We start from the raw sequence: 230686 nt of genomic DNA, 5'->3' as shown, positions 1-230686 counted from the left end.
GATGGCGCACCAGGCGCCGATCGCCACGGCCGCTCCGCCCAGGATGAACAGTACCATCATCAGGCGCGCATCGGCCGCCAGCGAGTCGTCCATGAAGCTTTGCTGCGCCACATGCTGCAAATCGAGCAGCTTGTTGATATCGGCCAGGGTCGTCTTGTTCAAGGGATCGATGCGGGTGGCGATCACCTTCGCCGCGCCCTCGCTGTTAAACGCCAGCACCTGTCCCATCGCTTCCTTGAAGGCGGCATCGACTTCGCCGTCGATCTTGGCGATATTGGCCAGCAGCGCCTTCTCGCCATCGGACAGGCCCAAGGTGGCCAGCTTGCCGCGGGCGCCGTCGTACAGCTTGCGCTGCTCGCGCACCTTGCCCTCTTCCGCCTGCATCAGGCTCACATCGCCCTGCAGGCCGATATTGCGCATGGCGATACCGGTTTCCAGCATCGCGCTTTTCATCTGCGACGCCTGCGTATTCTTTTCGCTTGCCAGCTCCAGCCCCGTGAGCAGCTGGGCCTTGTTACGGTAATTCAGTGCATTCGCCGAAACGATCACCACCACCAGGATGGCGAGAATGCTGCCGAAACCTATCCCCAGCCGGGTGCCTATCTTGAAATCGCGCAAACTCATTACAGTCTCCAATATTTATGTGAACGGTGCCCGTTCAACCGGACGGCGCCGTGTTGTGGCCGGGTCTCTGTCGGACCTTGCAGCCTGCCGGCGCGCCTCTGGCAAGTAACCCCCAATAAATTATTATGATTTCTGACTTCCATAACCGGCGCTGTGCGGTGTTGCCCGCAGCTGGCAGTGCTCGCACTGCGTCGCTGCGGGCGCCTTGCACAGCATCCGGTTCTGTTCGTCATAAATTCACAATAATTTCCCGAGGATTACTTTCCCGCGCCGGTACATGCATATCTGTAGTGATTCTTTGCGTGGTAAAACTGCCTCTTAAGCCGCCAGCTTGTCGATCAGGCCCATCTCGCTGCTCGACATCAGCTTGTCGATGTCGACCAGGATCAGCATGCGCTCGTCGATGGTGCCCAGGCCGATCATGTAGTCGGTCGAGAAGGCTGTGCCCATTTCCGGCGCCGGCTTGACCTGCTCCGGCGTCAGGGTGGTGACGTCGGAAACGCTGTCGACCACCATGCCGACGATACGGCCGCCGATGTTCAGGATGATCACCACCGTGAACTGGTCGTACACGGGCGTGCCCAGGTTGAACTTGATGCGCATGTCGACCACCGGGATGATGATGCCGCGCAGGTTGATCACGCCCTTGATGAATTCAGGCGCGTTGGCGATGCGGGTGACCGCTTCGTAACCACGAATCTCCTGGACCTTCAGGATATCGATGCCGTACTCTTCGGAGCCCAGGGTGAAGGCCAGGAATTCACGGCCGGCGATGTCCTTGCCGTCGCCCGCATTGCTTCCGGATGTTTGTTGAGTATCTGACATGGTGCGTTTTCCTATCTTTATCTATCGGTATTACGAAAAAATGGACTCGTCGGCCAGCTGGCGAGAGGAACGGATGAGGGCGGCGACATCGAGAATCAGCGACACGCCGCCATCGCCCAGGATGGTGGCGCCGGAAATGCCCACCACCTTGCGGTAATTCGATTCGAGGTTTTTCACCACGACCTGCTGCTGCCCCACCAGGTCGTCGACAAACAGGGCCGCCTTGCGCCCTTCCGTCTCGAGGATCACGCAGATGCCTTCCGAGGGACTGGTAAAGCGCGGCGCGATGTCGAACATCTGGTACAGCGGAATCAAGGGCAGATATTCGCCGCGCACTTTCACCACCTGCCCCTTGCCGCTGATGTCCTTGATGTCCTCAACGGCTGGCTGCAGCGATTCGATGACAAAGCCCAGCGGTAAAATATACACCTCGTCGCCAACGCGGATCGACATGCCGTCCAGGATGGCCAGGGTCAGCGGCAGCGAAATGGAAATCGTCGTGCCGAAACCCTTGGCCGAACGGATGTCGACGACGCCGCCCATGGCGCTGATATTGCGCTTGACGACATCCATGCCCACGCCGCGGCCCGACACGTCGGTGACCGCTTCGGCGGTGGAAAAGCCGGGTGCAAAAATCAGCTGCCACACGTCGGCGTCGCTCATCGACTCGGACACGTCCAGGCCCTGCTGCGCAGCCTTGGCCAGGATGCGCTCGCGGTTCAGTCCCGCGCCGTCATCGGATACTTCGATGATGATGTTGCCGCCCTGGTGGCTGGCCGAGAGGAACAGACGTCCCGCCTCGGTCTTGCCGACGGCCACGCGGGCGGCCGGCATTTCCACGCCATGGTCGATACTGTTGCGCACCAGGTGCGTGAGCGGATCGACGATGCGCTCGATGAGGCCCTTGTCCAGTTCCGTGGCGGCGCCATTCGTGATGAAGTCGACCTTCTTGCCCAGTTTCGTCGCCAGGTCGCGCACCATGCGCGGGAAGCGCGAGAAGACGAAATCCATCGGCATCATGCGGATCGACATCACCGCTTCCTGCAAGTCGCGCGTGTTGCGCGTCAGGTGGCTGACGCTGTCGAGCAGTTTTTCATGCAGCATCGGATCGAGCGCGCTGGCGCGCTGCTCGATCATCGCCTGCGTGATCACCAGTTCGCCCACCAGGTTGATCAGCTGGTCGACTTTTTCGATCGAGACGCGGATCGACGACGATTCGGCGCCGGCCTTGTCGCCCTCTTTCTTGGCCGGTTTCTTTTCCTGCTCCGCTTCGGCCACGGCGCTCGCCACGGCCGGCGCGGCGGCAGCGCTGGCGTTGCCCGCCTTGGCCGCGTCTGCGCGAATCTGTTCGAGGGGCTGGAAGAATCCGTAACCCTGTTCGGCGTCGCTCTGCACGCCGGCGGCGGCGCGGATATCCTCGATCGGCTGGAAGAAGCCGTAACCGGGATCGGCCGCGCCCGGCGCGCCAGGAGTGCCTGGCAGCGGGTCGAAGAAACCGTAACCTTGCGCCTTTTCCTGCGCCGCGCGGGCCGCTTCGGCCTCGCCTGGCGCCAGTGGCGGCGCCTGCGTGATCACCATGTCGTCGGGATTGAGCACGAACGAGCAGATGGCCAGGATATCGTCCAGGCTTTCATGCGTCGTCACTTCCAGCACCTTGCGCGCGTCGGGCAGGCTCGTTACGGCGACGTCGCCCAGCAAGCCCAGTTCGGCCGCCAGCGCATCGACTTCGCGCAGCTCCATGGCCGGCAGTTCCAGGCGGATGCGGTGGCCGCCGGCATGGCTGACGGCGGCCTTTTCCGCCGTGTGGAAGGCCGGCGCGACGGGCGTGAGCGCGGCCACGGGCACGTCCTGCGAGAACGACTGCAGCATCATGCGCACGTTGGCCACGGCATCCTGGTCGACGGCGCTGCCCAGGCGATGGCCGTCGAGCTGCATCTTGAGGATGTCCTTGGCCGCCAAAAAGGCGTCGACGTGTTCCGCCGTCAGGGCCATCTGGCCCTGGCGGATGCGGTCGAGCAGCGACTCGAGGATGTGCGTCACCTCGCTCATGTCGGAGAGGCCGAACGTCGATGCGCCGCCCTTGATCGAGTGGGCGGTGCGGAAAATGGCATTCAGATCTTCGGCGTCGGGCGCCGCAATATCAACGGCCAGCAGCAGCCGTTCTTTTTCAGCCAGCAGTTCTTCGGCCTCATCGAAAAAGACCTGAAAAAACTGGCTAATATCGATGGTCATAGGGTGACTCCGTCAATTGCATCATTGCGCTGCGCGGCTGGCATCAGCCGATCACCTTCTTGACCACTTCGATCAGGCGTTGCGGATCGAACGGCTTGACCAGCCAGCCATTGGCGCCGGCGGCACGGCCTTTCGATTTCATCTCGTCCGACGACTCCGTCGTCAGCATCAGGATGGGCACCTTCTGGTAGGTCGGCAATTCACGCAGCAGCTTGATCAGTTCCAGGCCATCCATACGCGGCATGTTCTGGTCCGTCAATACCAGGTCTACGGTTTGCAGCTTGGCTTTTTCCAGTCCGTCCTGGCCGTCCACGGCCTCCACCACCTGGTAACCGGCGGCTTTCAGGCTGAACGCCACCATCTGGCGCAATGAGCTGGAATCGTCCACTGCAAGTATCGTTTTGGCCATCTTTGCTCCCACTTATTCCGGGCATCCTGCCCGAGTATTTGATTAATCAATCCATGCGACCACAAGCGCTCCGCACTGGCATGCTAGAACAGCTCGATGTCGCCGCTTTCCAAATGCTGTTGACTGACAGCCTTGCGCAGCACGCTGCGCAACTCCAGGCTTTGAATCGCCAGCGCCATGCTGACCCGACCCAGCAAGGCGACAATTTCTTCATTGTCGCTCTCCGGCAACATCTCCGCGCCATGCTCGCCCAGGGTCCCGAGGAACTCGCGCAAGCCCGTCACGCGCTTCAGGGTGCGCTCGATCAGCTGGCTGGTCATGTCCTGAAACTGCATGCTGGTGATGGCGGCATTCACATAGCCCCCCACCTCATCCTGCAACGCCAGCAGTTTTTCGCGCTGCTGCTCGGCCGGAATACCGCCGTCGAGCAGCAGCGCGATAGTGTCTTGCTGCGCAGCGACGGCTGCGTGTATCGCCATGAAATTGAAGGACAGCTTCTCGATCGCCTCTTCCAGCAAGATGCCGGTCTGCACCAGGTCGGTTTCCACCTCCGTCAAGTGCTTGCGGCCATGGTCCGACACGCCAGACAGCAGGCGTTTTACATGCGAGCCAAGTATTTTCTTTCTTGTCATAAAGGTCTCATTGTTTCAATACACCACGCGTCGACAGCCTTGCGTGTTATTTTTTCGCCGCTGCCGGGGCCGGGACTGGCGCCGCCGCGGGCGGCGCACCGGCAGCCAGCCCTGAAGCGACAGCGGCGGAAGCGGCATCGGTCACCGGCAGCTCGATCGCCGAACCATCGCGCAAGACATTTTCTTCCGTGCGCTTGTTCATGACGATGATGCTGATGCGCCGGTTGATCGGATTGAAGGGATCGAGCTTGTCCAGGTGGGCGGCCGAGCCCAGTCCCACCACGCGCAAGACTTTTTCTTCCTTCATGCCGCCGATCACCAGTTCGCGCCGCGACGCATTCGCGCGGTCGGCCGACAATTCCCAGTTGCTGTAGCCTGCATCGCTCATATAGGGCGTCGAATCCGTATGGCCGGACAGGCCGATGCGGTTCGGCACTTCATTGAGCACGGAGCCGATGGCGTGCAGGATTTCCTTGGTGTACGGTTGCAGGTTCGCATTGGCGAGCGCAAACATCGGACGGTTCTGCTCGTCGACGATCTGGATGCGCAAGCCTTCGCTGGTGATATCGAGCAGCAACTGGTTCTTGTATTTTTTCAGCAGGGGATTGGCGTCGATGGTCGCTTCGATGCGCGCCTTGAGCGCCTGCAGGCGCTTGCTCTCCTCGCGCTCGAGCGCGGCCTTGGCGGAATTGAGGTCGAACGATTTGCGCTGCTGCTCTTCCTGCGCCTTGCGTACCTGCCCATCCTGGCGTGACAGGTCCTGGCCACCGCCCTGAATCACGGAATTGCTTTCGCCGCTGCCGGAGCCGCCCGCCATGGCCACTTTCAACGGTGTCTTGAAGAATTCGGAAATGCCGTTCAAGTCGCCCTTCGAGGTGGAGCCGAGCAGCCACATCAGCAGGAAGAAGGCCATCATGGCCGTGACAAAGTCGGCGTAGGCGATTTTCCACGCCCCGCCATGGTGTCCGCCAGCCGTCTTCTTGATACGCTTGACGATAATCGGGCGCATGCCTTCATCGGCCATGGCGTCCCCCTTCCGTGTGCTGCAAATGACTCATGGTGTCCAGGCGTAGTTTCACTGCTTACTTCGTTTTCGATTTCTTGATGTGGTCTTCCAGCTCATTGAACGTCGGGCGCTCGGTCGAGAACAGCACCTTGCGGCCGAACTCCACGGCCAGCGCCGGCGCATAGCCGTTCAGGCTGGCCAGCAGGGTCACTTTCACGCACTGGAACATCTTGCTCGACTCTTCCAGCTTCTGCTCCAGCAGGCTGGCCAATGGCCCCACGAAACCGTAGGCCAGCAAGATGCCGAGGAAGGTGCCGACCAGCGCGTGCGCGATCAGCATGCCCAGCTCGGCCGGCGGTATGCCCACCGACTCCATCGTGTGCACCACGCCCATCACGGCGGCGACGATACCGAACGCGGGCAAGCCATCGCCCACCTTGGCGATCACGTGGGCCGGCACGGCGCCTTCGTGATGGTGCGTCTCGATTTCGTTGTCCATCAGGTTTTCGATCTGGAACGCATCCATATTGCCCGATACCATCAGGCGCAGGTAATCGGTCATGAATTCGACGATGTGGTGGTCGGCCAGCACCGCCGGATACTTGGAAAACAGCGGGCTCTCTTCCGGCTTGTCGATATCGCCTTCGATCGACATCAAGCCTTCCTTGCGCACCTTGCTGAGCACTTCAAACAACAGCGACATCAGTTCCATGTACAGGTCTTTGGTATAGCGCGATCCCTTGAACAGGCTGGGCAAGGCGGCGATCGTTGCCTTGATGGCCTTGTTATTGTTACCAACAAGGAAGGCGCCCAGGGCGGCGCCGCCGATCATCAGCAACTCCAGCGGCTGGAACAGCGCCGCCAGATGGCCGCCGGCCATTGCGAAGCCGCCAAAGACCGAGGCGCAGACGATGATGTATCCGATTATGACTAACAAGTGCCCTGACTCCCAATAATGGCCGCGGCTGTATGCGCGGCATGTTCAAACCTGTTCCTGTCTTTTGGCGGCTGCGCCGCCGGTAAAGACTGCGGCAAAAAAGCAACCGGAAGTTAATTGAAATGTGCTGCTTTTCAACGCAAATCCGAGAAAATGCCGTGTGGAACTACAATAACGTGAGATTGCCCCACGGGCAAGCAAATAACGCAGACAATTGCTTAAAAGCACCATATGTAAAGCAAAGGACCACCCTCTGTGGCGGCGATGGTCTTATCGGGCTCGCGTGCCGCAATCCGGAATTCGTAACTAAGAAGCATGCTACCGGGCAACATTTCCTTTTCCGCCTTATTCCACAGGGCCGCCATCGCCGCCGGCGACAGGTAGGCAAACACGGCATCGTAGCGGCCGAAGTCGAGCGCTTCGTAATCGCCGCGCAGGAAGCGCGCGCGGCTGCCCGCCATCCGCGCGCGCAAGCGGCTGGCCAGCCAGGGCAGCGGCGCCAGCTCGATGCCGGAAAACTGCCCGTCGGGCCGGCGCCGCGCCAGGTCCAGCACAAGGCCGCCCAGGCCGCTGCCGATATCGACCAGGCGCACGCCGGGACGGTCCGCGATCAGCTCGGCCACGGCCTGCCACACCTTCGGCCCCGACGGATAAAACGGCACTTGCGTGCGGAACGTGGACCAGTACAGGCTCAACAGGAAAACAAAGGCCGCCAGGAACACGGCCGGAGGCCAGTCGAGCAGGCTGGCGCCCAGCAAGGCGGGCGCAAACAGCAGGCCGATGGCGCACCACCAGCGGGCCAGGCCCGCGCGCCAGGTAATAAGCGCCGCCAGCACGCCCTGCACCAGCGCCACGGCCGGCAGCGACATGGCCGCGCCCGCGCGCGCCAGGCCATATACCAATAGCAACATCAAGGGAAAGGCCAGCACCTGGATCAGGATGGCCTTGAGCGCGGGCGCGCGCAGGATTTGTTGCAGCATGGGGTAGTCAGAGAAGGAAAACGCCAGTGTAAGCGATGACGACATGAAAAAGCCGGAGTGCGGTCAGGCGACCGGCTCCGGCTTATTTACTGTCTTATGCAGGGCTCAGGCAGCCGCGCCCGGCGCAACAGCGGCCGCTTCATCGCGCGCCTTCTTGGTCTTGCCGGCGCGCGAAGGCATGTGGCACAGGCCGCACACATAATCGGCGTTCAGGTCGAGGCAGTTGACGACAAACTTGCCGCCGCACTTGCCGCAGGGCGCCATGTCCAGCATCTTGCTGCTGAAAAAGCGCACCAGGGTCCAGGCCCGCGTCAGCGACAGCAGGGGCTCTTCGCCCGCTTCGGGCGGCATCTGTTCCAGATACAGCTTATACGCCTTCATCACGGCTTCGATGCCCGTGGCGCCCGCGTGGTCGACGAGGAATTTATGGATGTTGATGAACAGCGAGGAATGGATATTCGGTTGCCAGGTGAGGAACCAGTCGGTGGAAAACGGCAGCATGCCCTTGGGTGGCGAGACGCCCTTCAATTCCTTGTACAGATTCAGCAGGCGCTCGCGCGACAGCGAGACTTCCGTCTCCAGCAGTTGCAGGCGTGCGCCCAGCTGTATCAATTCGATGGCCAGCTGGATTTCCTGCGCTTCCGATACGACACTTTTCTTGGCCATGCTGTGTACTCCGCGACTGACTGATACTGACTAACTGATACTGACTGATAAGGCTGCCGGCAAAATGTTCAGGGCAATGCAACGCCGCCATCGACGTTTGATGGCAACCTTAAGCGATTTCTTCGACGCCTTGGCCGGCCATGAGGATGGCAGCGTGCGACTGGGCCAGCGAGCGGTCTTTATTGTAGTTCGTCAGCATGCCCAGGATGGCGCTGTCGTCGAAGCGGAAGCGGGCCAGCATCATGTTGCCGCCAGCGAGCTTGAGGATCTGCGCATTGCTCATGCCTTCGATCAGTTCGGCGATGTCGGCGGCGATGCCCAAACGGAAGATGGCCGTTACCTTGTCCGCACGAATCATTTGCTGGGCCAGCATCAGGTAGCTCAGGTTAGCGTCGCGAATCTCAGCCATCATGTCGTTAGCAGTCATTTCCATCTCCTCAATCCGTTGAATTCAGCTGGCGTTGTGTGTTGCCAGTGAGATACATTCTGCAGGAGCAACATTAAATGCAACAGAGGCGCAGCGCTGTATTTTTGGTCGGGCAATAGCGGAAGGGATCGTAGGTGTTTGTCTGACAAACACTGCTCGATAATGGTCGCACGCCAGCAACGGCGCGGATGTGGGAGGTTGGCTCTGCGGCGGGTTTACCCGACTTTGGGCCTGTAAAAAATATCACTTTTTTACAACAACTTGATCGGAATCAAGCCTGTCTACCTAGATAACGGCCGCCTTGGCAGGAACTTTAGGGCTTTTTCGAAAAATATTTCAAAGACCCGCATTCTTTTTTGGCCGGTTTGACACCGTTCATGTAATCGTTGACGGCGGCGTCTGGCGAAACTTTAGGGTGATTTGAAAATATTTTTAAAAATCGTGATTTTTTTCGTTGACGCCCCGCAGGCAGGCTCTTTTCACGCTGCAGCCAGGGTGGAAATTCCGCTTTCCGGCGCGGATTTGCTACACTGCCTGCTCCCGCACAATACTTTAAGCTTCAAGCAATATTGCGCCATTGAGACAAGTATCAACATGAAAGCCACCATGATTTCTCGACATGACTGCAGCGCGCGCGACCTCGACGATCCCCTGGCGCCCCTGCGCCAGCAATTCGACTTGCCGCAAGGCGTGATTTACCTCGACGGCAATTCCCTGGGCGCGCGGCCGAAAGCGGCGCTGGCCCGCGCCCAGCACGTCATCACGGCCGAATGGGGCACGGACCTGATCCGCAGCTGGAATACGGCCGGCTGGTTCGACCTGCCCAAGCGCCTGGGCGACCGCCTGGCCCCGCTGCTCGGCGCGCAGACTGGCGAAGTGGTGATCACCGACACCACCTCCGTCAACCTGTTCAAGGCCCTGGCCGCCGCCCTGCAGATGCAGGCCAGCGACCCGGCGCAGGCCGCGCGACGCATCATCGTCAGCGAACGCAGCAACTTCCCCACCGACCTGTACATGGCGCAAGGCCTGGCCGCCTGGCTCAACCGCGGCTACCAGCTGCGCCTGGTCGACAGTCCGGATGAACTGGCGCAAGCCATCGACGCCGATTGCGCCGTCGCCATGCTCACGCACGTCAACTACCGCACCGGCTACCAGCACGACATGGCCGCCATCAGCAGCCATTGCCACGCGCAAGGCGCGCTGGCGCTGTGGGACCTGGCCCATTCGGCCGGCGCCGTGCCGCTGGACCTGAACGGCGCCGGCGCCGACCTGGCCGTCGGCTGCACCTATAAATACCTGAACGGCGGCCCCGGCTCGCCCGCCTTCATCTGGGTGCCGGCAAAACACCAGGCGCGCTTCCGCCAGCCCTTGTCCGGCTGGTGGGGCCACGCCACGCCGTTCGCCATGGACCCGGGCTACACGCCGGCCGACGGCATCGCGCGCGCCCTGTGCGGCACGCAGCCGATTGTCTCGCTGGCACTCGTCGAATGCGGCCTCGATATCTTTGCGCAAACGAACATGGAAGCCATCCGCCGCAAGTCGCTGGCCCTGACGGATGTGTTCATCGCGCTGGTGGAACAGCGCTGCGCCAGCCATCCGCTGGGCCTCGTCACGCCGCGCGAGCATGCACGGCGCGGCAGCCAGGTCAGCTTCACGCACCCGCACGGCTATGCCGTGATGCAGGCGCTTATCGCTCGCGGCGTAATCGGCGACTACCGCGAGCCGGCCATCATGCGCTTCGGCTTCACGCCCCTGTACACGAGCTTTGCCGACGTGTGGGACGCGGTGGAAATCCTGCGCGACATCCTCGATACCCAAGACTACGACATCGCCGCCAAGCGCGATGCCGTCACCTGACCCCGGACCAAGAGAACACCATGAGCAAAGAAGAAAACAGCAGCGGCTGCCCCATGCATGCCGGCGGCCAGGATGCGCAGTGGCATGGCGCGCAGATGGATTTCAGCGAATCGATGAGCTACGGTAACTACCTGGCGCTGGACCGCATCCTGACGGCCCAGCATCCGCTGTCGCCGAACCACAACGAAATGCTGTTCATCGTGCAGCACCAGACCAGCGAATTGTGGATGAAGCTGATGCTGCACGAAATGCACGCCGTGCGCGCCAACCTGCAAAGCGGCGACCTGGCGCCCGCGTTTAAAATGCTGGCCCGCGTGGCGCGCATCATGGACCAGCTGGTCCATGCCTGGGACGTGCTGGCCACCATGACGCCGCCCGAATACACGGCGATCCGGCCCTACCTGGGCGCCTCGTCCGGCTTCCAGTCCTTCCAGTACCGTGAAATCGAGTTCATTTTGGGGAACAAGAACGCCGCCCTGCTCAACGTGCACACGACGGCGCCCGATACCTACACGGTGCTCGACGCCGCCCTGCGCACGCCGTCCGTCTACGACGAAGCCATCAAGCTGCTGGCGCGCAGCGGCTTGCATATCGCTCCCGAGCGCCTGGACGCCGACTGGACCCTTCCCACCGCCTCCGACGCCTCGGTCAAGGCGGCCTGGCTGGAAGTCTACCGCGACCCGTCGAAACACTGGGCCCTGTACGAACTGGCCGAAAAGCTGGTCGACCTGGAAACGGCCTTCCGCTTCTGGCGCTTCCGCCACGTGACGACGGTCGAGCGCATCATCGGCTTCAAGACGGGCACGGGGGGCACGGCGGGCGTGAGCTATTTGCGCAAGATGCTCGACGTGGTATTGTTCCCGGAACTATTCGCCCTGCGCACTGAGTTATAACTTAAGGAGCCTCGATGTCGCCTCTCGTCCTGACCCTGGCCGGCCTGTGGAATTCCGGGCCGCAGCACTGGCAAACCCATTGGGAAGCGCGCCACCCGCAATGGTCGCGCGTGCCGCACCGGGAATGGCAGACGCCGGACAAGGACGAATGGGTGGCGGAGCTCGACCGCGCCATCGCCGCCTGCGAGCGGGCGCCCGTGCTGGCCGCGCACAGCCTGGCCTGCACGCTGGTGGCCCATTGGGCGGCCAGCGGCTCGCCGCACAGGATCGCCGGCGCCTTCCTCGTCGCCCCCAGTGATGTGGAAGCGCCGTCCTACCCGTCCGGCACCACGGGGTTCTCTCCCATGCCGCTGCAAGCCTTGCCGTTTCCCAGCCTGGTAGTGGCCAGCGGCGATGATCCCTACGTCAGCTTCGCGCGGGCGCGCGCGTTTGCCGCCGCCTGGGGCAGCGACTTCACCATGATCGGCGACGCCGGCCATATCAATGGCGACGCCGGCTACGGCCCCTGGCCGGACGGCGAACAGCTGCTGCTGGACTTCTGCGCCGCGCACCAGCCCTGAACCGGGGCACGCACGCGCGCACGATAGACGCGCCCGCATTTGCCCACAAGTAAGAACGCAGGCAGAATCGTGGCCTTTCCATTGCGGCGCCCCGGCGCCAGCCTCACGATGAAACGTCCGCTCTTGCCAGTCCTCCTGCCCTTGCTGCTTTGCTCCGCCCTCGCCCACGGCGCGCCCTTCTACGAAGGCAAGACCCTCGCCCATCCCGCCATCACGGCATCGCAGGACAGCGGCCTCGACATCGCTTTTCTCAAGGAAAAAGAGGGCGTCAACGGCTATTACTGCGAGTGCACGAACAGCGCTTCGAAAACCTTCCTGCTCGACCAGTTCGGCAACGCCGTCATCCGCTCCGTCTTCTATGCGTCGCTGGACAAGGAATCGGATACCAGCGTGCAAACCATGCTGGTGCTGTTCCGCCAGGACGGCAAGAACGGCCTGCGCGCCTACCGCTACCACCGCAGCTCCGGCAAGTACCGGCGCCTCGACGGCTTGCAGCCGGCCCTGAACCGCATCGTGGCGCAAAGCGCCGCTCCCAACGCGGGCCAGGTCAAGGCCGCGCTGGCCAAGCTGGCGCCGATGGACTACAGCGTCGCGCGCGGCAAGAGCGGCAATGCGGACTTCGACGCCATCGACCATACGCAAGGCACGATCGTCGGCTACTACAGCGATGACGGCAAGCCCGTGGCGCCCGGCGGCAAGGATGCCATCACCTACAAGAAAACCTTCCTGAAAAAAGGCGAGCGTTTTCTCACCGCCAGCTACACGCTGTACAGCGACGCCGGCGCCGGCATCCTGCCAAATTACCGCCTGTGGCAAGTGACGTGGGAGACGGCGCCGCAGCAGTTCACGGGCAGCGAAGACGGTCCGTCCGTCATCTACAGCCTGGCCTGGGACGACGGCTCGGTGGTCGAGCGGGGCCAGTACGCGAAGGGCAAGCGCCAGGGACTGTGGGTGCGCGAAGGCATGCACGAAGGCAGCGAAAAAGGCCATTTCGTCAACGGGCTGCAGGAAGGCATTTGGTACTTCAATTATCCCAAACAGAGCGAGAGCGGCATGTACCGGGCCGGCAAGCGCGAAGGCCGCTGGACGGTCGTCAACTATGCCGATGAAGAGGAAGTGACGGGCTTCGATACCTACGCGGACGGCCAGCTGAACGGCCCGCACGAACGCCGCATGGGCGGCAAAGTGCGCACGCGCGGCAACTACGTCAACGGCGCGCGCCACGGCGCGTGGATCACGGAAGACGGCGACGGCAGCTTTATCGACGGCTTGCGCGACGGGCCGTGGAAGCTCAAGCTCAAGGACGGTGTCACGCAAAGCGTCACTTTCGTGAAAGGCAAAAAACAGGGCGAAGCCATCGACACGGATGCGCAAGGCGCGCTGCGCGTGCGCGACCATTACCAGGCCGGCGTGCTCGATGGCAGCCGCACGCGCTACCTGGGTCCGGCCGGCAAGGAATACGTGGTCTACACGGCCACCTACCGCAACGGCCAGCTGGACGGGCGCGAACAGGCGTTCGACGACAGCGGCAAGATCCTGCGCCTCGACACCTTGTGGGACAACGGCAAGAAGCAGGGCCTCGATGCGCGCTACTACCCGAACGGCAAGCCGGAACGCCTGGCCGTCATCGACCAGGGACGCCTGCTCACGCACCTGCGCGAATACTATGAAGACGGCCAGCTGCTCAACGACATCCACCGCTGCACCTTCAAGGAGTACGGCAGCACGCGCGACGACGTGTGCGAGTACCACCACATGTACTACCCGGACGGCAAGCCGCAGTACTACTATGCCTTCCAGTACGGCCAGCGCCAGGAAGGCTATTCGAACTACCCGAACGGCAAGCGCAAGGATGAACTGCTGGTCGACCGCGCAGCCGACACCTCCGTCGTCAACGCATACTATGAAAGCGGCCAGCTCAAATGCACGGAGCCGCGCAGCGGCCACAGCACGCGCACGGTGAATGGCCAGACCATGATCAGCTACGCTTCTGCCGACCGCGATGGCGACAATATCTGCTACCACCCGAACGGCAAGGTGGCCAGCATTTACACCTTCCGCAAGCGCGTGCTCGTCGAGTGCGGCAAGCGCTACGACGACACGGGCAAGCAGACGTTCCCGGGACCGGAAGGCTGCCCTCCTCCCAGGAAAGTCGACTACCCGATAGGACTGTGACAATGACGCAAGCAAGACAGCCGCAGTGCATCCAGAACCCCGAGCGCATCGATGCCGGGGCGATCCGCGCCGCCATCGCGGGCGGCCAAGAGGTGCTGGTGCAGTTCAATACCCTGGGCGAGCCAACGCCGCTGCTGGCCGACCTCGACGCCCTGGCCGCCACTTGCGGCACGGCGCTGACCATCCGCATCTACGGCTACGACCCGAGGGTGTTCGATGCCCGCATCCTGCGCGCGCTGCCGCATGTGGCCAGCCTGTCCATCGACTGCCACCGCAACGCCCTGTATCTGGAAACCCTGGGCGAGCTGCGCCACCTGAAGCGCCTGAGCCTGGGCGTGTACGAACTAGGGCAAGCCGACATCCTGCAGCTGGACAATTTGCGCGCCCTCGAATACCTGAACCTGGGCGAATCTGCCAGGAACAATATCGACCTGGCGCCCCTGCGCCAGTATGCGCACCTGGCCAGTCTCGTCATCGAAGGCCACAGCCAGCATATCGAGACCCTGGCCAGCCTGCCGGCGCTGCATGACCTGTCGCTGTACCGCATCAAGAACACCGTGCCGCTGGATTTCATCTCGGAGATGAGCCGCCTGGACAGGCTGCTGCTGCAACTGGGCGGCCGCGAATCGCTCGCCCACATCGAGGCGCCGCTGTTGAGGAAACTGGAAGTGATACGCGTGCGCGGTCTGGAAACGCTGGGCGATATCGGCCGTTTCCCGCTGCTGCAGGCGCTATGGGTGGAAGACCAGATCAAGCTGCGGCAGATCGCGCTGGGGCCCAATCCCTTGCTCGAACGCCTGAACCTGCACACCTGCAAGACGCTCGACAGCCTGCCCGGCCTGGCCGCCTTGCCCGCCCTGCGCCAGTTGTCGGCATCCGGGACCATGCTCGACATCGACGCGTTGCTGGCGCATGGATTGCCCGCGTCCCTGACGCATGCGCGCCTGCGCACCGGCAGGAAAACACGCGATGACGCCATCGCCGCGCAGCTGGCGGAGCTAGGCTACACCTCAGCGCCCTATTGTTAAAAGCGGCGCTGAAATCAGCGGCCCGCCGCCAGCCTGCGCTGCCACAGCGCCACGTCGATCATCACGCCGTCCGCGCCCGTATTGCGGATGTAGACCCGGTAGCTGCCCTGCCCCATGTCGCCATCGAGGTAGGCCGTGCGCTCGTTGCGCTGCAGCCTGGCGCCCTTGGCCAGCTGGCGGTAGCGCTCGACCACCGTGTCGAAACTGGCATAGCTGCGCAGCGCCACTTCCAGGTCGCGCGGCGGACGGCCTTCCGCATGGTCCAGCACATTGTTCTGCTTCTTGCCCTTGAGCGTGAGCGGATAGGCAAACACGCCGGCGCCGGCCGACGTCAGCACCGTGGATTTATCGAGCAGCAGCGGCAGCAGCGCCGGCGGATACGCGGGCGGCAGCTGGGCGCGGTTCCAGCCCGGCAGGGCCGGCTGCGCCAGCACGTATTCGACGCTGGCGATCTTCTGCCCGTCGGCGCCCGCCTCCTTGTCGCCCGCGATCAGCGCCAGCATGGGCGGCAATTGCCGGGCCCAGGCCAGCAGGGGTGCAGCGTCGCCAACCAGCATGCCCTTGCGGTGGAACACCGTCAGCACGGCATTCGGATCGGGATTGCAGACTTTCGCCAGCGGCTGGCCCTCGAGGCGGCAATGCCCGTTCACCAGGCCAAAGGCGATGATGACGCCGCGTTTGTCGAGCAGCATGGCGCCCCGTTCGCGGCCCTGCTTGCGGTCATTCATCGACGCCAGCAACTGGCGGCCATCGGCCAGCACGGCGCGCGTGGCGTCGCGCTTTTCGCTGATCGCTTCAAGCGCCTGTGCCAGCAGCAGTTCATCGTTTTCCGTGTAGCTGCCGCGCGCGTAACCGAAGAAATCGAACAGGGCCGCGCGCACTTGCGGGTCTTCGCTCAAGCGCGGCAAGGGACCGCCGGCCAGCAGGGACGACAGGCTTTTCCCCGCCGGTGCCAAGGGCGCCGCCGTGGCGCGGGCAGGCTGGGAAAGGAGGCAGGCCGCCGCCAGCAAGGCGCCGCCCAGGGTGCGGTAATTCGAAAAGATGATATGCATGATTCTGTCTGTCGGGGGATTTGGCCGCTACCAGTGGCCACTGGCCACGCATGGCGCGCCGGCGATTCTAGCATGATGCCAGTGCCCATGCCGTGCGGCAGGCGGACGGCAGGTGCGCCGGTGCGGCTGTTATGATGGCAGCAATGACGACACCAACCCACGCCTCGACACTGCTTGTCCTCCTGCCCGGCATGGATGGCACGGCCCGGCTCTTCCACCGTTTTGACGCCGCCTTGCGCGCGCAGAGCGCCATCGACACCCAGGCCATCGCCTACCCGGCCGCGCCGCTCGATTACGCGGCGCTGGAAGCATTCGTGCGCGAGCGCTTGCCGCAGGACCGCCCTTTCATCGTGCTGGCAGAATCGTTTTCGGGACCGCTGGGGTCAGCTTTGCGCGCCGATCCGCCGCCCGGCATGCAAGCCCTGATCCTGTGCTGTTCGTTCGTGCGCAATCCGCGCCCGATGCTCGCGCCGCTGCGCCACCTGCTCGGCCTGGTGCCCTTTGGCACCCTGCCCGGCTTCGCCCTGCGCCAGGCGCTGCTGGCGCCCCACTCCACGCCGCAGCTGCAGAATGAACTGGCAGCGGCGCTGGCGCAAGTGCCGCCCAGCGTACTGCGCCAGCGCCTGCGCGCCGTGCTGGAAACCGACGCCTCGCGCAGCTTCGCGCGCGGCAGCCTGCCCGTGCTGTATCTGCGCGCCCGCCACGACCGCCTGGTGCCGCCGGCGAACGCCGTGCAGATACTGCGGCAGGCAGCGGGCGCGCAACTGGTCGACATCGCCGCGCCGCACATGCTGTTGCAGGCGGCGCCGGAAGCGGCCGCCGGCGCCGTCGCCGCTTTCATTGCGGGCCTGTCAGCCGCGCAAATATCTGCTTAAACGCGCACTGGCCAGCACGGCCAGCCAGCTCAAGCCGCCCGACAGCACGCTGAAGTAGATGGCCCGCAGCGGATGCTGGGGCAGCAGATACGCGAGCACGGCCGCGCCCAGCAAGGCGCACAGCGCAGGCTTCCACCTGCCGGGCGGCAGCAGCGCCAGTAGCAGATTCGTACCCGCATACACGTAAAACACGAGCAGCAGGGCCAGGCCGCCGGCCACGCCGCGCGAGCCGAGGCTGCCGAACAGCTGCGTGTACAGGTAAAACCCCAGCCAGCTCAACACAATAAACAGCAGGCAGCCCAGCGCGTGCGCTCCCAGGCCCGCCATCAGGCGGTTTTTCATGGCAATCATCCGTATCGTCCCGTGCAAAGCCGCATCATAGCGATTTTTGCCGGCAATGCGACCGGTTGACTTGCCTACCTACTAGATGGTAGACTTATTTCGCACCCGGTATTTCACCCGGCAATCCTTCCGCGCCACGGCGCATTCGACCATTTGCGAGGCATCACATGCATCAACTGTTCACCCCTTATGACCTGTCCGGCATTTCCCTGGCCAACCGCGTCGTCATGGCGCCGATGACGCGCACGCGCACGCTCGAAAACAATCCCGATGCGCTCACCGCGCTGTATTACGCCCAGCGTGCCTCGGCCGGCCTGATCGTCACCGAAGGCTTGCCCGTCTCCGATGAAGGCCGCGGCTATTTGTACACGCCCGGCATCTACAGCAGCACGCAGGGCCAGGGCTGGCGCCAGGTCACCGATGCCGTGCATGCCAAGGGCGGCAAGATCTTCGCCCAGCTGTGGCACGTGGGCCGCATGTCACATGTATCTATCCAGCCGGGCAACGCGGCGCCCGTCGGCCCCAGCGACGTGGCGGCGGAAAACACCACCGTCTACGCCTGGATCGAACCGGGCAAGGCCGGACCGGTGCTGCCCAGCGTGCCGCGCGCGCTGAGCGTCGACGAGATCGCCCGCGTCACCGCCGACTTCGTGCATGCGGCAAAAGTCGCTATCGACGCTGGCTTTGACGGGATCGAGATCATGGCCGCCAACGGCTTCCTGTTCGACCAGTTCCTCAGCAGCGCCGTCAATACGCGCACCGACCAGTACGGCGGCGGCATCGCCAACCGCCAGCGCTTTTTGCTCGAGACCATAGACGCGCTGTCGGCCGCCATCGGCAGCGGCAAGGTCGGCGTACGCATCTCACCATTCGGCCGCCTGTACGACATGCGCGCCTATGCCGATGAAGCGCAGGTGTGGAGCAGCGTTGCGCAGGCACTCGATACGAGGAAGCTGGCCTATGTGCACCTGAACTACCAGCCGACCATCACGGCGGCGGAAGTGCCAGCCGGCTTTGGTGCGCAATTCCGCCAGGACTATCACGGCACCCTGATCGGCGCGGGCGGCTTCACGCAGGAACTGGCGCGCAGCGAACTGGAAAAAGGCGACCTCGATCTGATCGCCTTCGGCATGCCATTCATCTCCAACCCGGATCTGGTGGAGCGCATGCAAAACAACTGGCCTCTGGCCGACAGCGACCGCTCGACCTATTACGGCGCCAGCGGCGCCCCGTCCCACGGTTATACCGACTATCCCGCGTATGGCGCGGCGCCTGCCAGCAATATGCTCAATGGCATCAACGTGGCAGCATTGCAGCAATTCGCCCAGGGCGTGGCAGGGCATCCCGACAAGGGCGAGGTGCGTTTCAACGTCAAGACCCGCTGGCAACACCAGACGCGCAGCGTGGCCACCGTCAGCCACTATGTGCTGGGCGGTGAAAAGCATGCGCGCCATTTCGAGATCGCCTCGGACGAACCGCATGAATTGCTGGGCCAAAACACGGCGCCCAATCCGCAAGAGCTGCTGATGGCCGCCCTCAACGCCTGCCTGTCAGTCGGTTACGCAGCCAATGCGGCGGCCATGGGCATCACCGTGCACAGCCTGGAAATCGAAACGGACGGCAAGCTGGACCTGCGTGGCTTCCTCGGCCTGGACGAGAGCGTCAATCCCGGCTACGACGAAGTCAGCTACGTGGTGCGGCTGCGCACGGATGCCTCGCGCGAGCGCGTCGAGGCGCTGCACCAGGCCGTCACCAAAACGTCGGTCAACCTGGCCAATTTCTCGAAGGCCATCCGCATGCGGCCCACCCTGGAAGTAATCGAGGCCTGATACCCATCCCGGGAATCATCTAGCCACCAACCCGCGCGCAAGCGCCTACATAGCGAGGAAATCATGGAAGACTGGAAACAAGCTCGGCAAGACATCAACACGCGTGCGATGCAATTGAACGCACTGACGCCCGACACCATGAAAGGCATCGCCGCACTGGGCGGCGCCGGCGACAAGACCAACCATCTCGACGCGAAAACGCGGGAACTGATCTCGCTGGCAGTGGCCGTCACCACGCGCTGCGACGGCTGCATCGCCTTCCACGCTGCCGCCGCCAAGAAGCTGGGCGTGACCGTGGAAGAAATTGCCGAGGCGCTCGGCGTGGCGATCAACCTCAATGCGGGCGCCGCCGTTGTCTACAGCACCCACGTGCTGGACGCGTTCGACAAGGCTTGATACCGCCGCATCAGCCGGCCTGGCATGCGTGCACGCCGAGCCGGCCACTCAAGGAGCAACCATGAAAAACAACACACAAGCGCTGGTCGTCGACATCTGGTCCGATTTCGTCTGCCCCTGGTGCTGGATCGCCAAGCGCCGATTCGAGAAGGCCCTTGCCGCTTTCGAACACAGGGACGCCGTGCAGGTCAGGCTGCGCGCCTACCGCATCGCACCGAACCATCAGGCCGAACCGATCAAGGCAGCCTTGCTGAAAAAATTTCGCGATCCGATGGCCGCCGAGGGCATGCTGTATTCGGTGCAGTCGCATGGAGCGGCCGAAGGCCTGGACTACCGCTTCGACACCATGCTGTTTGGCGACACCATGGACGCGCACATGCTCGTCAAGGCCGTCAGCGACGAGGCTTTGCAACAGCGCCTGGTCGAAGTGCTGTATGAGCAGAGTATTTCGCACGGAAAATCGCTGTTCGACCACGATTCCCTCGCCCTGCTCGCGGCGCAGGCGGGCGTGCCTGCCGAGGCGGTGCAGCGCGCGTGGTCGACACCGCAATTGCGCCAGCAGGTGCAGGACGATGAGCGCAGCGCATCGCGCATCGCTTCCGGCGTGCCGCTGTTCGTCTTTGGCAATGGAGCGCACATTTCCGGCGCGCAGCCGCCAGAAGTATTCCTGCAGGCGCTGGAGAACCTCCATACGCAATCCCGGGAGAACCTGGCCGCATCGGCCGGGGAGATGTGTGGCCTGGACGGCTGCATCCTCCCTTAAGCGCTGGCGGCAGCTTCCCTGGCAGGTCCCGCCGTGTCCAGGTAGCCATGGACCGCGCGCCCCAGGCGCCGGGCAAGCGACGCCATATCGGTTTCTCCCCGCAGCGCCGCGGCGTCGATGATGCCGCGGCATAGCGCAATCACGTCGGCGGCGGCCATATCAGCATCGGCGACGCCATGACGCGCCAGCAGCCCCGCGAGCTGGCCGGCAAGCGCCTGCCGCAAGGCCTCGTCCTCATGCTGCAAGGATGGCGACGATGGAGCCGATTCCAGCGCGAGGGCAAGCGCGGGGCGCCTGAACTGGTGCGCCAGACCGGCCATCACACCCTGTTCTATCGCGAGCGGCAGTTCCCCCTCCAGCGCCATGGCTAGACCCACGTCGCGCAGCAGCATCGCGCGTTCGCGGCGTACCAGTTCGGCCAGCAGCGGCTCTTTCGACGGGAAGTACTGGTACAGGGAGCCGATGCTGACGCCGGACAGCTCGGCAACATGATTCGTCGTCAACGCGGCCCAGCCCCGCACCTCAATAATGCGAGCAGCCGCCTCCACCATCGCCGCGACGGTGGCGGCCGATCTGGCCTGGGACGGCCGCTTGCGGGGCTCCGCATGCGCTGCAGTTTTTGCCATGAATGCGAGTAGCGAAAGTGGGTAGTAAAACTTATTCTAAACGTTCCGCAAACAACCGTCTTTGCCGATACGAGAACGCCATGAACACCTATACATTCCTGATGATACTGCACGTCATCGCCGCCATCGCCTTCATCGGCCCGATGATGCTGACGCCGCGCCTGCTGAACCTGATGCGCGATGCCGCCGGCCGCGATACATTACATAAACTCCATCAACAGATCGCCGTCGCAGGCTGGATAGTGCTTGCCGGCGGGCTGGTCCTGCTGTACCAGCAACAGTGGGCCTGGCTGCACATGGGCTGGATGCGGCTGTCCCTCACGCTTTTTATCGGCGCGCAAGCCATCGACCATTTCTGGGCGGACAAGGTGGAAGAGAAGGTGGAACAGGGATACGTGCAGGCGGGCGCCAGACTGCGGATCTGGCTGTGCCTCAAGCTGGCCGTATTTTTGACCATCTGCGCGCTCATGGTCGCCAAACCCGCCCTGTTTGCCTGAGCGGGCTGGCCCGCGCTACGCCAGATTGTCGAGCATGTAATGGAAAGCGGCCAGCGGATCGGTCGAAGGCCCCAGGGCCCAGCCGATAAAACTGGCGCCCTCCAATGCGCTGAGCAGCATGAAGGCATAGTCACGCGGCGGCTTCCGCAAAGTCCAGCCGTGCAGCTGCGCCGCCTGCACGAGATTGCTTTCCATCCAGTCCAGCTGCTGCGCCATCAGTTGCCGGCCCAGGGCCTGCAGCGATTCGGGCAGCGCCGCCATTTCGGCCGCGAGCGCGCCGCACAGCGGCAGCAAATGGTCGTTGGCGCTGGCCAGGAACAGCCCGCCGAACTCGCGCAGGCGTTCGACCGGATCGGCATGCGCGGCATCGATCGCCTGCAGCTTTTCCGTAAACACGTCGATATATTGCGTGATCAAGGCCACGCCGAGGTTTTCCTTGGTGGGGAAATGATGGTGAATACTGGCCTTGCGTATGCCGATTTCTTCGGACAAATCGGCATAACTGAAAGCGGCGTAGCCTTTCGAACGCAGGTGGATTTCTGCGCTTTTCAAAAGGGCGTCGCGGGTACTCACTGACATGACAGGCTCCTGCATCAACGGCCATGCCGGCCATTGACGAATTAAATTCAACAAGGGGCAATTATGCCTGAAGTCGCCGCGGCCAGGGCTTGAGGCATGCGCATGAAAAAAGCCGGCCCTTCCACGAGGAAAGGGCCGGCTTCAGTACATCGGTCACCGCCGCCGTGTCGGATTACGCTGCGCTAATCCGACCTACGTTTTAGGCATGCGGTGGCGATTACTTCGCCGAATTGAGCAGCAACTCGTTCAGGCGCTTGACGAAACTGGCCGGGTCGGCCAGCGAACCGCCTTCGGCCAGCATGGCCTGGTCGAACAGGATGTTGGCCCAGTCGCCGAACTTGCCGCCTTCCGCGTCTTCGTATTTCAGACGCGTCACCAGCGGGTGGTTCGGGTTGATTTCCAAAATCGGCTTCGATTCCGGCGCGCTCTGGCCCGCCGCCTTCAGCATGCGCAGCAGGTTGCCCGACAATTCGTTTTCATCGGCCACCAGGCAGGCTGGCGAATCGGTCAGACGGAACGTCACGCGCACGTCCTTGGCCTTGTCGGCCAGCACGGTCTTCATCTTGCCCACCAGGTCGGCGTATGAAGTTTCCGTTTCTTCGTGCTCTTTCTTTTCCGCCTCGTCTTCCAGCGCGCCCAGGTCCAGGCCGCCCTTGGCGACGGAGACCAGTTCCTTGCCTTCGAAATCCTGCAGGAAGGACAGCATCCATTCATCGACGCGGTCCGTCAGCAGCAGCACTTCGACGCCCTTCTTGCGGAAAATTTCCAGGTGCGGGCTGTTCTTGGCGGCGGCGTAGTTGTCGGCCGTGACGTAGTAGATCTTGTCCTGGCCTTCCTTCATGCGCGCCACGTAGTCGGCGAACGAAGTGATTTGCTCGTCGCTGTCGTTGGCCGTCGAGGCAAAGCGCAGCAGCTTGGCCAGGCGTTCCTTGTTGGCCGCGTCTTCGCCGATGCCTTCCTTCAGCACCTGGCCGAATTCCTTCCAGAAGACGGCGTACTTGTCCTTCTTGTCCTGCTCGTCCGCGTTCGCCAGTTCTTCCAGCATGCCCAGCACGCGTTTGGTCGAGCCTTCGCGGATGACCTTGACGTCGCGCGATTCCTGCAGGATTTCACGCGATACGTTCAGCGGCAAATCGGCCGAGTCGATCACCCCGCGCACGAAGCGCAGGTAGGTCGGCATCAGCTGCTCGGCATCGTCCATGATGAAGACGCGCTTGACGTACAGCTTGATGCCGCCGCGCTTGTTGCGGTCCCACATGTCGAACGGCGCCTTGGCCGGAATATACAGCAGCTGCGTGTACTCGCTGCGGCCTTCCACGCGGTTGTGCGTGTGCGTGAGCGGCGACTGGAAGTCGTGCGACACGTGCTTGTAGAATTCGTCGTACTGTTCCGGCGTGATGTCTGCCTTGTTGCGGGCCCACAGGGCGCTGGCCTGGTTGACGGTTTCGAATTCGTCTTTCAGGACGGTTTCTTTTTTCTCGTCGTCCCACTCTTCCTTCTGCATCACGATCGGCAGCGAGATATGGTCCGAGTATTTGCGGATGATGGACTTGATCTTCCAGCTCGACAGCAATTCATCTTCGCCTTCGCGCAGGTGCAGGATGATGTCGGTGCCGCGCGACGGCTTGTCGATCGATTCGATGCTGTAATCGCCTTCGCCCGCCGACTCCCAGCGCACGCCTTCGGAAGCGTCCACGCCGGCGCGGCGCGTTTCGACGGTGATCTTGTCGGCGACGATGAAGCCGGAATAGAAGCCCACGCCGAACTGGCCGATCAGGGCCGCGTCCTGCTGCTGGTCGCCCGACAGCTTGCCAAAGAATTCCTTGGTGCCCGACTTGGCGATGGTGCCCAGGTGCGAGATCGCCTCGTCGCGGGTCATGCCGATGCCGTTGTCGGAAATGGTGATGGTGCGCGCATCCTTGTCGAAGCTGACCTTGATCTTCAATTCATGATCGTTGCCGTACAGGGCGTCGTTATCGATCGCTTCGAAGCGCAATTTGTCGGCCGCGTCGGACGCGTTCGAGATCAATTCGCGCAGGAAGATTTCCTTGTTCGAGTACAGGGAATGGATCATCAGGTGCAGCATTTGCTTCACTTCGGTCTGAAAACCCAGGGTTTGCTTTTCGGAGACAGCCATTTTTACCTCATAGTCTTGTGGATGGGACGGATTCTACGGAGTTGGGGATGGTACAAGCGATTTCAAGAGCCCCCGGCAAATGTGCAGTTTTAGCCCAGTGCGCGGCCGAAAAAATCCCAGACGCGCTCGTCCTGCACCGTGGCCAGGTTCAGGCGCATGCGGGTCGACGGCAGCTGGCGCGGCGAAAACAGGCTGCCCGGCCCCAGCACCAGGCCTTCGGCCAACGCCTTTTCGGCCAGCACATTCGTGTCGCAGCCCGCATCGGCCCAGATGAACATGCCGGCCGGCGCGGGATCGAAACGCAGGCCGGCCCGCTCGGCGCGGCGGTACGTGCCCTCGCGCACCTTGTCGAGCCGCGCGCGCAGCCGTTCCGCATGCTTGCGGTACAGACCTTGCGAGAGGATTTTATACACCACGCGCTCGCCGATGTCGCTGGTGGTCAGGGTGGCCAGCATCTTGCGGTCGGCCAGGCGCTGCGCCCATTCCGGCGAGGTGGCGATGAAGCCCACGCGCAGGTTGGCCGACAGGCTCTTGGAAAAGCCGCCCAGGTAAATCACGCGGCGCAGCTGGTCCAGCGCGGCCAGGCGGGTGGCCGGCTGCACCTCGCCGCCCGGGTGCATGTCGCAATAGATATCGTCTTCGACGACGAGGAAATCGTGCTGTTCGGCCAGGCGCAGCACCTGGAACGCCTTGGCCGCCGACAGCGACGTCGAGCTGGGGTTGTGCAGCACCGAATTGATCACGTACAGCTTGGGACGGTGCAGGGCCGCCAGCTCGGCCAGCACGGCGATATCGGGGCCGTCACCCAGGCGAGGGATGCCGATGACGTGCATGCCCATGGCGGCAAAGGCGCCGAACATCAGCCAGTACGCGGGATCGTCGACGAAAATAGTGTCGCCGGGGCGGGCAAACTCGCGCGCCACCAGGTCCAGCGCCTGCATCACGCCCACCGTGGTGACGATCTGCTCGGGCGGACAGGCGATTTCCAGGCCCGCCAGTTTCAGCTGCAACTGCTGGCGCAGCGGCAAAAAACCCTGCGGCGATCCGTAACCGAGCAGCAGGCTGCCCGGCTGGCGGCTGACGTCGCGCAGGGCGCGCGCCACCAGGTCGCCATCGAGCCACTCGGCGGGCAGCATGCCGGTGCCGGGCGCGGGGATGACCGGCGTCTGGCGGAACATGTTACGGATCAGCCAAACGACATCCATCGGCTGCGCCGCCGCGTCCTGCGCGCCGGGGGGCGGCGCCGGCGTGTTCAGCGGCGAGCGCTCGCGCACGAAAAAGCCGGCGCCGCGCCGCGATTCCAGGTAGCCGCGCGCCACCAGCTTGTCGTAGCTGGCCACCACCGTGGCGCACGACACCTCCAGGCTGGCGGCGCACTGGCGGATCGAAGGCATGCGCGCGCCGCCGCGCAGCAGCTTGTCGTCGATGCGCGCCGCCAGCGAGCGCGCGATCTGGTCGATCAGGGTTTCGCCCGAGGCGCGCGACAGCAAAGGAAGTGTATTGCTCATATGGCCATGACAGTATGTGAAATTATGCGTGAAAGTGTATTTGTACTGTATTGCTATTGCGCCCTAGGATAGCAGTACGGCAGAAATTAATCCACGCCTGCCGCGCACCCCCGCACACCTATCAGCCAGTATCAGGAAAAACATGCCATCGACTACCAGTACCGCCCCCATCAGCCATCCTCCCCGCCTCGGCGCCGACCGCAAAGGCCTGCTGCTGGGCCTCATCGCCGTCGCCCTCTTCAGCCTGACCCTGCCTTTTACGCGCATGGCCGTCGCCGAACTCGATCCCACCTTTGTCGCCCTGGGCCGCGCCCTGGTGGCGGCCGGCCTGGCCGGCCTGTGGCTGTGGCACCAGCGCGCGCCGTTGCCGCGCCGCGAACAATGGCTGCCGCTGGCGCTCGTGTCGCTGGGCTGCGTGCTGGGCTTTCCCTGGCTGACGTCGATCGCCATGCGCAGCCTGCCCGCCTCGCACGGCGCCGTGCTGGTGGGCATCCTCCCGCTGGCCACTGCCGTATTTGCCGTGCTGCGCGGCAAGGAGCGCCCTTCCGCAGGGTTCTGGCTGATGGCCCTGCTCGGCACGCTATTGGTGGTGGCGTTCGCGCTGCGCCAGGGCGGCGGCAGCTTCCACCTGGCCGACTGGCTGATCTTTGCCGCCGTGCTGCTGGCCGCACTCGGCTATGCCGAAGGCGGGCGCCTGGCGCAGACGATGCCGGGCCAGCATGTGATTTCCTGGGCGCTGCTGCTGGCCGTTCCTTTTGTCTTGCCCGTGACGCTGTGGAACGCCTGGCCGCAACGCGCGCTGATGGCGCAGGCCAGCAGCGTGGCCTGGCTGGGTTTTGCCTACATCTCCGTGTTTTCCATGTTTATCGGCTTCTTTTTCTGGTACCGTGGCATGGCGCTGGGCGGCGTGGCGCGCGTGGGACAGACGCAGCTGCTGCAGCCTTTCCTCTCCCTGGTGGGCGCGGCCGTGCTGCTGAATGAGCCATTGACGGGCGAAAGCCTGCTGTTTGCCGGCGCCGTGATCGCCGTCGTGGGCATCGGACGCAAGCTGAAGTAAGGTTCCCTGACGCCCATTTGCAACGCCGTTGCGCGTGCGCATGGGCACGGCGGCGTGCAAGCCGTACAATACCGCAGCACCATGGCGACGCCTATCCGGCGCCGCTTGCGCACGCACCGCCACAAGCGGGCCAACAAATCCAGCCGGCGCAGCTCGGCATCTTCTGTGAGACTCGTATGAAAATTGAAAATCCGAATCCGATCCAATGGCGCTTTGCCGAACGCGCGGAACAGCTGCAAAGCTCGTTCATCCGCGAAATCCTGAAGATCACGCAGCGTCCCGAGATCATCTCGTTTGCCGGCGGCCTGCCCTCGCCCGCCACCTTCCCCGTGGAAGAAATGAAGACCGCCTTCGACAAGGTCCTGTCGAACAATGGCAAGGTGGCCCTGCAATACGGCCCCACCGACGGCTACCTGCCGCTGCGCCAGTGGATCGCCGACTCGCTCTCCGGCAATGGCAGCACCATCCTGCCCGAACAGGTGCTGATGACGTCCGGCTCGCAGCAGGCGCTGGACTTGCTGGGCAAGGTGCTGATCGACGAAGGCAGCCGCGTGCTGGTGGAAACCCCCAGCTACCTGGGCGCCCTGCAGGCGTTTTCCGTCTACCGTCCCGAATTCGTGTCCGTCGATACCGATGACGAAGGCCTGGTGCCGTCGTCGATCGATCCCGTCGCCGATGGCGCGCGCCTGTTGTACGCGCTGCCGAACTTCCAGAACCCGACGGGCCGCAGCCTGTCCGTGGCCCGCCGCGTGGAACTGGTGGAAACCTGCGCTCGCCACGGCCTGCCGCTGATCGAGGATGATCCGTACGGCGCTCTGAGCTACAGCGGCGAGCCGTATCCGAAGATGATCAACATGAATCCGGACGGCGTCATCTACATGGGCTCGTTTTCGAAAGTGCTCACGCCCGGCATCCGCCTCGGCTACGTGGTGGCGCCGATGCCGCTGGTACGCCGCCTGGAACTGGCCAAGCAGGCGGCCGACCTGCACACCTCGCAGCTGACGCAGATGGTCGTGCATGAAGTGATCAAGGATGGTTTCCTGGAGCGGCATATCCCCAGCATCCGCAGCCTGTACGGCAACCAGTGCCAGGCCATGCTGTCGGCGCTGGAAGAGCACTTCCCGGCCGGCGTCACCTGGACGAAGCCGGAAGGCGGCATGTTCATCTGGGTCACCCTGCCGAAACATATCGATGCGATGAAACTGCTCGATGAAGCCATCGCCAACAAGGTCGCCTTCGTGCCGGGCGCGCCGTTCTACGCCAACACGCCGGACACGCACACCTTGCGCCTGTCGTTCGTGACGGTGCCGCCGGAACGCATCCGCGAAGGCATCGCCATCCTGGGCAAACTGATCGCCGCAAAAATGTAATCGCACTCTCCACGCCCCGCAACTGCGGGGCGTGTCCCCCGCTGCCCCGGCGCCACCGGGCACGCATCTTTGCCGTTTAAAAACAGCTTTCACGATAGCAACTGCGTTTATCTATTTTTAAAGATAGCATAAAAATAATATTTTCACGCCTCGCGCAGCATCGATTTTTTCACCCAAAAAATTGGCGAGGCGGTATGATTTGACCGCTGCATCAGATTTGAGCCCGGTCAGCATCACCGAAAATGCAGCAAACGCTGGCAGCGCAGAGTACATCGAGAAGGCCGGAAGCAATGAGTCCAGGCAGTGTGGAGTATTCCCAGCGGCATGAAGCCGCCATTTTGATTGTCGACGATGCGCCGGCCAACCTTGAGCTGCTGCGCAAGCTGATGAGCGAACAGGGTTATCAAACCTATGTTGCCACGTCCGGCGAGCGGGCGCTGGCGATTGCCCAACGCGCCCAGCCCGACCTGATCCTGCTCGACGTGATGATGCCGGACATGGACGGCATCGAGACGTGCCGCCGCCTCAAGCAGCATCCGCTGACGCAGCGCATCCCCGTCATCTTCATGAGCGCCAGGACGGAAACGGAAGACGTGGTGGCCGGCTTCGACTGCGGCGCCGTCGATTACATCAGCAAGCCGCTGCGCATGGCCGAAGTGCGCGCGCGCGTGCGCGCCCAACTGCAAATCCGCAGCAACAATGAAACCCAGCAGGAACAGGCCGAGCGCCTGCGCACCATCGTCAACAACATGGCCGAGGGCTTGCTGATCATCGAGGCGAACGGGCGCATCCAGTACACCAACCCGGCCTGCGACCAATACCTGGGCTACCGCGAAAACGAACTGGCCGGGCGCTTCATCGGCGAGCTGCTCAGCCCCCTCGTGACGCAGGAATACCTCGACTACTTCGCCATGCACGCGGCCAATCCGGAAAAGGCGCACAACCACGGTACGCGCGAAGTGGCGATCCGCCACCGCAACGGCGCGGCGCTGAGCATGGACCTGACCCTGACGCCCATGTATCTGCGCCAGCCCCTGTATATCGGCCTGCTGCACGACATCACGCACCACAAGCAGTCGGAAGACGCGCTGCAGCGCGCCGCCTATCTCGATCCGCTGACCCAAATAGCCAACCGCCGGCATTTCGACAGCTTCCTGGAAAAAGAGTGGCAGCGCGCCGTGCGCGGCGGCGGCGCCCTGTCGCTGGTGGTGCTCGACGTCGACCACTTCAAGCTGTACAACGACAGCCTGGGCCACCCGGCCGGCGACAGCTGCCTGCAGCAGGTGGCGCAAGCCATCGATGCGCATGCCAGCCGCTCCGGCGACCTGGCGGCCCGCTACGGCGGCGAGGAATTCGTCCTGCTGTTTGCCGATACGGACGCGGCCAGCGCCCTGCACCTGGCCGAGGCCATCCGCGCCAGCATCGAAGCGCTGCGACTGCCGCATCCGCGCTCCAGCACCTCGCCGTGGATCACCGTCAGCATCGGCGTGGCGACCATCCGCCCGCACCAGCTGGACGACCGCGAAGCGCTGTTCGTCGCCGCCGACCGCGCCCTGTACGTGGCCAAGGAAGCGGGCCGCAACCAGGTCCGCGCCACGCACTCGGGCAGCACGGCCTGGGAAACGGTCAAGGCGATCGTTTTACGTTGACGTTTGAAGTTGGAAGTTGGAAGTTCAACGGCACATGCAACGGACAGGGAGTAGGCCCAAGTCACAAAAAAAGGCACTCCGGGCCAAGCGGGCCTGAAAAATGTCGAGGGCAAGGCGCAGCGACGCAGACAGTACGCATGTACGGCAAGGAAGCTGCAACGCTGCCATCGGCATTTTCTCAGGCCCGCGTCTCCGGCCCGCCGTTCTCAAAGCGAATCAGAATTTTCTCGACACGCTCAACTTCGCATTGCGTCCCACACCGGTGACCGCCTCGCTCAGGTAGGGCATGTAATTGCGGTTGAAGACATTATCGACCGTCAGCCGCACCTCAGTGCCGCGCCACACGCCCTGCCTGCCATTCCATGACGCGAACAGGGTATGCAGCGCATAGCCTTTCGACGGCGGCAGGCGGTACACGTTCCCCACCGGCAGCACGCGCTCCTGCTTCGCCACGAAGCGGCCCTGCCAGCCCATGCTGGCGCCCAGGTCGGGCATGCGCCAGCCCAGGCCCGCCATCAATTTATCGGGCGCGATGGTCGACACGGGTTCGTCCCGGCCCCACGGGTCGCGCTGGGAACCGGTGCGCGTGCCGCGCTGCTTCGACAGCGAGGCGCTGGCAAACAGGCGCGGCGAATTGTAGTAGGACTCCACTTCCACGCCCTGCGTATGGAAACCGGCCAGGTTGCGGTAGTCGGACAGCGCCGGCGGCACCTTGCCCGAGCCCGGCTCGTAGCCTTCGACCAGCACGCCCAGGCGCGGGCCGATATTGTCGCTGACACGGTTGCGGTAGACCGTCAGGCGCAACTGCGCGTCGTCGCGCTCCATGAACACGTTCTGGCGGTGCAGCATGGCGCCCGCGCGCACGGCCGTCACGCGCTCGACGGCCAGGTCGCGGCTGGTACCCGGCGTCGATGAACCGAGCCTGGACGACACATAGTATTCGTTCGAATACATCTCGTCGATCGTCGGCGCGCGCCAGGTGCGGCTCAAGTCGCCGAACAAGGCCAGCGTGCCGGACGCCTTCCAGAACAGGCCCAGACGGGGCGACCAGTCTTCGTGCGCCTTTTCGCTGAAGTCGTGGCCGGCCGCCGCCAGCGGACTGTTGTAGCGCGGCGCCTTGTTCGGCACGCCCTCGGAGACGACCCGGTCGTGGCGCAAGGCCGCCGTCAGCGTCAGGTCGCCATACGTCATCGCATCCTGCAGATACAGGCCCGTCGTTTCCTGGCGCCCGGCCGGCATGTAGTAGGGCTGGAAGTAGCCGTAGTTGTAGCTGGGGTCCTTCAGCGCCGTCGACGACGGGTAGTACATCAGGGTGTCGCGCACATTCTTGTGCCATTGCAGGCCCGTTTGCAGCACGTGCGACACGGCGCCCGTCGCAAACACGCTTTCGTTGCGCACTTCCGCGATGCGGTCCACGTACGAGGCCCAGCTCTCGTTGCCCAGGGAGCCCAGGTAGGAACCCGGCGAAGCCGATGGCAGGCGCTTGTCATGCTGGTCCGTGTGCGAATAGCCGGCGCTGGCCGTCAGCTTGATCCATGGATTATCTTGCGGCGCGTACTGCCACTTCACGGAATACGTATCGTCGTCCTGGTCGCGGTAGACGGCCTTGCGCTGCCACGCCTCTTCCAGTCCATATTTTTTGATTTCCGCCTCGGTCGGCGTGGGCACGTCCTCGCCCATGGCGGCGAACGGGCCCCAGCCCGAACTGCCGCTCTTCATCGCCGTCAGGGTCAGCAGCTGCTCCGGCGTCAGCCGGATATTCAGCTTGGCCAGGCTCGATGGCGCATCGATGGCGGAAAAGCGGAATGGCTTGCCGTCAGGCTTGCGCAAATCGTCGGACTTGCGCCGCGTGGTGAAGGCCATCGCGTCGAAGCGGCCGTCTTCGGTGCGGCCGTAGACGGCCACGGTGGCGTCGTTTTCTGCATTGTTCGAGTGGCGCGAGTACTTGAGCATGGCGCCCACGCTCTCGCCGCCTTCGAGCAAGTCCTGCGCATCCTTGGTCTCGACCGTGATGACGCCGCCGAAGCCGCCATTGCCGTACAAGCTCGTATGCGCGCCCTTGTTCACTTCGATCTGCTTGATCAGTTCCGGCTCGATGAAGATGGAACCCTGGCGGTATTTTTCAAAACCCTTGGGCACGCCGTCGAGGATGACTTTTACGTCCTGCACTTTGTTGAAGCCCCAGATATTGAGGCTCTGGCCGCTGGGACGGGCCGTACCGGCCAGGTCCACGCCAGGCAAGGTGTCGAGCAAGGACGCGACATTGTCGGCCTGCTGGCGTTCGATGTCGGCGCTGGTGATATACGAGCGTCCGGCCGTGCCGGCGCTGATGGCGTCGCCAAACACGCTGATGGCCGGCATCTGTACCGCATCGGCCTTGTCCGCCTTCGCTGCCGCCCACGCATGGCCGTGCGCGCCGCCCAATGCCAGGGCCAGCGCGGCGGCCAGCGGGGTCAATCGTTGTTTGCTGCTCTTCATCGCTATCCTTGCCTGGGTTTGCTTGATGCTTGTGGAATGAAAAACGCTGGGCAGAGGACAGGCGGTGCACGATCAAGCGGCGGCGTTGACGGAAGCGTTGCGGCGGAACCCTGCCCGCGCGGACACGCCGCCGGCGCATGGCCGGCGGCGCACTGCAGTCACCGGGATACGTTGCCTTGGTGAAATGCGGAACACATCATATACTGGATGAGAATGATTCGCAATAGCATTGAAGGCGTAGTTATTCCGGATAGCCGGTGATGTCGGCAATCTCGCGGTACAGCGGTTGCAGCCGCGCATACATCTTGCTGTACACGCGCCGGTACAGCTGCTCATAGATTTTGCGGTGCTCGGGATGGGGCTGGAAGACCTTGCCCCTGCGCGTCATCGCTTGCACGGCGGCGGGAAAGTCCGCATGCCAGCCCAGGCCTACGCTAGCGGCGATGGCCGCGCCCAGGCCCGAGCTTTCATACACGTGGGCGCGCGCGGCGGGCAAGCCGAAGATGTCGGCCGTCAGCTGCATGGCCGCATCGCTTTGCGAGCCGCCGCCCGCGATGCGCAGCTCCGTGATGGCGATGCCGCTGCGCCGCTCGATGCGCTCCTTGCCTTCGCGCAGCGCATACGCGAGGCCTTCGAGGATGGCGCGGTAGATGTGCGCGCGCGTGTGCACGTCGCCAAAGCCGATCATGGCGCCCTTCGCTTCCGGCCCCGGCACCTTGATGCCGGGACTCCAGTACGGCTGCAGCATCAGACCCATGGAGCCGGGCGGCACGGCCTCGACCAGGCGGTCGAACAGCGCTTCGGCGGACAAGCCCATGCCATCCTCGGCAGCCGCCGCCCGTTCGCGGTCGCCGAACTGCTCCTTGAACCAGTTGACCATCCAGTAGCCGCGGAAGATCTGCACTTCCGTGCTGTAGGCGCCGGGCATGGCGGCCGGGTACGGCGGAATAAAACGCGTCACTTCCACGTATTTGCGGCTGGTCGTGTTGATGGTGGCCGTGGTGCCGTAGCTCAGGCACGCCACGTGCGGTTCGACGCAGCCGGCGCCCAGCACTTCGCACGCCTTGTCGGCGGCCGCCGCCAGCAAGGGCGTGCCCTCCGGGATGCCCGTCGCCGCGGCGGCCGACGCCGTGATGGCGCCCATGCGCGTGCCCGGCGTCACCAGTTCCGGCAGCATCGAGCGTTGTATCGCCAGCGCCTGCCACTTCCAGTCGAAGCGCCCGGCCCAGGCATGGCGCTTGTAGTCGAACGGGATGTACGCCACCTGCGAGCCCGTCGAATCGATATATTTTCCGCACAGGCGGTGATTCAAAAAGCCCGACAGCAGCAGGAATTTATGCGTGCGGCGCCAGATGTCGGGCTGGTGCGCCGCGATCCAGTTGATCTCGGCCTCGCGACGGAAGTACGTGATCGTGCCGTCGAGGCGCGTGGCGCGGAAGGCGGCTCGCCACCACGGCGCCAGCGGGGGAATGTCGCGCGTGCTGCGCTGGTCCAGCCAGGTGATGGCGGGGCGCAGCGGCGCGCCGTGTTCGTCCACGTTGACCACCGTGCCGCGCTGCGTCGTCACCGCCACGCCGGCCACCGAGGATTGATTGATGTCCGTGCTGCGCCACAGCTGCTGGCATGCTGCGCACACGGCTTGCCAGTAGCCGTCGGCGTCATGCTCGGCCCAGCCGGGGTGGTCCGAGTAATACGCTTCGAGGAAGACTTGCGCCTTCGCCGCCAGTGTCCCGTCCCGGTCGAACAGCAGCGCGCGCACGCTTTGCGTGCCATTGTCGATGGAGAGGATGTACGGCCCCTGGCCGGAGACGCTGGTCATGGCTTATGCCAGGCTGGCCAGCGCGGCGCGCAGCGCCTGCAGCAGCGCCTGCGGATCTTTTTCAGGCTGCGCGCTGAAGACGGGCGCTTCCCAGTCCTGCCCGCGCACGGCCACCACGCGCAAGCGCCCCTGTTCGCTCCAGGCCGGATACCAGCCCACGTCGACGATGTCGCCATTCGCGCAGGTGATTTGCAGCAGGTCTTCGCCCAGGTCGTCGACGAGGGTATCGATGGGCTGGCGCAAGTCCAGCGGCGACAGGCTGTCGTAGGTGATGCGCGCGTCGTCCAGCGCCAGGGGCTGGCCAAACAGGGTCGTGTCGATGATGTTCTCCTCTTGTTTATTTTTTATGGTTTTTTCAATCGCCCTGCGGCACGCTGTAATGGCGGCGCCACAAGGCCAGGTAGCGCCGCTGTTCTTCCTCCCAGCGCGCATCGTCCCAGCCCAGTTCATGCTGACAGATGGCGCGCAGGCGCGGCATGATAGCAAGCGCGCCGCCGGCCAGCTGCAAACCGAGGCGCGTGCGCCGCAGCAGCAAGTCGTCCAGGTGCTGCACGTCTTCCATGCGCGCGCCCCAGCGCAGCTGCGCCCACAGCGTCTGAGTGCCGGGAATCGGCTCGAGTTCGCCGTCCCGCGCCGCATCGCACAGCGCCTGCGCCCCCGCGCCATGACGGCCCAGCAGCCGTTCGCGCTGCTCGCCGTCGAGCAGCAAGGCTTTGCCCGACAAGGGCGGCGTGGCGTCGAAAATCGGCAGCGGACGCAAATCCGCCTGCCAGCCCGGCAGCAGCGGCGCGGCGCGCCGCAAGGCATCGAGGGCAATCACGCGGAACGTCGTCAGCTTGCCGCCCGCCACCGTCAGCAAGCCGTTTTCCAGCCACAGCGCATGTTCGCGCGCTTCCTTCGACGGGTCAAGCCGGCCGCTGTCGATCACGGGGCGCACGCCGGCAAACGTGGCCAGCACGTCGTCTTCGCCCAGCGCCAGCTGCGGGAATTGCCAGCGCAGCGCCGCCAGCAGGTAATCGAGTTCGCCGCGCGTGATGGCCGGTTCCAGGTCCAGGCTGGCGCCGTGGTCGACATCGGTGGTGCCCACCAGGGTCACGCCCTCCCACGGATAGGCAAACACGGGGCGGCCGTCGTGCGGGTGCATCAGGCTGACGGCTTGCGCCAGCGGCAAGCGCCAGGCCGGCAGCAGCAGATGGCTGCCGCGCAGGGGCCGCAGTTTCGGCTGCACTCCCACCTGGCCGCGCAAGCCGTCGGCCCAGGCGCCCGTGGCGCTGATCACCAGGCGCGCGCGCGTGGTGAATGTCGCGCCATCGACCGCATCGTTCAAGGTGGCGCCGGTGACCTTGCCATCTTCGCGCAGCAGCGACGCCACGCCCAGGTAATTGACGGCCACGCCGCCATGACGCCGTGCCTCCTGCAGCACGCGCAGCACCAGGCGCGCGTCGTCCGTCTTGGCGTCCTGGTACAGCATGCCGCCCCGCAGCTCGTCGCGCCGGACGTGCGGCGCCAGCATGGCAAAGTCAGACGCATCGACATAGCGGCGCGCGCGCTTGCCCGCCATCACGTCGTAGATGGCCAGGCCCAGCATGAACTGGCGCCGCCCCGGCTTCCTGCCCGCGTAGTCGCCGAAGGCGAAGCCTTGCGGCTCGACCAGCCCGGCCGCATCCGCCAGCAAGGCTACCCGCTCGTGCACCGACTCGCGCGTCATGGCGAACTGTCCCTGCTTCAGGTAGCGCAAGCCCCCATGCACCAGCTTTGACGACCGGCTCGACGTGCCCCAGGCGAAATCGCGCTGTTCCACCAGCAGCGCCTTCAAGCCGCGCCGCGCCGCTTCCAGCAGGATGCCGGCGCCCGTGATGCCGCCGCCGACGATCAGCACATCCCACTCGCGCGCCAGGACGCCAGGCAGATCCGCCCTGTTCACGATGGGCCTCCGGCCTCGGGCAGCAGTTTGCCGGGATTCATCATGGCCTGCGGGTCGAACTGGCGCAGCAGCGCGCGCATGGCGGCGATGCCCAGTTCTCCCTTTTCGGCCATCAGCCACGACGCGTGGTCCGTGCCCACGCCATGCTGGTGGCTGATGGTGCCGCCGTTGGCGACGATGGCGGCGCCGGCCGCGTCTTTCAAACTGCGCCAGCGCGCCATGTTGTCTTCATACGTGGACGCCAGCCGGTACACATACGTGGTGTAGACGCTGGCGCCCTGCGCATACACGTGCGACAAATGCGTGTACGCGTGCACCTGCTCGCCGTGCTGTGCCAGCGCGCGGGCGCCCGCCTGCTCCAGCGCCGCCATCATGGGCGCCACGCGTGGCCAGTCGACAGCCGTTTCCACCGTGTCGATGACATAGCCGTGTTCCCACGCGCCGTTGCGCAGGTAGACGTTGCGAAAGCGTCCCTGCTTCCACTTGTCGCCCATGTGGCGTCCCACATGCACGCCCCCGTTCCGCCGCGCCAGCGCCAGCGCCCCGCGCAGGGCCGCGCGCGCCGGTTTTTCGTCGCCGCTGACGCCCAGCATCAGCATGCACTTGCCTTCGCCGCAGCCGCGCAGCGACAGGTAGCGCTCCAGCAGTCCCACGAGTTTTTTATGGCCGGCCAGGGTCAGCATGGTTTGCGTTTCGACCGCGTTCGACAGGCGCAGCATGCACAGGGACAGGCGTGACTGGGCCAGCGTCCGCACGGCCGCCTGCGCCTGGCCCCAGTCGGCGAAAAACACGGCATGGAACGCCTCATACGGCGGCAACGGCGAGACGCGCACGGTGGCCTGCGTCACGATGCCCAGCCGCCCTTCGGAGCCGAGCACCATTTCGCGCAGGTCGATGCCGGCCGCCGAGGCGGGAAACGTGGGGATGCTCAAGGTCCCGGACGGGGTTTCCACCTCGCCGCCCGCGAACAGCTGCTCGATGCGGCCATAGCGCAGCGATTGCTGGCCCGACGAGCGCGTGGCGATCCAGCCGCCCAATGTGGAATACTCGAACGACTGCGGATAATGGCCCAGGGTGTAGCCCTGCGCGCGCAGCTGCGCCTCCAGGTCGGGGCCATACACGCCCGCGCCGAACGTGGCCAGCTGCGCCTCGCGGTCCAGGTGGCCCAGCGCGCACAGGCGCACGAGACTGATCGACAGCACGGGGCGCGGCCCCGCCGCCACCGTCAAATGCCCGGCCACGCTGGTGCCGCCGCCATGGGGAATGACGGTCACGCACGCCTGACGCGCATACGCGAGCAGCTGGCGCACCTGCAGCGCGCTGTCGGGAAAGGCCACGCCGTCGGGCACCGCGCCGATGCGGCCGTGGCGTAATTTAAACCAGTCGGGCAGGCTTTGACCGAGCGCATGGCGCACGCGCGTGGCAGGCTGGGTGTCGATCAGCGGATGCGGCGCCAGGCGCGAGGCGGGCACCTGCGCGCAGGCGTCGTCGAAGCTGGCGTCGGCAATGCCGCTGCCCGGCCCCAGGCGCTCGCGCAGGAATGCCAGCGCATCCTCGTTCAGCGCATACACGATGCTTTCATCTCCCCAGCCATTCCAGCGTTGCATGGACATCCCCTGTATTCGGCCAGTTGCGCGCCACGGCGGCTTGCTATACTGTTCTTGCCTGATTTTCTTGCTAGATCAATAGCATATGCCGCCACAGACGAAGGGTATTGGTTTTTCATGACAATCGCATTGTTCCATCATGACAAGCACTGACGGCCGGGTCGCCGGCGCCTATCTGCTGCCGCTGCTGGAAGCGGCCGGCGCCCACGGCATCGATAGCGTCACCCTGGCGCAGGCCGCCGGCGTGGCGCCGCACGGCCTGGAAGCGGCCGCGCCTGGCATGGGCTTGGCCGCGCGCGACTACGTGCGTCTGCTCGATGCGGGCGCGCAGCTGGCGGGCGACGCGCATTTCGGCCTGCACGTGGGCCAGCGCGTGCGCATGGGCACGTACAGCGCCTATGGCTTGATCTTGCTCAGTTGCAGCAACGTGGGCCAGGCGCTGGAACAGACGGCCCGCTATGAACGGCTGGCGCACGACCTGGGCCGCTCGACCCTGCAGCGCGACGGCGCCATCGCACATTACCGCTGGGCCAGCAACTATCCGGGCGCCAGCCGGCACCTGGTCGACAGCGTCTTTGCCGGCGTCAAGGTGTGCGGCGACTGGCTGGCGGGCATGCCGCTGCCGCCGGCCCGGCTGGCCTTTACCCACGATGGCGGCGGCGACTTGCTGCGCCATGCGGCGCACCGCGACGAATACGTGCGCGTGCTGGGCAGCCTGCCCGCCTTCAATGCCCCCGCCAACACGGCCACCTTCGACGCGCAATTGCTGGACTGGCCCGTGCCGAACGCGGACGTCAGCCTGTATCCCGTGCTGTGCCGGCATGCGGAACAATTGCTGGCGCAGCGCGAGGCCGAAGCGGACACGGGCGCCGGCATCGATGCGCAGGTGCACGCGGCCATCGTGGGAGGCTTGCGTCAGGGTTCGGCGCGGCTGGCCACCGTTGCCGCAGCACTGGCCGTCACGCCGCGCACCCTGCAGCGCAAGCTGGCCGACGCGGGCACCAGCTTCCAGGCCGTGCTGGATCAGGCCCGCTATGGCCTGGCGCGCGACTATCTGCGCGAGCCGGACCTGTCGCTGGTCGACATCGCCTTCCTGCTCGGCTACCAGGAACAAAGCGCGTTCAACCACGCGTTCCGCACCTGGTCGGGCACCAATCCCGGCGCCTGGCGCCTGCAGCAATTACAGGAAAAGCAAGCCGGCTTACAGGCGTGCGCGGGCCATGCCTGACGCGTTTTCTGGCTATACTGGCAAAGTCTGACTTCCCACGATCACTCCAACCCGCAATGCAAAGGATTAATATGCAACTCAAAGACAAAGTCGCACTGATTACCGGCGCCGCCAGCGGCATCGGCAAGGAAATGGCCATCGAATACGCGAAACAGGGCGCCAAGGTCGTCATCGCCGACCTGGCCCTGGAAGCGGCCAGCAAGACGGCCGAGGAAATCAAGCAAGCGGGCGGCCAGGCGTTTGCCGTCGCCATGGATGTCTCCAGCGAAGAGCAGGTCGACAAGGGCGTGGCGGACGCCGTGGCCCACTTCGGCGGCATCGATATCCTGATCAGCAATGCGGGCATCCAGATCATCAGCCCCGTCGTCGACTACCCGTTCGACCAATGGAAAAAGATGCTGGCCATTCACATGGACGGCGCCTTCCTCACCACGCGCGCCTGCATGCGCGAAATGATCAAGGCGGGCCGCGGCGGCGCCATCATCTACATGGGTTCCGTGCACTCGCACGAAGGCTCGCCATTCAAGAGCGCCTACGTTGCCGCCAAGCACGGTCTGCTGGGCCTGGCCAAGGTGGTGGCCAAGGAAGGCGCGAAAGACGGCATCCGCGCCAACGTCATCTGCCCCGGCTTCGTGCGCACGCCGCTGGTCGACAAGCAAATCCCCGAACAGGCGGCCCAGCTGAACATCAGCGAGGAAGACGTGATCAAGAAAGTGATGTTGAAAGACACGATTGACGGCGAATTCACCACCACGCAGGACGTGGCGCAAACAGCCATCTTCCTGGCCGCCTTCCCGTCGAACGCCCTGAGCGGACAATCGATCGTGGTCAGCCACGGCTGGCATATGCAGTAATAGTGACGCCCGCCCACATCGGCTGCGCGGCGCCCTGTGCGGCCTGCGATGCTCGCTGTGCTCCAGCACAGCTGCGCGTCTCGGCCACACATCGCTGCCGCTCGCGATGATGTGGACGGGCGTTGCAGCGTCAGCGTATTAATCTTCCTGCGCCTTTCCAGAAAGTTCCCAATTGCAAGACAACACTTACCGCCACCCGCGCGCGGGCTGGCCGGGGCGCGTGTTTGCCGCGCTCGCCAACTGCACGCATTTCGCCAAGCTACGCCAGGCCGTCATGTCGCGCCTGCCCTTCCTGACCCTGCACAGCGACGTGCGCGACGTCGTCTACGTAAGCTGGCTGGTCGATGCCGCTGCGGCGCAGACATTATTGCCGCCGGGCGTGACCCTGTGGCAGCGCGACGGCAAGACGCCGTTCACGGTGCTGACGTACCGCCACGGGCATTTCGGCCCTGCACTGCTCGGCCCGCTGCGCCGGTTGCTGCCGTCTCCCCTGCAAAGCAACTGGCGCCTGTACCTGGAGCGCACGCCGCCGGGCGCACCGGATGTGCCTTGCGTGTATTTTTTGAAAAACATCATGGCCAGCCTGCCGCATGCGCTGGGCACGCGCCTGTTCAGCGATATCCTGCCCACGCACCTGGCGGCCGGCATGGCGCTGGAGGTCATGGCCACGCAGGCGCACTGCAGCATCGCCAGCGGCGCCGGCAGCGCTCCGGCGCTCGATGTGCAGGCGGCCATCACGGCGGCGCATGGCCTCGATGCCGAATGGCAGCAACTGTTCGGCAACTGGCGCGACGCCGTCGCCTTCCTCGCTTGCCAGGATGGGGCCATCGCGCACGTGCCGCGCAACGGCAAGCTGGTCTTCGGCGAAATCGACTTGCCCGTTGATGTGGATCAAGTGCAAGCGCTGACAGCCTTGCGCGCCGACTGCGGCTTGCTGGGGCAGTTGCCGCCCGTATCGAAGCCGTTTGCCTTCCTCGTGCCCAAGGTTGCCTTCAAGGCGTTGTCGGAACGCCTGCTGTAGCACCCCGGCGTTCCAGCTTGAACAGGGCCATCGCCTGTTCCAGCTGCAAGGTCTGGCCCTGCAGCGATGCGGAGGCGGCCGCCGATTCCTCGACCAGCGCCGCGTTCTGTTGCGTCACTTCATCCATTTGCGTGACGGCCATGTTGACCTGGCCGATGCCATGGCTTTGCTCGCGCGACGCCGAGGCGATCTCTTCCATGATGCCGTGCACGCCCTGCACGGCGCCCAGCATTTCGGCGCTGCTGACGCCCGCCTGCTGCGCCAGCTTCGCGCCCGCCTGCACTTGCTCCAGCGAGGCCGTGATCAATTGCTTGATTTCCGTGGCGGCCGCCGCGCTGCGATGGGCCAGGCTGCGCACTTCGCCCGCCACGACGGCAAAACCGCGCCCCTGGTCGCCCGCGCGCGCCGCTTCGACGGCCGCGTTCAAGGCCAGAATATTCGTCTGGAAAGCGATGCCTTCGATAATGCCCGTGATGTCGCCAATCTTCTTCGACGAGACGTTAATGCCCTCCATCATGCGGACCATCTGCCCGACAATTTCGCCGCCGCGCCCTGCCAGGCCGTGCACCTTGCCCGCCATGTCGCTGGCCTGCACGGCGTTGCCGCTATTTTGCTGCACCGTGGCCGCCAGCTGCTCCATGCTCGACGCCGTCTGCTGCAGGGCCGAGGCCTGCGCTTCCGTGCGGCCGGACAAATCCATATTGCCGGCGGCGATTTCCTGGCTGGCCATGCTGATGCGCAAGAAATTGCCGCGCACGTCGCCAACGATGGAATGCAGGTTCACGCGCAGTTGGCGCAAGGAACGCAGCAACTGTCCCATCTCGTCGCGCCGCGTGGTGTCGAGCTCGCCCGTCAGGTCGCCGCCCGCCATCACGTCGCAGGCCTGGCGCGCCCGCTGCAGCGGATGCAGCACGGCGCGGTGCAAGCTGTGCCAGAAATACAGCGTCGCGCACAAGGCCAGCACGGACAGGCCCGTCAGCCAGCCGTGGGCCGCAGCCGGCAACACGCCCGCATTCCACGCCAGTTGCAGCAGTAATACCAGGCTCAGCAAGCCCAGGTTCCAGCCGATGCGCTGGCCCAGCGGCAGGTCGCGCAAGCGCGCCAGCCTGGCCAGCCAGCCCGTGCGCACGGCAGCACCCTGGCTGATGACGATGCCGTCGGCCTGCCCCGCCTTGATGCGTGCATACAGCGCGGACGCCTGCGCCACTTGCTGGCGCGTCGGCTTGGTGCGCACGGACATGTAGCCGACGGCCACGCCGTCTTCGACCACCGGCGTCACGTTCGCCAGCACCCAGTAATAATCGCCGCTCTTGCAGCGGTTTTTCACCATGCCGCTCCACGAGCGTCCCGAGCGGATGGTCGCCCAGAAATCGGCGAACGCTTCGGCCGGCATGTCCGGATGCCGGAGGATGTTTTGCGGCGCGCCGATCAATTCTTCCGCGCTGTAACCGCTGACGGCGATGAAATACGGGTTGGCATAGGTGATATTGCCTTGCAAGTCAGTAGTCGAGACGATGGTCTCGCTATCGCTCAGTGTGATTTCGGTATCGCTGACGGGAAGATTGAGTCGCATGGTCACATCCTCAAAAGTAGCCCGTACGGTGACGGGTTTGCGGACAAGGAACGGTCGCCAGCCAGCAAAGCGGGCACGGCACTGGCACCATTATTTTAATATTTTATTATTAACAAAATGCACTTTATTACGGCCCTGCCGGCCGTCATGCCACGGCAGGTTCGCCGGCCCAGTAACGGTCGATGTCCTGCAGGCGCCACTGGGCTGCGCTTTCCGTGGAAACGATGCGCTCCTGGCAACCCGGCGCGGCCAGGTCGAGCAGAGTCGGGACGATGCAGGTGCCGGCGCGGATGGAAAAAAACACGCGCACGGTGGGCTGGGTCAGCGGCTTGCCCGGCGACTGTCCCACCACCACGGCCAGGCGCTCCGACTGCAGCCGCACCAGGGTGCCCAGCGGATAGATGCCCAGGCATTTGACGAAGGCGGCAAACAGTTGCGCATCCAGGTGTCCGCCGCGCCAGCCTGCCATGCGGCGCAGCGAATCGGCCGGGCACCAGCCCTGCTTGTACGGCCGGTTCGAGGTGATCGCGTCGTACACGTCGCAGATGGCGCCCATGCGCGCAAACAGGCTGATTTCCTCGCCGCGCAGCCCCTTGGGGTAGCCGCTGCCATCGAGTTTTTCATGGTGGTGCAGGCACACGTCGAGCGCTACCGGGTCGATCTCGCCCACTTCCTGCAGCATGCGGTGGCCGGCGGCCGGATGGGCGCGCACGGAGGAAAATTCCGCTTCGCTCAGGCTGCCCGGCTTGTTGAGGATGGCGGACGGTACGGCCATCTTGCCGATATCGTGCAGCAAACCCGCCAGGCCGGCCGAGCGCACCTGCTCGGGCGCCAGGCCCAGCTCCCTGGCCAGCGCCGTCATCAGCGCGCACACGGCCACCGAGTGCATATACGTGTAATTGTCGGCGGATTTCAGGCGCGCCAGGCCCAGCAGGACGTCGCCGCCGCGCTGCATCGAGGCGGCAATATCGTCGACCAGTTCGTAAGCTTGCGCCGCGGACAAGGCCTTGCCCATGCGCACCTCGTCGAACATCGTCTGCACGGCCTGGCGCGAGCGTTCGATCTGGCGCCGGGCGCGCGCCAGTTCCTCCTCGCGCGAGCGGGGCGGGCCCGGATCGGCGACGGTTTTGCTTGCGGGCACCGTCGCTGGCGCGGCCGCAGGAGCGCCTGCCGCGGCCGGCGGCGCGGCAGAAGGCACGGCGGGCGGCGCGACTTGCGGCGCCTGCCCGCGCGTCGTGTCGATCCACACTTCGCACAGGCGTGCCGAGCGGATACGCTCGAGGTCAGCCGGCGACTCCAGCAAGAAAGAACGCGTCCAGAAAGGGGTATCGAGCCAGGAACGGCCCAGACGTTCGACATACATTCCCAGCATCAGTTCGCTACTCGTTATTTTTTTCAGCACGGCGGTTCTCCAGACATTCAGATCGCAGCATTTACTTGCGCATTATCAATATCATACGCCAAAAAATAACGATTACACCAAATATATTGCTTTATATGGCAGAATCACAACACAAATAAAAACAATCACCAATTCTATCATTTTCATTTCATAAAATACTGAATCAACAAATATATCAATTCAGCCATATTGCCTACGCTAAACTGTATGTCTGGTGCCGATGAGGGATGCGATATGCCTGCCGGCGGCCGCGTGGGCCGCCACGCAGGCTGGACGTGCAGGAGGGAAGTGCGTGAGCGCCAGACGCCCCGAAGTGGGGCTGGCGCTATGCAGAAAGGAATGTCAGGCCGCTGGGCGAGCGGGCTGGCGGCCGGCAGCTTAGCGCGGCACGTAGCGCCAGCCGGCGTTTTCCAGCATGAAGGTCAGTTCCGTCTTGATGCCTTCCGGGCGGCTCGGCACGCTCAATTGCGTATCGCACACAAGGTAGCCCGTCTTGCGCTTGACGTCGCACTCGTTGACGGCCTTGACCTGCATGGTGCTTTGCGCTTCCTGCATCTGCACGTCCTTGGCCGCCTCCGGATTGCGCGCCACTTCTTCCTTGGCCCAGGCGCGTATCATCGCTTGCGCCTCGGCCGGCGACGGTCCCGCAAACTTGGCATCCTTGCGCTCGACGCCGACCCAGGTACCGTTATCGTTACGTAGCGGCAAGACCATAAAACCGTCGCGCATGCCGGCGCTCATGCCGATCAGACACACCACCTCGCCCGGCACTTCCTGCGAATCCTGGCAACCCTGCAGGCTGGTGGCCTTGACGGGAATGGGAACCGGTATCGACGATTGCATCCTGGCTTGCGTTTTGGCCACGCCCGCCTGCACGGCGGCCTGGATGTGTTCGAGCGTGGGCATGGTAGCGGCCTGGGCCGGCAAGGCGGCGAACAGGGCGGCGGCGGTCAGGGCGAGGGTAGTCAGGCGCATGGGTGTCAAAAGTAGTGGTCAAAGGCCGGCAGTCTAGCACTTTGCATAAAAAACAGCTGTTTCTATAGAGAACTATCCACGGCATCGGGCGCGAGAAAGGCACCGCCCCCGTCCGCCTGTCCGCGCAGGCGCAGGCCGATGGCGCGCAGCATCTCGACCAGCTCGCGCAAGCGCAAGCCCTCGTCCGTCAGTTGGTACTCGACCTTGACGGGCACTTCCGCATAGATCGTGCGCGTCAGCAAGCCCGCCTCCTCCAGCGCGCGCAAGTCCAGGGTCAGCATGCGCTGCGAGATATTCGGCACGGCGCGGCGGATTTCGCTGAAGCGCTTCGGCCCTGCCATCAGATAGCTGAGCAGCACCGCCCTCCAGCGCCCGCCCAGCAAACGCATGGCTTCTTCCACGGCGCAGCCGGAGACATTGTCCTTCATGGCGATCCCTATCTGGTATAAAAAATGTACCTATACCACATTATTCTGCCTTCTTCCAAATAGTAACTATCGCGATTAGACTGCCCTTCCCTCACCTGAATGGAACTCCAGCATGGAAACCACCCTGATCTACAGCGTGCCGTTCGGCTGCTCGTTTGCCGCCATCGCCGCCCTCGAATGGAGCGGCTTGCCGTATCGCCTGGCCCGCGTGGAAGCGCGCGACCCGGCCAGCAAGCAGCATCCGGCCTTTCTCGCCATCAATCCCCTGGGCCAGACGCCGGCCCTGCTCACGCACGCGGGCACGCCCCTACTGGAAAGCATGGCGATCCTGCTGCATATCGCCGCCCGCGCGCCGAACAGCGGCCTGGGCTTTGCGCAGGGCACGCCCGCCTGCGACCGCCTGAACAGCGCGCTGTCGTTTCTGCACACGACCTTCCACGCCGCCTTCATGCCCGCCTTCCAGGCCAGCCGCGCGGCAGAAAACGATGCGCGCGCGGCCGTCTGGCGCGAAATGGCCGTCGAGAAGGTCAACAAAAGCCTGGCGCACCTGGAACGCCTGCTTGAAGGCCGCGCCTGGCTCGCTTCCGATACCGCGCCGACGATTGCCGACGCCTACCTGGCCGCCACGGCGCGCTGGGCCGAACCGCTGCAACTGGCACGCTTAAGCGACTATCCGCACGTGGCGCGCGTGCTGGCGGCGCTGGAACAGGACCCCGGCATCCGCTTTGCCCACGCCATCGAGGCGGGCTTGCCGGCCGCCAGCCGGGGCGGTTTCCTGGGCCACGTGGCACTCGACCAACTGGCAGTTCCGGCCGGCTAACCGGCGGTCAACTCCCGCAGCGGGCGCGTCTTTATTGCTATGATGTCGGGCTGCCGGCGGTACAGCCGGCCACGTCAATACCATATCGATAACGTCGTCATCAGAATCGGGAGTTTGAATGAGTTTACGTCTGCTGCTCTTGGGAGCATTCAGTGCCGCCATGGCCACCACCGCCGTTGCTGCGGAATCGGCGCCGGCCGCGCCGCGCGGTTTCACCGTGGAAGACATGGTCGCCATGGAACGGGTGGGCAGCCCCGTGCTGTCGCCGGACGCCACGCGCGTCGTCTACACGGTGCGTACGACCAACCTGGAGAAAAACCGCGGCAACACGCAGCTGTGGATGATCGACCTGCGCGCGCCGAACGCGGCGCCGCGCCAGCTCACGCGCGGCGACGCCAGCGCCAGCGATCCGCAATGGTCGCCGAACGGCGACGCCATCTACTTCCTCTCGGGCCGCTCCGGCTCCTCGCAAGTGTGGCAGCTGCCCCTGAACGGCGGCGAAGCGGCCAAGGTTACCGACCTGGCGCTGGACGTCGATACCTACCGCCTGTCGCCGCAGGGCGACCGCCTTGCCTTCAGCATGGGCGTCTTCCTCGATTGCGCGGACATCGCCTGCACCAGGAAGCGCCTCGATGAAAAAGCGAAAAACAAGGCCAGCGGCATGGTCTACGACCAGATGTTCGTGCGCCACTGGGATACCTGGGCCGATGGCCGCCGCAATGCGCTGTATTCGGCACCGATCGACGCGGCCGGCAAGGTCAGCGCCGCGCCCGTGAGCCTGAGCGGCACCCTCGATGGCGACGCGCCATCGAAGCCATTCGGCGACAACGGCGAATACCACTTCAGCCCGGACGGCAAGACGGTGGCCTTCTCCGTGCGCGTGGCCGGTCGCACGGAATCGTGGTCGACCAATTTCGACGTCTACACGATTCCTGCCGCCGGCGGCCAGGCGCCGCGCAACCTCACGGCCGACAATCCGGCCTGGGATGCGAAAGCCACCTACTCGCCGGACGGCCGCACAATCGCGTATGTCGCCATGACCAAGCCGGGCTTCGAAGCGGACCGTTTTCATTTGGTGCTGATGGATGTCGCCACGGGCAAGAAGCGCACCGTGGCCGACGACTGGGACCGTTCCGTGGCTGATTTCCGCTGGACGCCGGACGGCAAGGCCTTCCTCGTCGCCGCCGATGACGTGGGCCAGCACCGTCTGTTCCACATCGACGCGGCCAGCGGCAAGGTCAACGCGCTGACGGGCAAAGGCGCCGTGGGCGACTTCGACGTGCGCGGCAATACCATCGTGCTGACGCAAGCGAACCTGGCCTCGGGCGCGCAGCTGTACACGCGCAAGCTCGACGCGAAGTCCGAATCGGCACCGATGGTCCAGCTGACGAAACAGAATGCGGCAGCGCTGGCCAACGTGCGCTTCGGCGAATATGAGCAGTTCTCGTTCGCGGGCGCGGATGGCGAAACCGTCTACGGCCACGTCATGAAGCCATGGAACGCCAAGGCAGGCGAAAAGTATCCGGTGGCCTTCCTCGTGCACGGCGGCCCGCAAGGCAGCTTCGGCAACAGCTGGAGCTACCGCTGGAATCCGCAAGTGTATGCGGGCGCCGGCTACGCCACCGTCTTCATCGACTTCCACGGTTCCACCGGCTATGGCCAGAAGTTCACGGATGCCATCAGCGGCGATTGGGGCGGCAAGCCGCTGGTCGACCTGCAGAAGGGTCTGGAAGCGGCCACCAAGAAGTTCCCGTGGCTGGACCGCGAGCGCAGCTGCGCGCTGGGCGCGTCGTACGGCGGCTACATGATGAACTGGATCGCCGGTAACTGGCCGGACGGCTTCAAGTGCCTGGTCAACCACGACGGCGTGTTCGACAACCGCGGCATGGCTTACGCGACAGAAGAACTGTGGTTCACGGAATGGGAAAACGGCGGCACCTACTACGACGCGCCAGCCAAGTACGAGCAGTTCAACCCCGTCAACTTCGTGAAGAACTGGAAGACGCCGATGCTGGTGGTGCAGGGCGACCTGGACTTCCGCATCCCTACGGCGCAAGGCCTGGGTACCTTCACGGCGCTGCAGCGCCGCGGCATCCCGAGCAAGCTGCTGGTCTTCCCGGACGAAAACCACTGGGTGCTGAAGCCGGCTAATTCGCTGCTGTGGCATCACACGGTGCTCGATTGGCTCAACACTTATACAAAAAAGTAAACCAAAAAGCAAAATCTGGGGTCAGACCCGTCGGGTCTGACCCCAGCTCTACGCTAGCCGTACAGCTCACGCCTGCGGCTTTTTTACGTCCGTCAAACTACATCAATACGTATTGAGCGCCTTGGCGAACTTCACGATCCACAAACGGCTAGGACGCTCGCGGTCGTCGCCGCGCGCCACGCGGATGGTGTTGGCGGCATTGCAGCCGGCCGCGCTGCTCGTGACGATGGTGCCATTGGCATCGACCGTGCACTTGGTCACGTCGGCGTCCGCCACTTCCACGCCATTCGCGTCGAAGACCTTGGTTTTCAGGCCGAAGTCATTGTCGTTGGCCAGCGCGATGGTGGAGTCGTCGATCAAGGTCAGGCCTTCGGCCTTTTCCGCCGCCCAGCCGATGGCGTTCAAGTCCAGCAGCAGCGTTTTCTTCAGCGGCGTGACGGCGGCCCAGTCGGCGCCATTGACGGCGGCGCCGCCCATGCTGCTCTTCTCCAGGTCGGACGTCGTCGCGTTGAAGGCGGCGGCCGCGATGTCGGTGGCACCCTTCAATTCGACCAGCATCAGCTTGTTGAAGACCTTGCCCGACGGTGCGGCGCCCTGCTCGATGACGAGGAACTTGCCGCCGCCCAGCGCCACCATGTCGCCCAGCTTGGCGTTGCCCGTGCGGCCATCCTGGTAGTCGGCCGCGTTGAGCGGATACGCATACATCTTGCCGCTGGTGCCCGTCACCGGGTCGAATTCGATCCAGCGCGTGAAGCGGGCAAAGCGTTCGACCTGTTCATTCTTCTTCGTCACAGAATATGGTGCCGTGCCGTCGGACAGAGGGCTTTGCAGGAAGGCGTACAGCTTGTCGTTGCTCGTATCTAAGGTCATGCCTTCCATGCCGCGGTTCGCGCGGCGCTTGGCGAACAGCGCCGGCAAGCCCTTGCCCGGCTCGTACTTGGCCTGGATGATACCGGTGGCCGCATCGATCCTGACGATGAAGGGACCGTATTCGTCGGACACCCACAGCGCATTGCGCTTGGCATCGACGACGATGGCTTCCGAATCGAGGCCGCCCGCGTTGAAGACGGCCTTGCCGGCTGCGTCGAACTTCATCGCATCCATGACGGGAATCTCGGCAGAATTGCCGACCGCGCCCACGGGCACGGGCAAGCCCGAGCTGTTGACGGTGGCCGACACCTTGATCGGCGTCGACGAGCCCAGCACGGCGCCGTTCTTGCCGACTGTGATCACGCCGAACGAAGGCGTAAAACTGGGAGACGGGAAGATCTTGCTGCCGATGGTGCCCTTGCCCGATGGATCGGGCACCAGCGGGCCGTCGCCGTTCGGGCCGCGGTCCGTCAAGCCATAGAATTCCAGGTCGCCGGCCGCGTTCTTGCCCTTGTAGGCCAGGCCCGAGCCGTACGACGGCAGGAAGCCGTTCGGGAATTCTCCCTTGATTTTCGCATTCGCGCCTTCGTACGGCACGTAGAATTTGTCGGCCGCCTGGATCTGGTAGCGCGTTACGGTGACTTTCACTTCGCCGACAGGATTGGCCTGTGTCAGCGCCTCGTTGACGGGCGCGCCCGCTTTCGAGGCCAGCGTGTCTTCAAAATGCTCGCGCACGAGGGCGCGGCGTTCGGCATCGACCGTGCGGCCGGCGAATTTCCCGCCCACGCTGGCCAGGTGCGCGGCCAGGGCCGTGTTGAAGACGGCCGGAGCGGTGGCAAAGTCCAGTGTCTTGCCGGCCAGCGCGGCCTTCACTTCCGCCGTCAGCTTGATGCCGTTCGAGGGATCGCTGTCGTCGTCGAGCAGTTGCAGCGCCAGCAGGCGGTTGACGACCTTGTCATCCGCCACATTCGTGCTGGCGGCCAGCGCCAGCGGCGTGACGACGGCGCCGCATGGGGCCGAACCGAGGGCCAGGCCGCCCACGCTGAAGGCTACCGTCTCGCCCGGGTTGCAAATGAATTCGCCCTTGGCATTGGTGCTGGCCTTGGGGGCGCTGCCGGCCACATAATCGAGTCCTTCCACCGCGCCGTCGAGGAACACACCCGTCTGCGCCACGGGCTTGGAAGGCTCCGCCGGCGGATTATCGCTGCCGCCGCAAGCGGCCAGGGCCAGGCCGGCGGCGATGGCCAGCAGGGTCAGTTTCGGGGTCGACGTTACAGCAGTATTCATGCATTCCTCGGCTAAGGTGGGGTTGAAGCCGTGGAGAGTAACTGCTCAAAGTGACAAGCCCATGACAGCCGTCACGCCAGTGGCGTATCCGCAACAGGTCCGCCGATGCCGCCGAAGCGGCCATCGGCCTGGCGCCGGAATTCCTTGGGCGTGACGCCCTTCACCTGCAGGAAGCGGCGGTTGAAGTTGGCCACGTTCTGGAAGCCCACGTCGTAGCAGACGTTCGACACGTATTGGTCGGTGTCCATCAGCAGCTGGCAAGCCTTGTTGATGCGCAGCCGGCTGACGAAATCCGTAAAGCTGTTGCCCGTCGCCTTGCGGAAGAAGCGCGAGAATTTACTCAGCGACATGCCCACCTGCTCGGCCAGCATTTCCGCCGAAATCGGCTCGCGGTAATTGTCCGTGATGTAGTTGAGGACGGAATTGACCTTGGCCAGGGTGGCGTCATCGTCGTAGGAACGCAGCGAGGCGCTCGACAGCAGACGGTAGTTGGCCGTGCGCGCCAGCTTGCTCATTAATTGCACGAATTCGGCGAAGCGCTCGGCCCCATGCGTGGCGCGGATGCGCGCCAGGTGCTGTTCGGCCTCGTGGCCCATGTCGAAAAACTCCACGCCATAGCTGGAGCGTTCGAGCAGCGGCAGCAGTTCGCGCAATTCGGGAATCACGCGCGCGGCGCCGGCCAGCGGCGCATGGGCGAACTGCACGATCATGTCGCGCAGGGCCACGCCGCCATCCGGCATCACGTTGGAAATCCAGTTGTGCGGCAGGCGCGGGCCCGTCAGCACCAGGTGGCCGGGCGAGAATTCGCCGATATAGTCGCCCACGAACAGGCGCCCGCTGGTGGCGACGATGAGGTGCAGCTCATACTCTTCATGGCAGTGCCAGCGCACGCGCGAGCTGGGATAGCCATGTTCCAGGTAATTGATGATGCCGTCGTAGCTTTCGCGTTCCAGCTCGGGCGCCTTGCGCTCGCTGTCCTTGTGCCATAGGTGTTCCATGCTTGTCTCTCTCAGGCTGTCCCCGCCCGTGCCATCGAATGTACCTCAAAAAGCTTCACTCGCCAAAACGGCCCAGCGCCTGCTGGCGAAACTCCTTCGGCGTCATGCCCTTCAATTCCAGGAAGCGCCGGTTGAAATTGGCCACATTGTTAAAACCCGCCTCGTAGCAGATGTTGCTCACATAGCGCTCTGTCTCCATCAGCAGCTGGCACGCCTTGTTGATGCGCAGGCGGTTGACGAAATCCGTGAAGCTGTTGCCCGTGGCGCTGCGAAAGAAGCGCGAAAAGGTCCGCTCTGGCATGTCCACCTGCTCGGCCAGCTGTTTCAGCGAGAACTGGCTGCTGTAATTGTGCACGATGAAGTTGATGGCGGAGCTGATGCGCGCCAGCGCCACGTCATCGTCGCTCGACTGCATGGGCACCGTCGACAGCAGCTGGTAGTCGCTGGTCTGCGCCAGTTCTCCCAGCAGGGTGAGAAATTCGATGAAGCGCGGCAGGCCGCTGCTGTCGCGGATGCGCCGAAAGCGCCGCAGCGACTGCTCGCTGACGCCAAAGAATTCCACGCCGTGCAGGGCGCGCTGCAGCAGCGGGAAGATGCCCTTCAATTCGGGAATGGCGGCTGCCATCGACGCCAGCGGCGCATGGCCGAACTGGATCACCATGTCGCGCAGGGCCACGCCCTCGGCCGGCGTGTCGAGCGAGACCCAGTTGTGCGGCACGCGCGGCCCCGTCAGCACCAGGTGGCCGGGTGTGAACTGACCGATGTAGTCGCCGACAAAGACCTTGCCGCTGCTCTCGACGATCAGGTGCAGTTCGTACTCGTCGTGATAGTGCCAGCGCACCAGCGCATTCGGAAAGCCGTGCTCGAGGTAGCGGATGAAGCCGAAACTGCCTTTCGGCTCGAAGCCGGGCGTGGCGTCGCGCTGCTGTTCCAGCTCCATCTGCGGCAACGACGGTGGCATGGCGTGCCCTCCCCGTCAGGCGACGATCTGTTCCAGCGCCGCGCGCGCGCCCAGTCCATACAGGCTGGCCAGCGACTGCCCCACCGCCTGCGTGAACGCGGGTGCGTCAGACAGGTCGCCAAACAGCTCGCGCAAGGACAGCAGCGCCACGGCGTCCGCCTTTCCCTGCAGCGCCAGCGCGCGCAGGCGCACCGCGTACGGGTCGTTCAAGGGCATCTCACGCCCCTGCTCGTCGTGGCCTTCCAGGTAGCGGAACCAGCACGCCACGGTAAACGCCAGCAGCTTGATGGCGCCGCCTTGCGCCAGCGCTTCGCGCACGGACGGCAGCACGAATTTCGGGATGCGCGCGGAACCCTCCGTGCCGATGCGCGCCAGCTGGTCGCGCACGGCCGGATTCGAAAAGCGCTCGATCAGGGTGGCCTTGTAGCGTTCCAGATCGATGCCTTCCACGCTATCGAGCAAAGGCGTGACCTCGTCATCCATCATGCGCCGCACGAGCGCGCGGATGCCCGCATCCTCCATCGCTTCATGCGCAAACGTGTAGCCGAGCTGCATGCCGATGTAGCACAGGGCCTGGTGGCTGGCATTCAACAAGCGCAGCTTCATCTTTTCATACGGCAGCACGTCGTGCGTCATCTGCGCACCCACCAATTCCCAGGCCGGCCGGCCCTGCGGGAATTCGTCTTCGATGACCCACTGGCGGAACGGTTCGCACACGACGGGCCAGGCGTCGACGATGCCGAAGCTGTCGCGCACCAGCGCCCGGTGTTCATCGGTGGTGGCCGGCGTGATGCGGTCGACCATGCTGTTGGGGAAGCTGCCATGCGTGGCCAGCCAGCGCGCCAGTTCTGCGTCGCGCAAGGCGACAAAGGCCAGCAGCATCTTGCGCGTCACATCGCCATTGTTTTGCAGGTTATCGCAGGACATGATGGTAAATGGCGCCAGTCCCCGCTGGCGGCGCAGGGCCAGCGCGGCGGCCAGGTAGCCGAACGAGCAGCGCGGCGCCTCCGGGTGCGCCAGTTCCTGCACGATGTCGGGGTGCTGCGCATCGAATTCGCCCGTGCCCTGGTTGACGTAGTAGCCGCCCTCGGTGATGGTCAGCGCGACGATGCGCGTGCCGGGGTCGGCCAGCTTTTCCAGCACGGCTTGCGGCTCGTCGGGCGCATACAGGTAGTCGCCGATGCAGCCGATGATGCGCGCGCTATCACCGGCCGCGCTGCGCTCGACCACCGTATATAAACCGTCCTGCGACCGCATGGCGTCGCGCATGGCCGCATCATGCGCGAGCAAGCCCACGCCGCAGTATCCCCATTCTGCGTTGCCGGGCAAGGCCAGCAAATCGTCGAGGTACACGGCCTGGTGGGCGCGAAAAAAACCGCCCACGCCGATATGCACGATGCCGGGCACGAGCGCCTCGCGCGCATACGCGGGCACGGCGACGTTCGCCGGCAGCTTGGCCAGGTTCGATTGCTTCAATGCGATCGCTTCCATTACAGCACCCCTTTCGCCGCCGCGTAGGTCTTGCCGGCGCGGTCGAAATAATGGACGAAGCCCGGCTCGAACGTCAGATGCGTCTGCTGGCCCGGCTGCAGGCTGCTGCGTTCCGCACCGCGCGACACCACCTGCACATTGTTCCGCAGGCGCACATAGGTCAGCGTTTCCACGCCCAAGGACTCCACCAGGTCGACGGTGACGGGCACGCTGCCCGGCTGCGCCGCGCCCAGGTGCACGTGTTCGGGGCGGATGCCGACAAAGCCGTCCGCCTGCGCCGCGCTGCCCGCCTGTGCCAGCAGCTGCGGCGCGGCATCGGCCGGCACCACGTTCATGCTGGGCGTGCCGATGAATTGCGCGACGAAGCGGTTCGCCGGGCGGTCATACAATTCCAGGGGCGAGCCATGCTGCTCGATCTGGCCGTCGCGCAGCACCACCACGCGATCGGCCAGGGTCATCGCCTCGACCTGGTCGTGCGTGACATAGATGGTGGTGGCGCCCAATTCGCGGTGCAGCTTGGCGATCTCGATGCGCGTCTGCACGCGCAGGGCCGCATCGAGGTTCGACAGCGGCTCGTCGAACAGAAACACTTTCGGGTCGCGCACGATGGCGCGGCCGATGGCCACCCGCTGGCGCTGGCCGCCCGACAATTCCTTCGGCGTGCGCTCCAGGTAACGGCCAAGGTCGAGGATGGCCGCCGCCTTGTCGACTTTCTCGCGGATGACGGCCGGATCGACGCCGGCCAGTTTCAGCGCGAACGACATGTTCTGGAACACCGTCATGTGCGGATACAGCGCGTACGACTGGAACACCATCGCCAGGTCGCGCTTGGACGACGGCACGCTGGTGATGTCGCGCCCGTCGAGCGACAGCTTGCCGCCGTCGATCGGTTCCAGGCCCGCGATCAGGCGCAGCAGGGTGGATTTGCCGCAGCCCGACGGCCCGACGAAGACGACGAACTCGCCCTGTTGGATCTCCAGGTCGATGCCCTTGATGGCGCGGTGCTCGCCAAAGAATTTCTCGATATTGCTCAGTTGAAGGTAAGCCATGATGTCATCCAATAGTGTTTACTTAACAGCGCCGAAGGTCATACCCTGGACCAATTGTTTCTGGCAGAACCAGCCCAGTGCCATGATGGGCGCGATGGCCATCAGGGAAGCGGCCGACAATTTGGCCCAGAACAGACCTTCCGGGCTCGAATACGAGGCGATGAGCCAGGCCAGGGTGCCCGCGTTGGAGGCGCCCAGGTTCAGCGACCAGAACGATTCATTCCACGACCACACCATGCAGACCAAGGCCGTGGAAGCGATGCCGCCCACGGACAGGGGCAGCACGACGTGGCGGAACTCGTCCCACACGGTGGCGCCATCCATGCGCGAGGCCTCGAGGATTTCGCGCGGCAGCTCCTTCATGCTCGTGTACAGCAGCCAGATCATGATGGGCAGGTTCATCAGCATGAACATGATGGTCAGGCCGATGCGCGTATCGAGCAGGCCGAAGTACTGGTAGCAGATATAGATGGGCATCAGCGCGCCCACGCCGGGCATGTAGCGCGAACTGAGCATGAATTTCAGCAAGCCGATGGTGCCGCCTGTGGGAAAGAAGGCCATCGAATAGGCGGCCGGGATGGCGATCAAGAGGCCGATGGCCGTCGATACCACGCTGGTAAACAGCGAGTTCCACGCGTAGCCGAAGTAATTGTCGCGCGCCAGCACTTCACGGAAGCTGTCCAGGGTCGGCGTGAAAAACAGCAGCGGCGGCGTGGAAATGGCTTGCCCTTCCGTCTTGAAGGCCATCAGGCCCAGCCAGAAGATGGGAAAGAACAGCAGCAGCGCGCACAGCCAGGCGGCGGCCGTGCGGCCATACAGATTGAGTTTGCTATGCATCAAGGTCTCCTTATTTCGACAGATTCTTGCCGATGACGCGCATCAGGAAGAAGGCGGCGATGTTGGCGATGAGCACGGCGAACAGGGCGCCGGCCGAGGCCGCTCCCACGTCATAGGACAGCAGTGCCTGCTGATAGATCATGAAGGTGATGGTGGTCGTGTCGAAGCCGGGACCGCCGCCCGTGGTGGTAAAGATTTCCGCAAAGATCGACAGCAGGAAGATCATCTCGATCATCAGCACCACCGAGACGGCGCGGCCCAGGTGGGGAATGTAGAGGTAGCGCAGCTGCTGCACATAGGTGGCGCCATCCATGCGCGCCGCCTCCAGCTGTTCGCGGTCCATCGATTGCAGGGCCGTCATGAAGATCAGGCAGGCAAACGGCAGCCATTGCCAGGAGACCATCATGATGATGGAAAACAGGGGGTGGGCCGACAGCCAGTCGACGGGCGTGGCGCCAAAGAAGAGGCTGATCTGCGCAAACAGGCCGTAGATCGGGTTGAGCAGCATGTTCTTCCACATCAGGGCATTCACGGCCGGCATGACGAGAAACGGCGAAATCAGCAGCACGCGCACGATGGCGCGCCCCGGGAACGCTTCATTGATCAGCAAGCCCAGCGCCGTGCCCAGCACCACCGTGATCAGCATGACGGAAAACAGCAAGGTGAACGTGTTCTGCAAGGCCGGCAGGAAGGAGGCATCGGTAAAGAAAAAGTGGAAATTGGCCAGACCATGGAAAGGATGGCCGCTCGGATCGAGCATGGAATAGCGCACGAACGCGTAATACAGGGTGATCAGCAACGGGATCACGGAAATGACGGAGACGGCAAGCACGGCCGGCGTCAGCAAAGTCCGGGGGATAATGCGTTTCATAGGATACTCTTGGGACGTGAGGGAATGATCATCAACAGAAATCCGGGGTCAGACCCGTCGGGTCTGACCCCAGTTTTAAGCCACCAATCTCTTCGCCTGTTGATAAACCAGACGGCAAGAAAGGTCTTACTTGTAGTACCCACCCTTGCGCATCTCACGTTCCGCCGTCTGCTGCGACAACTCCAGCGCCTGCTCCACCGTCACCTTGCCCAGCAGCGCTGCCGCCATCTGCTGGCCGGCGGCCACGCCGATCACCTGGAATTCGGGAATCGACGCGAATTGCACGCCCACGTACGGCGACGGCGGCAAGGTGCTTTGCACGGCGCGTGTGGTGGCCAGGGCCTTGCCTTCGGCGGCGGCAAATTTCGCCACTTTCTGGAACTCGGGGCTCGCATACGTCGACTTGCGCGTGCCCGTCGGCACGTTGGCCCAGCTCGTTTCCTTGGCCACCAGTTTCACGTAATCGGGCGACGTGGCCCAGTTGATGAAGCGTTGCGCTTCGTTCGGATGCTTCGAGCTCGACGGGATGGCCAGCGACCAGATCCACAGCCAGTTGGCGCCCCGCTCCGTCACGCCGATGGGCGACTGGGCAAACGCCACCTTGTCGGCCACCTTGCTCTGTTTCGGGTCGGTGATGAAGGAGGCGGCGATCGTCGCGTCGATCCAGATGCCGCACTTGCCCTGGTTGAACAGCGCGAGGTTTTCATTGAAACTGTTGGCGGCCGCGCCCGGCGGGCCGTATTTCTTCATCAGGTCGACGTACATGGTGACCGCATCCTTCCACGGCTTGCTGGTAAATTGCGGTTTCCATTGCATGTCGAACAGCTGGCCGCCGTAGGAATTGGCCATGGTGGTGATCAGCGCCATGTTGTCGCCCCAGCCCGGCTTGCCGCGCAGGCAGATGCCGTACACGCCGTTGGCCGGATCGTGCAGCTTGGCCGCCACGTCGCGCAACTGGTTCCAGCTGGGGCGGTCTTCGATCGTCACGCCCGCCTTTTTGACCAGGTCGCTGCGGTACATGATCATCGAGCTTTCGCCATAGAACGGCGACGCGTACAGCTTGCCGTCGCCGGAGAGGCCTTCGCGGATGGCGGGCAGCAGATCGTCGATATCGTATTTGGCGTCGGGCTTGATCGGGATCAGCCAGTTTTTCTTGCCCCAGATGGGCGTCTCATACAGGCCGATGGTCATCACGTCGAACTGGCCGCCCTTGGTGGCGATATCGGTGGTCATGCGCTGGCGCAAGACGCCCTCTTCCAGGGTCACCCACTTGAGCTTGATGTCGGGATTGGCTTGCTCGAAGAACTTGCTGAGCTTTTGCATTTCGATCATGTGACCGTTGTTGACGGTGGCGATGACGAGGTCGGTTGCGGCAAAAGCGGACGAGCTGAGGCAAAGCGCGCCGGCGCACAGCGCGGCAATGGCGGAACGTTTCATTGTGTGTCTCCAGTGTTTTTTGTCGTTGGCAATGCTCAGGTACTTAGCACCACGACCACAATGTAGCACCGGACTTTGATACTTTCTGATACTCCAAAACCGCAATTCGATACTCTTTTGCACCCCCTCCATGCACCAGAGTATCGATATTGAGTAAAAACAACACTTTGAAAGAAAGTATCGGTACTTGTTCGATTTGTATCAGGGTGGTTAAAAAAGCGCTGCTAGACTTGGTTTTCGGCATTAGACCGTGTGCGGTGACCGGCCTTTCGGGGCGCCACCGCTACCACCAACATTCTTCTGGAGACCGCATGAATCGCACTGCATTGAAAACTTTACCTGCCCTGCTCCTGGCCATCGCCAGCGCTTCCGCCATGGCCGACCCCATGTACCCAAGCGACGCCGAAGGCTTCCATGGCTACTTGCGCGCCGGCGCTGGCAGCAACACCTCGGGCGGCGGCGGTTCGCAAGGCTGCTTCGGTCTGGGCGGCAATACCATGAAATATCGTCTGGGCAATGAGTGCGACGCCTACACGGAATTCGGCTACACCAAGTCCGTCGCCCAGTCCGGCGGCGTGAACTATCTGGCCACCATCTGGGTCAACGCCTACGCGCCCAACTCGGATTTCGGCGACAACAAACTGGGCATCGTCAAGGCCTATGTCGAAGCACAGGGACTCGATTTCCTGAACGGCGGCACGGCCTGGATCGGCAAGCGCTTCTACTACCGTCCTGACATCCACATGCTGGACTTGCAGTACATCAACATGAACGGCACGGGCGCCGGCCTGGACCGCATTCCTGCGGGTCCCGGTAAATTCTCGTACGCTTTCTTCAAGGACAACGACATCAACACCGTGTCGAAGACCGGCGTCGTCAGCACCAAGTCGGCCGTGCGCCAGAACTTCATCTACGGCGAGATTCCCGTCAATGAAAACGGCACCCTGGACCTGGCCGCGACCTACATCATCGGCGAAGGCAAGGACAACGACGCTTACGGCCAGAAGCACAATGGCTGGCAATTGTCGGCCTTCCACCGCCAGGCGAAAGTGTTCGGCGGCGGCAATACCTTCGGCGTGCAGTACGGCGTCGGTCCTGGCACCGGCAAGGGCGCGCAGTTCGGCGCGTCGGGCGACACCAATTTCGGTTCGGACGTGAAACGCACGCGCATCTTCAATGACATGGCGATCCAGCCGATGGCCAACTTCGGCATGGAATTCGTCGCCCTGTGGCAAAAAGACGAATCGAACGCCAACGGTTCGTCGACCTGGACCTCGGTCGGCGTGCGTCCCGTGTACGCGTTCACCAACAACTTCAAGCTGGTGGGCGAACTGGGCACGGACCGCGTGACGCAAGCGGGCGGCCTGCCGGCCAAGCGCCTGACCAAGCTGACCATCGCCCCGACGATCTCGGCCGGTCCCGGCCTGTGGTCGCGTCCTGAACTGCGCGCTTTCGTGACCTACGGCAAATGGAACGATGCGGCCACCGCCTCGGTCAATGCGTCGAACAACGGCGGCCCGATCTACAACAACAATACCAGCGGCACTTCCTACGGTTTCCAGGTAGAGACGTGGTTTTAAGCTGAAACAACCCGGAAGCAAAGGCTGGGGTCAGACCCGACGGGTCTGCCCCCGAAAAAAGGGCGGAACCGCGGTTCCGCCCTTTCCTGTTTACCCTGCCGGATTCAACTTACGGCAAGGCCACCGGCAGTTCCGGATACTCCTGCGTCAAGGCATACTTGGTGCCGCCCACGGTGACCGTGTAGTTGGCCGGTCCCGAGATCGGCAGGCGGTAGTTCAGGGTCAGCGCCACGGAGCCGCCCGGCGCCAGCGATTGCCAGGCGGGAATCGCAAAGCGGGCCCGGTTGTAGTTCTTCGTGAAGCCGCCGATATTGTTCGGCCCCGTGTAGCCGGCATTGATCACCGTCAAGCCGAAGCCGGACTGGTCGCTCATGTCCGACGGCGCCGACACGGGATAGTCGAACTCCACCACGGTGCCGCCCGGCAGGGTCGACGCCGTGTTGTTCTTCACCGTCATCACCGGGTTGATGGGGAAGTTGTTGTCGCCCAGCTTCCAGCCGCCCAGGGTGATGCTGACGTTGGCCGCCGTGCCAGGCATGGCGATTTCGGCGCGCTTGTTGCCATACGCGCCAGCCGTGCGGAATGCCTGGTACAGCACGTCCGTCAGGGTGGTGCCCATGAAGTACTCGCCCTTGCCGCCATTACGCGTGGCATCCCAGGCATAGTCGCCCGCCATTTCCCAGATCATCACGCCGCCGATATTGTTGTTGACGATGTACTGGGCCTTGGCCGCGATCGACTGCGTGGTTTCCGTGGAAATGAAGACTTTCTTGGTCGCATTCCACAGCCACGGCGCCACCATGGTGCTGCTGTAGTACGGCACATACGTGCCCACCAGCGCCTTGTCCGTGACTTTATACGCGTCCAGGTAGCTTGGAACGATGCCGTTCTGCAAGTTCAGCGCATGCCAGATGGGGTTGCCGCCACCCGGCGTGGGCTTGCCTTGTGTATCGAGGTCGTACCACACGTTGTCGATGCCGGTGGCGCCCGTGCCGCACGTCTTGGTGCCGGCGCAGGTGACGGTGGAGCTGATCAGCGGCGTCGTGCCCCACAAGCCATTGGTGCCGCCCGTCACATCCTTCCAGCCCCGCGTGTAGAACGGCACGCCGATATTGATGCGGCCCGCCTGCATGGCGCCCCGGTAGTAGCGGTAGGCCCAGTCCGTGTTCAGGTAGCCGATGTTCTGGAACTGGTAGGCGTTACCGGCACGCAATTCGCCATCGTTGCCATCGTCAAACAGCGCCGCGTTCGGTCCCACGTACTGATTCCACGCGCCGTGCAAGTCATAGCTCATCAGGCTGGCGTAATCGAGATATTTTAATCCCGACATATTTTCCTCGCCCCGCAAGACCCAGCCCGAGGCGGAACCGGCGATGGTGAGCAGATAGTATTTATTGTCCTGCACGGCCGCTTCGTCGAGCTTCTGGCGCAGCACTTTCAGCAGCACGTTGTAGCTCGTCATCAGCCCGGCCAGCCGCGGTTTCGAGACGGCGAAGTCGTTCGGATTGCCCGCTTCATTGTTGGTGGTCGGGTGTTCGTAATCGACATCGACGCCATCGAAGAAGTTGTACTGGCGCACGAACGCCACCATCGAGTCGGCCAGGGTGTTGATGCCGGCCGTGTTGATGCTGCCGTCCGCGTTCGTCGTGGCCGTGTAGAAGCCGCCGCTGCCGGCCCAGCCGCCCACCGAGATCATCAGTTTCACGCCCGGATACTTCTTCTTGTATTGCGCAAGCAAGTTGAAGTGGCCCTTGTACGGCAAGGACGGGTCCATGGCCGCGGCCGGCACGTTCGGCCAGGTGAGGCCCGTATCGGGATTGGCCGCGCCGCTGCCGATGGAGATCTTCGACGTGGCCGGATCGACGGAAGCGAACGCATAGTTCAGGTGGGTGATCTTATCCCAGGGCAGGTTATTCACCAGGTAAGTCGGGCTGCCATCGACGCCCGTGCGCCAGCTGGCGAAATAGCCGACGATGCGCCGGTTCAAGCCATTGCCCAGCACTTCGCGCCCATTCGCGTCATATACCTTGCAATACGGCACATTCGGCACGGCCGAAATCAGGCCGTCGGGACGGCAAGCCGTGGGGGTCGGCGTTGGAGTCGGCGTTGGGGTCGGCGTTGGCGTTGGCGTCGGTGTCGGTGTCGGTGTCGGGGTCGGGGTCGGGGTCGGGGTCGGCGTCGGCGTCGGGGTCGGCGTTGGTGTCGGCGTTGGCGTATCCGTCACGGCCCACGGGCCCCACTGGTCGGCGGCGCTGGGGACATTGCCTTGCGTCCACCATTTGGCCTTGTAGGTGACACCCTGGTACGTCACGCACTGGCCGCCCGTGTAGACGGTGGCGGCATCCCAGACGGCGCACGCTTCCACGGCGGCGAGCAGGGTGTTTGGCGTGGCGGTCGTGCCTTCCTGGCCCCCGCCGCAAGCGACGAGCACGCCGCTGAGCAGGGCCATCAATAATGCATTCGATTTCATGTTGTATTGGTCTCCGTTATGGTTTTACATCGAGAGCTGTTGCAGGCCCCTCGAGGGGCTCTTGTCAACTGTTATCCCTGGCCGGCTTTCCTGCCTTTACTGCTACTGCAACTTCACATTCCAGTTGGCTTCCACGCATTTCACGTAGTTCCCCGCCAGCAAGGCGCTGTACGGGGTTTGATAGCTGACCAGCTGGCATTGGTTCTCGCCACCGGCGCTCCAGTTCTTTTCCCAATAGATGTTGTAGGCAGCGGAACTGGCTGGGGTGAAGCGTTGCATGTTGGCGCAGGACAGCTGTTCGCCGGAATAATCCCAGCCCATGTCGGCGGCAAATTGCTTGTAGTAATCGATACGGTTTTGCGCGGCCTGCTTTTCCGTGCCCTGCCCGCATTCGGCGTTGATGATCATGATGGTGGTGGCGAAATTATTGCCCGCGCCTGCCGTCGTATCGGCCGCGTTCGGCACCCAGGTGCCGTCGAGCACGTGCAGCATCGATGGTTTCGGCGGTTGCGGATAGACAAAGAAGAACGTGGCCGACGCCAGGTTCAGCCAGGTCGAGGCGACAAGGTCCGGATTCTTCAGCAGCACGGACTGGTCGCCGTCATGCATCGCTTGCGAGAACGGGCCGTAGTTGTAGTTGTACGACAGCTGCTTGGCGCCGCGGCCGAAATACTTCTTGAAGCTGCCGTCGGCATTCTTGCCGCACGTCCATACCTTGTTGAAGACGGGATCGGCGCACTCGACGTTGTAGCCGCAGCCGGCGCCCGTCTCGTCGCAGCCCAGTTCGCGCAAATACTTCAAGCCCTGGCGCCATTGCGGCAGCGGGCTGCTGGCGTTATGGTCGCCCGTTTCCTGCCCGAAATGGGCGAACATGGTGGCCAGGCTGTGGCGGCAGATGGCGTCCGCATTGCGCCCGTCGCTGTAGTCGTCGCACACGGCGGGAAACTTGGCCACCGCTTGCAGGAAGCGCTGGTAGGTATAGCTTGTATCGCGCGCGGCAAAATAATAATCCCACTTCGCCGCCGGCAGCAGACGTTCGACGCGCTTGACGTTGAGCGGATTGCCGGCCAGTCCAGGCTGGACGGCTTCGACGGCCGCATTGCCCAGCGTGCGGATCGACGCCTTGACTTTGCGGAAGAAATCGTTGTTCGTCAGCGCCGCCTCGTTCGCCTCGGCCTGGGCCCTGGTGGGCACGCCCGGCGTCGGTGTCGGTGTCGGTGTCGGGGTAGGCGTCGGGGTGGGCGTCGGCGTGGTGGTATCGAGACGCCACGGTCCCCACTGGTCGTTGTTCGGCGCCGTGCCCTGCACCCACCATTTGGCCCGGTACACCTTGCCGTCGTAGACGGCGCACTGGCCCGCCGTGTAGACGGCGCTGGCGCTCCAGGCTGCGCAACTGTCGCTGGCGGCCGTGGCGGCCAGCAGGGTCGATGGGGGTTCGGTGGTGGAATTGCCGCCGCAAGCGAGCAGCGCGCTGCCCAGCAGGCCAGCCATCAAGGGCGAGGCCAGCCGGCTAATTTGCCGTGTCTTCACAATGTCTCCTGAACGTTATACGAAAACTATCGAAGTAGCTTTTTATGTTGTACGTAAAGAAAGCACAGCGAAGCGTCGGCTTTCTGCACCAAGAATGCGACGCCGAAAATTGGTAGTCAAGTGGTTTTATAATACGGTGTTTTTTACAATACCAGTGACTTCAGGCGGCGCGGCCACGGTGCGGCAAGCGAAGAGTGGGAAGAGAAAGAAAAGGCGTTTTCAAGACAACTGCCGGCAATACCGCGCCGGCAGCACTGCGGCAAGTGGTATTGGCACTGCCGCAGGTGTTTTCAGGCCGATGGCGTTGCCGCACGTTGGTGTTGCGGATAATACAGGTCATAAAACCAGCCATAGGCGCTTTCGATCTGCGCCTGGATGCGCGGCGGAATCGCATGCTGCCCGGGCGCGCTGATCGTCGCCTGCTGGCGGTGCGTGTATTTCATGCGGTAGTGGCTGTCGCTTTCCTGGATACCCACGGCAAGATCGTGCGGATCGATCTGGAACGGTGCCAGGCCCAGCCACGCGTACAGGTGGGACATGCATTCCACGGGCCGCGCCATCAAGTCTTCGAAGCGCACGAAATACAGCTTTTGCTGCACTTCGGCAGGCAGGTCCAGCACGGCATGCAGGGAGCTCAGGGGAGCACCGATGGTGCGGTCCTTGGCAAACAGCATGTCAGCCCGGCCCAGGCGGTCGAAGTCGGCCAGATGGTCGACAAAATCGAGCAGGATGGTGCGCTGGTGCTGCGCTTCGATGGAGCCGTAGACCTGGCCCAGTTCGCGCACGCAGACGATGATCTTCGCTTCCGGCGCCAGCTGCAGCAGCATTTCCACGCAATGCAGCCAGGCGCGGTTCTTGTCGACCACGCCCTGCTTGCCGCAATCGCGGTACCAGCCGCGCAGAAAGCCCTGCATGGCCGTTTTCAGGTGGCCGTAGCTGGCGTCGAAGGTACTGTCGAGCTGCGACAGGAAAAAAGCATCATCGCTGACCATGCGCCGCATGCCCAGCAAAGCGTTGCACAGGGGCGAGCTATTGCCTTCGCAATGCAAGTCGGGATGCTGCGCCAGCAGCTGGCACAGCAAGGTGGAACCGGCGCGTGGCAAGCCTGCCACGCCGATGAAATGGGATGTCATGCGATTGTACTTTCTGTTCAGCGCTGCGTCTCTGACGGAAAACAAGGATGATGCAGCCATTGTAAAAGTGTTGCGACGATGCGAAGGCATGAAAATGCCGCCTCGAAACACGAAGCGGCACTCCGGCGCCGGCATATGGTGACGCGGCGGACCTTACTGGCTGTCCTGGCGCGTACCGACGGAAACCTCAACCGGCAAGCGCAAGCCGCTGTCCACCACGCTCAGGCGCAGGCCTGGCAAGACATTGCTGACGACGTTGCCGGCCAGTTGCACCAGCGGTGCGCTGCCCGAGCCGCCCTTCTCTCCCTCGCGCGGCGCATCCTGCGCGGCGGCAGGCTTGCCTGGCGCCGTCTCGCCGCTGACGATCATGTCGGCCTGCACCATATTGCCCTGCGACGGCGCCACGGCAACAGCCGCGATCACGTTCGCAACGGCGCTTTGCAGCGCTTCCGTCGGATTGACTTTCAGCACGCCGTCCACATAATTCAGGGCGTAATTGGTCGACGCCTGGCCCGAGGCGGAGACCAGATAATTGCCTGCCGCGGAAGCCGTCGTCGCCGGCGTGCCGAAGGCCAGCTGACCGCTCACTTCGGCGGCCAGCGTGTCGCCGCCGAGCAAACCGCTGTAGCTGGCGCTGAAATCGGGATTGGCGCGTCCCTGGTCTTTTGCCGCATTGTCGACTTTCACCGTCAGCAGTGCCTGCGAGATCGTGGCCGTGGTGCTGGCCGTGGTGTTGACCACGTAATTGCCCGCATCCGCCCCGCTCAGGCGTATGCCCGCCACCGTCACCGTCTTGCCCGCGCCCGCATTCTTGTTGCTGAAACTGGCGCCATTGCTGGCAATATTGAGCTGATCATTGCCGATACGGTTGTCGCGCAAGAAAACGACGGCGTTCGTGGTGGCGTCGTACACCTTGTTGATGCCGGTGGCGCTGACAGTCAGGGCCGCCGGCGTGATATCGGCCGTGGTGCTGGCCAGGCTGCTGGCCAATACGTAATTGCCCGCATCGGCGCCGGCCAGGCCCAGACCGCTGATATTCACGGTCTTGCCCGTTGCCGCATTCTTGTCGCTGAACGCGCCAAGGACGGGGCCGCCAGCCAGGCTCAGGACGTCGCCGGCCACCATGCCATTGAAGCTGGCGCCCGCCAGATTCAGGCTGGCCGCCGTGCCGCCGTCATACACCTTGTTTGCCGCCACGATGCCGGAAATGGCGCTGATGGACGCCGGCGTGATGCTGGCCGTGCCACTGGCAACCGTGCTGGCAAGGTTGTAGTTGTCCGCATCGGCGCCGCCGAGGGTGATGCCGCTGACCGCCACCGTCTTGCCCGTGCCCGCATTCTTGTCGCTGAAGGCGCCGTTGCCGGCCACGGTCAGGCTGTCGCCGTTCACCATGCCATTGAAGGTCGCCGCGCCGTTGAGCGTGGCCATGGCCGAGCCATCATAGGTCTTGTTGTTGACGCCCACGTTCGTCACGCCGCTGATGGTCGCCTTGCTGATGTCGGCGTTCACGTTGGCGGGACTGCTGAAGGCATAATTGCTGGCCAGGCCGGTGCCATCCTGCAAGCTGGCGCCGCTGATGGTCACCACCTTGCCGGTACCGGCATTCTTGTCGCTAAAGCTGCCGACACCGCCGCTGAAGCCCAGCGTTTCATCCGCGACCATGCCGGTCAGGGTACCGCCCGACAAGACTGCCGCTGTCGTGCCATCGTAGACTTTATTGCCGGCAGTCACACCGGAGAGCGTGACGGCCTTGGGCGTGATACTGGCCGTGGCGCTGGCCGTATTGTTGAGGAAGTCATAATTGACCAGATCGCTGCCGGACAAGGTGATATTCGTGATATTGACGGCCTTGTTGCTACCCACGTTTTTATCCGTGAATGCACCGCTCGCGCTGAACAATTGCACATCGTCGCCGGCAATCTTGCCGTTGATCACCGCCTGGCCGGGACTGAGGCTGACGTTGAGGTTGCCGTTATATATCTTGTCCAGGGCGCTCAAACCGCTGATGCTGGAAATCGTTGCCTTCGCGATATCGCCCGTCATGCCGTTTGGCGTACTCAGCGTGTAGTTGCCGGCCAGGCCGCTGCCGTCACTCAAGCTCACGCCGCCCACCGTAATGGCCTTGCCCGTGCCCGCGTTCTTGTCGCTGTAGCTTGCCCCCTGGACAGTGAAGGCCAGGGTTTCCGAATTGACCAGGCCATTCAGGGTGCCGCCGGTCAGGTTCGCACTGGCTGTGCCGTCGTAGACTTTATTGTTGCCAGTCAAGCCCGTCAGCGTCAGCGCCTTGGCGCTGATATTGGCACTGCTGCTGGCCGTGTCGCTGGCCAGGTTGTAATTGCCTGCGTCCGTGCCGCCCAGCACGATGCCGCTGACATTGACCGTCTTGCCATTGCCCGCGTTCTTGTCGCTGAAGGAGGCGGTCGCGTTCGATACCGTCAGGTTGTCGCCGCCGGCCATGCCGCTGAAAGCGGCGCCAGCCGTATTCAGGCTGACGGCCGTGCTGCCGTCATACACTTTATTTCCGGCAACGATACCGGTCACGCCGCTGAGGGTGGCCTTGCTGATATCGGCGCTGCCGCTGGCCGTGGTGCCGGTCAAATTGTAGTTGCCGGCATCCGTGCCGCCCAGCACGATGCCGCTGATGCTGACCGTCTTGCCTGTGCCCGCGTTCTTGTCGGCAAAACTGCCGCTGGCGCCCGACACGCTCAGGCTGTCGCCACCGATCATGCCCGCAAACGTGGCGCCCGCCGCATCCAGGCTGGCTGCCGTGCTGCCGTCATACACTTTATTTCCAGCAACAATGCCGCTCACGCCGCTGATGGTGGCCTTGCTGATATTGGCCGTGCTGGTGGTCGTGGCGTTGGTAAAATCATAATTTCCAGCGTCCGTGCCGCCCAGGACCATGCCGCTGATATTGACCGTCTTGCCATTTCCGGCGTTCTTGTCGGCAAAACTGCCGCTGGCGCCCGAGACCGTCAGGTTGTCGCCGCCCACCATCCCCGTGAACGACGCCCCAGCCATGTTCAGGCTGGCGGCCACGCCGCCGTCGTACACCTTATTTCCGGCAACGATACCGGTCACGCCGCTGATGGTGGCCTTGCTGATATCGGCTATGCCGCTGGCCGTGGTGCCGGTCAAATTGTAGTTGCCGGCATCCGTGCCGCCCAGCACGATGCCGCTGATGCTGACCGTCTTGCCTGTGCCCGCGTTCTTGTCGGCAAAACTGCCGCTGGCGCCCGCCACGCTCAGGCTGTCGCCACCGATCATGCCCGCGAACGTGGCGCCCGCCGCATCCAGGCTGGCGGCCGTGCTGCCGTCATACACTTTATTTCCAGCAACAATACCGCTCACGCCGCTGATGGTGGCCTTGCTGATGTTGGCTGTGCTGCTGGCCAAAGTATTGGTGAAATTATAATTACCAGCATCCGTGCCGCCCAGGACCATGCCGCTGATATTGACCGTCTTGCCTGTGCCCGCGTTCTTGTCGACAAAACTGCCGCTGGCGCCCGAGACCGTCAGGTTGTCGCCGCCCACCATCCCCGTGAACGACGCCCCAGCCATGTTCAGGCTGGCGGCCACGCCGCCGTCGTACACCTTATTTCCGGCAACGATACCGGTCACGCCGCTGAGGGTGGCCTTGCTGATATCGGCGCTGCTGCTGGCCGTGGTGCCGGTCAGGTTGTAGTTGCCGGCATCCGTGCCGCCCAGCACGATGCCGCTGATGCTGACCGTCTTGCCTGTGCCCGCGTTCTTGTCGGCAAAACTGCCGCTGGCGCCCGACACGCTCAGACTGTCGCCACCGATCATGCCCGCAAACGTGGCGCCCGCCGTGTTCAGGCTGGCCGTGGCAGTGCCGTCATATACTTTATTTCCAGCAACAATGCCGCTCACGCCGCTGATGGTGGCCTTGCTGATATTGCCCGTCAAGCCGTTCACGGGCACCAGCGCATAGTTGCCGCCGGCGCTGCCGCCCAGGGCCGCGTTGACCGTCACGGCGATGCCGTTGCCGGCATTCTTGCTGGCAAACGTGCCATTCACGGTCGAACTGACATTGGCCAGGTCGCCCGCCAGCACGCCGTTCAGGGTGCCGCTGATGGCGGCCACGGTGGTGCCGTCATACACTTTGTCGCCCACGGCCGCACCGCTCAGGGTGACGGACTTGGGCGTGATCAACAAGCCGCCATCGATATAGCTGATGGCGTAGCCGGACTGGCCGCCCGAAGCGTACAGGCCGCTGGCCGACACGCCATAGGTGCCCGCATTGACGGCGCCGGCGGCATTGCCCGCATACACGACCGTACCGAGCAGGTTGGCGCCATCCACCGTGTTCGAGTAGGTGACGCTATTGCTGCCGCCTGCGTAGGCCACGCCGTCATACACCTTGCTGTCGTAGGAAACGCGCACGGCGATCTGCTTCATGAACGAGCGCAGGAAAGGCGCGCTCTGGCCGTCGTAGACCACCCACATCTGCGCCAGTTCCCAGCCGGCGCCCGTGTAATTCGACAGGTTTTTCAGCTGCGCCGTCGTCATGGCGGTACCGCCCATGCTGTTCGCCTGGCCGCTGGCCGTCGTGTCCCAATAGCTGCCCGCGGCGCTGCCCGTACTGGCGCCCACCAAGCCGCCCACACTGCTGGAACCGCTCACGCTGCCGTTCGCATAACTGTTGGCGATGCTGCCGCCATTGCTGCCGACGAGGCCGCCGACGATGCTGGTGCCGCCCACGGCCCCGCTGGCATAGCTGTCCGCCACCGTGCCCGTATTGCTGCCCACCAGGCCGCCTCCGGTGGACGTGCTCGTCACGCCGCTGGTGGCAAAGCTGCCGCTGATCGTGCCGGCATTGCTGCCGGCCAGGGCGCCCACATTCGTGCCGCCCGCTACGCTGCCGCCGGACAAGCCCACATTCGCCACCACCCCGCCGCTGCCGATGGCGCCGAACAGGCCCACGTTGTTCACGCCCGCCTTGGCAATGGTCAGGCTGGAAATGATATGGCCGGTGCCGTCGAGGCTGCCCGTGAAGGCCGAACCTGCCGTGCCGACGGGGATGAAGCCAGTGGTTCCCCAGATATCCTGGCCATTGGCCGCCGTCGTGGCGGCGCTGAAGCTGCTGCCCAGCGTGTAGCTGGCTGTCTTGTTCATCGCCATCAATTGCAGCTGGTGCGCCGAATTGATGGTATTTGACCACTCCGACGCCAGCATGGGGCGCGTGCCGGCAGCGCCATTGAGGGTGCCGTCGGCGCTGACCGCCACCCAATTATTGCCGGTGGCGCCGCCCGTGGCCGTGAAATTGAACCCCACATAATTACTCGATACCAGCATCTGCGCCGTGCTCAGCCCTTGCGCATTCGAGGTGGCGCCATTGAAGCTTCGGCCGATGCCATTCAGGCCGGAATTGATCGTGCTGTCAAAATAGGCGCGGTTGACGCTACCGCCGTTGTGCTCGCCGACGATGGCGCCCACGCTGGCGCCGCCGCCCGTCACCTTGCCGGTGGTATAGACATTCGTGATGGTGCCGCCCACGTTGTAACCGACCACGCCGCCGGCCAGCCCGGTGGTCTGCACGTCGCCCGTCGCATAGCTGTTGCTCAAGGTTCCACGCAACAGGCCCACCAGGCCGCCGACATAGCCGCCGGTGGAGGTGACCTTGCCCGTCGCGTAGCTATTGCTGATGGTCGCGCTGCCGCTGTTATTGGTCCCCACCAGGCCGCCGGCACTGCCCGAGGCGTTCATCGCGCCGGTCGCGTAACTATTGCTGATACTGCCATTATTAAAGCTGACCAGGCCGCCTCCATAGTTGGCTCCTGCGTTCACGGTGCCCGTCGCATAGCTATCGCTGATCGCACCGGAGTTGGTGACCACCAGCCCGGCCGCCACGTAGCGCGTGGAGCTGGTGGTGGCGGAGCTGGAACTGTTCTTGATCAAGCCGCCTACGGCGTTGAGGCCCACAAAGCCGCCTGCCGCGCCGTAGCCGCCCGGCCCGGGATCGCCCGCGGAGACGACCGTGCCGGAGACGCGGCTATTGCTGATCGTTCCGGCATTGATGCCCACCAGGCCGCCCAGATTGACATAACCGGAGCCGCTCACGGCACCAATGCTATACACATTATCGATCTTGCCGCTGTTGACGGCAGCCAGTGCGCCTATGCCCGCATAGGTGCTGCTATAGTTGGCGGCCGATCCGGCAACGCTGACGCCGCTAAAACCCATATTGCGCACGGCAGCGGCAGCGCCGATATTGCCGAACATGCCGACGGGCACGTCAGGGCGGTTGATCGTCAATCCCACGATTTCATGGCCCAGGCCATCGAGCGTGCCCGTGAAAGGTGCCGCATCGCTGCCGATGGGCGCAAATCCCTTGCCGCCATCCCAGCCGGAGGTGCCGCGCGCATCGATATTGCTGCCCAGCACGTACTTGCCGGACAAATTGCCCTGCATGCCCTGCACGTCGCTGCCAGTGGTGCTGTTGAAGGCGCCCAGGCTGTTGATCACCTGATACACGGTCACGCTGCCATTGCTGCCCAGCTTGGTGCTGAAGTTATTGCCCGATGGCAAATCCACTTCGGCCTTGACGTTGTACGTCGACAGATTGCCGGCGGCGACCCCGCTCTGGCCGTATTCGAGCGCCAGGCTGGCCGTGCCTGCGCCGCGCATGGCCTTGTTGATGTTGATGTTGTTCTGTGCCGTCAGGGTCAGCTTGTTGGCGGTCCAGTTGATGTTGTCGTTGACGTTGATGTTGCCCTGCGTGCCGCTGCCGCCCGACACGCTCTGGATTTGCACATTGCCCGATTTCAAGGAGTTGCTCAGGAAAGCACCCGTCATGTCGCCGCCGGAAACGGCGATATTGAAGTCGGTCGGGTCGATCAGCCAGGTGCCGGCCAGGCCCTTGCTCGATGCCGTCGTCACCTTCAACGCATCGTCGATCTTCACGTGCGCGGCCGACGTATCGATGAAGCCGCCATTGCCGCCGTCGGACGCGCTGGCGTCCAGGGTGCCGGCCGCGTTCACCGTGCCGCTTTGCATGTCGCCCAGCAATTTGATTGTGCCGCCGCGCGTGGCTATCGTGTGCGCCTCGATCACGCCCGTGTTGTTGACGGCGGTTTTCAGCAAGTCGCCCGCCGCCTGCGCCGTGAGCACCACGCTGCCGCCGTCGGCCTGGATCAGGCCGCCATTGTTGACCAAAGCGCCCACGGCGCCTGCGTTGACGGCCACATTGAGCAAGCCGTCACCGGCCACGTCCAGGGTGATCGCCTTGCCCGCCGCCAGGGCTACAGAACCCAGACGTGCCTGGATCGTGCCTTCATTCGAGACGTGCGCGCCCAGCAGGGCCACATAGCCGCCCGGCGCGCTGATGCTGCCCTGGTTCAGGACTTTCCCCGTGCCATTGCCGGAAAACTGGTACTTGCCCGCCATGAAGTCGGCGTTGCTGATGTCCAGGGTGGACGCCACCAGCCCGGCCGTGTTCACGGACGCGCCCTGGCCGAACAGGATGCCGTTCGGATTGACGATGAACACCTTGCCGTTGGCCGACAAGTTGCCCAGGATGGTAGTACCGTCGCCGCCCAGCACGCGGTTCAGGGCCACCGCGTTGCTGTTGGGCTGCTGGAACTGCACCGATTCGCCCTTGCCGATATTGAAACTGGCCCAGTTGATCACGGCGTTCTGGCTGCCCTGCCTGATCACCGTGGCGCCCGGTGCGCCATTGATCGTTGCCTGGCCCGCCACCACCGTGCCGCCCGCCGGCCCCGCCAGCGCCAAGGAGCCATAACCGAGCATCAGCGCCGCCGCCATGCCGGTCAAGGCAAAATGCGCCCCGCCCCCGCTGCATCCGGGCAGCGAGCGCTTGCCGGCGGATTTGACGTTTTCGGAAACGGCGGCGTAGGCGCCGGTGGCCTGGTTCCAGATGGAGCGGTAGATGCGGTTCATGGCAGTGTCCTGATTCTATTAACTTGTCTTAATTAGAAGTATTTAATGGCTTGCAGCCAGAAACGGCCTGCCGCATCCGGTGCGGAAGTCGCCTTGGCATTGCCCAGCTTGTGCGCGTAATACGCCTTCAGGACGAGCGCATTGGCGCCCGTCCACGTCACGCCCACGCCGGCGCCGCTCAGGGTGCGGCGGTTCTCGCCCGCGCCCCAGGCGTCGCGGTTCAGCTTGACGGTGCCCGTGTCGGCAAAGGCCAGCACCTGCAGCTGGCCGGGAAACGCCGTGAACGCCGTGATGTTTTGGCGCAATTCCACATTCAGCACATAGCCCTGGTCGCCATACGCCTCGCCGCCCGGATAGGCGCGCACGCCGCCCACGCCGCCGATGCCCATCTTTTCGGAAACATCGAGGTTTTTCGAGGCTGCCTGGCCGCTGATCACGCCGAACAAGCTGGTCTCGCCGCCCAGGCTTTGCACGCGCGCCGCATTGAAGGCAAGCTTGTTGAAGTGGCCGTTGCTTTTCACCGTCAGCTGATCGATCAGCAAGGCCACCGGCGTCTCGATATCGATCTTGCCCGTGGTGTAGGTCACCGAATACGTGCTCACGCCACCGCCGCCCCAGCCGTCCTTGCCATCGCCATTCAGGTTCAGCATCCACACCTTGGCTGTCTTGTCGTTGACGCTGCCCGTCGATTCCGTCCTGTCCTGGAATGTCTTGTCGTCGTAGCTCACTTGCGCATACAGATTGTTGCTGCGCGAGCGGATCAGCGGATAACTGGCATACGCGCTGGCGATCTTCGCCGTTCCCTTGGCGTCGAGCACGGCAAATTCCTTGCCCAGCTTGTAATCCATATACGTGTAGGCGCCGCCCAGGCGCAACAGGCCAGCCTGTCCCTGATAGGCCAGGCGGCCGTAGTTCAAGCCATCGGCCGAAGTGAAGGCGCGCACGGTGGCCACGTCGCCTATGCCGGCTAGCTCGTTGATGTTCAGGGTGGCGCCGATGCGGTTGCGGCCCGTGTAGCGGTTGCCCTGGTTATCCAGGTCGATGCTGCCGTTGAAACGCGAACCGGGCTGCACGTCGACGATCAGGTCGGACGCGCCCAAGGACGCCCCCGGCGCCAGGGTCGAGCTCACCTGCACGCCCGGCAAGTCCGACAGCAGCAGCAAGCGCCGCTCCAGCGGCGGCGTGGCGATCACTTGCCCGTCGAGCCCGGCCAGTATCGTGCCGGCCAGGCCGTCGGACAGCGTGCTCTGATTGCGCAGCTGCACCTGACCATAACGGCCCGGCAGCACGTCGATGGCGACGACGCCATCCTCGATATCCTGCGCCGGCAGATAGGCCTGCGCAAGAAAATAGCCATGGTTCTGGTAATAACTGGCAATTTTTGACGCCATGGTGCGCAATTCGCCCAGGGTCAGCTCGCTCCCGGGCACGAAACCCGTGGGGGCGACCAGTTCGCTTTCGGCAAAGACGGGCGGCGCCGTGATCCGCAGGCGCTGTACGGTGATGCGCGTGGTATCGCCCACCGTCGTGGCCGACACATTGCCCTGCTGTACGCGGATGGCTGGCGGCGCTTTCGGCAGCTGGGGCGCGGCGGGAATCTGCTGCAGCTGGCTGCCTGCGCCCGGAGGATCGACGGCCCAGGCGGTCTGGATCAGCGCCAGCAAGGTCAATGGAAGTAATGTGGTGTTCAAGGTCATCCTTTCAGGCGGCGCGCCCGCGCCAGGCAAGCCGCTGGCGGCTGTGCTGACGGGGAATACAAGAGCTGCAAAGGACGTATTTTTTTAGCATCATTGTCAAATACAATGACAACAAAAAAATAAATTCCCCTCAGCAACATTGACCCATTTTAGCCCGTCATCAGGCGAGAAAATACCTATCTGATGAGCTCTTTCACCACATTGGTGCGGTCTCGACAGCGATGCCCTTAAAATTCGCAAAACACCGTGAAAATGCGCCTTTCCGGCAAGAAATTCGTTGTCATAACACAACAAAATTGCATCGCTGTCACTATCGACATGCTATTCCATGAGCGCGCCATGGATGCGAAATGAACAAGAGATTGGCATTATCACAATATAAAACAATGTTATTTTTTACATATGTGCATGTTCATCTGATGACACACTTTTTTGCTGCAAATTAACATGTCACATTCTTGCAAAAAATAGATAATCAATGAATAAATATTAGGAATGGAAACTTATTTATGGCGGCCACGCGGGGAGCGGGCGGCGCATATGATCGCGGCGAGGAAAACCGGCGTGGCAGGCATCGGCCACGCCGGATGCCGGCGGAAAGGAAGAGAAGATCAGCGACGCGGCCGCGCTGGCCGGGTCTTATCTGGACAGCACATATTTGGCCAGCGTGGCCGCATCGGCTACGCTGAGCTGGCTGAATGGCGGCATGGGCACGGGGCCCCATTTGCCGGCCCCGCCATTGCGGATGTTGGCCGCCACGGCAGCGACGCTGTCCTGGCCCTTGTATCGGGCGGCCACTTCCGCAAAGCCGGGTCCGACCACCTTCTGGTCGAGGGCGTGGCATGCCATGCAGCCGTTCGCCGCCAGCAAGGTTTTCACATCCTTGCCGCTGGCGGCAAGAACAGCGGCTGCGACGGGTTTCACTGCGGCGGCAGGCGCGGCGGCGCCCCGCTCCGCGCCATAGGTTTTCACCAGGTAGTCGACCATGGCCGGCATGTCCGCGTCGTCAAACTGGGCGCCGAACGGTTTTTTCATCTTCTTGACGGTCGCTTCCCAGTAGGCGCGCGGCGAGGCGGGCGGCTGGCTCGATGCATACTGGGCCGCGTGGCACGTCATGCAGTTGCGCTGCACCAGCTGGTAGCCGGGCAATTCGCTGGGTTTATAGGCCGCCGTTTCGGGCGGCAGCTGGATTTCCAGCGCGCCAGCGCTGCCGGCAAGCATCAAGGCCACGGTGGTGGCAAGTGTTCTGATCAGCATCTGGTTCTCCTCACACTGCCTGAATGCGCGTGGTTTCCACCACGTTGCGCATATAACCCATGGGATTCCACAGGGCTTTCATCGGCTGGCTCTGGCCGATGCGGTTGACGGCGCGCACCATCAGCACATGCTTGCCCTTGCGCGGCGCCTTCATGACCATCGTCCACTCGCGGAACGAGAAACGTCCCAGGTCCTTGCCCAGCGTTGCTTCCTGCCACGTCTGGCCGCCGTCTGCCGACACGGTCACCTCGCTGATGCCCTGCCCGCCATCGAAGGCGATGCCGCGCAAGGCCAGGTCGCGCCCCGCCTTCACTTGCGCGCCATCTTGCACGCTGGTGATGAAGGAGCGCACGTTGAGGCGGCTGATCGGCGTCGTCTTGCCCACCGGTGTCCCCGGCTCGATGAAGCCGGAACCGTTGTCGGGGATACGGTAGCCCGTGCTCATCCAGAAGCCGTCAAACGGCTTGTCGAGCACCGTGATGTCGCTCAGGTGCTTGACCCAGTAAGTGCCATAGAAGCCCGGCACGATCAGGCGCAGCGGATAGCCGTTGAGGAACGGGATGTCTTCGCCATTCATGGCCCAGGCCAGCAGGACGTCGCCGGCCATGATGTGCTCGACGGACAAGGCTTTCTGGAAGTCGGGGCCGTCGCCCACGGGCGGCGTTTCCAGGCCGTTGAAGGCCACCTGCACGGCACTGGCCGCGATGCCGGCCTTTTCCAGCACGGTTTTCAGGGGGACGCCCGTCCAGCGGGCATTGCCCATGGCGCCATTGCCCAGCTGCCCGCCATTCGCGCGCGGGGCGAAGAAGCCGCGGCTGTTGCCCGAACATTGCGTCACGGCCACCACGTCGACGGGGTCGGCCAGCTGTTTCAGTTCCGCCAGCGACAGCTCGAGCGGCGTCTTGACGAGGCCGGCGATGCGCAGCCGGTAGCTGCCGCCATCGATGCTGGTGGGCAGGCCGCTCCAGTGATAGCGCACGAAGAACGCGTCGTTGGGGGTAATCGCGCCTTCATTGAACACGCTGAACGGCGTTTCCAGCTGGGGCGGTCGGCTGGTCAGCAGGATCAGCGGGCGCTTTTGCGGGAAGGCCACCAGTTCGCGCTCGCCGTTTTCAAACGGCAAAGTAAGGGAAGCGGAGGCAGCCAAGGCTGACCCAGGCCCCGCCACGGCGGCGGCGCCCAGGGCGGCCGTCGTGCGCAGGAAGCGGCGCCGGTTGGCGGGCAACAAAGTCGTATCAGACATGTTTGAGCTCCACTTTGGTGTCGGCCGCTTCGCCGCCGTTGCGGTCATCGTTGACCAGTTTCTTGATGTAGTACATGACGCTCATGATGGCCACGCTCAACAGGCCGAACCAGAACGACACGCGCTGCTCCGTATCGGACGACACGCTCATGGCGCCGAGGATCACCAGCATGGCGAAGATGGTGAAATACGTCAGATAGGGAAACAGCCACATGCGCACCTTGATGCGTTCCGGGCATTCGCGTTCCAGGCGGCGGCGCAAACGCAATTGAGATATCGCAATGAGCAAGTACACGAACAGGATCAGGATGCCGTAGGAGTTGACGATGAAGGGGAAGACCAGGTCGGCCGATACATACGAGACAGCAATGGCGAAGTAGGCAAACAAGGTGCTGAACAGGATGGCGCGAATCGGTACGCCGTTCTTGCTCAGCTTGACCAGGCCCGTGGGCGCGTCGCCACGGCGCGTCAGCGCGAAGATCATGCGCGACGAGGCGTACAGGCTGGAGTTCAGGGCCGACAGCACGGCCGTCAAAATGATGGCGTTCATGATGTGGGCCGCGTACGGGATGTTCATGACGGTCAGGGCGCTGACGAAAGGCGTGGCGATGGCCGGCGAATCCCAGGGCACGATGCAGACGACGACGAACATGGACCCCACATAAAACATCAGCACGCGCATGACGACGGAATTGGTGGCGCGGGCGATGGCCTTGGCCGGGTCCGACGTTTCGGCGGCCGCGATGGTGACGATCTCGGCGCCCGAATAAAAGGCCGTGGCAGCGACGGCGCCGCTGAGCACGGGGCCCCAGCCGTGCGGCATGAAGCCGCCATGGCTGGTCAAAAAGCCCAGGCTTGGGATGCTGTTAGGCAAGCTGCCCGTGATGAACAGGGCGCCGACGAACAGGAAGACGACGATGGCGACCACCTTGATCGAGGCGAACCAGAACTCGAATTCGCCGAAGGCTTTCACCGAGAACAGGTTGAGCACCGTCATCGACACGAGCAAGACCAGGCTGATGGCCCACGAAGGCACGTCGGGCAGCCAGAAGTTGACCAGCTTGGCGCCGGCGATGGCTTCCAGCGCCACGACGACGACCCAGAAATACCAGTACATCCAGCCGCTCATGAAGCCGAGGAATTTCGAGACTTTCGGCTTGTCGTCGAAGGCCAGGCGCGCGTATTCGTAAAAGGAGCCGACCACGGGCAGGGACGAGGCCAGCTCGCCCAGCATGCGCATGATCAGGACGACCAGGCCGCCCGTGAGCAGGAAGGATAGGATGGCGGCCGGGCCGGCAGCCTTGGCGATGACGCCGCTGCCGACAAAGAGGCCGGCGCCGATCACGCCGCCGATGGCGATCATGCTCATGTGGCGTTGCTTCAGCGAGTGCTGCAAGCCGGTACTGTTATGCGATTCGCTAATCATGTTTTTGTCTCCTGAAAATCTCTGAAGCCCGGTGCGCCCTCGCCTGCTGCGGCCGGTTCCTGCCGCGCGGCTTTGTTTTATTTGGGCAACACCGTCAAGCAGCATCGATACATCATCAAATCAGTCTGGTTGGCTGCATGCCATAAGTCAATCTGGAAATGCAGCGGCCCGGCGCGGTGCCCAAGGGGCAAGCGCGCTGGAGGATACGTACGGGGTATGGCTCAGTTATTGCTGGTTAAAAAATGGGAGCGGCGGCAACACTTGTGGCATTAGCGCCACTCCCGGGAACGTCTTACACCTTGCCCTTCCATGGCACGAGGGTACGTTCGAGGTAGCGCATCATCAAATCAAACAGGAAAGCGAAGAAGCCGATCACGATAATGCCCATGATCACGACGTCGCTGGCGAGGAACTCGGAGGCGCTCAGCACCATGTAGCCGAGGCCGCGCGTGGCTGCCACCATCTCGCCCGCCACCAGCGTGGTCCAGCCCACGCCGATGCCGATGCGCATGCCGGTGAGGATTTCCGGAATCGCGGCGCGCAGGATCACGTGCACGATGACCTGGAAACGGGTGGCGCCCATCGAGTACGCGGCGTGGATTTGCTCCAGCGACACGGAGCTGACGCCGGCGCGGGCCGCGATGGCCATCGGCGCAAAGATGGCCAGGAAGATCAGGTAGACCTTCGAAAACTCGCCGATGCCGAACCAGATGATGACCAGTGGCAAGTAAGCGAGGGGCGGCAGCGGACGGTAGAACTCGATCAAGGGATCGAAGATGCCGCGCGCCACGCGGTTCACGCCCATCATCACGCCGACGGGGATGGCAAACAGGCAAGCCAGGCCAAAGGCGCCGAACACGCGCACCAGACTGGCGACCGTGTGTTCCCACAGGGTGGCGCCGCCGAAACCGGTGGTGGCTGCCATGATGAATTTTTCATAGACAGCTTGCGGCGACGGCAGGAACAGCGGTTTCACGAGGCCGCTGGCCGTCACGCCAAACCACAGCAAGAGCACGGCGATGACGGTAACGGTGGCGATGCGGCTGGAATTGCCCTGCCCCGGCGCGCCGAACGCTTCGCCAGGCATGGCGCAGCGGGGAGCGAACAGGCGGCCAAAAAAGCCGGCGCGCTTGGCGGTGATGGGAGGAAATCCCACGACGGATGGGCTATGCATGGGACACCTCCAGCTCTTTATTGACGGCGCGCTCGTCGCCATAAATGATGTTGAGCACGGTTTCGCGCATCTTGATGAAGTCCGGGCTCGATTTCACGGCACGCGCATCGCGGCATTCGAGGAAGCGCTTGTTGAAATCGAGTTCATACGTGTGCGTGATACGGCCCGGACGGGGCGACATGACGATCAGCCGGTTCGCCAGGAACAGCGCCTCGTCGACGCTGTGGGTAATGAAGAAGAACATGGTGCTGGACTTGGCCCAGATATCGAGCAGCAATTCCTGGATGGTTTCGCGCGTCAGCGCATCGAGCGCCGCCATCGGTTCATCCATCAGCAGCATGGCGGGATTGCTGGTCAGGGCGCGGGCGATGCCCACCCTTTGCTGCATACCGCCCGACAATTGATAAATCATATTGTCGTGAAAGTCCTTCAAGCCGACCAGCGCCAGGTTTTTCGCCGCCTGTTCGCGCCGCACGGCTTTCGGCACGCCTTGCAGCTTCAGGCCGAATTCCACGTTTTCCATCACGTTCAGCCATGGCAGCAAGGCATGTTTCTGGAACACGACGCCGCGGTCGGCGCCCGGCCCTTCCACTTTATTGTCCCCGAGCATGATTTCACCCTTGGACGGGGCGATAAAACCCGCCATCAGGCTCAGCAAGGTTGTCTTGCCGCAACCGGAAGCACCGAGCGCGACGACGAAGTCCCCGCTATTGATGGTGAGATTGATATTATTTAAGGCATGTACGCGTTCACCGGCCGTCTTGCCCGGATAAATCACGCTGACATCCTTGACGTACAGATTTTCCATCGTGTCCCCACAGTTCTGTTCAACGCACTCTGTTCAGTCAGCGCGCCCACAGGCGCGCCATCGCACAACGTTTACTTCAGCAGGCCGGCGGCCTGTGCATACCTGGGTGTCACATATTTGGCGTAATCGGGAGCCAGGCTGTCGATCTTGCCTTCAGCTTTCAGGAATTGCGCCGTGGCCAGCAAGGCTTGCGCCACGCCGCCCTTCGCGCCGCCACCGAGCCAGGCCGGCGAGGCCTGCTCCTGCAAGGATGGATAGGCGTACAGGGCCACGGAAGCGGCCACGTCCTTGGCAGCCGCGCCCGAATGCTTGACGTTGGCTTTGACTTGCGGGGAATCGATGGTCCACGCCTTCGGATTGGCGCGGTAGTCGGCGTCGGCAGCAGCCATCACCTTGACGAACTTGGCCATGAAGTCGGCGTTCGCCTCGCCCCAGGCGCGCTCGACGGCCATGCCGTCGAACGTGGCCTTGCCCTTCTTGCTCAGTTCGCCGGAAGTGACGAGCACCTTGCCGTTTTGCTTGAGTTTGCTCAAGGCCGGGTCCCACACGAAGGCGGCATCGATGTCGCCCCGTTCCCAGGCGGCGGCGATCTGATTCGGCTGCATGTTGAGCAATTTCACTTCCGTGGGCTTGATACCCCACGTTTCCAGCGCGAACATGGTGTGGAAGTGTGTGGTGGAAACAAACGGCACGGCGATCTTCTTGCCGCGCAAGTCGGTCGGTTTGCTGATGCCGGCGCCATTGCGGGCCACCATCGCTTCGGCTTCATTGATGTCGTCGATGATCCAGAACAGCTGCAGGTCGACGCCGCGGCTGACGGCCGCCGTCAACGGGCTGGAACCGATGACGCCGATCTGCACGTCGCCGGAGGCCATGCCCGTGGCTACCTTGGCGCCCGAATCGAACTTGCGCCAGTTGATTTTATAGCCGGTGGTCTTTTCCACTTCGCCGCTGGCGATCGCCACCAGGAAGGGGCCGTTGATTTCCTGATAGGCAATCGTCACTTCCTTGCCCTGCGCGAAGGCCGTGCCGCTTGATGCGACCGCCACGCCCAGCACCAGGGTGCCGAGAACGGCGCGGCGCAGCGTTGAAAAAACCGTTTTGCTCGCGTTTTTGCTCGTGTATGTGTTCATGTCTCACTCCAAGTTATTGTTATGTGTGAACGTTCGGGCAATCTCATCCCTTGCGGGAGGCGCCGCTGGTTGCTCTTTGTCAACCATACGGCGGCTTAGTACGGCTACTGCGATTACTATTTAAAACACTTCATCCTTCAAGTGATACCAGCGGTACAGGAAGCGCTGGCCCAGGCGGCGGAACGGGGCGAACGCTTGCGACTCGACCAGTTCCATCATGTTCGGGTACGGCAATTTCGAATTGAAGATCGGCAAGCCCGTGTCGCTGGCCTTGCCCGCGATGCGTTCGGCCATGCGCCGACCCGCCTGCGCCGAGTACATGACGCCGTTGCCGCCGTAACCGAGCGAATAGAAAATCGATTGCTTGGGGTCGGGTTGCACGATGCGCGGCATCATGTCGTGGCTGACGTCGACCCAGCCCCACCATGAGTAATCGATGGGAATACCGGTCAGCGCGGGGAACTTGCGGTGCAGATCGTTGATCAAAAACTGTTTATATCTGTCGTCCGGCGCGTCGGCGCCCGTGATGGCGCTGCGGCTGCCGATCTGCACGCGGTTGTCCGGCATCAAGCGGTAGTAGTGGCGCAGGATGCGCGTATCCGTGATCACCTGGTGGGTGCGGAAGTTGCACGCCTCGATTTCCGCCGGGGTCAACGGGCGCGTGACGATGGAATTCGACAGGATCGGCAGTAGCCGGTTTTTCACTTGCGCATGCAGGTGGGGCGAGGTGTAGCCGCCCGTGGCCACGGCCACAGAGCGGGCCCGCACCACGCCGCCCGGCGTTTGCAGGTAATGCACGCCGTTGCGCGTTTCCCAGCCCATCACAGGGCTGGACGGATGCACCTTGGCGCCCAGCGCGCGCGCCTTGCGCAGGTAGCCGAAGGCCAGCTTGCCCGCGTGGATGCCGATGCCTTCCGGTTCGTGCAGCGCGCCGGCCGCTTCCTTGTCGTCGACGAATTCGCGCTTGACGGTGTCGGCGTCGAGGATGCGCGCGTCGTACTTGAAGATCTCGCGCATGACCTTGGCCTCTTTTTCCAGCGCGGGCATGGCTTTCGCTTTGTGGGCGATGTACAGGTGGCCGCCCGGCTGCGGGTCGCAATCGATGTCGGCCGTGATCTTCTTGAAGGTTTCCATCGCGTCGCACACTTCCGTGTGCAATTTGAGGGCCGTGTCCATGCCGTAACGGGCGATCCACTGCGAGCGCTTCAGGCGGCCCGTCGTGCATTGCGCCTGGCCGCCGTTGCGCGTGCTGCAGCCCCAGCTGACCCGGTTCGCTTCCAGCACGGTAGCCTTGATGCCGTGTTCCTGGGCCAGGAAGATGGCGCAGGAGAGACCGGTAAAACCCGAGCCGATGATGGCCACGTCGACGTCGATGTCATGCGTGATGGGGCCGTCGTCGGCGGGCGGCTCGCCGGCCGTGCCGATCCAGTAAGTGGGCGCGTAGGCATTGCCGTGGCCGGGGCGCTGGGTCACCAGCGGATCGAAAGCGGGATCGTAGGGCGTGCGGGCGGCGGTGCTGCTGCCCAGTACGTCAGATGGAGTGTCGACAGGTTTGTTCATGATCATTCCCGGTGAACGTACTGGCTTAAGCTTTGACGACGGGTGGGCGATCCTTGCGGAAGGCGTTCTTCACGGCGATCTTGCCGTCGCGGAAAGTAAAAATGTCGACCATGCGCGCCTCGATGCGCGTGCCGTCCGCCTTGGTGCCGGCAAAGGTCGATTCCGTCACGCCGCGCTGGCCGCTGACGAAGTGCTCCGGGTTGAGCCAGGCGGCGTCGGGAAAGGTTTGCCAGGCCAGCTCGAAACCGGCGCGCACGGCGTCGCGGCCGACAAAACTCTTGCCCAGCAAGTCAGGGCCGGCCACGGCGTGGAATTCGCAGTCGTCGGCCATGGCGGCCATCAGGGCCTCGATATCGTGGCGGTTCCAGGCATCGCCGAAGGCTTGCAGAAAGTCGATGGTGACGGCGTCGGTGTGCGGTACAGGGTGGTTCATGGTGGTCTCCGTAAATCGTTTTTGATACGCTACGTTCCGTTTTTTGTCTTTTATTGAATTTAAGCCTTAAGCATGGCCTTGTCAAATCAAATAATTCAATTACCGGGACGCTTCGTCTTCTTTATTGAAATTTATGATGTTTTCGTGACAATCTGTGAGAATTTGGTCACAACGCTTTGTCGGATTACGCCGGGCTTCGCCCGGCTAATCCGACCTACACAGTCGCGTAGGTTGGGCAGGTTGCGTAGGTTGGATTAGCCTGAAAGGCGTAATCCAACAACACCCGTTACATCAAACGTAGTCTTTATACTTATCCAGATGACGAATTGGTTTACTCAGCGCATCGCGGCGGAACGGGTCGCCCAGCTCGCGCGTGCACATGATTTCGATGATGGTTGTCTTGCCTTCATTCATCTGCATGTCGATCGCCTTCTTCAGGGCCGGGCCCACGTCTTCCAGCTTGTCGACCGTGATGCCTTCGGCGCCCATGGCCCGCGCAATTTCCGCGAAACTCTGGTTGTCGAGCTCGCCGGCAACGAAGCGGCGGTTGTAGAAATCGACCTGGTTCTTCTTTTCCGCGCCCCACTGGCGGTTGTGGAACACCACGGCCGTGACGGGAATGTTGTGGCGCACGCAGGTCATCGTTTCCATCAAACTCATGCCCCAGGCGCCGTCGCCCGCATACGACACGGCCGGACGGTGCGGCGCGGCCACCTTGGCGCCGATGATGGTCGGGAAGGCATAACCGCAGTTGCCAAAGCTCATCGCCGCAAAGAAGCTGCGCGGCTTTTCGAAGCGCAAGTAACTATTGGCCACCGAGTTGATGTTGCCGATGTCGGTCGACACCATCACGTCTTCCGGCATGGCTTTTTCCAGCTCGCGCAAGACCTGGCGCGGGTGCAGGTAGTTGCCCGGCTCTTTCTTCTGCTCTTCGATCATGTCCAGGCTGTACGCATCTTTTTCATGGGTCCAGTTCGTCAATTCCTCTTCCCACGCCGCCTTCTCCGCTTGCACGGTGACATAGCGCGCGTCGCGCGTGGCGTCGCAGTCGAGCGTCTTGCCGTCCAGGCGAGCAATAATCGCTTTCGCGGCCGCCTTGGCGTCGCCGCAGATACCGACCGAAATCTTCTTCACCAGGCCCAGCATCTTGTTGTCGGCGTCGATCTGGATGATCTTGGCGTTTTTCGGCCAGTAATCCATGCCGTGCTGCGGCAAGGTGCCGAACGGTCCCAGGCGCGAGCCTAAAGCGACGACGACGTCGGCCTGGGCGATCAGTTTCATCGCCGCCTTGGAACCCTGGTAGCCAAGCGGACCGCACCACAGCGGGTGGCTGGCAGGGAACGAGTCGTTATGCAGATAGCTGTTCACGACGGGCGCACCGAGGCGCTCGGCCAGGGCCTTGCACTCCTCGATCGCTTCGCCCATGACGACGCCGCCGCCCGAGATGATCACGGGGAACTTGGCCTTGGCCAAGAGCTCCGCCGCATCGTTCAGGCTTTGCTCGCCGCCGGCGCCGCGGTCCAGGCGGTTCGGTTTCGGGATCTCGGCCTTGATTTCGCCATAAAAATAGTCGCGCGGGATGTTCAGTTGCGTCGGACCCATTTCCGACATGGCGCGGTCGAAGCAACGGCCCGTGAACTCGGCCATGCGGGCCGGATTGGTCACATGACCCTGATATTTCGTAAATTCCTCGAACATCGGCAACTGGTTCGCTTCCTGGAAGCCGCCCAGGCCCATGCTCATCGTGCCCGTCTCCGGGGTAATGATCACGACGGGCGTGTGCGCCCAGTAGGCGGCGGCAATCGCCGTGACGCAATTGCTGATGCCGGGGCCGTTCTGGCCGATGACGACGCCATGGCGGCCCGAGACGCGGGCATAGCCGTCAGCCATGTGGCCGGCGCCCTGCTCGTGCACGACGGGGATCAAACGGATGCCGGCGGGGGCGAAGATATCCATCGGGTCCATGAAGGCCGAGCCCATGATGCCGAACATGTCGGTCACGCCATTGGCGGCCAGGGTTTCCACGAACGCTTCGGAAGGCGTCATCTTTTGCGGGCCGGTGGGGGTGGCCGCTGCGGCGGCGGCTTTTTGCTCGGTCATGTCATTCATGGGTGTCTCCTGGTCTGTGGTAATGAACTGCAGCGTATTTATCAACATATTTATCAAAAAACGGTATATTTTGTTCCGAAATTTGATATACAATTCAATTTAAGCGTTCGGCAATCAAAAGTCAAACAGAATTTCGAGGAAACGGTACAATTTGAGTTCGAAAATGAAATAAGCTGATGTAACACTCAGATACCCAACCGAGGCCACCATGGACATGATTTCATCCCCAAAACTTGAGCCGGAAAAACTGGAAGGCGACACGCCCACGATGCGTTTGTTTGCCTTGCTGGAAGTGATTGCCGAAAAAGACCAGTTGCTGTCGCTGCAAGCACTGGTGGAAGAAACGGGGCTGCCGAAACCCACCCTGCACCGCATGCTGCAACAGCTGGAAAGCGTGGGCGTGCTGCAGCGCGAAAGCGACGGCCGCCACTACAGCACGGGCGTGCGCCTGCGCCGCCTGGCGTCTAACCTCTTGATTAACAACACTTTCCATGGCGCCCGCCGCATGGTCTTGCGCCAGCTGGTCGAGGAAGTGGGCGAAAGCTGCAACCTGACGGCCTTCAGCGGCAGCGAAGTGGTGTACCTGGACCGCGTGGAAACGGCGGCGCCGCTGCGCTTCTACCTGCATCCCGGTTCGCGGGTGCCGGCACACTGCTCGTCGAGCGGCAAGCTGTTCCTGGCGCAAATGACGCCCGTGCAGCGGCGCCGCCTGCTGGGCCACATGGAATTGACGCGCTTTACGGACAAGACGGAAACGGACCCCGTCAAGCTCGAGCGCGAACTGGAACTGGTGCGCCGCAACGGCTATGCGCTGGACGACGAGGAATTCCTGCCCGGCCTGCTGTGCGTGGCCGTGCTGGTGCCGAACCCGAACGGCCGCTCGAACCTGGCCGTGGCGATCCAGGCTCCCATCATCCGTTTGACGCACGACAAGGCTTTACATTTCTTGCCAGCATTGCAACGCGCCGCGCAAGCCCTGGCCGCCATCGAATCGGAAACCATGCCGACGACGGGCGGGGACGACGACGCATTGCAGACAGGTAATTCATAACCGCTGCGGCACCCATGCTGCGGCTTGACCAGGAGAACAAGGTGCCAGATTCACGCCAACATCCCCCCGCCGCCGCAGCGCAAACCTTGCAGTCCGTGCGCAGCCTGTTCCATATCGACAGCGACTTGCTCGTGCCCGTCTTCACGGAACGCGACCCGCACGTGCCCGACATCGATCCCGCCTACCGCTTCAACAAGGACGTGACCCTGGCGATACTCGCCGGTTTCACGCATAACCGCCGCGTGATGGTGCAGGGCTTGCACGGCACGGGCAAATCCACGCATATCGAGCAGGTGGCGGCGCGCCTGAACTGGCCCTGCGTGCGCGTCAACCTCGACGGCCACATCAGCCGCCTGGATCTGGTCGGCAAGGACGCCATCGTGCTGCGCGAACAGCAGCAGGTGACGGAATTCCAGGAAGGCATCGTGCCCTGGTCGCTGCAACGGCCCGTGGCCCTGATTTTCGACGAGTACGACGCGGGCCGCCCCGACGTGATGTTCGTCATCCAGCGCATCCTCGAGCGCGACGGCAAGTTTACTTTGCTCGACCAGAACCGGGTCGTCACGCCGCACCCCCACTTCCGCCTGTTCGCCACCTCGAACACGGTGGGCCTGGGCAACCTGAACGGCATGTACCACGGCACGCAAGTGCTCAATCACGCGCAGATCGACCGCTGGAACATCGTTGCCACATTGAACTATTTGCCGCAGGACGAAGAAACGGACATCGTGCTGGCGCGTGTCCCCGCCATGAATGACGACGCGGGCCGCCAGCTGGCAAGCCGCATGGTGGCCGTGGCCAGCCTCACGCGCCACGGCTATGCGGCGGGCGACCTCGCGTGCCTGATGTCGCCGCGCACGGTAATCACCTGGGCGGAAAACTGCCAGATCTTCCGCGATCCGGCCCTGGCCTTCCGCCTGTCCTTCCTCAACAAATGCGACGAGGCCGAGCGGCCCATGGTCGCCGAGTATTACCAGCGCTGTTTCAACGAGGAATTGCTGGCGACGGCGCCATGAAGGCCGAAGCGACGGCGCCCGCCGCCTACACGCGCGAGCAGCAGGAAACGGATGAACTGTGCGCAGGCGCCATCCGGGCGCTCAGCGGCCTAGCGGCGATACGCTACCGGGGACGGCGCCTGCACGACGGCCACCGCCCCCTGCCCATCCACGCGGCGCATCTGCAGCCCGATGCGGCGCTGCAGGATTTGCCCTCGCTGCGCGGCGCGGCCGACAGCGTGGCCCTGCGCCTGCTGCACACGGATGCGGCCCTGCACAAGTCGCTGTGCCCGCCCGAGCCCGTGGCGCGGCTCGTCTTCGAGCTGCTGGAGCAACTGCGCGTGGAAACGCTGGCGCCAGATCAACATGCCGGCGTCATCGCCAACCTGCGCCACCGTTTTACGGTATGGTCGCACGCGTTCTACGATTCCGGCCTGGCCGAAGGCGCATCGGGCTTGCTCTTGTATACAGTGTTCCAGATGTGCTGGTCGCGCCTGACGGCCCGGCCCGTGCTGGAAAAGACGGAAGATTTCATCGAAGCGACGCGCTGGTCCGTTTCCTCGCAACTGAGCGGCGACCTGGCGGGCTTGCGCCGCCACCGCGCCGACCAGCTTCCCTTTGCCCGCCACGCACTGGCCATCGCCCATGCCGTCGACGCCATGCTGAAAGAGGCGCAAGCGGCGCGCGAGGGAGACCAGGACGACGGGGGCGACGCCAAGGCGCGGGCCGCGTTCAAGCTGCTGCTCGATTTCGACAGCGATAACGACAATGTGCCAGACGCCGCCCCGCTGGGCGAGAGCCGCGCCTTCAGCGATGGCGCTGGCGGCTACAAGGCGTACTCCACGGCCTACGACCGCGAAGACAAGGCGGGCGAGCTCGTGCGCCGCGCCCTGCTGCTCGAGTACCGCGAACGCATGGATGCGCGCATCGCCAGCCTGGGCATCAACACGGCGCGCCTGGCCCGACGCTTCACGCAATTGCTGGCCGTGCCCCAGCGCGACGGCTGGTCGTTCGGCGAGGAAGAAGGTTATATCGATGGCCGGCGCCTGGCGCAGCTGATCAGCTCGCCCTCCGAGCGCCGCTTGTTCCGCAAGGAACAATTCCTGCCCCAGGCTGATTGCCTCGTCACCTTTCTCGTCGATTGCTCCGGTTCCATGAAGACGCATGCGGAATCCGTGGCCGTGCTGCTGGACATATTGCTGCGCGCACTGGATCAGGCGGGCATCACGACGGAATTGCTGGGCTTTACGACGGGCGCGTGGAACGGGGGCCGCGTCAAGCGCGACTGGATGCGCGCCCGCTCGCCCGCCAACCCGGGCCGCTTGAACGAACTCGTACACATGGTGTTCAAGGATGGCGAGACGAACTGGCGCCGCGCGCGGCCCGATATCGCCGCCCTGCTGAAGGCGGACCTGTACCGCGAAGGCGTCGATGGCGAAGCTGTGGACTGGGCGTGCAACCGCATGCTGGCGCGGCCGGAGCGGCGACGCATCCTGCTCGTCGTGTCAGATGGTTGCCCGATGGATACGGCCACGAATCTGGCCAACGACGAGTTTTACCTGGCGCAACATCTGAAACAGGTGGTGGCGCGCCGCGAAGCGCAGGGCGCCGTGGAAATTTGCGGGCTGGGCCTGGGCCTGGACCTGGGCGCCTACTACAGCCGCAGCTTGGCCACCACCCTGCCCGCCTCGCTGAACAATGAGCTGTTCAGCGAGATCGCCCAGCTGATTGCCGGGCGCAGCCGGCGCTGATCAGGCGCGGGGCTTGCGGCGGCGCATCATCACGCCGGCCAGCGCCAGCCCCGTCAGCAGCATCACATACGTTTCCGGTTCCGGCACGGCGCTCACGTATTCATACGTCACGGCCACGCGGCCGGAAGCGGCCGTCTGGAACTGCGTCAGCAAATTGCCCGCGCCGCTGCCCGTCGAGGAACCGATGGCATTCAAGCCCAGGTAAATCAAACCGCCGCCCGCCGAGGAAAACAGGGCGAAGTCGCTGGCGCTGGCGCTCGTGTAGCCATTCGAGCCCGTGCTCGAGCGCAGGCCCGTGCTGGCGCCCGAGGTGCCGGCAAAATCGATGCTGCCATCAAAGGCGCTCAGGGCGAATGTCTGCGTGAACAGCGGATTGGCCACCAGCAAGGTGGAGTTGTCGGGACGGTACAAGGTCAGCAGCGAGGCCAGGCTCAGGGTCACATTCGACGCGCTGGCGTCCAGACTTTCCGTCCGGCCGCTGCCCTGCACGGCGCCTTCCAGATGGAATTTGATCGACGTCAGGGTGCCCAGGTTGCTGTCGAACTTGCCCAGGCCCAGGGTGTCTGACCAGTTAGTGGCGCCCAGGGCGCGGTCGGCGCTGAAGCTGATGGTCTGGGTGGCCGCCTGCGCGGAAGATGCGGCGCCAAGGCTTAGCACGGCGGCTGCGGCCAGTGCGATGAGAGATTTTTGCATCGATGACTCCTGTTCATTCAATGAGGAAGAGTGGATCACGCAGTGATTCACGCAGGAAGCGCGAGGGAAGTCCCTCGCGCCACAGCCCGGCCATTCAGCTAACCAGACAATTCATTGTAATAAATGAAAGAGTCACAATATACTCAGTTTGTTGCAATTTTAAAAATAACCATTAACATTTTGATTGCTCATGCAACTATCGCAAAACGGGACGAACGCAGCGCGACACATTGGCGGGCGCCTCAATCGACGCAGTAACGCACGGCATGCGCCTCCATCGGCAGCGGAATTTCCCAGTTCCACAGCATCGCTTGCAGCTTCTTGTTGCTGAGCGATGTGTCGCGCTGGCCGTTGCGCCGCAGCAGCTCCTTGCGCGGCTGCTCCAGGTACACGAGCTCCACCTGCGCATGGTATTTATACAGCAGGTTGAGCGTCTTCTCGCGCATCAGCCTGGACAGATGCGTGGCGTTCCACACGAACGGTTCGTGCTTGCGCAGCAGTTCGCGCGCCCGCTCTTCCGCATAGTCGCCCACCTGCCCCTCATTCTTGCCGTGCTTTAAGCCCAAGGCCGTCCGCGCATCGTCAAACGACACGACGGGCAGGCGCGGATGGTGCTTGTCCACCCACGTGTTCTTGCCCGATGCGGGCAAACCCGACATGACGATCACGTGCGAACCCGGCTCCTGGAACAGCGGATAATCGGGATGCGCCTCGGCGCCGCGAAAGTATTTGACGCGTGTGTGGTCGTCGACGAAGACCCTGCGCTGACCATAGCAGCCCTCCTCGCGCGCCAGTTCTCGGAACAGCTCGATGGCGTCGAGGATGCGCTGCGGGTCGGGGCAGATGCGGCCGCGGATATCGGCCTCGGCCAGCATGGCCAGCAGGCGGATATCGACCTGCCACGACAGTTCGCGCACGGTAAATTCCGGCGTCACGCCGCGCCGCGATTGCTCCAGCGCAAAGAACGGCACCTGGTGCACATTGATCAGGTGGCAGATTTCCTCGCGCACGGCAAACGGCACGTCATAGTCCCACAAGGCAATGCGCGCATCAAGGGCGCCCTTGCGCGAATGGCCAGGCTGGCCGATGGCGCCCGTCACCGGGTCGATCACCGTGGTGCTGCACTTGGCCACGTCGTGCAACAAGGCGGCGAGGAACACGATTTCCTGTTCCGCCCGCGTGGCTTGCTGATATTCAGGCATGCCCAGCAGCGATTCCACCACCATCATGGTATGCGTCCACACATCGCCTTCCGCGTGGTACACGGGGTTTTGCGGCGTCGTCTTCGCCAGTTCCAGCTGCGGGAAAGCGGCCAGGCAGGCGCTGAAATCGGGCGACTGGCCCGCTGGCGGCACCAGTTGCTGCAGGGTTTTCCAGTTCATCATTGTGTACTCCTTGAGTAAGCTGCCAGCTCGTCGAGCGAGCTGCAGGTATGCAAGCCCAGGCTTTCCCACGTCACGAGCGGCTGCGGCGCGTACAGGTCCACGCCGTCGGCCAGCAGATTCGGGATCAATGGCCGCGCGCTGTGGTGCGAACCGCTGTCGAGGATGGTTTGCGTAAAGTCATGGCGCACCAGCTTGTAACGGGCCAGCACTTGCTCGTCGTCTTCCACTTTCAGGTACAAGCCTTCCGCGTGGTCGGACTTGTCCGTCTGCTTCCAGCACAGGTCCAGCGGCAGGCGTTCGCGCGCCACCACGTTTTCAAAGGCGTCGCGCCACAACCGGGACTTGGCCAGCGAATGGCGCAGCAGCTGCCACAGCTGTTTCGGCGACGCGGGCATGGTGCCCGCATACAGCACGGGGACCGACAGCACGGGCGAGCCGGCCAGCATGGCGTGGCGGCGCGCCGTCGACAAAAACATCTGGCTGCGGCGGCAATACACGTCGAACTCGTTGAAATAATGGGGCAGCCGGTCATAAAAAACGGAATGCTTGCTGTAAGCCCATTCGCCAAACAGCACAAATTGATCTTCAAGCATATGCAGCAAGGCGTGCTCGTGCGCATGGGCCCACGGTTTCAACAGGTTGAACTGGCGTTCGCTGCCGCCGCCCGCCAGGTAGTGGCCGCGCGACTGCAGCAGCACCTCGCCCGCATCGCTGAACGACACGGCGGAGTTGGCGCCATCGATTTTTTCTTCGATGACGACGTACTGGCCGGCCAGCTTTTTCAATGGCATCTGATCGGAGCCGTCGTCGCCGTCCTGCAGGCGCGAGCCTTCCAGGTGCGGCGTGCGCGGGTATTTAAATAAAGGCAAAGATTGTAAAAACATAGCGTCCCACGCCGCGTTCACCGGGGCGTGTCCATACAGAGTCAGGGGTGCTGACGACGTGTTCGGGCGTGGACGATCAAGACCTGGGTCTCGGATACGTGTGCGGAAAGAGCAAAAACAGTGCCGCAGCAATCGGGGGCGTCAACGCGCCGAACGATGCTGCAGAGAGCATTTCGTCAGCGTTAGCAGGTGATGGCGAAGAAGCGAGGCACTTTTGGCTCCAATAAGGAAGAGGTTCGAGAAAGAACGGGGAATATAAAGGCTGTTTGATTATTTTGCAAGTGGCTCTTCCGTATCGTGCGCATTCTTGTACGCACCCCCGCTTTGCAGGCTGCGCAAAATTTGCTAAGCTGGCGGCACTTCCTGTCGCTGCTGCGTGGAAAACAAACATGACCCTTGCAAAAGGGCCGTGCATTCGTTATTTCCGGAGCAGAATCGTGTTTCCCCTATCCAGATTACAAAAAGCCCTGCGCCGCCAGGGCATCGCCGTCGCCTATGCCGACGGTATTTATACGCTCAGCAATCCGCACGCCCAGGCGTCCGTGCTGCTGCCCCATAACTTTCCCCTCGAGGAAAAAGCCGTGCGCCAGCTGATGGAATTTGCCGCCGTCGCCGTGCCCGGCCAGGATGGCCATGTGTGCAAGGCGTGCGCCACGCCCGACTTCCACCCTGGCAGCATCGCGCCCGTCGGCAGCATCGTCGCCACCAGCCCCGACATGGTAATCCCCGCCATCCCCGGCACGGACATCGCCTGCGGCATGCGCCTGATCACGACGGGTTTGACCCTGGCCCAGTTCGAAGCGCGCAAGCCGCAGCTGCTCGCCAAGCTCAAACATGTGCTGCTGGAAGACGGCCGCAACGTGCCGCTGCGCTCGAAGGCGTTTGCCGCCCTGTTCGACGTGGGTCCGGCAGCGTTCATCGACAGCCTGCATGACGATGGTTTGTGGCCCCGCGTCGACAAGGAGCGGCTGTTGCACGAACTCGACGCTTGCATCGCCCTGCGCGAACTGGGCGGCGGCTTGCGCCATGCGCCCGCAGCGCTGGTGGGCACGCGCGAAGTGATACGCCATCCCAGCCTGGGCACGACGGGATCGGGCAACCATTTCGTGGAAATCCAGCTGGTCGACGCCGTCATGGACCGCCACGCCGCGTACCGGCACGGGCTGGTGCCGGGCGAAGTGGTCGTCATGATCCACAGCGGCAGCCGCGACGTGGGCTTTTTTGTCGGCAGCCGCTGGATGGACCGCGCCAAAGAGGCGTGGCCGAAAGGCGTGCGCCACCCGCAGTCGGGCCTGTACGGCTTGACGGGCGAACTGGCCGGCGAATACATGGACGCCATGGGCGTGGCTTCGCGCTACGCCTGGGTCAACCGCATGGTATTGGCCGAACTGGTGCGCGACAGCCTGTCGCAAGTGTTTGCGCAGGATCAATCGCGCCTGGTGGTGGACGTGCCGCACAACGTCATCCTGCGCGAGCATGGCATGAACATCCACCGCAAGGGTGCCACGCCGGCGCGCGAAGGCGACCTGGCGCTGATCCCCGGCTCCATGGGCGACTATTCTTATGTGGCAACTGGCATGGGCAATCCCGACTGGCTGTGGTCGTGCTCGCATGGCGCGGGGCGCAGCATCCGCAGGCAAGCCATGCGCGCCATCCGGCCCACGGTGGGCGGCGACGAGATGGCGTTCCAGTGCGTGACCCTGCGCGAGGAACGCCGTGTCGAGGAAGCGCCGATGGCGTACAAGAAGATCGGTCCCGTCATCGCTGCGCAGGAGGAAGCGGGCTTGCTGCAATCGGTGGCGCGGCTGAAACCTTTGCTGACGTTTAAAGCCTAGCGCAGCAATTGCGGCGCGGCCGCCGCCATCAGCGACAGGCCGATGGCGGTCAGCACGGCGAACGCGATGCGGCGCATGCCGCGCTGGGCGATCGGCGGCGGGTAGCGCTTGCCCACCATGGTGGCCAGCACGCCCACGGGCAAGGCCAGCGCACACAGCAACAACACTTTCCCATCGAGCTGGCCCTGGCTGCCCGCCATCAGCGAGCGCCCGCCCGCGCTGATGGCAAACAAAAAGATCAGGCTGTAGCGGATGGTGGTCAAACTCATTTCCTGGCGATAGAACTGATACACGAGGGGCGGGCCGGCCAGCGAAAACAGGCCCGAGAACAGGCCGCCGCACACGCCGCTGATGAAAAAGCTGCGTTTATCCGCCGCGCCCGGCCCCGGCGGCGCCTGCAGCAGGATGCTGACGCCGCCATACACGATGGCCGCGCCCAATAACAGTTTCAGGACGGGCGCATACGCCTGGTCCAGATATCCCAACAGCAAGACGCCGGCCGCCATGGCCGGCAGCAAGCCGATGCTGGCGGCGCGGATGGCGCGCCAGTCCAGGTGGTGCAAGGCGCCCGGCAAGGCCACGAGGCAATTGGCAAGCGACAATAAACTGACGAGGGCCGCCAGCGCGGGCACGGGCGCCAGGCCGAGGCCGCTGGCCACGCCCATGACGATCATGCCCAGGCCAAAGCCCGTCACGGTCTGGAAATACGTGCCGGCCGCCACCACGCCCAACAGCGCCAGCACGGGCAAGCTGAACAACTCAGCGCCCACCCTGGGCCTGCACGGCCGTCACGGCAATGACGTTGTAGACGTCGTCGGCGCTGCAGCCGCGCGACAAATCGTTGGCCGGCTTGTTCAAGCCTTGCAGCAAGGGGCCGATGGCGACGGCGCCGCCCATGCGTTCGGCCAGCTTGTAGCCGATATTGCCCGCGTCCAGGTTCGGGAACACCAGCACGTTGGCGCGGCCATTGACGACGGAATCCTTGACTTTCCTCTGGGAAATTTCGGCCACGATGGCCGCGTCGAGTTGCACGTCGCCATCGATGGCCAGCAGCGGACGCTGGGCCTTGACCCGGTCCGTGGCCGCATGCACCTTGTCCACGGCCGCGTGATGGGCGCTGCCGCTGGTGGAAAACGACAGCATGGCGACCCGTGGTTCTTCCATCAGCAAGGCTTGCGCGCTGTCGGCGGCGGCCATGGCGATGTCGGCCAGTTCCTCGGCCTTCGGATCGACGACCAGGGCGCAGTCGGAAAAGATGAATCCGCCCTTCAGGCTGTGGAACGGTTCGCACAGCATCATCAGGAAAAAGCTCGACACGAGCTTGAAGGCCGGGTCGACGCCGATGATCTGGATGGCGCTGCGCACCACGTCGGCCGTCGTGTGCACGGCCCCCGCCACGCAGCCGTCGGCGTCGCCCAGGCGCACCATCAGGTTGGCGTAGCACAACGGGTCTTGCACGGCGATGCGCGCCTGCTCCACCGTCATGCCCTTGGCTTGACGCAGCACAAACAATTGCTGGGCATAGTGTTCCGACTCGTCGGACGTTGCCGGATCGACCAGGCGCACGCTATCGAGGTTCAGCCCGTGCTCGTGCGCCAGGGCGAGGATGGCGGCCGGCTGGCCGACGAGGGTAATGTGCGCCAGCCCTTCGGCGGCAGCCCGCGCGGCCGCCTGCAGCACGCGCGCATCGCCGCCCTCGCACAACACGATGTTTTTCGGCACGGCGCGGGCTTGCTCGATGATGCGGTGCAGGGCTTTCATGGCGACTCCAATTCGGTAAAAAAAGTGCCGGAACCATGGAAGCATAAAGATGGTTCCGGCACATAAAACCCGGCAAGCCGGGGTCATACAAGGATCGGTCGGGGTGGTGTCGGATGACGCCGGGCCTGGCTACTGCCCGGGTGGTGTCGGATTACGCCGGGCTTTGCCCGGCTAATCCGACCTACGCCAGCACCACGCGTACATTGCGTAGGTTGGGTAGGTTGGATTAGCCCAACGGGCGTAATCCAACACTCCAGCAGCAAATCAAACGTAGTCTTTATACTTATCCAGATGACGAATTGGTTTACTCAGCGCATCGCGGCGGAACGGGTCGCCCAGCTCGCGCGTGCACATGATTTCGATGATGGTTGTCTTGCCTTCATTCATCTGCATGTCGATCGCCTTCTTCAGCGCCGGGCCCACGTCTTCCAGCTTGTCGACCGTGATGCCTTCGGCGCCCATGGCCCGCGCAATTTCCGCGAAACTCTGGTTGTCGAGCTCGCCGGCAACGAAGCGGCGGTTGTAGAAATCGACCTGGTTCTTCTTTTCCGCGCCCCACTGGCGGTTGTGGAACACCACGGCCGTGACGGGAATGTTGTGGCGCACGCAGGTCATCGTTTCCATCAAACTCATGCCCCAGGCGCCGTCGCCCGCATACGACACGGCCGGACGGTGCGGCGCGGCCACCTTGGCGCCGATGATGGTCGGGAAGGCATAACCGCAGTTGCCAAAGCTCATCGCCGCAAAGAAGCTGCGCGGCTTTTCAAAGCGCAAGTAACTATTGGCCACCGAGTTGATGTTGCCGATGTCGGTCGACACCATCACGTCTTCCGGCATGGCTTTTTCCAGCTCGCGCAAGACCTGGCGCGGGTGCAGGTAGTTGCCCGGCTCTTTCTTCTGCTCTTCGATCATGTCCAGGCTGTACGCATCTTTTTCATGGGTCCAGTTCGTCAATTCCTCTTCCCACGCCGCCTTCTCCGCTTGCACGGTGACATAGCGCGCGTCGCGCGTGGCGTCGCAGTCGAGCGTCTTGCCGTCCAGGCGAGCAATAATCGCTTTCGCGGCCGCCTTGGCGTCGCCGCAGATGCCGACCGAAATCTTTTTGACCAGACCCAGCATCTTGTTGTCGGCATCGATCTGGATGATCTTGGCATTCTTCGGCCAGTAATCCATGCCGTGCTGCGGCAAGGTGCCGAACGGTCCCAGGCGCGAGCCTAAAGCGACGACGACGTCGGCCTGGGCGATCAGTTTCATCGCCGCTTTCGAACCCTGGTAGCCGAGCGGACCGCACCACAGCGGGTGGCTGGCGGGAAACGAGTCGTTGTGCAGATAGCTGTTCACGACGGGCGCACCGAGGCGTTCGGCCAGGGCCTTGCACTCGTCGATCGCTTCGCCCATGACGACGCCGCCGCCGGAAATAATCACGGGGAACTTGGCCTTGGCCAAGAGCTCCGCCGCATCGTTGAGGCTTTGCTCGCCGCCGGCGCCGCGGTCCAGGCGGTTCGGTTTCGGGATCTCGGCCTTGATTTCGCCATAAAAATAGTCGCGCGGGATGTTCAATTGCGTCGGCCCCATTTCCGACATGGCGCGGTCGAAGCAGCGACCCGTGAATTCCGCCATGCGGGCGGGATTGGTCACATGACCCTGGTATTTCGTGAATTCCTCGAACATCGGCAACTGGTTCGCTTCCTGGAAGCCGCCCAGGCCCATGCTCATCGTGCCCGTTTCCGGCGTGATGATGACGACGGGCGTGTGCGCCCAGTAGGCGGCGGCAATGGCGGTGACGCAATTGCTGATGCCGGGGCCGTTCTGGCCAATGACGACGCCATGGCGGCCCGAGACGCGGGCATAGCCGTCGGCCATGTGGCCGGCGCCCTGCTCGTGCACGACGGGGATCAGCCGGATGCCGGCGGGGGCGAAGATGTCCATCGGGTCCATGAAGGCCGAGCCCATGATGCCGAACATGTCGGTCACGCCATTGGCGGCCAGGGTTTCCACGAACGCTTCGGAAGGCGTCATCTTTTGCGGGCCTACTGGAACGGCAGCGGCGGCGGCTTTTTGGTCGGACAAATCGGTCATGGCTCAGTCTCCTTACGGTTTTATGAAAAATCGGTATATTTTGTTCCGATATTTGAAATACGTGTTCAATTTAACGGTTGCGAAATGCGCTGTCAATGAAAATTCATGAAAAATCGGACTGTTTCATTCCTGAATCCGGAATCCATGACTTAGGCCCATTCCTGAAACAACAATGGCGGCTTATCCGCAACAGACAAGCCGCCATCGCCACCTGCGCTGCCGCGCTTAGAACTTCAGGCGCATGCCGGCCGTGAAGGCGCTCGAGTTATGCCCAGGCAAGGGCACGCTGCCGCCGCTGGAGGCGTCGCCAACGAAGTTGGTGCCAGCGCCATCGTTGCTGATGCGCCCGTACGAGGTGTACAGGTTCGTGCGCTTGGACAAGGCATACGTGTAGCCGATGGCCAGCTGGCGCCCGCCGCGGCGCGCATTCGTGCGGTCATCCTTGCGGATGTACGAGGCCATCACGCTGCCCGCCGCGCCCACGGGAGCCGACGCGCCCAGCATGTAGTTGCGGAAATCCGTGCCCGCATCGTCCTTGTCCGTTTCATAGGCGGCGTGCAGCTTGGCGGGGCCGAAGTCGTAAGTGCCGCCCAGCAAGGTCACTTTCGCCGTGTTCAGCGGCGTGTCCTTGCGGTTGTCGTGCGCCAGGGTCAGCACGAGCGGGCCGTTGGCGTAGTCGATGGAAAAGTCGATGGTGCGGCCCAGCGTATTGCTGTCCGGCTTCTCTCCCAGACCGTACATGATCGATGCCGACAGGCCCTTGACCTTGGGCGTCTCGTACATGATGGAATTTTTCGTGCGCAGGCTGGCCACGCTCATCAGGTTGATCGAGGCGCCCGTCATGCCCGTCTCGAAGGGGTCGATATTGTCCAGCGCGGTGAACAGCGGGTTGTGCTGCAAGCCCAGGTTCACGGCGCCGAAGCCGCCCGACAGGCCCACGTAGGCCTTGCGCCCGAACAAGGCGCCCTGGCGGTTGGCGCCCGTGTCCACGTCGAGGCCATTTTCCAGCAGGAAATTGGCTTTCAAGTTGTTGCCCAGGTCTTCCGTGCCCTTGAAGCCAATGCGGCTGCCCGACTGCACGCCGGTGGCCAGCTTGGTGACGGAACCGTCCGCGCCGCCGTGCTCGGACGTGAAGCCCGCGTCGAGCAAGCCGTACACGGTGACGGACGATTGGGCGCTGGCGTTGCCGGCGAAGAAGGAGGCCAGGATGGCTGCCGTTACGAGTGTGTGTTTCATGTCATCTCCAGGTATTGTGGTTTTTATGGGTGCTTCAAACAGAATCAACAACGGTGCTGCAAACTGCGGTAAATGCGGTAAATGCGGCAACTCAGGCGATCAGCCCGGCCATCGGCGACGAGGGCGAAGCGCTCATGACGCCCGCTCTCCGGGGCATGCGTCCGGCCAGATAGGCCTCGCGTCCGCCCTGCACTGCCAGTTTCATGGCGCGCGCCATGCGGATCGGCTCGCGCGCCGCCGCGATGGCGGTATTCATCAAGATGCCGTCGCAACCGAGTTCCATGGCGATGGCCGCGTCCGACGCCGTGCCCACGCCCGCGTCGACCAGCACGGGCACCTTGGCTTGCTCGATGATCAGCGACAAGTTCCATGGATTGAGAATGCCCATGCCAGAGCCGATCAGGGACGCCAGCGGCATGACGGCGATGCAGCCGATGTCTTCCAGCATGCGCGCCTGGATGGGGTCGTCGCTGCAATACACCATCACCTGGAAGCCGTCGCGCACCAGCTGCTCCGCCGCCTTTAACGTTTCCGGCATGTTCGGGAACAGGGTCTTTTCATCGCCCAGCACTTCCAGCTTGCACAACTGGTGGCCGCCCAGCAGCTCGCGCGCCAGCTGCAGAGTGTAGACGGCATCGCGCGCGTTGTAGCAGCCGCCCGTGTTGGGCAGGATCGTGTATTTCGATGGCGGAATGAAGTCGAGCAGGTTCGGCTCGCCCTTTTCCTGGCCGATATTCACCCTGCGGATGGTCACGGTGACGATCTCGGCGCCGCTTTCCTCGATGGCGAGGCGCGTCTCCTCGAAATCCTTGTATTTACCGGTGCCCACCAGCAGGCGCGACTGGTAGGTGGTGCCGGCCAGGGTCAGGCCGCCGGGGGGTTGGCTGGGGGTGGCGTCGTCTCTCATCGTGATCTCCTATGCAATTCATTTAAACCAGAAGCAAAATCCGGGGTCGGACCCTGAGGGTTCGACCCCAGCCTTTTCCCTTGGGTTTCTCCGCAAAACGCAAAATCGACTTCCGGCCGCCGTCCCGACACGAGCTCGGCGATCGCCCTGCCCGCGCCGCAGCCCATGGTCCAGCCCAGGGTGCCGTGGCCCGTGTTGAGGAACAGCTGGCGGTAGCGCGTGGCGCCGATGTAGGGGACGTTCGACGGTGTCAGAGGGCGCAGGCCGGCCCAGTAGACGGGGTCGCTGTAATCGCAGGCGTGGGGAAACAGCGCTTGCACGCGGCGCGTGATCGCGGCGCAGCGCACGGGGTTGAGTTCCCGCGTGTAGCCGTTCAGCTCGCACGTGCCCGCCACGCGCAGGCGCGATCCCAGGCGCGAAAACACGAGCTTATGGCCGTCGTCCGTCAGCGATACGCTGGGTGCGCTGACGGGGTCGATGATCGGATAGGTGGCGGAATAACCTTTGCCCGGATACAGCATCAGCCGGATGCCCAGCGGCTGCAGCAGCGGTGCGGAAAAGCTGCCCATGGCCACCACCACGGCGTCCGCGTATTCCAGGCGATGGCGCCCCTGCGCATCGATGCATTCCACGCCCGTGATGCGTGCGCCATTCGCACCATCTTCCAGCAGCCGCGTCACCGTCGTGCTGTACTGAAAATCCACGCCGGCCGCCGCCGCGCGGGCAGCCAAGGCCGTGGTAAACAGATGCACGTCGCCCGATTCGTCGCTGGCCGTAAAATCGCCGCCCACGATGCGGCTGCGCGCATGGCGCAAGGCCGGCTCCAGCCGGATCACTTCGTCGGCGCTGACGGTATTGCGCGGACAGCCCAGCTCGCGCAGGAGCGCGGCGCCCGCTTGCGATTTGTCAAACTCCTGCTGGTCCGTATAAAAATGCAAAATGCCCCGTTCCAGGTGGTCGTAGGCGATGCCCGTCTCGCGCCGTAATGCCTGCAAACTCTGCCGGCTGTACTCGGCCAGGGCGACGATCTGGCGCATATTGCGCGCCACCCTGGACGGCAGGCATTCGCGCAGGTAGTGCAAGGCCCACTGCCATTGCAGCGGATCGAGGCGGGGACGGAACAGCAGCGGCGCGTCGTCCTTGCCCAGCCAGGTCACGACCTTGCGCAGGGTGGCGGGATTGGCCCACGGTTCCGCGTGCGAGACGGAAATCTGCCCGCCGTTGCCGAAACTGGTTTCCTGCGCGGCGCCCGCCTGGCGCTCGAGCACGCGCACGTCGTGGCCCGCCTGGCGCAAGTACCAGGCCGATGCCGTGCCGACCACGCCGGCGCCGAGAACGAGGACTTTCATGGCGGGCCCGATGCGCTTAACGCGTCAGCAGCACGGCGATGGCGACGAAGGCGGCGATCCACACGGTCTCCATCACCAGCATGATCACGGGACGCCAGCCCAGCGAGGCCAGCGACTGGAACGAGGTTTTCACGCCCAGGGCGGCAATCGCAATGACGAGGCAGGCGCGCGAGGCATTGTTGATCCAGCCATTCACTTCCTGCGGGATCAGGCCCAGGCTGTTGGTGATGACGAGCCAGACAAAGCCGATCAGGAAGAACGGCACGAGCGGCGGCGCATCGACTTCGCTCTTGCCATCCTTGCGCTTGAACATGATCGACAGGCCCAGCACGACGGGCACGAGGCAGGCCACGCGCGTCAATTTCACGAAGGTGGCGACGTCGCCCGTATGATTACTCACCAGATAGCCGGCGCCCACCACTTGCGCCACGTCATGGATGGTGCCGCCGATGAACACGCCCGCCTCGGTCGGGTCAAAGCCCAGCAGCTTGACCAGCAGCGGGTAGACGATCATCGCCAGGGTCGACAGCGAGGTCACGCCCACCACCGTCAACAGGGTGAACTTTTCGTTTTCCTTGGTTTGCGGCAGCACGGCCGAGATGGCCAGCGCGGCCGACGCGCCGCAGATGGCCACGGAGCCGCCCGACAAAATACCTTCCGTGATCGGACGTTTCAGCCATTTGGCCAGCAGGTAGCCGAAGCCCAGGGTGGCGATCAGGCCGCCCACGACGATCAATAACGGCGTCACGCCGACCGAGGCGATCTGGTTGAAGGTGATGCGCGCGCCCAGCAGGGCCACGCCCGTGCGCAGCAGCACCTTGCTGCAAAACTCGATGCCGGGCTTGCAGGTGGGGTCGGACGCGAGGAAGTGGAAGGCCAGGCCGAAGAACAGCGCATACAGCAGCTGGGGCCCGCCGTAATTGCTGGAAATAAAGGTGGCCGACAGGGCGATCACCAGCGCGATGGCCACGCCGGGCCAGCTGCGCAGCACGGCGCGGGGCCGCCAGATGGCGATGGCGGAAGACACATAGGGGATGTTCTTGTCGACAACGCGCGTTATCGCTGAGGAGTTAGTTTTCATGCTGGTCCGCTCATAATGTTTTAAAAATTGGGACATTTCATCTCGTTTTTTAATAATACACGATGAGCTAGCGAAGTCCATGCTTTTCCACGAAAATCGAAACCACATGTTCCGGAAACCGACGTTTTAATGATGCCGGCACCATAAACGACAAGCGGCGCGGCCCTGGGCAGGGACGCGCCGCTCTTTACTGAAGAGTTAAAAAGTTACTTTTTGTTCAGGCGGGTAATCAGGCTGGAGGTGTCGTAGCGGTTGCCGCCCGCCTGCTGCACTTCGCCATAGAACTGGTCCGTCAAGGTCGTCACGGGCAAGTCGCTGCCGTTGCGCTTGGCTTCGGCGAGGCAGATACCGAGGTCCTTGCGCATCAGGTCGACGGCGAAACCGAAGTCGAACTTGCGCTCGATCATGGTCTTGCCCCGGTTTTCCAGCTGCCATGACTGCGCCGCGCCCTTGGAAATCACGTCCACCACCAGGGCCGCGTCGAGGCCCGCGTTTTCCGCAAAGGCAATGCCTTCGCTCAAGGCTTGCACGAGGCCCGCGATGCAGATCTGGTTGACCATTTTTGTGAGCTGGCCGGAACCGGAGGCGCCCATGTAGGTGACGGCGCGCGCGAACAGGGCAATGACGGGCTCGGCACGTGCATACGCCTCTGCATCGCCGCCCACCATCACGGTCAGCTTGCCGTTTTCCGCTCCGGCCTGGCCGCCGGACACGGGCGCGTCGAGGAAGAACACGCCCTTCTCCTTCGCCGCCGCGTGGATGGTGCGCGCCGCTTCGGCGGACGCCGTCGTATGGTCGATCAGGATGCTGCCCGGCGCCATGGCGGACAGCAAGCCGCCCTCTTCCAGGATCACTTGATACAGATCGTTATCGTTGCCGATGCAGGTGAAGACGAACTCGGCACCCGCTGCGGCGGCGGCCGGCGTGGCGGCGCTGCTGCCCTTGTGCTGCTCCAGCCAGGCGGCCGCGCGGGCCGGGTTGCGGTTGTACACGGTGACGTCGTGCCCGCCCGCCGCCAGGTGACCTGCCATGGGGAAACCCATGACGCCCAAACCGATGAATGCCACTTTTGCCATTTTGTCCGTCCTGTCGATGTGTGAATCCGATTATTGTTGCACAAATGGCACATGGCGGCAGCAAGGCGAGGCCCCAAGCGACGTTTGGCGCACAAGGAGTGGCGATTGGGAAACATCCGCATTTCAACTAAATAAGAAGAAAATTATCATAAAGAACTTTTTATTGCATTTTTTTCTAGTTAATATTATATTGAATTGGCATTGCAAATAAGTAAAGTCTTGCCACATCCTTTTCCCAACCCCTGTTAAGGAGTCGATCTTGCAAACTGCATTTTCCCGCCTGAAAATCATCAGCGCCGCCACCCTGCTGCTCGCCGCCAGCGCCGCACACGCAGACATCACGATCTTTACGAGCCAGTCCGCCTATCTGGCAGCGGTCGGCAATACGGGCGTCGATACCTTTGATGATTTACCCATCGATGCACTCGACGGCCCCCTGTACCGTAATGCCGGCAGCTACGGCTACACGGTGAGCAGCATTGGCTCCTCGCCCATCCTGTACGGCGCGGGCACCGGTAGCGACAACTGGCTGAGCACGAACAACCGCAATGACAGCGTGGTGTTCTCCAACTTTTCCAGTGACGTACGCGGTGTGGGGGGATTCTTCTTCGGATCGAACCTGTATGGTGAGTATGCCGACAGCCAGAGCATCACCTTGACAGCGCGCAATGCGCTGGGTGAACTGCTCACCTACGAACTGGCACTGCCAACGCAAGCATCGTTTATCGGCTTCCTGTCGACGGGCGCTTTCTCCGACCTGTCCGTCAGCACGGCAGGACAGATCGGCATCTGGCCCACCATCAATAACCTGTCCGTGTCGGCCGTACCGGAGCCAGCCACTTATGGCATGCTGTTGGGCGGCCTGGGCTTGCTCGGCTTCATGTCGCGCCGCCGCCGGGCCAGCCAGCAGTAAACAAATTGGCGCCTGGTAGGGCTGCCGCCAGCCGTATCAGGCTTACCATCACGACAATATTTCGCGCAATGCCGCCATCAAGGCGGCACATTCTGCCGGATTGCCGATGCTGATGCGCAAATACTGGCTGATGCGCGGTGCGTTGAAATGGCGCACGATCACCGATCTGGCGCGCAAGCCGGCCGCCAGTTGCGCCGCGTCATGCTGCGGGTGGCGGGCAAAGACGAAGTTGGCCACCGAGGGCAGCACTTCGAAGCCCAGCGCCGCCAGATCCGCCGCCAGCTGTTCGCGGCTGGCGATGACGGCCTGGCGCGTCTGCTGGAAATACGCTTCGTCGTGCAGCGACGCTACCGCGCCGGCCAGCGCCAGCCTATCCAGCGGATACGAGTTGAAACTGTTCTTCACGCGCTCCAGCGCCTCGATCAGGTCCGCATGGCCGAAGGCACACCCCACGCGCAAGCCGGCCAGCGAACGCGACTTCGAGAACGTCTGCACCACCAGCAAATTCGGATAGCGGTCGACCAGGGCCACGGCGCTCTCGCCGCCGAAATCCACATACGCTTCATCGACCACGACCACGGCATCGGGATGGTCGCGCAGCAAGGTTTCCACGCCGGCCAGCGGCAAGTCCACGCCCGTGGGCGCGTTGGGATTCGGGAAGATGATGGCGCCGCACGGCCCTTGATAGTCTTCCGGGCGGATGCGCATGGTGTCGTCGAGCGCGACCGTGCGGTAATCGATGCCATACAGCTTGCAATACACGGGATAGAAGCTGTAGCTGATGTCCGGGAACAGCAGGGGCGCATCGTGCTTGAGCAAGGCCATGAAGGCCAGCGCCAGCACTTCGTCGGAACCGTTGCCGACGAACACTTGCGCGCTGCTGAGGCCGTGGTAGGCGGCCAGGGTTTGCTTCAGTTCGCTGGCCGTGGGATCCGGGTAGAGGCGCAGGCTGTCGTTGGCCGCTTCGCGCAGCGCGGCCAGCACCTGCGGCGACGGACCGTAGGGGTTTTCGTTGGTGTTGAGTTTCACCAGGTCGGGCAGTTTCGGCTGCTCGCCGGGGACGTAGGGGGTCAGCTCGCTGACGATGTTGCTCCAGAATCGGCTCATTGCTTTTATGGGTGGGGTCGGGATGGGAGGGGGTAGATTAACATAGGCTGAGCGGGGTCAAGGTGGGGGGCATCGGCAAGGGGTAGCGTGGACAGCATCGGCATCGGCCCCAGACTGTAGAGGACGTGGCATGAACAGCATGCACAAGCTGAGCGATACGCGGGTGCGGCATGACGCGCTCACGCAACAGGCACGCCAGCGCAAGATCGAGGCATGGATGCGGGTTGCCACCAGCCTCGGCGAACAGATCGCCGTCGAATTGCAGACTGCCACTGAGCAGCTACAGGGCGAGGGTATGGCCGACTTGCAGCGCGTGACGGCACTGGCACAACGCCTGGCAAACAATAGCAAAGCCATGCGCGATACCCTCGGGACACTGTTTGACAGCGGTGAAAAAAGCGAGGAGCATGCAGTGACAAGCACGGAGGATTGCGCCATGGACGAGCAAGTCAACACACTGGGAAAAGACATGGCCGGGGTGAAACTGGACGTTGCTGATTTGAAGGTTGATGTGGCCGGCATCAAGGTGGATGTGGCTGGTCTGAAAACGGATGTCGGCGTTCTCAAAACCGATGTCGGTGGCTTGAAACTGGACCTCGCTGTGGTGCGCTCCAATTATGCGACCAAGTCAGATGTGGCTGAGGCGAAGTCGGCTGTCATCCTGTCGTGTGTGGGGACGATCATTGCCATGTCGGGCGTCGCGTTTGCGGTAGCCAAGCTCGTGCATTAGCTTGGGTTCCTGGGGGCTGGCCTTTAAAACCTGAATGGAGGAAAAAACGCCTTGCGCTGCGCGCTTTGGGCGGTTTTTCTACCTGTATTGATACGTCTCAGGCTTTTTGGCATCGCTAATAAAAAAAGCTCCCTTGCGGGGAGCTTCTCTTATGTATTCTGGCGGAGAGGGTGGGATTCGAACCCACGGTACGATTTAACGTACGCTTGATTTCGAGTCAAGTACATTCGACCACTCTGCCACCTCTCCGTTTACTGCGGTCTATTCGCTCAAACTGGCATGCCTGTTTGAACGAGGCGCTATTTTAGCATGGGTGTTGTTGGGTTGGGTAGGGGTTTATTGGTGATTTGCAACTGAGGGCTGGCAAACCAAAACCTATCTTGGCGATTCGGGGAGCCTCGCGCGAGTACGCGCTCGTCTTCGAACCTGCCGCCTTGGCGCACGCGTAAAAACCAATTGGGCGATTCGGAGGGCCCCGCGCAAATATGCGCGGGGCTTCGAATCCCACGCGTACGCCCCGCAGGGGGCGTACTCCTCTTCGCCGCCACAAATAAAAAAAGCTCCCTTGCGGGAGCTTTCTCTATTTGTTCTGGCGGAGAGGGTGGGATTCGAACCCACGGTACGATTTAACGTACGCTTGATTTCGAGTCAAGTACATTCGACCACTCTGCCACCTCTCCATTTGCTGCGGTCTTTTCCCGCATTGCTGCGAGAAGGCAAGATTATAGCAGCCGCCTGAGAAAATGGAAGGACTATTTTAAGCCTTCCATTGCTGCAAGCTGCCTGGTCTTTTTCACGCCTTCAGATGCGTCAGGCCACCCATGTACGGGCGCAGCACTGGCGGGATTTCGACGCTGCCGTCCGCTTGCTGGTAGTTTTCCAGCACCGCGACCAGGGTGCGGCCCACTGCCAGGCCGGAGCCGTTCAGGGTGTGGGCCAATTCCGGCTTGCCGGCGGCGTTGCGGAAACGTGCCTGCATGCGGCGGGCCTGGAAGGCTTCCGTGTTCGACAGGGACGAGATTTCACGGTAGGTGTTCTGCGCCGGCAGCCATACTTCCAGGTCGAAGGTCTTGCTGGCCGTAAAGCCCATGTCGCCCGTGCACAGCGACATCACGCGGTATGGCAGGCCCAGGCGTTGCAAGATCGTTTCCGCGTGGCCGACCATTTCTTCCAGCACCTGGTACGAGGTGTCCGGGTGCACCACTTGCACCATTTCCACCTTGTCGAACTGGTGCTGGCGGATCATGCCGCGCGTGTCGCGGCCATAGCTGCCCGCTTCCGAACGGAAGCATGGCGTGTGGGCCGTCATTTTCAGGGGCAATTGGTCGAGCGCAAGGATTTCATCGCGCGCGATGTTGGTCAGCGACACTTCCGACGTGGGGATCAGGTAGAAGGTCTCGCCCTCGCCTTCCACGCCGCCTTTTTTCACCGAGAACAGATCGGCTTCGAATTTCGGCAGCTGGCCCGTGCCGCGCAGCGAATCGGCGTTGACCATGTACGGGGTATAGCATTCCGTGTAGCCGTGCTCGTCCACGTGCGTGTTGAGCATGAATTGCGCCAGTGCGCGATGCAGGCGGGCGATGCCGCCCTTCATGACGGAGAAGCGCGAACCGGTCAGCTTGGTGGCCACTTCGAAATCGAGGCCCAGCGGGGCGCCCACATCGACGTGATCCTTGACTTCGAAATCGAACGTGCGCGGCGTGCCGACCTTGCGCACTTCCACGTTGCCCGACTCGTCCGTGCCTACCGGCGCCGATTCGTGCGGCAGGTTCGGCACGGCCATGATGAATTCGCTCAGCTTGGCTTGCACCAGGGTCAGGGCCGCTTCATCGGCTTTCAGTTCATCGCCCAGGCCGGCCACTTGCGCCATCACGGCCGAGGTGTCTTCCCCTTTGCCTTTCAACATGCCGATTTGCTTGGACAGCGCGTTGCGCTTGCCCTGCAGCTCTTCGGTGCGCGTCTGGATCGCCTTGCGTTCGGCTTCGAGGGCGGTAAAACCTGCCACGTCGAGCTGGAATTTGCGCGTCGCCAGGCGTTCTGCGACGTTGGCGATGTCTTTACGGAGAAGTTGGATATCTATCATGGGTGGATGGCGGTGCCGATGTATCGAAAGCACTCATTGTACCAAGACCCGTTCAGTTCTTTATGAGTTTTGCACTCGCTCTGCCATCGTCATGGCGGCATGGCCGGGCACTCGCGCCCGCTTTACGGCGGATACTTAAATGAAAGCGGCTTTTTCGGCGGCCGTCAGGCGGCGGGCGCTGACAGTAACGACGGGCATGCTGGTGTCGGCGGCCTTGGCGATCAGGGTCGACGTGGCGCTCACCTCCACCGTGTTGGCGCCGGCGGTGGCGAAGCTGCTGCCGATGGCCAGGACGGCGGCGGCGATAAAGGCGATTTCCATGTTTTTCAGTGCGTGCATGATGTGACTCCTGGTTAATTTGCGTCGTTGACTGCTGCTGGTATGGTGTTACTTTAGCCAACGGCGGCAAACAAGGCCACCGGCTTGCGACCGGCGGCGAAAAACAGGGAGCGAACGGTGAAAAACGGGGACTGAAAAGCAAAGAATAGTTACAAGGCCTCATGCACCAGGCGGCCCAGCCGGCCGATGGCCTGCTCGATGCGGGGCGTCCACGCATTGCCGCAATTGAGGCGCAGATAATTGCCGAACTTGCCCGAGGCCGAGAACAGCTGGCCCGGCATGTAGGCCACGCCGCCGGCGATGGCCTGGCCATGCAGGGCCAGCGCATCGACCTGCGGCGGCATCTGCACCCACAGCACGAAACCGCCCTGCGGCTCGGACAGCATGCAGTCCGCCGGAAAGCTGGTCGCCACGGCATCGGACATGCGCGCGATGCGCTGCACCAGGGTGCGCCGCATCTTGCGCAGCTGCTGGTCGTAGCTGCTGCCTTCCAGAAAGTCGGCCAGCACGGCCTGGAAGAAATGGCTGGTGGCGCCGCTCGACACGGTTTTCAGCAGGGCCACTTCCTGCGCGAAACGCCCGGCCAGCACATAGCCCACGCGCGACGCGGGCGTGATAGCCTTGGAAAACGAGGAACACAGCAGCACATTGCCGCTCGTGTCGTAGGCCTTCACGGGCCACGGGCGCTGCGGCGCAAAGCACAGGTCGCCATACACGTCGTCTTCCACCAGCGGAATATTGAATTCCGACAGCAGCCCCGCCAAGCGCTTCTTGTTGGCTTCCGGCATGACGCAGCCCAGGGGATTATTCGCGTTCGGCACGAACAGGCACGCCTGCACGAGGCCGGCGCGCAGGGCCAGCTCGAGCGCGTCGAGCGACGGCCCCGTCTTCGGGTCGGTGGGGATTTCCAGCGCCTTCATACCCAGGCTTTCTATCATCTGCAGCAACACGAAATACGTGGCCGACTCGATGGCGATGGTGTCGCCCGGCTTGGCCACGGCGCGCAGGCACAGGCTGATCGCTTCCGTGCAGGAATTCGTCACGACGATCTCGCGCGGGTCCAGCTTGCCCCAGTCCAGCGCGCGGCGCGCGACCTGGCGCAGGAAGTTGCTTTCGCTGACGTCATAACAGCTGACCTTGCTCAATAAAGCCGGCTCGCGCCGCGCCACCGCGCTGATGGTGCGCTGCATGCGCTTGATGGGCAATATCTCGTCGGGCGGCCAGGCCGTGCCCAGCTGCACGATAGCGGGCGCCTCGTTTTCCTTCAGCACGCGCATCAACAGGTTGTTGATGCCGACAAAGGCCGGCTCCTTCAGATGCTGCGCGTCCGCGCTGCAGGGCCGGCGCGGCGCGCGGTGGCGCACGAAATAGCCGGACTGGGGCCGCGCATCGACCTGCCCCCGGTCTTCCATCAGGCGCAAGGCTTGCATCACCGTGCTGACGGAAATGCGCTTTTGCTGCGCCAGGTGGCGGATCGACGGCAGGCGGTCGCCAGGCGCGAACACGCGCGCGTCGATCAGGGCGCCCAGCTCGTTGGCCAGGTGCTCGTACAGATTCAAAGGCGCATTCATGTTCATCCCTTCAGTATGCGGCTGGCGCGCGCGGCACGCACAGATACAGTTGCCCGTTTTTTTGACAAGCACAGTGTACGACGAAGCACACTGTATGCATGACAATTTCGGTTTCCTGCATCTGTCATGGCTCAAGCCCAGCGCCTAAGCTGTTCCTGTCCGCACAACAGGAGCGATGCCATGCAAACCGACCATGAATTACGCAGCGAACGCCCCTTGCGCCTGGAAAAAGCGCGCGCCAGGGTCATCGAATGCCTGTCCGGCACGGCCTGGATCACGGCTTACGCCCAGTTCGAGGATTGCGTGCTGCGCAGCGGTGAACGCTACACGATACCGAATGACGGGCTGGTGCTGGTCGAAGCCGTGGGCAGCGGACGCATCCGCGTGCATGGGACGGCCGCCCCGCGCCCCGCCCTGCTGCGCTGGCTGAACCAGGCACTGCCTCACACACTCAATACAAGGAATACATGATTCAACAACCTTTGCGCGTCCTCGTCACGGGCGCCGCCGGCATCATCGGCACCGCTTTCTGGAAGCGCCGGCACGGGGAATTCTCCCTGCGCCTGGCCGACCTGCACACGGACGGGCTGGCGGAAGCGCCCTGCCCGTCCATGCAGCTCGACGTCAGCAATTACGCCGCCTGCCTGGCCGCCTGCCTGGACATCGACGTGGTGCTGCACCTGGCCGGCGTCCCGCACGCCAGCGCCGATTTCGATGCGCAGCTGTTGCAGCCGAACATCATCGGCACGCACAACATCTTCCGCGCGGCACAGGCGCAGGGAGTGAAAAGAGTGGTATTCGCCAGCAGCGCGCAAGCCATCGAAGGCTATCAGCTGGACGTGCAAGTGCATGAGAACATGCCGGCGCGCCCGGCGAACATGTATGGCGCCAGCAAGGCCTTCGGCGAAGGCGTGGCTTCGGCCTTCGCGCACCAGCATGGCATGACGGCGATCGCCGTACGCATCGCCAACGTGGCGCGCTTTGCGCCAGGCCAAGAACACAGTGCGCGCGACATCGCCGCCTTCATCAGCGAGCGCGACGTGGTGCAACTGCTGGCCTGCTGCATCGCGGCGGACGTGCCGGCCGGCTACCATGTCGTGCATGGGGTGTCGGACAACCGTTATAAACGGCTGTCGATTGCAGCCACGCGCCGGCTGGTCGGCTACGCGCCGCAGGACGACGGTTTTACCTTGCTGGGCCTGTAGCCTCAGCCCTTGCCGGCTGGCTTTCCTGCTTTCCTGTCAAGCTCGCGCAGCCAGGCCAGCTTGTCGGCAATCTTGCTTTCCAGCCCGCGCGGCACGGGCTGGTACCAGCCCGGTTCCGCCATGCCGTCCGGAAAATACGTTTCGCCGGCCGCATAGGCATCGGGCTCGTCGTGCGCATAGCGGTAGGCGTGGCCGTAACCGAGTTCCTTCATCAGCTTCGTCGGCGCATTGCGCAAGTGCACGGGCACTTCCTTCGACTTGTCTTTCTTGACGAAGGCCATGGCCGTATTGAACGCGTTGTAGCCGGCATTGCTTTTCGCGGCGATCGCCAGGTAAATCACGGCCTGGCCCAGGGCCAGCTCGCCTTCGGGCGAACCGAGGCGTTCATATGTTTCCGCCGCATCATTGACCATCGTCAAGGCGCGGGGGTCGGCCAGGCCGATGTCCTCCCAGGCCATGCGCACGATGCGCCGCGACAGATAGCGCGGGTCGGCGCCGCCGTCGATCATGCGGCAAAACCAGTACAAGGCTGCATCCGGGTTCGAACCGCGCACGGACTTGTGCAGGGCGGAAATCTGGTCATAGAAATTGTCGCCGCCCTTGTCGAAGCGGCGCGAATTGAGGGTCAGCGCATTGTCGACGAAGGCCGCGTCAATGGTGGTCGTGCCCGTCGAGCTGGCGGCCGTCTCGGCCTGTTCCAGCAAGTTCAAAAAGCGGCGCGCATCGCCATCCGCATAGCCGATAAGGGTGTCGGCCGCCGCTTCGTCGAATGTCAGGTGCGTCAGCGCCGTGCTTTGCGCCTTGGCCAGCAACTGCTTCATCTCGTCTTCGTTGAGCGACTTCAACACATACACTTGCGCGCGCGACAGCAGCGCCGAGTTGACTTCGAAGCTGGGGTTTTCCGTCGTCGCGCCGATGAAGGTCACCAGACCCGACTCGACGAAAGGCAGCAAGGCGTCCTGTTGCGATTTATTAAACCGGTGGATTTCGTCGACAAACAATAAAGTGTGCTTGCCGAACTGGTCCAGGCTGTGGCGGGCCTGGTCCATGGCCGCGCGGATATCTTTCACCCCTGCAAACACGGCCGACAGGGCGATGAATTCGCTGTCAAACGCGTTCGCCATCAGGCGCGCCAGGGTCGTCTTGCCCACGCCGGGCGGCCCCCACAAGATCATCGAATGGGCCTTGCCCGCCTCGAACGCGAGGCGCAGCGGCTTGCCGACGCCCAACAGATGCGTCTGGCCGATGACTTCGTTCAGGGTAGCAGGCCGCAAGGCTTCGGCCAGCGGCTGGCGCGGTGCGGTGGAAAAAAGATCCGCCATAATATGTACCGGGTAAGAATGCAAAGGCCCCGCATGGTGCGAGGCCGGTCAAAAAAACAGCACGTGAAAAACTTAGTTGTTGATCACGTCCGCGCCTTTAGGCATCACGAATTTGAAATGGTTCGCAGACAGTGCCGGATTCTTCTGAAAATTCTTGAACGCCAGCACCGACGTCTGCCCGAACGAGTCGCGCAATTCCATCGCTTCCGGCACGCCGTTGCGCAGGCCGATGGTGATTTCGTCGAAGGTCGTGTCCTTGGCCTTCGGCGTCGCCTTCAGCCATTCCAGGCCATCGCGCGTGCCCGCTTCGGCCAGGGTAAAATTCTTTTCCAGGTCGTTGCTGCCAAACAAGATGGCGGCCGGCGAGGAACCGAGCGCGTCGCCCAGTTTCTTGACCGTCACCTGGCTCAGGTCCTTGTCGTAGATATACAACTTGTCGCCGTCCGCCTGCAGCAGTTGCTCGTACGGCTTCAGATAGGTCCAGATGAACTTGCCTGGACGGGCAAACTCGAACGTGCCGCTGGCTGGCGTCGACACTTTCGCCTTGCCGCTGGCGTCCGCCTTCTTGACCTGGCGCTGCACGAACTCGCCCTTGGCCGACTTGGTGCCGGCCGCAAAGCTCTTGAACTGTTCCAGGGCACTGGCCGAGGCGCTGGCCGCGAACAGCATACTGCAGGCGACGCTGGCCGCGCCGAGGATCATTTTTGCTGCGAAAGTCGTATTCTTCATTCCGTTACCCTTGTTCACTACTCGCCGCCGGCACCAGGATTTCCCGGTTGCCATTGGATTGCATGGTTGATACCACCCCGCTCTGCTCCATCTGCTCGAGCAGACGGGCCGCGCGGTTGTAGCCGATGCGCAAATGACGCTGCACCAGCGAAATCGAGGCGCGGCGGTTTTTCAGCACTACCGCCACTGCCTGGTCGTACAGGGCATCGGCCTCGCCGCCGCCCTCGCCCGGCGCGCCGCCTTCGGCGCCGTCGCCTTCCAGGGTGCCGCCTTCGAGGATGCCCTCGATGTAATTCGGTTCGCCCTGCAGCTTCAGATGGCTGACAACGCGGTGGACTTCTTCATCCGACACGAACGCGCCGTGCACGCGCATCGGCAAGCCGGTGCCGGGAGGCATGTACAGCATGTCGCCCATGCCCAGCAGGGTTTCCGCGCCCATCTGGTCGAGAATGGTGCGCGAGTCGATCTTCGACGAGACCTGGAAGGCGATACGCGTCGGGATATTCGCCTTGATCAGCCCCGTGATCACGTCTACAGATGGGCGCTGCGTGGCCAGAATCAAGTGCAGACCGGCGGCACGGGCCTTTTGCGCGATACGCGCGATCAATTCCTCGACTTTTTTACCCACCACCATCATCAGATCGGCCAGCTCGTCGATGATGATGACGATGGTCGGCAGTTTCTCCAGCGGTTCCGGCGAATCCGGCGTCAGGCTGAACGGATTCGGGATATGTTCTTCGCGCTTTTTCGCGTCGGCAATCTTCGCGTTGTAGCCGGCCAGGTTACGCACGCCCATCTTGCTCATCAGCTTGTAGCGGCGTTCCATCTCGTTCACGGCCCAGTTCAGCGCGTGACCCGCCTGGCGCATGTCGGTGACCACGGGCGCCAGCAAGTGCGGGATGCCTTCGTAGACGGACATTTCCAGCATCTTCGGATCGATCAGGATCAAACGCACGTCGAGCGGATCGGATTTGTACAGCAGCGACAGAATCGTCGCATTGATGCCGACGGACTTGCCGGAACCGGTGGTGCCGGCCACCAGCAAGTGGGGCATCTTGGCGAGATCGGCCACGACGGGTTTGCCGGCGATATCCTTGCCCAGCGCAATCGTCAGGCTGGACACGCCATCGTTGTAGACCTTGGAGCCGAGGATTTCCGTCAGGCGCACGATCTGGCGTTTACTATTAGGCAATTCCAGCGCCATGTAATTCTTGCCGGGAATGGTTTCCACGACCCTGATCGACGTCAAGGACAGCGAACGGGCCAGGTCGCGCGCCAGGCCCACGATCTGGCTGCCCTTCACGCCCGTGGCCGGCTCGATTTCATAGCGCGTCACGACGGGGCCGGGGTAAGCGGCCACTACCTTGGCATCCACGCCAAAGTCCGACAATTTCTTTTCGATCAGGCGGCTCGTAAATTCCAGCGTTTCCACGGACACCGTTTCCACCACGGGCGGCGCTTCGTCGAGCAAGGACAAAGGCGGCAGCTTGCCATCGCCCAAGTTCTCGAACAGGTGCGCCTGGCGTTCCTTTTCCACGCGCTCGGATTTCACCACGGTCACCACCTGCGGCTCGATCTTCACGGGCGGCGCGGCCACGTGCTTTTCCACGTGCTTGGCCCGCTCGATGACCACCACTTCATCGCGGCGCACGGCAGCCACTTCGCCCTGGCGGCGGTCTTCGCGGTCCTGGTAGCGCAGCACGAACCAATTGAATGCGTCTTCGATCGCGCCGCCGATGCGTTCGGCCACTTGCAACCACGACACATGGAAGAACAGGCTGAAACCGAGGCCGAACAGCAGCAACAGTAATAAAGTAGCGCCGGTGAAACCGAAAGCCACGTGGGCCGAATGCCCCACCAGCTGGCCCAGCACGCCGCCCGGGTCGCGCGGCAACTGCACGTGCAGGCTCTTCGCCATGCGCAGGTATTCGAGACCCATGCTGCCGATCAGCATGATGGAGAAGCCGACGATGCGGATCAGCATCTCGACATGGTGCTCGCGCTCCACCTCTTCCTCTTCCAGCAGGAAGCGCTTACTCAGCCGGCGATAGCCATTCCACACCGTGCGCAACAGCCACACGCACCACCACCAGGCGGAAAAGCCGAAGATATACAGCAACAGATCGGAAAAGGTCGCGCCGAGCTTGCCGCCCAGGTTGGCCACCTTGTCGACATTGGTGGCGTGCGACCAGCCGGGGTCGAGCTTGTTGAAGCTGGCCAGGATCAGCACGAAATACAGGGCAAACGCGGCCAGCGCGAACCAGCGCGCCTCGGACAGCAGCCGTACCAGCCGGTTGGGCAAGGGCCGGCGTTCGACCGGTTTTCGGGTGTAGCTATTTTGATTGGCCTGGGCTGGTTTAGTCATTCTGGGAAGCGCTGCAAGGTGAAAAATGTTTCTGAAAGGGAATTTCCCATAATAAGGAAGTATTCTAAGCCATATATGCCCCGGACGGCCCCACGATTCGTCGCTACAGGCGGCTTGGTCTATAATCGAGGATTGCTTGCGCAAGCGCAATACAGCCTTGTTCTTCGCGCGTATGCCCCCAATTCGGATAGACCCCACTCATAGAGAAGCTTCCCATGACCACTACCAAACACGCCCGCGTTTTGATCCTCGGCTCCGGCCCAGCCGGCTACAGCGCCGCCGTCTACGCCGCCCGCGCCAACCTGAACCCGATGCTGGTCACCGGCGTGGAACAAGGCGGCCAGTTGATGACCACCACCGACGTGGAAAACTGGCCCGGCGACCCCATGGGCGTGCAAGGCCCGGACCTGATGCAGCGTTTGCTGCAGCATGCCGAACGTTTCAATACGGAAATCGTGTTTGACCACATCCACACCACTTTCCTCAATGAAAAGCCGATCCGCCTGAAGGGCGACAGCCACGAATACACGTGCGACACCCTGATCATCGCCACGGGCGCATCCGCGCAATACCTGGGCCTGCCGTCGGAAGCGGAATTCATGGGCAAGGGCGTGTCCGCCTGCGCCACCTGCGATGGCTTCTTCTACCGCAACCAGGAAGTGGCCGTCGTCGGCGGCGGCAATACGGCCGTCGAGGAAGCGCTGTACCTGTCGAACATCGCCAACAAAGTCACGCTGATCCACCGCCGCGACAAGTTCCGCGCCGAAGCGATCCTGATCGACCGCCTGAACGCCAAGGTTGCCGAAGGCAAGATCGTGTTGAAATATAACCACACTCTGGACGAAGTGACGGGCAACGAAGGCGGCGTAACGGGCCTGAACATCAAATCGACCATCGACGGCAAGGTCGAAGCATTGAGCGTGCATGGCGTCTTCATCGCCATCGGCCACAAGCCGAACACGGGTATCTTCGAAGGCCAGCTGGACATGCACAACGGCTACATCAAGACCAAGACGGGCCTGGAAGGCATGGCCACGGCCACCAGCGCACCGGGCGTATTTGCAGCCGGCGACGTGCAAGACCATATCTACCGCCAGGCCATCACCAGCGCCGGTACGGGTTGCATGGCAGCACTGGACGCCCAGCGCTACCTGGAAGGCCAGGAGTAAGCGTCGCATGGCGTCGATGAAAGACTTTGCCGACCTGAAAGCGGTCAGCAAGCAGCTCAAGGAGCAGGCCGATGCGCGCGCGCAAGCCGCGGCTGAGCGCGCGCAACAGGTCAAGGTGCAGGCCGTGGAAAGCAATCTGTTCAAGGCCAGCATCGGCGGCGTCAAGCGCCTGCCCGAGTCGGACCGCTACGTGCCCAGCCTGCCCAAGGCGGGCGCGGCAAGCGCCCAGCAGCCCGCGCGCAAGTTGTCCCCGGAAGAGGACGACGCGGCCGTGCTGCGCGAGTCGCTGTCGGACTTGTTCGAGGTCGACCATTATCTGGAAAACGATCCGGCCCTGAACTACGCCCGCCCCGGCGTGGGACCGGACGTGGTCAAGAAGATGCGCAAAGGCCACTGGCCCATCCAGGATGAGCTGGACTTGCACGGCTTGCGCCGCGACGAGGCGCGCGACGGCATCGGCGCCTTTCTAAACCAGGCGACGCGGCGCAAGCTGCGCTGCGTGCGCGTAATCCACGGCAAGGGTTTTGGCTCGAAAGGCCAGGAACCGGTCTTGAAATCGATGGTGCACAGCTGGCTCGTGCAAAAGGATGAAGTCATCGCCTTTTGCCAGGCGCGCCGCTCCGAAGGGGGCGATGGCGCCCTCGTCGTGCTGCTCTCGGCAGCCCTGCAGCCCATCCGCTAGGATAGATAGCAAGAAATTACAATTCATTAACAAGTTACACCCTGCACACGGCCCCGTTTGTCACCATTCGGGGCCGTGTCATGTTAACCTGTGACAATTATTTCCTGCTTAGCGTCTCGTGCACGCGCTCCACCCATGATGCCACCCCAATTGCCGCCTGGCTCGCTGATCAAGATCATTGAGGTCATCGCTATCCTGGTGGGCGCGTTTTCCGGCTTCATCGAAGCGCGGCGCAAGCGCATGGACCTGGTCGGCGTATTCGTCGTGGCCTTCATCACGGCGTTCGGCGGGGGCACCTTGCGCGACATTCTGCTCGACAAGCGGCCCCTGTTCTGGGTCTCGCACCAGGAATATGCGATCCTGATCTTCGTTCTGGCCCTGACGGCCGCGCCCCTGATCCAGCATTTGCGCCAGATCGTCTCGGAACGCCTGATCGTCATCGCCGATGCCATCGGCCTTGGCATGTTCGCCATCGCCGGCGTGGCCGAAGCGATGCGCGCCGGCATGCCGATCTTCATCGCGTCGATGATGGGGGTGATTACGGGGATTTTCGGCGGCGTGATGCGCGACATCGTCTGCAACGAAGTGCCGATGGTGTTTCGTGACGGCAAACCGTATGCGATCTGCGCGTTCTTCGGCTGCTGGGCTTATTTATTGCAGATGCACTTCGGCGCCGAGCACGACTTTGCGCTATGGACCAGCGCCAGCGGCATCACGATACTGCGCCTGATCTGCTGGAAATTCGACATGCGGCTGGGGCGCTAATGTGCAATCCGGCAGCTTGGGTGGCTCAGCAGCGTCGGCTTACGCGCTGGCGCGCTAAGCCGACCTACGCGTATCGACGTATATCAGGCGTAGGCCGGATCAGGCTCGAAGAGCCGTAATCCGACAACATTGTTGGCTTGGATTTACACCGCGTCCGGACCCGTTTCGCCCGTGCGGATGCGGATGACCTGCTCCACGTCGCGCACGAAGATCTTGCCGTCGCCGATCTTGCCCGTGCGGGCCGCCTTGATGATGGCATCGACCACCAGTTCCGACACGCTGTCGTCCACCACCACTTCAACTTTGACTTTCGGCAAGAAGTCGACCACGTATTCGGCGCCACGGTACAGCTCGGTATGACCCTTCTGGCGGCCAAAGCCCTTCACTTCCGTCACGGTCAAGCCCGTGACGTTCACGTCGGCCAGCGCTTCGCGCACTTCGTCGAGCTTGAATGGTTTGATGATGGCGGTAATCTGTTTCATGGCTACTCCTTAAAATTGTTGGATTGTGGACAGATGGCTGCTTATTCGTAGAACTTCGACGTGATCGGGTAGCGCCAGTCGCGGCCAAAGCCACGGTGCGTGACGCGGATGCCCACCGGCGACTGGCGCCGCTTGTATTCATTGATCTTGATCAGGCGCGTGACCCGGGCCACATCGGCCGGCGGGTAGCCAGCCTCGATAATCTCGGCGATCGGCCGGTTTTCTTCCATGTACAGCTGCATGATGCCGTCGAGTACGTCGTATGGCGGCAAGGAATCCTGGTCCAGCTGGTCGGCGCGCAGTTCGGCCGACGGTCCCCGCGTCAGGATGCGCTCGGGAATCACGTCCGACACGCTGTTGCGCCAGGCACACAGGCGGTACACGAGCGTCTTGGCAATATCCTTGATCACGGCAAAGCCGCCCGCCATGTCGCCGTACAGCGTGCAATAGCCGACCGCCATCTCGCTCTTGTTGCCCGTCGTCAAGACGATGCTGCCATGCTTGTTCGACAGGGCCATCAGCAGGGTGCCGCGGATGCGCGCCTGGATGTTTTCTTCCGTCGCGTCTTCCGCCAGTCCCGCGAACTCGTCCGCCAGGGTGGCGCGGAAGGCGTCGAAGGTTTGCTTGATCGGAATTTCATCGTAGCGCACATTGAGGCGTTTTACCATGTCGCGCGAATCGATCCACGAGATATCGGCCGTAAATTGCGACGGCATCATCACGGCGCGCACCTTGTCGGCGCCCAGCGCATCGACGGCGATGGCCAGGGTCAGCGCGGAATCGACGCCGCCCGACATACCGATCAGCACGCCCGGAAAGCCGTTCTTGACTATATAGTCGCGCACGCCCAGCACCAGCGCCTGGTACACCTGCGCCTCGGTCGTCAACGGGGTGGCCAGCGGCTGCGGCACGGGCGTGGCGCCGTCGAACTCGACCAGTTGCAAGTCTTCCTCGAAATGGCGCAGCTGGGCGCAAATGGTGCCGGCCGCATCCATGACGAACGAATCGCCGTCGAAAATCAGCTCATCCTGGCCGCCGACCAGGTTGGCGTACACGAGGGCCATGCCTTGCGCGCTGACGTTCTTGCGCATGGTTTCATAACGCAGATGCTGCTTGTTCATGTGGTACGGCGAGCCGTTCGGCACCAGCAGCACTTGCGCGCCGGCAGCGCGGGCGCGCATCGGTGCATGCTCGAACCACGTGTCTTCGCAGATATTGATGCCGAAACGCACGCCCTTCACGCCAAACACGAAAGCCTGGTCCGACGACGTAAAGTAGCGTTTTTCATCGAACACGGTGGTGTTCGGCAAGTCGTGCTTGCGGTAGGTGCCCAGCACTTCGCCATTGACCAGCACGGAGGCGGCATTGTGGCGCACGCCCTTCTCGTCCTGCAGGGGCAGGCCCACCACCACGTGCAAATCCTTGAACTGGGCCAGGTCGGCCGCCAGCCCCGCAAACGCTTCCTGCGTTTTTGCGTAGAATGCATTGCGCAGTAATAAGTCCTCGGGTGGATAGCCGACCAGCGACAGTTCCGGCGTGAGCACGATATCGGCGCCCGCTTCAAAGGCGCGGCGGGAAAGGTCGAAGATCTTGGCACGGTTGCCGGCCAGATCGCCGACCGTACTATTCATTTGAGCAATTGCGACTTTGACTGTCATGATGATGGATATTTTCGTTCTATTAAACAAGACAGGGGCACACAGGCCGATGGTGGCGCCCCGAGAGTGATGAATGCACACTACAACAATGAATTATCGCACGGCTATCGTCACTACCCTGGCTGAAATTGGCGAAGCGGCCTGGTCTGAACTGCTGGCGTGCCAGGCGGATAGCAATCCCTTCCTCTCGTATGCCTTTTTGCACGCGCTGCACGAGTCCGGCTGCGCCAGCGCGGACACGGGCTGGCAACCGAATTACCTGGTGCTGTGGCAAGGAGACACGCTGGCCGCCGCCCTGCCCCTGTACCTGAAAATGCACTCGTATGGCGAATACGTGTTCGACTGGGCCTGGGCCGATGCCTATCAGCAGCATGGCCTCGAATACTACCCGAAACTGCTGTCCGCTATTCCCTTTACGCCCGTCAGCGGCACGCGTTTGCTGGCCCGCGATGGCGAGGCGCGCGCCGCCCTGCTGGCCTTTTTGCAGGCCCAGCAGCAGGCCAGCGACGTGTCGTCCTGCCATATCCTGTTCCCGCCGGAAAGCGAGGCGCGCCAGCTGGCCGAGGCCGGCTACCTGATGCGCAGCGGCGTGCAGTTTCACTGGATCAATCCCGGCTACGCGGATTTCGAGCAATTTCTCGCCACCCTGGAACACAAGAAACGCAAGAATATCCGCGCCGAGCGGCGCAAGGTGCGGGAAGCGGGTGTGACCATGCGCCAGGTGCGCGGCATGGACGCCACGGACGCGGACTGGAAGCTGTTCCACCGCTGCTACAGCAATACCTATGCGGAACACCGCTCCTCGCCCTACCTGTCGCTGGACTTCTTCCGGCGCATCGCCGCCGGCATGCCGCAGAACATTTTATTGGTGATCGCCGAGCGCGAAGGCCGGGCCATTGCCGCCTCGCTGGTGATCCACACGGCCGACACCCTGTATGGCCGCTACTGGGGCGCGCTCGAGCACGTGCCCTGCCTGCATTTCGAGACGGCGTATTACCAGCCGCTGGAGTTTTGCATCGCCAACGGCATCGCCACCTTCGAGGGCGGCGCCCAGGGCGAGCACAAGATGGCGCGCGGCTTCCTGCCGCAAAAGACCTGGTCCGCCCACTGGCTGGCCCACCCTGCCTTTGCCGACGCCGTGCAGCGCTTCCTCGAGCGCGAACGGGGCGGCATCGATGCCTATCTCGATGAGTTGAACGAACACAGCCCGTTTCGCGCATAAAAAAACGCTCCCGGCCATGACTGGCGGGGAGCGTTTTTTAACTGATGCTGTTAGGCTTTTGCAGCATCTGCCTTGTAGGCGGCGACGCCGCCCAGGATTTCTTCCTTGGCCACGTCAGGGCCATACCAGCCGTCGATCTTGACCCATTTGCCTTTTTCCAGATCTTTGTAGTGCTCAAAGAAATGCTGGATCTGGCGCAAACGCAGTTCGTTCAAGTCTTCCGGCTTTTGCCAGTGGCTGTAGATCGACAGGACCTTGTCGACTGGCACGGCCAGCACTTTCGCGTCTTCGCCCGACTCGTCGGTCATTTTCAGCACGCCGATAGGACGGCAGCGCACGACCACGCCCGGGATCAGCGGGAACGGGGTGATGACCAGCACGTCGACCGGATCGCCGTCCGGCGACAGGGTGTTCGGCACGTAGCCGTAGTTGCACGGGTAATGCATGGCGGTACCCATGAAGCGATCGACGAAGATCGCGCCGCTTTCCTTGTCGACTTCGTACTTGATCGGATCGGCATTCATCGGGATTTCGATGACGACGTTGAAATCGTTCGGCAGGTCGCGGCCGGAAGAGACGTTATTCAAACTCATGGGGTTCCTCATTAGCGGATGGTGTTTTAACCGCGCAATTATAGCGAAGTACAGGCAGCTTGTGCGATGCAGCAGCGGCGCGCCGGCGTTTTGCGCGTCCAGCCAGCAACACTCGCCAGCACGGCCGTCCGGCACGCGCAAGCTGCTGCCGAGAGAATAAACAGGCTATTGGGAATAATAAGTAGAAACACTTAAGCATTACTACGGTCGGCCCCGAGTTAATACCTGAAATGTCGTCATATTTTCATTTCAATATCACCATGCAGCGAACATGGTTATCATAACCGGCATTGCATTTATTGCAGCCACTTATAACAACTGTGTCAGGCTTATTCTCCCCGAACTGTCAGCGCGTGATGGCGCGGCCGTCTCACCATCGATGGCCATCAAGCCTGCCAGCCCGGAAACTCCCTCATCCAGCATAATCTTTGCGCTTATTTGAAGCATTTATTTGATTCAAATGACGGCCTGGCCAAAAAATGGCGCGACCAGAAGACAATCATCAATTCTGATAAACTGTCACATTCTGGTGATTCCAAACTTTGTATATTCTGCAATCGACGCCTTCCCTGAATTCAATATGGCGCTTTCAACGCGCCACCGATAAATCCTTGCAAAAAGGAATATGATGATTCCCTCTTTCCGGCCCGGGCCTTTATTAAAGGTCACCGGCGTTATTTTCATTCTGTTTGGCCTCGCCCTGCTGGGCGGCGGCATCTGGCTGGCCACGCTCGGCGGCTCCTGGTACTACTTGCTGGCCGGCATAGGCATGCTCGTCGCCGGCGTGCTGGTATTCCAGGGCAAGCGCAGCGCGCAAGCTTTCCTCGCCTTCTTGCTGACCGCCACCCTCATCTGGTCCGTCATCGAAGTGAAATTCGACTGGTGGCAATTGCTGCCGCGCCTCGACATCTGGTTTGCCGCCGCCGTCTGGCTGCTGCTGCCCTTCGTCAGCCGCCGCCTGGCGCCACCCGCCGCCACGAAACAGGGGCAATTGGGACGCACGGCCCTGTCCGCCGCCGTGGCCCTGACCGTCATCGCCGGCGTCATCGCCCTGTTCCAGGACTACCATGACCTGCATGGCGACGTGCCGGCCGAAAACATGGCCGCCACCGCCAGCGGCGACCTGGCGCCCGGCGTCGAGCACAACGACTGGTCCGCGTATGGCCGCTCCGGCTATGGCGACCGCTATGCCCCGGCCGCGCAGATTACGCCGGCGAATATTTCCGGCCTGAAAGAAGCCTGGACCTATCATACGGGCGACTTCAAGGGACCGAACGACCCGGGCGAGATCGCCAACGAAGTGACGCCGCTGAAGGTCAATGACATGCTGTACCTGTGCACGCCGCACAATATCGTCATCGCGCTGAACCCGGACACGGGCAAGGAAATCTGGCGCCACGATCCGAAGATCAACCGCGACGCGGCCAGCTACCAGCACATGATCTGCCGCGGCGTCGCCTACTGGGACGTCAACGCGGGCCGCGCCAAGAACAACCCGGCCCCCGAAGCGGCCGGCATGGAATGCCCGCGCCGCATCCTGGCGCCGACCATGGACGGCACCATGATCGCCGTCAATGCCGATACGGGCGAGTCGTGCAAGAGCTTTGGCAACAACGGCGTCGTCAACCTGTATAAAAACATGGCGATGATCAAGCGCGGTTTCCTGATGCCGACCTCGCCGCCCGCCGTCTCGCAGAAAATGGCCGTGATCGCCGCCAGCGTGACGGACAATCATTCGACGGAAGAGCCGTCGGGCGTGATCCGCGGCTACGATCCCGTCACGGGCAAGCTGATGTGGAACTGGGACCCGGCCACGCCGGAAGATACCAAGCCCTTCCCTGAAGGCAAGAACTACACCAACAACTCGCCCAACTCGTGGGGCGTGGCCAGCATCGATGAAAAGCTGGGCATGGTCTACATCCCGATGGGCAATGAAACCCCCGATACCTGGGGCGGCAACCGCAACAAGAATGGCGAGAAATTCAACAGCGCCATCGTCGCGCTGGACCTGGCGACCGGCAAAGTGCGCTGGGTCTACCAGACCGTGCACCACGATATCTGGGACATGGATATCGGCGGCCAGCCTAGCCTGGTCGACATCGACACGCCGAAAGGCAAAGTCCCGTCCGTCGTCGCCACGACGAAACGGGGCGACATCTATGTGATCGACCGCCGCGACGGCAGCCTGGTCGTGCCGGCGCCGGAAAAACCCGTGCCGACGAGCAATCCTGCCGCCGGCGACACCCTGTCGCCCACGCAGCCGTTCTCGGCCCTGACCTTCTTGCCTGAACGCAATATCAGCGAAGCGGACATGTGGGGCACGACGCCGTTCGACCAGCTCGCTTGCCGCATCATCTTCAAGGAACGCCGCTATGAAGGCCCGTTCACGCCGCAAACGGCCGGCAAGGGCGCCGTCATCTCGCCGGGCCCGCTCGGCATCTTCGAATGGGGCGGCGCGGCCATCGACCCCGTGCGCCAGTTACTGATCGTCAACCCTGACTACATGGGCTTCCTGGAAAAACTCGTGCCGCGCGCGGAAACAACGGCCAAGGGCGGCACGGGCGGCGAAATGGGCTTGCAGCCGCAGACGGGCGTCCCGTTTGCCGTGGAAATCAAGGCCTTTTTGTCGCCGCTGGGCTTCCCATGCCAGGCACCGCCGTGGGGCTATGTGGCCGCCGTCGACCTGCGCACCATGAAAAAAGTGTGGATGCACAAGAACGGCACCACGCGCGACAGCGGTCCCGTGCCGATCCCGTTGCCACTGGGCGTGCCCAGCCTGGGCGGCATGGTCACCACGGGTGGCGGCGTGACCTTCCTCAGCAGCACGCTCGACTATTACATCCGCGGCTACGACGTCAGCAACGGCAAGGTCGTCTGGAAAGCCCGCTTGCCGGCCGGCGGCCAGGCTACGCCGATGAGCTATGTGTCGAACAAGTCGGGACGCCAGTTCGTCGTCGTCATGGCCGGCGGCCACGGTTCGCTGGGCACGAAGATGAGCGATACCCTGATCGCGTATGCCTTGCCCGAAGGCACGGCCGTACCGAAGAAGTAAAGCTCGAAGAAGTAAATTAGCAAGGTAGCAGCGCAAAAAAAGCCGTTCAGTCTGCACTGAACGGCTTTTTTACGTCTGGAGAAATGGTCTACAAGGCTTACAGGATGGTGGCCAGCGCGCACTGCCGGTAATGGGCGGCGGCCTGTTCCGTCTGCTGCAAGGCGTCGTGCATCTGCGCCAGCTTCAAGTGGGCGTCGCGCACCATCTGCGGCTCGTTGGCGTCCGACAAAGCCTGCTCCAGGTGGCGCTGGGCCTTGCCCCACAGTTTTTGCTTGAGGCACAAGGTACCGAGGGTCAGCGCCAGTTCCGCATCGAGCGGACGCTGTTTCAGCCATTGCTCGCAATGCTCGATCTGCAGCAGCAGGGCCGGCGTGCCGCTCGGGGCCGCCGCTTCGCGGTAGGCGCGCACGACGCGCTCGTCCCAGTCGGCGGCCAGCGACTCTTCGCACACGAGGCGCGCTTCGTCATGCAAGCCGCGCGCATTCAGGGCCGTGGCGGCGCGGCAGGCGATATACGGCTTGACCCGGTCGCTGCCGGGCACGGTGGACCATACGCGCATCAGCGATTCCGCATCATGCGACGGGTCGGACAGCAAATGGTCGTAAGCCAGTTCGCGCAGGCGCGACGACAGGGCCGGATGCAGGGCGCGGTGCTTGTCGAGCGAACGCACGAGGCGCAGCACTTCCGGCCAGTTCTTCGCCTGCTGCTCGGCTTTCAGCGACCATTGCAGCGCGTGGATATGGCGAGTGCCGCTGGCGTTGAGTTCGCGCACGGCGGCCAGCGCCGCTTCCGGCTGGTGGTCGTCGACCAGCAATTCCGTCACCGTCATCAGACGGGCCGTCTTCAGGCTGGCGTCGCCTTCGACGCGGGCCAGCCAGCTGTCGCGGCGTTCGGACTGGCGCATGCGGTGCGCGGCGCGCGCGCCGATCAGCGCGGCCAGGCCGGCATTTTCGTCCAGTTCGGCGGCGCGCAAGGCGGCCTTCTCTGCATGGCCGAAACGGCCTTCGAACAGGGCTTTCAAGGCTTCGCGCAAACCCTTGTTGCCATCGCGCTCACGCTTGCGCTGGCGGTAGGCCGCCACTTGCGCCGGCATGCGCACGGTGGCGCGCACGGCGCGCACCAGCAGGTACAGCAGCACGAACAGCACGACCTGCAGCAGCAGGAAGAAGTTCAGCGACAAATCGATGCGGTACGGCGGATAGAACAGCACCACGTTGCCAGGGTTGAAACGGGCCGTCACGGCGATACCGATCGCCGCGGCCATCAGGGCGAGTAACCAGAGAAATAGACGCATGGGCTCAGGACTTCGCTTTGTAGTTGCGCACAGCAGTCAGGCTGTCGGACAAGGTTGGCATTTCGATGGCCAGGTTGCTGCCCTGCACCTGGCGCAGCAGGGCTTGCGCCGTCTGCGTGCTCTTGGCGCGGGTGTCGAAATACTTGGCCAGCGCATCCTGCGCGGCGATCAAGTCGTTGCGGAACGCCGTTTCATTGCGCGACAACAAGGCCATGCGGGCATTGAGCAAGCGCAGCTTGACGTTTTCGCGCAAGAAATACGATTGCGTCGGCGACAGCATCAGCGCTTCCGGCGTATCGACCCGGCGGATACGGATCAATTGACGCACGTCGGCCCACATGTCGCCGCTCCAGGTATTGAAGCCGTCGCGCACCTTTTGCAGCAGCGGTTCCGGCGCCGGCGGACCCACCAGCTTGCCGCTGGCATCGCGCACGGACTTGGCCTTGCCCGGTTTTTCCGGCGCGGCCGGCAAGGCCGGCGTTTCGTCGGACAGCATCGGCAAGGAATCGACCTGGGCGATCACGGCGTCGAGGCGCAGGGCCACGCCCGTCGAATCGACGCTGGGCAGGGCCTTGAGTTTTTCCATGTCGCGCCCGATGGCGCGGCGGATAGTGATGAATTGCGGCTTGTCGGAACGCGACAGGCTGCGGTCCGCGTTTTGCAGGGCGATCAGCGCGCCGGGCACGTTGCCGGCCAGCTGCAGCTGCTGGCTGGCCGTCGACAGCACTTGCTCGATTTCCGTCAGCGCCCACTCGTCGCGATTCTTCGACAAGTCGTTATACAGTTGTTCCAGGGCCAGCTGCTGGCTTTGCGTTTCGCTCTGGCGGTTTTCCAGCGCACCCACCTTGATTTCCAGCTCTTTCGTGCCTTCTTGCACGGTGCGCGCCAGCACGCCCGTTTCGGCGTTGCTGACATCGCCCTTTTGCAGGCGCTTGGCCACTTCTTCGCGCAGGTTGCGGATCTGCTTGCTGGACGACCAGCTTTGCGCCGCCAGCAGCACGGCCAGCACGATGACGGCGATGCTCATGGGCTTTTGCAGCTGTTCCAGCAAGGTCGGCGCGCGGCCGGCAGGTTGGTCGGCCGCCTGCGGCGCCGTCTTCACGGCGCTGCCAGGCGTTGCATTCGGTTCGGAGAGTGTAGGCATTTCGTTCATGGTCGTGATTGTAACGCGGCGAGCACTCCTGCGTCGCCTGATCCTGTCAGGGTGACACGGGCAAAACCCAGGGCCGCCGCCGTTTGTGCAATGCGGGCGTGCGGCACGATCAGATGTTGCTGTTGCATTTTCACAACAGCCGTCTTTTCAGCATCCAATTCCTCAAGAAGCGCCAGCAAACCGCGCAGCGCTTCCGAGCTGGTGATGATCCAGTCATTATTATGCTGCAACAGCTTTTCCAGGGTCGCCCGCAAGGCCGGCGTCAGCGTTGGCACCTGGCGGCGGTAGGCTGTGACGAACTCGACTTCGGCGCCAGCGGCGCGCAAGCCGTCGGCCAGGTAATCGCGTCCGCCGTCGCCGCGCACGATCAGCACGCGCTTGCCGCGCAGGGCCGGCAAGTCCAGCGCCAGCAATAAATGTTCGGAATCGCTGCGCGCCGTGTCGAGCGGACTGGTGATGCTGGCATTCGCGTCCGTGACGCCATGCGCGGCCAAGGCCATCCGGCTGCCCTCGCCCACGACGGCCAGCGGCACGCCTGGCGGCCAGGCGGACAAGTGCGCAAAGACGCAATCGATGGCGTTGGGCGAGACGAAGGCCACCAGGTCATATTCCGCCAGGCGCGCCAGCACGGCTTGCAGCTGCGCGCATTCATCTGCGCCATCGAGCGCGTGGATTTCCAGCAGCGGCAACAGTTGCACGGGCAAGCCCAGCGCCGTGATCCTGGCGGCCAGCGGCCCCGCTTGCGCCGCGGGCCGCGTGATCACCACCGTGTCAGGCATGCGGCGCCAGGCCTTCATGGTTGTCGGGCGTAATGGCGCACGAGGCGAGGATGCCGGCGGCATCCTGTGCGCGCAGCAGCTCGGCCACCTGTTCGCCCAGCAGCTCCGGCGCGCTGGCCGGGCCTTCGAACTCGGCGCTGGCCATGCGCGCGCCGTCCGGCGTGGCGACCATGGCGCGCAAGCGCATGCTGTCGCCTTCGACAGTGGCGAACGCGGCCAGCGGAATCTGGCAGCTGCCGCCGAAAATCTTCGACACCTTGCGCTCGGCCGTGACGGCTTGCGCCGTATCAATATGGTTCAGCGGCGCCAGCAGGGCCGTCATGTCGACGCCGTCGGCGCGACCGGCGCGCACCTCGATCGCCATGGCGCCCTGGCCGGCGGCGGGCAGGCTGTCTTCCGGCGCCAGCACGGCGCGGATGCGCGACGCCAGGCCCAGGCGTTTCAGGCCGGCGGCGGCCAGGATGATGGCGGCGTAATCGCCACGGTCCAGCTTGCCCAAGCGCGTGTCGAGGTTGCCGCGCAGGGGCAGAATCGTCAGGTGCGGGTAGCGCGCTGCGATCAGCGACTGACGGCGCAGGCTGCTGGTGCCGACGACGGCGCCGTGCGGCAGCTCGGCCAGGCTGGCGTAATCGTTGGACACGAACGCGTCGCGCGGGTCTTCGCGCTCGAGGATGGCGGCCAGGGCAAAGCCTGCCGGCAACTCCATCGGCACGTCTTTGAGCGAATGCACGGCCAGGTCGGCGCGGCCCTCTTCCATCGCCACTTCCAGTTCCTTGACGAACAGGCCCTTGCCGCCTACCTTGGACAGGGCGCGGTCCAGAATCTGGTCGCCGCGTGTGGTCATGCCGAGAATTTCAACGCTACACTGCGGATACAGGGCGGCCAGGCGCGCACGCACGTGTTCGGCTTGCCACATGGCAAGACGGCTCTCGCGCGTGGCGATCACCAGGCGGGAAGGAATATTTTGGGTCAATTCGGATGCTTTCAAAACAAGTTCTTTCGCTGTGGCTGTCGTTGTCGTTGCCAATTCGCCCGTCCGATATCAATTTGTATCGGAATGACGCCCGGCCTCGCTATAATCGTTATCCCTTAGCCTAGAAGGCCAAGTCAGGCTAGCGTCCATGTTGAAGACCACAAATTTTATCATGCGCCCCCTCCCCTCTGCGGCCAAACGCCCGGTGCGATCCACATTCCCTTGCTTTTACACTTACTTTGGTTCTTTATTATGCTCAATGACGCAGTAGCACCAGAAATAGTTCCAGCGGCCGGCTCCGACAAGGACGCGCCGCTGAAAGAAGATATCCGCTTGCTGGGCCGCCTGCTGGGCGACGTGCTGCGCGAACAGGAAGGCGACGCCGTCTTCAATGTGGTGGAAACCATACGCCAGACTTCCGTGCGCTTCCGCCGCGAAGCGGACGCCGACGCGGCGCTGGAACTCGACGCCATGCTCAAGGAACTGAGCCGCGAACAGACGATTTCCGTCGTGCGCGCGTTTTCCTATTTTTCGCACCTGGCCAACATTGCGGAAGACCAGCACCACATCCGCCGCCGCCGCGCCCACCTGCTGGCCGGCTCGCCGGCGCAAAAGGGCAGCGTCAGCTTCGCGCTGAAAAAACTGCGCGCCGCCGGCGTGCCGCGCAAGACCGTCGACACCTTTTTCCAGGACGCCCTGATCGCGCCCGTGCTGACGGCCCACCCGACGGAAGTGCAGCGCAAGAGCATCCTCGACGCCGAGCACGACATCGCCCGCCTGCTGGCCGAGCGCGACCTGCCGCAGACGCCGAAGGAACGGCAGGCCAACATGCAGCTGCTGCGCTCGCGCGTGGCCACCCTGTGGCAGACGCGCATGCTGCGCTACTCGAAGCTGACGGTGGCCGACGAAATCGAAAACGCCCTGTCCTACTACCGCATCACCTTCCTGCGCGAATTGCCGGGCCTGTACGACGACATCGAGGAAGACATCGCCGCCGAGTACCCGAACGGCAACGGCACGATCGAGCCGATCAATGCCGCCTACGTGCAGATGGGCAGCTGGATCGGCGGCGACCGCGACGGCAACCCCAACGTCAATGCGGGCACCATGCAGCACGCGCTGGCGCGCCACGCCACCACCATCCTCGACTTTTACCTCGACGAAGTGCACGCGCTGGGCGCGGAACTGTCCGTCTCGACCCTGATGGTGGGCGTGAGCGCCGAACTGCAGGCGCTGGCCGACCAGTCGCCGGACGCCTCGCCGCACCGCAGCGACGAACCGTACCGCCGCGCCCTGATCGGCATCTATGCGCGCCTGGCCGCCACGGCCCGCGCGCTGGGCGCCACCAACATCCTGCGCAAGGAAGTGGGCGCGGCCGCGGCGTACCCTGACGCGGCCGCCTTTGTGGCCGACTTGCGCACCATCGTCGCCTCGCTCGAGTCGCACCACGGCGCGGCCCTCGTGCGCCCGCGCCTGGCGACCCTGGCGCGGGCGGCCGACATCTTCGGTTTCCACCTGGCATCGCTCGACATGCGCCAGACTTCCGACGTGCACGAGCGCGTGCTGGCCGACCTGTTCGCGAAAAGCGGCGTGGCCGCCGACTACACGACCCTGTCCGAGGAAGACAAGCAGGCGCTGCTGCTGAACGAACTGGCCCAGCCGCGCCTGCTGTACTCGCCCTACATCGCCTACGCCACGGAAACGGATTCCGAGCTGGCCATCCTGCGCGCGGCGCGCGACATCCGCCAGCGCTACGGCGCGCGGGCCATCCGCAACTACATCATCTCGCACACGGAAACCATCTCCGACTTGCTGGAAGTATTGCTGCTGCAAAAGGAAACAGGCTTGCTGCGCACCGACTGGCAGGCCGGGGGCGACGGCGACAGCACGTGCGAGCTGATGGTCATCCCCCTGTTCGAGACCATCCCCGACCTGCAGCGCGCGGCCGGCATCATGAGCCAGCTCATGGCCTTGCCGCTGGTCAAGCAATTGATCGCCAAGCAGGGACAGTTGCAGGAAGTCATGCTCGGCTATTCCGATTCGAACAAGGATGGCGGTTTTCTCACGTCGAACTGGGAACTGTACAAGGCGGAACTGGCATTGGTGGCGGATTTCCAGAAGGCCGGCGTCAAGCTGCGCCTGTTCCATGGCCGCGGCGGCACGGTGGGCCGTGGCGGCGGACCCAGCTACGAAGCCATCCTGGCGCAGCCGCCGGGCACCGTCAACGGCCAGATCCGCCTGACGGAGCAGGGCGAAATCATCGCCTCGAAGTTTTCCAACGCGGAAATCGGCCGGCGCAACCTGGAATTGCTGGTCGCCGCGACCCTGGAAGCGAGCCTGGCGCCGCAGGAAGCCAATCCGGCCCGCAACGGCCAGCTGGCGCAATTCGAAGCCGTGATGGCGCAGCTGTCGGACCTCGCCTATCACGCCTACCGCCACCTCGTGTATGAAACGCCGGGTTTTACGGAGTATTTCTTCTCGGCCACGCCGATTGCGGAAATCGCCGAGCTGAACCTCGGTTCGCGCCCCGCCTCGCGCAAGGCCAACCAGCGCATCGAAGACTTGCGCGCCATTCCCTGGGGCTTTTCCTGGGGCCAGTGCCGCTTGCTGCTGCCGGGCTGGTTCGGCTTCGGCAGCGCCATCGAAGCGTGGATCAACGATGGCGAGCCAGCGTCGAAGGATGACAGGATCGCCACCCTGCGCGCCATGTATGCCGAATGGCCGTTCTTTGCCACCCTGCTGTCGAATATGGACATGGTGCTGGCCAAGACGGACCTGGCCATCGCCTCGCGCTACGCGGAACTGGTGGCGGACCAGGACTTGCGCGAACGCATCTACAAGCGCATCACGGAAGAGCATGGCAACACCTTGCGCTGCCTGGAGCTGATCACCGGCAATACCGAGCGCCTGGCGGGCAATCCGCTGCTGGCCCGCTCGATCCAGAACCGCTTCGCCTACCTCGACCCGCTGAACCATTTGCAGGTGGAATTGATCAAGCGCAACCGCGCCCTGTCCAGCGCCAGTAAAGTCGATGAACGGGTGCACCGCGGCATCCAGCTGTCGATCAACGGCGTGGCGGCAGGCTTGCGCAACACGGGCTGATCGCGCCGCATTGCCTTCGGCAAGCAGGGGCCGGCACCGCAAGGGCCGGCCCTTTTGCTTTCCAAATGGAAAAATATTCTCAATAAAACAACATTTGGTATTACACTAGCGTCGAATACTTTTCCCACTCCGGCGCCACGTGCACCGCAGCGGCCAACGATGACGCCAGGGACGCGTATGAGCAAATGGTCGATTGAAACGCTGAGTACGGCATGCGCCGCCCTCGTCCTGGTGGTGCTGGGCTGGCTGGCCGGCGCGGCCTGGCAGGAGCTCGACTCCTGGGAACATATCTGGCTGTTGCTGCTGCTGGCGGCAGCCGCCGGCACGGCCATGTGGCTGATGCGCAAGCTGCGCGCCCACCTCGCCAGCACGCGCTTGCAGCTCGATGCCAGCACCATGCGCTACCGCCACCTGAGCGAGACGGCGCAGGACGGCATGTGGCAAACGGATGCGCAAGGCACGATATTGCATCTCAACCAGCGCCTGTGCGACATGCTCGATATGCCTGCGGAAAAGCTGCTGGGCCATAAAATGAGCGAATTCTACGATGAGGCGACATTGCTGCGCCTGTGTCCGCTGCGCCAGACAGCCACGGATAGCTGCATGGGAGAACTGCAATACCGGCACAGCGACGGTTCGGAACGCTGGGCGATGATCAGCGGCCGCCGCCTGTACGACCAGCAGGGCACGCTGACGGGCGCGCTCGTGCTGGCCAGCGACATCACCGAACAAAAGCGGGCCGAACATGCATTGAGCGTCGCCCATGCGGAACTGGAAAGCCGCGTGGCCCTGCGCACGGCCCAGCTGCTCGACGTCAATCTCCAGCTATCGGCGGAAATCGCCATGCGCGCGCAAACGGAAGCGGCCCTGGCGCGCAGCGAAGAACGGCTGCAGGACATCATCTCCATGATGCCCCTGTCGCTGTTCCTGAAAGATGCCGATTCGCGCATCGTGCTGATGAACCAGGCCTGCGAGCAGCAATGGGGCGTGCACCAGCAGGACATTGCCGAAGGGCGCGACTTGCAGCATTTCCCCAGCGACCAGAACGTGGGCTTCCACGCGGCGGACCAGGAAGCGTTTGCCAGCCGCAAGGTGGTGATACGCGAAGAACTGGTATGGAATGCGCAGCTGCAGGAAAATCGCCTGCTGCAGACGCACAAGAAACCCATCTTCGATGCCGAAGGGCGGCCGCAGATGATCATCGCCATGGCCATCGACATCACCGACAGCAAGCGCAACGAGGAAAACCTGGAACGCACCCTGGCCCAGCTGCGCGAACTGAGCGACCACCAGCAAACGATCAAGGAAGAGGAACGCCGGCGCATCGCGCTCGACATTCATGACGACCTGGGCCAGAACCTGATGGTGCTGCGCATCGATGTGTCGCTGCTGCACGCGCGCACGGCCAAGACCCATCCGCGCCTGCACCGCCACGCGCAGCGCGTGCTCGACACCATCGACACCACCATCCGCTCGGTGCGCACCATCATCAATGACCTGCATCCCAGCACCCTCGAACTGGGACTGGGTCCGGCGGCCGAATGGCTGCTCCGCCAGATGGAAAGCCGCGGCGCCATCCGCTACCGGCTCACGCTCGACAGCGAGGTGCCGGACCTGGGCCTCGATCAGCGCCAGACCTCGGCCATCTTCCGCGTGCTGCAGGAATCGCTGTCGAACATCGTGCGCCACGCCCAGGCCAGCGAAGTGGAGGTGGCGCTGGAGCAAGATGCGGATTCCATCATCCTGCGCATCAGCGACAACGGCATCGGCATGCAGCCAGGCGACGACGGCAAGCGGGCCGCCTTCGGCCTGAAAAGCATACGCGAACGTGTCCACGCGCTCGGCGGCGAACTGCGCATCGACAGCCAGGCGGGCCGGGGCACGGTGCTGACCATCTACCTGCCCCACGCCGCCAGGCGCGCCATGCCGGCCATGCCAGAACACAAACATTACCAAAAACAGTAACAAATTAGATATGCATTTTTGGCAAATAAAAGTATAGTAAGTTTTTTCCTAGAGGAAACTATCATGCTGACACGGTTCTCCCGCCTCCCCGCCCCACTGCTCGGCCTGCTCCTGCTGGCCGCCGTTTCCAACGCCAGCGCCACCATTTATGCCGAACGGGGCTTTGGAGAAAGGGATGGCAACGGCAGCATCGCATCCGACCTGAACCCGGCTGGCCTGGTGGCCGGCATCATCATGGAAGAAGAAGGACGGCGCCGCGCCGTGACGTATCAGCATGGCCGCCTCCGCGAGCTGGGCACCCTGGGCGGCGATGAAGGTTTTACCAAGGCCATCAATATCCATGGCGCGGTGGTCGGTTCGGCGCAAACGGCCAGCGGCGCCTGGCACGCCTTCCGCTACGACGCGGCCGGCGGCATGCGCGACCTGGGCACCTTGGGCGGTACCAGCAGCTATGCCACGGCCATCGCACAAGGCGGCCAGGTGGCCGGCTATGCCGACACGAGCGGCGGCGATTTCCACGCCTTTGTGACAAAAGCCGACCACAGCCTGCAAGACCTGGGCACCCTGGGCGGCGCCAGCAGCTATGCCAGCGGCCTGAACAGCCATGGCGTGGTGGTGGGCACGGCCCAGCGCGGCGATGGCTACCGCCGCGCCTTCGTCTACCACCCCGGCGCGGGCATGCAGGAAATCGGTACCCTGCCCGGCGGGCGCATCAGCTCGGCCACCGCCATCAATGACGCGGGCCTGATCGTGGGCGCCTCGGAAACGGAAAAACGCCGCTGGCACGCGTTTGCCTGGGATGGCAAGCGCATGCTGGACCTGGGCGCCCTGATCGGCCAGGGCGACAGCTACGCCACGGCCGTCAACGCGGCCGGGCACGTCGTCGGCAGCGTCAACATCAACGGCTTTGAACCGATGACCTTTGTCTACAAGGAAGGCGTGATGACGGTACGCCGCCGCGACGACGGCCTGTATCTGACCAACAAGATCACGGACGCCGGCCTGGTGGTGGGCGCCGTCTACACAGGGCATAAATTCCAGGCCTTCGCCGTGCCCTCGCAAGCATCGCCGCCGCCGCCGCGCCGCAACCCGCTGGACTGGTTCTTCCTGACCGTCATCGCCGCCGCCTGCGGCGCAGCCCTGTTCCGCGCGCGCCGGCACGTGCGCGCCGGCCTGCTGGGACAGCGCACGCATTTTCTGTAAATCGGCACAGGTAGGGACGAAAAAAAAGAGGCTTGCGCCTCTTTTTTTATTGCCTGCTGACCGCTTAGTTTTGCGTCAGGAAAGTCTTCAGCTTGTCCGAACGCGAAGGCTGGCGCAGCTTGCTCATGGCTTTCGCCTCGATCTGGCGGATGCGCTCGCGCGTCACGTCGAACTGCTTGCCCACTTCTTCCAGCGTGTGGTCGTTCGACATTTCCACGCCGTAACGCATGCGCAGCACTTTCGCTTCGCGCGGCGTCAGGGAATCGAGTACTTCCTTGATCACGTTGCGCATCGATGCGTGCAGCGCGGCGTCCAGCGGCGCCAACGTCGTGTTGTCTTCGATGAAGTCGCCCAGTTGCGAATCGCCATCTTCGCCCATCGGCGTTTCCATGGAAATCGGCTCTTTCGCGATCTTCATGATTTCGCGCACCTTGTTTTCCGGCATTTCCATCTTGACGGCCAGGGTCGCCAGGTCCGGCTCGCTGCCCGTTTCCTGCATGATCTGGCGCGAGATGCGGTTCATCTTGTTGATCGTTTCGATCATGTGCACCGGCACGCGAATGGTGCGCGCCATGTCGGCGATCGAACGCGTGATCGCTTGGCGTATCCACCAGGTGGCGTAGGTCGAGAACTTGTAGCCGCGGCGGTATTCGAATTTATCGACGGCCTTCAGCAGACCAATGTTGCCTTCCTGGATCAAGTCGAGGAATTGCAAGCCGCGGTTGATGTATTTCTTGGCGATCGAAATGACCAGGCGCAAGTTGGCGACCGTCATTTCGCGTTTCGCGTGACGCGCGCGCTTTTCGCCGGCAGCCATCTGCTTGTTGATCTTGCGCAAGTCCGCCAGCGGCAGGGCCACGCGCGCTTGCAGGTCGATCATCTTCTTTTGCAGTTCCTTGACGGCAGGCACGTTACGGCTGAGGATGGCGCTGTACGGGTACTTGCAGTCGACTTCGCGGTCGACCCATTCCAGGTCGCATTCATTGCCCGGGAACACCTTGATGAAGTGGGCGCGCGGCATACCGCATTTGTTCACGCACAGTTCCAGCACGGCGCGCTCGATGTGGCGCACTTCTTCCATCTGGCCGCGCAGGGTGTCGCACAGCTTTTCGACGACCTTGGCCGTGAAGCGGATGCCCAGCAATTCCTGCGAAATGGCTTCCTGCGCCTTGATGTAGGCTTTCGAGTTGTAACCTTCGGGCGCCTTGCGCATCTTGTCGTACTGCGTGGAAATGACGTTGAATTTCTCCAACGCATTCTTTTTCAGCTGGGCCAATTGCTCGCTGGAGAAACCGGCTGCGCCGCCATTGGCGTCGCCGTCTTCTTCCTCGGCTTCTTCTTCCTCTTCCTCGTCGTCACCGCTGGCGGCGGGGGCGGCGGGAGCGGCGGCCGGCGCCGGGGCATTGCTTTCGTTCAAATCCACAAAGCCGTCGACCACTTCATCAACCTTGATTTCATCGCGCGCAATTTTTTGCGACAGCGCAACGATTTCGCCGATCGTGGTGGGGCAGGCGGAAATAGCCTGGATCATGTCCTTCAGGCCGCCTTCGATGCGCTTGGCGATCTCGATCTCGCCTTCGCGCGTCAGCAGCGCCACGGCGCCCATTTCACGCATGTACATGCGCACGGGGTCGGTGGTGCGGCCGAAGTCGGAGTCGACCGTCGACAGGGCCGTGGCGGCAGCCGCTTCCACTTCATCGTCGCTGGTGACGGTGGCGACGTTGTCAGTCAACAACAGGCTTTCCGCGTCAGGGGCGCGCTCGTAGACGGCGATGCCCATGTCGTTGAAGGTGGCGATGATGCCTTCGATCGCTTCCGGATCGATGATGTTTTCCGGCAATTGGTCATTGATCTCGGCGTAGGTGAGGAAACCGCGTTCCTTGCCCATGTTGATCAAGCCCGTGATCTGCTTGCGGCGGCGTTCCAGGTCCGCTGCCGATGCTTCCGGATCTCCCAGCGCGTCCGCCAGGCCGCCCTTGGCCTTGCGGTCGCGCGCTTTCGACACGGCCTTCAGTTCGGCGCGCTCGACGGCGTTCAGTGCCGCCACTTCATCGTTTTCCGGCGTGAATTCGCTCGGCTTGCGGCCGCGGCGGCCTGGCACCTTGACGGTCGGCAGGAAGTAATTCGAGGTGTCGATGGCGGCCAGGGCATCGGCGTCCGTGGTCTTGCTGACCACTTGCGCGCCGGTGATGATGGTCACGGGCGCTGCCTCAGGCTTGGCGCGCACGACTTTCGAGCGGGCTGCCGTCACCACCTTGTTCGTGGCGGCGCTTTCGCTGACCTTGCGCGGCGCGGCCGGGGCCTTGGCGCCGGGGGCGACCTTCACGCTTGGCGTTTTGGCCGGTGCGGCGTCGGCCACCTCGGCCACTTCGGCAACGGCGTCGACAGCCGCCGCTGGCGCTTCGGCAGCCGCATCGGCCGGCGGCACGGCAGCCAGGCGCGAGCGGCTTTTCTTCACCACGGTGACGACGGTCGGCGCCGTCGTGACGGTGGCTTCCGGATTCGCTTGCGCATTATCGATGAAGTAAGATAAAGTCGTTTTGGGTACGGCAAGTGGCGCCGCGGCTGGGCGTGGCGCCTTGGCGGACAACGTTAAAGTTTTTGGCGTATTCTTCATGAGATATCTCTTAATGCGAGACCAGATGGTGTCGGCGCGAAGTGAATGATTCCACCTAAGCCTGCGAAACCGGACTCGATGGAGCGTATTGTTGCGGCTGCCGTGTTAACGGCAGCGGCGCCTGTCTATCGGGACGTTCAAAGCCCGCGCATCCGTCATGCGGAGCGGCGGGGCCGAAGCCGGGTCAGATAAATAAGCGATGTACATTGCGGAATGAAAAAAAGCCCGTACCAGAACGGGCTTGAATCTATTGTTGTTCAGTGAAGACACAGCGGAGAGCAAGATTATGCACGAAGGCCAGTTATCTGGATAATTGATAAGCAAAATATCTGATATCAAAAATATCAATAATGATGGCCCTGCACCGCACTGCTCCTATCCCCTGCACACCTGAGCCAGACCATCAAAAACGGGGTCCAGTCATCAGCGCAAGCCGACATTATACACATTTCCCGTATTTCGCGCTGTGTCCGCTGTAGGGCGGACCCGCTTGTTGCAGCGCAAGTTGCCAAAAAAGACAATGCACTTGCCTGTGGCGCGTGCTATGCTCCCCTTTTATAGCCCAACCAATGATGTCGATGACCAGCTCCACGCCAGACCAGCAAGCCACCACTCCTGACACGCCAGTCGATGCAGCCCCAGCGGCGGCACCGGCCGCAGCGACCACGCCGGCGCCTGCCGGCCTGACCGCACGCGCGCTGCTGAAGCAGTTCCAGGAGCAATTCCCGCCATTCCGCGATTGCCTGCCCTTGTCGATCGGTATCGACAAGCAGATCCTGGCGCGCCTGCCGGACCTGGACCGCAAGCTGATGCGCACGGCGCTGGGCATCCACACGGGTTCGCTGCGCTACCTGCGCGTGATGGAAAAAGCCAAGATCCGCTACGACCTCGACGGCACGGCCGGCGCGGAAGTGACGCAAACGCACCGCGACCACGCCACGCAAGTCTTGCAGCAGCGCTTCAAGAAGGAAGCCGAGCGCAAGAAAGCCGAGCGCGACGCGGCGGCCGCCGAAGAAGCGAACCGCTTGCGCCTGGAAAAACTGAATCAGCTGACCGCGAAATTCTCGCGCAAAGGCTGATCCGGTTTCATGGACACAGCTGCCGTACCGCCACTCCCCCCGTATCAAGGCATCGCCCTCGACCACGTCAAGCTGGTACGTACCAGCGATGATGCACAGGCGGCCATGGCCGCCCTGCTGGCAGCGGACGCCATCGGCTTCGATACGGAGTCGAAGCCTACTTTTGTGAAGGGCGAGTCCTCCACGGGGCCGCATCTGATCCAGCTGGCTACCGACGACATCGCCTACCTGTTCCAGGTGGGCAGCACGCCGGCGCCGGCCCTGGCCGAACTCAAAGCCATCCTCGAATCGACCACCACCCTGAAGGTGGGCTTTGGCCTGTCCGACGACGTCAAGCGCCTGCGCAACAAGCTGGGCATCGCGCCAGCCCAGGTGCTCGACCTGTCCGTCGCCCTGCGCGGCGGCCAGCGCAACGACCTGGGCGCGAAGACGGCCGTGGCCAAATTTTTCGGCCTGCATCTGCAGAAATCGAAAAAGATCTCCACCACCAACTGGGCCACGTCGCGCCTGACGGAAAAGCAGATCCTGTACGCGGCCGACGATGCGCAAGTGGCCCTGCGCGTGTACCGCCGCTGGATCGCCGAAGGCGGCAAGGTGGCGCCGCAAAAAGCGCCGCGCGTCAGCACCCCGCCTGCCCCGCCGCCAGTCGCCGCCTGAGCCGGCGCGCCTTCCTGCAACATGAGCAAGAACAAGTCCATCGGCACCACGCCTGACGCGATCACCGCCGCCGAACAGGCGCTGGGGCGTGGGCTGCCCGCGTCCTACGTACAATGGTTATTGGTCAACAATGGCCGCGCGCTGGGCGCCTTGAGCATATTTCCCGTCTACGACGCGGCTAATGCGCGCAAGACGTGGGAATCGATAGAACGCCATTACCGCACCGACTGGCAAGAGTGGCTCGAGAATACGGATGACGGCGATGCCGCATCCCTGCTGCCCTTTGCCCAGTTCGGCACGGGCGATTACTATTGTTTTGACTATGCGCAAACGGGTCCATCGGGCGAGCCGGTGGTCGTGCTATGGTCGCACGAAACAGGGACTGCCACCACAGTGGCGCCCGACTTTGCGTCATTCCTGATACTGCCCGGCCGCCCGGGCTGACACCCGGCGGCCGGCGCAGCCTTATTTAACCAGGCGCAAGGTCAGGGGATAGCGGTAAGTGACGCCATTGCTGGCCTTGACGGCAGCGACGATCGAGCACACCAGATTGGCCAGCGCCACGATCCAGAACAGGAACAGGCCGATCAGCACGAACGACAGGATGAAGCAGGCGAAATACCAGATGATCAGGGTGATCTGGAAATTGAGCGCTTCGCGGGCATTCTCGGCCGAGAATTGATCCGCATCGTCTTTCTTGATCAAGTAAATGATCAGCGGCGCCACCCAGCTGGTGAACAGGCCGCCAACGTGGGACAGAATGGCCAGCGTCGTATCTTGCGTACGACCCAGTTCCGGCTGCGTGTTATCCATTATCTTTCCCATCATTCGTTATAGATACTTCAATATAACAGCAATATTTCCTTTTGGAATGAAACACTTGCTGGCGCAAGGACTTTTTTTCATGTGCCGCTTGCCGCCCTCTGCGCCAGCCGCCCCAGGGTGGCGATGGCCTCTTCCAGCTGCGGACTCCACGGGTGGCCATAATTGAGGCGGATGCAGTGGCGAAACGCGCGCGTGGCGGAAAAGATGGGGCCGGGCGCGATGCTGATGCCGGCCGCCAGCGCGCTGCGGTGCAGGGCCAGCGCATCGATGCCCGCCGGCATTTCAACCCAGACGAAATAGCCGCCCTGCGGCCGCGTTACCCGCGTGCCGGGCGGAAAATGCACGGCGATCGCTTGCAGCATGGTGTTTTGCTGCGCAGCCAGGGTCAAGCGCAGCTGGCGCAAATGGCGGTCGTAGCCGCCCTGCGCCAGATAATCGGCCAGCGCCATCTGCAGGGGGATGGGCGCAGACAGGCTCGTCGTCAGTTTCAAGCGCTCGACCTGGCGCGCATAGCGGCCCGCCACGGCCCAGCCCAGCCGGAAACCGGGCGCCAGGGTCTTGGAAAACGAGCTGCAATGCATGACGAGGCCCGCGCTGTCGTGGCTTTTCGTCAGGCCCGGACGCTGCTTGCCGAAATACAGCTCGCCATACACGTCATCCTCGATCAGCGGCACGCCATGGCGCGCCAGCAGTTCGACCAGCGCGCGCTTCTTTTCCGGCGGCATCAGGCTGCCCAGGGGGTTCTGGAAACTCGTCATCAGCCAGCACGCCTTGGGCCCGTGGCGTTGCAGCAACTCTTCCAGCGCGGCCAGGTCGACGCCGTCACGGGGGCTGGTGGCGATCTCGACGGCCTTGAGTTCCAGCCGCTGCAGCGCCTGCAGGCAGGCATAGAAGCTGGGCGACTCGATCAGCACCGTGTCGCCGGGCCGCGTGACGGCTTGCAGGCACAGGTTCAGCGCTTCCAGCGCGCCATTCGTGATGACGATGTCGTCGCTGGAAACGGGCACGCCGTCAAGCTGGTAGCGCAGGGCGATCTGGCGGCGCAGCTCGGCATTGCCCAGCGATAAATCGGTGACGGTGCTCCACGGGTCGAGGCGGCGCATGCTGGCCGACACGGCCCGCGCCAGCCGCTCCATGGGGAACAGCTGCGGGCTGGGAAAGGCCGAGCCGAACGGCACGATATCGCGCGCGCCCGCGGCGCCCAGCACCTCGAACACGAGGTCGCTGACATCGACGGTGGTGCTGGCGTCGAGCGGGTGGGAACTGTCCGGCTCGGGGGCCAGCGCGGCGCGCTGCGGCGCCACGTAATAGCCGGAGCGGGGACGCGAGACGATCATGCCGCGCGCTTCGAGCAAATAATACGCCTGGAACACCGTCGACGGGCTGACGCCCCTGCGCGCATGCTGCTGGCGTACGGAGGGCAATTTATCGCCAGGCAGCAACAACTGCGTGGCTATCATGGCGGCGACTTCTTCCGCCAATTCCTCATATCGTTTCAACCCTGCTCCTCAAACTGATCCGTAGTTTTATTGCACAACTGATCCTGTCACAGTGACAGCACCCGGTATATGCTAGGGTAACAACATCCGGGCAGCAACACCGGCACGGCACATCGACCGACGAGACAGGTTATTTCCCCATGCAACTCCCCATGCAACTCCCCATGCTACTGCATTCTCCCCGCGTGCTGGTGCTGGCCCTGGCTATCGCCTGGCCCGGCATGGTGCTGGCCGCGCCCGCCGCGCTGCCAGCCGGCCACGACAGCCTGGAACAGCGCATCAAGGCGTGCACGGCCTGCCATGCGCCGAAGGAACGCCACGACGCCTTCTTTCCCCGCATCGCCGGCAAGCCTTCAGGCTACCTGTACAACCAGCTGCTGAACTTTCGCGAGGGACGGCGCCAGTATCCGATGATGAACTACATGGTCGAACACTTGCCCGACGATTACCTGCGCGAAATTGCCGACTATTTTGCGGCGCAGCACCCCGCCCCGCCGCCGGCCCAGCCCAGCGGCGCCGGCACGATGGCCCTGGAGCGCGGCAAGCAGCTGGTGCTGCACGGCGATACCAGTAAAAAGATTCCCGCCTGCATCGCCTGCCATGGCGAGAAGCTGGCCGGCGTGGCGCCCGCCATCCCCGGCTTGCTGGGCTTGCCGCGCGACTATATCAATGCCCAGCTGGGCGCGTGGAAGAACGGCATCCGCCGCGCCCACGCGCCCGACTGCATGGCGCAAGTGGCGCAGCGCCTGTCGGACGCGGACGTGGGCGCCGTCTCGGCCTGGCTGGGCACGCAAGTGGCCAGCGCCGACGCGCGCCCCGCCAGCAGCATCGCCCTGCCCTTGCCCCTGCATTGCGGCGGCGTGCCGGGCTCCGGTGCGCAGGTGGCGCCATGAAAAAATGGATGATCGCGATTGCCGGCGTTGCCATCGTTGCGGCCGGCGCCAGATTCGTACTGTACCCAGACGACGACATGGGCCCGCCCGCCGTTGCCAGCACCCTGAGCCAGGAACAGCTGGTCGCGCGCGGCGCCTACCTGGCCAAGGCGGGCGACTGCATGGCCTGCCACACGACGCGCGGCGGCGTGCCCTACGCGGGCGGCCGGGCCCTGCAGACGCCGTTCGGCAAGGTGCTCTCGCCCAACATCACGGCCGACAAGGAAACGGGCATCGGCAGCTGGACGGCCGACGATTTCTGGCGCGCCATCCACAACGGCAAGTCGAAAGACGGCCGGCTGCTGTATCCGGCCTTTCCCTACACCAGCTACACCAAGGTGCAGCGCGAAGACAGCGACGCCCTGTATGCGTATTTCCAGAGCGTGCCGCCGCACAAGCAGGAGAATACGCCGCACGCGCTGCGCTTCCCCTACAACCAGCAGATCGCCCTGGCGGCCTGGCGCGCCCTGTATTTCAAGCCAGGCGTGTACCAGCCGCTCACGGGCAAAAGCATGGAATGGAACCGGGGCGCCTACCTGGTACAGGGCCTGGGCCACTGCAGCGCCTGCCATAGCAGCCGCACCACCCTGGGCGGCAGCGACGACGGCCTGTCGGGCGGCCTGATCCCCGTGCTGGGCTGGTATGCGCCGTCGCTGACGTCCGACGCGGAAGCGGGCCTGGGCGACTGGGACACGGCGCATATCGTGGAATTGCTGCAAACGGGCGTCTCGCCGCGCGCCACCGTCTTCGGCCCCATGGCGGAGGTCGTGCGGCAAAGCTTGCAGCACATGAGCGGCGCCGACGTGCAGGCCATGGCCGTCTATCTGAAAAGCCTGCCCGGCCCCGCGCAGCCCGCACCACGGGCGCCGCGCGACACGTCGGAGCAAGCCCGGCAGCAACTGGCGCTGGGCGCAAAACTGTATGAGGCGCAGTGCGCGAGCTGCCACCAGGCCGACGGCAAGGGTGTACCGCCCGGCTACCCGCCGCTGGCCGGCAACCGCGCGCTGACGACGCAGTCGGCCGTGAACGCCATCCGCCTCGTGCTCAACGGCGGCTTCGCGCCCGGGACAAAAGGCAACCCGCGTCCCTACGGCATGCCGCCGTTCGGTCCCGTCATGGATGATACGGAAGTGGCGGCCGTGGTCACGTATCTGCGCGCGTCGTGGGGCAATGATGCGCCGGCGGTGAGCGCTTTAGAGGTGAATAAATACCGCAGCGTGCCGCTGGAGTAATGCCGTTTGACGATTATCTCAAATTGAGATAATCTGTAATCACGGTATCACTTCGTCACGGCATCGCTTCGGCGTATGCGCATCGTCGCCAACAAGGCTTTGATCGATTTCGCCAGGAAACACCCCCTGGCGGGCGAGCCCATGCAGGCATGGCGCAAGATCATCGAATCGCGGCCGTTTGCCAATTTCGCCGTGCTGAAGTCGATATTTAACGCCACGGATCGCGTCGGTGATTACTATGTTTTAATATTGGCGGTAACAAGTACCGGATCATTGCCGCCATTCACTTCAATCGCCAATTGCTGTTCATCCGGGAAGTGTTGACGCACAAGGAGTACGACGCATGGAAACCTTGATGCATCGTGAGATGATTACAGAAATTACTGTCCACTATCAGGCCTTGTCCAAACTGGTCCCTCTGCAGGCGATTCCTGATGCGCCCGCTTATGAACAAGCTGTCAGCGTATTGCATCAGCTATTGGACGCGGGGGCGGCCGATGAAAAACACCCGTTGGCGGGGTTGGTTGACAGTATCGGCCGGTTGATAGCCGATTACGATCAGGAGCATTTCCCGGCTGCCCCTGTTTCGCCTGCGGCCACGCTGCGCCAGTTAATGGAACAACATGCACTGACACAGTCCGACGTACCGGAAGTCGGCACACAAGGCGTCGTCTCTGAAGTGCTCAACGGCAAGCGGGATCTGAATGTGCGGCAAATCAAGGCCCTGGCACAACGATTCGACGTCCCTCCCAGTGTTTTTATTGCGTAATCCAATAAAAACCGGCTCACGCCGGTTCTTTTCATGTCAAACAGCCGTTCTCAGCGGAACTTGCTCTTGTGCCCCGTTTTGAGGTCCAGCGCATAGCGCACGCCGTTGTCCGTCAGCATGACTTCATCGGGCGGTTCTTCGCCGGCCAGGGCGCCGTCGATCAGGGGCAAGCCTTCGCCCTTGCGCATCAGGTCGTCGCAGCGCTCATACACGTTCACGCAGCCGGTGGACGCCATCAGCGATTGCACGATGGCCACTTTCCACGCGTCGACGCCGCCGGCGTTGAATTCGCAGATCAGATAGCCCTGCACGCCGCCAAACAGTTGCACCACCAGGCCCGGCAAGCCCTCGTCTTCACCCTTGATCAGGGTCAGCAGCTGGTTTTCGCCGGCCTTCTTGATGGCTGGCAGTTTTTTCTCGATGGCGGCCTTGACCCTGCGCTTGATCAGCGCGTGGTCGACCGGTTCGTCTTCCTTGAAGCTCCAGATGCGCGCGCGGATCTGCGACTTCGAATTGTAGGCGGCGCGGGCGATAAATTGTTTCGAAGAACTCTGCACGATGGCCGTCGAGCCGGGCTTCATTTTTTCCTGCGGCTTGCCTTCGACTTTTTCAATCGCGGACGCGTAAATCCACGATTGGCCCAGCAAGCTCTTTTCCTTGCCCTGTTTGATGGTGATGATCAGCATGTAATTCCAGTAGTGTGAGCGGCGCGTGCCCCTCGTCGTATGTCCAATACCGGCATGATACCTCATGCCATCCTGTCGCATCCTCCTGCATTCCATGCCGCTGCCGGCGCAGTCTGTCGCAGCGCGCTACGCAGGCGCAGCAGCCTCGCATACCATGCCTGTAGTCCAATTCAAAACAGGGAGCAAGAATGACACCGACACTTTTCCACCGCCGCCGCGTCAGCGCCGCGACCGCCCTGCTGCTGGCCGCCTGCGCGCTGGCCATGCCGGCCGCGCCGGCGCTGGCCTCGCCACTGGACTGGATTTCCGGCAACAGCATCCAGGGCAGCGGGAAGCTGCAAAAACAGACGCGCGATGTGGGCAGTTTCCATGGCGTGGCGCTGAACGTGCCGGGCACGGTCGAGCTGCGTATCGGCAACACGGACAGCGTCACCATCGAAGCCGACGACAATATCCTGCCGCTGATCGAGACAGCCGTGGAAAACGGCACCCTGCGCATCCGCCCCGCCAAGCGCAACGCGAATTTCCGCCAGAGCAGCCTGACCATCGTCATCCAGGCGCGCCAGGTGGAGCGCGTCAGCGTGGGCGGCTCGGGCAACATCACGGCAACGGGCTTGCGGGCCGAGAATCTGCGCTTCGACGTGGGCGGTTCCGGCTCCATCAACGCGCGCGAGCTCGACAGCCGCCAGGTGTCCGTGGCCATCGGCGGCAGCGGCAACTTCAAGGCCAGCGGCAAGACCGAGCAGCTGACGGCCTCCATCGGCGGCTCGGGCAATATCCAGGCGGGCAAGCTGGCCGCGCGCGACGTGCAGGTGAGCATCGGCGGCTCGGGCGAGGCGCAGGTATGGGCCAAGGATGACTTGACCATCAGCATCGGCGGTTCGGGCGAAGTCAGCTACTACGGCGACCCGCGCATCAGCCGCAGCATGCAGCGTTCAAGCAGCATCAAGCGCCTGGGTGCCGCGCCGAATTAGGCCCCCACAATGACAAAAGCCCGGAGCGATCCGGGCTTTTTGCGTTTCAGACAGCCAACATCAGCGTGCCGGCTTCACCGGTTCGCGGTCGATCAGGACCGTGTTGACGCTGTCGGTCAGCCAGATCTGGCCATCCTGGATCGTGCATTGCAGCTGCATGGTGCGCTGCGCCAGCTTGCTCATGTCTTGCGCCGCCTCGGACGGCAAGTTGATCACGGTCAAGTTCTTCGCCCGTTCCAGTTTATTCGCGATCTGCTTCCACCAGATGTGGCTGGTTGCGCCATAGCTGTAGACGATGACCTGTTCCGAACGGCCGCAGGCCTTCAGGATGCGCTTTTCATCCGGCTGGCCCACTTCGATCCACAGCTGGATGGCGCCCGTCAAATCCTTCTGCCACAGGTCGGGCTCTTCCGTATCGAACAGGCCCTTGGTGAAGGTCAGCGCCTCGTCCGCATGGATGGCGAACGCCAGCAGGCGCACCATCATGCGCTCGTCCGTTTCGGACGGGTGGCGCGCCAGGGTCAGCGCATGATCCTGGTAGTAATTGCGGTCCATGTCGGCGATCTGCAGATCGGCTTTGAAAATTGTTGCTTTGAGGGCCATCGTGTTTCTGTCTCGGTAAAGTAAATAGTGAAGTCGGTATCAGCGGAAAACCACGGTCTTGTCGCCATTTTTCAGGATGCGATGCTCGACGAACCATTTCACGGCGCGCGCCAGCACCACGCACTCGACGTCGCGGCCGATGGCCGTCAGCGTTTCCGCATCCATCGCATGGTCGACGCGCTCGACGTCCTGCTCGATGATCGGGCCTTCGTCCAGGTCGCCCGTGACGAAGTGGGCCGTCGCGCCGATCAGCTTGACGCCGCGGTGGTGCGCCTGCGCATACGGCTTGGCGCCCTTGAAGCTGGGCAGGAAGGAGTGGTGGATATTGATGGCGCGGCCGTCGAGCGCCTGGCACAGGCCGGGCGACAGGATTTGCATGTAGCGCGCCAGTACCACCAGGTCGATCTTGTGCGTGTCCATCAGGTCGAGGATCTTCGCTTCCTGCGCCAGCTTGGCCGCTTCCGGCGCACCGGCCGCCAATGGCAAGTGGTGGAAGGGAATATTGTAGCTGGCCGCCAGCTGGTAGAACTCCATGTGATTCGACACGATGGCGGGAATTTCCACGTTCAGCAAGCCGCTCTTGTAGCGGAACAGCAAATCGTTGAGGCAATGGCCGATCTTCGACACCATCAGCATCACGCGCGGCTTGACGCGCGCATCGTGCAACTGGCCATGGAAGGGGCCATTGCGCTGCATGACTTGCGACAAGTCGGCGAAGTCGCTGCGCAACTGGGCGTCGCTGACGGCGCCGTCTTCCAGCGCGAAATGCACGCGCATGAAGAACAGCTGGGATTCCTGGTCGCCGAACTGGGCGGAATCGAGGATGTTGCAGCCGTGATCGGCCAGGAAGCCGGACACGCGGTGCACGATGCCGCGCTGGTCCAGGCAGGACAGGGTCAGGATGTATTCGGGATGCGTCATGGTCGCGGAAATAGGTAAAAAAGTAAGGCGATGCTCGGCTCAGCCACGCGCGCCGGCCATCGGCTGCGCTGCCGCGAGCCGGCTATTGTCGCACGGCCGGGCCGGTAAGCCGGCATTTTCCACACAAACAGCATGGCTGCCAGCAGCAGCGAGCTAACTGGCGTTCATTTGATCTAACACAAAGCCATCGCGTTTTTGCGCCTGCCAGCTCCCATTCTCGCGCCAAACCGGTAACTGGCGTGGAACCTGGCACGCCATCCGGCGTCTATCTCTTTGCTTGTTTCACCATACGCCGCATCCGGTGCGCCGGATGTTTTCTGGATCAGCTTTTCATTGAGGTAGAACATGTTCACAAACAGTATTTTCCCCAGTCTCAGCCCGGCCCTGAAGTCCCATCTCGAGGCCCAGTGCAATTTCGCCACGGAACTATCGCGCAAGATGTTCGATACGGCGCAGCAATTGAGCGAGCTGCATCTGCGGCTGGCGCAGGACTTGCTGCACGAGTGGAGCAACGCCAGCCAGCAACTGCTGGGCGCGCGCGACACGGGCGAGTTCATGTCGCTGGCCGCTGGCCAGTTGCAGCCAAGCAGTAACAAGCTGCACCAATACCAGCAGCAGCTCGGCAATCTCGTCGCCAACGCCAATGTCGAGATGAACCGCACGGCAGAGAACCACCTGCCCGAAACGAGCCGCACGGCCGTGGCCTTCGCTGACGAAGTGGTGCGCAAGACAGCGGAAGAAACGGAAAAAGCCACGCAGCGCCAGCGTGAAATGATCGAAAAAATGCACGCCATAGGCCACCGCGACGGCGCGGGCCGCAGCCGCGATAACAGCAGGCAATCCGATCAGGCGCATTGAGCGCCTGCACAGACCACTTGACCCCCACTCGACAGCAAGGAGAGCGACATGGCTAGCAATCAAGGTAACGAACAGGGCAAAGGCACTGGCAGCAGCCAGAAAGCCAGCGAATCGGGCAGCGCCAAAGGCACGAGCAAGCGCGGTTTCGCCGCCATGAATGAGGAACAGCAACGCGAAATTGCCAGCAAGGGCGGCCAGGCAGCCCATCAAAAAGGTACGGCGCATGAATTCGACTCGGAAGAAGCGCGCCGTGCCGGGCAGAAAGGCGGTGAAGCCGTCAGCCGCAACCGCGAACACATGGCGGAAATCGGCAGGAAAGGCGGCGAAAGCCGGCAATCGGCCCAGCGCGCCAATGAAAACCGCAGCAGCACGGCGGGGCGCAGCGGCGGCACCGGCCGGCAGGGCGGCAAGGACGAAGACGACAAGGGCTGACCGGGCTGCAGGACTTGCCGGGACGAGCAAGCGGCTTAGCCCGGTAACGCACGGCTTGGCGCGCGAAGGCACGGGGCGGCCCTGGCAGCTCCGTGCAAGGGGTGGCGCAGCGCGGGGCGCGGCGGTATGGTACATTCTCGCCTTACCGACACCTCCGCGCCACGTCCCGCCCCTCCCCGCATGCAGCCATCCCTGAAATACCTGAGCGCCTATTCCGAACAAACGCAAGCGCAAGTGCAGCAACTGATCGTGCAAGACAAGCTGGGCGAAGTGTTATTAAAACGCTACCCGAACGCGCACGATGTGCGCAACGACAAATCGCTGTACCAATATGTGCAGGACTTGAAGAATGAATTCCTGCGCAATGCCGAGCCGATTAACAAAGTGGCGTTCGACAGCAAGATCCATGTGATCCAGCATGCGCTGGGCTTGCATACCTCGATCTCGCGCGTGCAGGGAGGCAAGCTCAAGGCCAAACATGAAATCCGCGTGGCGACCATGTTCAAGGAAGTGCCGCTGGAATTCCTGCGCATGATCGCTGTGCACGAACTGGCGCACGTCAAAGAAAAGCAGCACGACAAGGCCTTCTACAAGCTGTGCACATATATGGAACCGCAGTACCACCAGTACGAATTCGACGTGCGCCTGTACCTGACCCAGCTCGACCTGTCAGGCCAGCGCCTGTGGTCATGAACTGCTGCGCATGACGGCCTGCGCATGAAGTCCACGTGAAAATGCCGCCCCGGCATACACTGGGCAGCATTGTTCGAGTGCGCTGGCTAGTCAGCATGGCCGCCCGGTAAAACGGGCGGCTTTTTTACAGGCGCGCCGGCATGGCCGGCACCACGTTCAGGCTCAGACGGCGTTCTTGCGGCGAAGCATGAAGCCCAGCAGGCCCAAACCGCCCAGCAGCATGCCGTAGGTGGCCGGTTCCGGCACGGCGCTCACAGTGGCGGCGATATTGTCGACCTGGAAGGTATGCAAGGCGCCTTCCTTCCACGTTGCCGACAGCAGATTGCTGAAACCCGTAAACGTGTAGTCGGCGAAGGTGTGGCCGCCGCCGAGGGTGAAGGTCTGGCTCACCGTGCCGCCGCCCACCTGGTGGCCGACGAAGGTCACGTCAAAGGAACCGGGCAAGCTCACGAAGTCGGCCAGGCTGATCGAGCTCAGCGAGAAAGCGCCGCCATCGGCACGGCTCAAGGTAGTCGTCGACAGGAGCGTCGCGCCGAGACCGGCCGAACCGGCGTAGGCGAGGCTATTCTGGTGTGCCGAGCTCAGCAGCCCGAAACTGCTGTCGAAGTTGTAGCCGCCTTCGGAGTAGGACTTGAACACGGAACCGAAGTAGCCGGGTTGTTCCAGCGGATCGAAGCCGATGATGGTGGTTTGTGCGTGGGCGCCGCCAGCGCTGGCCAGAATGGCGGCGACAGCGGTCGCTCGCAAGAGGGTCATAGGTTTCAAAATAGCATCCTTTCGAGATGATGAAGTAGCGTGGTTGTGGCAACTTGAAATGGACCGGCACCTTTTTTTTGGGAGTCTGTACAACGCTCGTCGGTGTCCGATATTCCTAACTTTGAACCATGCCAGTAGACCACAGCCATGCTTAAAAATCATCTTCATTTTCAAAAAAACATGCTATCACTGCAATTTTTTTGCCATATTTTTATTAATTAACTCATCAGGCCCGATCAATTTTCCCATGCGGAAATAAAAAAGCCATGCAGTGCGTACTGCATGGCCCTTGCAAGCGACAGGGAAAATAGTTGCCTGGCGGCATACGCACCGCCAGGCGAAAACGGCATTACGGCGCGCACTCCTTCAGGCGCTGCACCAGCGATGCAGGATCGGCGTCGGCATTGAGGAACGCCGCGTGCTGCGGGCGGATGAAACCCTGCTCCTTGCCGTTTTGCACGAAAGCAATCAAGCCATCATAGAAACGGTCGACATTGAGCAGGCCGATGGGCTTGGCATGCAAGCCCAGCTGGGCCCATGTGAGCATCTCGAACAGTTCTTCCAGGGTGCCATAACCGCCGGGCATGGCGATGAAGGCATCGGACAGGCTGGCCATCATCGCCTTGCGCTCATGCATGTCCTTCACGATGAACTGGCGCGTCAAGCCCATGTGGCCCACTTCGCGTTCCACCAGCTGGGTGGGAATCACGCCCGTTACCTCGCCGCCCAGGCGCAGCACTTCATCGGCAATCACGCCCATCAGGCCCACTTTTCCGCCGCCATACACGAGCGAAATATTTTCCGCCACCAGCACGCGCGCCAGTTCGCGCGCCGCCACGGCATAGTCCGGCGAGACGCCCGCGTTGGCGCCACAGTACACACATAAAGCCTTGATCACAGTCGTCCCTACCCTTTCAATTCATCGATCGCCGCCTCGACTTCGAGGCGTTCCTTGGCGTCCAGTGCCACGCACTCGGCCGCCTTTTCATACAAGGCCAGCGCTTCCGCCAGCTTTTTCTTTCCATCGAGCATATTCAATGCGCGCGCATATTCGCTGTGCGCGAGCGCCGAATACGGCGTCAGGGCCAGCGCCGTCTTGAAGTGCTGGTAGCCATCTTCCTTGTTGGCGCCATAGGTCAGCCCCCCTATCATGACGCCGACCTTGTCGATAATTTCCGTATGATAAATCCCAAACGCGATATGCGCTTCCGCATGCATGGGCGCGATCGTCATCGTGCGGTCCAGGCTGTTGCGCACGCGCGCCCCCATGCCCTGCGCCAGCGCCTTGACGACGGAAGTGCCGAGCGCGTAGCGGCCCAGACTGTAGGCATGCCAGTAGTAGCCGGCCGGATTGTCCGGCTGCTCGCTCTGCTGGCGCTCGCAGCGCTCGGCCACTTCCTCGTACATGTCGAGTTTCTGGCTGTCGTTGCCTTCCAGGTGCGTGGCGTAGATGCAAGTGGCCTTGTGCGCCACCGCATAACCGGGCACGCCAACGGCCAGACCCAGCTTCACGGCGCGCTCGAAGTCGCCCGCATGGAAGGCCAGCCAGGCTTGCACCAGCGCAGGGTGCGTGGGAAACGGCTCCACGTCGCCCGCATGCAGGCGCGACCAGGCCGCTTCCAGGGTTTGCGGGGTGTAGACATATGCTGCGTCCGGATAGGGAAATTGTTTCCAAGCCATATATCTCTCCTGTAATTGACGACGTGGCGCCAACAGCCGCATCAGTCGTTCTTGAGTTTGGTCACATACTCTTCCGACAGTTTGCGAAACAGCAAATGCGTTTCATTGCGCAAATAGGGCCCGATCAGGGACAGCACCTGGTAGCAGCCGCGCGCCAGCGCATCGGACATCGATTGCTGCTCGCTGTACTTGCGCGGATTGCGCACGTATTCGTACGACAGCCAGTAGGTGGCGACGACCACCATATTCGTCGCCATGGCGGCCACTTCCATGTCCGACGCCTCGAGCGACTGTTCGCTGCGCAAATCTTCGCACAGCTGCGTAGCCACCTTGATCTTGTGCGCCAGGATCAGTTTGAAGTGCAATTCCAGCTTGCGGTTGCGCGACAACAAATCGTTGAGGTCGCGATAGAAAAAGCGGTAGCGCCAGATCAGTTCGAACATCAGGTGCAGGTACAGCCAGACATCCTCGATATTCGAGCGGCGCCCGTCGGGCACGGTCAGGATGCGTTCGATTTCCGCCTCGAACTGGACGAAGATCGAGTTGACGATGTCGTCCTTGTTACGGAAGTGGTAATACAGGTTTCCCGGCGAAATGTTCATCTCTTCCGCAATCACGGTCGTCGTGATATTCGGCTCACCAAACTCATTGAACAGGCGCAGCGACAACTCCAGGATGCGTTCGCGGGTACGGCGTGGTGCTTTTTGTAGCATGGCGGGCAATCTCTCTGTGTTCTGCCTCAAGCATACCACCTAAGATAGCCGTAATGAAACACCGCGCCCCACGGCGGCGGCGAATAAGGCAGGCAAAAAAAAGCCTGCGCGAGCAGGCTGGAGGAATGCTGCGCCAGCTCAGGCCGGCGATGCTTTTTTCTTCGCCGCCGGCCTGACGGCTGGCTTGCTGGCGGCTGGCTTGCTGGCGGCTGGTTTGGTCATGGGCTTGGTCACGGACTTGGCGGCGGTGCGCGGCACCGCCTTGGCTGTCGTCTTGGCCGCCGGCTTGGCCGGGGCCTTGGCGGCGGCCGCCTTCGGTGCCGTTTTCGGCGCCGTCTTCGCGGCAGGCTTGACAACGGCCTTCGGCTTGGCCGCCGGCGCGGCCTTGCCCGACAGGGCCGCTACCTGCACGCTCAAGGCATCGATCTTGGCGTGCAGCGCGGCAATGTCGTTTTGCATGGGCACGCCGATGGTGGCCAGGGCCCGCGCCACACGCTCCTCAAACACCTGTTCCAGCTTGTCCCAGGAACCGCTGGCCTGCTTGCCCACGCCATCGGCCAGCTTGCTGACGCTGCCGCTGACATCGGCCACCTTGTGTTCGGCGCGCTTCTGGAATTCCGTGCCCTCCTTGACCAGCTTGGAAAACACGCGTCCGCCCTCTTCCTGCGCCTTGGCGAAGGCGCCCAGGCCCGCTTGCCAGATCTGCTGCGCCGACGAGCGCACGGCGCTCGCCAATTCCGTGTCTTCCGCCAGTTCCTTCAATTTCTTTACCATCGCCCGCTCCCGTCATGTGAAAGGCCATGCCACTACATGGATGTTTTTATTCTAGAGAGCAAAACTAGAGACGGGAGTCTAATTCGATAGCGAGCTGCGCCCCAAGGTGCGCCAGCGCACGCGGCGGCCGGTCGCTTGCGCGCGGCAAGCGCCTAAGCCGCCGCTTTCACGGGGCCATGCAGCAGCTTGTGCAAGCGGAAGCCTTCGCGGATATTCTCGCGCAGCACGGCGCCTTTCCACGGCTTGGTGTAGAAGCGGTCGACGGCGCCGCGGTTGATGGCCGCCATGATGGGCGTCAGGTCGGCAAAGGCCGACAGCATGATGCGGAAGGTGTCGGGGCACAGGTGCTTGACCCGCTCCATGAATTCGGTGCCGCTCATGAGCGGCATGCACTGGTCGCACAGGATCACCTGCACCTTGTGGCGCGCCAGGACGTCGAAGCCCTCGGCGGCCGTCTGCGCCGTCAGGATGCGGTAGCCGTCCTGCGCCAGGAAGTCGCTGAGCACGTCGAGCATGAAGACATCGTCGTCGACGATCAGCAAGGTTTGCTGCTCTTCGCTGCCATCATCCTGCGGCGCCTGCAGCAGCTTGCCCCCCATCAGCATCTGCTCGAATTCTTCCTGCGGCACGGGGCGGCTGAAATAATAGCCCTGCATTTCGTCGCAGCCGTGGCGCCGCAAATAAGCCAGCTGCGCATCGTTTTCCACGCCTTCGGCAATCACCTCCAGTTTCATGCTGTGCGCCATGCTGATGATGGCCAGCACGATGGCCGCGTCGTCCGGATTGCTCGTCACTTCGCGCACGAAGGCGATGTCGATCTTCAGCTTGTCGATGGGGAAGCGCTTCAGGTAGGCCAGGCTGGAATAGCCGGTGCCGAAATCGTCGATGGAAATCTGGATGCCCAGCGCTTTCAGGTTGCGCAGCACGGAGATGGTCTCCTCGGCGTTCGACATCAGCGAGCTTTCCGTCAGCTCCAGTTCCAGCAGGTCGGGCGCGATATCGTACTTGCGGATGGCCTTGAGCACCTCCTCTTCCAGGCCGCCGACGAAGAACTGGATGCCCGACACGTTCACCGACAGGTGCACGGGGCCGATGCTGCTGGCCCCCCACTCGCTGATCTTCTTGCACGCCTCGTCGAGCACCCAGTTACCGACGCGCACGATGAGGCCCGTTTCTTCCAGCAGGGGGATGAACAGGGCCGGCGAGACCATGCCGTGGCCCGGACGGCGCCAGCGGATCAGCGCTTCGGCGCCGCTGATGCGCCCCGAGATGATATTCACCTTGGGCTGGAAGAACAGCACGAATTCCTCGTTGTCGATGGCGCGCCGCAAGGCATTTTCCATGTCCAGCCGCGCCATCGATTGCGCATTCATTTCCGCCGTGAAGAAGCGGAAGGCGTCGCGCCCCGCTTCCTTGGCGCGGTACATGGCCGTGTCGGCGTATTGAATCAGCGTGTCCGCATCGACCGCATCCTCGGGGAACACGGAAATGCCGATGCTGACCGTCACCGTCACCTCGTGGCCCTGCAAGTCGAAGGGCTTGCGCATCGCCTCGCGGATCTTGTCGACTACGCCCACGGCATGCTGTGCGCCTTCAGGCAGCACCAGGATGGTGGCAAATTCATCGCCGCCAAAGCGGCCGATGGTGTCGCGCACGCGCAGGCAATCGACGAGGCGGCTGGAAAACTGCCGCAGCAGGTCGTCGCCGATGGTGTGGCCCAGAGTATCGTTGATATTCTTGAAGCGGTCGACATCCATGAACAGCACGGCCACGGCCCACTGGTGTTCGGCCGCCTGGGACAGCGAATGGGTCAGCGAAGCGAAAAACTGGCTGCGGTTCGGCAAGCCCGTCAAAGTATCGAAATGGGCCAGCTTCATCAAACGCTGCTCGGCATCCTTGCGCTCGGTGATGTCGCGCGCCACGGCCACCAGAATCCAGCTCTGCCCCGAGCGCAGGGTGCGCCGCTGCACTTCCACCGACAGCGGCGAGCCGTCCTTGCGCTGCAGCTGCAATTCCGTCATCGGGCCGCCCTGGTCGCCGGCCAGCAGCTTGTTGTACAGCTCTTCGAGCTGGGATTCGCCCTCGTGCGCGCGGCCCGGCCCCACGCGCAGGAAATCCTCGCGCTCGAAACCGAGCATGCGGCAAGCCGTCTGGTTGACGTCGACGAAGCACATGCCGGCGCGGTCGACGAGGAAAATCGCGTCGGCCGTGGCATCCATCGCCAGGCGGAAGCGGCGCAAGTCTTCATCGAGGCGGATGCGCGCCGCCATGTCCAGGGTCAGCTGCTCATGATGGCGCTTGATCTCGTCGTACAGCAGCAGGTTGTCGTAAGCGACGGCGATCTGCGCCGCCACCGTCGCGGCGACGCGCTCGTCGACTTCGGAAAACTCGTTTGCCCCCAGCTTGTCGACCAGATACAGCCAGCCATGGCTGCGTTCGCGCGAAGCGATGGCCACGCCCAGGAAGGAATGCACGGGCGGGTGCGTGTCGGGCAAGCCGAGCGCGCCGGGATCGCCCTTCAAGCCATTGACCCGGTAGGGCTGGCGCTGTTCCAGCAAGCGGTTCAAAATGCCCGTGCGCGGCGCGCTGGCGATGCGCTCGAGGTTTTTCTCGGCGCCGCACGAGGAAAAATAGCTGAGCTTTTCGGCGCCCTCTTCCAGCACGCCGATGCAGGCGTACTTGGAGACGCAGATGTTCTGCGCCACCTTGCAGCCCGCCTCGATCAGGGCGCGCGGATCGCGTTCGGCGCCCAGCTCGATGCCGAGTTCGATCAGGGCCGTCAGGCGCAGGCTCACCGCCTGCAGGCTCGACAGCGAACGCGACAGGCGCTCCGTCATGACGCCCAGGTCTTCGGGAAGCGCGGCCTGGCCCTCGCGCTGGCTGGCCAGCTGCGAAATCTGCTGGCTGCTCGATTCGAGTTCGTCGAGGTAGCCGCTGACCTGATGCTCGATGCCGGCCAGCTTGCCCGTGACGGGAAGCGCCGCCCCGCCGCCCGCGCCGGGCCCCGCCGCCATCTGGGCCGCCGCCGGCATCAGCCCCAGCGCCTCGTTGACGGTGCGCACGATAACCTCGGGATCGGACGGCTTGGGCAGCACCCAGCGCACGCCGCATGCCTGCGCCAGCAGGATCGCTTCCTGCTCGCGGTAGGTGGCCGTATAAAAGATGATGGGCACGTCGGTCAGCGCGGGATCGGCGTGCACGCGCGTGACGAATTCGTAGCCGTCCATGTTCGGCATGAGGATGTCGGAGATGATCAGGTCCGGCCGCTCGGTGCGCAGGATTTCCAGCGCGTCGGCGCCATTGGCCGCCTCCAGCAGGCGGTGGCCGCCGTAGCCCAGCAGAGCGGTGAGGAATTCGCGGTTCAGCACATGATCATCGACGATCAGGATGGTGGCTATGTCGTTTTTAACTGGCGTCGACGGCGCCCCGGGTAAAAAAGACTCCAGCTCCGCCACGAACAGGTCAGGTTCGATCGGCTTGCCGATGTAGCCATTGAAGCCCGCTTCGAGCAGGCGTTCGCGGTCGCCCACCATGGCCAGCGCCGTCACGGCCAAGGCAGGAATCTTGCGCAGCAGCGGGTCTTTCTTCAGCTCCGCCACGACGCCATAGCCATCGAGCTTGGGCAAATGCACGTCGCAAATGATCAGGTCGGGCAATTCGCTGCGCGCCATGCGCACGCCCTCTTCACCATCATAGGCGGCCAGCGGCGTGTACCCGAAGGCACGCAGCAAATACACCATCAATTCCATATTGGTGGCGTTATCTTCGATAATCAGTATACGTGCGGACAATTAGCGCCCCCAATAAAAACTGCATGGACTCATTTTCTGCCTGCGTTCAACTTTCCGCTTGCGCAGCCTACATAACAATCCTACAACATCTTGCCATATATCCAGAGAAATAGGTGGCCGTCGTCAGGCTGCGGAACGGGGCAAGCGGCCTCAAGAACAAATTTCCACCGCCTGTCTTCCGATGCTAGCTTAATACAGTACGCCAGTGGAAAACAGCATTATCTGCCCCTTGCGTTGTTAAACAGGGGCAACAGCAGAGTCAAAACAGACAGTCTTGCCATGCAGACAAAACACAACAGGACTCAGGCGAAATGGGGGGCCGAAGGGGGCTGGGTGACTTCGTTCTTGATAGTGATTTCTGCCAGCAGCCGGCGCAGCACGCGCGCGTCGCTGGCCAGCGCCACGTGGCCGATGCCGCCAAAGGCGAAATTGCGCGCGCCCGGCAACTGCGCGGACGCTTGCGGCGCGACGATATTGTCGTGATGCGAATACATCGACGTGATCAGCGCGCGCGTTTCCATCGTCTCGCTGGCGGCCAGTTGCGCCAGCCAGCCGCTGGGCGCATCGTCAATGCGGCTCATCTGCCGCGCATTCGTCCCCGCCGCCAGGTTGGCCAGCGCCGTGCCGTGGTGGGGCGTGCCGATGGTGAGGATGCGCGCCACGCGGGCCGCGCCGTAACGGCGCAGCCAGGCGCGCGCCACCAGGCCGCCCATGCTGTGGGCGACGATGATGACGCGGTCGCTGCCCGTGCGCGCGCACAACGCCTCGATCGCTTGCTCGACCTGCGGCACGAAGTCTTCGATGTCGGCGCCTATCGGCTCCAGGTCGACGCCGTCGTGCGCGATGCCGGCGCGCGCCAGCTGCCGGCTCAGCTGCGTCCAGTAGCCGCGGTTGCACACATAGCCGTGCACCAGCAGCACCGGCAGACCCTGGCCAGCGACGTTGTCGGCCGCATGCAGGCGCGGACGCAGCATGTCCCACGACGAGGACCGCAGGGTAGCGCGCAGCTCGCCGAAAAACAGGCGCGCGGCGCCCCCGGCACCCAACTGATATTGCTCTGGTACGGGGCTGCCCAGGCGCCGGCTCTGCCAGAAATTGCGCGCCACGATCAGCGCGCGCACGGCCAGCAGCATGGCGCCCGCCAGCAGCAGGGCCATGGCGGGCGAGGCGACGCCCCACGCGTGCATGGCCAGGTACGCCAACCCCAGCACGGCCAGCACCTGCAGCAGCATCAGCCACTTGAGGATGCGCGCGATCATGCAGCGCCTGCAAGAGGAACGGGCGCCGGCTTGCCCGTTAATTGCTGCGCCAGCCCGCTGGCCAGGCGCGCGGCCAGCGCATAGATCGTCAGTTGCGGATTGGCGCCTATCGACGTGGGAAACAGCGAGCCGTCGTGCACGGACAGGTTGCGCACGCCGTGGTAGCGGCCGTCGGCGCCCGTCACGCCCAGGCGCGCATCGTCCGACATGGCGCAGCCGCCCATCACGTGGGCCGATACCACGCGCGCCAGCAGCGCCTGCATCGGCAAGTCGCCGATGGCCCGCTTCGCCTGCGTCCAGCTCGCGTAATGGCTGGCCATCTCGTGCACGGGATACACGCTCCTGGCGCCGGCGGCGAACTGGATTTCCGCCATCGACAGCAGCGCGCGCCGCACGCCATCCCAGATGAACGGCGTGAGCGGATAGTCGAGCACGGGCGCGCCGAAGCTGTCGATGGAGACGCTGCCGCCGACCGCCTCATGGTGAAAGCCGTCGCGCAGCAGCGCCAGCAAGGCGTGTGCATGGGGGAAGTCGCGCATGGTGCGCGCATGCTCGTCGCCGAAGCCGCCCATGGTGGTGGCCATCAGCAGCGGGTGCAAAGGCGGCGCTTCGAGCTTGTAGCCAATGGGACCGTCGATGGGCGCCGTGTGCAGGAAATGGTCGGAATAAATCGTCTGCGGCGCGCCCGCGTAGGCGTCGACGCGCTGCGTGAACAGGCCCGCCGACACCACGGTCGGATGCAGGAAAGTGCGCCGGCCCAGCAAGCCGTGCGGGTCGGGCGCCTGCGAGCGCAGCAGCAGCGCCGGCGAGTTGATGGCGCCGCCGGCCAGCACAAAATGTTTCGCGCGCAGCGTCAGGCGCACGCCCGTGGGTACTTGCCCGGCCGCGTCCAGCGCAGTGACTTGCAGGCTGTCGATGCGCTCGCCCTGGAAGCTGAAACGCTCGGCGCGCGCATGCACGAGCAGGCCCGCGCCCAGCGCCAGCGCCGACGGGATCGTCGTCACCAGCATCGATTGCTTGGCGTTGGTCGGGCAACCCATGCCGCAGTAGCCGAGATTCCAGCAGCCGTTCACGTTGCGCCGGATGGCGGCCGTCGGAATCCCCAGCGCCGCAGCGCCACGGCGCAATAAATCGTTGTTTTCATTGGGCGGCGCGGCCCAGTCGCTCACGTGCAGGCGCTTTTCCATCATGGCGAACCACGGCGCCATGGCGTCCACCGAGTAGGCACTCACGCCGAAATGCCGGCGCCAGTATTCGAGCGTGCCGGACGGTGTGCGAAAACTCGAAGTCCAGTTGACGGTGGTCGAACCGCCCACCGTACGCCCCTGCAGGATATTGATCGCCTTGTCGCGCGTCTTGCGCGCGGCCGATTCCTGGTACAGCGCGGGATAGGCCTGCGCTTCGCGCATCTTGAAGTCCTTCGAAGACTTCAAGCCGCCCTCTTCGACCATCAAGACTTTCAAGCCGGCCAGCGCGAGGATTTCCGCCGTCACGCCGCCGCCGGCGCCGCTGCCGATGACGACGACGTCCGCTTCCAGGGTGCGGTCGGTACCCAGGGTGCTGGCGTCGGTGACGTTCCAGCCTGCCGCAATGCCGGCGGCGATGGGATCAGGAATGGGGGATGTGCTCATGGATGCCTTATGCGCTCAGTTCGGGCAGCGGTCCCGGATAGCCGATGGCGGCCCAGTGGGCGGCATCGGCGTACCAGGCGCCGAGGATCAGGTCATGCAGGGCCAGGTAGGCCGTCTGCAGGGTGGCCAGGCGGTGCGTGCGCCACGCCTGCAGAAAGGCGGCCACCTGGGCCGGATCGGCTGCGTGCCAGCCACCTGTTACACCTGCGACGAAGCGCCGCGCGGGCGCCAGCGCCAGCAAGCCAAACAAATCCTGCACTTCCTGCTGCGCCGCCAGCGGCAAGCCATGGATGGCCGTGTCCACGCCGGCGATGGCGCCATCGAGCGCCGCGGCCCGCGCGGGGGTTTCCTGCGGCAGCGCGCTGCCCAGCATGGCCGGCACGATGGCCGCCAGCGCAGCGCGCGCTTCGCCATCGAGCACGAAACGGCCAGCAGGCGCCGGCCCGCGCACCAGGCGGTAGGCGGCGCCGCCGGCGGCCAGCGCACAGGCGCCCAACACGCCCAGTTTCAAGAACGATCTGCGTCGCATTCCCATGTCTCCCCTTGTTTTGTACGGCCTTTTGCAGGCCAGTGTACGCCAAAGGAAGTGCGCTTCCGCGCGCAAAAACTAGAGCGAGCCGTCTAGTTTGCGCGACTGTAACCACAGCGGCAGCATGGCCAGCAGCGCCGCCAGCGCGCCGCCGATGGCGATGCCGGGCAAGCCAAACGCGACGATCAGCACACCGCCCAGCGCCCCGCCGGCAGCCGTGCCCGCATTGAAGGCGGCGATATTCAGGCCCGCCGCCACCGCATCGCTGCCCGGGCAATGCCGCTGCGCCAGGCGCAGCAGCCGCATGGTCGACAGGGTGACGAGGGCAAAGAACAGCAAGCCCAGGGTGCCGCACAGGGCCAGCATGGCCAGGGGATGCGTGCGCAGCGCATAAAATCCCAGCAGGTTGAGCGCCAGCGCGGCCAGGGCCAGCACGGTGAAGCGCAGCGCGTGGGGACGGTCCGCGCACCAGCCGCCCAGCAGGTTGCCGCCGATGGCGCACGCGCCAAAGCACAGCATGGCGGCACTGAGCCAGCCCGCATCGAGCCCGCCCAGCTGCAGCAGGAACGGCGAGACGTACGTGAAAAAGCTGAAGGTGGCCACGCTGATCAGCGCCGCCACGCCGGCCGCCAGCAGCAGGGGCGGCTGCAGGATGGCGCGCAGGCTGGCCAGGGCCGACGTGGCAGCAAGCGGCCGGCGCGCGGCGGGCATGGCGCAGCGCAAGCCGGCACCGCCGCACAGGGCCAGCACGCCGATGGCCACAAATACCCAGCGCCACGACGAGACGGCGCCCAGCCACGTCCCCAGCGGCACGCCGCCCGCCAGCGCCAGGGTCAGGCCCAGCCAGACGATGGACAGCGCCCGTCCCGCGCGGGACGGGTCGACCAGGCTGGTGGCCGCATGCGAAGCGACGGCCATGAACACGCCATGCGCGAGGCCCACGGCAAAACGCACACCGAGCAGCGCGCCCAACGCCGGCGCCGCCGCCATGGCCATGCTGCCGGCCGCCAGCACGAGCATGGTGGCCACCAGCACCTGGCGCACGGGCCGGCGCGCCAGCAGGGCCGTCAGGATGGGCGCGCCGATGGCCGCCCCCAGCGCATATGCGGCGATGGCGCCGCCGGCCGCCGCCACGCTGGCGTGCAAGTCGCGCGCCATGGGCGACAGCAAGCCGGCGGCAATGAATTCGCACAAGCCGAAGGCAAAGCTGCACAGCGACAGCCAATAAATGGAAGCAGGTAGCGCGCGGCTGCGCGGCGTAACGTTGGACATGGCATCCCCGACAATCAAAACGCCATGCTGGCCCCTGCACCACCATCTGTAAAATATCTTATTTATCTTGAAACGAGACGTTCAAAGTCTTATTGAGCAGCAGACAGCCGCAGTTGCGCCAGCAGCCGCTCGCGCACGGCGGACGTGCGTTGCGGGTCCCAGGCCATGTACAGGTCGAGCTGGCGCAGCGGCGCGGGCGCGCTGCTTGCCAGCGGCAGCATGACGACGCCGGCAGGCCTGGACGCCGCCAGGCTGGCTGGCAGCAGGGCCACGCCGAAGCCGGCTGCCACCAGTCCCAGCACCGTTTGCAAGCGGCGCGCCTGCTGCACCACGCGCGGCACAAAACCCGCATGCAGGCACAGGCTGGCCAGCTGGTCGTGGAAACCCTGGCCCAGCTCGCGCGGCGAGGCGACGAAATCGTCACCGGCCAGGTCCGCCAGGTCCACGCGCGCCTGGCCCGCGCAGCGGTGATCCGACGGCAGCGCGATCACGATGTCTTCGCCCGACAGGCGCTCGAAGCGCAGGCCGGGCGTGCTGCGGCCGGGCGCGCGCAGCACGGCGATATCGACCTCGCCCCGTTCCAGCCACTCGACCTGCTGCTGCGTCGACGCTTCGCGCAAGGTGAATTGCACGGCGGGCGAGGCGGCGCGGAAGGCGCGCAAGGCGTCCAGCACGTGGGCGTACGGCGTGATGTGGATGAAGCTGAGGCGCAAGTGGCCTTCGATGCCTTGGGCCACCCGGCGCGTGGCGGCCACGCCCTCTTCCAGGCTGGCCAGCACCTGGCGCGCCGTGGCCAGGAAGGCATTCCCTGCCGGCGTCAGGCTGACCTTGCGGTTGGTGCGTTCGAAAACGGGGTAGCCGAGCGCCTCTTCCAGCCGCAGGATCGCCTGCGACAACGGCGGCTGCGCCATGTGCAGCCGTTCGGCCGCGCGGCGGAAATTGAGTTCCTCGGCGACGGCGATGAACTGGCGCAGCAGCCGCGTCTCGATCATGGGCCTTTTTTGGCGACCGCCAGGATATGCCGCGCGATGCCGCGCAGGATATTGACTTCTTCCGTTTCCAGCCCCGTGCGCGAAAACAGGCGTTTCAAGCGCGGCATCAGCTTTTTCGGGTTGTCGGCGTCGAGGAAGTCGATGGCGACCAGCGCCTGCTCCAGGTGCGCATACATGCCGTCGACCTGCGCCAGGCTGGCCGCGTCGCCATGGAAGCCGACGGGGCTGGCCGCCTGCCCATCGCCGAGCGCCGCCACGCGGCATTCATAGGCGACGACCTGCGCCGCCTGCGACAGGTTCAGCGAGGAATACTCGGGATTGGCGGGAATGTTGATCAGCACATTGCACTGCTCGACGATCTCGTTGGGCAAGCCAAAGCGCTCGTTGCCGAAGATGACGGCCGCGTGCAGGTCTTCGCTGGCCGCCAGCTGGGCCGCGATGGCGCGCGGGGCCGTGACGGGCGGCGAGAATTCGCGCAGTCGGGCCGACACGGCCGCCGCGTAATTGCAGCCTTCGAGCGCCTCGGCGATCGAGCCGACGATGCGCGCGCCGGACAGAATATCCTGCGCGCCGCTGGCGAAGGCCACCGCTTCCGCATCCGTCAAGGCGTCGGGAAAGCGGGGATTGACCAGCACCAGATCGGAAAAACCCATCGTTTTCATGGCGCGCGCGACGGCGCCAATGTTGCCAGAGCGACTAGTTTCGACAAGAATAAATCGCAGGCGTTTGAAAAGAGACGTGTTGATTTCGGGCAGATTCATTTAAAATAGCGCTATTGCGCGGTATCGATACAGGAAATTTCGGGAAACGGAGTCACAAAACGCTGACACCAGGCCGGGATTTTAACCACTTCGGCACCGCTCCGCTCTTTAATTCATTCTTGCACTCTATCGTACCGGCGCCGCAAGGCGGCCATGGGCGGTCGCGTGCTTTTAACGGAAGCTCACATGCACCCAATGCTCAACACGGCGATCAAAGCCGCCCGCCGCGGCGCCGCCGTCATCAATCGCGCCTCTTTCGACCTCGACCGCGTCGTCGTCACGGAAAAACAACATAACGATTTCGTCACCGACGTCGACCAGGCGGCCGAACAAGCCATCATCGAGGTGCTGTCCAAAGCCTACCCGGACCACGCGTTCCTGGCTGAGGAATCGGGAGCTTCCGCCAACTCGCACGACGAGAATGAATATCAGTGGATCATCGACCCGATCGATGGCACCACCAACTTTATCCACGGCTTCCCGCAATACTGCATCTCGATCGCGCTCGCGCATCGCGGCGTCGTCACGCAAGCCGTCATCTACGATCCGGTCCGCAACGACCTGTTCACGGCCACCAAGGGCGCCGGCGCCTACCTGAACGAAAAACGCATCCGCGTCACCAAGCTGGACCGCATTTCGAACGCCATGCTGGGCACCGGCCACGGCGCCGGCCCGCGCGCGCTCGACGAATACCTGAAGATGTACCAGATCATGGCCGAACGCAGCCAGGGCGTGCGCAGTGCCGGCTCGGCCGCGCTGGACCTGGCCAACGTCGCTTGCGGCCGCCTGGACGGCTTCTACGAAAAAGGCTTGAAGCCTTGGGATATCGCCGCCGGCGCCCTGATGATCACGGAATCGGGCGGCATCGTCGGTGAATTTTCCGGCGAATCGGACTACCTGTACAAGGGCGACGTCATCGCCGCCAGCCCGAAGATCTTCGGTCAGATGATCCCCCTGCTGGCACCATTCGCCTGATCGCCAGACGCGCCCTGATGTAAAAAAGCTGCCGGAGGAAACTCCGGCAGCTTTTTTTTGGCCCCGGCCAGCCCTCAGCCGCCCCGCATGGCCGGCAGCAGCACGCGGTAAATCTGCAGGAACGCCGGTCCCATCAGCACCACCATCAGCGACGGGAAGATAAAAAAGATCAGCGGGAACAGCAGCTTGAGGGCGATCCTGGCCGCCGTTTCCTCGGCGCGCTGGCGCCGCTTGGTGCGCAGCTGGTCGGACTGCACGCGCAGCGACGCGGCGATGCTCGTGCCGAAGCGCTCGGCCTGGATCAGCAAGGTCACCAGCGCATCGACATCTTCCACCCCGGTGCGCAGGGCCAGGTTGCGCAAGGCCTTGTCCTTGGCGCTGCCGGCGCGCAGTTCCAGCGTCACCAGTTGCAGCTCTTCGGCCAGGACCTTGCTTTTCAAGCCGATTTCCTGCGCCACGCGCGCCAGCGCCGCATCCATGGCCAGCCCCGCTTCGACGCACACCGTCATCAGGTCCAGCGCATCGGGAAAGGTTTCGAACACTTCGCGCTGGCGCTGTTGCAGGCAATGCGACAGCCAGACATTGGGCAGGTAATAGCCGAGGGCGGCCGCCGCGACCAGCCACAACAGCATATTGTGCCCGCCGTGGCGCAGCAGGAAGTACGCCAGCAGCGGCAAGCCCACGAACAAGGCCGTCTTGGCCGCGTAAAACAGGGCGGGCGCGGCCTGGCTGCGCCAGCCGGCATGGACGAAGCGGCTGCGGATGGGCGAACTTTCCCAGCCCTCGTCCGGCAGCGACAGCCTGGCCAGCGGGCGCGTCAGGCTGACGGCATGCGCCAGCCAGCGCCGTCTGGCATGGCGCCCGCTATCGCCGGCCGCGCCGGCATCGCCCAGCGCCTGCAGCCGCTCCTGCACGGCGCTGCCGGCGAATATGCGCAGCACCAGCAAGGCCAGCGCGAAAACGATCAGGAACAGCAGGCCCAGCAAAGCCAGCTGCGCCGCGCTCATGCCGCTCATCGTGTTTTTTCTTTCATGTCACACCCGGATATGGATAATTTTTCTGATGCAGAGCACGCCAACCATCAGCAAGCCCAGCGCCACGCCGACCATCTTGCGCCCGCCCCCATCCGTGTACAGCACGGCGATAAACTGCGGATTCATCACGTGCATCATCAGCGCCGCGCCGAACGGCAGCAGGCCCAGGACCCAGGCCGACATGCGCCCTTCGGCCGACAGCACGCGCACCTGTCCCAGCAATTTCAGGCGGTCGCGGATGATGGCGCTGATGCTGCTCAGCAATTCAGTCAGGTTGCCGCCCGTTTCGCGCTGGATCAGCACGGCGATGACGAAATAGCGCAAGTCCGTGCTGGGCACGCGCGCGGCCAGGTTGCCCAGCGCATCGGCCATCGCGACGCCGAAACTGACTTCGTCGAACACCGCGCGAAATTCCTCGGCCAGCGGCCCCGTCATCTCCTCGCCCACCATTTTCAGCGCGGTGGGAAACGCATGGCCGGCACGCATGGCGCGGCCCATCAGGTCGAGCGCATCCGGCAGCTGCTGCTCAATGCGCACCAGCCGCCGGCTCCTGGCGCGGCGCACCAGCAGATACGGCAGCATGGCGCCGCCCGCGCCCAGGCCCAGGCGCACATACCAGGGCAGCGGCAGCGCGCCGGCCAGCAGCAGGCCGGCCAGAGCGCCGAGTGCGCAATAGCCGAGGAAGCTGGCCACGAGCCAGCGCATGCCCGCCTGCAGCAATAGCTGCTCGATGCGCCCCGCGCCGGGCAAGCCTTCCAGCACGCCTTGCAGAAACGGATGGACGCTCAGCGGGCGCTGCTTGGTGATCGACAGCGCCTGTTCGCCACCGCTGGCCGTATACATGGCTTGCAGGCGCCGCGCCACGCGCGCCGCGCCCGGCCCCCGCGCCGCCTGCCACGCCAGCCAGGCACCAGCCACCAGCAGCAGGACGGCCAGGAAAATAAACAGATAGACAAGGTAGGAAAGCATGGCGTGTCAGCGCCCCGCCGCGGTGGGTTCGAACAGCGAGGCCGGCACGCCGATGCCGAAGCTGTTCAGGCGTTCGAGGAAGCGCGGACGGATGCCGCTGGCCGAGAAATGCCCGACCACCGCGCCGCCCTCGGCCACGCCCGTCTGCCGGAAACTGAAGATTTCCTGCATCGTGATGACCTCCCCTTCCATGCCCGTGATTTCCTGGATCGACGTCACCTTGCGCTTGCCGTCGATCAGGCGCGACACCTGCACCACCACCGACACGGCCGAGCTGATCTGCTGCCGGATGGCCTTGCTGGGCAGGTTGGCCGCCGCCATGCTGATCATGTTTTCCAGCCGCGTGATGGCGTCGCGCGGCGTGTTGGCGTGGATGGTCGCCATCGAACCTTCATGGCCCGTGTTCATGGCGCCCAGCATGTCGAGTGCCTCGGCGCCGCGCACCTCGCCCAGGATGATGCGGTCGGGGCGCATGCGCAGCGCATTGCGCACCAGCGCGCGCTGGCTCACTTCGCCCTTGCCTTCGATATTCGGCGGACGCGTTTCCAGCCGTACCACGTGCGGCTGCTGCAACTGCAGTTCGGCCGCGTCTTCCACCGTGACGATGCGTTCGGTCTGGCCGATAAAGCCGGAAATCACGTTGAGCATGGTGGTCTTGCCGCTGCCCGTGCCGCCGGAAATGAGGATATTCATCTTCGCCTTGCCCAGGCCCTGCAGCACCTCGGCCATTTCCGCCGTCATGCTGCGGTAGGCGACCAGGTCGGCCAGGCGCAGCGGATCGACGGAAAAACGCCGGATCGACATCACGGGGCCGTCGATGGCCAGCGGCGGGATGATGGCGTTCACGCGCGAACCGTCGGGCAGGCGCGCATCGACCATGGGGCTCGATTCGTCGATTCGCCGGCCCACGCGCGAGACGATCTTGTCGATGATTTTCATCAGATGGGCGTCATCGTCGAAGCAGACGTCGGTCAGCTCGAGGCGGCCGCCGCGCTCCACATAGACCTGCTGGTGGCCGTTGACGAGGATGTCCGACACACTGGCGTCCGACAGCAGGGTTTCCAGCGGGCCGAAGCCCAGCATCTCGTGCTGGATGTCGCGCGTCAGGCTCCTGCGCTCGGCCTCGTTGATGACCACCGCCTCTTCATCCAGCAAGCGCTCGACCAGGCCGCGCAATTCTTCGCGGATGCGCTCCTGCGACAGGCGCTGCATGCTTTCCAGGTCGACCCGTTCGAGCAGCAGCCCATGGATGCGCAGCTTGAGGTCGCGGTAGCCGCGGTTGTCGATGGCCGCCATGCGTTGCGGCGCGAGCGCGGCGATCTTGGCGCTGCCGAGCCGTTCGCGGATGGACAAGGCGGCGATGGGGGAACTAGCCATGAAATGCTCCTGTTCTGGGATGTGGATCAGGCGCGCCGCAGGACGCGGCCCAGCCAGCCCTGGCGCGCCGTGCTGGCCGCGCCGCCGGCCAGGCTGGCGGCGAATTCCTGCAGCGAGCGCGTGATCGGGCTGGCTTTGTCGAGCTGTAAAATCGGCACGCCCTGGTTGACCGAGGCGGCCGCCGAGGCGTAGTGATTGGGCACGGTGCGGTAGACGGCCGTGCCATACGCCGCTTCCAGGTCGCGCAGGCGGATCTCGCCGCCCTTGTCGTGGCGGTTGACGATGATATGCACCTTGTCACTGGCGTATTCGAGCGAGCGGAACATGCTCAGCAGGCGCTTGCCGTCGCGGATGTAGGGCAAGGTCGCCTGCAGGACGGGAAAGATCATGTCGGCGTGGTCCAGCGCGCGCACGCTGACGGCGTCGAGGTTACGGCCCACGTCGAGCACGATGAAATCGTACTGACGCCTGGCCTGCCGGATGATGGCGTCGATGTGTTCGGGCGCCACTTCGCTGGCGTGGGCGGGATCCTCGGGCGCGGCCAGCACGCTGTAGTTGGGCAGGATGTGCAGCATGCTCGATCCCAGGAACGAGGAATCGAGCCGGTGGATGTCGCGCGTGACGTCCGACAGCGTGGCCAGCGGCTTGTTCTCGGAGACGAACAGCGAGGCGTCGCCAAAATGCAGGTTCATGTCGATCAGGGCAACGCGCTGCTGGCCGCCGGCGGCCAGCGCATAACCGAGGTTGCTGGCGATGAAGGTGGCGCCGCTGCCGCCCTTGCACGAGATGAAGGCCAGCACCTTGCCATTGCCATGCTCGCGCCGCTCCAGCTTTTCCTCGATGCGTTCGAGCGCCGCATACAGGCTGGCTGGCGCGGCGGGAAACGGCAGCACGTCGCGCACGCCCGCGCGCATGGCCTGCAGCAGGAATTCGGGCGGCTGCTGGTGGCACAGCACGATGAAAGCCATGCGCGGATGCAGGTTGCTGAGGCGCTCGATGGCGGCCAGGTCGGCGCCGTCGTTCGACGGGCGGTCGAAGATCAGCACGTCGGGCGGCGACTGCGCCGCCTGCAGCGGTTCGAGCGTTTCGCCGCCCGCATCGATCTCGTCGAGCCGGTTGCGGCCGCGCAGCAGCTGGCCCAGTGCGGACAGTGTTTTTTCATCCCTGGAATTGATGGCGATTTTCACGATAGGCCTTGCTGGTTCTGTGGTGATGGTGCCAGCTTCACTTGCGCGCCCCAACGCCGATGGTGAAGGCGGCCGCTTGCGGCGCGGGTGCGGCAAAGCTTTTCTGGTACGCCGCGTAGGCGGCTTGGGCGGCCTTGCCGTCCAAGCCGGCCACGGGGTCGCGGTTCGCGCCCGCCTGCGGCGACAGCATTTGGCGCTGGCGCAGCTGCGCGACGCTGTGGCCGAACTGGCGGTCAAGGTTCGGCGTGGCGGCGCAGCCGCTGGCGGCCAGCGCGGCCAGCAGTACGGGGAGGAAAACGGGATGCTGCATGGTGTGCTCCTATTGAATGTCCGCGCCGGCCGGCGCTGTCTGCGTGGCCGCGTCCTGCCGCGGCCGCGGCGCGGCGGCGCCTTCCATTTTTCCTTGCAAGAAGAACTCGCCGCGGCTGGGCGCCACGTAGGCATCGGTCGGCAGCACGATTTCACTATCGAGTGGCTTGACCAGGTGCGGCGTGATGATGAAGACGAGCTCGGTGCGGTCCGTCTGGAAATCACTGCTGCGGAACAGCGCGCCCAGCACGGGGATCTCGCCCAGGAAGGGCAAGGCCTTGATATTGGTCGTCACATTGTTCTTGATCAAACCGCCGACGGCAAAACTCTGGCCATCGAACAACTGCACCGTCGTGGTGGTGCGCCGCGTGGTAAAGGCCGGCAGCACCGCGTTGGCGGCGGCGCCCCCGCCGGTGGTGATGCCGATGCCTTCGCGGTTCAGCTCCGACACTTCCGGCGCCACCTTCAGGTTGATGCGTCCGCCTTCGAGCACGGTGGGCGTGAACTTGACGGCAATGCCGAATTCCTTTTCCTCCAGCGTGATCTTGTTGGTGGTGCTGTCTTGCGCGACCGGAATGAAAATCTTGCCGCCCGCGAGGAAACTGGCTTCCTGGCCACTGATGGCCATAATGTTCGGTTCGGCCAGCACCTTGACCAGGCCGTCGCGCTTTTGCGCATCGAGCGTGAGACCGTTGCCATTCTTGCCGTTGACGGCACCCAGCTGGCTGGGATGGCCGCTGAGCAAGTTCGACAGCAGGCCGTAGCTCCAGTTGCCGCGCGTGCCGCTGATGCCCACGCTGGCGCCCAGCTGGTCGACCAGGGTCTTCGACACTTCGGCGATCTTCACTTCCAGCATGACCTGCTGCGGCGCCGCGACCGTCAGCATATTGATGACCTTGACGCCGCCGGCGGCATTGGCAGTGCTGGCGGCGCCGTCGGCCGGCGCCGCCGCTTCGCCCGCGCCGCGCTGGGCATAGGCTTGCGCCATCTCGAGGATCTGGCTGGCCTTGACGCTGTCGCTGACCTGCCCCGACAGCACGATGCTGCCGCCGGCCGCGCCCACCTTGACGGCATGCTCGCCGGGGAAGACATAGGCCAACTGCGCCTGCAAGCCCTCGACATCGATCTCGACTTCAATATCGACGATCACGGGGCGCTGCTGCCGGTCCCACAGGATAAGGTTGGTGCTGCCCGGGGCCAGGCCCCAGACGAACAGCTGGCTGGACGAGCCCAGCATCCTGGCGCCGGCCACGCGCGGATCGTTGACGGCGATCTGCGACACCGGCAGGCTCAGGCTGCGCAAGGTGGACTTGCCCACGGCAATGCGCACGGGCGCGCCCAGGCGGGCGATATCGGCGCCCAGCGACATGGGCGGCGCCGCGACTGGCGCCATGACGGCCTGCCGGGAAGGCGCCGCCGCGCCGGCGCTGCCTGGCCAGGCCAGGCCCGCGGCCGCGCCGCCCAAGGCCAGGGCCAGGCGGATGCCCGCACTCGAGGCGTGCTTACGAAATGTATTCATCGATCATCCTTGCTTGCCTGCTGATTTAAAATTGCTGGACGCTGGTATCCATGCCCTTGATGACGGTGACGCTGTCGCGCGCGGCAGCGCGTGCCGGGGCCGTCTGACGCCGCGCCGCGCGCACGGGCGCCGCCGCCGGCGCCAGCGCCTTCAATTCCAGCAGCGACTCCTTGGTGGCGCCGCCCGTGTCGGCGGGCGCCGGATCGACCTGGTTGCGCAGCACCAGCGACAGGCTGCCCACGCTGCGCGCCAGGTCCAGCTTTTCCACCTGCTCCGGCGTCAGCTCCAGGGTCACGGCGTTGACCACCTTGGGCTTGTTGTCGTCGCGGCCGGATTCCTGCGCCACGGCCAGCACCAGGATGCGTTCGAGCACGATCTTGGAAATGGCCAGCGGCCCGCCGCCCGCCGGCCTGGCGCGGTCATCCTGCGTATGCACGAGAATGTCGACGAAGTTGCCCGGCAGCGCGAAGCCGGCCACCCCCACCACGTCGTTGACGCGCACGGTCATGGCGCGCTTGCCGGCAGCGACGATGGCCGACAGGCCACCGGTGGCGCCGGGCGGCGCGAGCTTGCTTTCCAACACAGGCTCGCCCCTGCTGACGGCGCTGCGCGTGATGCGCCCGTCCAGCGCGCCGGCCTCGCCAAACGCACCCGGCGGCATGGCGCCCGCCGGCCAGTCCATGCCGCGCAGCATGGCCGGCGTCACCTTCGCGCCCACGCCGATATCGACCAGCGCGACCATCACCGTCTGGCTGGCCGGCGCGCCCTGCCCTGACATCCAGCGGGCGGCCGCCAGCACGGCGCCGCCCGCCATCAGCAACGCCAGCAGCAGCACGATCGCAACGCGGCTATTTCTCATGATTTATCCTCTTGGTGAAACATGGGTTTCCGCGCGCACGCGGCCATATGCTGCCCGGCGCGTCATGCATGGCCGCCGGCCGCCAGGGCCAGGCTGATGGCGGTGCCGGCGGCAATGGCGATCGCGTACGGCAGGCTGCCGCTTGCCAGCGCGGGCGGGCCGACCTGCGGCGCCTCGCCTGCCGCGGCGCGCAGCCAGCCTTGCAGCAGCAATTGCCGGGCATTGGCCAAGGCCTGGCGCAGCGTGCCCTGGCACAGGGCGACGGCCAGCGCCAGCACGCCGCCAGCAAGCAGGCTGCACAGCACGGCAAACACGGCGGGGCGCGGGCCCAGAAACGCCCCCACCATCGCCATCAGCTTGACGTCGCCCGCGCCCAGCGCCTTCAGCGCATACATGGGCAGCAGCAAGCCCAGGCCGACGGCCAAGCCGCCCAAGGCCAGCCACGGCCCGGCCGGCGTCAGCCCTGGCAACGCCAGGCTGTTGAGCAGCACGCCGAGCAAGGCACCGGAAAAGACCAGCCGGTTGGGAATGCGCCGGCGGCGCACGTCATGCCAGACAGCGGCGGCCAGCAGCCCCCACAAGACTATGGCGGGGCTGAACGTCCAGAAAGAATGAGGGTCCATCGTGTACCTGATGCAAGCCGAGCGCATGACGGCATGCGCATCGTTGGGCGGGAAGCCGGCAGGCCAGTGCGCATGGGCAGCTGGCATGCCGGGGTGCAGCGCGGTGGGCGGGCGTCTTAGATCGCCGCGCCCGTCAACTTGGTGCCGATGGCCTTGAAGGCGCCATCGAGGCCGGTGGTGAAATAGCCGACGGCCGTGACCAGCGCCGCCGCCACGAGCGCAGCGATCAGCGCATATTCGATGGCGGTCACGCCATCTTCTTCGGCGATAAAGTTTTTAATGAAATTCATATTATTCCCTTTCAGGTCAAGTTTTAAACATGATAAAAACTGAAAATACAGTCTGAAAATAAAAACATTCACCTTGTTTTTATTTGCCAATTTCTGATGCGTGTATTTTATATAAACAAACATTAAATCGAATCAGAGAAAAGTCATTTTATGTACAGTACAAACCATCTTAATTTTTTGTCCACAATCAGGACATATGTACTATCCCTCCGCAGGCAGGGACTCGGCCAGCCGGTTGCGGGTGGCGTACACATATAATTCCAAGCGGTTGGTGACATCGAGCTTGCTGTAGATCGATGTCAGATGATTACGCAAGGTTTGCTCCGAGATAAAAGCGCGCTGGGCTATTGCACGGTTCAGCGCGCCATTTCCTTCCACCATCATGGCGACAATCTTGCGCTCCTTCAGCGTCAGCCTGGCGATCCGCTGCTCTTCCGGATCGGGTGTCGCTTCCGGCTTGTTGAGCACGCCCAGCATGCTGTCGAGCAGCGCCGGAGCCAGGCACAACTCGCCCTGATGCAGGCGGGCGATGGCGTCGACCATTTGCTTGACGGGCGTCTCCTTGCCCACCACCGCGCGCACACCGCTGCGCACGGCGCGTCCGCACTCGGCCTGGTCCTGCGTGCCGCTGAACAGCAATACGCGCGAGACGCCATTGCCGAGCAGCTGCGGCAGATAATCGATGGCGCAGGCGCCGCCGCAGCCCAGATCGGCGTCAAGCACGATGACGTCGGGACACAGGGTCCGGGCCAGCAGCAGCGCGCCGTCGATCTCGGTGGCGCTGGCCACCACCTGCATTGCCGGCTGGGCGCCGGCGAGCAGCTGCTCCAGGCCCCACAGCCAGGTTTTGTGGTCCGACACCAGCATGACGCGTATGACATTTTTTGTTGACATGCTTTACCTCTTAACGTGTAACCCATTCCCTTCGGGGAATGTTGTTGATCCGAATCGGATTGCCAGCCTCGCCCGCGCGCGCCTCTGTTGCCGCGCGCAGGGGAGGAAGTCATGGGGGCACGAAGGAAGAGGCCTTGGGCCGGCACGCGCAAACGCGGTGCGTGACCCACGCCAGCGGTCGCCGCACGCCGGGCGAGTGCCGATGGATGGGCAGCGCGGCCAGGGCGGGCGCGCCGCCGGCGCGCCATCGCTGCTGCCATCGCTGCTGTTGCTTACATTGCAGCATTTTTATTGCATCACCTTGCAAAACAAGTCTTTGCCTGCACGCAGGACAATCCTGACACCAAGCCTGTTTTCATACCCGCGCATATTACTCCCGGCCCTGTAGGGACGGGGGCCGCACACTTGAAATAAGGCGCTTAATTACGATTATCTTGACCTGTAATAATTTAATGGGAAGACATGCCCTTGAAAATCGATATAGAATAATCGCCAGTCAAATGGCGTAATACCATCCGCCCGACATTCTTCATCGCGGCACCTAACCGGATTAATCCCATGCGTTTAAAACAGGCCGATTCCCCTATATTCCGCAAGCAAAGCGGACAGGGCGGCGCCACCTTGCTGGAATTGGCCCTGATAACGCCGGTCTTTCTCATGCTGATAATCGGCATCATTGAAATGAGCATGGCGTATTTTGCCAATATGACCATGCAGCATGCGGTGCGCGAAGGCGCGCGCTATGCCGTCACGGGGGCAAAAGACCTCGACCCCGACAGCGCCAACCAGCAGCGCTACCAGGCCGTGATACAAAAAATACGCGACAGTTCCATGGGCATGTATGACAAGGTCAGCCCCGTGATCTCCGTCAACGGCAGCGATGCGGTCGGCGCCGCCATGTTCGGCCAGGCCGGCGATATCGTCGTCATCTCCGTCGATTGCCGCTGGGCGTTTGCCACGCCGATGATCCGGGCCCTGTTCCGCGACGGCCAGGCGCATTTCGTGGTGGCCGCCACCATGCGCAATGAAAGCTTTGGCGGCCTGTGATGCGCGCCCGCCCTCCTGCGCCGCGCGCCGCGCGCGGCATCGCCGCCGTGGAATTTGCCATCGTTCTGCCGCTGCTGGCGCTGCTGCTGTTCATGCTGGCCGACCTGTCGCGTGCCATCCAGGCCAAGACCATCCTGCTCAACATCAGCCGCGAAGGCGCCAACCTGGCCTCGCGCTCCACGTCCGACCTGAGCGGCTCGGGCCAGGCCATCATGAATGCGCTGGCCGCCAGCACGCCGCCGCTGGACATGAACAAGCGCGGCATGATCTACATCACCAAGATCATGGGCTACACGGCAAAGAGCGGCTTGCGCAATATCGTGCTGGAACAATACCGCTGGGATGCCGGCGCCAGGGCCAGCGGCTACCTGCCCGCCAGCCAGGTATGGCAATGCGGCAGCTGGAGCAATGGCACGTGCACCGGCATCGCCAAGGACGAGCATGCCCCCACGGTGGCATTGATGCAGAACCAGCTGGCCGATGGCGAACTGATCTACGCCGTGGAAACGTTCTACGATTTCGACATGCTGTTCGGCACCCTGAACTTTGGCAACAGCACGACGCCCGTGCTGGGCCCCAACCTCACTTCGATGACGGTATTTTGATGCGCATTCCACACAAGCGGCAAGGCGGCCAGGTGCTGATCATGGTGGCGCTGTCGGCCGTCGTCCTGATCGCCTCGGTGGGCCTGGCCGTCGATTCCGCCCTCGGCTACTTCGTCAAGGCCAAGCTCAATGCGGCCGTCGACTCGGCCAGCCTGGCGGCGGCGCGCGGCGTCACTGCGGGCAGCTCGGAAGAGGCGCAGCGGGACAGCGCGCGCCAGGCGGCCAGGGAGTTTTTCGACATTAATTATCCGGACAACTTCCTGCTCTCGACGCCGGTCCTCGATCCCGTCGACGTCACGTTCGACAGGGGCACCGTCACCATCGACGTCTCGGCCACCGCCTCGCTGCCCGTCTCGCTGATGGGCATACTCGGCTTCAAGACCCTGAACGTGGCGGCCAGCGCGCAAACCATCCGCAAGGACCTGGACATGGTGCTGGTGATGGACACGTCGCGTTCGCTGGAAAACAATGCGGACGCCGTGCGGGCGGCAGGCAAGTCCTTCCTGAACAAATTCAATTCCACGGTCGACCGGGTCGGCTTGCTGCATTTCGCCTCGGAAGCGCAAATCGACGTCCCGATCAGGCAGGTCGAGCGCGGTTTCGACCGCGACAGCATGACCATGAAAAATGGAAAGATCGATCAATTCACGTTTGTCGGCGGCACCAATTCTTCCGCCGGCATGTTCCAGGCGCGCAAACAGCTGAACGACATCGCGCAGGTCAACCGCTCCAGCCTGCGCGTCATCGTGTTTTTTTCCGATGGCTCGCCGGCGGCGTTTTCCGCGTACTTCCCCAACAAGGACAACAAATGCAAGGACGCAGGCGGCCTCGCCACCTTTCCGAAACTGCAAAACCCGGCATTGGCAGGCCTGTACAGGATGAAAGTGAGCGACTCGCTCCAATACGGCGATTGCGCCGCCAGTCAGATCACCGCGCTTCCCGCATGGTATAACGCGAATAATGACGCGGCGCTGCGCGAGTTTCCCATCGTCACCAATACGCCCCGCGTCGTAACCGCTTCCACCGCAACGGCGCAAGCGCAATGGACGAATGTGCACCGCGCCTCGCGCAACCTGGTTGAAGCGATGGCGGCAAAAGCGCGCCAGGAGGGCATTTTTGTCTTTACCCTGGGCATGGGCGCCTCGCTGAAAACCAAGGAAGGGCCGGACAACGAGCTGGGCGAAGACTTGCTGCGCTGCCTGGCCAACACGACCGATGCAAAAGCGGCTTGCCGCAAGCCGGCCGAGCCCGTGGGCCTGTACTGCTATGCGGCCACCGAAAGCGAGCTGAGCCCATGTTTCACGCGGCTCGCCTCGGCCATCCTGCGCATTTCCAAATAAGGCCAGGCCGCCCTCTAGAAGGCGAAACAGCTGCAGCCCAAGGTGCCCCAGAAGCCGGAAAAGTCGCTGATCGGCACGGCCGACTTGCGCGCCCGGTCATGCGCATGCGCATGCACGCCGCAGGCGCCCGCGCACTGGTGCGGCAGCACGGCTTGCGCCGGCCTGGCCGCAGGCCGGTAATGACCGGGCACCGTGCGCACGGGCGACCACTCGGGCAGCACGGGAATGGGCGGCGGCGCCAGGGTCGTGAATTCCGCCTGGCCGTAGACGACCTTGCCGCCCACCATGGTCAGCACGGATTCGATGGACTTGATCGCCTCTTCCGGCACCGTAAAGTAATCGGCCGACAGCACGCTCAAATCAGCCAGCATGCCCTCGCGGATGCGCCCCTTCTTGCCTTGCTCGCTGGAGAACCAGGCGCTGCCCGCCGTCCACAGCTCCAGCGCCGTGTCGCGCGACAACCTGCCCGCCGCATCCGTCAGGGCCAGGCCGCCCACGGTGCGCCCCGAAACCAGCCAGTACAGCGCCGTCCACGGATTGTAGCTGGCGACCCTGGTCGCATCCGTGCCGCCGCCGACGGGCACGCCCGCGTCCAGCATGCGCTGCACGGGCGGCGTGGCCTTCGCCGCCTCCGCGCCATAACGCTCGACGAAATACTCGCCCTGGAAAGCCATGCGGTGCTGGATGGCCACGCCGCCGCCCAGCGCTTTCACGCGGTCGATATTTTTCGGGCTGATGGTTTCCGCGTGGTCGAACAGCCAGTGCAAGCCGCCGAACGGCGTGTCGCGGTTGACCTTTTCAAACACGTCGAGCATGCGGCCGATCGATTCGTCATAGGTGGCGTGCAGGCGGAACGGCCAGCGCTGCTCGACCAGGTGGCGCACGACCTTTTCCAGCTCATCCTCCATGCCGGCCGCCAGCTCGGGACGCGGCTCGAGGAAATCCTCGAAGTCGGCGGCGGAAAACACCAGCATTTCGCCGGCGCCGTTGTGGCGATAGTAATCCGTGCCATCGCCGGGTTTCACCATGCCCGTCCACTTCTGGAAGTCCTGCAATTCCGCGCCCTTGTTTTGCGTGAACAGGTTGTAGGCGATGCGGATGGTCAGCTGCTCTTTTTGCGCCAGCTCGTCGACGACCGCGTAATCCTCGGGATAATTCTGGAAGCCGCCGCCCGCGTCGATGGCGCTGGTCAGCCCCAAGCGATTGAGTTCGCGCATGAACTGGCGCGTGGAGTTCACCTGCAATTCCAGCGGCAGCTTGGGGCCTTTCGCCAGGGTCGCATACAGGATCATGGCGTTCGGCCGGGCGATCAGCAAGCCCGTGGGGTTGCCCGATGCATCGCGCACGATCTCGCCGCCGGGCGGGTTCGGCGTATTTTTATCGTAGCCGACGGCGCGCAGGGCCGCGCGGTTGAGCAAGGCGCGGTCGTACAGGTGCAGGATGAAGACGGGTGTGTCGGGCGCGGCCGCGTTGAATTCGTCCAAGGTGGGCATGCGCTTTTCCGCGAACTGGAATTCGTTCCAGCCGCCCACCACGCGCACCCATTGCGGGTTTGGCGTGCGCAAGGCTTGTTCCTTGAGCATGCGCAGGGCGTCGGCCAGCGAGGGCACGCCTTCCCAGCGCAGTTCCAGGTTGTAGTTCAAGCCGCCGCGGATCAGGTGCAGGTGCGAGTCGTTCAGGCCGGGAATCACCGTGCGGCCACCCAGGTCGATCAGCTGGGTGGCGGGACCGCGATGACGGATCACGTCTTCGACGTCGCCCACGGCGAGGAATTTGCCATCGGCGATGGCGACGGCGGACGCCAGCGGCTGCGTCCTGTCGACCGTGTGGAAACGGCCATTGAGCAAGATCGTGTTTGCGTGCATGGGAACTCCCGAATCATGTAAAAACACGGCCCCGCCGGCGAGCGGCGGAGCCGGAGTCAGTGAAAAATCAATGGCCTTCGCTGGCGTTGAACATGGATTTGGCGTAGATCAAGCCCAGGCCATAGCCGCCGCCGTGCGCCACGGCCGTCGCCACCGTCTCGTTGTAAGTCTCGCCGCGGGCCCAGTCGCGCTGCAGTTCCAGCAGGTATTGCACGGACGTCATCGGCTGCGCGCCCGCCTGTATCATGCGCTGCATGGCCATCGCATGGGCTTCGTCGGAGACGTCGCCGCTGGCGTCGGCGATCACGTACACCTCGAAGCCCTGCTCCAGCGCCGACAATGCAGGGCCCACGATGCAGACGGATGTCCACAGGCCGGCCAGCACGATCTTGCCCTTGCCGTAGCCATTGACCTTGTCGGCGATGCGCGCGTCTTCCCAGGTATTCATGCTGGTGCGGTCGATCGGCGCCTGCTCGGGGAAGACGGACTGGATCTCGTCAAAAATAGGGCCGGAGAACGATTTGGCGGCCACCGTCGTCAGAATCGTCGGCACCTTGAATTGCGCCGCCGCCTTGGCCACCAGGGCCGCATTGTTGCGCAGCAAGGCCAGGTCGATCGAACGGGTGGCGAACGCCATCTGCGACTGGTGGTCGATCATGATCAGGGTATGATCGTTTGGAGTCAGCAGTTTGTGGGCGGCTTGGGCGGTGGCGATAGGCATGATGTTTTCCTTAGTGAAAATAATTGAATATAAAAAAGAGAGGTCCTTGTACGGCATTTCTGCTCCTGCCCTTGCGTCACGCTGTGTGTGCCGGGCCAGTGCTATGCAGTATGGACGAGATACTTTGAAAACAAAAACGGAAAGAATGCCAAGCTATGTGCAATTTTTTCGATAATGAAAAATAGCCGCTGCGGCGGCCTGTCAATCAAGGAGAAAACATGGGATTTGAATTCAGGATCGCGGCCAGCCTGGCGCCGCGCCAGCGCCAGCATCTCGAACAGCTGCTGGCGGCACTGCCGCAGGCGCCGCGCGCAACCGGCGCCGCCATGCCCGACACCGACGCCAGGCTGACGGATGCGGGCCTGTATATATGCCAGCACCTGCGCCCCGACCCGTGGCATGGCCTGGACGCCGTGCGCGGCTACCTCGAGGCGCAGGGCGTCAGCTACACCGTCGACGAGATCGACGACTAGGCTGGCTACAGCTGGCTACAGGGTTCCCTCCAGCATCAGCCGCCAGGTGCGGTAGCTGCCCGTATCGACCGTGCGCAGCAGGCTGCGCGCGCCATCCGCATACAGGCTGCGCGTACGGTAATCCTGCCCCAGCAGGTTGGCGCCCGACAGGCGCAGGCGCAGCCTGTCGCTGACTTTCCACAGCGCGTACATATCGAGTTCGCGCTTGCCGCCCTGCCAGGCCAGCAGCTGGCCGGACTCGCGCGAGCGCCCGCCCGCCTGGTAATTCAGGTCAGCGCCCAGGCTCAGGGGCAGGCGGGCCAGCTGGTAATCTCCTCCCACGTTGGCGCTCCACGGCAGCTGGCTGTCGAGGCGGCTATCGGGGCCGGGCACGGCATCGAGCCTCGACCAGTTGCGCGCCACGTTGGCCCGCAAGTCCAGCGCGGGAGCGCCCGCCCACAGCGCCGTCAAGGGCAGCTTCGCTTCCAGCGCGATCGAGCGCACGCCGGCATGGCCATGGTTGACGGGCGTGCTCACCCAGCGCCCGTTGTCCTGGTACAGGCGCTCCAGCATCACGTCGCTGATGCGCCGCAGCGAGGCGCTGGCGCCCAGCATGGCGCCCGCGCCCGGATAGTATTCATAGGCGGCATCAAGGCCCCAGGCCAGCTCCGGGCGCAGCGCCGGATTGCCCTGGGTGTCGGGATTCGCGGGACTGTTGCCATTGTCGACCGTGTACGGGCGCGGGATCAGCTCGAAAATCTGCGGCGCCTTGTAGGTGCGCGTAACGGCCAGGCGCACCTGCTGCTTGCCGCCGGACTTCCACAGGCTTTGCAGCAAGGGGCTCCATACCTGCGCGCGCACGTCGACCGGCTCGCCGCCGCCCGTGGCGCTGGCCGTGCGCCAGCTTTCCCAGCGCAAGCCCAGGTACAGCGACCAATGCGCGGACAGCTCCCATTCATCCTGCGCGAACAGGGCCAGGCGCCGCACTGTGGCCGCATAGTCTTCGTCGCTGAGCACGGGCGGCCCGCCCGGCTCCAGCTGGCGTTCGCGGCGAAAATCCGTGCGCCGCCGGTGCCCCGCATCCCAACCCGCCGCCAGCGTGTGGTGTTCGCCCAGCGCGCGGCGGTAGGTGCCGCTCGCCTGCACGCCCACCTCGTCCAGGCCCGAATCGACCAGGCGCGTGATGCCCTGTCCCGGCGCCGCGCCGCGGCCCAGGAACTGATAATCATTGGCGCGGTGATTGATGCTGGCGCCCAGCTTCACGTCGAGACTGGCGCCATGGTCGAGCTTGCGCAGCCAGTGCAGGTCGCTGCGCACGGTGCTGCTGTCCTGGTTGAAATGGGCCTGGTTCTCCGGATAGGCGGTCGTGCCGCCCAGGTAAGCCGTTTCCTGCGCATGGCGGCGGCTGGCCAGGCGGCGCACGTTGACCAGGCTTTGCCAGGCCAGGCTGCCCTCCCCCGCCAGCGCCCATTGCACGCGGGGCGCCAGCTCGATGGCGTCGCTCGTCACGCGCTCGGTGAGCGGCACGTGGCGCACCACCGTGGGCGCGCCCGCTGCGTCGAATTCGCGGCTCCACTCGTCGAGCAGCGCTTCGCGTCCCGTATGGCTGAGCGTGCCGGCCAGCGCGTACGACCGGCGTCCATCCTTGTCCGACCACTGCACGGTGGCACTGCCGGCGGGCATGCCGTGGCTGGCGGACGCGCCCAGCTTGAACGTGCGTTCGCGCCGCCCGCCCGACTTTTTCAGCACGATGTTGATGGAACCGGCGATCGCCTGGGTGGAAAATTCCGCCGTGGCGGCGCGCATGATTTCCACGCGCTCGACCAGTTCCGGGTCCAGCGCGTCGAGCGAAAAGCCGGGCGCCACGGGCACGCCATCGAGCATGATCAAGGTATAGCCCTGGCCCAGGCCACGCATCTGGATTTGCCCGCCAGCGGCGCCCGCAGCCGCGCCGGATGGCCCGCCGATGGAAATGCCGGGCAGGCGCTTCAGGGCGTCGGACAGCACGCGGTCGCCCTGGCGTATCAATTCATCGTGGCCGACGACGATGGCGGCGACGGTGTCGTTGCGGCGCTGCTCGGCCTTGCCCGCATTAACCGTCACGGAAGGGAGAATGTCTTCGGCACGGACGTGCGCCGTCAACGGCAGCACGAGGCTGCACAACAAGATACTCAATCGCATGGGGATTCCCGAAGAAAGGATATTTCAGTGAAAACCAAGAGCCTCACGCCGGGGCAGACCTTGCCGAGTCCGCCCCCGTTTGTTGTTCCTGGGTGACAAAATACCGTACGGCGTCAGCGGCCGAACTGCTCCTTGCGCATGCGCAAGGCCCGTTCGCTGGCGTTGGCATCCAGGCCGGCCAGCCAGCGCTGCGGATCTTGCACGCGACCGTCCTGGCGTACCTGGAAGTGCAGGTGCGGCCCCGTCGCGCGGCCTGTGTCGCCCACCGTGCCGATGCGCTGGCCGGCCTCGACGATGGCGCCATCTTCCAGCGCGACGCTGTCGAGGTGGACGTATACCGATTGCAGTCCGCCGCCATGGGCGATGTGCACGGCCTTGCCCAGCCAGTCGTCCTGCGTCACCGTGGCGATGCCATCGGCCACTGCCTGCACGGACGTGCCGCGCCGCGCCGCCAGGTCAATCCCGCGCAAGCCCTTCTGCGTGATGGGGCGCACCACGCCAAAGAAACCCGTGACGCGCATGGTGGCGAGCGGATTGCGCCACGGCGCATGGGCAGGTGCCGCGGCCGGAAGCGGGGCCGGGCTGGCAAAGGACGCGGCCGATGTCCAGGCCCGTGCGGGCTGTAAGGCCGGTGCCGGTTGCAAAGCCAGTGCCGGCTGCAAGGCCACGCTGGCCGCACCCAGTGCGCACAGGACCAGGCCCATGGCCAGCCGGGCGCGCCAGTGCATACTGGCGGCGCTGCTGTCGCGCATGCGGGCCACGCGCTCCAGCATGCTGTCGGGTTGGCCGCCAAACGCCAGGCCGGCAGGGGCACGGGTTTGCAGGCCCAGCTGGCGCACCAAGGCGGCCGCATATTCGCGGCGCTGCTGCTGCGAACGTCCAGCCAGCACATGGCGGTCGCAGCCCAGTTCCTGTGCCCAGGCCAGCTTGCCTGCGAGCCAGCGCGCTGCCGGGTTGAACCACAACAGCAGTTGCACGCCGCTGGCCAGCAGCTGGAGCATGGGATCGCGCCGGCGCGCATGCGTCAGTTCGTGTTCGATGACCAGTTGTTGCTGCTCGGCAGTAAATTGCCGCAAATGCGCGGGCAACAGCAAACGTTGCCGCCACACGCCCACCAGCATGGCCGAGATGGGCGCGTCGATTTCCAGCACGACAGTGCGCTGGGCTTGCAGCTGGCGCAGTTGCGCCGGCGCAAACGCGCCATGCGCGGCCAGGGCTGCCGGCGCCAGCGGCTGCGCCGCCTGGAGCAAGGCCCGCAGTGCGCTGCGGCTACGCCAGCGGCGCCACGCCAGCACGGCCAGACCCAGCGGATACACGCCCAGCCAGAGCGTGGCCAGCATGCTCAGCCAGGCCGTCACCGATGGCGCTTCGACCAGCGGCGCTGGCATGGGTGCGGGGAAGGGCGCGGGCGCGGCCATCGGCAAAACCGCCTCGGGCGCTGCCTGCGCGGCGGCGGGCAAGCTGAACTCGGGTACCACGCTGATCTGCTGGCCCTGCGGCAACAGCGGCAGCAGGAACACGGCGGCCAGCACCAGCGCGGCCGCCAGCCACACGCTGCGCTGAGCCGCCAGCGCGGGCCAGCGCCCCTGCGCCAGGTGCAGCAAGCCTTGCAGCAGCAAGCCGGCGAACAGGCAGGCGGCCGTCGCCTGCAACAAGGTCAGGGCGAACAGGGTCATGGCCTATTCCTTCGCGTCCGCAGGCCAGTCCTGCAGCAGCTGCTCCAGCGCCGCCAGCTCCTGCTGGTCCACCAGTTTGCTGCCCGTAAACATACTGACCGGCAAGGGACTGTCGATTTCCATCACGCGCCGGCCAAAGTCGTGGGCGAACGCGGCCAGGGTGGCCACTTTGTCCACGTTCGCTTCATACACGAGCACGCCGTGCACGCTGCGCTGCAGCAGCATGCCCTTGTCCAGCATGCGCTCAAGCGTCTTGCGCGTGGACGAAAAAGACCAGCCCAGCTCTTCTTCCACGCGGGCATGCAATTCGCGCGCGGACAGCGGGTGGTCTTTCCACAAGGCTTTCAATAACGACAGTTCGGTGACGGAGGGCGTGCTCATGGTGCATCCTTTGAGTGACTGTTGACACAATTATGCGACAACAGTCACACGCATGCAAGCGGTATTTGCGACAACTGTCGCATGCACTGGGCGCCTGTGCTAAAACTCGTCCCACTCATCGTCCCCCGGACGCTGTTTGCCGGCTGGAACTTGCGGCGCATGGGGCGCTGCGGGCTTGACGCTCAGGCGGGCAGGCGCGCGCGCCGCCTTGGGCGGCACGGGACGGCGCACGGCGGGCCGGGGTGCCGGCGCCGCGATGGCGTCCACCTGCGCCGTCCTGAACACGCTCACCGCATCGGCCAGCCGCGCCGCCTGCTCCTGCATGGCTTCCGCAGCCGCGGCGGCCTCTTCCACCAATGAAGCGTTTTGCTGGGTCACATGGTCCATTTCGCTGATCGCCTGGTTGACTTGCTCGATACCGGCCCGCTGCTCATCGCTGGCAGACGAGATATGCCCGACGATGCTGCTGACCTTGTGCACGCTGTCGACGATCTCGTGCATGGTGTGGCCCGCCTCGTCGACCAGGCGCGCGCCGCTCTCCACCTGCGCCACCGAGTCGTTGATCAGGGCCTTGATTTCCTTCGCTGCGCCGGCTGATCTTTGGGCCAGGTTGCGCACTTCCGTGGCGACGACGGCAAAACCGCGCCCCTGCTCGCCCGCCCGGGCCGCCTCGACGGCCGCGTTCAGGGCCAGGATATTCGTCTGGAAGGCGATGCCGTCGATCACGGCGATGATGTCGACGATCTTGCGCGACGAGTCGTTGATCGAACCCATGGTATCGACCACCTGCGCCACCACGCTGCCGCCCTTGCCCGCCACGGTGGAAGCCGACGCGGCCAGGCCGTTGGCTTCATGGGCATTCTGCGCGTTCTGCTGTACCGTGCTGGTCAGTTCTTCCATCGACGAGGCCGTCTCTTCCAGCGAACTGGCCTGCTGTTCCGTGCGCGCCGACAAGTCGAGATTACCCGAAGCGATCTGGCGCGAGGCCGTGGCGATGGCCTGCGTGCCGCCGCGCACCTCGGTGACGATGCGCAGCAGGCTGGCCGTCATGTCCTTCAATGCCTGCATCAGTTCACCCGTCTCGTCCTTCGAGCGCACTTCCACCTGTACCGTCAGATCGCCCTGCGCCACCTGCCTGGCCACGTCGATGGCCGAACGCAGCGGCACGCTGATGTTGCGCGCCAGCCACCAGGCGATCAGGGCGGCCAGGATCAGCGCCGCCGCGCCGCCGCCCAGCAAGGTCCAGTGCGTGCGCGCCTGCAAGGCCGCCGCCGCTTCCGAGCGCTGCGCCAGCAACGCCGTTTCCGCCTGGCCGATCTCGCCCAGCAATGCGCGCATGGCATCCATGCCCTGCTTGCCCCGGCCCTCCTTTTCCAGCGCCAGCACGGGCTCGATGGCCGCCGTGCCCTGCGCCACGGCGCGCCGCATGGCGATCACGGGTTCGAGCGCGCCGGCCAGCCAGGCTTGCTTGGCGGCATCGAGCTTCGCCAGGCGCTCCTGCTGGGCAGGATTGTCGCTGGTCAGGGCGCGCGCCTTGTCCAGGTGTGCGCCGAACGCGGCCTGCCCCGCCTTGTACGGTTCCAGCGAGGCCTCCGCGCCCGTGATCACATAGCCGCGCTGCCCCGTTTCCATATTGATCAGGCTTTCCAAGATCGCGCTGTTTTCAGCGAGTACCTGGTAAGTGTGGGTATTGATGGCATTGGCGTCGGCCAGCCGCGAGACGTTCAATGTGGCGACGGTGACCAGGGCGGCCAGCAACAGGACGATGGTGGCAAACCCGCCGTACAGGCGGGTGGCGATGCGAAGATCGGCAATACGCATGATAGTCCTCCGGGAGTGAACACTCCGGCGCCACGGCGAGTCCCGCAGATGGAGTGCTACAGGCAATAATAATGAAAAACGGCATGCAAAGGCGCACCGTGGCCATGTATTTCTTTTACCTGTGGTATTGCATACTTTAAACAAACTCGGCGGTTTTTTGCCATGCTGTTATACTTCGCGTGTGCGGCACATATGACCAGTCCCCTTGCCGCTGTCTTTCGACCCCTAATCTGATTGCCTGCGACTGGCGCCCCACGATGGCGACAGGCCGATCTCACAATAAAGTTACCATGTCCTTTTCCTCCCTCGGATTGTCCGACGCTATCGTACGTGCCGTTACCGAACACGGCTACACCGTGCCGACCCCGATCCAGTCGCAGGCGATTCCCGCCGTGCTCGCTGGCGGCGACTTGCTGGCCGGTGCACAAACCGGTACCGGCAAGACGGCCGGCTTTACCCTGCCCGTGCTGCACCGCCTGTCGACCGACACGAATGGCGCTGCCATCACCAGCAACACCTCGACGCGCCCGATCCGCGCCCTGATCCTGGCACCGACGCGCGAACTCGCCGCGCAGGTCGAGGAAAGCGTGCGCGCCTACAGCAAGTACACCAAGCTGAACTCCACCGTGATCTTCGGCGGCGTCGGCATCAACCCGCAAATCAAGCAGCTCAAGCATGGCGTCGACATTCTCGTCGCCACGCCGGGCCGTTTGCTCGACCACATGGGTCAGGGCACCGTCGACCTGTCGAAAGTGGAAATCCTGATCCTGGACGAAGCCGACCGCATGCTCGACATGGGTTTCATCCGCGACATCAAGAAAGTGCTGGCCGTGCTGCCGCCGAAACGCCAGAACCTGCTGTTCTCGGCCACGTTCTCGGAAGAGATCAAGGCCCTGGCCGACGGCTTGCTGAACAAGCCGGCCATGATCGAAGTGGCGCGCCGCAATTCGACCGTGGAAGTGATCAAGCAAAAGATCCATCCCGTCGACCGCGACAAGAAGCACCCGATGCTGTCCTACCTGATCAAGTCGAACAACTGGACGCAAGTGCTGGTCTTTACGCGCACCAAGCATGGCGCGAATAAACTGGTCGAGCAGCTGGGCGCGGACGGCATCGGCGCCTTGGCCATCCACGGCAACAAGAGCCAGTCGGCGCGCACGCGCGCCCTGTCGGAATTTAAAGATGGCACCCTGCAAGTGCTGGTCGCCACCGACATCGCCGCGCGCGGTATCGATATCGACCAGTTGCCGCACGTCGTCAACTACGACTTGCCGAACATTCCGGAAGACTATGTGCACCGTATCGGCCGCACGGGCCGTGCCGGCGCCAAGGGCGAAGCCGTGTCGCTGGTCTGCGTGGACGAGCACGAAATGTTGAAAGACATCGAAAAGCTGATCAAGCAAACCCTGCCGCGCGAAGTCATCCCGGGCTTCGAGCCAGACCTGAACGCCCGCGCCCAGCCTGTGCAATTGCGCAGCGGCACCGGCGGCCACCGCAACAACAGCCGCGCGCCAGCCGGCGCCGTCGTGCGCGTGAAAACGGGCGGCAGCGGCGCCAAGCCACGCAGCGCCGGCCCATCGGGCGGCGGTGGCGGCGGCAACCGTTCGGGCAATGCGCCGCGTTCGGCGGCCTCCCACCGCTCCGGCGGCCGCGGCCGCTAAAACGCGGCCTGAAAGCTACTGCGCGGGGCGCTATTGCGTTTGCGTTGCTCGCCGTACTCCAGTACGGCTGCGCTACTCGACGCAATATCACTCCCGCTCGCTACGCTTTCAGGCGGCGTTTGTCTTTGTTAAAAAGACGACAAAAACCGTTCCAGGACTCGCTTCTGGAACGGTTTTTTCATGCACGCCACTGATTGGCAATTTGGGCTAGGATAGTATCCATCTTCCTCACCTGCGTGCCGCCATGCCGAACTTCGCTGCCAACCTCAGCATGATGTTTACCGAACTGCCTTTCCTCGACCGCTTTGCCGCCGCCAGGGAAGCGGGCTTCGATGCCGTCGAGTTTCTGTTTCCCTATGCCGTCGAGGCGCGGCAGATCGCCATGCGGCTGGAACGCCACCATCTGCAGCTGGCCGTCTTCAACTTTCCGCCCGGCGACTGGGAGCACGGCGAACGGGGCATCGCCTGCGACCCGCGCCGGGGCGAGGAATTTCGCACGAATGTGCAGCTGGCACTCAACTATGCGCTGGCGCTGGGGGCGAAACAGCTGCACTGCATGTCCGGCATCGTGCCGCCCGGCATGAGCCTGGAGCGTGCGCGGCAAAGCCTGATCGGCAACCTGCAATTTGCGGCCGACGCCTGCCGTCCGCACGGCATCAACGTGCTGATCGAGCCGATCAACCGCTTTGACATGCCCGGTTACTTTCTGAACCATAGTCAGCAGGCGGCCGACGTCATCGCCGACTGCCAGCGCAGCAATATCTTCCTGCAGTACGACATTTATCACATGCAGCGCATGGAGGGTGAGCTGAGCAACACTATCCGCGCCCTGCTGCCCCTGATCCGCCACATCCAGATCGCCGACACGCCGGGCCGCCACGAACCGGGCACGGGCGAGATCAATTACCGCCACCTGTTCAAGCTGCTCGAGCAGGTCGGCTACGTGGGCTGGGTCGGCTGCGAATACCGTCCCGCCAGCGACACCGTGGCCGGACTGGGCTGGCGCGAACAATGGACCACCACCACGGGCACAACAGGCGCCTGATCGCAGCGCGCTTGCGCCCGCACAAGGCGGGCAACGCAGGCCGGCACGACAATACCTTTCCATACAGTATTTCCTGTCGAGAGGTGACGTGTCCACCCTGCCCGCCCGCCATCGCCGCGCCCTTTGCCATAACCTGTACCTGAGCCTCTTCCTGGCCGTCGTGCTGTGCGGCTGCGCCAGTGCGCGCACCGACCTGGCGCAAGTGCGCGCCCTGGCCGCCGGCACCGATGCCTTGACGGCCTTCGGCGAACTGTCGCAGCGCCACGTGGACAGCTACCAGCGCGCCCGCCCCTATCTGTCGCCCGCCGAAGACGCGCGCGAACGCCTGCTCGATGCGCAGCGCCGCGCCGCGCAAGCGGACGTCGCGCGCCTGGCGCAGGCCGTGCGCCTGTATCTGCAGGCGCTGGGCCGGCTGGCGAATGCCGATGCGTACGACGTGCAGCCGGAACTGGCCGGCGCCGGCGCCGCCATCCGCGCCTGGCCGGGCAGCGGCATCGACGACCGTCATGTCAGCGCCTACACCCTGTTGCTGCAGCAACTGTCGCGCCTGGGCGGCGCGGCCAGCCAGCAGGCGCACCTGGCGCAAGTGCTGCACGACGGCGACGCGCCGCTGCAAGCCCTGCTGGCCGCGCTCGACAGCTTGCTGGCGCTGTACGACAAAAGCGGCGACAACGAGCGCGACATGGTGCTCGGCTTGCTCGACGTGGAAATCGCGTTTGCTGACACGCCGCAGCAGCGCCTGCTGGCCGTGCTGGCGAAAACCATGCAGCAAAGTAAAACCGAAGAATACCGGCTGCTTGGCTTGCGCCACACGCTGGCGCGCCGGCAACTGGCGGCACTAGCGCGCGACCACGCACAGCTGGCCGCCGCCCTCACCACCACGGAGGCAAGATGGACGGATCGGTAGGCAGGAGCAGCGGCAGCGAACGCCGCGAAGCGGCTCTCAGCAGCGCCATGCGCGTCGAGCAACTGGCCGACAGCCTGTCGCAGGCGGCCGTCACCTTGCACGGCGCCGTCATGCGCGCTATCCGCAAGCGCGCCAGCCAGGGAGAAAACGGCATCAGCCACAGCCAGGCACAAGCCGTCTTCGCCCTGGAAGTAGCCTTGCGCCAGCAAGCCAACCAGCTGTATGCCGATGCCGCCGGCCATACGGTAATGGGCCTGGAAACGGCGCAGCGCCAGCTCAGCGGCCTGCTCGACACGGTGCGCCTGCGCATCGCCCGCAACGACGATGTGCGGCACTGGATCAGCCTGTCGACGAGTTTGTTACATCTGGGCAGTGCCGTCCTGGCCGGCAATCCCGAGCGCATCCTCAGCACGCTGGGCAAGGTGCGTGAGCGGCTGCAAGAGATGGCGCCGGACTGATTGAAATCGGCCGGCGAGCGCCTATACTGGGACGTCCCCGCCTGGCAATCGTGCCTGCGGGGCGATTGCCAGAGGAGACCAACATGCGTATCGAACCGTATTTGCAATTCAATGGAAACTGCGCGCAAGCGCTGGAATACTACCGGCAGCACCTGCATGGCACAGACCTGTGCCTGATGCCGTTCCGCGGCTCGCCGGGCCAGGAGCAAGTCAAGGAAGACTGGTATGACAAGATCATGCACGGCTCCGTGCAGCTGGGCCCCACCATGCTGATGGGCTCGGACGGCGGCTGCGACGAGGGTGCCAAGGGCATGAGCGGCAGCTCGATCTGCCTGACCGTCGATACGCAGGAAGAGGCGGAACGGGCCTTCGCCGCGCTGGCGCGTGACGGCAACATCCAGATGCCCATGGAAGAAACGTTTTGGGCCAAACGCTTCGGCATGCTGAAAGACCAGTTCGGCGTGGCCTGGATGGTCAACTGCCTGAAAGAGCCAGCATAGAACAGCCCGCGCCTGCCTGCGCCGCGTCAAACGCGGCGCGGGTAGTAGCGCAAGCAGAAGCGCCCATCCTGGACTACCATAGAGGAGAGACTCCTATCGGGGACAGCCATGAATGGATTGCCGCAAGACCAGCTACAGCGCCTGCAAGGCGTGCTGGAGCAACGCAAGCTGGCGTTGCTGGAACAGATAGAGAACGAAGCGGCCGAAGCGGACGCGCGCGCCTCGCTGCTCAATGAAATCGAAGCCTCGCCGGCCGACAACGCCAGCGTGCGCACCTTGAACGCCCTCGTCAGCGAAGCGGCCGAGCACAATCAGGCGCAACTGGCCATCATCAAGCATGCGCTGGCCAAGTTCGCCGACGGCAGCTACGGCCTGTGCGACAACTGCGGCGAAGCCATCGGCCTGTCGCGCCTGAACGCCCGCCCTGAAGCGCGCCTGTGCATCGATTGCCAGACGCGGCTGGAAAAGGCACGGCGCGCCATACCATGACCCTAGCTTAACGGCGGCACGACAACAAAGGGCAAGGCATCGCTGCCCTGCCCCCTGTTTTCCAGCGTAATTACCATGCTGCCTGCCGTCCTCCGCCAGCGTCTATGCGCCGGCTGGGTGGACGGGTCTCCTCTACTGCCATTGCCTCTATGCAAGCTGTACGCTTGCTTAACTCATGTGCTGTCCGCCATTGATGGCGATGTTTGCGCCCGTGACGAATGCCGCCTCGTCGGACGCCAGGTAAGCGACCAGGGCCGCCACCTCGTCCGGCTCGCCCAGGCGGCCCAGGGGGATTTGCGGCAGGATCTTCGTTTCCAGGATATCGGCCGGCACGGCCGTCACCATCTGCGTGCGCAGGTAGCCGGGCGACACGGTGTTGACGGTGATGCCGTGGCGCGCCACTTCCAGCGCCAGCGCCTTGCTGAAGCCATGCACACCGGCCTTGGCGGCCGCGTAGTTGCACTGGCCAAACGCGCCCTTCTGGCCATTGACGGACGAGATATTGATGATGCGTCCCCATTTCTTTTCCAGCATGGGTTCCAGCACCTGCTTGCTCATGTTGAACAGGCTGTCGAGATTGGTCCGCATCACCTCGGACCAGTGCGGCAACTCCATCTTGCGCATGCTCTGGTCGCGCGTGATGCCGGCGTTATTGACCAGCACATCGATGCGGCCGAACTGCGCCAGCACCTTGCCGACGGCTTCGCTGCAGGCAGCAAAGTCCGTCACGTCAAGGGCCAGCGGGTGAAAATAATACTGCTGCGCCTGCTGCTCGTCGAGCCAGCTTTCCACCCGCGTGTTGCCCGGCGTATGCGCCGCCACGACGGCAAAGCCCGCCGCATGCAGGCGCCGGCACAAGGCCGTGCCCAGGCCGCCCATGCCGCCCGTGACCAGCGCTACCTTTTGTTCCTTCATGACTGTCTCTCCCCGCTTGTTATGGTTGTTCTGCGTGGCATCAAGTGTAGGAGCAGTTTTTATTGCCAGCCTTGCGCCAGATCAAGTGCCCAGCCTGGTGCAGTCGTGCGCGGCCGGCGCCCCGGACTGTGCCAGAATGGCCGCTACTGCACAGCGAGAGGACAGGCCATGACGTACAAGACCGTATTGCTCCACATCGACGACAGCGCCGGGCGCGCCGCCCGCATCGAAGCGGCGGCCAGCATCGCCCAGGCGTGCGGCGGCCACCTGACGGGCGTGGCGCTGACGGGCGTGTCGCGCCTGCTGTACCAGCACCAGCCCGACCTCGATGCGGACCCGAACCTGAGCTTGCATCTGAATTTCCTACGCGACCGCGCCACGCGCGCCCTCGACGGTTTCGAGCAACAGGTGCGCGCGGCAGGCGTCGCCTCGTTCGAACAGCGCGTGCTCGACGACGAGGCGGCGGGTGGCATCAGCCTGCTTGCCCGCTATGCGGACCTGGTCGTCATCAGCCAATACAATGCCAAGGATAAATCGCCGTCCGTGATGCGCGACTTTCCCGCCTATGTGCTGCTGCATTCGGGCCGGCCCGTGCTGATCGTGCCGTATGCGCCGCCGCTGCCCCTGCTGGCGCCGCCGGCAGCGGCGCGCAATGTGCTCATTTCCTGGAACGCCAGCAAGGAAGCAAGCCGCGCCGTGACCGCCGCCCTTCCCCTGCTGCAGCGCGCCGGGCAAGTCCACGTGGCCATCTTCGACGCCCAGGTGCATGCGGCCGAGCACGGCGAACAGCCGGGCGCGGAACTGGTGCACTACCTGGCGCGCCACGGCGTGGAAGCGCGGCTGCATTTGCTCGATGGGGGTGGCGTGCGGCGCGGCGATATCGGCGAGGCGCTGCTGTCGCAGGCCGCCGACCTGTCGGTCGACTTGCTGGTGATGGGAGCGTATGGCCATTCGCGCCTGCGCGAAACCATCCTCGGTGGCGTCACGCGCACGATTCTGCAGAGCATGACGATCCCCGTGCTGATGGCGCACTAGGCCTTTGCTAAAACGGTCGGGCTAGCCGCCCTGCCAGGGCTGGCTGCGGATCTTTGCCACCTGGCGCTGCGCCAGCCACTGCCACAACTGCAGCGCATCGTCCTGCGGCAGGGCCGACATGTGGCGCGGACTGGCCAGGGCAATTTCGCAATCGCGGTCCGACCATTCCTCGAAAGTGACTTCGCCTCCGCTAGCGACTTCGACCTGATACATCAAGCCATCGTCGTAGCCAAAGCGCAACAAGACGGCGGCCGGGCTGCCATCCGGCGTGACGGCGCCGCCGCGGTACACCTCGGCCAGCGCATCGGCCAGCTGTGCCGGTGAGGGCGCGCAGATGTCGCGCCCATCGGCCCGTGTCAGAATGAACCATGCCTGTGTCATGACGCGCCCTCCTATCCATACTCGTTAGCATGCGAGGCAAGTACTACGGGCAGTCACCTTGGTCCAGTGTCACTTCGGGCGCGCGGAAACTATCCCTGTCGGCATTGTTTACCAATAATTACTCATACTAACAAGGATCATACCTAAATTTCGTGCAGCGCGGAATTTATGCATATGGCACCACAGAGGCGTTGATTCACGCCACCAGCACGGGAATGCTGAGCGGATCGAAGTCATGCCAGTCGCCATTGGCGATCGTGCCTTCCGCTTCCTCGATATGCTCGGCGCCCAGCCGGTGCAGTGTCTCGAGCGCCCGTTCGCGCTCTTCGAGGCCGCCCAGCGCCACGGCGATCAGCATGCCCGGATGGCGCGGCTGGCGGTGATTTTCGCCATGTTTCTCGGGCTCGCCCGCCTCCTTCATCTTGTTGAAACTGTAGAGTGAGCCCACATGGGCGCCCACCAGCGCGCCCACCACCGGCCCCAGCGGCCCCGTCGCCAGCGTGGTGGCCGCGCCGATGCCGGCACCGACGGCGGCACCGACGGCCACGCCCTCGACCACGCCTTCCGGCGTCTCCTTGGCGCCCGGCGAGACGTCGCGGTCGCCGCCGAGCGCATGCAAATCATGCTGGCCCGGCTGGTTGACAAAGAAGGCGCTGATGCGGCTGTCAGGAAAACCCGCCTGGTTCAGGGCGGCGCGCGCGGCGTCTATCTGCTCCTGCAACTGAAAATGACCTGCGATGATGCGTGACATGATACGGCCCTCCTGGTCGGCTGCGGGCGCCCCGTGCGCCACTCCGATAGCGTGCGCCGGACAACGCCAAGATACCGTTCGCTTGCGCACACAGCCCAGAAATCCTCAGGCCGGTGCCCCATATGGGCTGCGGATATCGGCCAGGAATTGCTGTGCGCGCACATGCTGCGGCCGCGCAAAGAATTCGTCGGGCGCGGCCCGTTCCAGCACTTGCCCGTGGTCCATGAACCAGACGCGGTCCGCCACTTCGCGCGCGAAACCCATCTCGTGCGTCACGCACACCATCGTCATGCCGCCGTGGGCCAGGTCGCGCATCACGTGCAGCACCTCGCCCACCATTTCCGGGTCCAGCGCGCTGGTCGGCTCGTCGAACAGCATCAGCGGCGGCTGCATGGCCAGCGCGCGGGCAATCGCCACCCGCTGCTGCTGCCCGCCCGACAAGGCCGCCGGCATGGCGCGCGCCTTGTGCGCCAGGCCCACCCGCTCCAGCAGGGCCAGCGCCCGCTCCTCGGCTTCGCGCCGGGTGAGGCCGCGCAGGCGCTGCGGCGCCAGCGCGCAATTGTCCAGCACGGACAAATGGGGAAACAGGTTGAATTGCTGGAACACAAAACCGATATGCGAGCGGAAGGCATTCACGTCCAGCCCCGGCGCGTGGATATCCTGGCCCGCCACCGCGATGCGCCCTGAGGCGATCGGCTCCAGGCGGTTGATGGTGCGGATCAGGGTCGACTTGCCGGAGCCGGACGGCCCGCACACGACCAGCACCTCGCCCTTGGCGACGTGTTCATTGATCTCGCACAAGGCGTGATAGTCGCCATAGTATTTGTTGACGTTGTCAAAGTTAATCATGCTGCCGCTTTCAGTAGACGCGCCTGACGCCGCTCGAGCCAGAAGGCGGCGCGCGACAGGCTGAAACACAAGACAAAATACGTCATGCCCAGCAGGAAATACACTTGCACGGGCTTGGTCAGCACGAGGCCGTTCACTTGCGAAGCGATGAACGACACCTCGGCCAGGCCGATGATGTAGCCAAGCGAGGTTTCCTTGATGGTCGAGACGAACTGGTTGAGCAGCGAGGGCAGCATGTGGCGCAGCGCCTGCGGCAGCACCACCGAGCGCATGCTGTCCAGATAGTTCAAGCCCAGCGAGCGGGCCGCCTCCACCTGCCCGCGCGGCACGGCTTGCACGCCGGCGCGCACAATTTCCGCCAGATAAATGCCGTCGAAGATGACGAGGGCGGCCAGCATGGTACCGAATTGCCCGCTTTCATGTCCCGTGATGCTGGGCAGGAAGAAATACGCCCAGAAAATCACCAGCAGCAAGGGGATGCCCCGCACCACGTGGATCAGTACGGCGACGGGCCAGCGCAGCAGGCGCCAGGGACTCAGGCGCGCCAGGCCCAGCAGCAGGCCGAACGGCAGGCTCAGCACCAGCGCCAGGCTGGCCAGCACGACCGTCAGCGCCAGGCCGCCCAGCGGCCCCTCGGGATAGCGTCCCACGAGGAAATACAGCCAGTAATCATGGAGGAGTTCCAGCATCAGGACACCTTCTTTTGCAGCAAGGCCGCCAGGCCGGCGATCAGCAGCGAGACGGCCAGGTAGGCCGCGCTGGCGAAGACGAAGGCATCGACGCTGCGGAACGAGGCCGCTTCCACGCGCTGCGTCTGGTACATCAGCTCGGCCACGCCGATGACGGTGGCGATGCTGGTGTTTTGCCACAGGGTCAGGGTTTGCGACAGCAGCGGCGGCGCGGCCAGCCGCAGCGCCTGCGGCAAGATGCACAGGCGCATGGTGGCAAGAAAACTGAAACCCAGCGCCCGGCCCGCCTCGAATTGCTGGGCGGGTATGACGCGGATGCCGCTGCGGATGTCTTCCGCCATGTAGGCGGCCGTATATAAAGTCAGGGCCGTGACGGCGCTGGCGGCTTCGATATTGCCGGCATACAAACGCTCCTTCCACGCATCGGGCAGCAATTCGGGCGCGCCGAAATACCAGAACAGGAAGTGGGCCAGCAAGGGCACGTTGCGGATCAGCTCGACATACGCGGCGCCCAGGCCATTGAGCAGGCGCGACGGGGCCAGCCGCAGCATGGCCACGCCGCAGGCCAGCGGCAAAGACAAGAGCAAGGTAATGCCCATCAGTTGCAAGGACAGCAGCAAGCCGGAAACGAGCCAGTCGCGGTAGTCGCCGGACAGCAAAAAGGTCAGATCAAACATGCGGAAGCGTCAACCGGGGTTCAGGCGTCGATCTTGTCCGATTCAATCTTGAAATTGCGCTTCTGAAATTTCACGTTGCTCGTCGGGCCATACCATTTGAAGAACAGTTTTTCCGCCTCGCCCGATTTTTCCAGTCCGCGCAGCACCTGGTCGACGGCTGTTTTCACGCCCGTCTCGCCCTTGCGGATGCCGAAGGCAAACACTTCCTGACTGATGTTTTGCGGCAGCACAAGGTAATCGTTTTGCGCGGCGCCCAGCTTGGCGTAATTGTTCAGCAAGGAGACTTCATCGTCGACATAGCCAACGCCTTTGCCTTGCTGCAAGCCCAGATAAGCCTGGCCCGCCGTCTCGAACGTCACCACGTCCACGCCGGGCACGGCCTTGCGGATATTCGGTTCCTGCGTGCCGCCCTTGACGGTCAGCACTTTCTTGCCGGCCAGTCCAGCGACCGTCGTAATATGGCTGCTCTTTTTCACCAGCACGCGCTGGCCCGTGTAAAACGTGGACAGCGAAAAATCGACGAGCGCTTCGCGTTCCTTGTTGTGCGTCAAGGACGCCGTCAGGATATCGATGCGGCCCTGCTGCAGTTCGGGAATGCGGGCGGCCACGGCCAGCTGCCTGATTACGGGCTTGACGCCCAGGCCCTGGGCGATGGCGCGGCACAGGTCCACTTCATAGCCGACCAGCTGGCGCGACTTGGCGTCGATGAAACTGTTCGGCTCGTCCGTGCCCAGGGTACCGCAGACCAGCTCGCCCTTCGCCTTGATGGCGGCCAGCTGGTCCGCTTGCGCCACCTGCGTGAAGGCGATGCTGGTGAATAACAGGGCGGCGAAATGAAGGCGGGTCTGCATGGGATTCCTCTGGTGGATAACGAATGCCGCCATTAGACCGCAACGTCATTATTTCCAAAAAGGAATCTTTTCAGCCTTGCTTATGAGTAAATCATGTAAGGCGCTGCCGCCTACCAGTGGGGCGCGTAATTGGGAAACGGCGAGGCCATGTGTTCGGGCTCGACGGGCGGCGCCATCCAGTCGCGCGGATCGACCTTGTAGTACTGCAAGAATTGCGCGTACAGTTCTTCGTGGTGCTCGGCCATCTGGTATGGCTTTTCAAAGAAGGTTTCCGTCGCCACGGCAAAGAATTCGGCGGGATTCGTGGCGCCGTAGTGGTCCATCACGCTGTGCTGCTGATAGATGGCATCGTGGCGCAGGTTGTCGAAGTCGCGCGACAACACGGTGGCCCAGCTGCGGTAGCTCGACACGCTGGGCAGGTAGGGCGCGCCATTCGCGGCGCCCGATTCGCTGTCGAGCTGGTGGGCGAATTCATGCAGCACGACGTTGTGGCCATCGGTCCAGTCGGCCGCACCGCGCTGCACGTGGTCCCAGGCCAGCACCACGCGGCCATCGCCCCAGGATTCGCCCAATAAACCATTGGCCGATGGCGTGACCACGCCGCCCGGCCCCACTTCATCGCGCGTGACGATGAATTCCGTGGGATACACGAGGATGGTGTCGAGTTCCGGATACACCTGGGTCTGACGATTGAGCAGCAGCAAACACGCCTGGCCGGCAATCGTGTAGCGCATCTCGTCCGTGATCTCCAGGCCGCCGCAACCGACGAATTTCTTCTGGTACAGGAATTGCACGACCAGACGGCGCAACTGCTGCTGCAGCGGGGCCGGCATGCGCGGATACACGGGGATATTCTTTTCCAACACGGCCAGGCCTTCCGGCGGCAAGGGCCTGGACAGGGCCCGCTTCAAGCGCCAGCGGGGGAACCATAATGAAAAGACGATGGCGGCCGTGACGAGGGCGATCCACAGCAACGGGTTCATGCGGCGGCCCGTTTCAGGCAGCGCAATGGCGGGGACGATAACAGGGCGGCGTAGGCAGACAAGGACAAGCTCCTTCAAGTGAACCCGCGCGTTGCGGGCAGCAGTCCAGCCCACATGGGGTTGATTAATATCTTTTCAATCCGCCCAGCTCAAAGGGCTTGCCCCAACGCCAAAAGCCGGGTTGTCACCCGGCTTTCGACATGTGTCTGATCATACGAACCACAAACCACGCCTGCCGGCCGTCAAGCGGCCTGCAAGGCGCAAGGTTTATTCGGCCGACTTTTGCTGTGGCGCGCCAAACAGGGCGGCCACCAGCGGATCGCGCGTCACGGGACCGCGGTTGACGCGGATGGCGTAATGCGTGTCATCGGCCAGGATGTGGAAGTGGCGGCCGCTGCCGGCCATGCTTTGCTCGCGCAAGCCGGGACGGTCCTTGCGCGGTGGCGCGCCTTCGCGTTTCGGCTGGACGATGGCGGCCAGGAAGGCGCGCACGCGCTCGGGATCCGGCGTCAGCTGGTACACTGCCTTGCCCAGGTAGGTGGCGGTGCCTTCGATGTAGCGGGCCAGTTCGATCACGCCCGCTTCGCGCAGGTCGCGGATGTATTTGCGGGCGCCCGATGGCGAAAACTTGAGGAACCAGGCGATTTCGTCAGCCAGCATCTCGTGCAGCGACAATTCGCCGATCAGTTTTTGCATGTTTTCGATGCGGCGCAGGGTGGCCGACGTCGAGCGCACGCGCTCGATCGGTGCCATGGAAATAGGATTCATGCGTTCCGGGGGGATAGGTGCTGCGCGTTCGACCATTTGCGAGCCTTTTTCGGGGCTACGAAGTTCCTGGTGCGCTGCCTTTAATTCGCTCTTCACGTGAGACTGAGTCATTGCATGCATTTGAATACTCCTTTTAAACGATTGCCGGTAGCCCGGATTGTTAAGTTCTTGGCAATTTTTATACCAGAACACCACGAATCCTGAGCGTCTGGGCACAGAATGCCATCCTGCTCCGCACTGGTCTGTGCGTTAACGAACATTAGAAGCAAGAAAGTGAAAAATATTGCCTTGCTGAATTATTTCTCTTGAGGCATCTATAAAAGACATTTAAACCGCTGTGCCTCGATGCGCGCACAAAGTGAAATAGCGAACAGAAGCGTCGGCATTCTTGCAATAAATTCAAGCTTCGCGCGCGGCACCCGCCGCCCGCATCGCGCCAAACTTGATACTTTGCAAAGGAACCATCATGAACATGCCTACTCTGCTGGCTGCCGCCGCCCTGATCACCTTGTCCGCCTGCAAAAAACCGGCCGAAGCACCGCTGCCTGAAACGGCGCCCAACCCTGCTTCCGCCCCACAAGTGATGCCCCCTCCCGTCACGCCAGCCGCGCCGGAAACGGGCCCGGGCAGCACGACGCCGCCTGCCCCGCTGACCGATCCGGCCACCGCGCCGGCCCTGCCGCCCGCCACGGCGCCGAAATAAGGCCCGCCAAAGGCGACCGATCAGGCGCCCCTGCGGCGCCGCCCCTACTCCACGGGGGAGTTACGCGTTGCCAGCCTGTTTGCAACGCGTTTTTTTACGATTGGAGTCGGCCGCGCCCTGAAGGTTCACCGGCATGCGGCACCGCAAGCCGGCACCGGATCAGCCAATCAAAATGCGGCAATCCGCACAGTCTTTCCCTTCGCCGTGCGGAAAGACGGAATCTCGTCATTTCCCATTTTCAATAGATTCAAAATTAAACCTTTATAAACAATCACTTGCAATAAACGCCAAAATGCGCTCCACTGGCACGGAAGATGCTTTTATATTTTCATAACCGCCACCAGAGCGGCAGCCTTACCCAATATAAAAACCATCTACCTTTTTTTGGAGACAACAGCATGGCACGCACCTTCCGCATCTCGTCCTTCCTGAACACCAAGGCACTGGCCGTGGCCGTCGCACTGGCCGCGCAATTCCCGCTGGCCGTCCATGCGGCCGACCTGGTCCGTCTGGGCAACCTGAAATTCGCCCATTACGGCGCCGTCGCCTACATGAAGGAAATCGCGCCGAAGTACGACCTGAAAATTGAAGAACGCATCTTCGCCAAGGGCCTCGACATCGTGCCGGCCATGATCGCCGGCGAAATCGACGTGTCCGCCAGCGCGCTGGAAGCGGCCATCACGGGCCGCGCCACGGGCTTGCCCGTGTACCTGGTGGGCGGCTTCGCCAAAGGCGGCGTGCAGATCGTCGGGCGTCCCGACCTGAACATCAAGGATATTGCTGGCCTGAAAGGCAAGAAAGTCGGCGTCACGCGCGGCGGCCCGCAGGAAATCCTGCTGTTTGCCGAATTGACCAAGGCCAAGCTGACCTGGTCCGACAAGCCGGGCAAGGACGTGCAGATCCTGTACATGGGCTACCCTGACCTGAACCAGGCGCTGCTGACCAAGGATATCGACGTCATGAGCCAGTCCGAACCGTACTCGACGCAGGCGATCCACAAGAAATACGGCGCGGCCATCATCAAACCGTATGACACGCCGCTGGGCGAGCCCGTGCGCGCCCTCGTGATGACGGAAAAGATGTACAAGGAAAAGCCGGCCGTGGCCCAGCGCTTCATGGATTGCTTCGTCGCCGCCACGCGGGCGTTTTTGGCCGACCCGAAACTGGCGGAAAAATACGTGCGCGAATCGATGTTCAAGAATCAGATCACGACCGAGGATTACCGCGATGCCATCGACAACGCCATCTTCACGGAAGACATCACGCAAAGCCACGTGCAGCTGACCACCGACTACATGGTGAAATTCGGCGTGGGCCGCATGGCCAAGGCGCCTGCCGCCAAGGATTGGGTCAAGCTGGACCTGCTGGAAAAAGCCAAGAAGTCCTATGTCCCACGCTAACCACGGCCACGCTAATCTGAAAGTATCACGATGAATATGCAAATGATGAAACGCTTCGCGCACGGCGCCGCCGTGCCCGTCGCCGTGCTGCTGTTGTGGCAAGCCATGTCGACCTTCGGCTGGATCAACCCGCAGATCCTGCCCTCGCCCGTGGCCGTGCTGGTGAAGTGGTATGAATACCTGATGCCGATGCAAGCGTACACGCCCGAAGCGGGCAACTACCTGGTGTGGATGTTCTCCGGCGAATTGCCGCACGACGCCTGGGCCAGCCTGTCGCGCGTGCTGGGCGGCTTCGCCATCGGCGCCGGCCTGGCCTTGCCGCTGGGATTGCTGATGGGTACCAACAAGACCATCTACAAACTGTTCGACCCGCTGGTGCAAGTGCTGCGCCCGATTCCGCCGATCGCCTACATTCCGCTGGCCATTTTGTGGTTCGGCCTGGGCAACCCGCCCGCCTTCTTCCTGATCAGCATCGGTTCCTTCTTCCCCGTGCTGATGAATACCATCGCCGGCGTGCGCCAGGTCGACGGCATTTATATTCGCGCCGCACGCAACCTGGGCGCCAGCCAGATGACCATGTTCCGCCGCGTCATCTTGCCGGCCGCCACGCCGTATATCCTGGCCGGCGCGCGCATCGGCATGGGCACGGCCTTCATCGTCGTGATCGTGGCCGAAATGATCGCCGTCAATAGCGGCCTCGGTTTCCGCATCCTCGAAGCGCGCGAGTATTTCTGGTCTGACAAGATTATCGCCGGCATGTTTACCATCGGCCTGTTCGGCCTGGCCATCGATATGGCCATGAATGCCCTGAATAATCATTTGCTGCAGTGGCACCGCGGCCTGGAACACTGAGAGGAACGGCCATGACCACGATCAATATCAATGCAGTCAATAAAATCTTCACCACGGGCGGCGCCGACGTCATCGCCCTGAAGGACATCAACCTGGAAATCGCCAGCGGCGAGTTCATCTGCCTGCTGGGGCCGTCCGGCTGCGGCAAGTCGACCCTCTTGAACGCCATCGCCGGTTTTTCGCAGCCGACGTCGGGCCAGATCCTGGCCGGCGGCAAGCTGATCACCGAACCCGGCCCCGACCGCGGCATGGTGTTCCAGGAATACGCGCTGTTCCCATGGATGACGATTGAAAGCAATATCGCTTTCGGCCTGGAAATCGCCGGCAAGACGCCGGCCGAGATCAAGGAACGGGTCGACATGCTGCTGAGCATGCTGGGCTTGACGGAATTCCGTGCCCGCTACCCGAAAGACTTGTCCGGCGGCATGCGCCAGCGCGTGGCGATTGCCCGCGTGCTGGCCCTCGATTCGCCGATCATGCTGATGGATGAACCGTTCGGCGCGCTCGATGCCTTGACGCGGCGCAACCTGCAAGATGAGTTGCTGAAAATCTGGAAAGTCTTCGGCACCACCATCGTGTTTGTCACGCACTCGATCGAGGAATCGATCTACCTGGCCGACCGCACCATCGTCATGACCTACCGTCCCGGCACCATCAAGCGCGACGTGGCCATCGACCTGCCCCGCCCGCGCGACCCGAGCGACCCCGAGTTCAACCGCCTGAAACGCATGCTGGGCGAGATGGTGATGGAAGAGCAACAAAGGCATCATAATGCGGAGACGATGGCAAGTACGGCAGACTAAGTAATGGGGTCAGACCCGGCGGGTCTGACCCCAGATTGCCCACACACGGGCATAAACATACACACGGAGCACCATGGCATTCGGCAAATGGACCCTGAGACCCGCGCTCGCCCCCCTGCTGGCCGTGGGCTCGCTGGTCGTGCTGACATGGGCCTCGTATGCCTGGGTCAAGCAGCGCCAGCTCGATGAATTGCACCGCACGCTAGATTCGCGCGCGGAACTGTATGCGGCGTCCATCGGCGGCGCCCTGAACAAATACGAATTCCTGCCCCTGGCCGTGGCCCAGAGCGATGCCGTGGCGCAATTGCTGGAGCAGCCCAGCGCCGACAAAGTCACGCAGATCAACGCCTACCTGGTCGACATGAATCGCCGCGCGGGCGCCTTTGCCGTCTACGTGCTCGACGACAAGGGCACGACCCTGGCATCGAGCAACTGGCAAGACCGCAGCTCCTACGTGGGCGTCAATTACGGCTTCCGTCCGTATTTCAAGAACGCCATCGCGGGCGGCATCGGCCGCTTCTACGGCATCGGCTTTTCCACCTTCGAAGCCGGCTACTTCATTTCGCAGCCCGTGCAGCGCGACGGACGCATCATCGGCATCGTCGCCGCTAAGGTCAACCTGGACTGGATCGAGCAATCGTGGCGCACGCCGGGCGCGGGCGAACAGATCTGGGTCAAGGATGCGAATGGCGTGATCATCCTGGCCACCACCCCCGCCTTCAAGTTCAAGACCCTGGCGCCTTTGTCGCCGGCCGCCAAGAAAGACATCAGCGAACAGCGCCAGTTCCTGCAAGAAAATCTGCCCATCCTGCCGCACAAGGTGCAGCGCAAGTTCGCCGATGGCGCCAGCGTGATGACGCTGGAACGCCCGCAGACGAATGACTCCCCCGCCCTGTCCGGCAGTGCCGACAAGGTGAGCTATCTGGCCGTGAACCGCGCGCTGGGCCCGCTGCAATGGCAAATTACCGTGCTGGCCGAGCTCGACCAGGTCGATGAGGCGGCGCGCAACGCGGCCATCGCCGCCGCGCTGGGCTGGGCCTTGCTGCTGCTGGCCCTGATGTATGCGCGCCAGCGCCGGCGCCGCATCGCCGACAAGCTCAATGCGCAGCAGACGCTGGCCCGTGCCTATGAACAGCTGGAAATCAAGGTCGAGCAGCGCACGGCCGACCTCGTCCACGCGAACGGCCGCCTGCAGGCGGAAGTGGCCGAGCGCGAGCGGGCCGAGCAGACCTTGCGCTACGCCCAGGCGGAACTGGTGCAAAGCGGCAAGCTGGCGGCCATCGGCCAGATGGCGGCCGGCGTCACGCACGAGCTGAACCAGCCGCTGGCCGCCCTGCAGACGTTTTCCGACAATGCCAAGGTCTTTTTGGCACGCGGCCAGATCGACGACGCGCTCGACAACCTGTCGACCATTTCCGACCTCGTCAAGCGTCTCGGCTATGTGACGTCGCAACTGAAAGGCTTTGCGCGGCGCAGCGACGATGCCCGCAAGCCCGTCAGCGTACGCCAGGCGTTTGCGCAAACCATGCTGCAAATCCGCACGCGCAAGGGCTCGCAGCGCCTGACCCTGCATGAAAGCTGGCTTGAGGACGACATCATCGTGCTGTGCAACGCCATCGGCCTGGAACAGGTATTTACCAACCTGATCACGAACGCCATGGATGCCGTGCCGGAAGGCGAGCCCGTGCAAATCTGGTTCCAGGTACGGCGCGAAGGCGGCCTCGCCGTGTTGCATATCACCGATAATGGCCCCGGCATCCCGCTGGCCTCGCTCGACAAGATCTTCGATCCCTTCTATACCACCAAGGAACACGGGCTGGGCTTGGGATTGTCGATCAGCGCTGGCATACTGCGCGCGGCCGGCAGCGCCCTGGCCGTGCGCAACCGCAGCGCGCAGGAAGGGGGCGGCGCACAATTTACCATCACCCTGAGCTGCGACCCGGGGGTGAGAGACAAGGAAACATCTGATGCACGAGAATAATTTTGAAGGCATGCAAGTGCTGCTGGTGGAAGACGATGCCGTCGTGCGCAAGGGCGCCCGGCAATCGCTGGAGCTGGCGGGCTTGCAAGTGACGGCCGTTGCCACGGCCGAGGAGGCGCTGCCCTATCTGGTGCCTGAATTTGCCGGCATCTTATTGAGCGATATCAAGCTGCCGGGCATCGACGGCTTGAAACTGCTCGATATCGCCGTGGCGCAGGATGCCAGCCTGCCCGTCATCCTCGTCACGGGCCATGGCGACGTGTCGATGGCCGTGGGTGCCATGCGCCGCGGCGCCTACGATTTCATCGAAAAACCGTTTTCCGCCGACTTGCTGGTGGAAGTGTGCCGCCGCGCCCTGGATAAACGCCACCTGGTGCTGGAAAACATGAACTTGCGCCGCCAGCTCGAGCAGCGCGTCGGCATCGAGGCGCGCATCGTGGGCCGCAGCGCGGCCATGGCCAAGGTGCGCCAGCTGGTGCTGAACCTGGCGCCAAAATCGGCCGACATCATCATCCTCGGCGAAACGGGGACCGGCAAGGAGCTGATCGCCCGTTGCCTGCACGACTTCAGCGAGCGGCGCGACCACCCCTTCGTGGCGATCAACTGCGGCGCCCTGCCCGAGTCGATCTTCGAATCGGAACTGTTCGGCCACGAGGAAGGCGCATTCACGGGCGCGCAGCGCCAGCGCATCGGCAAGATCGAATACGCGAACGGCGGCACCCTGTTCCTCGACGAAATCGAAAGCATGCCGCTGGCCCTGCAAGTGAAACTGCTGCGCGTGCTGCAGGAGCGGCAAGTCGAGCGTCTCGGTTCCAACAAATTGATATCCGTCAATTTCCGCGTCATCGCCGCCGCCAAGGAAGACCTCAATGTGCTGGCCGAGCAGGGAAAATTCAGGCCCGACCTGTATTACCGCCTGAACGTGGCCAGCCTCACGCTGCCCGCGCTGCGCAACCGGCGCGAGGATATCCCGCTGCTGTTCGAATTTTTCGTGCTGCAGGCGGCCCTGCGCTATGGCCAGCCGGCCGCGCTCGTCAGCGGCGAACTGATCGCCTCGCTGATGGCGCAGCGCTGGGCCGGCAATGTGCGCGAGCTGCACAACGTGGCCGACCGCTTCGTGCTGGGCCTGCTCGACGACACCCTGAGTCCCGCCGGCTGCCGCGAAGCGTCGCTGGCCGAGCAAGTGGACACCTTCGAGATTTCCATCATCGAGGAAGCCTTGCGCCGCCACAATGGCAACGTCATCGATGCTGCCGCCAGCCTGAATATCCCGAAGAAAACCCTGTACGACAAGCTCAAGCGATTTGACATCTCGACGGAGCAGTTCCGCTAAGGCCTGCGCCACGGCCAGCCATCCCCCCACATCGGGTGGCGGCGGATTCCTACTTACGGGCCAGCCCGCGCGTGGCAGAATCGGTACTCCACTTCATCCGAAGGAGTTCCCATGAAACCATCCGCATTCATGCTCGCGGCCATGCTGCTGGGCAGCGCAGCCGTCCTGGCGCAGGCGCAATCGACCGGCAATAGCAATACCACGTCGAATAACACGGGCAATACCGACACGGCGACACAGCAAAATCCGCAAGTGAACCAGAATGACAAGGCCAAGCCGCGCAAGCACGACAAGAAGCAGGCGAAGAAATCGGGAAAATCGCGCAACCATGACACGACGGGGCAATCGACCAGCGGCACGAATTCGGGTGGCGGCGCCCCTGACAGCGCCGGCCAGTCCGCAGCTAACGCCACGCGCAGCGGCACGCAAGACATGAATGGCAATACGGGTGGCACGGTTCCCCCGGGCACGACAGGTACCACAGGCAATACGGACACGCCGGGCAACGCTGGCACCACCGGCAATGCTGGCAATACTGGCAACACCGGCGTGGTGCCGCCGCGTCCGCCGGGCCGCTAAGCGCGGGCAGTCCGCCCCGGCCATGACGGCGCTGCAAGCCATGCTGCTTCTGCACGGGCTGCTGGGCGGAGCTGACGTGCTGCTCAACCACGAGTTGCTCGTGCGCTTGCCGTCGCGTCCCGGCGCGGCGGCCGAGCAGCGCCTGCACAGCTTGCGCGAAGCCATCTTCGGCCTGCTGTTTCCCTCGCTGGGCCTGTTTGCCTGGCAGGGCTGGCTGGCCTGGTGGCTGGCATTGCTGCTGTTGGCGGAAATCGGCGTTTCGCTGCGCGACACGGTCGTGGAAGGCCGCACGCGCCGCCTGCCCCTGCCCGAGCAGATCCTGCACGTTTTGCTGTTCATCAACCTGGGCGTGATCGCCACCCTGCTGCTGCAGGCGCTGCCCGGCTGGCTTGCCCTGCCATCGGGCGTGCATGCGCTGCCTGCGGACGGCCCCGGCAGCTGGCTGGCGGCCATGGGCGCCATATCGCTGGCATGGAGCATGCGCGATGCCCTGGGCGCCCGGCGCCTGCGCCTGCGCGCGAGCGGCGCAAGAGCGGCTTGAACATTGGCAATACGCCCACACAAGGATGAGGCGTAATCCTACTTGCGCGCACGGGTCCGCGTGTGACAATGCATTCTCGACAGCGGTATCCACCGCCCTCTCACTCTCTTGCACAGGAAGACGCACCATGAAAACCGCCGCTCTCTTGCTGGCCGCCACCCTGATGACCATCGGCGGCGCCTGGGTGCAAGCCCAGTCGACGACGAACGTCAACCAGACGGGCAACCACACCAACAATGCCAACGATCCGGGCCAGCAATCGGACCAATCCGACAAGCTCGACAACAAAGGCAAGCTGATCCACGACGGCAAGAACAACAAGGCGCGCACGGACAAGCGCACACGGCGCGGCAAGCCAACGGCGCCGCCAGCCTCCACACCCGCTGTGCCCAGCATCCCCGTCGCCCCTGCGAAATAGGGTCAGCGCTGCGCCACATTGCTCCAAGGCACGCTATCATCACGCCTTTACAAGATAGCCGGGATGACAATGAAAGCAGCATGGCAAGTGTTGGTGGCGGCAGCCGTATTGGCGGCCGCAGGCGTACAGGCGGCGCCGACAGTCGGCGAGTGCATGGAACTGACGACGGGTGTCAAGTTCAGCAAGAACAATGGCGACGCGCAAGTCAACGTCGAGGAAGTCTTCGAAGGCAAGAAACTCAAGGGTATCCAGCTGATCCTCGACGGCGGCGTCTTGCTGGCCACGTCCTACCAGGACATCCGCGACGGCCAGGTCTTCCTGACGGGCACGGTCCATTACAACGAAGACGGCACAGTGCGCAGCAAGAACGTCTACGCGCCGCAGTCCGCCATCCCCGCCAAAATGCGCCCGGGCCAGGAAGTGCGCGTGCAATTCACGGACACGCAAACGAGCACCCACTACCCGCTGGCGGGCCTGTCCGACAAGATCACCACCTCCACGCGCACGGACCAGCGCGATTTCTCGATCACCTTCCTGGGCTGGGAACGCCTGGAACTGGGCGGACGCCGCTTCCCCGACGCCTGCAAGTTCGAATTGCGCGACGTGGGCGGCAAAAGCAAAGGCAAGAGCGGCGAATACGTGTGGTATGCGCAGGGTTTCGGCGTGATCATGACGGACAAGATTGACCAGGCTGGCGACGTGCAGCCCGCGTACCGCATCGCATTGACGAAAATTATCAGCGCACCATAAATGCCTTGACAATATTGCGCTAGAATCGGTGACACACTTCTTACTAGGAAATCATGTCGCCGATCGAACGCAAATGGTGGTTCATGCTGCCCGTCATGACGGTCGCCGCCGTCGCCACCCTGTTTCTGCTCGACAGTGCCAACGTGCCGAACACGAACCTGTTCGCGCGCAGCCTGATTTTCGGCCTGTGCTTCGCATCGCTGCACCGCGGCCTGTCGTTCTGCATCTGGATGGGCCTGTTGTGGGGCGCGCCGGGGCTGGCGGACAGCAAGCTGACCGAGGGCAAGCCGGCCAGCCGCTAGCGCCTGCACCTACGGCATCGCTGCCTTCTTTCCCGCAAAGTTTGCGTACGCGCAACTAATCCGCCATCGCGCCCCTCTACACTGTCCTGACTGGTCAGCATGGAGCGGCGATGGCGTATCCCAAACTTCCCTACACCAGCGGCAAGAGCACCGCCCTGCTGCACTGCGACCGCATGCAGGACGCCATCGTGCGCATCCGCCCTGAACTGCCCGGCAACGTCATCGTCATCCATGGCGTCAACGACGTAGGCACCAGTTTCGGCGCCGTGGAAAAGGGGTTATGCCAGGGACTCGATGCACGCATGTATGGCGGCGGCCACGTGTTCACGCCAGCCGCCTACCGCATGCCGCAGGCGTCCGACAAGAAGGAAGCCCTGGCCGACCCGGACGACGTATTTTTCAAGCGCCAGCCTGATGAGACCACGTACAGCCCCGTGATCCCGTTTTACTGGGGCTTTCGCGAACGCAGCAACGCGAGCAAAATGGTCAACGGCCAGAACACGGACCGCTACGGCAACCGCCTGGACAAGGACATGTCGAAGAACGGCGGCCCGTTCGGCAATGCCACCAACACCCTGCCCGACATGTGGAACAAGGGCTTGTTTTCGCCATACGACGTGGGCGGCGACCCCGTACGGCCCCTGATGACGGCGCCGGGCCGCATGTACATGGTGCTGGCCGCCAAGCGCCTGGCAGCCCTCATCGCCATGATCCGCGATTACGACAGCAACGACGTGGTCTCCATCGTCGCGCACAGCCAGGGCTGTTTAATCTCGCTGCTGGCGCAGGCCTTCCTGCTCGACGAGGGCAAGCGGCCCGCCGACACCTTGATCCTCACGCATCCTCCCTACAGCCTGGTGGAGGACACCACGATGTTCTTCGGCGCGGCGGAAGCTAGCCGCATCTTCGGCGGCGGCCGGGATGCGGTGATGGAAGAGCAATACGATGCCATCGACAACCGCCAGACCCTGCATGCGCGCCTGCAGACGCTGGTGCAGATCGTGCAGGGCGTGGTGGCAAAAAAGCATGCCAGTCCGGCCTTTGCGCAGATCAAGGATCACGCCGTCTGCCATGGCATGGCGGGCGCGGCATGGCGGGCGGAAGCGGACCGCGACAACCGGGGTAAGGTCTACCTGTACTTCTGCCCCGAAGATATGACGGTAGCGCTGGACAATATGCAGGGCATCGGCTGGCAAGGCATACCCGACTACATCGACGGCCATCGTCTGTCCAAGACCAAGGGCAAGACGGACAAAAGCATCTGGGGCGACGGCCCCACCTGCTGGGAAAAGGAATTCCAGCGCCGGCAACCGCTGGCGGAACTGGGCAAGGGATTTTACCAGCGTGTCTTTACCAGCAAACAGCGCCTTGACGCGACTGGAAAGAACAACGGGCCGGTGCTGGTGGGCCAGCCGCCGCACGACTTCGCCCTGCGCCTGGAAGGCGAGGACGACCACGCCCATGTGGCCGGCGCCAATCGTGGCCATCGCGGCAGCCATGCCGAGGCACCATGGCCGCCCGTCAAACCCGGCAAATGGAATATCTTTTCAACGGAATCAGGTCGGCGTGAAGGCTTGCGCACGATCAATGGCGAAGCGCTGCGCGCGCCCAGGGCGGCCGTGCTGGACGGCGGCGAGATCCGCCCTGGGCAATTCCCGAAGGATTCCGACCAGGCCAGGCTGCCGCGCGACCAGCAAGGACCGTGCGAAGAAGTCGACCCCATCGATGCAGCCATCGCGGTGACCAGCACGAAAGGTTTGCGGATGCGCAAGCAGGAAATCATCGCCGACCCGCGGCCGAAGCAGCATCGCATCCCCGAATTCGGTGCCGGCATGTTCGGCGCGGGCGAGCGCGAGCAGGTGGAAAAAGCCCTGAACCTGGGCAAGGAAGCGGGCGACCAATGCAGGATAGACCGCGTTTCGCGCCATCCGGGCAGTGGCGACAAGCTGATTGTCGACCGCGAAGAGACCCCGAATGAGGCGCGCAAGCGCTGGCAGAACGAGGTCAGCCCCAAATCCTTCCACGGCGCCATCATCGGCAACGCGGAAAACCACCGCAACGTGACGGCGTATGACGTGGCCATTGGCAGCGGGAAGGCGAGCAGCGATCCGCAGTTTTATCAGTATTTGTGTGCGGTGGCGGATTGGCGGCTGCAAAACGACAAAAAAAATCCTATAAGAAAATCCATCCTGAGATGGGAGGATTTCATGAAAAAATTTGCAATCTATTGGGCTGCAGAACCTCTACAACGCAAGCAAATCATTGAAGGTAATGCACATTACTACAGTTCGGGAGACTTACCTGCCTTTGTGCCCGCACTGCAAACAGGCCTGCCGTCTACCGTCGTTTGTGAAACAGTGAATGGCAGGCGTACCGAATCGGTCGTCACTCCTTTTGTACATAAAGCCAGCGATGACATTCCACGATGAAAAAATTTTTCCCAAACTTGCTCTCTCCCTTCTGCGTAACCCTCGCATTGATGACTCTGCTATTGCTTGGGTTTGTATTGATCAGTCCTACTTATTTACAGGAGTCCACGATGAGCAGCAAAATATGGCGCCACCTGCAATGGCTGTTGCTGATCCCGCCCATCGTCGCGGCTACATTGCTCGGTTCTCGCTGGCTGCATTCGTCCAAGCCTGTGGCCGTCGCAACGCCGCAAGTACAGCAGGCGGCGCCCACCGAGCAGGACAAGCGTGAATATGTGCTGGAAGTGATCGGTCTGGGCGTCACCCTGGACAAATACCGGCAGGGCAAGCTGTGGGAAGTGCTGCAGCAGGGAAATGCCTATGCCAGCATCCGTGAACAGGACAAGGAAAAATACACCTGGGATGCCATGCAGAGAGCTGGGATAGCAGGTGGCCGCGGCGGTGACACGCTGGAAAATGGGGCAAGGGACATTCCCATGTATTTTGGCGTCCCTGTGTTCAATGCAGAACCGCCGATCTTTAATTCGCACATGCTGGACAGCCCCGACTCGCCGGCCATAGGTCTGGCCGGTGGCGCTGCGTCATCCGGCCTGCACTGGCATCTGTTCGCCAGTGGTCCGCGCCGCCTCAGTGAACATCCGGACCGCATCCTGGAAGATGTATTTGCATTTTTCGATGCCCATCCCGACGTGCCCTACATCGTGCTCAATTCGGAAGACAGCATGCCCACGCGCGATCTGTACAGCCCGGACAACTCGCCACCGCTCACAAGAGACGGCCGCTACATCCCCGAAATGCCCGACGCCTCCGCCCTGTTCGTGCTGGCCCGGCGCGAACGCATCGATGCCGTACGCAAGTTTGCGTATGACGATGCGCCGCCAGAGGACAGCGTCGACGATTTGAATACCTACGGCGTGGCGCGGCGCTTGTATTTGGCCTACTATGATTTGATGGGAACCGTGCCACAGGCACGCCTGGAAACTGATCCCACAGCCATCACCCGGCGCCAGCCCAGCATCGCCGAATGGCTGCCCGTCGCCGCGCAATTCGCCCGGCGCCCCGACATCCGCGGCACGGGCAGCTTCAGCATGCTCGACAGGCTCCAGCACAAGACTTATCACCCGCCGAAAGAGTGGCAGCCCACGCCCTGGTTTCCCCTGCCGTTCAACAAGGAACAGCTGGCGCAGCTGGACCGCCTGCCCACCTTCGGCTTCCTCCACCGGCCCACTTTTATCAGGTTGACGGATGAACACGGCAAGCCGCTGACGCGGCGCGACCAGCGCGAACGTGCCTTGCAGGCGGGCTGGCAGCAAGCCTTGCACAGCTTGCCGGAAACCGACCGTCCCGCCGCACCGGCGCGCCTCATCGCCGCCACGGGCGGCAATCAGGCGCAGCTGCTGGCACTGCACAAGACCTTGCTGAAACATGCGGAAGATGGCGGCACGGAACTCGACAGCGGCAACGTGGCGCAATGGATCGACACGGACCGGCGCCTGGGCAACACGGGCGCGGCCACCCTGTTCGTACAGATGGCCATAGCCGTGATGGGCAGCTACCGCGATGGCGGCGTCAGCGCCGTGGTGAATTTGCGCAATCCGGACGAGGCGACCATCGTGCTGGTCAGCCCGCCATCGGACGAAAAGCGCCGCACGCAAAAACACCCGCACGGCGGCGATGTGCTGCGGCACTACGTCACGCCGGCCATCGACCCGGCGAATTATCCATCGAACTGATTATTTTTCCTGTGCGGCAAGCTGCGCCAAGGCATTCCCCCGCACCTGGAACGCCACCCGCGCCACCGTCTTGCCGGCGTCATCGACGAGGGCCAGCGCGTGCTTGCCCGGTACGGGGCGCCAGCTGATGCTCTCGGCTGCACCGCCCATATCTTTGCCGTCGAGCACCCAGCGCAAGCCGTGGCCGCCCTGCGCCTGGAAGAAGACGCGCTGCAGGGCGGGCGGGATGTCGGGGTCGATGGCGAGGATGCTGTCCTCGGCCGGATACACGATGGCGGGCAGCTTCACGGTGTCGCCCAGCACGGCGATGACGGGGCTTTCCGTGCCCGCGATAAACCATTCGCGGCGCGGCGCTTCCAGCGCGGGCTGGTACGCCACCATCTGCTGCAGCACGCCTGGCGGGGCTTTGGGCGCATGGCTGGGCACGTTCTTATGCAGATAATCCATCACGTCGCGCCACACGGGCGCGGCGCCCGTCACGCCCGACACGTCCCACATGGGCTTGCCGTCGAAGTTGCCCACCCAGACGCCCACCGTGTAGCGCTCCGAGTAACCCATGCACCAGTTGTCGCGCATATCCTTGCTCGTGCCTGTCTTGACGGCGCTCCAGAAATTCGTCCCCAGCTCGTTGCGCAAGCCAAAGGTCATGCTGCGCGCGGCGCGGTCCGCCAGGATATCGCCGACGATGAAGGCGGCGCCCGCCTCCATCACACGGCGTTTGTCCTTGCCAGCCTGCCCCGGCTGCAGGCTGGCCGTGCTGTACAGGCCGCCATTGGCCAGCGCGCGGTAGGCGTTGGCCAGTTCCAGCAGGGTCACTTCCGACGAACCCAGCGCCAGCGAGGGGCCGTAGTATTCGGCCGGTTCCGTCAGGCTGGACAGGCCCACGTCCTTGAGGCGGTTGTAAAAGCCGTCCTGTCCCGTCAGCAGCACCGTGCGCACGGCGGGAATGTTGAGGGAACTGGCCAGGCTGGTGCGGGCGCTGACGTAGCCCTTGAAATTGCGGTCGTAGTTTTGCGGCGCATACATGCCCGACGCCGTGGCGACGTCCAGCGGCGAGTCGTCCATGACGGAGGCGGCCGTCATCAGACGGCGCTCGATGGCCAGTTCATATAAAAACGGTTTCAAGGTGGAACCGGCCTGGCGCAGGGCCGTCACCCCATCGACATGGCTGCCGCCCGCATTGCCGACATAGGCGAGGATCTCGCCGCTGCGGTTATCGAGCACGATGATGGCGCCGTCGTTGACATTGCGCTCGCGCAAAGATCCCAGTTGCTGGCGCAGGTTTTCCTGTGCGAAGCGTTGCAAGGGACCATCGAGCGTGCTGGCGACCTGGGCGCCCGGCTGCTTCAGCAGTTGCTGCGCCACTTGCGGCGCCGGCGCCAGCTCCGCATACAGCGCATTGCGCTGCAAGGCCGTCTGCACGCGCTGGCCGATCATCTGGCAGCTGCTGTCCATGCGCCATTCCTTTGCCAGCGCGCAGGCGCGCCGCGTGACGGTGGCCGGCGGCGCATTCGGCGAGCGCACCAGGCTGGCCAGGATGATGCCATCCGTCTGGTTCAGGCCCGACGGCGCCTTGCCGAACAGGCTGTACGAGGCGGAGGCGATGCCTTGCAGTTCGCCCCGGAATGATACGAGATTCAAATACGCCTCGAAAATCTGCGCCTTGCTCCAGCTGGATTCTAACGCTTGCGCCGCGCGCATCTGGTCCCATTTCTGGCGCAGGCTGCGTCCGCCCGAGGACGCCTGCAAGTCCGCATCGAGCTGGCCCGCCAGCTGCATGGTGATGGTCGAGGCGCCCCGGGCTTTCTTGGCAAACAGATTGTCCCAGGCGGCCGTGGCCAGCGCGGACACATCCACGCCGCCATGGCGCATGAAGCGCTGGTCTTCCGCCAGCAGCACGGCCTGCTGCACGGCGGGGGAAATATCGGCCAGCGGCACCCACGGCAGGCGCCGTACCTTCATGTCCACGCGTAACGATTGCAACGGTGCGCCGCTGCGGTCCAGCAACTGCGCTTCCGAACTGCGGTAGGCGGCCTGCACCTGGGCCGGCGTCAGGACCGCCTCGGCGAAGACCGGGCCGGACAGCAGGCCGCCCATCAGTAAAACTAACCCTTTCACTGCCCCACCTTCACATTCGCGTTCGGCGCTTCGCCAAACATCTCGGGCGAATACATGGCCTCAATACGCGTGGCCGGCAGGCTGAAATCCCCGGCATTGTTCAGGCGCACCGTGTATTCCACGCTCCAGTTACCTTTCGGCACGAAGGCATAGTAGGCGCGGAAAGCGTCAAACGCCCGTTCCTCGAACGTGGGCCAGACCCAGCCCGTGGATTTTTCGCCGGCCGTCAGCAGCTGCGAGTCGCGGCCCAGTCCATTGCCCAGCACCGTGGCGCTGGCCGGTATCGGGTCGTCGACCACTACCCAGCTCATGTCCGCCTGCGCCGACAACTCCAGGCGCACGCGGTAGACGTCGCCGCGCGACCATTGGCCGGTGGTTTTCTGTTCCACCGGCGTTACGGTTTTCTTGATCGTGTAGCCGCTGGACACGGGCGCCTTGAGCGGAATGGCCGCCAGACTTTGCACGGTGGCCCACGGCTTGCCCATGCCGCTGTGTGCCAGGCCCAGGGTATCCGTGCCCGTCGGCCACGCCTGCAGCACGGGGCCGACTTTCGCCGCGCCATTCCACACGAGCGCTTGCGTATCGCCGCCCAGTTTGACGGCACTGGCGCCCGTCACCGGCGTCGACTCGAATTTAGCCGAGAATTTGGCGATGGCCAGGGTGCCCCAGGCGTTGGCCACCGTCGTATCCCAGCGGCCCTTCTTCTGGCGGCCCATGCTGCCGCGCACCAGGCGGCCGATATCGTCCTTCCACGCCGGGTCGTCCATCACGGCCAGTAATAAACGGTTGGCGTTGACGTCGCCGGACACCATCAGCCACCACCAGTTATCCTTGCGCTCGGTGGAAAAGCCCATGGTGGTGCCCTGGAAATTCAGGCGCGAACGCAAGATCTGCTGCGCCTCGGCCAGCAGCGCATCGCGGCGCGCCAGGCCAGGCGTGCGTTGCAGCAACAAGCTCCAGTCGATGACGGCGGAGGTCGGCCACAGGTTCGGGCTGATGCTGATGCTCTCCAGCGCATCGGGCGGCACTTTATTCGAACGCGACAGCGCTTCCAGCGCGGCCAGCTTGCGCACGGCCAGGTCGGTCGTGGCCAGCGCGGAACGGCGCACGATCTTGCCCTGCACGAAGGCCGTCAAGGCTGCTTCCATGCGGTTCTTCGTCTGTTCCGGAATCGCATAGCCCGCTTCCCTGGTGGCCGACAGCACGTAGGCCGTCAGGCTGTCGCTGCCCTGCTCCATGATGGGAAAGTATTTCAGCAAGCCGTCGCCGTCCAGGTAGGCGGGCAGACTGGCGGCCAGCCGGTTCCACGCGTCCTGGTCTTGCAGGGCGATGGCCTTCGACGTGTTTTGCTCGAAGCAAGTGTACGGGTAGGCGGCCATGTACTCGCGCACGCCGGGCAGCTCGCCGCCCAGCTTGGCGACAAAGCTGGTCTGCAGGCCGCCCCGGCCCGGCAAGGCGCCGGCCGGCATTTGCACGGACATATTGACGGGCTTGTCGATCTGCATCAAGGTGGCCTGATACGTGCGCACGGGCGTGGCCTGGCCGACTTTTTGCGTGATTTTCAGTTTATCGGAGGTGTTGCCAAGCCCGCTACCCGCCTTGGCGCTGATCTCCCACACGACCGTTTGCGCGCCAAGCGGCACCTGGTAATCCCAGCCCGTTTCGCGCGCTTCTCCCGCCGCCAGGGTCAAGCTCTGGCGCGGCAGCGCCTTGCCAGCCGCCGTGGCATTGATTTCCACGTTCAAGGATGCGGCCGAGGTGTTGCGCACCGTAAAGCCCGCGCGCAACTGGTCGCCTTCACGCACGAGGGACGGCAAGCCCGACATCAAGATCAAGTCTTGCGAGCTGCGGATATCCGTGCTGCCCGTGCCAAACAATTCCTTGCCGGCACTGGCAATCGCAACGATGCGGAATCCCGTCAAGGAATCGTTGAGCGGCACCTGCACCGTCGCTTCGCCCTTGGCGTCGAGCTTGACGGTGCCCTTCCAGAACAGCAAGGTATCGAACAGCTCGCGGCTGGCGCCCTTGCCGCCGCCTCCGCCGGCCGGAAACGCCTTGCGGCCAAAATGGCGCTTGCCGATCACCTGCATCTGCGCCGTCGCCGTTTCCACCTGCAAGCTGCGCTGCGCCATCATGGTATCGAGCAACTTCCAGCTATCGTTGGGCATCAGCTCCAGCAAGCCCGTGTCGACGGCCGCCAGCGCCACTTCGGCACCGGCCGGCAGCGGTTTTCCGTCAGCGCGGCGCACGCGCACGGACACTTCCGCCTTGTCGCGCGTTTTATACACTTCCTTGTCGGACACCACCATGACGTTCAGTTCATGCGCCTGCCAGCCCACGTTCAGCGGCGCGATGCCCATCTTGTAGGCCGGCTTGCCCAAGTCGACCAGGGCAGTCGGCTGCACGCCATCGACACGCCCCCGCACGACAAACACGGAGACATACACATTCGGCGCGTAATTCGGTTTGACCGGGATGTTCACCACCGGTTCCCGGCCGTTCAACTGGCGCACATAGGTGTCGAGGATGCCTTCGCGCTCGACCGTGATCAGCGCCGTGCCCGAACGGAACGGCATGCGAACCTGCAAGCTCGCTTCCTGGCCCGGCTCATAGCGTTTCTTTTCCGGCAAGACGTCGATGCGGTCGTTGTCGCTGGCATTGAACCACCAGTCTCCGCTGCCGGCCACCCACGTTTCGCGGTTGGCCACGGCCGCATTGCCGGACGCATCCTGCGTGCGGGCGCGCAACACCAGATTGCCGCTGGCGGGCGCCTTCACGTCGCAAGTCAAGAGGCCCTTGTTGTCCGTCTTGCCCGAGCACGCTTGGCCCAGCTTGACCACTTCGCTGCTGTTTTCATACGCATAGAAGCCGCCGATCAGGCGCCGGCGGTGCGAATAGCTGTTGCGCTGGAAAAAGTCGACGGCCACGGGCGCATTCGCCACGGGCTTGCCATTCGTGCCCAGCACGGCCACAGTGAACTTGAAGGCATCCTTGCTCAAGGCCCAGGCATCGGGCTTGATGCCGATCACGACATTCGACGGCCACAGCGGCACGCGCGTGGCGACGGATGCCGTCTCGCCATTCGCATCCTGGAAGGCCATTTCCGCCACCAGGTCGCGCGGCACGGACAGCTGCGGCAGCTGGTCGATGACGATGCGCGCGCCGCCCGCCTTGTCCAGAGTCAAGCTTTGCGTGCGCGCAGCCGTCGCGCCGGGGCCGGAGGGGCCGCCACGGCCTTCATCCTGCCACTCGCCTTCATCGTCGTCGTAGCCCGTGCCCTGTTTGACGAGACCTTCCTTCACGTCACCATTGCTGAAACTATAGTCGGGATAGTCGGCAAACGTTACGCTCTTGTCTTGCAGTACCGTGCGCAGCTTGACGGGCGCGTTGGTGGCGGCGCCGCCGGCCAGATACGTGATTTGCGCATCGAGGGCCAGCTGCTTTGCCTGCACGGTGGGGGCCTTCGGTCCCTGCAGCACGGCTTTCATGGTCGGTACGCGAAACGCTTCCACGCGGAAACTGCCGGACGGACGGCCCGCCATCGTCACGCTGTATTCGCCCTGCTTGGCGTCGGCGGGGATGAGCCAGTCGCTTTCCGCCGTGCCGCCGGCGGACCAGCGCAGCGGTAATTGATAGTTCTGGTCGCTGCCCTGGTGCGTGATGACGACGGAGGTGGCGCTGCCGGGACCGTTGTTCTTGTCGACCAGGCTCATGCCTTCGGCCGTGTGCTTGCGAATAAAGTGCTTCATGTGCACGGTTTCGCCGGCGCGCAGCAGGGTGCGGTCGAATACCGTGGCCAGCAAGGTGTTGTCGGCGCGTGTGTCATCCGTGGGCAAATTGAAACGCCAGGCTTCGATGCCGCCCACCCAGTCCGACAGGGTGAACGTCATGTCGCCGCCGCTGCGCGCACTGATAAAGTAGCGGCCATTGTTCTTGCAGCTGGAATTGGCCAGCTCGCCGGGAATGTGCGCCACGCCGTCCGCGCCCGTGGCGCCTTGCCACAGCAGCTTGCCGGCGCAGTCGCGCACGGCCACTTGCGCTTTCGCAACAGGCGCGCCCTTGTCCAGCGAGGTCACCCACACGAGCGACGATTGCGCGCCATGCTTGAAGTGGGCGGCCAGGTTCGTCACCAGCGCGGCCGTGCGGATATACGCGGTCGTCGGTTTGCCCAGCAACGCCTTGCCGAGGATGGGGCTGGCCAGCTCGACCACATAAAAGCCCGGCTTCTGCAAAGGGATGCCGATCACTTCAAAGGTTTTCCGGCCATCGGCGCGCGGCAGGCTGATGGGGCGCGTGCCGGCAGCGCCCGCCAGCACGGATTTGCTCATGTTGCCCGCATACTGGGCGTACGGCTGCCAGTATTCGCCCCCGTCGCCATTGCCGGCCAGGCGCTGCATCCACTCGATGATGAACTTGTCGTCATTGTCGGGCACGCGCAAGCTGGCGCCCGTGGCGGCAGCCGAGGCTTGCGCGACTTCCTTGCCCGACAGCACAGGCTCGATATTGCGCACGGTGACGGGCAGCAAGCCGTCGCCCTTCGCTTCGATGATGCCGAACGGGGCCGGGAATTTGAGCAGCGGCGGCTGTTCGCCCGTGCGCACCGTCATGGGGAAGCGCGCGCGGTTGAGCAAGGCGCGGCCCGCATCGTCCTTCAAGCCCGGCGGCAAGCTCAGCACAAAACTGGCCTGCACGGGAAATGGACCATTGAAGACAGCGCCATACAGGAATTCCGCCTTTTCTTCCTCTTTTGAAATCGTCGGCGCATAGGTCTTGCCGCCGCCCTTCAGGGTCATGGCGCGCACCTGCGCCGCGCTCACGGGCGCGGAAAACTGCACGCGCATGGGCAGGAAGGGAATGCATTGCTCCTTCGGATTGCTGCGCTCGCAGCTGAACTTGGCCGTGAAGTCGGGACGCGTCTTGAACTGCAGGGTTTGCGCCTTGTTGGTGGCGATACCGCTGACGCTGGCGATGCCCTCGCCCCACACGAGCGACACCTTGGCATTGGCAGGGAAGCTGCGCTTGCATTGCAGCACGGTGACGGGCAAAGGCGGCGCGCCCTTGCTCGCAACAGGCATACCCGCTTTCCACACGACGCCCCGCTTCTTGAAGTACACGGTCAGGTAGCGGTCGAGAAAGCTCTTGCGCAAAGTCAATACCTGCTCCAGCTCCTTGCCTACAAGCCGCCGCACGGGAATCTTTTCATTGATGCCATCGGCGCGGCAATACGCGTTGGCGGCCGCGCTGGCCTCGTTCGGCACGGCGTCCAGGCCCAGCACGAAGATCTGGTTTTCGTCGATGTAGGGCTGGCCGTCATACGGTACGGCCTCGACGATGGCCGGGCCGCCCGTGGAAAAGCGGTAGGACGTGCTTCCCTGCAGGGGCTGGCCCGCCAGATCCTTGAGTCCCGGCTTCAAGGTAAAGCTGCAGGCCACGCCGGCCGGCAAATCGCGCTCGAAATCGAAGTTCCAGTTGCGTTCGTCGGCCCAGCGCCCCGCGCCCGCCACGACGGCCGGCTCGGCCTTGCCGCAATCGATGGCGAACGGCGCGGGCAAGCCCATGTCGCCGAACGGCACCATCGGCGTGGCGAACTGGGCCCGCACCTGGCGCACGGCCTTGACCGTGCCGCTCGGTGAAAACAGGGACACGCCGCTATCGGCCCAGGCTGGCGCCGCCAGGCCCAGCGACAGCAGCAGGCACAGCGGGCCCAGCTTGCCGGACAGCGGGGAAGTAAGAACACGGGACAGGTCAGGCACGGATGACTCCTTGAGAAAAAGTGGCGGAGCTGGCTGCGGCGCGCAAAAGTTGCCTGGCGGAAGCCCAGAAAAACAACAGAACGCGGCCGGAATACAACATCAATGTATTATTAGTTATCAAGCTCATCATTGTTGCTAATATACAGTGGCATGCAGGTGACAAGTCGTACGATTGCCTGTCGCCGCGGTGCCAGGCAATGACCGTGCTTGTAAAAGTTTCACCAATAAAATTAGTTTTTTTCAACACCAAAATCTTTGTCGTGAATCTGCAACACTATTGATATACCGCAATGCTTTGTGCGCCAGCGCACCGACCACCAGAACCTGCAATCGTATTCTCTAGTCCAACAGCAGTGCATTTATCACAAGAATGCGCACCTGGAAGTGTGGTCTATATCTAGCAATAGCACGTGTAGCAAGATGTGTCTTTGATGCCGTAGAGAAAATCTCTTATCAACGTTGGGAGTTACTTGTGAATAATCTAAAAAAAATCGCCGTTGCCGCCGCAGTCCTGTGCTCCGCCCTCGGCGCACAGGCCCAGGAAATCAATCCCTCCTGGTATATTCAACCTAGCATCAACGCACTCAAGCCAGATTCCGACTTCGCCACGGATAAAACCGGTTATGGCGCAGGCTTGCGTTTCGGTAAGCCTGTTTCCCAGGACTGGGATATCCAGCTGGGCACCACGTATGCCCGTTCCAAGGATGGCGGTCAGCGCTACCAGCAAAATACGCTGGGCGTCGACGGCTTGTACATGTTCTCGCGCAAAGCCTTCCGTCCTTTCCTGCTGGTCGGTGCCGGCATGCAGCGCGACAAGGACACCAGCTTCGCCTTCGGTGAACGCACGAAGAGCTCGCCATACGCGAGCGTGGGCCTGGGTTTCCAGTCCAGCATCACCGAGCAGCTGTCCCTGCAGGCTGACGTGCGCAATGTGCACGGTTTCCTGCGCGGCAATACGTTCGACCCGAGCAGCAAGTCCAACAACTACTACGTCACCGTGGGCTTGAACTACGCGTTCGACAAACCGCCTGCACCGCCGCCACCACCGCCACCGCCGCCGCCAGTACGTGAAGAAGTCGTCGTGGTCGTGCCGCCACCACCACCGCCACCGCCGCCACGCTTTGAAAAAGTGACGATGTCGGCAACGGAACTGTTCGCGTTCGACAGCGCCAAGCTGGGCCCGACACAAACCAAGCTCGACGAAATCGCACGCGTGCTGAACGCAGCGCCGGACGTCAACAACGTCGTCATCAGTGGTTATGCCGACCGCATCGGTTCGCCCAAGTACAACCTGAAACTGTCGCAGCAGCGTGCTGACGCAGTCAAGGAATACCTGGTCGCCCACGGTGTTGCCGCCAACCGCCTGACGGCTGAAGGCAAGGGTTCGACCAATCCGGTCGTGGAGTGCAACAACAAGAAACGTGCCGACCTGATCAAGTGCCTGGAACCTAACCGCCGCGTTGAAGTGGAACAAATCACCATCGAACGCCGCGTGCAGTAAGCTCGACAGTGGTACGCCACTTGTGAATTAAAAAAAAGGGGCTCGCGCCCCTTTTTTGCATTGAAAGCCATCATGAATTTCTTTACCCGCTATCCCAGACTGGCCGGTCTCGCGCCGTTAAGCAAGCAGATGCGCAGCGTCGTCTACTGCTCCGTCACCGAATGGCTGGAACACCGCGCCTCGAGCAAGGGCGCCGCCCTCGCCTATTACACCCTGTTTTCCATCGCCCCCATCCTCGTACTGGTGATCGCCATCGCCGGCTTTTTCTATGGTCCGGCCGCCGCGCGCGGCGAGCTGATGGGGCAACTGCAGGGCTTGCTGGGCACGCAGGGCGCCGAAGCCATCCAGCTCGTGCTGGCCGGCGCGAAAAACCATGAACAGGGCCGCATCGCCACCCTCATCGCCAGCGCCCTGCTGCTGTTTGGCGCCACCAGCGTATTTGCCGAACTGAAAGCCAGCCTTGATGAAATCTGGCAAGTGCCACCCTTGAAGGAAGCGGGCGCCTGGGACATGGTGCGCACGCGCTTGCTGTCGTTTGGCCTGGTACTGGTGCTGGCCTTCCTGCTGATGGTGTCGCTGGTGGTCAACGCCGCCATGGCCATCCTCGCCAACTTTTGGGAAGGCGTGTGGAAAGACACTGCCGTGCTGTTTACCATCCTGTCGAACCTGATCGGCTTTGCCGTCATCGCCAGCCTGTTTGCCGTCATCTATAAAATGCTGCCGCGCGTGCGCCTGTCCTGGCGCGACGTGCTGATCGGCGCCATCGGCACGGCCTTCATGTTTTCACTAGGGAAATATGCGATTGGCGTGTATATCGGCAATAGCGGCGTGGCCAGCAGCTATGGCGCCGCCGGTTCGCTGGTCGCCCTGCTGCTGTGGGTGTATTACTCGGCGCAAATCTTCTTCCTGGGCGCCGAATTTACGCGCCAGTTCGCCTTGCAGCTGGGCAGCATGAAGGATATGCCGAAGACGGAAGACGGCGACGTGCAAGTGAAGATACTGAAACGCCACCAGTCGTAAGGTGTCGCTCCGGATGCAGCAACGGCGCCCGCGGGCGCCGTTGTTCTTGGCCTTGCCGCAAGCTATTCGCCCAGCAGTTCCGCCACCACTTCCATGCCTTGCACGCGCTCGGCGACGACCTTCACCATGACGATGATGGGCACGCCCAGCAGCAATCCCCAGACACCCCACAGCCAGCCCCAGAACAGCAGGCTGACGAACACGGCAGTAGGATTCATGCGCGCGATACGCCCCGTCATCCAGGTGGTGACAAAGGTGCCCACCAGGGTGGCGATGGCCATCGACGTGCCCGTCACCAGCAAGACCATTTCCAGCGATTCGAACTGCAGGAAGGCGACCAGGCCCGTGGCGATGGTGATGAGCAAGGGGCCGAAATACGGCATTATGTGCAGCAAGCCGGCCACGATGGCCCAGGCGCCCGCGTTTTCCAGCCCGATCACGCGCAGGGCGATCCACATCAGGACGGCCAGCAAGACATTTGTGACGAGCAGCATGAACATATAGTTCTGGATTGAAGTGTTGATGTCTTCCAGGATGTGCACGGTGACCTTCTTGCGGCTCAGCGACGGTCCCGTCAGCTTGACGAGCTTGCGCTTGAAGGTGTCGCCCGACAGCAGCAGGAAGAATACGAGGAAGATGACCATGGTGGCCTGGCTGAGGAAGCCCACCAGGCCCAGCGAACCGGCCCAGACCCAGTCCATGATCTTGAAGTTGGGCGCCTCGGCCGCGGCGGCGCGGCGGTTGTTGCGGCGCGCTTCGGCGCCGGCGGCCACTTGCTCGATTTCATTGGCCACGGCCTGCATCTTCTGGAAGGTGCTGTTCTTGCCGCCCGTATTGGCGGCGATCAGCCGCGACAGTTTATGCGTGGCGGCCGGCAACTCTTCAACGATGGATTCGAATTCGCCCTGCACGCGCTCGACCACGACGATGGAGCCGAACAGGATCAGGGCCGTGACGGCCGTGGCGCCGATGGCGCGCGGCAGGCGCAGCTTTTCCAGCCAGGCGACAACGGGATTGAGGGTGTAGGCAATGAAAATGCCGAAGATGACGGGAATGAGGAATTTCTGTGCCCACTGCAGCGCATAAATAAAGCTGACGGTGGCGATGATGCCCAAGGCCATGCCACGCGCATTGACATGCAGCGGCAAGCGCAAGGTTGAGTCTGGCTGCTCCACGGGCGCGCCGGGAGGTGGCCCGGCAGGCTCGGTGGAGGCAGCCGCCACCGGATCGGGCGGGGTATCTGAAGGCTGGGTATGCATGCGATTCCCGCGACGGTCGGTGGAAGGCCACAGGGCCAGCCGTGAGGCTGGCCGCTGCGGCAGGTCAGGCCATTACTTGACGCGGATGTCGTTTTTCACCGACTTCACGCCCTTGACGCCACGGGCAACTTCACCCGCTTTGGCGGCATCGGCTGGCTGGGCAACGAAGCCGCTCAGCTGAACCACGCCCTTGAAGGTTTCAACGTTGATTTCCGTCGATTTCAGGGTAGGCTCATTGAAGATGCTGGCTTTCACTTTGGTGGTGATCGCGGCGTCGTCGAGGTATTCGCCCGTGCCTTCCTTGGTTGGGGTCGAAGCGCAGCCTGCAACGGCGAACAGGGAAGCGACGAAAAGGCCAGTAGCGATAGATTTAGTGAATTTCATGGTTTTTTCCTTAGGAGTGGTCAATCAATGTGCTCACAATGAGCTTCTTATACCAGTGTGGTGACTGCGCGCCGGAGGGAGCTCAGTAGCCAAACTGGGTTTTTGCAGCCTTGATACAGTCATCCTTGGCTGCGCCGGCCAATGCATCGCATTTTTCTGTCGCGACCTTGTACTCGGCTTTTCTTTTTGCTTCACGCGCATCGCTGCGCGCTTCGATGACTTTCTTGTCCGCCTTGGCGTCGGCCAGGGCCGCCACCTTGGTGGACTTGGCCAGCTTGACGCAGACATCCTTGTCGTTGCCCGTCAGCGCATTGCAGCGGGCCAGATCGACATCGTAATTGGCATCGGCAATCTTGACGCGCGCCTTGGTGTAGGCACGCAGCGTATTCGTGTATTGCGCCTGGGCCACGGCTTCATCGTAGGTGCGCACGGCCTTCGCTTCGGCGATGCAGACATCCTTGGGGTTGCCCGTGATTTTTTCGCACTCGGCATGCGCCAGTTTGTAATTCAGGCCAGCCTGTTCATTGGCCGCCTTGTACGTTGCTTTTGCTTCCGGCGTGGCCGCCACTGCCTGGCCGCCCCATGCGGCGCATGCCAGGCTGACGACGATGGCGGTGAAAAGCTTATTCTTGTTCATGTTGTATTTCTCCCTGGTGGTAGCAAGCATGTCTGCTTGGCATGACTACCGTTTTACGTGGATAGTCGCCGCTCTTCTGTACGCTGCCGTACACAAGTAATTTATTTTGAAAGTGGAAGGGCAATATGGAGAAATAACAACGTTTTTGCCGGATCGCTCCAGCCCGCACTACCCTTTTCGACTGCAAATAAGTACGTGCGGCAGCGTACAGACCGGGGACAGGGGCATGACTAAGATGGCTCTACACCCTCACCTCGTCAGGAGAATAAAATGAAAACCAACGCCACCTTGGCTGCACTGATGCTCGCCGCCACCGCCGTACTGAGCGGTTGTGCCACCGGCCCTACCCAGTCGCAACAATATTACCCGGCCAACCAGCCTGAGTCCGCCATGTACGGCACCGTCGACTCCATCCAGATCGTGCAGGGTGGCGGTCAAACCAGCGGCGCGGGCGCCGTGGTCGGCGGCATCGCCGGCGCCCTGCTGGGCAATACAATCGGTTCGGGCAGCGGACGCACGGCCGCCACCGTGGCGGGCGCCGTCGCTGGCGGCGTCGTGGGCAACCAGGTCGAAGGCCGCAGGCAGCAGGCGCAGGCCTACCAGATCAGCGTGCGTCTCGACAACGGCGAGTACCGTACCGTAGTGCAGGACAACGCGAATGATTTGCGCCCGGGCAACCGCGTGCGCGTCGTCGACGGCCGCGTCTACCGCTATTAATTCTCGGCGGAGCTTGTCAGCAGGCATCCGCCATCTTGCATGAGTCGTACCATAACAAGGAGTTGCCATGGGCACCATCATTCTGATCATCTTGATCCTGGCCCTGGTCGGCGTCCTGCCTACCTGGCCGCATAGCCGCAACTGGGGTTACGGCCCCAGCGGCATCGCCGGCCTGGTCGTAGTGATACTGATCCTGCTATTACTGACGGGCAGGTTGTAAAAAAAGGCGCTACGGCGCCTTTTTTATTTCAAGGAGGAAATATCATGACTATCCACAATACACTCTTGGCCACCCTGCTCGCCTGCAGCCTGGCGCCGATGGCACTGGCGCAGACGGCCTCGCCGCAGCCGGGCGACCCGCAACGCTGGTACCAGGAAGACAGCACGGCGCAAGCCCAGCTTCGCACTTTGCGCAAGGAAATCGCCGCCGCCCTGGCCGAGGCCAAAAAAGCGTGCCGCTTGGAACCGTCCGCCACGCGCGCCAGCTGCCTGAAGGACGCGCAAGATACTTACCGGCAAGACATGGCGAACGCGGAAAAACTGCGTGCAGCGGCGCATCCGCAGTGATGCGCCGTGCTGTTGCGACGCTGAACAACATTGCAACACCTGACAAAACCGTCGCGAGCGGAAGGGAGAGGTGGCTAAGAAGCGCAACCGTACGGAAGGTATGGTGACCTATACCGACGCGCAGCAGGTTTTGACAGGCGTCACTAAGCCGCATCGCGCTCATAGGGCGGGAGTTCGTGCACCACGAGCGGCGTGTCTTCCGTGACGAAGGCCAGCCAGCCGGCCGCCTTGATCGCGCGCAAGCCATCCTGGTAGCCCTGCTCCCAGCGCCACTCGATGGAGCCCTTGGAGAAATTGATATCCTTGGCCGCCATGTGCCAGTCGCGCCCCGCATACGGCAGGCGCACGATGTGCATGGTGCTGTCGCAGCCCAGCGCTACGAGCTCTTCCGTCTGCTGGCGGTTGTGCTTTGTGTCGGGCAGGCCGGCGTACAGCTCGCGCAATTTGCGCTGCAAGGTGTGCGTATTGACATAGTCGGCGATATGGCGTTTCGAGCGCGAGGCGAAGGTGACGTCCTTCTGCCGCGTCTGCACCTCATCGAGGGTGGTCGGTTCCGGCCCTTCCGAGCTCCACAGGTCGACCATGAAGACCAGGGTATCGACGTGGGGCGTGTCGTCGAGCACGGTTTCCAGCGGCGTGTTCGAGTACAGGCCGCCATCCCAATATAAATCGCCATCGACGCGCACGCCGGCAAAGCCGGGCGGCAAGGCGCCGCTGGCGCGGATATGGTCCGCCGTCAGCGGCTGCTGCTGGCTGTCGAAACTGGTGAGGCTGCCGCACTTGACGCGCAGGGCGTTGACCGTCAGGCGCATGCCGCCGGGCTGGTTCAGGTAATCGAAATCGACCAGTTCCTCGAGGGTGCTGGCCAGCTCACTGGTGTCATAGAAGCTGGCCTCTTCCGGCTTGACGGCGATTCCTGCGGAGAACAGGCTGAAAATGCGCGGCTTGAAGAAGCCGGGCACGCCGCGCAGCACGGTATCGAGCGTGGCCAGCCAGATGTTCGAGCGGCGCTGCTGGTCCGAAACGAGGTTCATGTCGACGCTGTCGCGGTGCGCCACGCGCTGCCAGAACTGTTTCAGACGCACGAGCCTGTCCTCGTGCTTGTTGCCGGCCAAAATGGCGGCATTGATGGCGCCGATCGAGGTGCCCACCACCCAGTCGGGCGCCAGGCCATGTTCGTGCAGCGCATGGTAGACGCCGGCCTGGTAGGCGCCCAGTGCGCCGCCGCCCTGCAGCACCAGCACGATGCGCAGGCGCGAGGGATTTAACTGATTGATCGGTGTCTTTGAATTCGTCATCAAGATGGCCCCTCTGTGCGCCGCGCAAAATGCGGCGTGAATCATTGTAAGGGATTGCGCCTGCCCGTGCCGGACGTTGGGTACGGGCAAAAAAAACGCCGTCAATGACGGCGTTCCTGTGCAACACGGCTGGCGTTCAGCGCTTGCGGCGCAGCCAGCTGGCGGCCACGGCGGCCACGGCCACGAGGACCAGGGCCGGCTTGACCAGCTTCTTGCGCCCAATAAACGATAGCGCCGTCAGCACGTAGGGCATGGCGCCCTGCAAACGCATGCCGCCCGGCGCCAGCAAGGACTCGACGCGGTGGCCGGCAAAGCCGACCGCCGTTTCGACCACGCCCTGCAGCAGCGATTCGGGACGCAGGGCATAGCCCACGTTGGCGCGCGCATGCACGATGCCCACGCGATACATTTCGCCTTGGGCGATCAGCAGGCGCTTGCGGGCGGCTTGCGCCGCCAGTTTGTCGGTTTCCGACATGAATTCTCCTCGTGAGCCCGCTTACATCAGCATGTCGCGGTCGGCCTTCAATTCCGCCATGGTGGCAGGCATGGACAGCTTTCCTTGACGCAGCATGGCGCGCGCATACATGACCAGCGCGATGGCCAGCAGTACGAATACGACCGTCATGATCGCCAGGATCTTCCAGCCCAGGCTATCCCAGGCCAGGAAAACGATCAGTACGCTGCCGTAAGCGATGGCAAACAAGCCCGCCACTGTCGCCAGGGCGAAAATGACCACGAGCTGCAGCATGTGATTGCGCACTTCCGACAGTTCGATGGTGGCCAGTTCCAGCCGCGACAACATCAGTCCGACGGCGTTCTTGGCCAGGCCGGCGACCGAGCCGATCAATCCCGGCCCCTGGTGAGACGAAGCAGACTTGTCCATATCGCTCCTGACAATGGATTACTTGCGGCCCAGGATGAAGCCGACCAGTACGCCGACGCCAGCGGCGACGGCTACCGTGCGCCATGGGTTTTCCTTGACATAACCGTCCGCCTGGGAGGCGAGCTGTTTGGTAGCAACGATGGCCGACGCTTGCGCTTCGTGCGCCTTGGCCAGGGCAGCGTCCAGGGTTTTCATGCCCTTGATTCGCACTTCATCGGCTTTTTCACCGGTCAGGGCGGCAGCGGCGCTGAACAGGGCTTGCGCATCCTTGACCAGGGTTTTGACATCGTTATTGACGGTGGTGATATTGTTTTCCAACATGGTTTAGCTCCTTAGCTGTGGATGAATGTAGTTACTATACCTACTTTACTCAAAAACACTATTCCATTAGATCGCGCATGTCATCGGCGTGCTCTTCTTCGACAGCCATGATTTTGATCAACAAATGGCGTGTGGTCGGGTCCTTGTCGCCAATTTTGACGATCATCTGGCGATACGACTCGATCGCTACCCGTTCCGCGATCAGATTGGCACGCACCATGCTTTGCACGTCTTCGGAGTCATCATACTCGGCATGGCTGCGCGCAAGCAATGTTGCAGGATTAAAATCTGGCTTGCCATTGA

Annotated in this window: 201 protein-coding genes, 2 tRNA genes and 1 pseudogene (2 of these 204 running past the window's edge); 77 read left to right on the top strand and 127 right to left on the bottom strand. The window is 63.4% G+C overall.

The genetic code is table 11. The features are described from left to right. From AC1Q6X_RS16375 to flhD, 10 genes are all read right to left on the bottom strand, one after another. Window positions 1-624, bottom strand: partial view of a methyl-accepting chemotaxis protein gene (locus AC1Q6X_RS16375; protein ID WP_492497819.1) — the start only. It extends 1098 nt beyond the left edge of the window; only the first 624 of its 1722 coding nucleotides appear in the window; its start codon is at window positions 622-624; its stop codon lies off the left edge, out of view. Window positions 625-942: 318 nt separating this feature from the next. Continuing rightward, complete coding sequence (locus tag AC1Q6X_RS16370) at window positions 943-1449, bottom strand: chemotaxis protein CheW (protein WP_034758356.1); 507 nt, start codon at window positions 1447-1449, stop codon at window positions 943-945. A 30-nt stretch (window positions 1450-1479) separates the two neighbouring features. Then, window positions 1480-3681: a chemotaxis protein CheA gene (gene cheA, locus AC1Q6X_RS16365; protein ID WP_492497818.1), complete on the bottom strand. Its 2202-nt coding sequence runs from the start codon at window positions 3679-3681 to the stop codon at window positions 1480-1482. Between the two features lie 43 nt (window positions 3682-3724). After that, window positions 3725-4090 carry a response regulator gene (locus AC1Q6X_RS16360; protein WP_034758362.1) on the bottom strand — a complete coding sequence of 122 codons (366 nt, stop codon included), beginning with the start codon at window positions 4088-4090 and terminating at the stop codon, window positions 3725-3727. An 83-nt stretch (window positions 4091-4173) separates the two neighbouring features. Then, window positions 4174-4722: a chemotaxis protein gene (locus tag AC1Q6X_RS16355; RefSeq protein WP_070219714.1), complete on the bottom strand. Its 549-nt coding sequence runs from the start codon at window positions 4720-4722 to the stop codon at window positions 4174-4176. Between the two features lie 46 nt (window positions 4723-4768). Next, entirely contained in the window at window positions 4769-5746 is a 978-nt protein-coding gene (gene motB, locus AC1Q6X_RS16350; protein WP_492497817.1) for a flagellar motor protein MotB, read from the bottom strand. 58 nt (window positions 5747-5804) lie between these two features. Beyond that, window positions 5805-6665 carry a flagellar motor stator protein MotA gene (gene motA, locus AC1Q6X_RS16345; protein WP_070219712.1) on the bottom strand — a complete coding sequence of 287 codons (861 nt, stop codon included), beginning with the start codon at window positions 6663-6665 and terminating at the stop codon, window positions 5805-5807. Window positions 6666-6883: 218 nt separating this feature from the next. After that, on the bottom strand, window positions 6884-7645 hold the full coding sequence (locus tag AC1Q6X_RS16340; protein WP_492497816.1) for a class I SAM-dependent methyltransferase: 762 nt from the start codon (window positions 7643-7645) through the stop codon (window positions 6884-6886). Window positions 7646-7750: 105 nt separating this feature from the next. Next, window positions 7751-8311 carry a flagellar transcriptional regulator FlhC gene (flhC, locus tag AC1Q6X_RS16335; RefSeq protein WP_070288862.1) on the bottom strand — a complete coding sequence of 187 codons (561 nt, stop codon included), beginning with the start codon at window positions 8309-8311 and terminating at the stop codon, window positions 7751-7753. A gap of 109 nt (window positions 8312-8420) precedes the next feature. Next, on the bottom strand, window positions 8421-8738 hold the full coding sequence (gene flhD / locus AC1Q6X_RS16330) for a flagellar transcriptional regulator FlhD (protein WP_010396649.1): 318 nt from the start codon (window positions 8736-8738) through the stop codon (window positions 8421-8423). A gap of 606 nt (window positions 8739-9344) precedes the next feature. Here flhD and kynU point away from each other — a divergent pair. The 5 genes from kynU (at window position 9345) to AC1Q6X_RS16305 (ending at window position 15251) form a co-directional block, all read left to right on the top strand. Continuing rightward, the gene (kynU, locus tag AC1Q6X_RS16325) at window positions 9345-10595 is read left to right on the top strand and encodes a kynureninase (protein ID WP_492497815.1); all 1251 of its coding nucleotides are present in this window, start codon (window positions 9345-9347) and stop codon (window positions 10593-10595) included. A 20-nt stretch (window positions 10596-10615) separates the two neighbouring features. After that, window positions 10616-11488 (top strand): tryptophan 2,3-dioxygenase, encoded by an 873-nt coding sequence (kynA, locus tag AC1Q6X_RS16320; RefSeq protein WP_070312344.1) that lies wholly within the window; start codon window positions 10616-10618, stop codon window positions 11486-11488. A gap of 14 nt (window positions 11489-11502) precedes the next feature. Then, window positions 11503-12048, top strand: a complete 546-nt coding sequence (locus AC1Q6X_RS16315; RefSeq protein WP_070219811.1) for an RBBP9/YdeN family alpha/beta hydrolase — start codon at window positions 11503-11505, stop codon at window positions 12046-12048. A gap of 69 nt (window positions 12049-12117) precedes the next feature. Beyond that, a complete protein-coding gene (locus tag AC1Q6X_RS16310; protein ID WP_230506181.1) occupies window positions 12118-14223 on the top strand; it encodes a toxin-antitoxin system YwqK family antitoxin in 2106 nt (701 codons plus the stop codon). A 2-nt stretch (window positions 14224-14225) separates the two neighbouring features. Next, window positions 14226-15251 (top strand): leucine-rich repeat domain-containing protein, encoded by a 1026-nt coding sequence (locus AC1Q6X_RS16305; protein WP_492497814.1) that lies wholly within the window; start codon window positions 14226-14228, stop codon window positions 15249-15251. 14 nt (window positions 15252-15265) lie between these two features. Here the strand turns inward: AC1Q6X_RS16305 and AC1Q6X_RS16300 are convergent, their stop codons facing one another. Then, window positions 15266-16303 carry a hypothetical protein gene (locus tag AC1Q6X_RS16300; RefSeq protein ID WP_230506179.1) on the bottom strand — a complete coding sequence of 346 codons (1038 nt, stop codon included), beginning with the start codon at window positions 16301-16303 and terminating at the stop codon, window positions 15266-15268. Window positions 16304-16446: 143 nt separating this feature from the next. Here AC1Q6X_RS16300 and AC1Q6X_RS16295 point away from each other — a divergent pair, with 143 nt between their 5' ends. After that, window positions 16447-17178, top strand: a complete 732-nt coding sequence (locus AC1Q6X_RS16295) for an alpha/beta fold hydrolase (RefSeq protein WP_121668998.1) — start codon at window positions 16447-16449, stop codon at window positions 17176-17178. On the opposite strand, the gene AC1Q6X_RS16290 is transcribed toward AC1Q6X_RS16295, so the two are convergent. Next, on the bottom strand, window positions 17155-17520 hold the full coding sequence (locus tag AC1Q6X_RS16290; RefSeq protein WP_230506177.1) for a hypothetical protein: 366 nt from the start codon (window positions 17518-17520) through the stop codon (window positions 17155-17157). The two genes, AC1Q6X_RS16295 and AC1Q6X_RS16290, sit on opposite strands and share 24 nt — an antisense overlap. A 167-nt stretch (window positions 17521-17687) precedes the next feature. Between AC1Q6X_RS16290 and AC1Q6X_RS16285 the strand changes: the two are divergent. The 4 genes and pseudogenes from AC1Q6X_RS16285 to AC1Q6X_RS16270 all read left to right on the top strand — a co-directional run. Beyond that, window positions 17688-18782 (top strand): annotated as a pseudogene (locus AC1Q6X_RS16285) (alkene reductase); the annotation flags it as partial. Between the two features lie 21 nt (window positions 18783-18803). Continuing rightward, entirely contained in the window at window positions 18804-19349 is a 546-nt protein-coding gene (locus AC1Q6X_RS16280) for an OsmC family protein (RefSeq protein WP_268994174.1), read from the top strand. Between the two features lie 63 nt (window positions 19350-19412). Beyond that, the gene (locus tag AC1Q6X_RS16275; RefSeq protein ID WP_121668995.1) at window positions 19413-19745 is read left to right on the top strand and encodes a carboxymuconolactone decarboxylase family protein; all 333 of its coding nucleotides are present in this window, start codon (window positions 19413-19415) and stop codon (window positions 19743-19745) included. A 61-nt stretch (window positions 19746-19806) separates the two neighbouring features. Continuing rightward, window positions 19807-20508 carry a DsbA family oxidoreductase gene (locus AC1Q6X_RS16270; protein ID WP_492497813.1) on the top strand — a complete coding sequence of 234 codons (702 nt, stop codon included), beginning with the start codon at window positions 19807-19809 and terminating at the stop codon, window positions 20506-20508. Here the strand turns inward: AC1Q6X_RS16270 and AC1Q6X_RS16265 are convergent. After that, window positions 20505-21134 (bottom strand): TetR/AcrR family transcriptional regulator, encoded by a 630-nt coding sequence (locus AC1Q6X_RS16265; RefSeq protein WP_121668993.1) that lies wholly within the window; start codon window positions 21132-21134, stop codon window positions 20505-20507. The two genes, AC1Q6X_RS16270 and AC1Q6X_RS16265, sit on opposite strands and share 4 nt — an antisense overlap. Window positions 21135-21214: 80 nt before the next feature. On the opposite strand from AC1Q6X_RS16265, the gene AC1Q6X_RS16260 reads away from it, so the two are divergent. Next, entirely contained in the window at window positions 21215-21631 is a 417-nt protein-coding gene (locus AC1Q6X_RS16260) for a hypothetical protein (protein ID WP_492497812.1), read from the top strand. Between the two features lie 15 nt (window positions 21632-21646). Here AC1Q6X_RS16260 and AC1Q6X_RS16255 read toward each other — a convergent pair whose 3' ends face one another. The 3 genes from AC1Q6X_RS16255 to AC1Q6X_RS16245 form a co-directional block, all read right to left on the bottom strand. After that, window positions 21647-22210, bottom strand: coding sequence for a TetR/AcrR family transcriptional regulator (locus AC1Q6X_RS16255; RefSeq protein ID WP_121668991.1), 564 nt, complete (start codon window positions 22208-22210; stop codon window positions 21647-21649). A gap of 217 nt (window positions 22211-22427) precedes the next feature. Continuing rightward, window positions 22428-24347, bottom strand: coding sequence for a molecular chaperone HtpG (gene htpG / locus AC1Q6X_RS16250; protein WP_076570740.1), 1920 nt, complete (start codon window positions 24345-24347; stop codon window positions 22428-22430). Between the two features lie 89 nt (window positions 24348-24436). Further along, complete coding sequence (locus tag AC1Q6X_RS16245) at window positions 24437-25855, bottom strand: aminotransferase-like domain-containing protein (protein ID WP_240453584.1); 1419 nt, start codon at window positions 25853-25855, stop codon at window positions 24437-24439. 142 nt (window positions 25856-25997) lie between these two features. Between AC1Q6X_RS16245 and AC1Q6X_RS16240 the strand changes: the two genes are divergently transcribed. The 3 genes from AC1Q6X_RS16240 to AC1Q6X_RS16230 all read left to right on the top strand — a co-directional run bounded on the left by AC1Q6X_RS16240 (window position 25998) and on the right by AC1Q6X_RS16230 (window position 29931). Then, window positions 25998-26912, top strand: coding sequence for a DMT family transporter (locus tag AC1Q6X_RS16240; protein ID WP_492497811.1), 915 nt, complete (start codon window positions 25998-26000; stop codon window positions 26910-26912). Window positions 26913-27088: 176 nt separating this feature from the next. Beyond that, window positions 27089-28282 carry an aminotransferase-like domain-containing protein gene (locus tag AC1Q6X_RS16235; RefSeq protein ID WP_070288853.1) on the top strand — a complete coding sequence of 398 codons (1194 nt, stop codon included), beginning with the start codon at window positions 27089-27091 and terminating at the stop codon, window positions 28280-28282. A gap of 290 nt (window positions 28283-28572) precedes the next feature. After that, on the top strand, window positions 28573-29931 hold the full coding sequence (locus tag AC1Q6X_RS16230) for a diguanylate cyclase (protein WP_492497810.1): 1359 nt from the start codon (window positions 28573-28575) through the stop codon (window positions 29929-29931). 216 nt (window positions 29932-30147) lie between these two features. On the opposite strand, the gene AC1Q6X_RS16225 is transcribed toward AC1Q6X_RS16230, so the two are convergent. The 5 genes from AC1Q6X_RS16225 to AC1Q6X_RS16205 form a co-directional block, all read right to left on the bottom strand. Beyond that, window positions 30148-32409 (bottom strand): TonB-dependent hemoglobin/transferrin/lactoferrin family receptor, encoded by a 2262-nt coding sequence (locus tag AC1Q6X_RS16225; protein WP_492497809.1) that lies wholly within the window; start codon window positions 32407-32409, stop codon window positions 30148-30150. A gap of 241 nt (window positions 32410-32650) precedes the next feature. Then, entirely contained in the window at window positions 32651-34228 is a 1578-nt protein-coding gene (locus AC1Q6X_RS16220; RefSeq protein WP_492497808.1) for an FGGY-family carbohydrate kinase, read from the bottom strand. Between the two features lie 3 nt (window positions 34229-34231). Further along, complete coding sequence (locus AC1Q6X_RS16215) at window positions 34232-34660, bottom strand: hypothetical protein (protein WP_492497807.1); 429 nt, start codon at window positions 34658-34660, stop codon at window positions 34232-34234. After that, window positions 34584-36152 carry a glycerol-3-phosphate dehydrogenase/oxidase gene (locus AC1Q6X_RS16210; RefSeq protein ID WP_492497806.1) on the bottom strand — a complete coding sequence of 523 codons (1569 nt, stop codon included), beginning with the start codon at window positions 36150-36152 and terminating at the stop codon, window positions 34584-34586. Before AC1Q6X_RS16210 ends, AC1Q6X_RS16215 begins: the two co-directional genes overlap by 77 nt. Further along, window positions 36149-37759, bottom strand: a complete 1611-nt coding sequence (locus tag AC1Q6X_RS16205) for an FAD-binding oxidoreductase (protein WP_492497805.1) — start codon at window positions 37757-37759, stop codon at window positions 36149-36151. Before AC1Q6X_RS16205 ends, AC1Q6X_RS16210 begins: the two co-directional genes overlap by 4 nt. Before the next feature lie 139 nt (window positions 37760-37898). On the opposite strand from AC1Q6X_RS16205, the gene AC1Q6X_RS16200 reads away from it, so the two are divergent. From AC1Q6X_RS16200 to AC1Q6X_RS16190, 3 genes are all read left to right on the top strand, one after another. Beyond that, a complete protein-coding gene (locus tag AC1Q6X_RS16200) occupies window positions 37899-38987 on the top strand; it encodes an AraC family transcriptional regulator (protein WP_492497804.1) in 1089 nt (362 codons plus the stop codon). Window positions 38988-39058: 71 nt separating this feature from the next. Continuing rightward, window positions 39059-39841 carry a 3-hydroxybutyrate dehydrogenase gene (locus tag AC1Q6X_RS16195; RefSeq protein ID WP_326456358.1) on the top strand — a complete coding sequence of 261 codons (783 nt, stop codon included), beginning with the start codon at window positions 39059-39061 and terminating at the stop codon, window positions 39839-39841. 172 nt (window positions 39842-40013) lie between these two features. Next, window positions 40014-40862 (top strand): DUF2071 domain-containing protein, encoded by an 849-nt coding sequence (locus AC1Q6X_RS16190; protein WP_492497803.1) that lies wholly within the window; start codon window positions 40014-40016, stop codon window positions 40860-40862. Here the strand turns inward: AC1Q6X_RS16190 and AC1Q6X_RS16185 are convergent. From AC1Q6X_RS16185 to AC1Q6X_RS16170, 4 genes are all read right to left on the bottom strand, one after another. Beyond that, window positions 40834-42435 carry a methyl-accepting chemotaxis protein gene (locus AC1Q6X_RS16185; protein WP_492497802.1) on the bottom strand — a complete coding sequence of 534 codons (1602 nt, stop codon included), beginning with the start codon at window positions 42433-42435 and terminating at the stop codon, window positions 40834-40836. The two genes, AC1Q6X_RS16190 and AC1Q6X_RS16185, sit on opposite strands and share 29 nt — an antisense overlap. Window positions 42436-42580: 145 nt before the next feature. Continuing rightward, complete coding sequence (locus AC1Q6X_RS16180) at window positions 42581-43837, bottom strand: HD-GYP domain-containing protein (RefSeq protein ID WP_230506163.1); 1257 nt, start codon at window positions 43835-43837, stop codon at window positions 42581-42583. Between the two features lie 378 nt (window positions 43838-44215). Further along, a complete protein-coding gene (locus tag AC1Q6X_RS16175; protein ID WP_121668978.1) occupies window positions 44216-44812 on the bottom strand; it encodes a hypothetical protein in 597 nt (198 codons plus the stop codon). Window positions 44813-44874: 62 nt separating this feature from the next. Beyond that, entirely contained in the window at window positions 44875-45240 is a 366-nt protein-coding gene (locus AC1Q6X_RS16170; protein WP_070219853.1) for a winged helix-turn-helix transcriptional regulator, read from the bottom strand. Between the two features lie 112 nt (window positions 45241-45352). On the opposite strand from AC1Q6X_RS16170, the gene AC1Q6X_RS16165 reads away from it, so the two are divergent. Both AC1Q6X_RS16165 and AC1Q6X_RS16160 read left to right on the top strand, forming a co-directional pair. Further along, a complete protein-coding gene (locus AC1Q6X_RS16165; RefSeq protein ID WP_492497801.1) occupies window positions 45353-46060 on the top strand; it encodes a glutathione S-transferase family protein in 708 nt (235 codons plus the stop codon). Between the two features lie 118 nt (window positions 46061-46178). Then, window positions 46179-48269 carry a S9 family peptidase gene (locus AC1Q6X_RS16160; RefSeq protein WP_492497800.1) on the top strand — a complete coding sequence of 697 codons (2091 nt, stop codon included), beginning with the start codon at window positions 46179-46181 and terminating at the stop codon, window positions 48267-48269. A gap of 102 nt (window positions 48270-48371) precedes the next feature. Here AC1Q6X_RS16160 and AC1Q6X_RS16155 read toward each other — a convergent pair whose 3' ends face one another. From AC1Q6X_RS16155 to AC1Q6X_RS16120, 8 genes are all read right to left on the bottom strand, one after another. Continuing rightward, window positions 48372-50426, bottom strand: a complete 2055-nt coding sequence (locus AC1Q6X_RS16155; RefSeq protein ID WP_492497799.1) for an esterase-like activity of phytase family protein — start codon at window positions 50424-50426, stop codon at window positions 48372-48374. A 71-nt stretch (window positions 50427-50497) separates the two neighbouring features. Then, complete coding sequence (locus AC1Q6X_RS16150; RefSeq protein WP_070288842.1) at window positions 50498-51424, bottom strand: helix-turn-helix domain-containing protein; 927 nt, start codon at window positions 51422-51424, stop codon at window positions 50498-50500. 55 nt (window positions 51425-51479) lie between these two features. Continuing rightward, window positions 51480-52385: a helix-turn-helix domain-containing protein gene (locus AC1Q6X_RS16145; protein ID WP_099410659.1), complete on the bottom strand. Its 906-nt coding sequence runs from the start codon at window positions 52383-52385 to the stop codon at window positions 51480-51482. Window positions 52386-52400: 15 nt separating this feature from the next. After that, the gene (locus AC1Q6X_RS16140; protein ID WP_492497798.1) at window positions 52401-53876 is read right to left on the bottom strand and encodes a mannitol dehydrogenase family protein; all 1476 of its coding nucleotides are present in this window, start codon (window positions 53874-53876) and stop codon (window positions 52401-52403) included. Further along, window positions 53876-54925, bottom strand: coding sequence for an ABC transporter ATP-binding protein (locus AC1Q6X_RS16135; protein WP_492497797.1), 1050 nt, complete (start codon window positions 54923-54925; stop codon window positions 53876-53878). Before AC1Q6X_RS16135 ends, AC1Q6X_RS16140 begins: the two co-directional genes overlap by 1 nt. 18 nt (window positions 54926-54943) lie before the next feature. Next, complete coding sequence (locus tag AC1Q6X_RS16130; RefSeq protein WP_070219870.1) at window positions 54944-55762, bottom strand: carbohydrate ABC transporter permease; 819 nt, start codon at window positions 55760-55762, stop codon at window positions 54944-54946. Between the two features lie 10 nt (window positions 55763-55772). Beyond that, window positions 55773-56633 (bottom strand): carbohydrate ABC transporter permease, encoded by an 861-nt coding sequence (locus AC1Q6X_RS16125; protein ID WP_492497796.1) that lies wholly within the window; start codon window positions 56631-56633, stop codon window positions 55773-55775. Window positions 56634-56759: 126 nt separating this feature from the next. After that, window positions 56760-58070, bottom strand: a complete 1311-nt coding sequence (locus AC1Q6X_RS16120) for an ABC transporter substrate-binding protein (protein WP_070312311.1) — start codon at window positions 58068-58070, stop codon at window positions 56760-56762. Window positions 58071-58381: 311 nt separating this feature from the next. Between AC1Q6X_RS16120 and AC1Q6X_RS16115 the strand changes: the two genes are divergently transcribed. Next, window positions 58382-59650, top strand: coding sequence for a maltoporin (locus AC1Q6X_RS16115; protein WP_070308472.1), 1269 nt, complete (start codon window positions 58382-58384; stop codon window positions 59648-59650). A 109-nt stretch (window positions 59651-59759) separates the two neighbouring features. Here AC1Q6X_RS16115 and AC1Q6X_RS16110 read toward each other — a convergent pair whose 3' ends face one another. From AC1Q6X_RS16110 to xsc (AC1Q6X_RS16045), 14 genes are all read right to left on the bottom strand, one after another. Next, window positions 59760-62120 carry a chitinase C-terminal domain-containing protein gene (locus tag AC1Q6X_RS16110; protein ID WP_492497795.1) on the bottom strand — a complete coding sequence of 787 codons (2361 nt, stop codon included), beginning with the start codon at window positions 62118-62120 and terminating at the stop codon, window positions 59760-59762. Between the two features lie 102 nt (window positions 62121-62222). Then, the gene (locus AC1Q6X_RS16105; protein WP_492497794.1) at window positions 62223-63650 is read right to left on the bottom strand and encodes a glycoside hydrolase family 19 protein; all 1428 of its coding nucleotides are present in this window, start codon (window positions 63648-63650) and stop codon (window positions 62223-62225) included. Between the two features lie 290 nt (window positions 63651-63940). Beyond that, window positions 63941-64783, bottom strand: a complete 843-nt coding sequence (locus AC1Q6X_RS16100) for a sulfotransferase family protein (protein ID WP_070312010.1) — start codon at window positions 64781-64783, stop codon at window positions 63941-63943. Between the two features lie 153 nt (window positions 64784-64936). Beyond that, entirely contained in the window at window positions 64937-72703 is a 7767-nt protein-coding gene (locus AC1Q6X_RS16095; RefSeq protein ID WP_492497793.1) for a YDG domain-containing protein, read from the bottom strand. Window positions 72704-72735: 32 nt separating this feature from the next. Then, on the bottom strand, window positions 72736-74400 hold the full coding sequence (locus AC1Q6X_RS16090) for a ShlB/FhaC/HecB family hemolysin secretion/activation protein (protein WP_492497792.1): 1665 nt from the start codon (window positions 74398-74400) through the stop codon (window positions 72736-72738). Window positions 74401-75039: 639 nt separating this feature from the next. Continuing rightward, window positions 75040-75657 (bottom strand): SorB family sulfite dehydrogenase c-type cytochrome subunit, encoded by a 618-nt coding sequence (gene sorB, locus AC1Q6X_RS16085; RefSeq protein WP_492497791.1) that lies wholly within the window; start codon window positions 75655-75657, stop codon window positions 75040-75042. 10 nt (window positions 75658-75667) lie between these two features. Further along, window positions 75668-76900 (bottom strand): SorA family sulfite dehydrogenase catalytic subunit, encoded by a 1233-nt coding sequence (gene sorA / locus AC1Q6X_RS16080; RefSeq protein ID WP_492497790.1) that lies wholly within the window; start codon window positions 76898-76900, stop codon window positions 75668-75670. After that, window positions 76893-78326: an amino acid permease gene (locus tag AC1Q6X_RS16075; protein ID WP_070219219.1), complete on the bottom strand. Its 1434-nt coding sequence runs from the start codon at window positions 78324-78326 to the stop codon at window positions 76893-76895. Before AC1Q6X_RS16075 ends, sorA begins: the two co-directional genes overlap by 8 nt. Window positions 78327-78618: 292 nt before the next feature. Beyond that, on the bottom strand, window positions 78619-79413 hold the full coding sequence (locus AC1Q6X_RS16070; RefSeq protein WP_070219225.1) for an ABC transporter permease subunit: 795 nt from the start codon (window positions 79411-79413) through the stop codon (window positions 78619-78621). Between the two features lie 79 nt (window positions 79414-79492). Beyond that, the gene (locus tag AC1Q6X_RS16065; protein WP_070219220.1) at window positions 79493-80308 is read right to left on the bottom strand and encodes a taurine ABC transporter ATP-binding protein; all 816 of its coding nucleotides are present in this window, start codon (window positions 80306-80308) and stop codon (window positions 79493-79495) included. Between the two features lie 71 nt (window positions 80309-80379). Further along, the gene (gene tauA / locus AC1Q6X_RS16060; protein ID WP_070290386.1) at window positions 80380-81441 is read right to left on the bottom strand and encodes a taurine ABC transporter substrate-binding protein; all 1062 of its coding nucleotides are present in this window, start codon (window positions 81439-81441) and stop codon (window positions 80380-80382) included. A gap of 120 nt (window positions 81442-81561) precedes the next feature. Next, entirely contained in the window at window positions 81562-83001 is a 1440-nt protein-coding gene (locus AC1Q6X_RS16055) for an NAD(P)/FAD-dependent oxidoreductase (protein WP_492497789.1), read from the bottom strand. A gap of 25 nt (window positions 83002-83026) precedes the next feature. Further along, window positions 83027-83434 carry a nuclear transport factor 2 family protein gene (locus AC1Q6X_RS16050; protein ID WP_070290384.1) on the bottom strand — a complete coding sequence of 136 codons (408 nt, stop codon included), beginning with the start codon at window positions 83432-83434 and terminating at the stop codon, window positions 83027-83029. 291 nt (window positions 83435-83725) lie between these two features. Continuing rightward, a complete protein-coding gene (gene xsc / locus AC1Q6X_RS16045; protein WP_492497833.1) occupies window positions 83726-85534 on the bottom strand; it encodes a sulfoacetaldehyde acetyltransferase in 1809 nt (602 codons plus the stop codon). A 223-nt stretch (window positions 85535-85757) separates the two neighbouring features. On the opposite strand from xsc (AC1Q6X_RS16045), the gene AC1Q6X_RS16040 reads away from it, so the two are divergent. Genes AC1Q6X_RS16040 through AC1Q6X_RS16030 form a run of 3 tightly spaced genes read left to right on the top strand, consistent with a single transcriptional unit; the run spans window position 85758 to window position 89340 of the window. Further along, window positions 85758-86594 (top strand): IclR family transcriptional regulator, encoded by an 837-nt coding sequence (locus tag AC1Q6X_RS16040; RefSeq protein WP_373632440.1) that lies wholly within the window; start codon window positions 85758-85760, stop codon window positions 86592-86594. A gap of 41 nt (window positions 86595-86635) precedes the next feature. Then, a complete protein-coding gene (locus AC1Q6X_RS16035; RefSeq protein WP_492497788.1) occupies window positions 86636-87610 on the top strand; it encodes an AAA family ATPase in 975 nt (324 codons plus the stop codon). After that, complete coding sequence (locus AC1Q6X_RS16030) at window positions 87607-89340, top strand: cobaltochelatase CobT-related protein (protein ID WP_492497787.1); 1734 nt, start codon at window positions 87607-87609, stop codon at window positions 89338-89340. Before AC1Q6X_RS16035 ends, AC1Q6X_RS16030 begins: the two co-directional genes overlap by 4 nt. On the opposite strand, the gene AC1Q6X_RS16025 is transcribed toward AC1Q6X_RS16030, so the two are convergent. The 3 genes from AC1Q6X_RS16025 to AC1Q6X_RS16015 all read right to left on the bottom strand — a co-directional run bounded on the left by AC1Q6X_RS16025 (window position 89341) and on the right by AC1Q6X_RS16015 (window position 92302). Beyond that, window positions 89341-90033 carry a choice-of-anchor E domain-containing protein gene (locus AC1Q6X_RS16025; RefSeq protein ID WP_492497786.1) on the bottom strand — a complete coding sequence of 231 codons (693 nt, stop codon included), beginning with the start codon at window positions 90031-90033 and terminating at the stop codon, window positions 89341-89343. It abuts the gene before it with no gap. A gap of 242 nt (window positions 90034-90275) precedes the next feature. Then, complete coding sequence (locus AC1Q6X_RS16020) at window positions 90276-91418, bottom strand: AAA family ATPase (protein WP_492497785.1); 1143 nt, start codon at window positions 91416-91418, stop codon at window positions 90276-90278. Then, window positions 91415-92302 (bottom strand): RNA ligase family protein, encoded by an 888-nt coding sequence (locus tag AC1Q6X_RS16015; protein WP_492497784.1) that lies wholly within the window; start codon window positions 92300-92302, stop codon window positions 91415-91417. The genes AC1Q6X_RS16020 and AC1Q6X_RS16015 overlap by 4 nt, the downstream gene beginning before the upstream one ends. Window positions 92303-92739: 437 nt before the next feature. Here AC1Q6X_RS16015 and AC1Q6X_RS16010 point away from each other — a divergent pair, with 437 nt between their 5' ends. After that, window positions 92740-94137, top strand: a complete 1398-nt coding sequence (locus AC1Q6X_RS16010; protein ID WP_492497783.1) for an RtcB family protein — start codon at window positions 92740-92742, stop codon at window positions 94135-94137. Here the strand turns inward: AC1Q6X_RS16010 and AC1Q6X_RS16005 are convergent. From AC1Q6X_RS16005 to AC1Q6X_RS15970, 8 genes are all read right to left on the bottom strand, one after another. After that, window positions 94134-94895, bottom strand: a complete 762-nt coding sequence (locus AC1Q6X_RS16005; protein WP_492497782.1) for a TSUP family transporter — start codon at window positions 94893-94895, stop codon at window positions 94134-94136. The genes AC1Q6X_RS16010 and AC1Q6X_RS16005 overlap by 4 nt on opposite strands. A gap of 1 nt (window position 94896) precedes the next feature. Beyond that, complete coding sequence (gene pta, locus AC1Q6X_RS16000) at window positions 94897-95898, bottom strand: phosphate acetyltransferase (RefSeq protein ID WP_492497781.1); 1002 nt, start codon at window positions 95896-95898, stop codon at window positions 94897-94899. Window positions 95899-96162: 264 nt separating this feature from the next. Then, a complete protein-coding gene (gene xsc / locus AC1Q6X_RS15995) occupies window positions 96163-97977 on the bottom strand; it encodes a sulfoacetaldehyde acetyltransferase (RefSeq protein ID WP_492497780.1) in 1815 nt (604 codons plus the stop codon). Between the two features lie 225 nt (window positions 97978-98202). Further along, complete coding sequence (locus AC1Q6X_RS15990; RefSeq protein WP_492497779.1) at window positions 98203-99213, bottom strand: porin; 1011 nt, start codon at window positions 99211-99213, stop codon at window positions 98203-98205. A gap of 91 nt (window positions 99214-99304) precedes the next feature. Then, window positions 99305-100120 (bottom strand): thiazole synthase, encoded by an 816-nt coding sequence (locus AC1Q6X_RS15985; protein WP_492497778.1) that lies wholly within the window; start codon window positions 100118-100120, stop codon window positions 99305-99307. Further along, window positions 100117-101469 carry a D-amino acid dehydrogenase gene (locus tag AC1Q6X_RS15980; protein WP_492497777.1) on the bottom strand — a complete coding sequence of 451 codons (1353 nt, stop codon included), beginning with the start codon at window positions 101467-101469 and terminating at the stop codon, window positions 100117-100119. The genes AC1Q6X_RS15985 and AC1Q6X_RS15980 overlap by 4 nt, the downstream gene beginning before the upstream one ends. Before the next feature lie 16 nt (window positions 101470-101485). After that, window positions 101486-102550 (bottom strand): YeiH family protein, encoded by a 1065-nt coding sequence (locus tag AC1Q6X_RS15975; protein ID WP_083293691.1) that lies wholly within the window; start codon window positions 102548-102550, stop codon window positions 101486-101488. A 206-nt stretch (window positions 102551-102756) separates the two neighbouring features. After that, window positions 102757-103626: an NAD(P)-dependent oxidoreductase gene (locus AC1Q6X_RS15970; protein ID WP_070225015.1), complete on the bottom strand. Its 870-nt coding sequence runs from the start codon at window positions 103624-103626 to the stop codon at window positions 102757-102759. Between the two features lie 259 nt (window positions 103627-103885). Between AC1Q6X_RS15970 and AC1Q6X_RS15965 the strand changes: the two genes are divergently transcribed. Beyond that, window positions 103886-104539: an FxDxF family PEP-CTERM protein gene (locus AC1Q6X_RS15965; RefSeq protein ID WP_492497776.1), complete on the top strand. Its 654-nt coding sequence runs from the start codon at window positions 103886-103888 to the stop codon at window positions 104537-104539. A gap of 48 nt (window positions 104540-104587) precedes the next feature. On the opposite strand, the gene hisC is transcribed toward AC1Q6X_RS15965, so the two are convergent. Next, entirely contained in the window at window positions 104588-105646 is a 1059-nt protein-coding gene (gene hisC, locus AC1Q6X_RS15960) for a histidinol-phosphate transaminase (protein ID WP_492497775.1), read from the bottom strand. A gap of 130 nt (window positions 105647-105776) precedes the next feature. Between hisC and AC1Q6X_RS15955 the strand changes: the two genes are divergently transcribed. Next, window positions 105777-106376, top strand: a complete 600-nt coding sequence (locus AC1Q6X_RS15955) for a hypothetical protein (RefSeq protein WP_139143733.1) — start codon at window positions 105777-105779, stop codon at window positions 106374-106376. Window positions 106377-106535: 159 nt separating this feature from the next. Here AC1Q6X_RS15955 and AC1Q6X_RS15950 read toward each other — a convergent pair. The 5 genes from AC1Q6X_RS15950 to AC1Q6X_RS15930 all read right to left on the bottom strand — a co-directional run bounded on the left by AC1Q6X_RS15950 (window position 106536) and on the right by AC1Q6X_RS15930 (window position 110369). Then, window positions 106536-106625 (bottom strand) — tRNA-Ser (locus AC1Q6X_RS15950). 341 nt (window positions 106626-106966) lie between these two features. After that, window positions 106967-107056: transfer RNA gene (locus tag AC1Q6X_RS15945), tRNA-Ser, on the bottom strand. A gap of 113 nt (window positions 107057-107169) precedes the next feature. Next, window positions 107170-108459, bottom strand: coding sequence for a serine--tRNA ligase (serS, locus tag AC1Q6X_RS15940; RefSeq protein WP_070225012.1), 1290 nt, complete (start codon window positions 108457-108459; stop codon window positions 107170-107172). Between the two features lie 135 nt (window positions 108460-108594). Then, window positions 108595-108798: a hypothetical protein gene (locus AC1Q6X_RS15935; protein WP_070225011.1), complete on the bottom strand. Its 204-nt coding sequence runs from the start codon at window positions 108796-108798 to the stop codon at window positions 108595-108597. Window positions 108799-108947: 149 nt separating this feature from the next. Next, window positions 108948-110369 carry an aminotransferase-like domain-containing protein gene (locus tag AC1Q6X_RS15930; protein WP_492497774.1) on the bottom strand — a complete coding sequence of 474 codons (1422 nt, stop codon included), beginning with the start codon at window positions 110367-110369 and terminating at the stop codon, window positions 108948-108950. A 180-nt stretch (window positions 110370-110549) separates the two neighbouring features. Here AC1Q6X_RS15930 and AC1Q6X_RS15925 point away from each other — a divergent pair, with 180 nt between their 5' ends. Together AC1Q6X_RS15925 and AC1Q6X_RS15920 are read left to right on the top strand one after the other, a co-directional pair. Further along, window positions 110550-110840 carry a DUF2917 domain-containing protein gene (locus AC1Q6X_RS15925; protein ID WP_070225010.1) on the top strand — a complete coding sequence of 97 codons (291 nt, stop codon included), beginning with the start codon at window positions 110550-110552 and terminating at the stop codon, window positions 110838-110840. After that, window positions 110837-111574, top strand: coding sequence for an NAD-dependent epimerase/dehydratase family protein (locus tag AC1Q6X_RS15920; RefSeq protein ID WP_492497773.1), 738 nt, complete (start codon window positions 110837-110839; stop codon window positions 111572-111574). Before AC1Q6X_RS15925 ends, AC1Q6X_RS15920 begins: the two co-directional genes overlap by 4 nt. Before the next feature lie 2 nt (window positions 111575-111576). On the opposite strand, the gene AC1Q6X_RS15915 is transcribed toward AC1Q6X_RS15920, so the two are convergent. The 3 genes from AC1Q6X_RS15915 to AC1Q6X_RS15905 form a co-directional block, all read right to left on the bottom strand. Further along, complete coding sequence (locus AC1Q6X_RS15915; protein ID WP_070225008.1) at window positions 111577-112896, bottom strand: replication-associated recombination protein A; 1320 nt, start codon at window positions 112894-112896, stop codon at window positions 111577-111579. A gap of 72 nt (window positions 112897-112968) precedes the next feature. Continuing rightward, window positions 112969-113598 (bottom strand): outer membrane lipoprotein chaperone LolA, encoded by a 630-nt coding sequence (gene lolA / locus AC1Q6X_RS15910; protein WP_139143741.1) that lies wholly within the window; start codon window positions 113596-113598, stop codon window positions 112969-112971. 31 nt (window positions 113599-113629) lie between these two features. Further along, window positions 113630-115990, bottom strand: a complete 2361-nt coding sequence (locus AC1Q6X_RS15905) for a DNA translocase FtsK (protein ID WP_070225006.1) — start codon at window positions 115988-115990, stop codon at window positions 113630-113632. Between the two features lie 215 nt (window positions 115991-116205). On the opposite strand from AC1Q6X_RS15905, the gene trxB reads away from it, so the two are divergent. From trxB to AC1Q6X_RS15890, 3 genes are all read left to right on the top strand, one after another. Next, window positions 116206-117159 carry a thioredoxin-disulfide reductase gene (trxB, locus tag AC1Q6X_RS15900; RefSeq protein WP_034758671.1) on the top strand — a complete coding sequence of 318 codons (954 nt, stop codon included), beginning with the start codon at window positions 116206-116208 and terminating at the stop codon, window positions 117157-117159. Window positions 117160-117166: 7 nt separating this feature from the next. Next, on the top strand, window positions 117167-117841 hold the full coding sequence (locus AC1Q6X_RS15895; RefSeq protein WP_492497772.1) for a Smr/MutS family protein: 675 nt from the start codon (window positions 117167-117169) through the stop codon (window positions 117839-117841). A gap of 135 nt (window positions 117842-117976) precedes the next feature. After that, the gene (locus AC1Q6X_RS15890; RefSeq protein ID WP_034786156.1) at window positions 117977-118606 is read left to right on the top strand and encodes a trimeric intracellular cation channel family protein; all 630 of its coding nucleotides are present in this window, start codon (window positions 117977-117979) and stop codon (window positions 118604-118606) included. A gap of 143 nt (window positions 118607-118749) precedes the next feature. On the opposite strand, the gene AC1Q6X_RS15885 is transcribed toward AC1Q6X_RS15890, so the two are convergent. Together AC1Q6X_RS15885 and AC1Q6X_RS15880 are read right to left on the bottom strand one after the other, a co-directional pair. Then, window positions 118750-119088, bottom strand: a complete 339-nt coding sequence (locus AC1Q6X_RS15885) for a P-II family nitrogen regulator (RefSeq protein ID WP_034758685.1) — start codon at window positions 119086-119088, stop codon at window positions 118750-118752. Between the two features lie 41 nt (window positions 119089-119129). Next, the gene (locus tag AC1Q6X_RS15880; RefSeq protein ID WP_492497771.1) at window positions 119130-120746 is read right to left on the bottom strand and encodes an NAD+ synthase; all 1617 of its coding nucleotides are present in this window, start codon (window positions 120744-120746) and stop codon (window positions 119130-119132) included. Window positions 120747-120834: 88 nt separating this feature from the next. On the opposite strand from AC1Q6X_RS15880, the gene AC1Q6X_RS15875 reads away from it, so the two are divergent. Then, a complete protein-coding gene (locus AC1Q6X_RS15875) occupies window positions 120835-121968 on the top strand; it encodes a GNAT family N-acetyltransferase (protein WP_492497832.1) in 1134 nt (377 codons plus the stop codon). Between the two features lie 50 nt (window positions 121969-122018). Here AC1Q6X_RS15875 and ppa read toward each other — a convergent pair whose 3' ends face one another. After that, window positions 122019-122561, bottom strand: a complete 543-nt coding sequence (gene ppa / locus AC1Q6X_RS15870) for an inorganic diphosphatase (protein ID WP_070225002.1) — start codon at window positions 122559-122561, stop codon at window positions 122019-122021. Window positions 122562-123186: 625 nt separating this feature from the next. On the opposite strand from ppa, the gene AC1Q6X_RS15865 reads away from it, so the two are divergent. Continuing rightward, on the top strand, window positions 123187-125613 hold the full coding sequence (locus AC1Q6X_RS15865) for a membrane-bound PQQ-dependent dehydrogenase, glucose/quinate/shikimate family (protein WP_492497770.1): 2427 nt from the start codon (window positions 123187-123189) through the stop codon (window positions 125611-125613). 97 nt (window positions 125614-125710) lie between these two features. On the opposite strand, the gene AC1Q6X_RS15860 is transcribed toward AC1Q6X_RS15865, so the two are convergent. From AC1Q6X_RS15860 to hemC, 4 genes are read right to left on the bottom strand one after another with little or no spacing between them, the layout of a single operon-like run. Beyond that, window positions 125711-126907 carry a heme biosynthesis protein HemY gene (locus AC1Q6X_RS15860; RefSeq protein ID WP_492405591.1) on the bottom strand — a complete coding sequence of 399 codons (1197 nt, stop codon included), beginning with the start codon at window positions 126905-126907 and terminating at the stop codon, window positions 125711-125713. Between the two features lie 4 nt (window positions 126908-126911). Beyond that, on the bottom strand, window positions 126912-128060 hold the full coding sequence (locus AC1Q6X_RS15855; RefSeq protein ID WP_070224999.1) for a uroporphyrinogen-III C-methyltransferase: 1149 nt from the start codon (window positions 128058-128060) through the stop codon (window positions 126912-126914). Continuing rightward, a complete protein-coding gene (locus AC1Q6X_RS15850; protein ID WP_230505942.1) occupies window positions 128057-128839 on the bottom strand; it encodes a uroporphyrinogen-III synthase in 783 nt (260 codons plus the stop codon). Before AC1Q6X_RS15850 ends, AC1Q6X_RS15855 begins: the two co-directional genes overlap by 4 nt. Then, complete coding sequence (gene hemC, locus AC1Q6X_RS15845) at window positions 128832-129827, bottom strand: hydroxymethylbilane synthase (protein WP_409026811.1); 996 nt, start codon at window positions 129825-129827, stop codon at window positions 128832-128834. Before hemC ends, AC1Q6X_RS15850 begins: the two co-directional genes overlap by 8 nt. Before the next feature lie 237 nt (window positions 129828-130064). Between hemC and ppc the strand changes: the two genes are divergently transcribed. The 3 genes from ppc to AC1Q6X_RS15830 all read left to right on the top strand — a co-directional run bounded on the left by ppc (window position 130065) and on the right by AC1Q6X_RS15830 (window position 136082). Beyond that, entirely contained in the window at window positions 130065-132914 is a 2850-nt protein-coding gene (ppc, locus tag AC1Q6X_RS15840; protein ID WP_492497769.1) for a phosphoenolpyruvate carboxylase, read from the top strand. Between the two features lie 177 nt (window positions 132915-133091). After that, on the top strand, window positions 133092-134879 hold the full coding sequence (locus AC1Q6X_RS15835) for a PAS domain-containing sensor histidine kinase (RefSeq protein WP_162995605.1): 1788 nt from the start codon (window positions 133092-133094) through the stop codon (window positions 134877-134879). 63 nt (window positions 134880-134942) lie between these two features. Next, window positions 134943-136082 carry an HAF repeat-containing protein gene (locus AC1Q6X_RS15830; RefSeq protein ID WP_492497768.1) on the top strand — a complete coding sequence of 380 codons (1140 nt, stop codon included), beginning with the start codon at window positions 134943-134945 and terminating at the stop codon, window positions 136080-136082. A 64-nt stretch (window positions 136083-136146) separates the two neighbouring features. Here the strand turns inward: AC1Q6X_RS15830 and rpoD are convergent, their stop codons facing one another. Next, the gene (gene rpoD / locus AC1Q6X_RS15825; protein WP_121668946.1) at window positions 136147-138699 is read right to left on the bottom strand and encodes an RNA polymerase sigma factor RpoD; all 2553 of its coding nucleotides are present in this window, start codon (window positions 138697-138699) and stop codon (window positions 136147-136149) included. Window positions 138700-139268: 569 nt separating this feature from the next. Between rpoD and AC1Q6X_RS15820 the strand changes: the two genes are divergently transcribed. The 3 genes from AC1Q6X_RS15820 to AC1Q6X_RS15810 are packed head-to-tail and all read left to right on the top strand — an operon-like array spanning window position 139269 to window position 140879. Next, the gene (locus AC1Q6X_RS15820; protein WP_070224995.1) at window positions 139269-139778 is read left to right on the top strand and encodes a ProQ/FINO family protein; all 510 of its coding nucleotides are present in this window, start codon (window positions 139269-139271) and stop codon (window positions 139776-139778) included. A 9-nt stretch (window positions 139779-139787) separates the two neighbouring features. Further along, the gene (locus AC1Q6X_RS15815) at window positions 139788-140435 is read left to right on the top strand and encodes a 3'-5' exonuclease (RefSeq protein ID WP_070313170.1); all 648 of its coding nucleotides are present in this window, start codon (window positions 139788-139790) and stop codon (window positions 140433-140435) included. A 21-nt stretch (window positions 140436-140456) separates the two neighbouring features. Beyond that, entirely contained in the window at window positions 140457-140879 is a 423-nt protein-coding gene (locus AC1Q6X_RS15810; RefSeq protein ID WP_070313169.1) for an SMI1/KNR4 family protein, read from the top strand. 21 nt (window positions 140880-140900) lie between these two features. Here AC1Q6X_RS15810 and AC1Q6X_RS15805 read toward each other — a convergent pair whose 3' ends face one another. Continuing rightward, window positions 140901-141248, bottom strand: a complete 348-nt coding sequence (locus tag AC1Q6X_RS15805) for a DUF4870 domain-containing protein (protein WP_070224992.1) — start codon at window positions 141246-141248, stop codon at window positions 140901-140903. Between the two features lie 89 nt (window positions 141249-141337). Further along, the gene (locus AC1Q6X_RS15800; protein ID WP_230505938.1) at window positions 141338-142759 is read right to left on the bottom strand and encodes an aminotransferase-like domain-containing protein; all 1422 of its coding nucleotides are present in this window, start codon (window positions 142757-142759) and stop codon (window positions 141338-141340) included. Between the two features lie 164 nt (window positions 142760-142923). On the opposite strand from AC1Q6X_RS15800, the gene AC1Q6X_RS15795 reads away from it, so the two are divergent. The 4 genes from AC1Q6X_RS15795 to AC1Q6X_RS15780 all read left to right on the top strand — a co-directional run bounded on the left by AC1Q6X_RS15795 (window position 142924) and on the right by AC1Q6X_RS15780 (window position 145692). Continuing rightward, a complete protein-coding gene (locus tag AC1Q6X_RS15795) occupies window positions 142924-143652 on the top strand; it encodes a c-type cytochrome (RefSeq protein WP_492497767.1) in 729 nt (242 codons plus the stop codon). Next, window positions 143649-144923: a c-type cytochrome gene (locus AC1Q6X_RS15790; protein ID WP_492497766.1), complete on the top strand. Its 1275-nt coding sequence runs from the start codon at window positions 143649-143651 to the stop codon at window positions 144921-144923. The genes AC1Q6X_RS15795 and AC1Q6X_RS15790 overlap by 4 nt, the downstream gene beginning before the upstream one ends. A 248-nt stretch (window positions 144924-145171) precedes the next feature. Further along, window positions 145172-145279, top strand: a complete 108-nt coding sequence (locus tag AC1Q6X_RS15785) for a type II toxin-antitoxin system HigB family toxin (protein ID WP_492497831.1) — start codon at window positions 145172-145174, stop codon at window positions 145277-145279. After that, window positions 145267-145692: a helix-turn-helix domain-containing protein gene (locus tag AC1Q6X_RS15780; RefSeq protein ID WP_083287837.1), complete on the top strand. Its 426-nt coding sequence runs from the start codon at window positions 145267-145269 to the stop codon at window positions 145690-145692. Before AC1Q6X_RS15785 ends, AC1Q6X_RS15780 begins: the two co-directional genes overlap by 13 nt. A 50-nt stretch (window positions 145693-145742) precedes the next feature. Here the strand turns inward: AC1Q6X_RS15780 and AC1Q6X_RS15775 are convergent, their stop codons facing one another. Continuing rightward, entirely contained in the window at window positions 145743-146378 is a 636-nt protein-coding gene (locus AC1Q6X_RS15775) for a class I SAM-dependent rRNA methyltransferase (protein WP_070224987.1), read from the bottom strand. A gap of 188 nt (window positions 146379-146566) precedes the next feature. On the opposite strand from AC1Q6X_RS15775, the gene AC1Q6X_RS15770 reads away from it, so the two are divergent. Continuing rightward, on the top strand, window positions 146567-147352 hold the full coding sequence (locus AC1Q6X_RS15770) for a head GIN domain-containing protein (protein WP_492497765.1): 786 nt from the start codon (window positions 146567-146569) through the stop codon (window positions 147350-147352). Between the two features lie 60 nt (window positions 147353-147412). On the opposite strand, the gene AC1Q6X_RS15765 is transcribed toward AC1Q6X_RS15770, so the two are convergent. Continuing rightward, the gene (locus tag AC1Q6X_RS15765; protein ID WP_070291303.1) at window positions 147413-147955 is read right to left on the bottom strand and encodes a YaeQ family protein; all 543 of its coding nucleotides are present in this window, start codon (window positions 147953-147955) and stop codon (window positions 147413-147415) included. A 39-nt stretch (window positions 147956-147994) separates the two neighbouring features. After that, complete coding sequence (purU, locus tag AC1Q6X_RS15760; protein WP_070224981.1) at window positions 147995-148876, bottom strand: formyltetrahydrofolate deformylase; 882 nt, start codon at window positions 148874-148876, stop codon at window positions 147995-147997. Window positions 148877-149221: 345 nt separating this feature from the next. On the opposite strand from purU, the gene AC1Q6X_RS15755 reads away from it, so the two are divergent. The 3 genes from AC1Q6X_RS15755 (at window position 149222) to AC1Q6X_RS15745 (ending at window position 150859) form a co-directional block, all read left to right on the top strand. Beyond that, on the top strand, window positions 149222-149734 hold the full coding sequence (locus tag AC1Q6X_RS15755; RefSeq protein ID WP_492497764.1) for a phasin family protein: 513 nt from the start codon (window positions 149222-149224) through the stop codon (window positions 149732-149734). 48 nt (window positions 149735-149782) lie between these two features. Continuing rightward, a complete protein-coding gene (locus AC1Q6X_RS15750; protein ID WP_070224979.1) occupies window positions 149783-150166 on the top strand; it encodes a KGG domain-containing protein in 384 nt (127 codons plus the stop codon). A gap of 180 nt (window positions 150167-150346) precedes the next feature. Next, complete coding sequence (locus tag AC1Q6X_RS15745; RefSeq protein WP_121668939.1) at window positions 150347-150859, top strand: YgjP-like metallopeptidase domain-containing protein; 513 nt, start codon at window positions 150347-150349, stop codon at window positions 150857-150859. Between the two features lie 162 nt (window positions 150860-151021). On the opposite strand, the gene AC1Q6X_RS15740 is transcribed toward AC1Q6X_RS15745, so the two are convergent. From AC1Q6X_RS15740 to AC1Q6X_RS15685, 12 genes are all read right to left on the bottom strand, one after another. Beyond that, the gene (locus tag AC1Q6X_RS15740; protein ID WP_240453578.1) at window positions 151022-151615 is read right to left on the bottom strand and encodes a PEP-CTERM sorting domain-containing protein; all 594 of its coding nucleotides are present in this window, start codon (window positions 151613-151615) and stop codon (window positions 151022-151024) included. 349 nt (window positions 151616-151964) lie between these two features. Continuing rightward, window positions 151965-152510 carry an LOG family protein gene (locus AC1Q6X_RS15735; RefSeq protein WP_492497830.1) on the bottom strand — a complete coding sequence of 182 codons (546 nt, stop codon included), beginning with the start codon at window positions 152508-152510 and terminating at the stop codon, window positions 151965-151967. An 11-nt stretch (window positions 152511-152521) separates the two neighbouring features. Then, complete coding sequence (locus tag AC1Q6X_RS15730) at window positions 152522-153295, bottom strand: tetratricopeptide repeat protein (RefSeq protein ID WP_070224976.1); 774 nt, start codon at window positions 153293-153295, stop codon at window positions 152522-152524. Window positions 153296-153336: 41 nt separating this feature from the next. Next, complete coding sequence (locus AC1Q6X_RS15725; protein ID WP_034758777.1) at window positions 153337-154008, bottom strand: TetR/AcrR family transcriptional regulator; 672 nt, start codon at window positions 154006-154008, stop codon at window positions 153337-153339. Window positions 154009-154146: 138 nt separating this feature from the next. After that, on the bottom strand, window positions 154147-154782 hold the full coding sequence (locus tag AC1Q6X_RS15720; RefSeq protein WP_492497763.1) for a phasin family protein: 636 nt from the start codon (window positions 154780-154782) through the stop codon (window positions 154147-154149). Window positions 154783-154934: 152 nt separating this feature from the next. Beyond that, complete coding sequence (locus AC1Q6X_RS15715) at window positions 154935-158573, bottom strand: EAL domain-containing protein (RefSeq protein ID WP_230505933.1); 3639 nt, start codon at window positions 158571-158573, stop codon at window positions 154935-154937. 302 nt (window positions 158574-158875) lie between these two features. Further along, window positions 158876-159832 carry an esterase/lipase family protein gene (locus AC1Q6X_RS15710; RefSeq protein WP_492497762.1) on the bottom strand — a complete coding sequence of 319 codons (957 nt, stop codon included), beginning with the start codon at window positions 159830-159832 and terminating at the stop codon, window positions 158876-158878. After that, window positions 159829-161463, bottom strand: coding sequence for a GMC family oxidoreductase (locus tag AC1Q6X_RS15705; protein ID WP_492497761.1), 1635 nt, complete (start codon window positions 161461-161463; stop codon window positions 159829-159831). Before AC1Q6X_RS15705 ends, AC1Q6X_RS15710 begins: the two co-directional genes overlap by 4 nt. Before the next feature lie 7 nt (window positions 161464-161470). Beyond that, window positions 161471-161998 carry a hypothetical protein gene (locus tag AC1Q6X_RS15700; RefSeq protein ID WP_492497760.1) on the bottom strand — a complete coding sequence of 176 codons (528 nt, stop codon included), beginning with the start codon at window positions 161996-161998 and terminating at the stop codon, window positions 161471-161473. Window positions 161999-162070: 72 nt separating this feature from the next. After that, window positions 162071-163264 carry an MFS transporter gene (locus AC1Q6X_RS15695; RefSeq protein WP_492497759.1) on the bottom strand — a complete coding sequence of 398 codons (1194 nt, stop codon included), beginning with the start codon at window positions 163262-163264 and terminating at the stop codon, window positions 162071-162073. 89 nt (window positions 163265-163353) lie between these two features. After that, window positions 163354-164256, bottom strand: a complete 903-nt coding sequence (locus AC1Q6X_RS15690) for a LysR substrate-binding domain-containing protein (protein WP_492497758.1) — start codon at window positions 164254-164256, stop codon at window positions 163354-163356. Beyond that, window positions 164253-165017 (bottom strand): RNA methyltransferase, encoded by a 765-nt coding sequence (locus tag AC1Q6X_RS15685; protein ID WP_492419515.1) that lies wholly within the window; start codon window positions 165015-165017, stop codon window positions 164253-164255. Before AC1Q6X_RS15685 ends, AC1Q6X_RS15690 begins: the two co-directional genes overlap by 4 nt. 195 nt (window positions 165018-165212) lie before the next feature. Here AC1Q6X_RS15685 and AC1Q6X_RS15680 point away from each other — a divergent pair, with 195 nt between their 5' ends. Then, window positions 165213-165992, top strand: coding sequence for an inositol monophosphatase family protein (locus tag AC1Q6X_RS15680; RefSeq protein WP_070224967.1), 780 nt, complete (start codon window positions 165213-165215; stop codon window positions 165990-165992). Between the two features lie 74 nt (window positions 165993-166066). Here AC1Q6X_RS15680 and AC1Q6X_RS15675 read toward each other — a convergent pair whose 3' ends face one another. The 10 genes from AC1Q6X_RS15675 to AC1Q6X_RS15630 all read right to left on the bottom strand — a co-directional run bounded on the left by AC1Q6X_RS15675 (window position 166067) and on the right by AC1Q6X_RS15630 (window position 175053). Next, entirely contained in the window at window positions 166067-167008 is a 942-nt protein-coding gene (locus tag AC1Q6X_RS15675) for a type II secretion system F family protein (RefSeq protein ID WP_162995604.1), read from the bottom strand. Window positions 167009-167026: 18 nt separating this feature from the next. Continuing rightward, on the bottom strand, window positions 167027-167995 hold the full coding sequence (locus AC1Q6X_RS15670; protein WP_070291312.1) for a type II secretion system F family protein: 969 nt from the start codon (window positions 167993-167995) through the stop codon (window positions 167027-167029). 6 nt (window positions 167996-168001) lie between these two features. Further along, entirely contained in the window at window positions 168002-169348 is a 1347-nt protein-coding gene (locus tag AC1Q6X_RS15665; RefSeq protein WP_070291412.1) for a TadA family conjugal transfer-associated ATPase, read from the bottom strand. Between the two features lie 50 nt (window positions 169349-169398). Next, window positions 169399-170559: an AAA family ATPase gene (locus AC1Q6X_RS15660; RefSeq protein WP_492497757.1), complete on the bottom strand. Its 1161-nt coding sequence runs from the start codon at window positions 170557-170559 to the stop codon at window positions 169399-169401. Window positions 170560-170596: 37 nt separating this feature from the next. Next, complete coding sequence (locus AC1Q6X_RS15655) at window positions 170597-170869, bottom strand: hypothetical protein (RefSeq protein ID WP_230505924.1); 273 nt, start codon at window positions 170867-170869, stop codon at window positions 170597-170599. Between the two features lie 9 nt (window positions 170870-170878). Beyond that, complete coding sequence (locus AC1Q6X_RS15650; protein WP_230505923.1) at window positions 170879-172387, bottom strand: type II and III secretion system protein family protein; 1509 nt, start codon at window positions 172385-172387, stop codon at window positions 170879-170881. A gap of 25 nt (window positions 172388-172412) precedes the next feature. Beyond that, the gene (gene cpaB / locus AC1Q6X_RS15645) at window positions 172413-173246 is read right to left on the bottom strand and encodes a Flp pilus assembly protein CpaB (RefSeq protein WP_070312942.1); all 834 of its coding nucleotides are present in this window, start codon (window positions 173244-173246) and stop codon (window positions 172413-172415) included. Window positions 173247-173308: 62 nt separating this feature from the next. Further along, window positions 173309-173869, bottom strand: a complete 561-nt coding sequence (locus AC1Q6X_RS15640; protein ID WP_121668931.1) for an A24 family peptidase — start codon at window positions 173867-173869, stop codon at window positions 173309-173311. 116 nt (window positions 173870-173985) lie between these two features. Continuing rightward, on the bottom strand, window positions 173986-174159 hold the full coding sequence (locus AC1Q6X_RS15635; protein WP_071650303.1) for a Flp family type IVb pilin: 174 nt from the start codon (window positions 174157-174159) through the stop codon (window positions 173986-173988). Window positions 174160-174360: 201 nt separating this feature from the next. Beyond that, a complete protein-coding gene (locus AC1Q6X_RS15630) occupies window positions 174361-175053 on the bottom strand; it encodes a LuxR C-terminal-related transcriptional regulator (RefSeq protein ID WP_492497756.1) in 693 nt (230 codons plus the stop codon). 558 nt (window positions 175054-175611) lie between these two features. On the opposite strand from AC1Q6X_RS15630, the gene AC1Q6X_RS15625 reads away from it, so the two are divergent. Genes AC1Q6X_RS15625 through AC1Q6X_RS15615 form a run of 3 tightly spaced genes read left to right on the top strand, consistent with a single transcriptional unit; the run spans window position 175612 to window position 178045 of the window. Next, window positions 175612-176100 (top strand): TadE/TadG family type IV pilus assembly protein, encoded by a 489-nt coding sequence (locus AC1Q6X_RS15625; RefSeq protein WP_409026829.1) that lies wholly within the window; start codon window positions 175612-175614, stop codon window positions 176098-176100. Continuing rightward, window positions 176100-176705, top strand: a complete 606-nt coding sequence (locus AC1Q6X_RS15620) for a TadE/TadG family type IV pilus assembly protein (protein ID WP_492497755.1) — start codon at window positions 176100-176102, stop codon at window positions 176703-176705. The genes AC1Q6X_RS15625 and AC1Q6X_RS15620 overlap by 1 nt, the downstream gene beginning before the upstream one ends. Further along, window positions 176705-178045 carry a vWA domain-containing protein gene (locus AC1Q6X_RS15615; protein ID WP_492497754.1) on the top strand — a complete coding sequence of 447 codons (1341 nt, stop codon included), beginning with the start codon at window positions 176705-176707 and terminating at the stop codon, window positions 178043-178045. The genes AC1Q6X_RS15620 and AC1Q6X_RS15615 overlap by 1 nt, the downstream gene beginning before the upstream one ends. A gap of 14 nt (window positions 178046-178059) precedes the next feature. Here AC1Q6X_RS15615 and AC1Q6X_RS15610 read toward each other — a convergent pair whose 3' ends face one another. Together AC1Q6X_RS15610 and AC1Q6X_RS15605 are read right to left on the bottom strand one after the other, a co-directional pair. After that, on the bottom strand, window positions 178060-179910 hold the full coding sequence (locus AC1Q6X_RS15610) for an amidohydrolase (RefSeq protein WP_492497753.1): 1851 nt from the start codon (window positions 179908-179910) through the stop codon (window positions 178060-178062). Between the two features lie 67 nt (window positions 179911-179977). Further along, the gene (locus tag AC1Q6X_RS15605) at window positions 179978-180631 is read right to left on the bottom strand and encodes a hydrolase (protein ID WP_070224955.1); all 654 of its coding nucleotides are present in this window, start codon (window positions 180629-180631) and stop codon (window positions 179978-179980) included. Between the two features lie 218 nt (window positions 180632-180849). On the opposite strand from AC1Q6X_RS15605, the gene AC1Q6X_RS15600 reads away from it, so the two are divergent. Beyond that, window positions 180850-181104, top strand: coding sequence for a hypothetical protein (locus AC1Q6X_RS15600; protein WP_070291319.1), 255 nt, complete (start codon window positions 180850-180852; stop codon window positions 181102-181104). Between the two features lie 15 nt (window positions 181105-181119). Here AC1Q6X_RS15600 and AC1Q6X_RS15595 read toward each other — a convergent pair whose 3' ends face one another. The 4 genes from AC1Q6X_RS15595 to AC1Q6X_RS15580 form a co-directional block, all read right to left on the bottom strand. Beyond that, window positions 181120-183264 carry a TonB-dependent receptor plug domain-containing protein gene (locus AC1Q6X_RS15595; protein WP_492497752.1) on the bottom strand — a complete coding sequence of 715 codons (2145 nt, stop codon included), beginning with the start codon at window positions 183262-183264 and terminating at the stop codon, window positions 181120-181122. A gap of 113 nt (window positions 183265-183377) precedes the next feature. Beyond that, entirely contained in the window at window positions 183378-184940 is a 1563-nt protein-coding gene (locus AC1Q6X_RS15590) for a M23/M56 family metallopeptidase (RefSeq protein WP_070312949.1), read from the bottom strand. 3 nt (window positions 184941-184943) lie between these two features. Continuing rightward, window positions 184944-185321 (bottom strand): BlaI/MecI/CopY family transcriptional regulator, encoded by a 378-nt coding sequence (locus AC1Q6X_RS15585; protein ID WP_070291322.1) that lies wholly within the window; start codon window positions 185319-185321, stop codon window positions 184944-184946. Window positions 185322-185420: 99 nt separating this feature from the next. Next, window positions 185421-187142: a methyl-accepting chemotaxis protein gene (locus AC1Q6X_RS15580; protein ID WP_492497751.1), complete on the bottom strand. Its 1722-nt coding sequence runs from the start codon at window positions 187140-187142 to the stop codon at window positions 185421-185423. A gap of 290 nt (window positions 187143-187432) precedes the next feature. On the opposite strand from AC1Q6X_RS15580, the gene AC1Q6X_RS15575 reads away from it, so the two are divergent. The 6 genes from AC1Q6X_RS15575 to AC1Q6X_RS15550 all read left to right on the top strand — a co-directional run bounded on the left by AC1Q6X_RS15575 (window position 187433) and on the right by AC1Q6X_RS15550 (window position 192202). Next, a complete protein-coding gene (locus AC1Q6X_RS15575; RefSeq protein ID WP_070291324.1) occupies window positions 187433-188803 on the top strand; it encodes a DEAD/DEAH box helicase in 1371 nt (456 codons plus the stop codon). Window positions 188804-189047: 244 nt separating this feature from the next. Then, entirely contained in the window at window positions 189048-189848 is an 801-nt protein-coding gene (gene otnI, locus AC1Q6X_RS15570; RefSeq protein ID WP_492497750.1) for a 2-oxo-tetronate isomerase, read from the top strand. A gap of 88 nt (window positions 189849-189936) precedes the next feature. Further along, complete coding sequence (locus AC1Q6X_RS15565; protein ID WP_492497749.1) at window positions 189937-190755, top strand: hypothetical protein; 819 nt, start codon at window positions 189937-189939, stop codon at window positions 190753-190755. Continuing rightward, window positions 190740-191213: a hypothetical protein gene (locus AC1Q6X_RS15560; protein WP_083287293.1), complete on the top strand. Its 474-nt coding sequence runs from the start codon at window positions 190740-190742 to the stop codon at window positions 191211-191213. Before AC1Q6X_RS15565 ends, AC1Q6X_RS15560 begins: the two co-directional genes overlap by 16 nt. A gap of 83 nt (window positions 191214-191296) precedes the next feature. Beyond that, a complete protein-coding gene (locus AC1Q6X_RS15555) occupies window positions 191297-191713 on the top strand; it encodes a VOC family protein (protein ID WP_492497748.1) in 417 nt (138 codons plus the stop codon). A 108-nt stretch (window positions 191714-191821) separates the two neighbouring features. After that, entirely contained in the window at window positions 191822-192202 is a 381-nt protein-coding gene (locus AC1Q6X_RS15550) for a TraR/DksA family transcriptional regulator (RefSeq protein WP_070291327.1), read from the top strand. A 168-nt stretch (window positions 192203-192370) separates the two neighbouring features. Here AC1Q6X_RS15550 and phbB read toward each other — a convergent pair whose 3' ends face one another. Next, window positions 192371-193117 (bottom strand): acetoacetyl-CoA reductase, encoded by a 747-nt coding sequence (phbB, locus tag AC1Q6X_RS15545; RefSeq protein ID WP_070224945.1) that lies wholly within the window; start codon window positions 193115-193117, stop codon window positions 192371-192373. 168 nt (window positions 193118-193285) lie between these two features. Between phbB and AC1Q6X_RS15540 the strand changes: the two genes are divergently transcribed. Continuing rightward, window positions 193286-194152: a universal stress protein gene (locus AC1Q6X_RS15540; RefSeq protein ID WP_070291328.1), complete on the top strand. Its 867-nt coding sequence runs from the start codon at window positions 193286-193288 to the stop codon at window positions 194150-194152. Between the two features lie 21 nt (window positions 194153-194173). Here AC1Q6X_RS15540 and AC1Q6X_RS15535 read toward each other — a convergent pair whose 3' ends face one another. The 8 genes from AC1Q6X_RS15535 to AC1Q6X_RS15500 form a co-directional block, all read right to left on the bottom strand. Then, complete coding sequence (locus tag AC1Q6X_RS15535) at window positions 194174-194533, bottom strand: hypothetical protein (RefSeq protein WP_070224943.1); 360 nt, start codon at window positions 194531-194533, stop codon at window positions 194174-194176. A gap of 196 nt (window positions 194534-194729) precedes the next feature. Further along, on the bottom strand, window positions 194730-195284 hold the full coding sequence (locus AC1Q6X_RS15530) for a glycine zipper domain-containing protein (protein WP_070224942.1): 555 nt from the start codon (window positions 195282-195284) through the stop codon (window positions 194730-194732). 105 nt (window positions 195285-195389) lie between these two features. Continuing rightward, complete coding sequence (locus AC1Q6X_RS15525; RefSeq protein ID WP_492497747.1) at window positions 195390-196133, bottom strand: amino acid ABC transporter ATP-binding protein; 744 nt, start codon at window positions 196131-196133, stop codon at window positions 195390-195392. Then, entirely contained in the window at window positions 196130-196822 is a 693-nt protein-coding gene (locus AC1Q6X_RS15520) for an amino acid ABC transporter permease (RefSeq protein ID WP_492497746.1), read from the bottom strand. The genes AC1Q6X_RS15525 and AC1Q6X_RS15520 overlap by 4 nt, the downstream gene beginning before the upstream one ends. Beyond that, the gene (locus tag AC1Q6X_RS15515) at window positions 196822-197499 is read right to left on the bottom strand and encodes an amino acid ABC transporter permease (RefSeq protein ID WP_492497745.1); all 678 of its coding nucleotides are present in this window, start codon (window positions 197497-197499) and stop codon (window positions 196822-196824) included. The genes AC1Q6X_RS15520 and AC1Q6X_RS15515 overlap by 1 nt, the downstream gene beginning before the upstream one ends. Before the next feature lie 20 nt (window positions 197500-197519). Further along, entirely contained in the window at window positions 197520-198350 is an 831-nt protein-coding gene (locus AC1Q6X_RS15510; RefSeq protein ID WP_492497744.1) for a transporter substrate-binding domain-containing protein, read from the bottom strand. 110 nt (window positions 198351-198460) lie between these two features. After that, window positions 198461-199333 (bottom strand): M90 family metallopeptidase, encoded by an 873-nt coding sequence (locus AC1Q6X_RS15505; protein ID WP_070291333.1) that lies wholly within the window; start codon window positions 199331-199333, stop codon window positions 198461-198463. Window positions 199334-199600: 267 nt separating this feature from the next. Beyond that, a complete protein-coding gene (locus AC1Q6X_RS15500; RefSeq protein WP_223278908.1) occupies window positions 199601-200101 on the bottom strand; it encodes a winged helix-turn-helix domain-containing protein in 501 nt (166 codons plus the stop codon). Window positions 200102-200567: 466 nt separating this feature from the next. Between AC1Q6X_RS15500 and AC1Q6X_RS15495 the strand changes: the two genes are divergently transcribed. The 13 genes from AC1Q6X_RS15495 to AC1Q6X_RS15435 all read left to right on the top strand — a co-directional run bounded on the left by AC1Q6X_RS15495 (window position 200568) and on the right by AC1Q6X_RS15435 (window position 213925). Further along, window positions 200568-200804: a hypothetical protein gene (locus AC1Q6X_RS15495; protein WP_070224936.1), complete on the top strand. Its 237-nt coding sequence runs from the start codon at window positions 200568-200570 to the stop codon at window positions 200802-200804. 398 nt (window positions 200805-201202) lie between these two features. Continuing rightward, the gene (locus AC1Q6X_RS15490; protein ID WP_070224935.1) at window positions 201203-202204 is read left to right on the top strand and encodes an ABC transporter substrate-binding protein; all 1002 of its coding nucleotides are present in this window, start codon (window positions 201203-201205) and stop codon (window positions 202202-202204) included. 42 nt (window positions 202205-202246) lie between these two features. Then, window positions 202247-203056 carry an ABC transporter permease gene (locus tag AC1Q6X_RS15485; protein ID WP_373631952.1) on the top strand — a complete coding sequence of 270 codons (810 nt, stop codon included), beginning with the start codon at window positions 202247-202249 and terminating at the stop codon, window positions 203054-203056. Window positions 203057-203067: 11 nt separating this feature from the next. Then, window positions 203068-203859 carry an ABC transporter ATP-binding protein gene (locus AC1Q6X_RS15480; RefSeq protein WP_034786306.1) on the top strand — a complete coding sequence of 264 codons (792 nt, stop codon included), beginning with the start codon at window positions 203068-203070 and terminating at the stop codon, window positions 203857-203859. A gap of 73 nt (window positions 203860-203932) precedes the next feature. Next, window positions 203933-205840: a sensor histidine kinase gene (locus tag AC1Q6X_RS15475; RefSeq protein WP_492497743.1), complete on the top strand. Its 1908-nt coding sequence runs from the start codon at window positions 203933-203935 to the stop codon at window positions 205838-205840. Further along, complete coding sequence (locus tag AC1Q6X_RS15470) at window positions 205827-207173, top strand: sigma-54-dependent transcriptional regulator (RefSeq protein ID WP_081368342.1); 1347 nt, start codon at window positions 205827-205829, stop codon at window positions 207171-207173. The genes AC1Q6X_RS15475 and AC1Q6X_RS15470 overlap by 14 nt, the downstream gene beginning before the upstream one ends. 111 nt (window positions 207174-207284) lie before the next feature. After that, entirely contained in the window at window positions 207285-207752 is a 468-nt protein-coding gene (locus AC1Q6X_RS15465) for a hypothetical protein (RefSeq protein WP_492497742.1), read from the top strand. A 40-nt stretch (window positions 207753-207792) separates the two neighbouring features. Continuing rightward, window positions 207793-208293 carry a hypothetical protein gene (locus tag AC1Q6X_RS15460; RefSeq protein WP_492497741.1) on the top strand — a complete coding sequence of 167 codons (501 nt, stop codon included), beginning with the start codon at window positions 207793-207795 and terminating at the stop codon, window positions 208291-208293. A gap of 127 nt (window positions 208294-208420) precedes the next feature. Next, window positions 208421-208711, top strand: coding sequence for a hypothetical protein (locus tag AC1Q6X_RS15455; RefSeq protein WP_492497740.1), 291 nt, complete (start codon window positions 208421-208423; stop codon window positions 208709-208711). A 63-nt stretch (window positions 208712-208774) separates the two neighbouring features. Then, window positions 208775-209461, top strand: a complete 687-nt coding sequence (locus tag AC1Q6X_RS15450; protein WP_492497739.1) for a hypothetical protein — start codon at window positions 208775-208777, stop codon at window positions 209459-209461. A 53-nt stretch (window positions 209462-209514) separates the two neighbouring features. Next, window positions 209515-209763: a hypothetical protein gene (locus tag AC1Q6X_RS15445; protein ID WP_070224926.1), complete on the top strand. Its 249-nt coding sequence runs from the start codon at window positions 209515-209517 to the stop codon at window positions 209761-209763. A gap of 110 nt (window positions 209764-209873) precedes the next feature. Further along, complete coding sequence (locus tag AC1Q6X_RS15440; RefSeq protein ID WP_492497738.1) at window positions 209874-212192, top strand: T6SS effector phospholipase Tle3 domain-containing protein; 2319 nt, start codon at window positions 209874-209876, stop codon at window positions 212190-212192. A gap of 110 nt (window positions 212193-212302) precedes the next feature. Beyond that, entirely contained in the window at window positions 212303-213925 is a 1623-nt protein-coding gene (locus tag AC1Q6X_RS15435; RefSeq protein ID WP_492497737.1) for a type VI lipase adapter Tla3 domain-containing protein, read from the top strand. Here AC1Q6X_RS15435 and pbpC read toward each other — a convergent pair whose 3' ends face one another. Beyond that, window positions 213926-216022: a penicillin-binding protein 1C gene (gene pbpC, locus AC1Q6X_RS15430; RefSeq protein ID WP_492497829.1), complete on the bottom strand. Its 2097-nt coding sequence runs from the start codon at window positions 216020-216022 to the stop codon at window positions 213926-213928. A gap of 17 nt (window positions 216023-216039) precedes the next feature. Next, window positions 216040-221796 (bottom strand): alpha-2-macroglobulin family protein, encoded by a 5757-nt coding sequence (locus AC1Q6X_RS15425; protein WP_492497736.1) that lies wholly within the window; start codon window positions 221794-221796, stop codon window positions 216040-216042. 472 nt (window positions 221797-222268) lie between these two features. Between AC1Q6X_RS15425 and AC1Q6X_RS15420 the strand changes: the two genes are divergently transcribed. Next, window positions 222269-223297 (top strand): OmpA family protein, encoded by a 1029-nt coding sequence (locus tag AC1Q6X_RS15420; protein ID WP_492497735.1) that lies wholly within the window; start codon window positions 222269-222271, stop codon window positions 223295-223297. Between the two features lie 72 nt (window positions 223298-223369). Next, the gene (locus AC1Q6X_RS15415; protein WP_070224922.1) at window positions 223370-224317 is read left to right on the top strand and encodes a YihY/virulence factor BrkB family protein; all 948 of its coding nucleotides are present in this window, start codon (window positions 223370-223372) and stop codon (window positions 224315-224317) included. Window positions 224318-224379: 62 nt separating this feature from the next. Here the strand turns inward: AC1Q6X_RS15415 and AC1Q6X_RS15410 are convergent, their stop codons facing one another. The 3 genes from AC1Q6X_RS15410 to AC1Q6X_RS15400 all read right to left on the bottom strand — a co-directional run bounded on the left by AC1Q6X_RS15410 (window position 224380) and on the right by AC1Q6X_RS15400 (window position 226597). Then, on the bottom strand, window positions 224380-225576 hold the full coding sequence (locus AC1Q6X_RS15410) for an AI-2E family transporter (RefSeq protein ID WP_409026850.1): 1197 nt from the start codon (window positions 225574-225576) through the stop codon (window positions 224380-224382). A 72-nt stretch (window positions 225577-225648) separates the two neighbouring features. After that, window positions 225649-225960 (bottom strand): BON domain-containing protein, encoded by a 312-nt coding sequence (locus AC1Q6X_RS15405; protein ID WP_070224920.1) that lies wholly within the window; start codon window positions 225958-225960, stop codon window positions 225649-225651. Between the two features lie 82 nt (window positions 225961-226042). After that, the gene (locus tag AC1Q6X_RS15400) at window positions 226043-226597 is read right to left on the bottom strand and encodes a hypothetical protein (RefSeq protein ID WP_230505896.1); all 555 of its coding nucleotides are present in this window, start codon (window positions 226595-226597) and stop codon (window positions 226043-226045) included. Between the two features lie 270 nt (window positions 226598-226867). Here AC1Q6X_RS15400 and AC1Q6X_RS15395 point away from each other — a divergent pair, with 270 nt between their 5' ends. The 3 genes from AC1Q6X_RS15395 to AC1Q6X_RS15385 all read left to right on the top strand — a co-directional run bounded on the left by AC1Q6X_RS15395 (window position 226868) and on the right by AC1Q6X_RS15385 (window position 227881). Further along, window positions 226868-227314: an outer membrane lipoprotein gene (locus AC1Q6X_RS15395; protein WP_070224919.1), complete on the top strand. Its 447-nt coding sequence runs from the start codon at window positions 226868-226870 to the stop codon at window positions 227312-227314. A gap of 67 nt (window positions 227315-227381) precedes the next feature. Beyond that, window positions 227382-227534 carry a DUF3309 family protein gene (locus tag AC1Q6X_RS15390; RefSeq protein WP_010396415.1) on the top strand — a complete coding sequence of 51 codons (153 nt, stop codon included), beginning with the start codon at window positions 227382-227384 and terminating at the stop codon, window positions 227532-227534. Window positions 227535-227578: 44 nt separating this feature from the next. Continuing rightward, the gene (locus AC1Q6X_RS15385; RefSeq protein WP_230505895.1) at window positions 227579-227881 is read left to right on the top strand and encodes a hypothetical protein; all 303 of its coding nucleotides are present in this window, start codon (window positions 227579-227581) and stop codon (window positions 227879-227881) included. Between the two features lie 143 nt (window positions 227882-228024). On the opposite strand, the gene AC1Q6X_RS15380 is transcribed toward AC1Q6X_RS15385, so the two are convergent. The 5 genes from AC1Q6X_RS15380 to AC1Q6X_RS15360 all read right to left on the bottom strand — a co-directional run. Beyond that, the gene (locus AC1Q6X_RS15380; RefSeq protein WP_070224917.1) at window positions 228025-229179 is read right to left on the bottom strand and encodes a patatin-like phospholipase family protein; all 1155 of its coding nucleotides are present in this window, start codon (window positions 229177-229179) and stop codon (window positions 228025-228027) included. Window positions 229180-229315: 136 nt separating this feature from the next. Continuing rightward, window positions 229316-229654 carry a hypothetical protein gene (locus AC1Q6X_RS15375; protein WP_070224916.1) on the bottom strand — a complete coding sequence of 113 codons (339 nt, stop codon included), beginning with the start codon at window positions 229652-229654 and terminating at the stop codon, window positions 229316-229318. 21 nt (window positions 229655-229675) lie between these two features. Next, window positions 229676-230062, bottom strand: coding sequence for a phage holin family protein (locus AC1Q6X_RS15370; RefSeq protein WP_070224915.1), 387 nt, complete (start codon window positions 230060-230062; stop codon window positions 229676-229678). 18 nt (window positions 230063-230080) lie between these two features. After that, entirely contained in the window at window positions 230081-230383 is a 303-nt protein-coding gene (locus AC1Q6X_RS15365) for an ElaB/YgaM/YqjD family protein (protein ID WP_070224914.1), read from the bottom strand. A 58-nt stretch (window positions 230384-230441) separates the two neighbouring features. Further along, window positions 230442-230686, bottom strand: partial view of a ferritin-like domain-containing protein gene (locus tag AC1Q6X_RS15360; RefSeq protein ID WP_070224913.1) — the 3' portion only. 292 nt of this gene lie beyond the right edge of the window; only the last 245 of its 537 coding nucleotides appear in the window; its start codon lies off the right edge, out of view; its stop codon occupies window positions 230442-230444.

It is taken from the genome of Janthinobacterium sp. GW823-FHT06H09 (genome assembly GCF_058794735.1).
The sequence above is the reverse complement of the archived record's forward strand: the minus strand, read 5'-3'. Positions and strand labels throughout refer to the sequence as shown.

Bases quoted from the DNA above. Each gene is read 5' to 3' on its own strand.
- sorA (WP_492497790.1), bottom strand. From the start codon at position 76,900: ATGTCTGATACGACTTTGTTGCCCGCCAACCGGCGCCGCTTCCTGCGC.
- AC1Q6X_RS16170 (WP_070219853.1), bottom strand. From the start codon at position 45,240: ATGAAGGACAATGTCTCCGGCTGCGCCGTGGAAGAAGCCATGCGTTTG.
- AC1Q6X_RS15805 (WP_070224992.1), bottom strand. From the start codon at position 141,248: ATGGATAACACGCAGCCGGAACTGGGTCGTACGCAAGATACGACGCTG.
- AC1Q6X_RS15620 (WP_492497755.1), top strand. From the start codon at position 176,100: ATGCGCGCCCGCCCTCCTGCGCCGCGCGCCGCGCGCGGCATCGCCGCC.
- AC1Q6X_RS15830 (WP_492497768.1), top strand. From the start codon at position 134,943: ATGCTGACACGGTTCTCCCGCCTCCCCGCCCCACTGCTCGGCCTGCTC.
- AC1Q6X_RS15580 (WP_492497751.1), bottom strand. From the start codon at position 187,142: ATGCGTATTGCCGATCTTCGCATCGCCACCCGCCTGTACGGCGGGTTT.
- AC1Q6X_RS15700 (WP_492497760.1), bottom strand. From the start codon at position 161,998: ATGGGAATGCGACGCAGATCGTTCTTGAAACTGGGCGTGTTGGGCGCC.
- phbB (WP_070224945.1), bottom strand. From the start codon at position 193,117: ATGAAGGAACAAAAGGTAGCGCTGGTCACGGGCGGCATGGGCGGCCTG.
- AC1Q6X_RS15505 (WP_070291333.1), bottom strand. From the start codon at position 199,333: ATGAACCCGTTGCTGTGGATCGCCCTCGTCACGGCCGCCATCGTCTTT.
- AC1Q6X_RS15880 (WP_492497771.1), bottom strand. From the start codon at position 120,746: ATGACAGTCAAAGTCGCAATTGCTCAAATGAATAGTACGGTCGGCGAT.
- tauA (WP_070290386.1), bottom strand. From the start codon at position 81,441: ATGAACACATACACGAGCAAAAACGCGAGCAAAACGGTTTTTTCAACG.
- AC1Q6X_RS15720 (WP_492497763.1), bottom strand. From the start codon at position 154,782: ATGGTAAAGAAATTGAAGGAACTGGCGGAAGACACGGAATTGGCGAGC.
- AC1Q6X_RS15495 (WP_070224936.1), top strand. From the start codon at position 200,568: ATGAACATGCCTACTCTGCTGGCTGCCGCCGCCCTGATCACCTTGTCC.
- AC1Q6X_RS15375 (WP_070224916.1), bottom strand. From the start codon at position 229,654: ATGTCGGAAACCGACAAACTGGCGGCGCAAGCCGCCCGCAAGCGCCTG.
- AC1Q6X_RS15595 (WP_492497752.1), bottom strand. From the start codon at position 183,264: ATGCGATTGAGTATCTTGTTGTGCAGCCTCGTGCTGCCGTTGACGGCG.
- AC1Q6X_RS15415 (WP_070224922.1), top strand. From the start codon at position 223,370: ATGAATTTCTTTACCCGCTATCCCAGACTGGCCGGTCTCGCGCCGTTA.
- AC1Q6X_RS15980 (WP_492497777.1), bottom strand. From the start codon at position 101,469: ATGAAAGTCCTCGTTCTCGGCGCCGGCGTGGTCGGCACGGCATCGGCC.
- AC1Q6X_RS15920 (WP_492497773.1), top strand. From the start codon at position 110,837: ATGATTCAACAACCTTTGCGCGTCCTCGTCACGGGCGCCGCCGGCATC.
- AC1Q6X_RS16215 (WP_492497807.1), bottom strand. From the start codon at position 34,660: ATGCGCGCTGGGAGGAAGAACAGCGGCGCTACCTGGCCTTGTGGCGCC.
- AC1Q6X_RS15530 (WP_070224942.1), bottom strand. From the start codon at position 195,284: ATGTCACGCATCATCGCAGGTCATTTTCAGTTGCAGGAGCAGATAGAC.
- otnI (WP_492497750.1), top strand. From the start codon at position 189,048: ATGCCGAACTTCGCTGCCAACCTCAGCATGATGTTTACCGAACTGCCT.
- AC1Q6X_RS16125 (WP_492497796.1), bottom strand. From the start codon at position 56,633: ATGAAACGCATTATCCCCCGGACTTTGCTGACGCCGGCCGTGCTTGCC.
- AC1Q6X_RS15365 (WP_070224914.1), bottom strand. From the start codon at position 230,383: ATGTTGGAAAACAATATCACCACCGTCAATAACGATGTCAAAACCCTG.
- AC1Q6X_RS15675 (WP_162995604.1), bottom strand. From the start codon at position 167,008: ATGAGCGGCATGAGCGCGGCGCAGCTGGCTTTGCTGGGCCTGCTGTTC.
- AC1Q6X_RS15990 (WP_492497779.1), bottom strand. From the start codon at position 99,213: ATGAAACACACACTCGTAACGGCAGCCATCCTGGCCTCCTTCTTCGCC.
- AC1Q6X_RS15865 (WP_492497770.1), top strand. From the start codon at position 123,187: ATGATGATTCCCTCTTTCCGGCCCGGGCCTTTATTAAAGGTCACCGGC.
- AC1Q6X_RS16055 (WP_492497789.1), bottom strand. From the start codon at position 83,001: ATGAACAAACCTGTCGACACTCCATCTGACGTACTGGGCAGCAGCACC.
- AC1Q6X_RS15450 (WP_492497739.1), top strand. From the start codon at position 208,775: ATGACAATGAAAGCAGCATGGCAAGTGTTGGTGGCGGCAGCCGTATTG.
- AC1Q6X_RS15465 (WP_492497742.1), top strand. From the start codon at position 207,285: ATGAAACCATCCGCATTCATGCTCGCGGCCATGCTGCTGGGCAGCGCA.
- serS (WP_070225012.1), bottom strand. From the start codon at position 108,459: ATGATAGATATCCAACTTCTCCGTAAAGACATCGCCAACGTCGCAGAA.
- AC1Q6X_RS16340 (WP_492497816.1), bottom strand. From the start codon at position 7,645: ATGCTGCAACAAATCCTGCGCGCGCCCGCGCTCAAGGCCATCCTGATC.
- AC1Q6X_RS15555 (WP_492497748.1), top strand. From the start codon at position 191,297: ATGCGTATCGAACCGTATTTGCAATTCAATGGAAACTGCGCGCAAGCG.
- AC1Q6X_RS15680 (WP_070224967.1), top strand. From the start codon at position 165,213: ATGCTCAACACGGCGATCAAAGCCGCCCGCCGCGGCGCCGCCGTCATC.
- AC1Q6X_RS15690 (WP_492497758.1), bottom strand. From the start codon at position 164,256: ATGATCGAGACGCGGCTGCTGCGCCAGTTCATCGCCGTCGCCGAGGAA.
- AC1Q6X_RS16135 (WP_492497797.1), bottom strand. From the start codon at position 54,925: ATGGCTTACCTTCAACTGAGCAATATCGAGAAATTCTTTGGCGAGCAC.
- AC1Q6X_RS15915 (WP_070225008.1), bottom strand. From the start codon at position 112,896: ATGGCGGATCTTTTTTCCACCGCACCGCGCCAGCCGCTGGCCGAAGCC.
- AC1Q6X_RS15710 (WP_492497762.1), bottom strand. From the start codon at position 159,832: ATGATCGCGCGCATCCTCAAGTGGCTGATGCTGCTGCAGGTGCTGGCC.
- AC1Q6X_RS15890 (WP_034786156.1), top strand. From the start codon at position 117,977: ATGATGCCACCCCAATTGCCGCCTGGCTCGCTGATCAAGATCATTGAG.
- AC1Q6X_RS15630 (WP_492497756.1), bottom strand. From the start codon at position 175,053: ATGTCAACAAAAAATGTCATACGCGTCATGCTGGTGTCGGACCACAAA.
- AC1Q6X_RS16240 (WP_492497811.1), top strand. From the start codon at position 25,998: ATGCCATCGACTACCAGTACCGCCCCCATCAGCCATCCTCCCCGCCTC.
- AC1Q6X_RS15895 (WP_492497772.1), top strand. From the start codon at position 117,167: ATGGCGTCGATGAAAGACTTTGCCGACCTGAAAGCGGTCAGCAAGCAG.
- AC1Q6X_RS15935 (WP_070225011.1), bottom strand. From the start codon at position 108,798: ATGCACGCACTGAAAAACATGGAAATCGCCTTTATCGCCGCCGCCGTC.
- AC1Q6X_RS15510 (WP_492497744.1), bottom strand. From the start codon at position 198,350: ATGCAGACCCGCCTTCATTTCGCCGCCCTGTTATTCACCAGCATCGCC.
- AC1Q6X_RS16265 (WP_121668993.1), bottom strand. From the start codon at position 21,134: ATGGCAAAAACTGCAGCGCATGCGGAGCCCCGCAAGCGGCCGTCCCAG.
- AC1Q6X_RS15855 (WP_070224999.1), bottom strand. From the start codon at position 128,060: ATGAACGAAATGCCTACACTCTCCGAACCGAATGCAACGCCTGGCAGC.
- AC1Q6X_RS16065 (WP_070219220.1), bottom strand. From the start codon at position 80,308: ATGGAAAATCTGTACGTCAAGGATGTCAGCGTGATTTATCCGGGCAAG.
- kynU (WP_492497815.1), top strand. From the start codon at position 9,345: ATGATTTCTCGACATGACTGCAGCGCGCGCGACCTCGACGATCCCCTG.
- AC1Q6X_RS16155 (WP_492497799.1), bottom strand. From the start codon at position 50,426: ATGAATACTGCTGTAACGTCGACCCCGAAACTGACCCTGCTGGCCATC.
- AC1Q6X_RS16100 (WP_070312010.1), bottom strand. From the start codon at position 64,783: ATGACATCCCATTTCATCGGCGTGGCAGGCTTGCCACGCGCCGGTTCC.
- AC1Q6X_RS15745 (WP_121668939.1), top strand. From the start codon at position 150,347: ATGCAGCCATCCCTGAAATACCTGAGCGCCTATTCCGAACAAACGCAA.
- AC1Q6X_RS15765 (WP_070291303.1), bottom strand. From the start codon at position 147,955: ATGGCCCTCAAAGCAACAATTTTCAAAGCCGATCTGCAGATCGCCGAC.
- AC1Q6X_RS16175 (WP_121668978.1), bottom strand. From the start codon at position 44,812: ATGCGCCTGACTACCCTCGCCCTGACCGCCGCCGCCCTGTTCGCCGCC.
- AC1Q6X_RS15655 (WP_230505924.1), bottom strand. From the start codon at position 170,869: ATGCAGCATCCCGTTTTCCTCCCCGTACTGCTGGCCGCGCTGGCCGCC.
- AC1Q6X_RS15440 (WP_492497738.1), top strand. From the start codon at position 209,874: ATGGCGTATCCCAAACTTCCCTACACCAGCGGCAAGAGCACCGCCCTG.
- AC1Q6X_RS15460 (WP_492497741.1), top strand. From the start codon at position 207,793: ATGCTGCTTCTGCACGGGCTGCTGGGCGGAGCTGACGTGCTGCTCAAC.
- AC1Q6X_RS16355 (WP_070219714.1), bottom strand. From the start codon at position 4,722: ATGACAAGAAAGAAAATACTTGGCTCGCATGTAAAACGCCTGCTGTCT.
- AC1Q6X_RS15445 (WP_070224926.1), top strand. From the start codon at position 209,515: ATGTCGCCGATCGAACGCAAATGGTGGTTCATGCTGCCCGTCATGACG.
- AC1Q6X_RS15400 (WP_230505896.1), bottom strand. From the start codon at position 226,597: ATGAACAAGAATAAGCTTTTCACCGCCATCGTCGTCAGCCTGGCATGC.
- AC1Q6X_RS15535 (WP_070224943.1), bottom strand. From the start codon at position 194,533: ATGACACAGGCATGGTTCATTCTGACACGGGCCGATGGGCGCGACATC.
- AC1Q6X_RS15590 (WP_070312949.1), bottom strand. From the start codon at position 184,940: ATGACCCTGTTCGCCCTGACCTTGTTGCAGGCGACGGCCGCCTGCCTG.
- AC1Q6X_RS16315 (WP_070219811.1), top strand. From the start codon at position 11,503: ATGTCGCCTCTCGTCCTGACCCTGGCCGGCCTGTGGAATTCCGGGCCG.
- lolA (WP_139143741.1), bottom strand. From the start codon at position 113,598: ATGATCCTCGGCGCGGCCAGCGTCGCCTGCAGTATGCTGTTCGCGGCC.
- AC1Q6X_RS15380 (WP_070224917.1), bottom strand. From the start codon at position 229,179: ATGACGAATTCAAAGACACCGATCAATCAGTTAAATCCCTCGCGCCTG.
- AC1Q6X_RS16025 (WP_492497786.1), bottom strand. From the start codon at position 90,033: ATGCAAAAATCTCTCATCGCACTGGCCGCAGCCGCCGTGCTAAGCCTT.
- AC1Q6X_RS16050 (WP_070290384.1), bottom strand. From the start codon at position 83,434: ATGAACCACCCTGTACCGCACACCGACGCCGTCACCATCGACTTTCTG.
- AC1Q6X_RS15705 (WP_492497761.1), bottom strand. From the start codon at position 161,463: ATGAGCACATCCCCCATTCCTGATCCCATCGCCGCCGGCATTGCGGCA.
- AC1Q6X_RS16150 (WP_070288842.1), bottom strand. From the start codon at position 51,424: ATGGAACACCTATGGCACAAGGACAGCGAGCGCAAGGCGCCCGAGCTG.
- AC1Q6X_RS16200 (WP_492497804.1), top strand. From the start codon at position 37,899: ATGACAAGCACTGACGGCCGGGTCGCCGGCGCCTATCTGCTGCCGCTG.
- AC1Q6X_RS16145 (WP_099410659.1), bottom strand. From the start codon at position 52,385: ATGCCACCGTCGTTGCCGCAGATGGAGCTGGAACAGCAGCGCGACGCC.
- AC1Q6X_RS15470 (WP_081368342.1), top strand. From the start codon at position 205,827: ATGCACGAGAATAATTTTGAAGGCATGCAAGTGCTGCTGGTGGAAGAC.
- AC1Q6X_RS15725 (WP_034758777.1), bottom strand. From the start codon at position 154,008: ATGCTACAAAAAGCACCACGCCGTACCCGCGAACGCATCCTGGAGTTG.
- AC1Q6X_RS16370 (WP_034758356.1), bottom strand. From the start codon at position 1,449: ATGTCAGATACTCAACAAACATCCGGAAGCAATGCGGGCGACGGCAAG.
- cheA (WP_492497818.1), bottom strand. From the start codon at position 3,681: ATGACCATCGATATTAGCCAGTTTTTTCAGGTCTTTTTCGATGAGGCC.
- sorB (WP_492497791.1), bottom strand. From the start codon at position 75,657: ATGCTGATCAGAACACTTGCCACCACCGTGGCCTTGATGCTTGCCGGC.
- flhD (WP_010396649.1), bottom strand. From the start codon at position 8,738: ATGACTGCTAACGACATGATGGCTGAGATTCGCGACGCTAACCTGAGC.
- AC1Q6X_RS16160 (WP_492497800.1), top strand. From the start codon at position 46,179: ATGAGTTTACGTCTGCTGCTCTTGGGAGCATTCAGTGCCGCCATGGCC.
- AC1Q6X_RS15905 (WP_070225006.1), bottom strand. From the start codon at position 115,990: ATGACTAAACCAGCCCAGGCCAATCAAAATAGCTACACCCGAAAACCG.
- AC1Q6X_RS15975 (WP_083293691.1), bottom strand. From the start codon at position 102,550: ATGAAAACTAACTCCTCAGCGATAACGCGCGTTGTCGACAAGAACATC.
- AC1Q6X_RS15740 (WP_240453578.1), bottom strand. From the start codon at position 151,615: ATGACCCTCTTGCGAGCGACCGCTGTCGCCGCCATTCTGGCCAGCGCT.
- AC1Q6X_RS16270 (WP_492497813.1), top strand. From the start codon at position 19,807: ATGAAAAACAACACACAAGCGCTGGTCGTCGACATCTGGTCCGATTTC.
- AC1Q6X_RS15685 (WP_492419515.1), bottom strand. From the start codon at position 165,017: ATGAATCTGCCCGAAATCAACACGTCTCTTTTCAAACGCCTGCGATTT.
- AC1Q6X_RS16040 (WP_373632440.1), top strand. From the start codon at position 85,758: ATGATTTCATCCCCAAAACTTGAGCCGGAAAAACTGGAAGGCGACACG.
- AC1Q6X_RS15985 (WP_492497778.1), bottom strand. From the start codon at position 100,120: ATGAGAGACGACGCCACCCCCAGCCAACCCCCCGGCGGCCTGACCCTG.
- AC1Q6X_RS16275 (WP_121668995.1), top strand. From the start codon at position 19,413: ATGGAAGACTGGAAACAAGCTCGGCAAGACATCAACACGCGTGCGATG.
- ppa (WP_070225002.1), bottom strand. From the start codon at position 122,561: ATGAGTTTGAATAACGTCTCTTCCGGCCGCGACCTGCCGAACGATTTC.
- AC1Q6X_RS15635 (WP_071650303.1), bottom strand. From the start codon at position 174,159: ATGAATTTCATTAAAAACTTTATCGCCGAAGAAGATGGCGTGACCGCC.
- AC1Q6X_RS15775 (WP_070224987.1), bottom strand. From the start codon at position 146,378: ATGCTGATCATCACCATCAAACAGGGCAAGGAAAAGAGCTTGCTGGGC.
- AC1Q6X_RS16185 (WP_492497802.1), bottom strand. From the start codon at position 42,435: ATGCGACTCAATCTTCCCGTCAGCGATACCGAAATCACACTGAGCGAT.
- xsc (WP_492497780.1), bottom strand. From the start codon at position 97,977: ATGACCGATTTGTCCGACCAAAAAGCCGCCGCCGCTGCCGTTCCAGTA.
- AC1Q6X_RS15610 (WP_492497753.1), bottom strand. From the start codon at position 179,910: ATGCACGCAAACACGATCTTGCTCAATGGCCGTTTCCACACGGTCGAC.
- AC1Q6X_RS15650 (WP_230505923.1), bottom strand. From the start codon at position 172,387: ATGAATACATTTCGTAAGCACGCCTCGAGTGCGGGCATCCGCCTGGCC.
- trxB (WP_034758671.1), top strand. From the start codon at position 116,206: ATGACCACTACCAAACACGCCCGCGTTTTGATCCTCGGCTCCGGCCCA.
- AC1Q6X_RS15475 (WP_492497743.1), top strand. From the start codon at position 203,933: ATGGCATTCGGCAAATGGACCCTGAGACCCGCGCTCGCCCCCCTGCTG.
- AC1Q6X_RS15410 (WP_409026850.1), bottom strand. From the start codon at position 225,576: ATGCATACCCAGCCTTCAGATACCCCGCCCGATCCGGTGGCGGCTGCC.
- AC1Q6X_RS15370 (WP_070224915.1), bottom strand. From the start codon at position 230,062: ATGGACAAGTCTGCTTCGTCTCACCAGGGGCCGGGATTGATCGGCTCG.
- AC1Q6X_RS15560 (WP_083287293.1), top strand. From the start codon at position 190,740: ATGGACGGATCGGTAGGCAGGAGCAGCGGCAGCGAACGCCGCGAAGCG.
- AC1Q6X_RS16120 (WP_070312311.1), bottom strand. From the start codon at position 58,070: ATGAAACGTTCCGCCATTGCCGCGCTGTGCGCCGGCGCGCTTTGCCTC.
- AC1Q6X_RS16360 (WP_034758362.1), bottom strand. From the start codon at position 4,090: ATGGCCAAAACGATACTTGCAGTGGACGATTCCAGCTCATTGCGCCAG.
- pbpC (WP_492497829.1), bottom strand. From the start codon at position 216,022: ATGGGCGGCCTGCTGTCCGGCCCGGTCTTCGCCGAGGCGGTCCTGACG.
- AC1Q6X_RS15525 (WP_492497747.1), bottom strand. From the start codon at position 196,133: ATGATTAACTTTGACAACGTCAACAAATACTATGGCGACTATCACGCC.
- AC1Q6X_RS16205 (WP_492497805.1), bottom strand. From the start codon at position 37,759: ATGCAACGCTGGAATGGCTGGGGAGATGAAAGCATCGTGTATGCGCTG.
- AC1Q6X_RS15605 (WP_070224955.1), bottom strand. From the start codon at position 180,631: ATGCCTATCGCCACCGCCCAAGCCGCCCACAAACTGCTGACTCCAAAC.
- AC1Q6X_RS16305 (WP_492497814.1), top strand. From the start codon at position 14,226: ATGACGCAAGCAAGACAGCCGCAGTGCATCCAGAACCCCGAGCGCATC.
- AC1Q6X_RS15770 (WP_492497765.1), top strand. From the start codon at position 146,567: ATGACACCGACACTTTTCCACCGCCGCCGCGTCAGCGCCGCGACCGCC.
- purU (WP_070224981.1), bottom strand. From the start codon at position 148,876: ATGACGCATCCCGAATACATCCTGACCCTGTCCTGCCTGGACCAGCGC.
- AC1Q6X_RS15815 (WP_070313170.1), top strand. From the start codon at position 139,788: ATGGACACAGCTGCCGTACCGCCACTCCCCCCGTATCAAGGCATCGCC.
- motB (WP_492497817.1), bottom strand. From the start codon at position 5,746: ATGGCCGATGAAGGCATGCGCCCGATTATCGTCAAGCGTATCAAGAAG.
- AC1Q6X_RS16130 (WP_070219870.1), bottom strand. From the start codon at position 55,762: ATGCATAGCAAACTCAATCTGTATGGCCGCACGGCCGCCGCCTGGCTG.
- AC1Q6X_RS15925 (WP_070225010.1), top strand. From the start codon at position 110,550: ATGCAAACCGACCATGAATTACGCAGCGAACGCCCCTTGCGCCTGGAA.
- kynA (WP_070312344.1), top strand. From the start codon at position 10,616: ATGAGCAAAGAAGAAAACAGCAGCGGCTGCCCCATGCATGCCGGCGGC.
- AC1Q6X_RS16290 (WP_230506177.1), bottom strand. From the start codon at position 17,520: ATGAAAAACCGCCTGATGGCGGGCCTGGGAGCGCACGCGCTGGGCTGC.
- AC1Q6X_RS16110 (WP_492497795.1), bottom strand. From the start codon at position 62,120: ATGAAATCGAATGCATTATTGATGGCCCTGCTCAGCGGCGTGCTCGTC.
- AC1Q6X_RS16140 (WP_492497798.1), bottom strand. From the start codon at position 53,876: ATGGAAGCGATCGCATTGAAGCAATCGAACCTGGCCAAGCTGCCGGCG.
- AC1Q6X_RS15385 (WP_230505895.1), top strand. From the start codon at position 227,579: ATGACTATCCACAATACACTCTTGGCCACCCTGCTCGCCTGCAGCCTG.
- rpoD (WP_121668946.1), bottom strand. From the start codon at position 138,699: ATGAAGAATACGCCAAAAACTTTAACGTTGTCCGCCAAGGCGCCACGC.
- AC1Q6X_RS16230 (WP_492497810.1), top strand. From the start codon at position 28,573: ATGAGTCCAGGCAGTGTGGAGTATTCCCAGCGGCATGAAGCCGCCATT.
- AC1Q6X_RS15860 (WP_492405591.1), bottom strand. From the start codon at position 126,907: ATGCGTCTATTTCTCTGGTTACTCGCCCTGATGGCCGCGGCGATCGGT.
- AC1Q6X_RS16165 (WP_492497801.1), top strand. From the start codon at position 45,353: ATGGAAACCACCCTGATCTACAGCGTGCCGTTCGGCTGCTCGTTTGCC.
- AC1Q6X_RS16090 (WP_492497792.1), bottom strand. From the start codon at position 74,400: ATGACCTTGAACACCACATTACTTCCATTGACCTTGCTGGCGCTGATC.
- AC1Q6X_RS15480 (WP_034786306.1), top strand. From the start codon at position 203,068: ATGACCACGATCAATATCAATGCAGTCAATAAAATCTTCACCACGGGC.
- AC1Q6X_RS16095 (WP_492497793.1), bottom strand. From the start codon at position 72,703: ATGAACCGCATCTACCGCTCCATCTGGAACCAGGCCACCGGCGCCTAC.
- AC1Q6X_RS15490 (WP_070224935.1), top strand. From the start codon at position 201,203: ATGGCACGCACCTTCCGCATCTCGTCCTTCCTGAACACCAAGGCACTG.
- AC1Q6X_RS15520 (WP_492497746.1), bottom strand. From the start codon at position 196,822: ATGCTGGAACTCCTCCATGATTACTGGCTGTATTTCCTCGTGGGACGC.
- AC1Q6X_RS16015 (WP_492497784.1), bottom strand. From the start codon at position 92,302: ATGTTTTTACAATCTTTGCCTTTATTTAAATACCCGCGCACGCCGCAC.
- AC1Q6X_RS15695 (WP_492497759.1), bottom strand. From the start codon at position 163,264: ATGTCCAACGTTACGCCGCGCAGCCGCGCGCTACCTGCTTCCATTTAT.
- AC1Q6X_RS16255 (WP_121668991.1), bottom strand. From the start codon at position 22,210: ATGTCAGTGAGTACCCGCGACGCCCTTTTGAAAAGCGCAGAAATCCAC.
- AC1Q6X_RS15970 (WP_070225015.1), bottom strand. From the start codon at position 103,626: ATGGCAAAAGTGGCATTCATCGGTTTGGGCGTCATGGGTTTCCCCATG.
- AC1Q6X_RS15875 (WP_492497832.1), top strand. From the start codon at position 120,835: ATGAATTATCGCACGGCTATCGTCACTACCCTGGCTGAAATTGGCGAA.
- AC1Q6X_RS15600 (WP_070291319.1), top strand. From the start codon at position 180,850: ATGGGATTTGAATTCAGGATCGCGGCCAGCCTGGCGCCGCGCCAGCGC.
- AC1Q6X_RS16295 (WP_121668998.1), top strand. From the start codon at position 16,447: ATGACGACACCAACCCACGCCTCGACACTGCTTGTCCTCCTGCCCGGC.
- AC1Q6X_RS15550 (WP_070291327.1), top strand. From the start codon at position 191,822: ATGAATGGATTGCCGCAAGACCAGCTACAGCGCCTGCAAGGCGTGCTG.
- AC1Q6X_RS16030 (WP_492497787.1), top strand. From the start codon at position 87,607: ATGAAGGCCGAAGCGACGGCGCCCGCCGCCTACACGCGCGAGCAGCAG.
- AC1Q6X_RS16220 (WP_492497808.1), bottom strand. From the start codon at position 34,228: ATGACCAGCGTCTCCGGCCAGGGGCCGTACATCCTCTCCATCGACAAT.
- AC1Q6X_RS15435 (WP_492497737.1), top strand. From the start codon at position 212,303: ATGAGCAGCAAAATATGGCGCCACCTGCAATGGCTGTTGCTGATCCCG.
- AC1Q6X_RS15810 (WP_070313169.1), top strand. From the start codon at position 140,457: ATGAGCAAGAACAAGTCCATCGGCACCACGCCTGACGCGATCACCGCC.
- AC1Q6X_RS16075 (WP_070219219.1), bottom strand. From the start codon at position 78,326: ATGATTAGCGAATCGCATAACAGTACCGGCTTGCAGCACTCGCTGAAG.
- AC1Q6X_RS15500 (WP_223278908.1), bottom strand. From the start codon at position 200,101: ATGAATCCTATTTCCATGGCACCGATCGAGCGCGTGCGCTCGACGTCG.
- AC1Q6X_RS15750 (WP_070224979.1), top strand. From the start codon at position 149,783: ATGGCTAGCAATCAAGGTAACGAACAGGGCAAAGGCACTGGCAGCAGC.
- AC1Q6X_RS16020 (WP_492497785.1), bottom strand. From the start codon at position 91,418: ATGATGAACTGGAAAACCCTGCAGCAACTGGTGCCGCCAGCGGGCCAG.
- AC1Q6X_RS16235 (WP_070288853.1), top strand. From the start codon at position 27,089: ATGAAAATTGAAAATCCGAATCCGATCCAATGGCGCTTTGCCGAACGC.
- AC1Q6X_RS16260 (WP_492497812.1), top strand. From the start codon at position 21,215: ATGAACACCTATACATTCCTGATGATACTGCACGTCATCGCCGCCATC.
- AC1Q6X_RS16225 (WP_492497809.1), bottom strand. From the start codon at position 32,409: ATGAAGAGCAGCAAACAACGATTGACCCCGCTGGCCGCCGCGCTGGCC.
- AC1Q6X_RS15670 (WP_070291312.1), bottom strand. From the start codon at position 167,995: ATGCTTTCCTACCTTGTCTATCTGTTTATTTTCCTGGCCGTCCTGCTG.
- AC1Q6X_RS15885 (WP_034758685.1), bottom strand. From the start codon at position 119,088: ATGAAACAGATTACCGCCATCATCAAACCATTCAAGCTCGACGAAGTG.
- AC1Q6X_RS15730 (WP_070224976.1), bottom strand. From the start codon at position 153,295: ATGGCTTGGAAACAATTTCCCTATCCGGACGCAGCATATGTCTACACC.
- hisC (WP_492497775.1), bottom strand. From the start codon at position 105,646: ATGAGCCGATTCTGGAGCAACATCGTCAGCGAGCTGACCCCCTACGTC.
- AC1Q6X_RS15585 (WP_070291322.1), bottom strand. From the start codon at position 185,321: ATGAGCACGCCCTCCGTCACCGAACTGTCGTTATTGAAAGCCTTGTGG.
- AC1Q6X_RS15850 (WP_230505942.1), bottom strand. From the start codon at position 128,839: ATGCCTGACACGGTGGTGATCACGCGGCCCGCGGCGCAAGCGGGGCCG.
- AC1Q6X_RS16115 (WP_070308472.1), top strand. From the start codon at position 58,382: ATGAATCGCACTGCATTGAAAACTTTACCTGCCCTGCTCCTGGCCATC.
- AC1Q6X_RS15955 (WP_139143733.1), top strand. From the start codon at position 105,777: ATGAACAGCATGCACAAGCTGAGCGATACGCGGGTGCGGCATGACGCG.
- AC1Q6X_RS15390 (WP_010396415.1), top strand. From the start codon at position 227,382: ATGGGCACCATCATTCTGATCATCTTGATCCTGGCCCTGGTCGGCGTC.
- AC1Q6X_RS15615 (WP_492497754.1), top strand. From the start codon at position 176,705: ATGCGCATTCCACACAAGCGGCAAGGCGGCCAGGTGCTGATCATGGTG.
- AC1Q6X_RS15540 (WP_070291328.1), top strand. From the start codon at position 193,286: ATGACGTACAAGACCGTATTGCTCCACATCGACGACAGCGCCGGGCGC.
- AC1Q6X_RS15405 (WP_070224920.1), bottom strand. From the start codon at position 225,960: ATGAAATTCACTAAATCTATCGCTACTGGCCTTTTCGTCGCTTCCCTG.
- htpG (WP_076570740.1), bottom strand. From the start codon at position 24,347: ATGGCTGTCTCCGAAAAGCAAACCCTGGGTTTTCAGACCGAAGTGAAG.
- AC1Q6X_RS15790 (WP_492497766.1), top strand. From the start codon at position 143,649: ATGAAAAAATGGATGATCGCGATTGCCGGCGTTGCCATCGTTGCGGCC.
- xsc (WP_492497833.1), bottom strand. From the start codon at position 85,534: ATGACCGAGCAAAAAGCCGCCGCCGCAGCGGCCACCCCCACCGGCCCG.
- AC1Q6X_RS16300 (WP_230506179.1), bottom strand. From the start codon at position 16,303: ATGCATATCATCTTTTCGAATTACCGCACCCTGGGCGGCGCCTTGCTG.
- pta (WP_492497781.1), bottom strand. From the start codon at position 95,898: ATGAAAGCCCTGCACCGCATCATCGAGCAAGCCCGCGCCGTGCCGAAA.
- ppc (WP_492497769.1), top strand. From the start codon at position 130,065: ATGCTCAATGACGCAGTAGCACCAGAAATAGTTCCAGCGGCCGGCTCC.
- AC1Q6X_RS15780 (WP_083287837.1), top strand. From the start codon at position 145,267: ATGGAAACCTTGATGCATCGTGAGATGATTACAGAAATTACTGTCCAC.
- flhC (WP_070288862.1), bottom strand. From the start codon at position 8,311: ATGGCCAAGAAAAGTGTCGTATCGGAAGCGCAGGAAATCCAGCTGGCC.
- AC1Q6X_RS16280 (WP_268994174.1), top strand. From the start codon at position 18,804: ATGCTCAATGGCATCAACGTGGCAGCATTGCAGCAATTCGCCCAGGGC.
- AC1Q6X_RS15455 (WP_492497740.1), top strand. From the start codon at position 208,421: ATGAAAACCGCCGCTCTCTTGCTGGCCGCCACCCTGATGACCATCGGC.
- AC1Q6X_RS15515 (WP_492497745.1), bottom strand. From the start codon at position 197,499: ATGTTTGATCTGACCTTTTTGCTGTCCGGCGACTACCGCGACTGGCTC.
- AC1Q6X_RS15640 (WP_121668931.1), bottom strand. From the start codon at position 173,869: ATGGACCCTCATTCTTTCTGGACGTTCAGCCCCGCCATAGTCTTGTGG.
- AC1Q6X_RS16070 (WP_070219225.1), bottom strand. From the start codon at position 79,413: ATGCCTGGCGAAGCGTTCGGCGCGCCGGGGCAGGGCAATTCCAGCCGC.
- AC1Q6X_RS15625 (WP_409026829.1), top strand. From the start codon at position 175,612: ATGCGTTTAAAACAGGCCGATTCCCCTATATTCCGCAAGCAAAGCGGA.
- AC1Q6X_RS15795 (WP_492497767.1), top strand. From the start codon at position 142,924: ATGCTACTGCATTCTCCCCGCGTGCTGGTGCTGGCCCTGGCTATCGCC.
- AC1Q6X_RS15820 (WP_070224995.1), top strand. From the start codon at position 139,269: ATGATGTCGATGACCAGCTCCACGCCAGACCAGCAAGCCACCACTCCT.
- AC1Q6X_RS15755 (WP_492497764.1), top strand. From the start codon at position 149,222: ATGTTCACAAACAGTATTTTCCCCAGTCTCAGCCCGGCCCTGAAGTCC.
- cpaB (WP_070312942.1), bottom strand. From the start codon at position 173,246: ATGAGAAATAGCCGCGTTGCGATCGTGCTGCTGCTGGCGTTGCTGATG.
- AC1Q6X_RS15395 (WP_070224919.1), top strand. From the start codon at position 226,868: ATGAAAACCAACGCCACCTTGGCTGCACTGATGCTCGCCGCCACCGCC.
- AC1Q6X_RS16245 (WP_240453584.1), bottom strand. From the start codon at position 25,855: ATGAGCAATACACTTCCTTTGCTGTCGCGCGCCTCGGGCGAAACCCTG.
- AC1Q6X_RS15575 (WP_070291324.1), top strand. From the start codon at position 187,433: ATGTCCTTTTCCTCCCTCGGATTGTCCGACGCTATCGTACGTGCCGTT.
- AC1Q6X_RS15485 (WP_373631952.1), top strand. From the start codon at position 202,247: ATGATGAAACGCTTCGCGCACGGCGCCGCCGTGCCCGTCGCCGTGCTG.
- AC1Q6X_RS15835 (WP_162995605.1), top strand. From the start codon at position 133,092: ATGAGCAAATGGTCGATTGAAACGCTGAGTACGGCATGCGCCGCCCTC.
- AC1Q6X_RS16195 (WP_326456358.1), top strand. From the start codon at position 39,059: ATGCAACTCAAAGACAAAGTCGCACTGATTACCGGCGCCGCCAGCGGC.
- AC1Q6X_RS15930 (WP_492497774.1), bottom strand. From the start codon at position 110,369: ATGAATGCGCCTTTGAATCTGTACGAGCACCTGGCCAACGAGCTGGGC.